The 227880-nt window shown below is 67.9% G+C and carries 221 protein-coding genes and 9 tRNA genes (2 of these 230 running past the window's edge); 103 read left to right on the forward strand and 127 right to left on the reverse strand.

Features of this window, described 5'->3' with window-relative positions; genetic code table 11:
* Positions 1–508, reverse strand: the 5' portion of a protein-coding gene (locus F6W70_RS07620; RefSeq protein ID WP_151486308.1) for a glycerol-3-phosphate dehydrogenase/oxidase. The gene continues 1202 nt to the left of window position 1, outside the view; only the first 508 of its 1710 coding nucleotides appear in the window; it begins with the start codon at positions 506–508; its stop codon lies off the left edge, out of view.
* Between the two features lie 103 nt (positions 509–611).
* Here F6W70_RS07620 and F6W70_RS07625 point away from each other — a divergent pair, with 103 nt between their 5' ends.
* The gene (locus tag F6W70_RS07625) at positions 612–1583 is read left to right on the forward strand and encodes a sugar-binding transcriptional regulator (protein ID WP_031206185.1); all 972 of its coding nucleotides are present in this window, start codon (positions 612–614) and stop codon (positions 1581–1583) included.
* 12 nt (positions 1584–1595) lie between these two features.
* Here the strand turns inward: F6W70_RS07625 and F6W70_RS07630 are convergent, their stop codons facing one another.
* On the reverse strand, positions 1596–2747 hold the full coding sequence (locus tag F6W70_RS07630) for a glutamate--cysteine ligase (RefSeq protein ID WP_151486309.1): 1152 nt from the start codon (positions 2745–2747) through the stop codon (positions 1596–1598).
* Between the two features lie 210 nt (positions 2748–2957).
* Between F6W70_RS07630 and rpsP the strand changes: the two genes are divergently transcribed.
* From rpsP to trmD, 4 genes are read left to right on the forward strand one after another with little or no spacing between them, the layout of a single operon-like run.
* Positions 2958–3386 (forward strand): 30S ribosomal protein S16, encoded by a 429-nt coding sequence (rpsP, locus tag F6W70_RS07635; RefSeq protein ID WP_017830730.1) that lies wholly within the window; start codon positions 2958–2960, stop codon positions 3384–3386.
* Positions 3387–3392: 6 nt separating this feature from the next.
* Positions 3393–3623, forward strand: a complete 231-nt coding sequence (locus tag F6W70_RS07640; RefSeq protein WP_017830729.1) for an RNA-binding protein — start codon at positions 3393–3395, stop codon at positions 3621–3623.
* Positions 3607–4224: a ribosome maturation factor RimM gene (gene rimM / locus F6W70_RS07645; protein WP_051056604.1), complete on the forward strand. Its 618-nt coding sequence runs from the start codon at positions 3607–3609 to the stop codon at positions 4222–4224. Before F6W70_RS07640 ends, rimM begins: the two co-directional genes overlap by 17 nt.
* A 19-nt stretch (positions 4225–4243) precedes the next feature.
* Positions 4244–4963, forward strand: coding sequence for a tRNA (guanosine(37)-N1)-methyltransferase TrmD (gene trmD, locus F6W70_RS07650; protein ID WP_151486310.1), 720 nt, complete (start codon positions 4244–4246; stop codon positions 4961–4963).
* Positions 4964–4999: 36 nt separating this feature from the next.
* On the opposite strand, the gene F6W70_RS07655 is transcribed toward trmD, so the two are convergent.
* Positions 5000–5593, reverse strand: a complete 594-nt coding sequence (locus F6W70_RS07655) for a histidine phosphatase family protein (RefSeq protein WP_318278831.1) — start codon at positions 5591–5593, stop codon at positions 5000–5002.
* Positions 5594–5681: 88 nt separating this feature from the next.
* On the opposite strand from F6W70_RS07655, the gene F6W70_RS07660 reads away from it, so the two are divergent.
* Positions 5682–6413 carry a class I SAM-dependent methyltransferase gene (locus tag F6W70_RS07660; protein WP_151486311.1) on the forward strand — a complete coding sequence of 244 codons (732 nt, stop codon included), beginning with the start codon at positions 5682–5684 and terminating at the stop codon, positions 6411–6413.
* A 27-nt stretch (positions 6414–6440) separates the two neighbouring features.
* Here the strand turns inward: F6W70_RS07660 and map are convergent, their stop codons facing one another.
* Entirely contained in the window at positions 6441–7223 is a 783-nt protein-coding gene (map, locus tag F6W70_RS07665) for a type I methionyl aminopeptidase (RefSeq protein WP_055868518.1), read from the reverse strand.
* A 109-nt stretch (positions 7224–7332) separates the two neighbouring features.
* On the opposite strand from map, the gene F6W70_RS07670 reads away from it, so the two are divergent.
* The 9 genes from F6W70_RS07670 (at position 7333) to F6W70_RS07710 (ending at position 14411) form a co-directional block, all read left to right on the forward strand.
* Complete coding sequence (locus F6W70_RS07670; RefSeq protein ID WP_055868516.1) at positions 7333–7821, forward strand: hypothetical protein; 489 nt, start codon at positions 7333–7335, stop codon at positions 7819–7821.
* A 169-nt stretch (positions 7822–7990) separates the two neighbouring features.
* Positions 7991–8338 carry a 50S ribosomal protein L19 gene (rplS, locus tag F6W70_RS07675; RefSeq protein ID WP_017830722.1) on the forward strand — a complete coding sequence of 116 codons (348 nt, stop codon included), beginning with the start codon at positions 7991–7993 and terminating at the stop codon, positions 8336–8338.
* 117 nt (positions 8339–8455) lie between these two features.
* On the forward strand, positions 8456–9181 hold the full coding sequence (gene lepB / locus F6W70_RS07680; protein ID WP_055868513.1) for a signal peptidase I: 726 nt from the start codon (positions 8456–8458) through the stop codon (positions 9179–9181).
* Positions 9178–9837: a ribonuclease HII gene (rnhB, locus tag F6W70_RS07685; protein WP_151486312.1), complete on the forward strand. Its 660-nt coding sequence runs from the start codon at positions 9178–9180 to the stop codon at positions 9835–9837. The genes lepB and rnhB overlap by 4 nt, the downstream gene beginning before the upstream one ends.
* Positions 9838–9909: 72 nt before the next feature.
* Complete coding sequence (locus F6W70_RS07690) at positions 9910–10236, forward strand: DUF2469 family protein (protein ID WP_017830719.1); 327 nt, start codon at positions 9910–9912, stop codon at positions 10234–10236.
* Between the two features lie 128 nt (positions 10237–10364).
* Entirely contained in the window at positions 10365–10727 is a 363-nt protein-coding gene (locus F6W70_RS07695) for a YraN family protein (protein ID WP_055868506.1), read from the forward strand.
* Complete coding sequence (locus F6W70_RS07700) at positions 10724–12253, forward strand: YifB family Mg chelatase-like AAA ATPase (RefSeq protein WP_151486313.1); 1530 nt, start codon at positions 10724–10726, stop codon at positions 12251–12253. The genes F6W70_RS07695 and F6W70_RS07700 overlap by 4 nt, the downstream gene beginning before the upstream one ends.
* On the forward strand, positions 12250–13446 hold the full coding sequence (dprA, locus tag F6W70_RS07705) for a DNA-processing protein DprA (protein ID WP_151486314.1): 1197 nt from the start codon (positions 12250–12252) through the stop codon (positions 13444–13446). Before F6W70_RS07700 ends, dprA begins: the two co-directional genes overlap by 4 nt.
* A gap of 62 nt (positions 13447–13508) precedes the next feature.
* Positions 13509–14411 carry a tyrosine recombinase XerC gene (locus F6W70_RS07710; RefSeq protein ID WP_055868497.1) on the forward strand — a complete coding sequence of 301 codons (903 nt, stop codon included), beginning with the start codon at positions 13509–13511 and terminating at the stop codon, positions 14409–14411.
* Positions 14412–14436: 25 nt separating this feature from the next.
* Here the strand turns inward: F6W70_RS07710 and F6W70_RS07715 are convergent, their stop codons facing one another.
* Entirely contained in the window at positions 14437–14997 is a 561-nt protein-coding gene (locus F6W70_RS07715; RefSeq protein WP_318278832.1) for a murein hydrolase activator EnvC family protein, read from the reverse strand.
* A gap of 283 nt (positions 14998–15280) precedes the next feature.
* Between F6W70_RS07715 and rpsB the strand changes: the two genes are divergently transcribed.
* The 9 genes from rpsB (at position 15281) to F6W70_RS07760 (ending at position 22021) form a co-directional block, all read left to right on the forward strand.
* Complete coding sequence (gene rpsB / locus F6W70_RS07720; protein WP_017830713.1) at positions 15281–16231, forward strand: 30S ribosomal protein S2; 951 nt, start codon at positions 15281–15283, stop codon at positions 16229–16231.
* A 42-nt stretch (positions 16232–16273) separates the two neighbouring features.
* Positions 16274–17101 carry a translation elongation factor Ts gene (gene tsf, locus F6W70_RS07725; protein WP_055868491.1) on the forward strand — a complete coding sequence of 276 codons (828 nt, stop codon included), beginning with the start codon at positions 16274–16276 and terminating at the stop codon, positions 17099–17101.
* 94 nt (positions 17102–17195) lie between these two features.
* Positions 17196–17912, forward strand: a complete 717-nt coding sequence (gene pyrH, locus F6W70_RS07730; RefSeq protein ID WP_017830711.1) for a UMP kinase — start codon at positions 17196–17198, stop codon at positions 17910–17912.
* 68 nt (positions 17913–17980) lie between these two features.
* On the forward strand, positions 17981–18535 hold the full coding sequence (gene frr, locus F6W70_RS07735) for a ribosome recycling factor (protein ID WP_017830710.1): 555 nt from the start codon (positions 17981–17983) through the stop codon (positions 18533–18535).
* 5 nt (positions 18536–18540) lie between these two features.
* Complete coding sequence (locus F6W70_RS07740; RefSeq protein ID WP_151486315.1) at positions 18541–19686, forward strand: phosphatidate cytidylyltransferase; 1146 nt, start codon at positions 18541–18543, stop codon at positions 19684–19686.
* Positions 19686–20264, forward strand: coding sequence for a DivIVA domain-containing protein (locus F6W70_RS07745; protein WP_055868485.1), 579 nt, complete (start codon positions 19686–19688; stop codon positions 20262–20264). The genes F6W70_RS07740 and F6W70_RS07745 overlap by 1 nt, the downstream gene beginning before the upstream one ends.
* 66 nt (positions 20265–20330) lie before the next feature.
* Positions 20331–21005: an aggregation-promoting factor C-terminal-like domain-containing protein gene (locus F6W70_RS07750; RefSeq protein ID WP_235562512.1), complete on the forward strand. Its 675-nt coding sequence runs from the start codon at positions 20331–20333 to the stop codon at positions 21003–21005.
* 9 nt (positions 21006–21014) lie between these two features.
* Positions 21015–21302, forward strand: coding sequence for an Rv1322 family protein (locus F6W70_RS07755; protein WP_081603926.1), 288 nt, complete (start codon positions 21015–21017; stop codon positions 21300–21302).
* The gene (locus F6W70_RS07760; protein ID WP_164743668.1) at positions 21299–22021 is read left to right on the forward strand and encodes an alpha/beta hydrolase; all 723 of its coding nucleotides are present in this window, start codon (positions 21299–21301) and stop codon (positions 22019–22021) included. Before F6W70_RS07755 ends, F6W70_RS07760 begins: the two co-directional genes overlap by 4 nt.
* A 268-nt stretch (positions 22022–22289) precedes the next feature.
* On the opposite strand, the gene F6W70_RS07765 is transcribed toward F6W70_RS07760, so the two are convergent.
* Positions 22290–23351: an AI-2E family transporter gene (locus F6W70_RS07765; protein ID WP_055868471.1), complete on the reverse strand. Its 1062-nt coding sequence runs from the start codon at positions 23349–23351 to the stop codon at positions 22290–22292.
* A gap of 180 nt (positions 23352–23531) precedes the next feature.
* On the opposite strand from F6W70_RS07765, the gene F6W70_RS07770 reads away from it, so the two are divergent.
* Together F6W70_RS07770 and F6W70_RS07775 are read left to right on the forward strand one after the other, a co-directional pair.
* Positions 23532–25517 (forward strand): DUF8094 domain-containing protein, encoded by a 1986-nt coding sequence (locus F6W70_RS07770; protein ID WP_151486316.1) that lies wholly within the window; start codon positions 23532–23534, stop codon positions 25515–25517.
* The gene (locus F6W70_RS07775) at positions 25514–26437 is read left to right on the forward strand and encodes a tetratricopeptide repeat protein (protein ID WP_151486317.1); all 924 of its coding nucleotides are present in this window, start codon (positions 25514–25516) and stop codon (positions 26435–26437) included. The genes F6W70_RS07770 and F6W70_RS07775 overlap by 4 nt, the downstream gene beginning before the upstream one ends.
* 30 nt (positions 26438–26467) lie before the next feature.
* On the opposite strand, the gene glgB is transcribed toward F6W70_RS07775, so the two are convergent.
* The 3 genes from glgB to glgX form a co-directional block, all read right to left on the reverse strand.
* Positions 26468–28672: a 1,4-alpha-glucan branching protein GlgB gene (gene glgB / locus F6W70_RS07780; protein ID WP_151486318.1), complete on the reverse strand. Its 2205-nt coding sequence runs from the start codon at positions 28670–28672 to the stop codon at positions 26468–26470.
* The gene (locus tag F6W70_RS07785) at positions 28669–30741 is read right to left on the reverse strand and encodes an alpha-1,4-glucan--maltose-1-phosphate maltosyltransferase (RefSeq protein WP_318278833.1); all 2073 of its coding nucleotides are present in this window, start codon (positions 30739–30741) and stop codon (positions 28669–28671) included. Before F6W70_RS07785 ends, glgB begins: the two co-directional genes overlap by 4 nt.
* A 65-nt stretch (positions 30742–30806) precedes the next feature.
* Positions 30807–32879, reverse strand: a complete 2073-nt coding sequence (glgX, locus tag F6W70_RS07790; protein ID WP_151486319.1) for a glycogen debranching protein GlgX — start codon at positions 32877–32879, stop codon at positions 30807–30809.
* A gap of 100 nt (positions 32880–32979) precedes the next feature.
* Here glgX and F6W70_RS07795 point away from each other — a divergent pair, with 100 nt between their 5' ends.
* From F6W70_RS07795 to F6W70_RS07810, 4 genes are read left to right on the forward strand one after another with little or no spacing between them, the layout of a single operon-like run.
* On the forward strand, positions 32980–34155 hold the full coding sequence (locus F6W70_RS07795) for a cysteine desulfurase family protein (protein ID WP_151486320.1): 1176 nt from the start codon (positions 32980–32982) through the stop codon (positions 34153–34155).
* A 9-nt stretch (positions 34156–34164) separates the two neighbouring features.
* Positions 34165–35262 carry a tRNA 2-thiouridine(34) synthase MnmA gene (gene mnmA, locus F6W70_RS07800; RefSeq protein WP_082524208.1) on the forward strand — a complete coding sequence of 366 codons (1098 nt, stop codon included), beginning with the start codon at positions 34165–34167 and terminating at the stop codon, positions 35260–35262.
* A gap of 38 nt (positions 35263–35300) precedes the next feature.
* On the forward strand, positions 35301–37634 hold the full coding sequence (ligA, locus tag F6W70_RS07805) for an NAD-dependent DNA ligase LigA (RefSeq protein WP_151486321.1): 2334 nt from the start codon (positions 35301–35303) through the stop codon (positions 37632–37634).
* The gene (locus tag F6W70_RS07810) at positions 37631–38098 is read left to right on the forward strand and encodes a hypothetical protein (RefSeq protein WP_151486322.1); all 468 of its coding nucleotides are present in this window, start codon (positions 37631–37633) and stop codon (positions 38096–38098) included. Before ligA ends, F6W70_RS07810 begins: the two co-directional genes overlap by 4 nt.
* A gap of 22 nt (positions 38099–38120) precedes the next feature.
* Here the strand turns inward: F6W70_RS07810 and F6W70_RS07815 are convergent, their stop codons facing one another.
* Together F6W70_RS07815 and F6W70_RS07820 are read right to left on the reverse strand one after the other, a co-directional pair.
* A complete protein-coding gene (locus F6W70_RS07815) occupies positions 38121–39965 on the reverse strand; it encodes a DEAD/DEAH box helicase (protein WP_373695276.1) in 1845 nt (614 codons plus the stop codon).
* Between the two features lie 47 nt (positions 39966–40012).
* Positions 40013–41713: a long-chain-fatty-acid--CoA ligase gene (locus F6W70_RS07820; protein ID WP_151486323.1), complete on the reverse strand. Its 1701-nt coding sequence runs from the start codon at positions 41711–41713 to the stop codon at positions 40013–40015.
* Positions 41714–41780: 67 nt separating this feature from the next.
* Between F6W70_RS07820 and gatC the strand changes: the two genes are divergently transcribed.
* Genes gatC through F6W70_RS07850 form a run of 6 tightly spaced genes read left to right on the forward strand, consistent with a single transcriptional unit; the run spans position 41781 to position 47331 of the window.
* The gene (gatC, locus tag F6W70_RS07825) at positions 41781–42080 is read left to right on the forward strand and encodes an Asp-tRNA(Asn)/Glu-tRNA(Gln) amidotransferase subunit GatC (RefSeq protein ID WP_031206170.1); all 300 of its coding nucleotides are present in this window, start codon (positions 41781–41783) and stop codon (positions 42078–42080) included.
* Positions 42077–43594, forward strand: coding sequence for an Asp-tRNA(Asn)/Glu-tRNA(Gln) amidotransferase subunit GatA (gatA, locus tag F6W70_RS07830; RefSeq protein ID WP_151486324.1), 1518 nt, complete (start codon positions 42077–42079; stop codon positions 43592–43594). The genes gatC and gatA overlap by 4 nt, the downstream gene beginning before the upstream one ends.
* A complete protein-coding gene (gene gatB / locus F6W70_RS07835) occupies positions 43594–45108 on the forward strand; it encodes an Asp-tRNA(Asn)/Glu-tRNA(Gln) amidotransferase subunit GatB (RefSeq protein WP_055868421.1) in 1515 nt (504 codons plus the stop codon). The genes gatA and gatB overlap by 1 nt, the downstream gene beginning before the upstream one ends.
* Before the next feature lie 47 nt (positions 45109–45155).
* Positions 45156–46412 (forward strand): DNA polymerase IV, encoded by a 1257-nt coding sequence (gene dinB, locus F6W70_RS07840; RefSeq protein WP_151486325.1) that lies wholly within the window; start codon positions 45156–45158, stop codon positions 46410–46412.
* Positions 46413–46448: 36 nt separating this feature from the next.
* Positions 46449–46766: a hypothetical protein gene (locus F6W70_RS07845; protein ID WP_031206169.1), complete on the forward strand. Its 318-nt coding sequence runs from the start codon at positions 46449–46451 to the stop codon at positions 46764–46766.
* On the forward strand, positions 46750–47331 hold the full coding sequence (locus tag F6W70_RS07850; RefSeq protein ID WP_151486326.1) for a nucleoside/nucleotide kinase family protein: 582 nt from the start codon (positions 46750–46752) through the stop codon (positions 47329–47331). The genes F6W70_RS07845 and F6W70_RS07850 overlap by 17 nt, the downstream gene beginning before the upstream one ends.
* Here F6W70_RS07850 and F6W70_RS07855 read toward each other — a convergent pair.
* The 6 genes from F6W70_RS07855 to orn form a co-directional block, all read right to left on the reverse strand.
* Positions 47328–47825, reverse strand: a complete 498-nt coding sequence (locus F6W70_RS07855) for a DUF2017 family protein (RefSeq protein ID WP_151486327.1) — start codon at positions 47823–47825, stop codon at positions 47328–47330. The genes F6W70_RS07850 and F6W70_RS07855 overlap by 4 nt on opposite strands.
* The gene (gene clpS / locus F6W70_RS07860; RefSeq protein WP_174799528.1) at positions 47822–48118 is read right to left on the reverse strand and encodes an ATP-dependent Clp protease adapter ClpS; all 297 of its coding nucleotides are present in this window, start codon (positions 48116–48118) and stop codon (positions 47822–47824) included. The genes F6W70_RS07855 and clpS overlap by 4 nt, the downstream gene beginning before the upstream one ends.
* Positions 48115–48462: a metallopeptidase family protein gene (locus tag F6W70_RS07865; protein ID WP_081603925.1), complete on the reverse strand. Its 348-nt coding sequence runs from the start codon at positions 48460–48462 to the stop codon at positions 48115–48117. The genes clpS and F6W70_RS07865 overlap by 4 nt, the downstream gene beginning before the upstream one ends.
* Positions 48463–48489: 27 nt before the next feature.
* Entirely contained in the window at positions 48490–49119 is a 630-nt protein-coding gene (locus F6W70_RS07870; RefSeq protein ID WP_055868411.1) for a LysE family translocator, read from the reverse strand.
* Positions 49120–49210: 91 nt separating this feature from the next.
* Positions 49211–49283: transfer RNA gene (locus tag F6W70_RS07875), tRNA-His, on the reverse strand.
* 36 nt (positions 49284–49319) lie between these two features.
* Positions 49320–49946, reverse strand: coding sequence for an oligoribonuclease (gene orn, locus F6W70_RS07880; protein WP_055868406.1), 627 nt, complete (start codon positions 49944–49946; stop codon positions 49320–49322).
* Between the two features lie 87 nt (positions 49947–50033).
* On the opposite strand from orn, the gene F6W70_RS07885 reads away from it, so the two are divergent.
* Positions 50034–50109: transfer RNA gene (locus F6W70_RS07885), tRNA-Arg, on the forward strand.
* A gap of 85 nt (positions 50110–50194) precedes the next feature.
* On the opposite strand, the gene F6W70_RS07890 is transcribed toward F6W70_RS07885, so the two are convergent.
* Positions 50195–50464 carry a hypothetical protein gene (locus F6W70_RS07890; RefSeq protein WP_017830680.1) on the reverse strand — a complete coding sequence of 90 codons (270 nt, stop codon included), beginning with the start codon at positions 50462–50464 and terminating at the stop codon, positions 50195–50197.
* A gap of 205 nt (positions 50465–50669) precedes the next feature.
* Between F6W70_RS07890 and F6W70_RS07895 the strand changes: the two genes are divergently transcribed.
* From F6W70_RS07895 to F6W70_RS07910, 4 genes are all read left to right on the forward strand, one after another.
* Entirely contained in the window at positions 50670–51176 is a 507-nt protein-coding gene (locus tag F6W70_RS07895) for a single-stranded DNA-binding protein (RefSeq protein ID WP_141386023.1), read from the forward strand.
* A gap of 78 nt (positions 51177–51254) precedes the next feature.
* A complete protein-coding gene (locus tag F6W70_RS07900; RefSeq protein WP_055868401.1) occupies positions 51255–51752 on the forward strand; it encodes a DUF6993 domain-containing protein in 498 nt (165 codons plus the stop codon).
* A gap of 63 nt (positions 51753–51815) precedes the next feature.
* The gene (ettA, locus tag F6W70_RS07905; protein WP_017830677.1) at positions 51816–53495 is read left to right on the forward strand and encodes an energy-dependent translational throttle protein EttA; all 1680 of its coding nucleotides are present in this window, start codon (positions 51816–51818) and stop codon (positions 53493–53495) included.
* A 7-nt stretch (positions 53496–53502) separates the two neighbouring features.
* Positions 53503–53988 carry an acyl-CoA thioesterase gene (locus F6W70_RS07910; RefSeq protein WP_055868397.1) on the forward strand — a complete coding sequence of 162 codons (486 nt, stop codon included), beginning with the start codon at positions 53503–53505 and terminating at the stop codon, positions 53986–53988.
* 83 nt (positions 53989–54071) lie between these two features.
* On the opposite strand, the gene F6W70_RS07915 is transcribed toward F6W70_RS07910, so the two are convergent.
* Positions 54072–54962, reverse strand: a complete 891-nt coding sequence (locus F6W70_RS07915; RefSeq protein ID WP_151486328.1) for an acyl-CoA thioesterase — start codon at positions 54960–54962, stop codon at positions 54072–54074.
* 50 nt (positions 54963–55012) lie between these two features.
* On the opposite strand from F6W70_RS07915, the gene F6W70_RS07920 reads away from it, so the two are divergent.
* Entirely contained in the window at positions 55013–55678 is a 666-nt protein-coding gene (locus F6W70_RS07920) for a DUF8185 domain-containing protein (RefSeq protein ID WP_151486329.1), read from the forward strand.
* Here the strand turns inward: F6W70_RS07920 and F6W70_RS07925 are convergent.
* The 5 genes from F6W70_RS07925 to pepN form a co-directional block, all read right to left on the reverse strand.
* Complete coding sequence (locus F6W70_RS07925) at positions 55657–57129, reverse strand: serine hydrolase domain-containing protein (RefSeq protein WP_318278834.1); 1473 nt, start codon at positions 57127–57129, stop codon at positions 55657–55659. The genes F6W70_RS07920 and F6W70_RS07925 overlap by 22 nt on opposite strands.
* 139 nt (positions 57130–57268) lie before the next feature.
* Positions 57269–58933: an FAD-binding dehydrogenase gene (locus tag F6W70_RS07930; RefSeq protein WP_151486331.1), complete on the reverse strand. Its 1665-nt coding sequence runs from the start codon at positions 58931–58933 to the stop codon at positions 57269–57271.
* A complete protein-coding gene (locus F6W70_RS07935) occupies positions 58930–59379 on the reverse strand; it encodes a globin (RefSeq protein ID WP_151486332.1) in 450 nt (149 codons plus the stop codon). The genes F6W70_RS07930 and F6W70_RS07935 overlap by 4 nt, the downstream gene beginning before the upstream one ends.
* Positions 59376–60449, reverse strand: a complete 1074-nt coding sequence (locus F6W70_RS07940) for a mechanosensitive ion channel family protein (protein WP_151486333.1) — start codon at positions 60447–60449, stop codon at positions 59376–59378. Before F6W70_RS07940 ends, F6W70_RS07935 begins: the two co-directional genes overlap by 4 nt.
* 147 nt (positions 60450–60596) lie before the next feature.
* The gene (gene pepN, locus F6W70_RS07945; protein ID WP_151486334.1) at positions 60597–63149 is read right to left on the reverse strand and encodes an aminopeptidase N; all 2553 of its coding nucleotides are present in this window, start codon (positions 63147–63149) and stop codon (positions 60597–60599) included.
* Between the two features lie 179 nt (positions 63150–63328).
* Between pepN and F6W70_RS07950 the strand changes: the two genes are divergently transcribed.
* Genes F6W70_RS07950 through F6W70_RS07970 form a run of 5 tightly spaced genes read left to right on the forward strand, consistent with a single transcriptional unit; the run spans position 63329 to position 68213 of the window.
* Positions 63329–64513, forward strand: a complete 1185-nt coding sequence (locus tag F6W70_RS07950; protein ID WP_151486335.1) for a ferrochelatase — start codon at positions 63329–63331, stop codon at positions 64511–64513.
* A gap of 38 nt (positions 64514–64551) precedes the next feature.
* A complete protein-coding gene (locus F6W70_RS07955; RefSeq protein ID WP_017830666.1) occupies positions 64552–65037 on the forward strand; it encodes a ribose-5-phosphate isomerase in 486 nt (161 codons plus the stop codon).
* Position 65038: 1 nt separating this feature from the next.
* The gene (locus F6W70_RS07960) at positions 65039–66037 is read left to right on the forward strand and encodes an Fpg/Nei family DNA glycosylase (RefSeq protein ID WP_151486336.1); all 999 of its coding nucleotides are present in this window, start codon (positions 65039–65041) and stop codon (positions 66035–66037) included.
* A 38-nt stretch (positions 66038–66075) separates the two neighbouring features.
* On the forward strand, positions 66076–66720 hold the full coding sequence (locus F6W70_RS07965; RefSeq protein ID WP_151486337.1) for an FMN-binding negative transcriptional regulator: 645 nt from the start codon (positions 66076–66078) through the stop codon (positions 66718–66720).
* The gene (locus tag F6W70_RS07970; protein ID WP_151486338.1) at positions 66717–68213 is read left to right on the forward strand and encodes an amidohydrolase; all 1497 of its coding nucleotides are present in this window, start codon (positions 66717–66719) and stop codon (positions 68211–68213) included. The genes F6W70_RS07965 and F6W70_RS07970 overlap by 4 nt, the downstream gene beginning before the upstream one ends.
* A gap of 76 nt (positions 68214–68289) precedes the next feature.
* Here F6W70_RS07970 and F6W70_RS07975 read toward each other — a convergent pair whose 3' ends face one another.
* Positions 68290–68775 carry a Dps family protein gene (locus tag F6W70_RS07975; RefSeq protein WP_017830662.1) on the reverse strand — a complete coding sequence of 162 codons (486 nt, stop codon included), beginning with the start codon at positions 68773–68775 and terminating at the stop codon, positions 68290–68292.
* A 130-nt stretch (positions 68776–68905) separates the two neighbouring features.
* Here F6W70_RS07975 and F6W70_RS07980 point away from each other — a divergent pair, with 130 nt between their 5' ends.
* From F6W70_RS07980 to F6W70_RS07990, 3 genes are all read left to right on the forward strand, one after another.
* Positions 68906–69442 (forward strand): gamma carbonic anhydrase family protein, encoded by a 537-nt coding sequence (locus F6W70_RS07980; protein WP_151486339.1) that lies wholly within the window; start codon positions 68906–68908, stop codon positions 69440–69442.
* 28 nt (positions 69443–69470) lie between these two features.
* Positions 69471–69544: transfer RNA gene (locus tag F6W70_RS07985), tRNA-Ile, on the forward strand.
* 81 nt (positions 69545–69625) lie between these two features.
* Positions 69626–70534, forward strand: coding sequence for a DUF6301 family protein (locus F6W70_RS07990; protein WP_151486340.1), 909 nt, complete (start codon positions 69626–69628; stop codon positions 70532–70534).
* A 113-nt stretch (positions 70535–70647) separates the two neighbouring features.
* Here F6W70_RS07990 and F6W70_RS07995 read toward each other — a convergent pair whose 3' ends face one another.
* Positions 70648–71277 carry a hypothetical protein gene (locus F6W70_RS07995; RefSeq protein ID WP_151486341.1) on the reverse strand — a complete coding sequence of 210 codons (630 nt, stop codon included), beginning with the start codon at positions 71275–71277 and terminating at the stop codon, positions 70648–70650.
* A 216-nt stretch (positions 71278–71493) separates the two neighbouring features.
* Between F6W70_RS07995 and F6W70_RS08000 the strand changes: the two genes are divergently transcribed.
* A complete protein-coding gene (locus F6W70_RS08000; RefSeq protein WP_141386039.1) occupies positions 71494–71754 on the forward strand; it encodes a DUF6458 family protein in 261 nt (86 codons plus the stop codon).
* Between the two features lie 44 nt (positions 71755–71798).
* Here F6W70_RS08000 and F6W70_RS08005 read toward each other — a convergent pair whose 3' ends face one another.
* The 3 genes from F6W70_RS08005 to F6W70_RS08015 form a co-directional block, all read right to left on the reverse strand.
* Entirely contained in the window at positions 71799–72116 is a 318-nt protein-coding gene (locus F6W70_RS08005; RefSeq protein ID WP_055868346.1) for a DUF7882 family protein, read from the reverse strand.
* Between the two features lie 174 nt (positions 72117–72290).
* Positions 72291–73205, reverse strand: coding sequence for a helix-turn-helix transcriptional regulator (locus F6W70_RS08010; RefSeq protein WP_151486342.1), 915 nt, complete (start codon positions 73203–73205; stop codon positions 72291–72293).
* A gap of 112 nt (positions 73206–73317) precedes the next feature.
* Positions 73318–74058: a 3'-5' exonuclease gene (locus F6W70_RS08015; RefSeq protein WP_151486343.1), complete on the reverse strand. Its 741-nt coding sequence runs from the start codon at positions 74056–74058 to the stop codon at positions 73318–73320.
* 66 nt (positions 74059–74124) lie between these two features.
* Here F6W70_RS08015 and F6W70_RS08020 point away from each other — a divergent pair, with 66 nt between their 5' ends.
* Positions 74125–75024 (forward strand): alpha/beta fold hydrolase, encoded by a 900-nt coding sequence (locus F6W70_RS08020; protein ID WP_151486344.1) that lies wholly within the window; start codon positions 74125–74127, stop codon positions 75022–75024.
* Here the strand turns inward: F6W70_RS08020 and F6W70_RS08025 are convergent.
* Positions 74996–75469: an Lrp/AsnC family transcriptional regulator gene (locus F6W70_RS08025; RefSeq protein ID WP_017830653.1), complete on the reverse strand. Its 474-nt coding sequence runs from the start codon at positions 75467–75469 to the stop codon at positions 74996–74998. The genes F6W70_RS08020 and F6W70_RS08025 overlap by 29 nt on opposite strands.
* Before the next feature lie 171 nt (positions 75470–75640).
* On the opposite strand from F6W70_RS08025, the gene pdhA reads away from it, so the two are divergent.
* The 3 genes from pdhA to F6W70_RS08040 are packed head-to-tail and all read left to right on the forward strand — an operon-like array spanning position 75641 to position 79127.
* Positions 75641–76762, forward strand: a complete 1122-nt coding sequence (pdhA, locus tag F6W70_RS08030) for a pyruvate dehydrogenase (acetyl-transferring) E1 component subunit alpha (RefSeq protein ID WP_055868328.1) — start codon at positions 75641–75643, stop codon at positions 76760–76762.
* Positions 76759–77769, forward strand: a complete 1011-nt coding sequence (locus F6W70_RS08035) for an alpha-ketoacid dehydrogenase subunit beta (protein WP_017830651.1) — start codon at positions 76759–76761, stop codon at positions 77767–77769. The genes pdhA and F6W70_RS08035 overlap by 4 nt, the downstream gene beginning before the upstream one ends.
* The gene (locus tag F6W70_RS08040) at positions 77766–79127 is read left to right on the forward strand and encodes a dihydrolipoamide acetyltransferase family protein (protein WP_151486345.1); all 1362 of its coding nucleotides are present in this window, start codon (positions 77766–77768) and stop codon (positions 79125–79127) included. The genes F6W70_RS08035 and F6W70_RS08040 overlap by 4 nt, the downstream gene beginning before the upstream one ends.
* Here the strand turns inward: F6W70_RS08040 and F6W70_RS08045 are convergent.
* Positions 79120–79725 carry a TetR/AcrR family transcriptional regulator gene (locus F6W70_RS08045; RefSeq protein WP_151486346.1) on the reverse strand — a complete coding sequence of 202 codons (606 nt, stop codon included), beginning with the start codon at positions 79723–79725 and terminating at the stop codon, positions 79120–79122. The two genes, F6W70_RS08040 and F6W70_RS08045, sit on opposite strands and share 8 nt — an antisense overlap.
* Positions 79726–79835: 110 nt before the next feature.
* Here F6W70_RS08045 and F6W70_RS08050 point away from each other — a divergent pair, with 110 nt between their 5' ends.
* Genes F6W70_RS08050 through F6W70_RS08070 form a run of 5 tightly spaced genes read left to right on the forward strand, consistent with a single transcriptional unit; the run spans position 79836 to position 85784 of the window.
* Positions 79836–81389: a carboxyl transferase domain-containing protein gene (locus F6W70_RS08050; RefSeq protein WP_151486347.1), complete on the forward strand. Its 1554-nt coding sequence runs from the start codon at positions 79836–79838 to the stop codon at positions 81387–81389.
* Between the two features lie 5 nt (positions 81390–81394).
* Positions 81395–83332: an acetyl/propionyl/methylcrotonyl-CoA carboxylase subunit alpha gene (locus F6W70_RS08055; RefSeq protein WP_151486348.1), complete on the forward strand. Its 1938-nt coding sequence runs from the start codon at positions 81395–81397 to the stop codon at positions 83330–83332.
* A gap of 2 nt (positions 83333–83334) precedes the next feature.
* Complete coding sequence (locus tag F6W70_RS08060) at positions 83335–84483, forward strand: acyl-CoA dehydrogenase family protein (protein WP_017830646.1); 1149 nt, start codon at positions 83335–83337, stop codon at positions 84481–84483.
* A gap of 9 nt (positions 84484–84492) precedes the next feature.
* Positions 84493–84981 carry a MaoC family dehydratase gene (locus tag F6W70_RS08065; protein WP_151486349.1) on the forward strand — a complete coding sequence of 163 codons (489 nt, stop codon included), beginning with the start codon at positions 84493–84495 and terminating at the stop codon, positions 84979–84981.
* Positions 84978–85784, forward strand: coding sequence for an HpcH/HpaI aldolase/citrate lyase family protein (locus tag F6W70_RS08070; protein ID WP_151486350.1), 807 nt, complete (start codon positions 84978–84980; stop codon positions 85782–85784). Before F6W70_RS08065 ends, F6W70_RS08070 begins: the two co-directional genes overlap by 4 nt.
* Here F6W70_RS08070 and F6W70_RS08075 read toward each other — a convergent pair whose 3' ends face one another.
* Positions 85785–86372 carry a histidine phosphatase family protein gene (locus F6W70_RS08075; protein ID WP_055868302.1) on the reverse strand — a complete coding sequence of 196 codons (588 nt, stop codon included), beginning with the start codon at positions 86370–86372 and terminating at the stop codon, positions 85785–85787.
* Positions 86369–87208, reverse strand: a complete 840-nt coding sequence (locus F6W70_RS08080) for a Sir2 family NAD-dependent protein deacetylase (protein WP_055872544.1) — start codon at positions 87206–87208, stop codon at positions 86369–86371. The genes F6W70_RS08075 and F6W70_RS08080 overlap by 4 nt, the downstream gene beginning before the upstream one ends.
* 115 nt (positions 87209–87323) lie before the next feature.
* On the opposite strand from F6W70_RS08080, the gene F6W70_RS08085 reads away from it, so the two are divergent.
* Positions 87324–88124 (forward strand): TrmH family RNA methyltransferase, encoded by an 801-nt coding sequence (locus F6W70_RS08085; protein ID WP_055868296.1) that lies wholly within the window; start codon positions 87324–87326, stop codon positions 88122–88124.
* A gap of 5 nt (positions 88125–88129) precedes the next feature.
* Here the strand turns inward: F6W70_RS08085 and F6W70_RS08090 are convergent, their stop codons facing one another.
* Positions 88130–88957 (reverse strand): SGNH/GDSL hydrolase family protein, encoded by an 828-nt coding sequence (locus F6W70_RS08090; RefSeq protein ID WP_055868293.1) that lies wholly within the window; start codon positions 88955–88957, stop codon positions 88130–88132.
* A 147-nt stretch (positions 88958–89104) separates the two neighbouring features.
* Between F6W70_RS08090 and F6W70_RS08095 the strand changes: the two genes are divergently transcribed.
* The gene (locus F6W70_RS08095; protein ID WP_055869162.1) at positions 89105–90847 is read left to right on the forward strand and encodes a DEAD/DEAH box helicase; all 1743 of its coding nucleotides are present in this window, start codon (positions 89105–89107) and stop codon (positions 90845–90847) included.
* Positions 90848–90998: 151 nt separating this feature from the next.
* The gene (locus F6W70_RS08100) at positions 90999–92096 is read left to right on the forward strand and encodes a VIT1/CCC1 transporter family protein (RefSeq protein ID WP_127482379.1); all 1098 of its coding nucleotides are present in this window, start codon (positions 90999–91001) and stop codon (positions 92094–92096) included.
* 15 nt (positions 92097–92111) lie between these two features.
* Here the strand turns inward: F6W70_RS08100 and F6W70_RS08105 are convergent, their stop codons facing one another.
* Positions 92112–93452: a DUF1254 domain-containing protein gene (locus F6W70_RS08105; RefSeq protein ID WP_151486351.1), complete on the reverse strand. Its 1341-nt coding sequence runs from the start codon at positions 93450–93452 to the stop codon at positions 92112–92114.
* Between the two features lie 139 nt (positions 93453–93591).
* Positions 93592–93674: transfer RNA gene (locus tag F6W70_RS08110), tRNA-Leu, on the reverse strand.
* A 111-nt stretch (positions 93675–93785) separates the two neighbouring features.
* Here F6W70_RS08110 and F6W70_RS08115 point away from each other — a divergent pair.
* Together F6W70_RS08115 and F6W70_RS08120 are read left to right on the forward strand one after the other, a co-directional pair.
* Positions 93786–95081 carry a M20/M25/M40 family metallo-hydrolase gene (locus F6W70_RS08115; protein WP_151486352.1) on the forward strand — a complete coding sequence of 432 codons (1296 nt, stop codon included), beginning with the start codon at positions 93786–93788 and terminating at the stop codon, positions 95079–95081.
* A gap of 41 nt (positions 95082–95122) precedes the next feature.
* On the forward strand, positions 95123–95947 hold the full coding sequence (locus tag F6W70_RS08120) for an undecaprenyl-diphosphate phosphatase (RefSeq protein ID WP_055868284.1): 825 nt from the start codon (positions 95123–95125) through the stop codon (positions 95945–95947).
* Between the two features lie 7 nt (positions 95948–95954).
* On the opposite strand, the gene F6W70_RS08125 is transcribed toward F6W70_RS08120, so the two are convergent.
* Complete coding sequence (locus F6W70_RS08125; RefSeq protein WP_151486353.1) at positions 95955–96803, reverse strand: PAC2 family protein; 849 nt, start codon at positions 96801–96803, stop codon at positions 95955–95957.
* A 123-nt stretch (positions 96804–96926) separates the two neighbouring features.
* Between F6W70_RS08125 and F6W70_RS08130 the strand changes: the two genes are divergently transcribed.
* From F6W70_RS08130 to lnt, 9 genes are read left to right on the forward strand one after another with little or no spacing between them, the layout of a single operon-like run.
* Positions 96927–97577, forward strand: a complete 651-nt coding sequence (locus F6W70_RS08130) for an HAD family hydrolase (protein WP_017830633.1) — start codon at positions 96927–96929, stop codon at positions 97575–97577.
* Complete coding sequence (locus F6W70_RS08135) at positions 97574–98593, forward strand: tRNA (adenine-N1)-methyltransferase (protein ID WP_055872540.1); 1020 nt, start codon at positions 97574–97576, stop codon at positions 98591–98593. The genes F6W70_RS08130 and F6W70_RS08135 overlap by 4 nt, the downstream gene beginning before the upstream one ends.
* Before the next feature lie 10 nt (positions 98594–98603).
* Positions 98604–99515, forward strand: coding sequence for an FKBP-type peptidyl-prolyl cis-trans isomerase (locus F6W70_RS08140; protein ID WP_017830631.1), 912 nt, complete (start codon positions 98604–98606; stop codon positions 99513–99515).
* Entirely contained in the window at positions 99515–100507 is a 993-nt protein-coding gene (locus F6W70_RS08145; RefSeq protein ID WP_055872539.1) for a helix-turn-helix transcriptional regulator, read from the forward strand. Before F6W70_RS08140 ends, F6W70_RS08145 begins: the two co-directional genes overlap by 1 nt.
* A complete protein-coding gene (locus F6W70_RS08150; protein WP_055872538.1) occupies positions 100504–101487 on the forward strand; it encodes a helix-turn-helix transcriptional regulator in 984 nt (327 codons plus the stop codon). Before F6W70_RS08145 ends, F6W70_RS08150 begins: the two co-directional genes overlap by 4 nt.
* A 44-nt stretch (positions 101488–101531) precedes the next feature.
* On the forward strand, positions 101532–101768 hold the full coding sequence (gene tatA / locus F6W70_RS08155) for a Sec-independent protein translocase subunit TatA (protein WP_017830628.1): 237 nt from the start codon (positions 101532–101534) through the stop codon (positions 101766–101768).
* A 57-nt stretch (positions 101769–101825) separates the two neighbouring features.
* The gene (tatC, locus tag F6W70_RS08160; RefSeq protein ID WP_151486670.1) at positions 101826–102584 is read left to right on the forward strand and encodes a twin-arginine translocase subunit TatC; all 759 of its coding nucleotides are present in this window, start codon (positions 101826–101828) and stop codon (positions 102582–102584) included.
* Positions 102581–105055, forward strand: a complete 2475-nt coding sequence (locus F6W70_RS08165; protein ID WP_151486354.1) for a DEAD/DEAH box helicase — start codon at positions 102581–102583, stop codon at positions 105053–105055. Before tatC ends, F6W70_RS08165 begins: the two co-directional genes overlap by 4 nt.
* A 1-nt stretch (position 105056) precedes the next feature.
* On the forward strand, positions 105057–106589 hold the full coding sequence (lnt, locus tag F6W70_RS08170; protein WP_151486355.1) for an apolipoprotein N-acyltransferase: 1533 nt from the start codon (positions 105057–105059) through the stop codon (positions 106587–106589).
* Here the strand turns inward: lnt and F6W70_RS08175 are convergent.
* The 4 genes from F6W70_RS08175 to F6W70_RS08190 form a co-directional block, all read right to left on the reverse strand.
* Positions 106586–106969, reverse strand: coding sequence for an RNA polymerase-binding protein RbpA (locus F6W70_RS08175; protein ID WP_017830624.1), 384 nt, complete (start codon positions 106967–106969; stop codon positions 106586–106588). The genes lnt and F6W70_RS08175 overlap by 4 nt on opposite strands.
* Positions 106970–107093: 124 nt before the next feature.
* A complete protein-coding gene (locus tag F6W70_RS08180) occupies positions 107094–107870 on the reverse strand; it encodes a glycerophosphodiester phosphodiesterase family protein (protein ID WP_055868250.1) in 777 nt (258 codons plus the stop codon).
* Complete coding sequence (locus F6W70_RS08185; RefSeq protein ID WP_055868247.1) at positions 107867–108796, reverse strand: SPFH domain-containing protein; 930 nt, start codon at positions 108794–108796, stop codon at positions 107867–107869. The genes F6W70_RS08180 and F6W70_RS08185 overlap by 4 nt, the downstream gene beginning before the upstream one ends.
* 9 nt (positions 108797–108805) lie before the next feature.
* Positions 108806–109279 carry an NfeD family protein gene (locus F6W70_RS08190; protein WP_017830621.1) on the reverse strand — a complete coding sequence of 158 codons (474 nt, stop codon included), beginning with the start codon at positions 109277–109279 and terminating at the stop codon, positions 108806–108808.
* Between the two features lie 122 nt (positions 109280–109401).
* On the opposite strand from F6W70_RS08190, the gene F6W70_RS08195 reads away from it, so the two are divergent.
* On the forward strand, positions 109402–110166 hold the full coding sequence (locus tag F6W70_RS08195; RefSeq protein ID WP_055872535.1) for an SDR family oxidoreductase: 765 nt from the start codon (positions 109402–109404) through the stop codon (positions 110164–110166).
* A 70-nt stretch (positions 110167–110236) separates the two neighbouring features.
* Here F6W70_RS08195 and F6W70_RS08200 read toward each other — a convergent pair whose 3' ends face one another.
* On the reverse strand, positions 110237–110833 hold the full coding sequence (locus F6W70_RS08200) for an HdeD family acid-resistance protein (RefSeq protein WP_017830619.1): 597 nt from the start codon (positions 110831–110833) through the stop codon (positions 110237–110239).
* Between the two features lie 65 nt (positions 110834–110898).
* Between F6W70_RS08200 and F6W70_RS08205 the strand changes: the two genes are divergently transcribed.
* Both F6W70_RS08205 and F6W70_RS08210 read left to right on the forward strand, forming a co-directional pair.
* Positions 110899–111309 (forward strand): VOC family protein, encoded by a 411-nt coding sequence (locus F6W70_RS08205; protein WP_055869160.1) that lies wholly within the window; start codon positions 110899–110901, stop codon positions 111307–111309.
* Between the two features lie 29 nt (positions 111310–111338).
* Positions 111339–113696, forward strand: coding sequence for an ATP-binding cassette domain-containing protein (locus F6W70_RS08210; RefSeq protein ID WP_151486356.1), 2358 nt, complete (start codon positions 111339–111341; stop codon positions 113694–113696).
* 61 nt (positions 113697–113757) lie between these two features.
* Here F6W70_RS08210 and F6W70_RS08215 read toward each other — a convergent pair whose 3' ends face one another.
* Together F6W70_RS08215 and F6W70_RS17790 are read right to left on the reverse strand one after the other, a co-directional pair.
* The gene (locus tag F6W70_RS08215) at positions 113758–114603 is read right to left on the reverse strand and encodes a class I SAM-dependent methyltransferase (protein WP_151486357.1); all 846 of its coding nucleotides are present in this window, start codon (positions 114601–114603) and stop codon (positions 113758–113760) included.
* A gap of 81 nt (positions 114604–114684) precedes the next feature.
* Complete coding sequence (locus F6W70_RS17790) at positions 114685–115146, reverse strand: peptidoglycan recognition protein family protein (protein ID WP_170287870.1); 462 nt, start codon at positions 115144–115146, stop codon at positions 114685–114687.
* Positions 115147–115527: 381 nt separating this feature from the next.
* On the opposite strand from F6W70_RS17790, the gene F6W70_RS08225 reads away from it, so the two are divergent.
* Positions 115528–116061, forward strand: coding sequence for an AAA family ATPase (locus F6W70_RS08225; protein WP_151486359.1), 534 nt, complete (start codon positions 115528–115530; stop codon positions 116059–116061).
* A 152-nt stretch (positions 116062–116213) separates the two neighbouring features.
* The gene (locus F6W70_RS08230; RefSeq protein ID WP_151486360.1) at positions 116214–117539 is read left to right on the forward strand and encodes an MFS transporter; all 1326 of its coding nucleotides are present in this window, start codon (positions 116214–116216) and stop codon (positions 117537–117539) included.
* Between the two features lie 89 nt (positions 117540–117628).
* On the opposite strand, the gene F6W70_RS08235 is transcribed toward F6W70_RS08230, so the two are convergent.
* From F6W70_RS08235 to polA, 6 genes are read right to left on the reverse strand one after another with little or no spacing between them, the layout of a single operon-like run.
* Entirely contained in the window at positions 117629–118375 is a 747-nt protein-coding gene (locus F6W70_RS08235) for a formylglycine-generating enzyme family protein (RefSeq protein WP_151486361.1), read from the reverse strand.
* A gap of 31 nt (positions 118376–118406) precedes the next feature.
* Positions 118407–119162, reverse strand: a complete 756-nt coding sequence (locus tag F6W70_RS08240; protein ID WP_200935131.1) for an SGNH/GDSL hydrolase family protein — start codon at positions 119160–119162, stop codon at positions 118407–118409.
* A 34-nt stretch (positions 119163–119196) separates the two neighbouring features.
* Positions 119197–120549: an MFS transporter gene (locus tag F6W70_RS08245; protein ID WP_151486362.1), complete on the reverse strand. Its 1353-nt coding sequence runs from the start codon at positions 120547–120549 to the stop codon at positions 119197–119199.
* 47 nt (positions 120550–120596) lie between these two features.
* Positions 120597–121631 carry an LLM class flavin-dependent oxidoreductase gene (locus F6W70_RS08250; protein WP_151486363.1) on the reverse strand — a complete coding sequence of 345 codons (1035 nt, stop codon included), beginning with the start codon at positions 121629–121631 and terminating at the stop codon, positions 120597–120599.
* A gap of 54 nt (positions 121632–121685) precedes the next feature.
* Positions 121686–123362: a DUF885 domain-containing protein gene (locus tag F6W70_RS08255; RefSeq protein ID WP_017830606.1), complete on the reverse strand. Its 1677-nt coding sequence runs from the start codon at positions 123360–123362 to the stop codon at positions 121686–121688.
* Between the two features lie 41 nt (positions 123363–123403).
* Entirely contained in the window at positions 123404–126037 is a 2634-nt protein-coding gene (gene polA, locus F6W70_RS08260) for a DNA polymerase I (RefSeq protein WP_318278836.1), read from the reverse strand.
* A 45-nt stretch (positions 126038–126082) separates the two neighbouring features.
* On the opposite strand from polA, the gene F6W70_RS08265 reads away from it, so the two are divergent.
* Positions 126083–126511 (forward strand): hotdog fold thioesterase, encoded by a 429-nt coding sequence (locus tag F6W70_RS08265; RefSeq protein WP_055868202.1) that lies wholly within the window; start codon positions 126083–126085, stop codon positions 126509–126511.
* Here F6W70_RS08265 and F6W70_RS08270 read toward each other — a convergent pair.
* Both F6W70_RS08270 and F6W70_RS08275 read right to left on the reverse strand, forming a co-directional pair.
* Positions 126486–127061 carry a GNAT family N-acetyltransferase gene (locus F6W70_RS08270; protein WP_151486364.1) on the reverse strand — a complete coding sequence of 192 codons (576 nt, stop codon included), beginning with the start codon at positions 127059–127061 and terminating at the stop codon, positions 126486–126488. The two genes, F6W70_RS08265 and F6W70_RS08270, sit on opposite strands and share 26 nt — an antisense overlap.
* 2 nt (positions 127062–127063) lie before the next feature.
* Positions 127064–127684 carry an ANTAR domain-containing response regulator gene (locus tag F6W70_RS08275; protein ID WP_017830602.1) on the reverse strand — a complete coding sequence of 207 codons (621 nt, stop codon included), beginning with the start codon at positions 127682–127684 and terminating at the stop codon, positions 127064–127066.
* Positions 127685–127785: 101 nt separating this feature from the next.
* Here F6W70_RS08275 and F6W70_RS08280 point away from each other — a divergent pair.
* Positions 127786–127868, forward strand: a tRNA-Leu gene (locus tag F6W70_RS08280).
* 15 nt (positions 127869–127883) lie between these two features.
* Here the strand turns inward: F6W70_RS08280 and F6W70_RS08285 are convergent.
* The 7 genes from F6W70_RS08285 to F6W70_RS08315 all read right to left on the reverse strand — a co-directional run bounded on the left by F6W70_RS08285 (position 127884) and on the right by F6W70_RS08315 (position 136223).
* Positions 127884–129536 carry an NHL repeat-containing protein gene (locus F6W70_RS08285; RefSeq protein WP_170287871.1) on the reverse strand — a complete coding sequence of 551 codons (1653 nt, stop codon included), beginning with the start codon at positions 129534–129536 and terminating at the stop codon, positions 127884–127886.
* Positions 129537–129660: 124 nt separating this feature from the next.
* Positions 129661–130719, reverse strand: coding sequence for an alcohol dehydrogenase AdhP (adhP, locus tag F6W70_RS08290; protein WP_151486672.1), 1059 nt, complete (start codon positions 130717–130719; stop codon positions 129661–129663).
* Between the two features lie 89 nt (positions 130720–130808).
* Positions 130809–131648: a universal stress protein gene (locus F6W70_RS08295; protein ID WP_055868200.1), complete on the reverse strand. Its 840-nt coding sequence runs from the start codon at positions 131646–131648 to the stop codon at positions 130809–130811.
* A gap of 13 nt (positions 131649–131661) precedes the next feature.
* On the reverse strand, positions 131662–133077 hold the full coding sequence (locus F6W70_RS08300) for an MBL fold metallo-hydrolase (RefSeq protein WP_151486366.1): 1416 nt from the start codon (positions 133075–133077) through the stop codon (positions 131662–131664).
* Positions 133074–133655, reverse strand: coding sequence for a flavodoxin family protein (locus tag F6W70_RS08305; protein ID WP_318278837.1), 582 nt, complete (start codon positions 133653–133655; stop codon positions 133074–133076). Before F6W70_RS08305 ends, F6W70_RS08300 begins: the two co-directional genes overlap by 4 nt.
* Positions 133656–133860: 205 nt before the next feature.
* On the reverse strand, positions 133861–134529 hold the full coding sequence (locus F6W70_RS08310) for a response regulator (RefSeq protein WP_151486367.1): 669 nt from the start codon (positions 134527–134529) through the stop codon (positions 133861–133863).
* Positions 134526–136223, reverse strand: a complete 1698-nt coding sequence (locus F6W70_RS08315) for a sensor histidine kinase (RefSeq protein ID WP_151486368.1) — start codon at positions 136221–136223, stop codon at positions 134526–134528. Before F6W70_RS08315 ends, F6W70_RS08310 begins: the two co-directional genes overlap by 4 nt.
* A 125-nt stretch (positions 136224–136348) precedes the next feature.
* On the opposite strand from F6W70_RS08315, the gene F6W70_RS08320 reads away from it, so the two are divergent.
* The 3 genes from F6W70_RS08320 (at position 136349) to F6W70_RS08330 (ending at position 138602) form a co-directional block, all read left to right on the forward strand.
* Complete coding sequence (locus F6W70_RS08320; protein ID WP_151486369.1) at positions 136349–137107, forward strand: universal stress protein; 759 nt, start codon at positions 136349–136351, stop codon at positions 137105–137107.
* Between the two features lie 64 nt (positions 137108–137171).
* Positions 137172–137663, forward strand: a complete 492-nt coding sequence (locus F6W70_RS08325; protein ID WP_151486370.1) for a universal stress protein — start codon at positions 137172–137174, stop codon at positions 137661–137663.
* Between the two features lie 267 nt (positions 137664–137930).
* On the forward strand, positions 137931–138602 hold the full coding sequence (locus F6W70_RS08330; protein WP_055868178.1) for a response regulator: 672 nt from the start codon (positions 137931–137933) through the stop codon (positions 138600–138602).
* Here F6W70_RS08330 and F6W70_RS08335 read toward each other — a convergent pair.
* Positions 138596–139264, reverse strand: a complete 669-nt coding sequence (locus tag F6W70_RS08335) for a BON domain-containing protein (RefSeq protein ID WP_151486371.1) — start codon at positions 139262–139264, stop codon at positions 138596–138598. The genes F6W70_RS08330 and F6W70_RS08335 overlap by 7 nt on opposite strands.
* 4 nt (positions 139265–139268) lie before the next feature.
* On the reverse strand, positions 139269–141755 hold the full coding sequence (locus tag F6W70_RS08340; protein WP_151486372.1) for a phosphoketolase family protein: 2487 nt from the start codon (positions 141753–141755) through the stop codon (positions 139269–139271).
* A gap of 205 nt (positions 141756–141960) precedes the next feature.
* Here F6W70_RS08340 and F6W70_RS08345 point away from each other — a divergent pair, with 205 nt between their 5' ends.
* Positions 141961–142422 (forward strand): universal stress protein, encoded by a 462-nt coding sequence (locus tag F6W70_RS08345; RefSeq protein ID WP_151486373.1) that lies wholly within the window; start codon positions 141961–141963, stop codon positions 142420–142422.
* Between the two features lie 101 nt (positions 142423–142523).
* Here F6W70_RS08345 and F6W70_RS08350 read toward each other — a convergent pair whose 3' ends face one another.
* A complete protein-coding gene (locus tag F6W70_RS08350) occupies positions 142524–143090 on the reverse strand; it encodes a hypothetical protein (protein WP_151486374.1) in 567 nt (188 codons plus the stop codon).
* Between the two features lie 60 nt (positions 143091–143150).
* On the opposite strand from F6W70_RS08350, the gene F6W70_RS08355 reads away from it, so the two are divergent.
* Positions 143151–144410 (forward strand): alpha/beta fold hydrolase, encoded by a 1260-nt coding sequence (locus tag F6W70_RS08355; protein ID WP_151486375.1) that lies wholly within the window; start codon positions 143151–143153, stop codon positions 144408–144410.
* Positions 144411–144413: 3 nt separating this feature from the next.
* On the opposite strand, the gene F6W70_RS08360 is transcribed toward F6W70_RS08355, so the two are convergent.
* The 43 genes from F6W70_RS08360 to F6W70_RS08570 form a co-directional block, all read right to left on the reverse strand.
* Positions 144414–145100, reverse strand: coding sequence for an esterase/lipase family protein (locus F6W70_RS08360; protein ID WP_318278838.1), 687 nt, complete (start codon positions 145098–145100; stop codon positions 144414–144416).
* A gap of 79 nt (positions 145101–145179) precedes the next feature.
* On the reverse strand, positions 145180–146628 hold the full coding sequence (pyk, locus tag F6W70_RS08365; protein ID WP_055868164.1) for a pyruvate kinase: 1449 nt from the start codon (positions 146626–146628) through the stop codon (positions 145180–145182).
* 58 nt (positions 146629–146686) lie between these two features.
* A complete protein-coding gene (locus F6W70_RS08370; protein ID WP_017830584.1) occupies positions 146687–148153 on the reverse strand; it encodes a glutamate synthase subunit beta in 1467 nt (488 codons plus the stop codon).
* The gene (gene gltB / locus F6W70_RS08375) at positions 148146–152669 is read right to left on the reverse strand and encodes a glutamate synthase large subunit (protein ID WP_151486675.1); all 4524 of its coding nucleotides are present in this window, start codon (positions 152667–152669) and stop codon (positions 148146–148148) included. The genes F6W70_RS08370 and gltB overlap by 8 nt, the downstream gene beginning before the upstream one ends.
* Before the next feature lie 143 nt (positions 152670–152812).
* Positions 152813–153838, reverse strand: coding sequence for a prolipoprotein diacylglyceryl transferase (lgt, locus tag F6W70_RS08380; RefSeq protein ID WP_141386736.1), 1026 nt, complete (start codon positions 153836–153838; stop codon positions 152813–152815).
* Between the two features lie 10 nt (positions 153839–153848).
* Complete coding sequence (gene trpA / locus F6W70_RS08385; protein WP_151486376.1) at positions 153849–154652, reverse strand: tryptophan synthase subunit alpha; 804 nt, start codon at positions 154650–154652, stop codon at positions 153849–153851.
* Entirely contained in the window at positions 154649–155917 is a 1269-nt protein-coding gene (trpB, locus tag F6W70_RS08390) for a tryptophan synthase subunit beta (RefSeq protein WP_151486676.1), read from the reverse strand. The genes trpA and trpB overlap by 4 nt, the downstream gene beginning before the upstream one ends.
* Positions 155917–156687: an indole-3-glycerol phosphate synthase TrpC gene (trpC, locus tag F6W70_RS08395; RefSeq protein WP_318278867.1), complete on the reverse strand. Its 771-nt coding sequence runs from the start codon at positions 156685–156687 to the stop codon at positions 155917–155919. Before trpC ends, trpB begins: the two co-directional genes overlap by 1 nt.
* Positions 156688–156689: 2 nt before the next feature.
* On the reverse strand, positions 156690–156920 hold the full coding sequence (locus tag F6W70_RS08400) for an HGxxPAAW family protein (protein WP_017830578.1): 231 nt from the start codon (positions 156918–156920) through the stop codon (positions 156690–156692).
* A 47-nt stretch (positions 156921–156967) separates the two neighbouring features.
* Positions 156968–157555 (reverse strand): Trp biosynthesis-associated membrane protein, encoded by a 588-nt coding sequence (locus F6W70_RS08405; protein ID WP_151486378.1) that lies wholly within the window; start codon positions 157553–157555, stop codon positions 156968–156970.
* Positions 157552–157932 (reverse strand): phosphoribosyl-AMP cyclohydrolase, encoded by a 381-nt coding sequence (gene hisI / locus F6W70_RS08410; protein WP_200942468.1) that lies wholly within the window; start codon positions 157930–157932, stop codon positions 157552–157554. The genes F6W70_RS08405 and hisI overlap by 4 nt, the downstream gene beginning before the upstream one ends.
* On the reverse strand, positions 157929–158690 hold the full coding sequence (hisF, locus tag F6W70_RS08415) for an imidazole glycerol phosphate synthase subunit HisF (protein ID WP_055868143.1): 762 nt from the start codon (positions 158688–158690) through the stop codon (positions 157929–157931). The genes hisI and hisF overlap by 4 nt, the downstream gene beginning before the upstream one ends.
* Entirely contained in the window at positions 158690–159532 is an 843-nt protein-coding gene (gene hisG / locus F6W70_RS08420) for an ATP phosphoribosyltransferase (RefSeq protein WP_055872502.1), read from the reverse strand. Before hisG ends, hisF begins: the two co-directional genes overlap by 1 nt.
* 38 nt (positions 159533–159570) lie before the next feature.
* Positions 159571–159834 (reverse strand): phosphoribosyl-ATP diphosphatase, encoded by a 264-nt coding sequence (locus F6W70_RS08425; RefSeq protein ID WP_017830573.1) that lies wholly within the window; start codon positions 159832–159834, stop codon positions 159571–159573.
* Entirely contained in the window at positions 159831–160511 is a 681-nt protein-coding gene (gene rpe / locus F6W70_RS08430) for a ribulose-phosphate 3-epimerase (protein ID WP_017830572.1), read from the reverse strand. The genes F6W70_RS08425 and rpe overlap by 4 nt, the downstream gene beginning before the upstream one ends.
* Before the next feature lie 4 nt (positions 160512–160515).
* Positions 160516–162015 carry an RsmB/NOP family class I SAM-dependent RNA methyltransferase gene (locus F6W70_RS08435; protein ID WP_318278839.1) on the reverse strand — a complete coding sequence of 500 codons (1500 nt, stop codon included), beginning with the start codon at positions 162013–162015 and terminating at the stop codon, positions 160516–160518.
* On the reverse strand, positions 162012–162932 hold the full coding sequence (gene fmt, locus F6W70_RS08440) for a methionyl-tRNA formyltransferase (RefSeq protein ID WP_151486379.1): 921 nt from the start codon (positions 162930–162932) through the stop codon (positions 162012–162014). The genes F6W70_RS08435 and fmt overlap by 4 nt, the downstream gene beginning before the upstream one ends.
* Before the next feature lie 18 nt (positions 162933–162950).
* Entirely contained in the window at positions 162951–164909 is a 1959-nt protein-coding gene (locus F6W70_RS08445; RefSeq protein WP_151486380.1) for a primosomal protein N' family DNA-binding protein, read from the reverse strand.
* A 16-nt stretch (positions 164910–164925) separates the two neighbouring features.
* Positions 164926–166119, reverse strand: a complete 1194-nt coding sequence (gene metK / locus F6W70_RS08450; RefSeq protein WP_151486381.1) for a methionine adenosyltransferase — start codon at positions 166117–166119, stop codon at positions 164926–164928.
* Positions 166120–166207: 88 nt separating this feature from the next.
* A complete protein-coding gene (rpoZ, locus tag F6W70_RS08455; RefSeq protein WP_017204385.1) occupies positions 166208–166462 on the reverse strand; it encodes a DNA-directed RNA polymerase subunit omega in 255 nt (84 codons plus the stop codon).
* Between the two features lie 65 nt (positions 166463–166527).
* Positions 166528–167439: a guanylate kinase gene (gene gmk, locus F6W70_RS08460; RefSeq protein WP_017830567.1), complete on the reverse strand. Its 912-nt coding sequence runs from the start codon at positions 167437–167439 to the stop codon at positions 166528–166530.
* Positions 167432–168277, reverse strand: coding sequence for an orotidine-5'-phosphate decarboxylase (gene pyrF / locus F6W70_RS08465; RefSeq protein ID WP_151486382.1), 846 nt, complete (start codon positions 168275–168277; stop codon positions 167432–167434). Before pyrF ends, gmk begins: the two co-directional genes overlap by 8 nt.
* Positions 168274–171561: a carbamoyl-phosphate synthase large subunit gene (gene carB, locus F6W70_RS08470; RefSeq protein ID WP_151486383.1), complete on the reverse strand. Its 3288-nt coding sequence runs from the start codon at positions 171559–171561 to the stop codon at positions 168274–168276. Before carB ends, pyrF begins: the two co-directional genes overlap by 4 nt.
* Positions 171561–172739 carry a glutamine-hydrolyzing carbamoyl-phosphate synthase small subunit gene (gene carA, locus F6W70_RS08475; protein ID WP_151486384.1) on the reverse strand — a complete coding sequence of 393 codons (1179 nt, stop codon included), beginning with the start codon at positions 172737–172739 and terminating at the stop codon, positions 171561–171563. Before carA ends, carB begins: the two co-directional genes overlap by 1 nt.
* A complete protein-coding gene (locus F6W70_RS08480; RefSeq protein ID WP_151486385.1) occupies positions 172736–173248 on the reverse strand; it encodes a PH-like domain-containing protein in 513 nt (170 codons plus the stop codon). The genes carA and F6W70_RS08480 overlap by 4 nt, the downstream gene beginning before the upstream one ends.
* The gene (locus F6W70_RS08485) at positions 173245–174549 is read right to left on the reverse strand and encodes a dihydroorotase (protein ID WP_055868113.1); all 1305 of its coding nucleotides are present in this window, start codon (positions 174547–174549) and stop codon (positions 173245–173247) included. The genes F6W70_RS08480 and F6W70_RS08485 overlap by 4 nt, the downstream gene beginning before the upstream one ends.
* Positions 174546–175511 (reverse strand): aspartate carbamoyltransferase catalytic subunit, encoded by a 966-nt coding sequence (locus F6W70_RS08490; RefSeq protein WP_017830561.1) that lies wholly within the window; start codon positions 175509–175511, stop codon positions 174546–174548. The genes F6W70_RS08485 and F6W70_RS08490 overlap by 4 nt, the downstream gene beginning before the upstream one ends.
* Complete coding sequence (pyrR, locus tag F6W70_RS08495) at positions 175508–176038, reverse strand: bifunctional pyr operon transcriptional regulator/uracil phosphoribosyltransferase PyrR (RefSeq protein WP_017830560.1); 531 nt, start codon at positions 176036–176038, stop codon at positions 175508–175510. The genes F6W70_RS08490 and pyrR overlap by 4 nt, the downstream gene beginning before the upstream one ends.
* A gap of 82 nt (positions 176039–176120) precedes the next feature.
* A complete protein-coding gene (locus F6W70_RS08500; RefSeq protein ID WP_055872494.1) occupies positions 176121–177698 on the reverse strand; it encodes a Rieske 2Fe-2S domain-containing protein in 1578 nt (525 codons plus the stop codon).
* Positions 177699–177779: 81 nt separating this feature from the next.
* On the reverse strand, positions 177780–180737 hold the full coding sequence (locus F6W70_RS08505) for a DEAD/DEAH box helicase (RefSeq protein WP_151486386.1): 2958 nt from the start codon (positions 180735–180737) through the stop codon (positions 177780–177782).
* A gap of 62 nt (positions 180738–180799) precedes the next feature.
* The gene (gene nusB / locus F6W70_RS08510) at positions 180800–181210 is read right to left on the reverse strand and encodes a transcription antitermination factor NusB (RefSeq protein ID WP_055868103.1); all 411 of its coding nucleotides are present in this window, start codon (positions 181208–181210) and stop codon (positions 180800–180802) included.
* Positions 181211–181213: 3 nt separating this feature from the next.
* Positions 181214–181774: an elongation factor P gene (gene efp, locus F6W70_RS08515; RefSeq protein WP_017830556.1), complete on the reverse strand. Its 561-nt coding sequence runs from the start codon at positions 181772–181774 to the stop codon at positions 181214–181216.
* Positions 181775–181829: 55 nt separating this feature from the next.
* Positions 181830–182267: a type II 3-dehydroquinate dehydratase gene (gene aroQ, locus F6W70_RS08520; protein WP_151486387.1), complete on the reverse strand. Its 438-nt coding sequence runs from the start codon at positions 182265–182267 to the stop codon at positions 181830–181832.
* Positions 182264–183352 (reverse strand): 3-dehydroquinate synthase, encoded by a 1089-nt coding sequence (gene aroB, locus F6W70_RS08525; protein WP_151486388.1) that lies wholly within the window; start codon positions 183350–183352, stop codon positions 182264–182266. Before aroB ends, aroQ begins: the two co-directional genes overlap by 4 nt.
* Positions 183349–183867 carry a shikimate kinase gene (locus tag F6W70_RS08530; protein WP_055872488.1) on the reverse strand — a complete coding sequence of 173 codons (519 nt, stop codon included), beginning with the start codon at positions 183865–183867 and terminating at the stop codon, positions 183349–183351. Before F6W70_RS08530 ends, aroB begins: the two co-directional genes overlap by 4 nt.
* Entirely contained in the window at positions 183851–185080 is a 1230-nt protein-coding gene (aroC, locus tag F6W70_RS08535; protein WP_151486389.1) for a chorismate synthase, read from the reverse strand. The genes F6W70_RS08530 and aroC overlap by 17 nt, the downstream gene beginning before the upstream one ends.
* Positions 185081–185144: 64 nt before the next feature.
* Positions 185145–185975, reverse strand: a complete 831-nt coding sequence (locus F6W70_RS08540) for a shikimate dehydrogenase family protein (protein ID WP_151486390.1) — start codon at positions 185973–185975, stop codon at positions 185145–185147.
* Positions 185962–187479, reverse strand: a complete 1518-nt coding sequence (gene mltG, locus F6W70_RS08545) for an endolytic transglycosylase MltG (protein ID WP_151486391.1) — start codon at positions 187477–187479, stop codon at positions 185962–185964. Before mltG ends, F6W70_RS08540 begins: the two co-directional genes overlap by 14 nt.
* 2 nt (positions 187480–187481) lie before the next feature.
* Positions 187482–187955 carry a Holliday junction resolvase RuvX gene (gene ruvX, locus F6W70_RS08550; RefSeq protein ID WP_055872485.1) on the reverse strand — a complete coding sequence of 158 codons (474 nt, stop codon included), beginning with the start codon at positions 187953–187955 and terminating at the stop codon, positions 187482–187484.
* The gene (gene alaS, locus F6W70_RS08555; RefSeq protein WP_151486392.1) at positions 187952–190612 is read right to left on the reverse strand and encodes an alanine--tRNA ligase; all 2661 of its coding nucleotides are present in this window, start codon (positions 190610–190612) and stop codon (positions 187952–187954) included. The genes ruvX and alaS overlap by 4 nt, the downstream gene beginning before the upstream one ends.
* A 52-nt stretch (positions 190613–190664) precedes the next feature.
* The gene (locus F6W70_RS08560; RefSeq protein ID WP_017830547.1) at positions 190665–190853 is read right to left on the reverse strand and encodes a hypothetical protein; all 189 of its coding nucleotides are present in this window, start codon (positions 190851–190853) and stop codon (positions 190665–190667) included.
* A 111-nt stretch (positions 190854–190964) separates the two neighbouring features.
* On the reverse strand, positions 190965–191594 hold the full coding sequence (gene rpsD / locus F6W70_RS08565; protein WP_017830546.1) for a 30S ribosomal protein S4: 630 nt from the start codon (positions 191592–191594) through the stop codon (positions 190965–190967).
* Positions 191595–191776: 182 nt separating this feature from the next.
* A complete protein-coding gene (locus tag F6W70_RS08570) occupies positions 191777–193144 on the reverse strand; it encodes a replication-associated recombination protein A (protein WP_373695248.1) in 1368 nt (455 codons plus the stop codon).
* A 100-nt stretch (positions 193145–193244) separates the two neighbouring features.
* Between F6W70_RS08570 and F6W70_RS08575 the strand changes: the two genes are divergently transcribed.
* Positions 193245–193547 (forward strand): hypothetical protein, encoded by a 303-nt coding sequence (locus tag F6W70_RS08575; protein WP_229778900.1) that lies wholly within the window; start codon positions 193245–193247, stop codon positions 193545–193547.
* A 42-nt stretch (positions 193548–193589) separates the two neighbouring features.
* Here the strand turns inward: F6W70_RS08575 and F6W70_RS08580 are convergent, their stop codons facing one another.
* Positions 193590–194351, reverse strand: coding sequence for a winged helix-turn-helix domain-containing protein (locus F6W70_RS08580; RefSeq protein ID WP_170287830.1), 762 nt, complete (start codon positions 194349–194351; stop codon positions 193590–193592).
* Positions 194348–196231, reverse strand: a complete 1884-nt coding sequence (locus F6W70_RS08585; RefSeq protein WP_151486395.1) for an FAD-dependent oxidoreductase — start codon at positions 196229–196231, stop codon at positions 194348–194350. Before F6W70_RS08585 ends, F6W70_RS08580 begins: the two co-directional genes overlap by 4 nt.
* A gap of 214 nt (positions 196232–196445) precedes the next feature.
* Between F6W70_RS08585 and F6W70_RS08590 the strand changes: the two genes are divergently transcribed.
* Both F6W70_RS08590 and F6W70_RS08595 read left to right on the forward strand, forming a co-directional pair.
* A complete protein-coding gene (locus F6W70_RS08590; RefSeq protein ID WP_318278840.1) occupies positions 196446–197798 on the forward strand; it encodes a DUF349 domain-containing protein in 1353 nt (450 codons plus the stop codon).
* Between the two features lie 64 nt (positions 197799–197862).
* Positions 197863–198414: a type IV toxin-antitoxin system AbiEi family antitoxin gene (locus F6W70_RS08595; RefSeq protein ID WP_055872481.1), complete on the forward strand. Its 552-nt coding sequence runs from the start codon at positions 197863–197865 to the stop codon at positions 198412–198414.
* Here F6W70_RS08595 and F6W70_RS08600 read toward each other — a convergent pair.
* From F6W70_RS08600 to F6W70_RS08635, 8 genes are all read right to left on the reverse strand, one after another.
* Positions 198401–200653 (reverse strand): RelA/SpoT family protein, encoded by a 2253-nt coding sequence (locus F6W70_RS08600; RefSeq protein ID WP_017830540.1) that lies wholly within the window; start codon positions 200651–200653, stop codon positions 198401–198403. The genes F6W70_RS08595 and F6W70_RS08600 overlap by 14 nt on opposite strands.
* A gap of 67 nt (positions 200654–200720) precedes the next feature.
* Positions 200721–201710, reverse strand: coding sequence for a protein translocase subunit SecF (gene secF, locus F6W70_RS08605; RefSeq protein WP_055872480.1), 990 nt, complete (start codon positions 201708–201710; stop codon positions 200721–200723).
* The gene (gene secD / locus F6W70_RS08610) at positions 201710–203458 is read right to left on the reverse strand and encodes a protein translocase subunit SecD (protein ID WP_127482331.1); all 1749 of its coding nucleotides are present in this window, start codon (positions 203456–203458) and stop codon (positions 201710–201712) included. Before secD ends, secF begins: the two co-directional genes overlap by 1 nt.
* A gap of 55 nt (positions 203459–203513) precedes the next feature.
* The gene (locus tag F6W70_RS08615) at positions 203514–203912 is read right to left on the reverse strand and encodes a preprotein translocase subunit YajC (RefSeq protein WP_017830537.1); all 399 of its coding nucleotides are present in this window, start codon (positions 203910–203912) and stop codon (positions 203514–203516) included.
* A gap of 78 nt (positions 203913–203990) precedes the next feature.
* Entirely contained in the window at positions 203991–205016 is a 1026-nt protein-coding gene (ruvB, locus tag F6W70_RS08620; protein WP_017830536.1) for a Holliday junction branch migration DNA helicase RuvB, read from the reverse strand.
* Positions 205009–205629 carry a Holliday junction branch migration protein RuvA gene (gene ruvA / locus F6W70_RS08625; protein WP_151486396.1) on the reverse strand — a complete coding sequence of 207 codons (621 nt, stop codon included), beginning with the start codon at positions 205627–205629 and terminating at the stop codon, positions 205009–205011. Before ruvA ends, ruvB begins: the two co-directional genes overlap by 8 nt.
* Before the next feature lie 9 nt (positions 205630–205638).
* Positions 205639–206226: a crossover junction endodeoxyribonuclease RuvC gene (gene ruvC, locus F6W70_RS08630; protein WP_055868053.1), complete on the reverse strand. Its 588-nt coding sequence runs from the start codon at positions 206224–206226 to the stop codon at positions 205639–205641.
* A 45-nt stretch (positions 206227–206271) separates the two neighbouring features.
* The gene (locus F6W70_RS08635) at positions 206272–207033 is read right to left on the reverse strand and encodes a YebC/PmpR family DNA-binding transcriptional regulator (protein WP_017830533.1); all 762 of its coding nucleotides are present in this window, start codon (positions 207031–207033) and stop codon (positions 206272–206274) included.
* A gap of 86 nt (positions 207034–207119) precedes the next feature.
* Between F6W70_RS08635 and F6W70_RS08640 the strand changes: the two genes are divergently transcribed.
* Positions 207120–207830, forward strand: a complete 711-nt coding sequence (locus F6W70_RS08640; protein ID WP_151486397.1) for a carboxylesterase family protein — start codon at positions 207120–207122, stop codon at positions 207828–207830.
* Entirely contained in the window at positions 207827–208750 is a 924-nt protein-coding gene (locus F6W70_RS08645; RefSeq protein ID WP_151486398.1) for an aminoglycoside phosphotransferase family protein, read from the forward strand. Before F6W70_RS08640 ends, F6W70_RS08645 begins: the two co-directional genes overlap by 4 nt.
* Here F6W70_RS08645 and pdxT read toward each other — a convergent pair whose 3' ends face one another.
* Together pdxT and pdxS are read right to left on the reverse strand one after the other, a co-directional pair.
* The gene (pdxT, locus tag F6W70_RS08650; RefSeq protein ID WP_055872475.1) at positions 208751–209371 is read right to left on the reverse strand and encodes a pyridoxal 5'-phosphate synthase glutaminase subunit PdxT; all 621 of its coding nucleotides are present in this window, start codon (positions 209369–209371) and stop codon (positions 208751–208753) included.
* Positions 209361–210254 (reverse strand): pyridoxal 5'-phosphate synthase lyase subunit PdxS, encoded by an 894-nt coding sequence (pdxS, locus tag F6W70_RS08655; RefSeq protein ID WP_151486399.1) that lies wholly within the window; start codon positions 210252–210254, stop codon positions 209361–209363. The genes pdxT and pdxS overlap by 11 nt, the downstream gene beginning before the upstream one ends.
* Positions 210255–210344: 90 nt before the next feature.
* Here pdxS and F6W70_RS08660 point away from each other — a divergent pair, with 90 nt between their 5' ends.
* Positions 210345–211652 carry an aminotransferase class I/II-fold pyridoxal phosphate-dependent enzyme gene (locus F6W70_RS08660; protein ID WP_151486400.1) on the forward strand — a complete coding sequence of 436 codons (1308 nt, stop codon included), beginning with the start codon at positions 210345–210347 and terminating at the stop codon, positions 211650–211652.
* Positions 211653–211698: 46 nt separating this feature from the next.
* Positions 211699–212550, forward strand: coding sequence for a pyridoxal kinase PdxY (pdxY, locus tag F6W70_RS08665; protein ID WP_151486401.1), 852 nt, complete (start codon positions 211699–211701; stop codon positions 212548–212550).
* Positions 212551–212620: 70 nt separating this feature from the next.
* On the opposite strand, the gene F6W70_RS08670 is transcribed toward pdxY, so the two are convergent.
* The 4 genes from F6W70_RS08670 to F6W70_RS08685 all read right to left on the reverse strand — a co-directional run bounded on the left by F6W70_RS08670 (position 212621) and on the right by F6W70_RS08685 (position 217102).
* Positions 212621–213175: an HIT family protein gene (locus F6W70_RS08670; RefSeq protein ID WP_055872471.1), complete on the reverse strand. Its 555-nt coding sequence runs from the start codon at positions 213173–213175 to the stop codon at positions 212621–212623.
* Positions 213172–215097 carry a threonine--tRNA ligase gene (gene thrS / locus F6W70_RS08675; protein ID WP_241244677.1) on the reverse strand — a complete coding sequence of 642 codons (1926 nt, stop codon included), beginning with the start codon at positions 215095–215097 and terminating at the stop codon, positions 213172–213174. Before thrS ends, F6W70_RS08670 begins: the two co-directional genes overlap by 4 nt.
* Positions 215098–215264: 167 nt before the next feature.
* A complete protein-coding gene (locus F6W70_RS08680) occupies positions 215265–215948 on the reverse strand; it encodes a response regulator (RefSeq protein WP_151486402.1) in 684 nt (227 codons plus the stop codon).
* Complete coding sequence (locus F6W70_RS08685) at positions 215945–217102, reverse strand: sensor histidine kinase (protein ID WP_151486403.1); 1158 nt, start codon at positions 217100–217102, stop codon at positions 215945–215947. Before F6W70_RS08685 ends, F6W70_RS08680 begins: the two co-directional genes overlap by 4 nt.
* A gap of 165 nt (positions 217103–217267) precedes the next feature.
* On the opposite strand from F6W70_RS08685, the gene F6W70_RS08690 reads away from it, so the two are divergent.
* From F6W70_RS08690 to F6W70_RS08720, 7 genes are all read left to right on the forward strand, one after another.
* A complete protein-coding gene (locus F6W70_RS08690; protein ID WP_151486404.1) occupies positions 217268–218218 on the forward strand; it encodes an alpha/beta fold hydrolase in 951 nt (316 codons plus the stop codon).
* Between the two features lie 63 nt (positions 218219–218281).
* Entirely contained in the window at positions 218282–218695 is a 414-nt protein-coding gene (locus F6W70_RS08695) for a DoxX family protein (RefSeq protein WP_055872466.1), read from the forward strand.
* Positions 218696–218734: 39 nt separating this feature from the next.
* Complete coding sequence (locus tag F6W70_RS08700) at positions 218735–220087, forward strand: cryptochrome/photolyase family protein (protein ID WP_151486405.1); 1353 nt, start codon at positions 218735–218737, stop codon at positions 220085–220087.
* Between the two features lie 67 nt (positions 220088–220154).
* A complete protein-coding gene (locus F6W70_RS08705) occupies positions 220155–220760 on the forward strand; it encodes a hypothetical protein (RefSeq protein WP_151486406.1) in 606 nt (201 codons plus the stop codon).
* A gap of 123 nt (positions 220761–220883) precedes the next feature.
* The gene (locus F6W70_RS08710) at positions 220884–221501 is read left to right on the forward strand and encodes a copper resistance CopC family protein (RefSeq protein WP_055868009.1); all 618 of its coding nucleotides are present in this window, start codon (positions 220884–220886) and stop codon (positions 221499–221501) included.
* Between the two features lie 11 nt (positions 221502–221512).
* Positions 221513–222046, forward strand: a complete 534-nt coding sequence (locus F6W70_RS08715; protein WP_151486407.1) for a copper chaperone PCu(A)C — start codon at positions 221513–221515, stop codon at positions 222044–222046.
* Positions 222046–223272, forward strand: coding sequence for a Dyp-type peroxidase (locus tag F6W70_RS08720; protein ID WP_055867994.1), 1227 nt, complete (start codon positions 222046–222048; stop codon positions 223270–223272). The genes F6W70_RS08715 and F6W70_RS08720 overlap by 1 nt, the downstream gene beginning before the upstream one ends.
* 63 nt (positions 223273–223335) lie before the next feature.
* On the opposite strand, the gene F6W70_RS08725 is transcribed toward F6W70_RS08720, so the two are convergent.
* The 4 genes from F6W70_RS08725 to F6W70_RS08740 form a co-directional block, all read right to left on the reverse strand.
* Entirely contained in the window at positions 223336–223908 is a 573-nt protein-coding gene (locus F6W70_RS08725; protein ID WP_151486408.1) for a dihydrofolate reductase family protein, read from the reverse strand.
* 131 nt (positions 223909–224039) lie between these two features.
* Positions 224040–224111: transfer RNA gene (locus tag F6W70_RS08730), tRNA-Val, on the reverse strand.
* Between the two features lie 27 nt (positions 224112–224138).
* Positions 224139–224209 (reverse strand) — tRNA-Cys (locus F6W70_RS08735).
* Between the two features lie 54 nt (positions 224210–224263).
* Positions 224264–224336 (reverse strand) — tRNA-Gly (locus F6W70_RS08740).
* Between the two features lie 151 nt (positions 224337–224487).
* Here F6W70_RS08740 and F6W70_RS08745 point away from each other — a divergent pair.
* A tRNA-Val gene (locus F6W70_RS08745) sits at positions 224488–224563 on the forward strand.
* Positions 224564–224666: 103 nt separating this feature from the next.
* On the opposite strand, the gene F6W70_RS08750 is transcribed toward F6W70_RS08745, so the two are convergent.
* A complete protein-coding gene (locus tag F6W70_RS08750; RefSeq protein WP_318278841.1) occupies positions 224667–225749 on the reverse strand; it encodes a PQQ-dependent sugar dehydrogenase in 1083 nt (360 codons plus the stop codon).
* Positions 225750–225838: 89 nt separating this feature from the next.
* On the opposite strand from F6W70_RS08750, the gene F6W70_RS08755 reads away from it, so the two are divergent.
* Both F6W70_RS08755 and F6W70_RS08760 read left to right on the forward strand, forming a co-directional pair.
* On the forward strand, positions 225839–226288 hold the full coding sequence (locus F6W70_RS08755; protein WP_151486409.1) for a GIY-YIG nuclease family protein: 450 nt from the start codon (positions 225839–225841) through the stop codon (positions 226286–226288).
* 396 nt (positions 226289–226684) lie between these two features.
* Positions 226685–227842, forward strand: a complete 1158-nt coding sequence (locus tag F6W70_RS08760) for an N-acetyltransferase DgcN family protein (RefSeq protein WP_318278842.1) — start codon at positions 226685–226687, stop codon at positions 227840–227842.
* Here the strand turns inward: F6W70_RS08760 and F6W70_RS08765 are convergent.
* Positions 227808–227880, reverse strand: partial view of a type II toxin-antitoxin system PemK/MazF family toxin gene (locus F6W70_RS08765; RefSeq protein WP_318278843.1) — the 3' end only. 482 nt of this gene lie beyond the right edge of the window; 73 of the gene's 555 nt are visible here — the last part of the coding sequence; its start codon lies beyond the right edge, outside the window; the stop codon is at positions 227808–227810. The two genes, F6W70_RS08760 and F6W70_RS08765, sit on opposite strands and share 35 nt — an antisense overlap.

A 227880-nucleotide genomic window follows, 5' to 3' on the forward strand; every position in this document is an offset into this window, starting at 1 on the left:
CGAGAGACTTCTTACGGCCGAGGAAGCGATGCCGGGGAACCATCCCGCCGTCACGCGAGAACGTGTCGTAGATGGTCAGGCCCACCTTGATGAGGAAGGCGCCGCGCTCCTGGGGCTTGCCGCTCTTGTGCGTCAGGAACCGCAGGGGAGCGGAGAGGATGCCCGAGAAGGTCGAGTAGATCGGGATCGTCGTCTGCAGCGGCTTGACGTAATGCGGGGCGATCTTGAGAAGCCCGTTGCGCTCCTCGACCGACTCGCGCACCAGGCGGAACTCACCGTTCTCGAGGTAGCGGATGCCACCGTGGATCATGTGGCTCGACGCGGCGGATGCCCCGGAGGCGAAGTCCCCCCGCTCGACCAGCACGACATCGACGCCCTGGAGTGCCAGGTCGCGGAAGGTGGAGATGCCGTTGATCCCACCACCGATGACGAGGACGCTGGTGCGTCCGGATTCACGGACGGCGCGGATCTCTGCGCGCTCCGCTGACGAGTGTGTCGAATCGATCATCGTCGACCCTCTCTTCCTTACTTGCCAACCAGCATCGACCTGTGTGGCATCCCGCGCAAGCCCACTGCACATATGTGCAAGGATCGGGGTGGAGGAGGATGTCATGGTCGGTGCAAGTGCGGAATCCCGCGACAGCAAGCTGATCGCGGCGCTCACCGCCGCGCAGCTCTACTACATGCAGGACAAGACGATGGAGGTCATCGCGAAGGAGCTCGGCACCTCGCGGTCCTCGGTCTCGCGTCTTCTGAGCTTCGCGCGGGAGAGCGGTCTGGTGGACATCCGGATCAATTCACCCCTGGAGCGTCTGGGCATGCTCGAGCACAGGATCCGCGATCGGCATCGCGTCGCCGCTCACGTCGTCCCGATGCCGGAGATCCTCAGCGAGGTCGAGCGGCTCGAGCGCGTCGCGCTGACAGCCGGACGGCTGCTGTCGCAGTTCGTCGACTCGAACATGGTCATCGGCGTCGCATGGGGATCGACCATCAGCGCCGTGAGTCGCGGGCTCACGCAGAAGGAGACCCACAACACCACCTTCGTGCAGCTCAACGGCGCCGGCAATACCCAGACGACGGGAGTCGAGTACTCCAGCGACATCCTGCAGCGGTTCGGCAGCGCCTTCGGCGCGCAGGTGCAGCAGTTCCCGGTTCCGGCATTCTTCGACGACCCCGCCACGCGTGAGGCGATGTGGCGGGAGCGGAGCACTCGCCGTGTTCTCGACCTGCAGGCGAAGATGGACGTCGCGGTGTTCAGCCTCGGCTCTCCCGCCGCCGAAGTACCGAGCCGGGTCTATGTCGGCGGATATCTCGGGCGCGACGACTACCGCAGCCTGCGGGAGGATCACGCGATCGGCGACGTCGCGACGGTGTTCTTCCGCTCCGACGGGTCGTGGCGGGACATCCGGGTCAACGCGAGGGCCACGGGGCCGGGTCTTGACCGTCTCCGCCGAGTTCCTCGTCGCGTGTGCGTCGTGTCCGGGATACCGAAGTTGGTCAGTCTTCGCGCGGCCCTGGCCGCGGGACTCATCACGGACGTGGTCCTGGATGAGGGTCTCGCCAGGCGCCTCGTCGAGGACTGATCACTGCACCGGCTACGGCTCCTCGGTGGAGGATTCGGGTCCTGAGCGGAACTCGCGGATCAGATGCTGTACCACCGCCGAGAGTTCGCCACCAGCCGCATCCGCGACCGCCAGCTGACGCGCATAGCTCGCCCCGCCCTCGAGGATCGTGGCGATGCCGCCGAACTCCCGACCGCAGCCGAGCTCGACGGCGGTCGGGGTGAGGGCTTCGAGTGTCTCCGCGAGATGCTCGCGCACAGGTCGCTGGGTGCCGGCCGCATCGACGATCACTCTCGCCTCCAGTCCGTAGCGCGCCGCGCGCCACTTGTTCTCGCGATGGAACCAGGCGGGAAGCTCCGGAAGGGTCTTGCCCTCGTCGAGCTGGCGTGAGAAGTCCTCGACGAGGACCTGCACGAGCGCCGCGACCGAGGCGAGCTCCGGCAGCGTGGAGAGTCCGTCACACGCGCGGACCTCGATCGTCCCCCAGCGAGGTGCCGGGCGGATGTCCCAGCGCACCTCGGTGGCATCCGCCATCACGCCGGTTCGCACCATGTCGTCGAGGTATGACTCGTACTGCGACCAGTCGTGCAGGGGCCACGGGAGTCCCGCGGTCGGCAGCTGCTGGAACACCAGCGCGCGGTTGGAGGCGTAGCCGGTGCGCTCACCCGCCCAGAACGGGCTCGAGGCGGCGAGCGATTGCAGATGGGGGAGGAACCCGGCGAGAGCGTTGATGATGGGGAACACCTTGCGCTGGTCCTCGACGCCGATGTGGACGTGGATTCCCCAGATCATCATGTTCCGCCCCCACCACTGGGTGCGCTCTATCAGGGTGTGGTACCGCGACTTGTCGGTGACCTGCTGGTCGAACCACTGCGCGAACGGGTGGCTTCCCGCCGAGAGCAGCTCGACTCCTGCCGGGTCGGTCGCCGCACGCACCGCGGTGATGGCGTTCGCGATGTCGTCGACCGCATGGGCGACCGAGTCGCCGATGCCGCTCGTGACCTCGATCGTGTTCGTGAGCAGTTCGCCCGTGACCGTGTGGCGCTCATCGGCGCTCTCGGCTTCGAGGGCTGCGAGCAGTTCGGGCGCACGTCCGACGAGATCACCGGTCGCGGGATCCGCGAGCATGATCTCCCATTCGAGGCCGACGGTGGACCGGGCCGAGGAGGCGAACTCGAGCTTCACCCGCACAGTCTGGCACGGGCGAGGCGCGACACGGCAACGGTCGTTTCGCCACGTTTCGCGCCTGGCGCGCGCTTCTGGCAGAATAGAGGGTCGGACGACCTGCTCGACCCTCTATCCAGCAGGTGTCCACACTCATTTGAGCTTCCGCCGGGTGTGCACCCCACTCTCCAGGCGATCAGTTCGTTTCCTTCCACACAATTCAGGAGAATCGTGGCTGTCAAGATTCGTCTCAAGCGCCTGGGCAAGATCCGTGCGCCGTACTACCGCATCGTCGTCGCCGACTCGAAGACCAAGCGCGATGGTCGCGTGATCGAGGAGATCGGCAAGTACCACCCCACCGAGGAGCCCTCGTTCATCGAGGTCGACTCCGAGCGTGCGCAGTACTGGCTCTCCGTCGGCGCGCAGCCGACCGAGCAGGTCGCCGCCATCCTCAAGATCACGGGCGACTGGGGCAAGTTCAAGGGCGACAAGGACGCCAAGTCCACGCTCAAGGTCAAGGAGCCCAAGGTTCCGTTCGAGATCGACGCCGCCAAGAAGTCCGTCGTGAAGCCCAAGGCCGAGAAGAAGGTGGAGGCCCCCGCTGAGGAGGCTCCCGCCGCTGCCGAGGCCGACGCGGCTCCCGCCGCCGACGCAGAGTAATCCGTCGTGCTCGCCGCCGCGCTCGAACACATCGTCAAGGGGATCGTCGATCACCCGGAGGATGTCCGTATCAACGAGTCCACATCGCCGCGAGGCGACCTCCTCGAGGTGCGTGTGCACCCCGATGACCGTGGACGCGTGATCGGGCGCGGCGGCCGCACCGCGAAGGCCCTTCGCACTCTCGTCAGCGCGCTCGCTGACGGGCGTCGGGTCCGTGTCGATGTCGCGGACGACTGACGTGGTGGCGAAGGACCGCAACCAGGGCAAGAACCAGCTGCGTGTCGGGCGCCTCGTCAAGGCGCACGGACTCAAAGGCGGGCTCAAGCTCGAGCTTTACACCGACAACCCCGAGGGACGATTCGTCCCCGGTGCCGGTTTCACGTTGCAGGTGCCAGAGGCATCTCCGTGGCACGGCAAGGAGATCACGGTGCGCGAGTACCGGGTCATGAACGGCAATCCCGTCGTCTTCTTCGACGACGTCGAGGATCGCGACGCCGCAGACAGCCTCGTCAGGGCGATCCTCTGGATCGACCAGGACGTCGATGAGGTCGAGGACGATGCGTGGTTCGACCACCAGCTCGTCGGCCTCGATGTCGTGCGCGACGACACCGTCGTCGGCCGGGTCGTACGCGTGGAGCACTTTCCCGCGCAGGACCTCCTCATCGTCAAGGCCGGGGAGAACGAGGTCATGGTGCCGTTCGTCTCCGCCATCGTCCCGACGGTCGATGTCCAGGCAGGGCGCGTCATCGTGACCCCGCCCCCCGGACTCTTCGAAGAGCTTCCTGATGCTGCGGACGCGGAGCCGCAGACGCCCTCGGACGCCGAAGCGGCCGAGTGAGCGCTGATACGGTTCCCCCGTGCGCATCGACGTCCTCTCCATCTTCCCGTCCTACTTCGACGGCCTGACGCTCTCCCTGCTCGGGAAGGCCCAGGAATCCGGCCTGATCGACCTCCGTGTCCGGGATCTTCGGGACTGGACCTCGGATCGGCACCGCACGGTCGACGACACCCCCTACGGCGGCGGCGCCGGCATGGTGATGAAGCCCGAGCCGTGGGGTCTCGCCCTCGATGAGATCGCCGGGTCGTCCGAGGGAGCGACCACCGAGCGACCCACCATCATCTTCCCGTCGCCCGCTGGTGAGGTGTTCACGCAGAAGACCGCGCGAGCGTTGGCGACCCGGGAGCACCTCGTCTTCGGCTGCGGCCGTTACGAGGGCATCGACGAGCGGGTGTTCGAGTACGCCTCGGACCTGGGAGAGGTGCGACTGATCAGCCTCGGCGACTACGTCCTCAACGGGGGAGAGGTCGCGACGATGGCGATGATCGAGGCCATCGGCCGGCTCATCCCCGGGGTCGTCGGCAACCCGGAGAGCCTGGTCGAAGAGTCGCACGAAGACGGTCTTCTGGAGTACCCCTCGTACACGAAGCCCGCATCGTGGCGAGAGCGTTCCGTGCCGGATGTGCTCCTGAGCGGGAACCATGGCGCGATCGCCTCCTGGCGCCGCGGGCAGCAGATCGAGCGCACGAAGCGGCGTCGTCCCGATCTCCTGCCCGGTGACGAGACGTCCCCTGTCTGATCGAAGCCGAGAGCCGATTCCGTCACCCAGAAGGCGTCAGAGCATCCGCTCCGAGCCGCCGTCGATCTCGAAGACCACGCCGTGCGGATGCCGGAGTCCGAGGGCGTTCGATGCGTCGAGGCCCCGCAGTTCCGCCCGCAGCATCCGTCCGATCATCTCGTGGCTCACCAGCAGCGGCGCACCCTCCGAAGCCCACCCGCAGGCGCTGAGTGCCTTTCGCGCCCGTGCCCTGGCCTGCGCATAGCTCTCCCCGCCGGGGAACGCCCAGCCGTAGCGATTCGCGGCCCGCTCTTCCCTCGCCGTCGGGTACGCCGCCTCGATCTCGTCCCAGGTCAGGCCCGCCAGCTCCCCGTGGTCCAGCTCCGCGAGCTCGGGGACTTCGATCAGCTGCGCTCCGACCCGCTCGGCGATGATGATCGCGGTCTGCATCGCCCTGCCGAGAGGGCTGGAGCACACGGTGAGGACCCCGCGGTCCGCGAGGAGATCCGCGATGGCATGCGACTGTGCGACGCCCTCGTCGGTGAGAGGCGAGTCGAGCTGACCCTGCAGGCGATGTTCGACGTTCCACACCGTCTGACCGTGCCGAGCGAGCAGCAGACGCTCCGGCACGTGACGATCCTGCGGAATCATGGACTCAGGATCGCATACCGCGCCCCTTCGCATACCGCGCCCCTTCTGGTCTCGCGGTGTCGCGACGCGCCGCTGATAGCGTCGAGCCATGCCTGAACAAGCGCTCGCCCGGTCGTTCGAGAGCATCGGCGACGATTACGACCGATACCGTCCCGGCTTTCCCGATGAGGCGGCAACGGTGATCGTGCCGGCCGCCGTGGATGCGGCGTTGGATCTGGGCGCAGGTACGGGCAAGTTCACGCGACTGCTCGTCGCTCGCGCACGACGCACCTACGCCGTCGAACCGTCGGAGCGCATGCTCGACGTTCTGAGGTCCACGCTCCCCGGAGTGGAGGCGTTGGTCGGCACCGCCGAGCGCATCCCTCTGGTGGATGCGTCCGTTCAGGTGGTCACCGTCGCCCAGGCCTTCCATTGGTTCGACCGGGGCCCGGCGTGTGCCGAGATCTCACGCGTGCTGGTCCCCGGAGGAACACTCGGGCTGCTGTGGAACCGCGCGGATCCGGAGTGCGCCTGGGACCGGGACTGCCATCGCATCGCGCATCCCGCCGCCGCCGACGCCTCGACCGACAGTGCGGACGAGGAGCTTCCCGGATTCGAGCTCGTTCTTCGAACCCAGCTCCGCTGGACGGAGCCCATCTCCCGAGAGCTTTACCTTCGCCGATGGACGACCGTCAGCAGTGTTCTCATCGCCGATGAATCGACGCGCACCCGCATGCTGGGCGACATGGAGACCGTGCTCGACGAGTCGGAGCAGACCCGTGAGCGAGACCTGTTCGACCTTCCGCACATCACCGAGATCTACGTCTATCGTCGCGCCTGAGTTCTGCGGATAGGGGAGTGGCGCAGCTCAGTCGACGCCGAGGAACGACCGATCCGTCAGGATGATCGGCCCCTCGTCCGTGATCGCGATGGTGTGCTCCGAGTGCGCTCCGCGGGAGCCGTCAGCGCTGCGCAGCGTCCATCCATCGGGGTCGGTGACGAGTTCATCGGTCGTCGCGAGGAACCAGGGCTCGAGCGCGAGAACCAGACCGGACCGCAATGGGAAGCCTCGGCCGGCGCGGCCGTCGTTGGGGACGTGGGGGTCTCCGTGCATCGTGCGTCCGACGCCGTGTCCACCGAAGTCGGTGTTGATCGAGTACCCCTCACCGTGCGCGACAGCGGCGACGGCTGCGGAGATGTCGCCGATGCGGTTGCCGACCGTGGCGGAGTCGATCGCCGCGGCCAGTGCACGCTCGGTGGTGTCGATGAGCCGGAGGTCCTCTTCGCGCGCTGATCCGACGACGAACGACACCGCGGAGTCGGCGACCCAGCCGTCGACCGCGACCGCGAAGTCGAGGGTGACGAGGTCGCCGTCGCGCAGGGTGTAGTCATGGGGGAGCCCGTGCAGCACCGCGTCGTTGACCGAGGTGCAGATGACCTTGCCGAACGGACTCGCCCCGAAGGAGGGGTGGTAGTCGATGTAGCAGGACTCCGCTCCTGCCTTGCGGATCATGTCGTGTGCGCGGCGATCGATCGAGAGGAGATTCGTCCCGACCTTCGTCTCATCGCGCAGCGTCGCCAGCGTCTCGGCGACGAAGCGTCCTGCTGCGCGCATCTCATCGATCTCGGCAGGGGTGCGCAGTTCGATCATCGGTTGTCCTCTCGTCCTTTCCATTCTCCCTGATCCCACGCCTCGGGATCCCCGACCGCTGTCAGCGAACACCCGGACATGGGAACGGACGGCGTCGTACGATCTGAGCATGTGGTTGCGACAGGCCTTCTTCCGCTGGCTTCTTCCGGCGGCGTTCCTGCTGCCGCTGTGGCTTCTCATCGGGTGGGGCGTCTTCCAGGGAGGATGGTCGATCCTCTGGGTGCTGCTGATCGCGATGCCCTCGGTCTTCCTCGGCCAGCTTCTGCTCACCCTCCTGACGCGCTCGCGTCCCTCGGTCCGCATCGAACGGGCGGTCTCCTGGTGGGACGTCGCGGGATTCACGGTCTGGAACGGGTTGACGATCGCCGTCGGGTTCTTCATCGACGGGGCGTTCCCATGGTTGCTCACGGGTGCCATCGTCGCCGGTATCGCCCTGATCTGGTTGCAGCTGTGGCAGCTGTGGAACGAGGCGAAGGGGAGCGGAGCGCGTCTGCGAGAGACCATCACCTGGTCGACGATTCCGACGGTGGATGAGCCGGCACCGCCCACGCGTGCCCACGAGGTCATCGTGGTGCGGGAGACCGATAGTCGCGACTGACGTCGGCGTTTTGGCCGGGCGTCGCATCCATGGCAGAATGGGTGTTTGTGCTGTGACCGGTTCTGCCACAGGGGAGCCCGCGGACGCTTGAGCGCCGTACAGTTCAATCCTTTTCTTGTTCCTTTGAATACATGCATGCGACCTGTGGCGGGTGCAGAGAGAGACGATCATGCAGATCCTCGACGCCGTCGATGCGGCTTCCCTCCGTTCGGACATCCCGGACTTCTTCCCCGGCGACACTGTCAAGGTGCACGTCAACATCACCGAGGGCAGCCGCTCTCGTATCCAGGTCTTCCAGGGCGTCGTCATCGGCCGTCAGGGCGACAGCGTGCGCGAGACCTTCACGGTCCGCAAGATCAGCTTCCAGGTCGGCGTCGAGCGTACCTTCCCGGTGCACTCCCCGGTGATCGACCACATCGAGGTCGTCACCCGCGGTGACGTGCGTCGCGCGAAGCTCTACTACCTCCGCCAGCTGCGCGGCAAGAAGGCGAAGATCAAGGAGAAGCGCGACCGCTGAGTCGCAGCCTCTCCACAGCACCCCGGGACACGATGTCCCGGGGTGCTTTGTTCTCCCTGCGGTGTGCGAACCTAGATACCGTCGCCGCACGACGGCGCTTGATCGTGAAGGAACCTGATGACTGAATCCCCGTCCGCGCCCACGTCCAGAAGACGTCGCGGGTTCCTGGTCTTCCTTCGTGACGTCCTGGTGATCGTCGTGATCGCCGCGCTGGTCTCCTTCGTCGTCAAGAGTTTCGTCGTCCGTTCGTTCTACATCCCCTCCGCGTCGATGGAACGCACGCTGCTGATCAACGACCGCATCCTGGTCGACGAGCTCACGCCCCGCTGGACGGATTACGAGAGGGGCGACGTCGTCGTCTTCAAGGACCCGGGCGGGTGGCTCGACGGGCAGCCGCAGACCCCTGCGCAGCCGCCGCTGGTCGAAGCTGTCGACTGGGTGCTGAATTTCGTGGGCATCTCCGCCACCGACTCGCAGGACCATCTCGTCAAACGCGTGATCGGTCTGCCCGGCGATCATGTCGTCTGCTGCAACGCGCTCGGTCAGATCACCATCAACGGCGCGCCCATCGATGAGCTCAGCTACCTCAACCTCCCGCCCGGCGACACTGCTGCCTCGAACGAGCCCTTCGACGTCGTGGTGCCCGAGGACTCGGTGTGGCTGCTCGGGGACAATCGCGACCGTTCGCGCGACGCCCGCGCGCACCAGGACCTCCCCAGCGGCGGCTTCGTCCCGATGGGGAACATCGTGGGCAAGGCGTTCCTCACGACCTGGCCGTTGGACCGGCTGGGGCCGATCGACGGTCATCACGAGATCTTCAACGGCGTTCCGGCTCCGGAATGACCGTCGTCGCGCCGAAGCTGACTCTCGAGCGCCGGCTCCTCGGCGAGTGCGAGCTGATCATCTCTCTGGACGAGGTCGGTCGGGGTGCACTCGCCGGACCGGTCGCCGTGGGAGCTGCAGTGATGGATGCCGCTGGTGCTCGCCGTCGAGTGCCCGACGGGCTGCGGGATTCCAAGCTCGTGACGGAGCTGCGCAGGCCCGAGGTCGCTGCGCGCGCGGCGGCGTGGGTGCAGGCGTCCGCTGTCGGGTGGGCGAGCGCGGCGGAGATCGATGAGGTCGGCATCATGCGGGCGCTCGGTCTCGCCGCGTCGCGGGCGGTTCAGGCCGTCGCCGATCAGGGCGCGGCGCTCGACGGTGCTCTCGTCCTGCTCGACGGCAATCACGACTATCTGTCGAAGGTGCATCCCGCCCCGCTCCGGGTGCGTCCGGTGGTCAAGGCCGACCGGGACTGCGCATCGGTCTCGGCGGCATCCGTGATCGCGAAGGTCGCGCGGGACACATACATGACCGAGCTCCACGAGACGCATCCCGCGTATCAGTGGGATCGCAACAAGGGCTACGCCAGCTCCGCGCATCGCGACGCGATCCGGACTGTCGGGCTCTCCCCGCACCACAGGGCATCCTGGGCGATCGCGGACGTGCCCACCCTGTTCTGAGCGGATCGCACCGGCCGTGCCCGAGCGGTCGATGACGCGCCGCGGTGCCTGCGACTCTAGGATGGAGACATCATGGATGAGGAAGCCTTCGACGACTACGACCGCGAGCTCGAGCTGGCACTGTTCCGTGAGTACCGGGATGTGGTGTCGCAGTTCCAGTACGTCGTGGAGACCGAACGCCGGTTCTACCTGGCCAACGAAGTCAATGTCGTCCGTCGGGACACCGAGCATGACTTCTACTTCGAGATCTCGATGACCGACGTCTGGGTGTGGGACATCTACCGTGCCGATCGCTTCGTTAAGGCTGTGCGCGTGCTGACGTTCAAGGACGTCAATGTCGAGGAACTGCAGCGCCGGGAGTTCGAGCTCCCGCAGGAGCTCTCCCTCGACGGCGAGTGACGGTTCCTCTCGGCCCGCCGCCTTCGCACGCCCTCCACACGATCTCGGAGAGCTGACTTCTCCCCAGATGCCGCGGAAGCGGCATCGAATCGCTCCTTTCGGAACGCACCCCGCGTGATGCTGGGCACATGGCAGCGAAGGATGAACTCGGAAGAGCAGGCGAAGAGCGCGCCGCACAGCATCTGACGGGCAACGGGTACACCGTGCTCGCGCGGAACTGGCGGTGCGCGCAGGGAGAGATCGACATCGTCGCCGCGCGCGACGGTCATCTCGCTGTGGTCGAGGTCAAGACGCGACGGACGACCGCCTACGGCCACCCGTTCGAGGCGATCGACGCCCGTAAGCGACGTCGGCTGTGGCAACTCGCGCAGGCATGGGTCGCGGAGAATCCGGAAGCCGCCCGCGGTCGACGTGTGCGACTCGAAGCCATAGGCATCATCGGACCGGATCCGTCCTCCGGCGCGCTCGAGCATCTCGTGGACATCGCATGACCACCGCGCGCACCTGGGCGGTCGCTCTCACCGGAGTCGACGGGCATCTGGTCGAGGTCGAGGCCGACATGTCGAATCAGACTCCCGAGTTCCGCATCATCGGGCTGCCGGACAAGTCGCTGGGCGAGGCCGTCCAACGCGTGCACAACGCCTGCAAGAACGCCGGATTGGACCTGCCACGGCGACGACTCACGGTGAACCTCTCACCGGCGAGCCTTCCCAAGCACGGGGCCGGATTCGATCTGGGGATAGCCATGGCCTGTCTCGCTGCCGGCGGATCCATCGATGCGCGTTCGATCGCCGCGACGGTCCATATCGGCGAGCTCGGCCTCGACGGCAGGGTCCGTCCCGTTCCCGGCGTGCTTCCCGCAGTCTTCGCCGCGGCGCGAGCCGGATTCGAGACGGTGATCGTGCCTCGGGGCAACGAAGCGGAGGCGCGGCTGGTTCCCGGCGTCGAGATTCGCGCGGCAGCCTCTCTCGCCGAGGTGGCCGTCTGGCATGGCGCCGATGTCGAGGCGCCCGATGTGGAGGCCGTCGAAATCGCATCGGCCGCGCACAGTCGGGGCGACAGCCTCGACCTGGCCGATGTCGTGGGTCAGGACGACGCTGTGGACGCACTCGTGGTCGCAGCAGCCGGTGGTCATCACATGCTTCTGAGCGGCCCCCCGGGAGCGGGGAAGACGATGCTCGCCCGCAGGCTCCCGGGGATCCTGCCCGCACTCGAGGAACAGGAAGCCCTCGAGGTCGCGTCCGTGCGCTCGCTCAGCGGAGAGGCGGTCGTAGCTCTCGATCCGCTTCCGCCGCTCGAAGCGCCGCATCACAGCGCGTCGGTCGCCGCTCTCGTCGGCGGCGGATCCCGTACGGCGAGACCGGGAGCGATCGCGCGGGCGCACCGCGGCGTGCTGTTCCTCGATGAAGCCGCCGAGTTCTCGCGCGTCGCGCTCGATGCGCTGAGACAGCCGCTCGAGTCGGGGGTGATCGAGGTGCATCGAGCAGGATTCACCGCCATTTTCCCCGCCCGTTTCCAGTTGCTCCTCGCGATGAACCCCTGCCCGTGTGGGAATCATGGTGTTCGCGGTGCCGAGTGCGTCTGCCCTCCCATGTCGATCAGGCGATACTCCACTCGGTTGTCCGGACCGCTCCGTGATCGCATCGACATCGATCTGCAGGTGAACCGTGTCGCCGCATCGCGAGCGATGGCGGGCAAGAGAGGCGATCTCTCCACGGCGCAGGCGCGTGATCGTGTCGCTGCCGCTCGGGCGCGGGCAGCCTCACGATGGAACGGAACCCGCTGGCGTCGTAACGGCGATGTTCCGGGCACGTGGTTGCGACAGGGACCGCACCGGCTGCCTGCGGTGACGCGCTCTCCCCTCGATCGCGCGCTGGAGCGCGGGGCTCTCACGCTCCGTGGCTACGACCGGGTTCTGCGCGTCGCCTGGACGATGGCGGATCTGGCGGAGATCGAGCGGCCGGGCATCGACGAGATCGGACGCGCACTGCACCTTCGACGGGGGCTGCCGCGATGATCGACCTGCTGCTGGCCGAGTCCGAGATCAGCGATCTCGCGCGTCGCATCCATCCGGGGGAGAACCCGGAGGAGTGCATCGCGCGCGCCGCGTGGACGGTGATCGCTGAGCCTGGTGACGCGGTGGCCGGTGCACTGATCCAGTCGGCGGGAGCGGTGGAAGCCCTCGCGCTGGCCGTCGGAGATTCCTCATCGCTGCTCGCACCGGGCGGTGCGAGCGGCGCCGCGTCGCGCGCACTCCGCGAGGGACGCGCTCGATGGCGCACGCGCGCAGACCCCCTTGCGGTGGGCGCTGCTCTGCGCAGCGCTGCCGACGTCGACGCACAGCTCGTGATCCCCGGTGACGTGGCGTGGCCGGCTGCTCTGGAAGACCTCGGTCCCCACGCTCCGAGCGCGCTCTGGGTGCGAGGCCGTCCCGAACTGCTCACCCGCGAACCTCGCGTGTCGATCGTCGGTGCGCGAGCATCCAGCGGCTACGGCGAACACGTCGCGACAGAACTGGCCGGTGATCTCGCTGCTACCGGGGCGGTGATCGTCTCGGGCGGTGCCTACGGGATCGATGGTGCAGCGCATCGAGCGGCTCTCGGTGTACAGGGTGCGACCATAGCGTTTCTCGCTGGGGGAGTGGATCGTGCCTACCCGGCCGGACATCAGTCGCTCCTGAGGCGAATAGCGGAGGAGGGGGCGCTCGTGAGCGAGCCGCCCTGCGGCGCGGCGCCCACGAAGTGGCGGTTTCTTGCGAGGAACCGTCTGATTGCGGCGCTCGGGCACGCGACGGTCGTCGTCGAGGCAGGGTGGCGCAGCGGATCATTGAACACCGCCGGTCACGCGGCTGCTCTCGGTCGCCCTCTGGGCGCTGTCCCCGGGCCTGTGACCTCGGCTTCTTCGGCCGGATGTCATCGTCTCCTGCGCGAGTATGACGCGCAATGCGTCACCTCAGCCCGGGAGGTGAGAGAACTGCTCGGCTCGCTCGACGACGGATACGAGCAGGGAGCGCACGTCCGGGAGTCGAGCCATACCCGTGTTCTCGACGCCCTGGGAACCAGGTCGCGACTACCGATAGATGAGGTGGCCCGTCGCTCTGGTTTGTCGCCGGATCGCGTCCGGGCGGTGCTCGGCCTCCTGCACCTGGAGGGGGACGTCGCACTCGACGGCGGGGGGTGGTATCGAGCGCCCGCGTCCCCATCGCGCTGACTGCCGGGCATCTCGACGGCGAGGCTGCCTGAGACATCTCGGGAGCGGTGCAAGCTGGAGTCATGGATCTCGCGACCGCGGTAGACGAGTTCGCCGATCACCTGGAGCGGGTGCGTCGGCTGTCTCCCGCGACCGTGAAGGCCTATCGATCCGACCTGCGCGACCTCGACGCATCGGCAGGGGGCGTCCCGCTCGAAGCCGTCGATTTGGAGGTTCTGCGGGATTGGCTCTGGCGTGCGACGCAGCGGGGTGATGCGCGATCGACGCTGGCGCGGCGGGCGGCCACGGCCCGATCGTTCTTCAGCTGGGCGCAGGAGCGCGCCCTCATCGCCCATGACCCGAGCCTGCGTCTGGTCGCGCCGAAGAAGGGGAGGACGCTCCCGACGGTCGCCTCACGAGACGCGATGTCTGCGCTCCTCGACACGCTCCGCGCCGCGGCCGAGGAGGGGGACGCGCTCGCGCTGCGGGACCACGCGATTCTCGAACTGCTGTACGGCTCCGGTATCCGCGTCTCGGAACTGTGCGGATTGGACATCGACGACCTCGATCTCGATCGCGGCACTGCGCGCGTGCTCGGTAAAGGAGCTAAGGAGCGCGTGGTTCCCTACGGCTCGCCCGCGCGGGACGCGCTCACCGCGTATCTGACACGCGGAAGGCCGGTTCTCGTGGCCAGGTCGCGGACGTTCACCGCCGCAGTGATCCTCGGAAGCCGGGGGGCGAGAGTGGGACCGCGCACCGTGTACGAACTCGTCGCACGTGAGCTCGCTCCGATCGTCGGCACGGAGACGATCGGCCCTCATGCCTTGCGGCACACCGCTGCCACGCACCTTCTCGACGGTGGAGCCGATCTCCGGGCCGTGCAGGAGATCCTCGGACACGCGAGCCTCGGAACGACGCAGATCTACACACATGTCTCCACCGAGCGGCTGACTGCGACCTATCGGCTCGCCCATCCGCGGGCGTGAGCCGGCGTCTCCCGCGCACCTTCGCTCAGCGTGCGAGGCAACACGGGAGAAGCACGGCGCGAGGAACCTCGCCGAAGAAGAGCATGGGGTTCACGTAGTCGCCGTTGCGTCGAACACCGAGGTGCAGTGCGCCGGGTGAGGTGTGTCCGCCCACGTCGACGAATCCGATCTCCTCGCCGGAGACCACGACGTCACCCGGAACCAAGGGGGAGCGAAGCGGTTCGAATGTGGTCACCAGTCCATTCGCGTGTTCGATGGTGAGGATCGGGCGATCCACCACGGTGCCGCGGAAGGCGACGGTCCCGTCGGCCGGAGCGGACACCACCGCGCCGACGGATGCGCCGAGATCGACTCCGCGATGCCCGGCTCCGTACTCGTGCGCGGGGGCGCGATAGGGCTCCAGTACCAGGCGCGGGCCGGCCAACGGCCAGCTCCAGTGGGCCCCGTCGGTGTCGTCCGGCGGCGGGGCTCCGGTCGCGCCGGCGCTGGCCGACGGGGATGAGGGCGAGGCAGCGATGAGGAACGCCATCAGCAGTGTGGAGACGGTTCTGGTCGATACGCGCATGGCAGGAGTCTCGTCGCTCATACACGGTCGTTCGCGTACGAAGCGACGTCGGGGCCACCTCTGCGGGACAAGTCAGGCAGGCGAGCGTGAGTGCAGGGTCAGTGGACGCGCGATCCTGTATGCTGGGGGAGCACCTCGAAATCGAGGTGACTACGCGTGCCCAAAGCGATTCAGATCGCGGCATCCATTCCCACAGGTCCTGTTCTTCGAGCGGGCGGGCGTGAGCCGGGCACCAGGAAGTCCGATCATCCGATCGGCTTGCAACCTCAACGGCGCAGGAACGCGCCAGAACAAGGAGACGACCATGGCTGTGGTCACCATCCGCCAGCTGCTCGACAGCGGCGTGCACTTCGGACACCAGACCCGTCGGTGGAACCCGAAGGTCAAGCGCTTCATCCTCACGGAGCGCAGCGGCATCCACATCATCGACCTGCAGCAGTCGCTGGGGTACATCGACAAGGCCTACGACTTCGTCAAGGAGACCGTCGCCCACGGTGGAACGATCCTCTTCGTCGGCACCAAGAAGCAGGCGCAGGAGATCCTCGCAGAGCAGGCGACCCGTGTCGGCCAGCCCTTCGTGAACCAGCGCTGGCTCGGTGGACTCCTCACCAACTTCCAGACGATCTCCAAGCGTCTCGCTCGCATGAAGGAGCTCGAGGAGCTCGACTACGAGACCCCGGCGAACAGCGGCTTCACGAAGAAGGAGCTGCTCCTCAAGAAGCGCGAGCTCGACAAGCTGCACAAGTCGCTCGGCGGTATCCGCAACCTCACGAAGACGCCGTCTGCCATCTGGGTCGTCGACGCCAAGCGCGAGCACCTCGCCATCGACGAGGCCAAGAAGCTCGGCATCCCGGTGATCGGCATCCTCGACACGAACGCCGACCCGGACGACTTCCAGTACCCGATCCCCGGCAACGACGACGCGATCCGTTCCGTCTCGCTGCTGACGCGCATCATCGCTGACGCCGCGGCCGAGGGCCTGCAGCAGAAGCACAACCCGGAGACGGGTGACGCCGAGCCGCTCGCCGACTGGGAGAAGGAGCTCCTCGAGACTCCTGCCCAGGAGGTTCAGGAGTCCGCTGACGCCGCCGAGGTCGTCACCGCAGATGACGCTGCCGCCGTCGTCGAGACGCCCGCCGCCGACGAGACCGCTGCCGACGAGGCCGGTGCTGAGGCTCATGACGAGGCGATCGCCGCCGCTTCCGGTGAGGAGACCGCTGAGGTCGCCGCCGCCGAAGCTGCTGACGCCAAGTAATCCCCTCGTACACACACCTAACGAAGCAAGGAGCCACCACACATGGCCAACTTCACCATCGCTGACCTCAAGGCGCTGCGTGAGCAGCTCGGCACCGGAATGGTCGACACCAAGAAGGCGCTCGAGGAGGCCGACGGAGACGTCGCGAAGGCCACCGAGATCCTGCGTCTCAAGGGTGCGAAGGGCAACGCGAAGCGCGCTGACCGCTCGACCAGCGAGGGACTGATCGTCGCTCGTGAGCAGGATGGCGCTGTGACGCTCATCGAGCTCGCATGCGAGACCGACTTCGTCGCCAAGAACGAGCGTTTCATTGCGCTGGCCGACAAGGTCGCCGACGCCGCAGCAGCAGTGAAGGCCGACTCGGTCGACGCTGCCCTCGCCGCGACCGCTGGCGACAAGAGCGTCGAGCAGGTCATCTCGGAAGAGGCTGCGATCATCGGCGAGAAGGTCGAGCTGCGCCGGGTGCGCACGATCACCGGCGACAAGGTCGAGGTCTACCTGCACCGCACGAGCAAGGACCTGCCGCCGCAGATCGGCGTCGTCGTCGCCTACTCGGGTGACGACGCGGAGACTGCGCGCAGCATCGCCCAGCACATCTCGTTCGCCAACCCGTCCTACCTGTCGCGTGAGGACGTTCCTGCCGACGCGGTCGAGAAGGAGCGCGAGATCGTCACCGAGATCTCTCGCAACGAGGGCAAGCCGGAAGCGGCTCTCCCGAAGATCGTCGAGGGCCGCGTCTCTGCGTTCATCAAGCAGGTCGCCCTGCTCGAGCAGGACTACGCCAAGGACAACAAGCTCTCTGTCGCCCAGGTGGCGAAGGACGCCGGTATCACCGTGACGGACTTCGCGCGCTTCAAGGTCGGCGCGTAGCAACGTCGAAGGGGTTCGGATCGCGAAGATCCGAACCCCTTCTTCATGCCCACAAGGCACTATCTTGAATCGGGACGAGAGGACACACCCACCCATGACTGAACGCACCGGACGCCGCCGCGTCCTTCTCAAGCTCTCCGGAGAGGCATTCGGAGCGGGGCAGCTGGGCGTCAGCCCCGATGTGGTGTCCCAGATCGCGCGCGACATCGCGGCCGCCGTCGACCGCGTCGAGGTCGCGATCGTCGTCGGTGGGGGCAACTTCTTCCGCGGAGCCGAGCTGAGCCAGCGCGGTATGGACCGCGGACGCGCCGACTACATGGGCATGCTGGGCACGGTCATGAACGCCCTCGCGCTGCAGGACTTCCTGGAGCAGGCCGGAGCCGCCACCCGCGTGCAGTCGGCGATCTCGATGACGCAGGTCGCCGAGCCGTACATTCCGCGTCGCGCCGAACGCCACCTCGAGAAGGGCCGCGTCGTCATCTTCGGTGCCGGTGCAGGCCTCCCGTACTTCTCCACCGACACCGTCGCCGCGCAGCGCGCGCTCGAGATCGGTGCGGACGAGGTGCTCGTCGCCAAGAACGGCGTCGACGCGATCTACACCGCCGACCCGAACAAGCACGCCGACGCGGAGCGCATCGAGCGCGTGACCTATCGCGACGCCCTGCAGCGCGGTCTCAAGGTCGTCGACTCCACGGCGTTCAGCCTGTGCATGGACAACAGCATGGACATGCGGGTGTTCGGCATGGAGCCGGCGGGCAATGTGACCCGTGCGCTTCTCGGCGAGCCGATCGGAACCCTCGTCACCGCCTGAGCGTGTGACACGGCGGAGACGACTTCGCCCGATAGAATTTGCAGAACACCCCGACGATAGGAGTCACCGTGATCGCGGACGTCCTCGCTGAAACCACCACTCGTATGAACCGGGCGGTCGAAGCTGCCAAGGAGGACTTCTCCACGGTGCGCACCGGTCGTGCGAACCCGCAGATGTTCCAGAAGGTCCTCGTGGACTACTACGGCACTCCCACCCCGATCGCGCAGCTCGCTTCACTGGCGAACCAGGAGGCACGCACGCTCATCATCACGCCGTACGACAAGTCGGCGCTGAAGGCGATCGAGCAGGCCATCCGCGATATGCCGAACCTCGGTGCCAATCCCACGAACGACGGCAACCTCGTTCGCGTGACGATGCCGGAGCTCACGGCGGAGCGTCGCAAGGAGTACGTCAAGCTCGTCAAGACCAAGGCCGAGGACGCGAAGGTCCACGTCCGCGGCATCCGTCGCAAGGCGAAGGACGAGCTGGACGCGCTCAAGAGCGAGCTCGGCGAGGATGAGATCGCGCGCGGCGAGAAGGAGCTCGACGTCCTGACGCGTCAGCACGTCGATCTCATCGATGACGCGCTGAAGCGCAAAGAGGCAGAACTCCTCGAGGTGTAGTCAGGATGTCTGACGAAACGCGAGATGCCGAGGACGACAAGCCGTTCACGCGTCACGACGCGCACGACGGCCTGCCGTCCGACAGCGTCCCGCTCGGGGACGAGGCATTCCCGTCCTTCGACGCCGCCGCCGTTCCTCCGCGCCCCCCGTTGCCGGTTGCTCCGGATGGGTCCGCAGCGAGTCACGTCGCTCCATTGGACACGGCGGATCACAATGCGATCCGCGAGCAATGGCGTGCGGCGCGGGATGAGCTGGGCACCCATGTCTCCCACGCGCGCGACCAGCTCGACCAGGCGAACGAACGCATCAAAGAGCGTACGGGGCGGGATCTGATCCTCGCGATCCTGATCGGTCTCGCGTTCGGCGCTGCGCTGCTCGGATCGCTGCTGTTCCTGAAGGTGCTGTTCGTGCCGTTCGCCCTCGCGGCCGCACTGCTGGGAGTCTACGAGCTCTCCAGAGCACTGCGGAGCTCCGGCCGGCGGGTGGACGTGGTGCCGCAGCTGATCGCAGCCGCCTTCCTCGTGCTGTCCGCCTACTTCGCCGAGCCCTGGCTGTGCTGGGTCATGCTCTTCGTCTCGGTGGCTTTCGTCATCGTCTGGCGCCTCATCGCACAGATGGTCGAGAGGGACGGCCGTACCTACGGCGACGTGCTCGCCGACGCGGTGATCAGCGGCTTCGTCCAGGTGTACGTGCCCTTCCTCGCAGGCATCGCGCTCATCCTCCTCAAGCAGGAGGGTGGACAGTGGTGGGTGCTCGGGTTCATCGCGATCGCCGTCGCCGCCGATACGGGCGCCTATGCTGCGGGCCTGGCGTTCGGACGTCACCCCATGGCACCGAAGATCAGCCCGAAGAAGACCTGGGAGGGCTTCGGCGGTGCCGTCGTCGCCTCACTCGCGGTGGGTGTGGTGCTGGCGCTCTTCCTCCTGGAGCTGCCGTGGTGGTGCGGACTGATCTTCGGCGCGTCTATCCTCTTGTCCGCGACGCTCGGAGATCTCGGCGAGTCGATGCTCAAGCGCGACCTCGGCATCAAGGACATGAGCTCCTGGCTGCCGGGGCACGGCGGGCTGCTCGACCGTCTCGACAGCATCCTGCCCTCGACGATTCCCGCGCTCTGCCTGTACTTCCTCTTCTCTCCTTGGGTGGTTCTGTGATGAACGATGACGAGCTCGACGTGCAGACGACACAGGCACCGCCTGCGTTCGCGGTCACTTCCGGACGCGTGCGCGGGTATCACCGTGCGGCCGTGGACACCTTCCTCTCGTCGGCTCGCCGCGCGTTCGAGACGGGCGGTGATGAGCTCACCGCTGAGGATGTCCGCACCGCGTCGTTCCCCCTCGTGAAGGGCGGTTACGTGGTCGCCGACGTCGACGCGGCACTGGGCCGGGTCGAGGATGCCTTCGCGGCGCGCGAGCGCGATCGCGTGGTGCGCACGCAGGGAGCGGGCGCCTGGGTCGAACAGGCCAGAGCAGATGCGCAGGTCATCCTCGACCATCTCGCCCGCCCGCGCCGACACCGCTTCGCTCGGACCGGAGTGCTCACCTTCGGCTACCGTCTCGACGAAGTCGACCATGTATCGACGCGCATCGTGCGGTACCTCCGCGACGGCGATCCGTTGACGGCCGAGCAGTTGCGCTCGGCGGCGTTCCGCATGCAGCGCGGCGGGTATCGCGAAGAGCAGGTCGACGCGCTCCTCGACGCGACGATCGACGTGATTCTGGCTGTTCGCTGAGGTTCCTGATGGTCGATCCAGGCTCTGTTGCGTAGACTGTCCCTCATCGTGAACTCCCGAAACGACATGAATCTCGAAAGAAGCGACCTCTCGCCTGTGCCCGCGGCGAAGGGTGGCGCCGCGCGCGCGGGTGCTCGACGCCGGTCCCGCAGCCGAGGCGTCGTCAGCGTCGTCAGTGCCCTCGCGGTCGTCGGTTTCGCCGGCGCGTTGGTCGCACCGACCGGAGTGGCACTTGCCGCACCCGCACCCCAGGAGTCGCCGGATTCGGCGTATTCACTCGCACTCGCCGACACGCAGAACTTGACCGTCACGGTCGAGGGCGCCGCGATCGCGCCCGTCGTGCGCGGCAGTTTCGAGGTGTACGTCAAGCCGAAGCCCGCTCCGGAACCCACCGTCGCGGCTGCGCCACGAGGGGGCTCGTCCGGTGGTTCGTCGGGTGGCTCCCTTCCGCCCTACACCGGCGGCGGAGCCCCTGCGGAGTGGATGGCGGCAGCCGGTATCGCGGAGAGCGACCGGCAGTATGTCGACTACATCGTCTCGCGGGAGAGCGGTTGGAACCCGAACGCGACGAACAAGTCGTCGGGCGCTTGCGGTCTCGTGCAGGCTCTTCCCTGCAGCAAGGTGCCAGGCAACGGGTATGACCCGGTCGACAACCTTCGCTGGGCGACCGGATACGCCACCGGACGCTACGGCAGCTGGTCGGGGGCCTACAACTTCTGGATCAACAACCACTGGTGGTGAGCAGGCACGATGCCCCGCTCCCGCAGACGCCCTTCGGCGCGCCCTGAGCCCGAAGACTCCTTCGATCGTCTTCTCGCCGGCTGGAAGCGCACGGAGACCCGGCGCGGTGGTGAGTGGACCGTGCAGCCCGTGTCCGCGGCGCAGGCGCAGAAGGAGTACCTCTGCCCCGGATGCGGGCGGGGGATCGAGGCCGGTACGGCACATCTGGTCACCTGGCGCGCAGACGGGGTGCTCGGTGACGCGGCCGACCTCGCCGCACGTCGGCATTGGCACACACACTGTTGGAGACTTGCATGAGCATCGAGATCCGAGGACCGCTGGAGCTGCCGGCGCGACGCGAAGACATCGAGCTGAAGACCGCTGACGGTCTGACGCTGGTCGGAGAGCTCTCCGTGCCGGAGCACGTACCGCCGACAGCGACCCTCGTGACGCTGCACCCGCTGCCGACGGCCGGTGGCTTCATGGACTCGCACATCATCCGCAAGGCCGCCGCTCGCCTCCCAGCGCTCGCGGACCTCGCCGTCCTGCGTTTCAACACACGGGGGACCACATCCCCCCGAGGCACGAGCGATGGCGCCTTCGACGGCGGGGCTGCCGAGAGGCACGACGTCGCGGCGGCCATGGACTTCGTCCGTGATCGCGCGCTTCCGCGTCCCTGGCTTCTGGGGTGGTCCTTCGGTACCGAACTCGCACTGAAGTACGGCCGGGACCACGACATCGAGGGGATCATCCTCCTCTCGCCGCCCCTCCACCGCGCGACGCCGGAGGAGGTCGCCGCCTGGGCGGCGACCGGACTGCCCGTGATCGTCCTGGTGCCGGAGCTGGACGACTACCTGCGCCCGCCAGAGGCTCGGGAACGATTCGCAGCGATTCCGCACGCCACCCTGATCGCGGTGGATGGCGGGAAGCACCTCTGGGTGGGCGAGACGCAGACGCGGCGAGTGCTCACGGAGATCGTGGCGGCGGTGAATCCCTCAGCCCTGCCTCTCGCGACGCAGTGGCCGGTCGCCGAGTAGGCGTCTCCGACGGTGGGATCTATCGGCGCGCTGAGACCGCGCTCGGCTAGTGTGCTCCCGTGATGCGCGGGGGCTCCCTGTTCGTCGCCTACCCCGGCCCGGACGATGCTGATGGGGCCGTAGCGGTGGCAGACGATCACGCTGGCGCTCCGACCTTGCGTGAAGCGGTGAGTACCGTCGACGCGGGAGCTGGAGGGCTGTGGCTCACGGACTACACGCATCTGACGATGGCCGCTCAGTTCGACGACGAAGCGCCCACTGCCTCGGATCAGAGCTCGTTCATCCGGGGGATGAGCACCTGACGGTAGATGATCAGGATGCTCGCCGCCACGGGGATCGCGATGAGCGCGCCCAGCAGCCCCAGGAGGCTTCCTCCGGCGAGGGCGGCGACGACGACGACGGCTCCCGGCACCGAGACGGCACGGCTCATGATGCGTGGGGAGATGATGTAGGCCTCGATCTGCATGTAGATCAGGTAGTAGATCGCGGCGGCGATGGCCGTCGCCGGCGATCCGAGCCCGGGGATCAAGCAGACGAGCACGATGATCGTCGAACCCGTCAAGGTTCCGACGAGGGGGATGAGCGAGAAGAAGAACGCGATCACGGCGAGGACGGCCGGGAACGGTGCATCGATGATGGAGAGATAGACCGCACTCAGCACACCGTTGAGGACGCCCTGCGAGACCTGGCCCATGACGTAGTAGCCCACGGAGTCGGTGATCTGCTCGGACAGATCGATGAAGCGGTCGCGCTTGGACGCCGGGGCGAGCTGGTAGACGGCTCGCTTGAGGGAGGGCGTCGAGGCCGTCAGGTAGATCGTCAGGATGAGCACGATGAACGCGCCGAACAGGCCACCGAGCACGGCGCCACTGGCGACGAGCACACCCTGGCCGATGGATCCGCCGATCTCCGCGAGATTGCTCGTCAGCCAGTTGGTGATGTAGGTGAACACGTCATCGACGAGCAAGTTCGGGAAGGCGTCCTGGATCCATTCCTTGAGGTCAGGGATCAGGTTTCCTCGCTGCACGATCGCCGAGATCTGGGCGACCAACTGGGAGATCTGATCCACGAGCACCGGCAGCACGATGAGTACGATCCCCGCGAAGACACCGAGTACCGCCAGGATCGTCACGAGGACAGCCGCCCAGCGCGGAAGCCGTCGACGCTCGAGGAACGATACGAGGGGATCGAGGCCCAGACTCAGGAACAGCGCCGTGCCGAGGTACAGCAGCACGGTGGACAGATTCTCCACGCTGTTGATCAGCAGGATGCCCAACCCCACGCCGAGCGTCGCCACCAGGGCGGTGCGGAAGGGATTGTGGATCTTCATGTGCAGACTCCTCGTGACGGCTGCAGCAAGATTATCCAGCCGTCCGGCCCCGGCACCGACGACGTGCCGATCCAGCGGGCACTGCACCTGCTCGTGGGCAACACACAGCTGATTTCGCTAGTCTGAAATGTCGAGTGTTGCGTCGCAGGCAGGTGCCGGTGATGCGTGAGGAGACTATTCGTGCGTTTCGTATGGGCCGTGGTGGCCTTCGTGCTGGCTGCGGTGCTGATCGGTGCGGGGATAGCCCAGCGCACCATCTTCATGGGACCTGACACTCAGAAGACCCAGGTCGAGATCAGCGAACCGGCGCCGTTCGTGCTCATCGACGGCGATGTCCTCCGCGCGAATCCCGGCGCGCAGACCCTGATCGTTCGCGGACAGGGCGAGATCTTCGGGAGCTACGGTCGGACCGCCGACATGAAGGCCTGGCTCGCCGACTCCGACTACAACCAGGTCACCCTGAAGAAGAGCGGCGATCTGGCCGTCGAGCATGTCGAAGCGGAGACCGAGGCGAGCGAAGACGGCGCGACCGACGCTCCGGATGACGGCGCGACCGAAGCCCCTGTCGACGGCGCGACCGACGCTCCGGCGGAGGGCGATGCCGGTTCCGCAGGGCGCGATCCGCGGGGATCCGACCTCTGGCTCGACTCGTTCGACGAAGACAACCGTCTCGTCGCCGACAACATGCAGCTGCCCGAGGGCACGAGCCTGCTGATCGCCTATGACGGCACCGCTGATGCGCCGGACGACATCGTGGTTTCCTGGCCGCTCGACAACTCGACACCGTGGGCCGGACCCCTCATGGTCGCCGGCGGCATCGTGCTGTTGCTCGGCCTCATCCTGTACGTGCTCGCGATCCGCCACCAGCGCCGCGGACGCGGACCCCGACGCAAGGGACCCGGCCCGCTGCCCGCGACCGAGCCGATCGACATCGCCGTGCTTCCTCCGTCGGAGCGTGCGGCGATCGAGGAGTCCGGATCTGCCGTCAGCGCGTCTCCGCCCGAGACCGCCGCACCGGCAGACGGAGACGTCGAAGAGGCGGAGATCGTGGACGAGAACAAGAATCCCGACGCCAAGACCTCCATGCGCGTGGCGCCGGCCCCTCGGCGACGACGCATGCTGGCACTCCCGGTTCTGGGGCTCACGGCCATCCTCGCCGCCGGGTGCTCGTCGGATTCCTGGCCGCAGCTGGGGGAGGCCTCGCCCACCCCGTCACCCAGCCCGACGGTGATCGCCCCGGAGAACCAGAAGCCGCCTGCTGTCACAGAGGCACAGGCCAAGCGCATCCTGAAGTCGCTCGCCGGCACTGTCAGCGAGGCCGACGCCGCGCTCGATCTCGACCTTCTCTCCACACGCTTCGAAGGACCGGCACTCGCTGCACGGACCACCGAGTACGCACTGCGCACGAAGCTCCCGGACACGGTGCCTCCCGCGGCGATCCCGACCGATGACGTCGAGGTGGTGCTCCCGGAGTCGACCGACCAGTGGCCGCGCACCGTGCTCATGCTGTCGAAGACCGGCGATGACACCGTGCCTCCCGTCGTGTTGACGATGACGCAGGCAGACCCCTGGTCGAACTACAAGGTCTCGAACATCGCCGAGATGTCGGCTGACGCGGTCTTCCCCGAGGTCGCCGCCGCGTGGCTCGGCACGTCTCTCGTCCCGTCCGACTCCGCATTCCTCACCATCGCGCCCGCCGACCTCGCCGCGACCTTCGCCGACGTTGTGGATCAGGGAGAGCAGAGCGAGTCGTACGACACGTTCGACGATCTGGCGCTCAGCTACGCGAAGTCGATCACCGACAGCCGTCAGGCCGTGATCCAGGCGCTCGCGGACAAGGGCGCTGCCGATACGTCGAAGGCCGCGTTCGACATGGCCTCGACGACGGACGAGCCCATCTCGATGACGACTCTCGACAGCGGCGCGATCGTCGCCGTCACCCTCACCGATACCGAGACCGTGACACCGACGGCAGAAGACGTGTCGATCCGTTTCGGCGACAACGCTCAGGCCAAGGCGCTCACCGACGCGACCGAGTCCGCGAAGGGCGTCGAGACGACTTACGAGTTCCAGCTGTTCTTCTCGGTCCCCGCCAAGGGATCGACGGAGCAGATCCGCCTCCTGGCAGCACACCAGGACCTCCTGTCCGTGAAGGTGATCAAATGAGTGAGATCTCTCCCGCCGCACTCCGCGGCGCCGTCGACCTGTCCAGCCTGCGCAACCGACCGACACCGCCTGCCGACGGCGCGCCTGCTCCCGGGGTCGTCGATCTCGTCGTGGACGCCACCGATGAGACCTTCGGACAGATTCTCGAGCTCTCGCGTACCGTTCCCGTGGTCGTCGACCTGTGGGCGGAGTGGTGCGGTCCCTGCAAGCAGCTGAGTCCGATCATCGAGAAGGTGACGCGCGAGCTCGGCGGGCGCGTCTTGCTCGCCAAAGTCGATGTGGATGCGAACCCGCAGCTCGCGCAGAGCTTCCGTGCGCAGTCCATCCCGATGGTCGTGGCCCTCATCGCGGGTCAGCCGGTGCCGATGTTCACCGGTGCCGTGCCGGAGCAGCAGGTGCGCGACGTGTTCGCGCAGTTGCTTCAGGTGGCGGCGCAGAACGGTGTGACCGGAACACTCTCGGTCGCAGAGGCGGGCACGGAACCCGCGCCTGCTACGGAGCCGGAGCTTCCTCCGCTGCACGCAGAGGCCTTTGCAGCAATCGAAGTCGGTGACTACGCGGCCGCCATCAAGGCGTACGAGAAGGCCCTCGCGGAGAACCCTCGCGACGAGGATGCGCTCGCTGGTCTCGGACAGGTGCGTCTTCTCGACCGCGTGCAGGGGCTCGACCTTCAGTCGGCACGGGCCGCGGCCGCCGAAGCCCCTCTCGATGTCCAGGCGCAGTTCGACGTGGCTGACCTCGACCTCGCCGGCGGGCACGTCGATGACGCTTTCGGTCGTCTGCTCGACCTGTTCGCGCAGCTCCCGTCCGACCAGCGCGCACCCGTGCGGGAGCGTCTGGTGGAGCTCTTCGGGCTCATCGGCGCGGAGGATCCGCGTGTGGTGTCGGCGCGCAACCGTCTCTCGTCGCTGCTGTTCTAGAACAGCAGCGCGGCAGGCGCCGACGCGCGATCAGCCGTGGCTCACGGTCGGCACGTGGGCGTCGGACTGGTGACGCAGCCAGAGTGTCGACAGCGCGGGCAGCGTCAGAGTGGCCACCGGTGCGGCGCCGTCTGACGGCTTCGCGTAGACCAGTCCGAGGTTGCCCGATCCGCGTCCGCCGTAGTCGGCGGCATCCGTGTTGAGCACCTCCTGCCACACGCCCTCCCGCGGAAGCGCGAGCTGGTACCCGGTGCGCTCCACTCCGGCGAAGTTGCTGATGACGACCAGACGCCCGCCGTGGGCGTCACGTCGTTCGAAGGCGATCACCGTCGGGTCCCAGCTCGGCGCGCCGAGACGGCTGAAGGACGACGCGTCGTTGTCCCGCTCCCACAGGGGAGCCTGAGCCCGGTACGTGTGGTTCATCACGCCCACGAAATCCTGCAGCTGGGCATGGGAGGGCTGATCGAGGAGCCACCAGTCCAGCTGCCGTCCCTCCGACCATTCGGCGAGCTGGCCGAACTCCTGCCCCATGAAGAGCAGCTTCTTGCCCGGATGCCCCCACATGTAGGCCAGATACGCGCGCACGTTCGCCAGCTTGTGCCAATGGTCCCCGGGCATCTTCGCGAGCAGGCTGCCCTTGCCGTGGACGACCTCATCATGACTGATCGGGAGCAGATAGTTCTCGCCGAACGCGTACACGAACGAGAATGTCATCTCGCCCTCGTGGTGGCCCCGGTACATCGGGTCCCGCGAGATGTACTGCAGCGAGTCGTTCATCCAGCCCATGTTCCACTTGAAGCCGAAGCCCAGACCGGCGTGATCGGTCGGCGCGGTGACTCCGGGGAAGCTGGTGGACTCTTCGGCGATCATGAGGATTCCGGGGTGCAGCCGGTACGCGGTGGCGTTGACTTCCTGCAGGAATCGGATCGCCTCGAGGTTCTCGCGTCCGCCGTGGATGTTCGGCTCCCATTCGCCGGGCTCGCGGGAGTAGTCGAGGTACAGCATCGAGGCGACGGCATCGACGCGGAGACCGTCGACGTGGAACTCCTTGAGCCAGTACAGGGCGTTGGCGACCAGGAACCCCCGGACTTCGGGGCGGCCGTAGTCGAAGATGAGCGTTCCCCAGTCCTGGTGCTCTCCGCGGCGAGGATCCGGGTGCTCGTATAGCGGCTGGCCGTCGAAGCGCGCGAGGGCGAAGGCGTCCTTGGGGAAGTGGCCGGGGACCCAGTCCATGATCACGCCGATACCCGCCTGGTGCAGCCGGTCGATCAGGTAGCGCAGGTCATCCGGGCTGCCGAAGCGACTCGTGGGTGCGTAGTATCCGCTGACCTGATATCCCCACGATCCGCCGAACGGATGCTCCGCCAGCGGCATGAACTCGACGTGCGTGAAGCCCGCATCGGTCACGTGCTGGATCAGAGGATCCGCGATCTCGCGATAGCCGAGCCCTTCGCGCCACGAGCCGACGTGGATCTCGTAGATCGACAGCGGCTGGGCGACGGCGTGGGTGGCCGCCCTTCGCGTCATCCATGCCCCGTCCGACCAGGTGTGAGCGGAGGTCGCGACGAGCGATGCCGTGGCGGGCGGCACTTCAGCGGCCAGCGCCATCGGGTCGGCCTTGAGGATCCACGCGCCGTCGCGGGTGCGGATCTGGTACTTGTACCTGGTGCCGACCGGGAGTCCCGGGATGAAGATCTCCCAGACGCCGCTGACGCCCATCGAGCGCATTGCGTGGGCCTCGCCGTTCCAGTCGTTGTGGTCACCCACCACGCGCACGGCAGTGGCGTTCGGGGCCCAGACGGAGAACGAGACGCCGATCTCCCCGTCGGACGTGCGCACATGCGCCCCCAGCGCCTCCCAGAGACGTTCGTGACGTCCTTCGGCGATGAGGTGCAGGTCGAGGTCGCCGAGGGTCGGCCCATGGCGGTACGGGTCCCCGGACAAGGTCTCGTCGTGGTCCGAGTACCGGGTCGCGATCCGATAGGGGAGCGGAGGGCCGCTGTGCTGCCCCTCCCAGATGCCGTGCGCGACGTGGGTGAGCTCCAGTCGGCTGCCGTCCCCGAAGACGGCGGCGACCTCGGAGGCGAGAGGCCGTCGCACGCGGATAGCGGTGACGGTGCGATCCGCGGCATCCTTGTGCGCGTGCGCGCCGAGCACGGAATGCGGGTCATGGTGGGTGGCTGAGGAGATCGCCTCCCATTCGGTGGATGCGGCGACGTCTTCCGTGTAGCTCATGATCGGTCCCTCACCTTCAGGATGTGCACCGGCTCGGCGAAGGCGTCGAGCCGCACGTAGTTGTGGTCGCTCCAGGTCCAGACCGCACCCGTGAGGAGATCCTCCACCTCGAAGGGCTCACCCAGCGGGACGCCCCACTGCGTCGTGTCGAGGTGCACGGTCGTCTCACGCACCGAGTGCGGGTCGACGTTGGCGACGACGATGATCGTGTCCGCACGTCCGGTGCCGGTGAACGGCGCCGCCAGGTGCTTGCTGTAGACGAGGACGGCGTCGTCGTCGCTCCAGTGCGTGCGGAAGTTGCGCAGCTGCTGCAACGCGGGGTGCGCGGCGCGGATCTCGTTCAGTCGCCGCAGCAGGGGAGCGAGGGACTCACCGCGGGCTTCGGCCCCCGCCCAGTCGCGGAACTTGTATTCGTACTTCTCGTTGTCGATGTTCTCTTCGGATCCGGGCCTTGCGACGTTCTCGAACAGCTCGTATCCGGCATACACGCCGTACACGGGGCCTGCCGTCGCGGCGATGCAGGCGCGGATGCGATAGGCGGCCCTGCCCCCGAACTGCAGGTACTCGGTGAGGATGTCGTGCGTGTTCACGAAGAGGTTCGGACGCATGTAGTCGGAGGTCTCGTGGGACACCGAGGTGAGGAACTCCTCGAGCTCGGCCTTGGTGTTGCGCCAGGTGAAGTAGCTGTAGCTCTGCTGGAACCCCACGGCGGCGAGCGCGCGCATGACTGCCGGCCGGGTGAACGCCTCAGCGAGGAAGATCACGTCGGGGTCGACCGCATTCACCTCCGCGATGAGCCACTCCCAGAACTGCAACGGCTTGGTGTGCGGGTTGTCCACGCGGAAGATCTTCACGCCCTGCGCGACCCAGTGCTGCACGACCCGCAGCATCTCGGCATAGATGCCGGCGGGATCGTTGTCGAAGTTCAGCGGGTAGATGTCCTGGTACTTCTTCGGCGGGTTCTCGGCGTACGCGATCGTCCCGTCGGGGAGAGTCGTGAACCACTCCGGGTGCTCCCTCACCCAGGGGTGGTCGGGGGAGGCCTGGAGGGCGAGATCGAGAGCGATCTCGAGTCCCTCTTTCCGCGCCGCGCGCACGAAGGCGCGGAAGTCCTGGGCTGTGCCCAACTCGGGGTGGATGGCGTCGTGACCACCGTCTGCGGCGCCGATCGCGTAGGGCGAGCCCGGATCGCCGGGCTCGGTGGTGAGCGTGTTGTTGCGTCCCTTGCGGTTGGTGCTCCCGATCGGATGGATCGGCACCAGGTACACGACATCGAATCCCATGGCTGCGACCTCGGGCAACCGTCTCGTGGCCGTGCGGAAGGTGCCGCTCTTCACGGTGCCGTCCTTCAGGCGCTTCGCACCTTCGGATCGGGGGAAGAACTCGTACCAGGCGCCGACACCGGCTGCGCGCCGGTCGGCGTTCAGGCTCTGCGTGCGTCCGGCGGAGCGCAGAGTCCTGACGGGGCGGTCCCGGAAGACCTGAGCGAGTCCGGCGTCCGTCGACACGGCGATGGTGGTCGCGGCGTCGCCGTCGCGCAGCGAGGCGGCCTCGGCGAGCAGCCGCTTGCGCTGTGCCGCGGGGCGGTCCTTCTCCGCGGCGGCACGGGTGAGCAGATCGGCGCCGAGCGCGGCCATCACCGGTACATCGACACCGGCCGCCACCTTCAGCTCTGCCGCATGTGCCCAGGTCGCGAAGTCGTCGGAGAACGCCTCGAACCGGAAGAGCCACGACCCCTGCTCGTCGAGGGCGATGTCTGTGGTCCAGGTGTCCGTACCGTCGTCGAGGGGGGAGAGTCGGTGCAGGCTCTCTTCGCCGGATGGCGAGGTGAGCCGGAGGTGCACGCCGATCATGTCGTGCCCCTCACGGAACGCGATCACGCTGAACGGAACGACCTCCCCGACGAAGGCCTTCGGCGCGAATCCGCCCGGAACAGCCGGGGAAGGATCGAGCAGAGGGATGCGGGTCGTCCGCAGCGCACCGGGGGCATCCGCTTCACCCAGGGCGCGCGCCGGGATCTGAGCGGGGCTCCGAAGAGCCGAGGACCGAGTACCAGCACGTGCAGCCACCTCCCGAATGTACCGCGCGGACGTGGTCGCGGGTAGCGCGCCGCGTGGTGCGTCGGGAGCAGGGGTCATTCGACGCGGAACAGCCTCATCGAGGTTCCGGAGACGGGCAGCACATCACCCGGCGCGAAGACCTCTTGCTCGTCGGACGGGCGCTCGTGGGCGCTCGACCACAGCGATACGAAACGAGTCGCGCCTTCGATCTCTTCGGGGAGACGCACATCGATCGGCGATTCGGTGCCGTGCACGATGAGCAGGATGCGGTTGTAGGCCTCGGTGTCGGGTGTGGAGGCGGCGACGTACTGCAGCGTCCGGTTCCCGGGGTCGGCCCACTTGCCCTGCTCCATCGTCTCGCCGTTCTGGTCGTACCAGTCCATCACCGAGGCGTTGGGGATGTGTTCGCCGAGTCGCGCGTAGCGGCTGGGGCGCAGCGCAGGGTTCTCCTGACGCAGACGGATCAGGCGGGAGACATGGGCGCGCAGATCCTCCTGCCAGGGCTCGAACTCCCAGCCGAGCCAGGTCAGCGCCGAGTCCTGCGCATAGGCGTTGTTGTTGCCGCGCTGGGTGCGTCCGACCTCGTCGCCGGCGGTGAGCATGGGGATGCCGGCCGAGAGGAGGAGCGTGCCGAGCAGGTTGCGCATGGCCTTGCGGCGCGCGGCGAGGATCGTCGGGTCGTCGGTCGGCCCTTCGATGCCATGGTTGAACGCACGGTTCATATCGGCGCCGTCGCGGTTCTGCTCGCCGTTCGCCTCGTTGTGCTTGACGTCGTAGGAGACGAGGTCATGGAGCGTGAAGCCGTCGTGGGCGGTGACGAAGTTCACGCTGGCGAGCGGACCACGATCCTCGCTGAAGGTGTTCGAGGATCCGGCCAGACGCGTGGCGAACCCACCGATGCCGACCGGGGCCGAGGCACGACGCGCGTAGTCGATGTCGCTCAGCCAGAAGTTGCGCACCCTGTCCCGGTAGCGGTCGTTCCACTCGTGCCACCCCGCCGGGAAGTTGCCCGTCTGCCAGCCGCCGAGGCCGACGTCCCACGGCTCGGCGATGAGCTTCGTGTCGGCGAGGATCGGGTCGGAGGCGATGGCGGTGAGGAGCGGATGTTCCGGCGTGTAGGTGTGGGCGCCGTCGCGGGCGATGGCCGTGGCGAGGTCGAAGCGGAACCCGTCGATCTGCATCTCCTGCGCCCAGTAGCGCAGGGAGTCCAGCACGAGCCTGGCCCCGGCGTCGGTGGCCGTGTTGAGGGTGTTGCCGCATCCGGTGGTGTCGATGTAGACGCCGGACTCGTCCTGGCGGTAGTAGGTGGCGTTGTCGATGCCGCGCAGGCTCGATCGAGGCCCGCCGATTCCCTCTTCGGAGGTGTGGTTGTAGACGACGTCGAGGATCACTTCGAGGCCGGCCTCATGCAGGAGCCGCACCATGCCCTTGAACTCGGCGAGGACCGCTTCGGGTCCCTCCTTGCGGGCCTCTTCGGTCGCGTACGCGGTGTGCGGCGTGAAGAAGTTGAGCGTGTTGTAGCCCCAGTAGTTGGTGAGGCCGCGCTCGAGGAGGCGAGGCTCCGGTACGAAGGCATGTACCGGGAGCAGTTCGATCGATGTGATCCCCAGGGAGCGGAAGTGCTCGATCATCGCGGGGTGTGCGAGACCGGCGTAGGTGCCGTGCAGAGCAGGCGGAACATCGGGGTGGCGCTTGGTGAGTCCCTTGAGGTGGCCTTCGTAGATGACCGTGCGATCCAGCGGGACACGGGGCTTGTACGAGTCGCCCCAGTCGAACCCGTCGACGATGACCACCGAGCGCCACTCCTCGTAACCGTCGCCCTGTGCGAGGCCGCGGGCGTACGGGTCCAGCAGCAGCGTCTCCGGGTTGAAGGTGTTCCCCGGGCCGTGCGGGCCGCCGACGCGGATCGCGTAGCGGACTCCCGGCTGGAGGAGCTCGGTGGTGACCTCCCAGATACCTCCGGCGAGGCGTTCGAGAGGCACTTCGTCGGTCGCCCAGTCGAGGTCGGTGGCGTCGAAGACGACCAGTTCTATCGATGAGGCGTTCTGCGACCAGACACGGAGTGTTCCGACGCCGTCGTGCAGACGAACGCCGAGGTTGTCGAGGGCAGATCCGCCGGGCATGGCGAGGTCTCGGGACGCGGGCATGAGTACACACTAGGCGTGATGTGCCGCAGTCTCGCGCCAGGGCGTACCCGGTTCCAGGGGGGAGCACCCTCTCACTGCGGTTTCGCGAGAGAATCGAAGGATGCGGCACTATCTCGACCACGCGGCGACCACGCCCCTGCGCCCCGAGGCGCGAGATGCCTGGCTGGCCGCGTCGGAGACGGTCGGCAACGCCTCCTCGACGCACGGTGCCGGGCAGGACGCCCGTCGTCTGCTGGAGGAGTCGCGGGAGCGTGTCGCCGCGGTGGTCGACGCCGACCCGATCGAGATCGTGTTCACCTCGGGTGGCACCGAGTCCATCAACCTCGCGCTGCAGGGACTCTGGCACGCCCGCCCTCCGGGATCATCGGTCATCGTGCTGCCCGACGGCGAGCATCACGCGACGATGGACACGGTCGCGGCGCTCGTGGATGAAGGGGCTGAGCTGCGACGGGTGCTCGTCACCCCCGAGGCGCGGATCGATCCGGATGAGTTCGCCGCCCTGTTACCCGGTGCCGCGCTCGCGACCGCCCTCGCAGCCAACAACGAGGCCGGGACGATCAACGATGCCCGTGCCCTCGCTGCGGCCGCAGCGGTGTCGCACGTCCCCCTCCATCTCGATGCCGTCGCCGCGCTCGGACACGTGCCGCTGTCGTTCCGCTCCCTGCGCGGCGAGGCCGCAAGCGGCGTCGGACTCGTCGCGATGAGTCTCGCCGGGCACAAGATCGGCGCCCCTGTCGGCGTCGGAGCGCTCGTCACAGCCCGCTCCGCCCGCGTCACCGCGCTGCTTCGTGGCGGCGCGCAGCAGCGCGGTCTCCGCGCGGGTACGCAGGACATCGCCGGAGCCGCCGCGTTCGCCGTCGCCCTCGAGCTCGCCGAGAACGAACGCGAGGACGAGGCGGCCCGACTGCGCCTGCTGCGCGACCGTCTCGTCAGCGGGATCCGCGCGGCTGTGCCCGCCGCCGAGCTCCTCGGAGATCCCATCGGGCGTCTCCCCGGCAACGCGCACCTGCTGTTCCCCGGGGCTGTGGGGGAGAGCCTCCTGTTCCTCCTCGATGTCGCCGGGGTGGCCGCATCGACGGGTTCCGCGTGTCAGGCGGGAGTCGCCGAGCCCTCGCATGTCGTCATCGCGATGGGACGCAGCGAGCGAGACGCCAGGAGCGTCCTGCGTTTCTCCCTCGGGCGCACCTCGACGGACGCCGACGTCGACGCGGTGCTCGGCGTGATCGCGGAGGCCTACACACGCGCATCCGGCGCCGGCACAGCCGCACGCTCGTAGACTGGTCGCATGCGGATCCTTGCGGCGATGAGCGGTGGAGTCGACTCCGCCGTCGCGGCCGCCCGAGCCGTGGAGGCGGGGCACGACGTGGTCGGAGTGCATCTGGCACTCTCCCGGGCCGGAGGAACCTTGCGCACGGGCAGTCGTGGGTGCTGCACCATCGAGGACGCGCTGGACGCCCGTCGTGCCGCTGACGTGCTCGGCATCCCGTTCTACGTGTGGGACTTCTCGGAGCGTTTCCGCGACGACGTGATCCAGGACTTCATCTCCGAATACCAGGCCGGCCGCACCCCCAATCCGTGCATGCGGTGCAACGAGAAGATCAAGTTCGCCGCGCTCCTGGAGCGCGCGATCGAGCTGGGCTTCGACGCGGTGTGCACCGGGCACTACGCGACACTGATCGACGGCGATCGGGGTCTCGAGCTGCACCGCGCGTCCGACAACGCCAAGGACCAGTCCTACGTGCTGGGAGTGCTGACCGCCGAGCAGCTCGCGCACACATACTTCCCCCTCGGCACGACGCCGTCGAAGGCGATCGTCCGCGCGGAAGCCGAGGCACGGGGTCTGAGCGTCGCGCAGAAGCCGGACAGCCACGACATCTGCTTCATCCCCGATGGGGACACCCGAGGCTGGCTCGCCGAGAAGGTCGGCACGGCGACGGGCGAGATCGTCGATCGCAGCGGAGAGGTCGTGGGCTCGCACGAAGGGGCCCACGCCTTCACGGTGGGACAGCGCCGCGGCCTCAAGCTCGGAGTCCCGGCAGCCGACGGCAAGCCACGATTCGTCCTCGAGGTGCGCCCGGTCTCGAACACCGTCGTGGTCGGTCCGAAAGAAGCCCTCGCGATCGCCGAGATCGCCGGGGAGCGGTTCAGCTGGGCCGGCGCCGCACCCACCGAGGCATCCTTCGAGTGCCACGTGCAGATCCGCGCCCATGCCGAGCCGGTCGCCGCGCACGCCGCGATCTCCGACGAAGGGGTACGCGTCACCCCGGAGCTGCCGCTCGACGGTGTCGCACCAGGGCAGACCGCCGTGCTGTACATCGGAACCCGTGTGCTCGGGCAGTTCACGATCGACACCACGGTCTCGGCCGTTCCCGTCGGCGCGTAGACGCTTCGGGTGTCGGTGCCCGCTCGTAGACTGACGGGGTGCTGGAGAACATCTCGCTGGAAGACGCCCGAACCGAAGCCGAGGAGCTGACCACTCGCATCCTCGATGCGAAAGAGGCCTACTACGGCCGTGACACCTCATTGGTCGACGACTTCACATATGACGGATGGATGCACCGGCTCGAAGAGCTCGAACGTCTGCATCCCGAACTGCAGGGACAGGACTCGCCGACGCAGATGGTCGGAGCCGCCGAGGCGACAGGGCTCGCAACCATCGAGCACGCGGAGAGGATGCTCAGCCTCGACAACGTCTTCTCCATCGAAGAGCTGAGGGAGTGGGCGGCGAAGACGAAGGCCTCGGCAGGGCGCGAGATCGCCTGGCTCACCGAGCTGAAGATCGACGGACTGGCGATCAACCTCCGCTACGAGAACGGTGTTCTGACCTCTGCAGCCACCCGAGGCGATGGGCGTGTGGGAGAGATCGTCACCGAGAACGCTCTGCGTCTTCCCGAGATCCCGTACCGGCTGAGCGGGGAGGGCCACCCCTCGATCGTCGAGGTGCGCGGCGAGGTCTTCATCCCCGTGGCTGCGTTCGAACGACTCAATGCGGCGCAGGCGTCCTTCCGCGAGCGCGCATATGCCGATGCTCTCGAGCGGTGGGAGTCGCGTGGGGGAGTGAAGAAGCCCTTCGATGAGGAGAAGGCGAGAACCGCGGCCGCCCGACGATTCCCCGCCTTCGCGAATCCGCGCAACGCGGCCAGCGGAGGGCTCCGCCAGCAGATCGACAAGAAGAACGGTCTCGAACTCGAAGCAGGCCTGCTGCGGATCGAGTCGCTCGCCCTCTACGTGCACGGCGTCGGCGCATGGGCGAACCCTCCCGTGGCGGCGCAGAGCGAGGTGTACGACCTGCTCGCACAGTGGGGGTTGCCCACGAGCCCGCACACGAAGGTGTGTCGCACCGTCGACGACGTCGTATCGTTCGTGGAGTACTTCGGCGAGCACCGGCACGACATCGAGCACGAGCTCGATGGGATCGTGGTCAAGGTCGACGAACTCGAGCTGCACGACGAACTCGGTGCGACGAGCCGCGCGCCGCGCTGGGCGATCGCCTACAAGTACCCGCCGGAAGAGGTGCAGACGAAGCTGCTCGACATCGTCGTGTCGGTCGGTCGCACCGGTCGTGCGACCCCGTTCGCAGTCATGGCCCCCGCTCACGTCGCCGGTTCCGTCGTCCGCCAGGCGACTCTGCACAACAAAGACGTCGTCAAGGCGAAGGGGGTGCTGATCGGCGACACCGTCGTGCTGCGCAAGGCCGGCGACGTCATCCCCGAGGTCCTCGGACCGGTGGTCGAGAAGCGCGACGGCAGCGAGCGGGAGTTCGTGATGCCCGTCGACTGCCCGGAGTGCGGCACACCGCTGCGGGCGATGAAGGAGGGCGATATCGATCTGCGATGCCCCAATGCGAGGTCGTGCCCGGCACAGGTGCGCGGCCGCGTCGAGCACATCGGCTCCCGTGGCGCCCTCGACGTCGAAGCGCTGGGCGAGGTCACCGCTGCCGCGCTGACGCAGCCCACGTCTCCCGCGGTGCCGCCGCTCGAAACCGAGGCGGGTCTTTTCGCGCTCACCCTCGAGCAGCTCGTTCCCATCGAGCTCTTCGTGCGCGACGCCGAGACGGGGCTCCCCAAGGAGGACGAGGACGGGATCGTGAAGACCCGAGCACCGTTCAGACGAAACCCCACACCGACCGAGAAGAAGGCCGGTCTCGAGGGTCCCCAGCCCTCATCCCAGGCGCTCACTCTGCTCGCTGAGCTGGAGAAGGCGAAGACCAAGGATCTGTGGCGACTGCTCGTGTCACTGAACATCCGTCATGTCGGCCCTGTCGCCGCCAGGGCGCTTGCGCAGTGGTTCGGTTCCCTCGACGCGATCCGCGCGGCCTCGCGCGATGAGCTGGCCGCGGTGGAGGGCGTGGGCGGGATCATCGCCGATTCGCTGCTCGCCTGGTTCGACGTCGACTGGCACCAGGAGATCGTGCAGCAGTGGACGGATGCGGGTGTGCAGTGGGCGACGCCCGGCCACCCCGGCCCTGGTGCGGCTGTCGCCGAGGGCGGCGTCCTCGAAGGTCTGACGGTGGTGGCGACCGGCTCGCTCGACGGATATACGCGAGACGGTGCGCAGGAAGCCATCCTCAAAGCGGGCGGCAAGGCGGCCTCCAGCGTGTCGAAGAAGACCCATTTCGTCGCTGCCGGACCCGGCGCGGGGTCGAAGCTCGCGAAGGCGGAGGAGCTCGGTCTGCGCATCCTCGACGCGGCGCAGTTCCACATCCTGGTCACCGAAGGGCCTGACGCGCTCCCGCCTGTGGCCGAAGAGTCGTGAAGCGCTACGGACCGCTGATCGTGGTCCGTGAGGCGCTGGCTGTCGGAGACCCCGGTCGGCATCACCTGCGGCTGACCCCTGACGCCGTGATCATCCGCGAGGGCGTCGAGAACCGTGGCATCGTGCGATGGGCCGACATCGAGGAGATCGCGATCGACGTCCCCATGACCAGGTTCCGCCTGCCGGGTCTGGTCAGCACCCTGCTGCTCGGTGCGCTGACCGCGGCGATGCTGACCGACCCCGGGGTCGATCCCGACGACGGTTCGGTGACTCTTATCGTCGACGGCGAGCCGCGCAATCTCCCGCTGAGCCGGCACCATGTCGGCGGATATTGGGCGCCCACGGTCGCCGGCGCGCAGCGACTGATCGCCCATCTCATCGCGCACCCGGAGCAGCGCGCGCTTCTCGCACACCCGGAGCCGCTGATCGACGTGGCGGCACGACTCGCGCGCGGAACGGGCTAGCTCGTCCCGCGCGCGAGTGCGGTCAGCTCTTGTGACGCGGCTTGCGGAACGGCTTCTCGTCGCGCGTGTCTCGTGCCGGACGCTCATCGCGATCCCGACGCTCGAAACGGTCGCTCCGTCCGCCGTCATCGCGGCTCTCACGGGGACCTCCCGCGCGTCGTGCGCCGGGGCCGCGGTCGGGCTTGATCTCGATCAGACGACCGGAGATACGCGTGTCGCGCAGCTTCTCGAGGACGGAAGCATCGAGGTTCGACGGCAGCTCCACGGTGGAGAAGTCGGGGCGGATGTTGATCGCGCCGAAGTCGTCGCGCCCCAGTCCACCCTCGTTGGCGAGCGCGCCGACGATCTGTCGCGGCTCGACACGGTGACGTCGGCCGACCTCGATGCGGTAGGCGGTGTAGTCGCCCCGCCCGCGTCGCTCGGTACGCGGTTCGCGAGCGTCGCGGCCGGCGCGCTCGCGCGGCGGACGGTTGTCGGCTTCCACCGCCCTGGTGAGGGCATCGTTGGCGGGGTCGAGGAGCAGCGGCTTGTCGCCCTGCGCCACGACGGCGAGGGCCGCGGCCACATCGCCCTCCGGCACGTCGTGGTGACGGACGTAGTGCGCGACGATGTCGCGGAACGCCTCGATGCGCGCGGTCTCCGACAGTGCCGTGGTGATCGCGTCGTCGAAGCGGTTCAGGCGGGTGGTGTTGACGTCTTCCGTGCTGGGCAGCTGCATCTGCGTCGGGACCTGACGCGTCGCCTTCTCGATGTGCTTGAGCAGGTAGCGCTCGCGCGGCGTGATGAAGCTGATCGCATCACCGCTGCGACCCGCACGGCCCGTGCGTCCGATGCGGTGCACGTAAGACTCGGTGTCGGTGGGGATGTCGAAGTTGATGACGTGGCTGATGCGCTCGACATCGAGACCACGCGCGGCGACGTCGGTGGCGACGAGGATGTCGAGCTTGCCGTCCTTGAGCTGGTTCACGCTGCGTTCGCGCTGCACCTGGGGCACGTCGCCGTTGATCGCGGCAGCGGAGTAGCCACGGGCACGCAGCTTCTCGGCGAGCGTCTCGGTCTCGTTCTTGGTGCGGACGAAGACGATCATGCCGTCGAAGTTCTCGACCTCGAGGATGCGGGTGAGCGCGTCGACCTTCTGCGCGTACGACACCACGAGGTACCGCTGCGTGATGTTCGTGCCGGTCGCGGTCTTCGACTTGATGCTGATCTCTTCCGGATCGCGCAGGTACTTCTGCGCGAGGCGACGGATCTGCGGGGGCATGGTCGCGGAGAACAAGGCGACCTGCTTCTCGACGGGCGTCTGCGCGAGGATCTGCTCGACATCTTCCGCGAAGCCCATCTTCAGCATCTCATCGGCCTCGTCGAGCACCAGGTACTGCAACTGCGAGAGGTCGAGAGTGCCCTTGGCGAGGTGGTCCATGATGCGCCCCGGCGTGCCGACGATCACGTGCACGCCGCGGCGAAGAGCAGAGAGCTGCACGCCGTAGGCCTGGCCGCCGTAGACGGGCAGCATGTGCACGCCCTTCATCTTGGAGGCGTAGGACTCGAAGGCTTCACAGACCTGGAGGGCGAGCTCGCGCGTGGGAGCCAGCACGAGGGCCTGCGGGGTCTTCTGCGAGACGTCGAGGCGCTCGAGGACGGGGAGCGCGAATGCCGCGGTCTTCCCGGTACCGGTCTGCGCCATGCCGACGACATCGCGGCCGGCGAGAAGAGTCGGGATGGTGGCCGCCTGGATGGGCGACGGGGTCTCGTATCCGAGATCCTTGATGGCTTTGAGGACGGGCCCGGTGATGCCGAGCTCCTCGAATCCGGGGGTCGCGGGAGTGTCCTCGGGGGCGTCGGTCAGCACTGCATCTTCAGGGGTCACTTCCCAAGGGTAGCGCGCCGGCACGATCGGCGCCTGTGAGGGCGTCCTCAGACGCCTGTCGTCAGCGCGATCAGCTTGTCCTTGACCTGGCGCCGGAGCACCTTCCCGATCAGAGACTTCGGGAGCTCATCGACGACGAAGACACGACGAGGGACCTTGTAGGGCGTGAGGATGCTCCGTGCGAAATCGCGGATGGCCTCGACGTCGACATCGGTTCCCTGGTCGACGACGATCGCCGCGACCACCTCTTCGCCGGAGTGCTCGCTCGGCAGACCGACGACCGCAGCATCCGCGACCTGCGGGTGCTGGCGCAGAGCGTTCTCGACCTCGGTGGGAGCGACGTTGAAGCCGCCCGTGATGATGAGTTCCTTGATGCGGTCGACGATGCGCACGAAACCGGCGTCGTCGATCGTCACGATGTCGCCGGTGCGGTACCACCCGTCGACGAAGACGGCCTCTGTCTCCTCGGGCTTGCCGTAGTAGCCCGAGAACACCTGCGGACCGCGCACGACGAGTTCTCCGGCCGTGCCGGGCGGTACGTCTTCGCTCGGGTTCTCCGGGTCCACGACGCGGCATTCGGTGCCCGGAAGGGGGAGTCCGACGGTACCGGGAACGCGGTTGTCCGCGACCGGGTTGGCCATGAGGACGGGCGAGCACTCGCTGAGTCCGTAGCCCTCGACGAGATAGCCGTGGGTGGCCTCCTCGAACGGAACGACCAACTCGTGCGGCAGGGCCATGGCACCCGAGATGGCCACCTCGATGCCGTCGAGTGACACGCCCTCGGCCTTCGCGGCGGCGAGGAGGCGATCCGCGATGGGCGGCACGAGCGGCAGGAATGTCGCCGGGTGCTTCTTGACGACGTCGAGAACGAGTTCCGGGTCGAACTTGGGGAACAGCACCAGTCGTGCACTCATCGACATCGCGAACGTCAGACAGAGCGTGAGGCCGTAAGCATGGAACATCGGCAGGACCGCGTAGACGACGCATCCCTTGCCCCGTTGGATGGAGGGAACCCACGCCTGGGCCTGCGCCGCGTTGGCCAGCAGGTTGCGGTGCGTGAGCGCCGCTCCCTTCGGTGTCCCTGTCGTTCCGGAGGTGTACTGGATGATCGCGAGATCGTCGGTCAGCGGCTTCGGGTGCGACGCCGGGAGTGGTTCCGAGGCGAGCAGCGTGTCCCAGACGACCGTGCCGCGCACCCTCTCCGTGAGCGCGGCTCGCGACTCGCGTGCTTTGGTCACCGGCAGCCGCAGGGCGAAACGGGTGAGGAAGGGCATGGCGCGGGTCACGTCCACCGAGACGAGGTTCGTCACCGCAAGATCCGCCGGGAACTCCTGCACCGTGGAGACGACTTTGTTCCAGACGATCGCGTGCTTCGCGCCGTGGTCTTCGAACTGCTTGCGCAGCTCGCGCGGCGTGTAGAGCGGGTTGTGCTCGACGACGACGGCGCCGAGACGGAGCACCGCATAGAAAGCCACGATGTGCTGCGGGCAGTTCGGCAGCACGATCGCGACGGGGTCGCCGGCGCGGACACCGAGATCGCGCAGACCCGCCGCCGCGCGGTCGATCGCCGACTGGAGCTGCGCATACGTCGTCTCCCGACCGAAGAACTGGAGGGCGGGGGCGTCCGGATAGTCGCGCGCCGAGGCGGCGACGATGTCCACGAGCGATCCGTCGACGGGAGAGAGGTCTTCCGGGACGCCGTCGGCATAGCTGGCGATCCACGGGCGAGGAGGCTGGAACGTGCTCACCCGCCCAGCATAGGGCGAGCCGCGTGGAGAGCATGGGACTGCGGAGCGCGCCAACTAGACTGGGGGAGTGTCTGAAATCACCCCTGAACTCGTGCGCCATCTCGGTGTGCTCGCACGCATCCAGCTGAACGACGACGAGGTGTCGCGGCTCACGAGCCAGCTCGACGCGATCGTCGACAACATCGCGAAGGTGTCGGAGGTCGCAACCCCCGACGTCGTCGCGACGAGCCACCCGATCCCGCTGAGCAATGTCTTCCGTCCCGACGTGGTCGGGCAGACGCTCACGCACGAGCAGGTGCTTCAGAACGCACCGGATGCCGCCGACGGCCGCTTCCGCGTGACCGCGATCCTGGGAGAAGAACAGTGAGCGACATCATCCGGCTGGATGCGGCGGATCTCGCCGCGAAGCTCGCCGCCGGCGAGGTGTCGAGCGTCGAGGCGACGCAGGCGCACCTCGACCGCATCGCTGCGGTCGACGGCGACGTTCACGCGTTCCTGCACGTCAACCAGGGGGCGCTCGAGGCCGCAGCGGCGATCGACGCACGACGGGCCGCCGGTGAGTTGCTCGGCCCGCTCGCAGGCGTACCGCTGGCCATCAAGGACGTGCTGGTCACGACCGACCAGCCGACGACGAGCGGCTCGCGCATCCTCGAGGGATACCGCTCGCCGTACGACGCCACGGTCGTGGCGCGGTCACGCGCAGCGGGCATGATCGCCCTCGGCAAGACGAACATGGACGAGTTCGCCATGGGCTCCTCCACCGAGCACTCGGCGTACGGTCCCACGCACAACCCCTGGGACCTCGATCGGATCCCTGGCGGCTCCGGCGGCGGCTCTGCCGCCGCGGTCGCCGCGTTCGAGGCGCCCCTCGCGCTGGGTTCCGACACCGGAGGCTCGATCCGTCAGCCCGCCCACGTGACCGGCACGGTCGGCGTCAAGCCGACATACGGCGGTGTGAGCCGTTACGGAGCCATCGCCCTCGCCTCGAGCCTCGACCAGGTGGGCCCGGTCTCTCGGACCGTGCTCGACTCCGGTCTGCTGCACGACGCGATCGGCGGGCACGACCCGAAGGACTCGACCTCGCTGCGCGACACCTGGCCGTCGTTCGCCGAGGCCGCACGAGAGGGTGCGCGCGGAGACGTGCTCAAGGGTCTCAAGGTGGGCGTCATCCGCGAGCTCCCGGACAGTGGGTTCCAGCCCGGTGTGGCATCGTCCTTCCGCAGCGCGCTCGCGCTCATGGAGTCGCAGGGTGCCGAGATCGTCGAGATCGGCGCCCCCCACTTCGAGTACGGTGTCGCCGCGTATTACCTGATCCTCCCGGCCGAGGCATCCAGCAACCTCGCGAAGTTCGACTCGGTGCGGTTCGGCCTGCGGGTGACTCCCGATGGCAACCCGACCGTCGAGGACGTCATGTCCGCGACACGCGACGCCGGATTCGGCGACGAGGTCAAGCGACGCATCATCCTCGGCACCTACGCGCTGTCCGCCGGTTACTACGACGCCTACTACGGCAGTGCGCAGAAGGTCCGCACCCTCATCCAGCAGGACTTCGCGAACGCCTTCGCCGAGGTCGACGTGATCGCGACGCCCTCGGCGCCGACGACGGCGTTCAAGCTCGGCGAGAAGATCGACGACCCGCTGCAGATGTACCTGAACGACATCACCACGATCCCGGTGAACCTCGCTGGCGTTCCCGGCATCTCCATCCCCAGCGGTCTCGCAGACGACGACGGTCTCCCCGTCGGCATCCAGTTCATCGCCCCGGCTCGTGAGGACGCCCGACTCTACAAGGTCGGCGCCGCGCTCGAGACGCTGCTCGTGGACTCGTGGGGTGCGCCACTGCTCACCCGTGCACCGCAGCTCGCAGGAGGGAAGCGCTGATGGCCGCCGCCAAGCTCATGGACTTCGACAAGGCGCTCGAGATGTTCGAGCCGGTCCTCGGATTCGAGGTGCACGTCGAGCTCAACACGAACACGAAGATGTTCTCGGATGCGCCGAACCCGGCGAACGAGGCGTTCCACGCCGCCGAGCCGAACACGCTCATCGCCCCGGTCGACCTCGGGCTGCCCGGGTCGCTGCCGGTCGTGAACGAGACGGCCATCCGCTCCTCGATCAGCCTGGGGCTCGCCCTCGGCTGCTCGATCGCGGAGTCGAGCCGATTCGCCCGGAAGAACTACTTCTACCCGGACCTCGGCAAGAACTACCAGATCTCGCAGTACGACGAGCCGATCGCCTACGAGGGATCGGTCGAGGTCGAGCTCGAGGACGGAACGCTCATCACGATCCCGATCGAGCGCGCGCACATGGAGGAAGACGCCGGGAAGCTGACCCACATGGGTGGGGCGACCGGACGCATCCAGGGCGCCGAGTACTCGCTGGTCGATTACAACCGTGCGGGCGTGCCTCTGGTCGAGATCGTCACCAAGACGATCTTCGGTACCGACCACCGTGCACCCGAGGTCGCCAAGGCGTATGTGCAGGCCATCCGCGACATCGTCCGCGGACTCGGCATCTCCGAGGCGCGTCTCGAGCGCGGCAACCTGCGATGCGACGCGAACGTCTCCCTCCGGCCCCGCGGCCAGGAGAAGCTCGGCACGCGCACGGAGACGAAGAACGTGAACTCCATGCGGTCGGTCGAGCGTGCGGTGCGGTACGAGATCCAACGCCAGGCGCAGATCCTCGCCGACGGCGGGACCATCACGCAGGAGACCCGGCACTGGCACGAGGACACCGGCACGACCTCGCCCGGCCGTCCCAAGTCCGATGCCGACGACTACCGCTACTTCCCGGAGCCCGATCTGCTGCCGGTGGAGCCTGCCGCCGAACTGATCGAAGAGCTGCGCGCGGCGCTGCCCGAGCAGCCGGTGGCACGCCGTCGCCGCCTGATGGCGGAGTGGGGCTTCACCGACCTGGAGTTCCAGGATGTCCGCAACGGCGGACTGCTCGAGGTCGTGGAGGCGACGATCGCCGCTGGGGCGACTCCGGCCACCGCGCGCAAGTGGTGGACGGGTGAGATCTCCCGTCTCGCGAACGCCCAGGAGAAGGACGCCACCGAGCTCATCAGCCCGGAGAACGTCGCAGCCCTGCAGCAGCTCGTCGACGCCGGCACCCTCACCGACAAGCTCGCTCGTCAGGTGCTCGAAGGCGTCATCGCCGGCGAGGGCAACCCGCAGGAGGTCGTCGACGCCCGTGGACTCGCGGTCGTGTCGGACGACGGCGCATTGATCGCCGCCATCGACGAAGCACTCGCCGCGCAGCCCGACGTCATGGCGAAGATCAAGGACGGCAAGGTGCAGGCCGCCGGTGCTGTCATCGGAGCGGTCATGAAGGCGATGAAGGGCCAGGCGGACGCCGCACGCGTCCGTGAACTCATTCTCGAGCGCGCTGCGCAGTAGCGTGCGACCCCGGGCCTCATGTCGGAGGCCCGGGGGAGGATGGATGCATGGGACACGGTGACGGCAGCGGACGGATCGTCTCCGCCATCGATGCCGACGACACCGGTACGAGGATCCTGCACGTCGACATGGACGCGTTCTACGCGGCGGTCGAGGTGCTCGATGATCCCTCTCTCCGCGGCGTGCCGCTGATCATCGGCGCGCCGGACGGCCGTTCGGTCGTCTCGAGCGCATCGTACGAGGCGCGCCGATACGGCGTTCGCGCGGCGATGCCGGTTTCGCAGGCCCTCAGGCTGTGTCCGTCCGCGCGTATCGTCCCCCCGCACTTCCACCGGTACCAGGAGGTCTCTCGGCAGGTGATGGCGATCTTCGAATCGTTCACACCGCTCGTGGAGCCGCTGTCCGTCGACGAGGCGTTCCTCGATGTGCAGGGTGTGCGTCGTCTCTGGGGGAGCCCCGCGCGCATTGCCGAACTCATCCGAGCGCGCGTCCTCGATGAGGTCGGGATCACGTGCAGCGTCGGCGTCGCCGCCACCAAGCACGTCGCCAAGATGGCTTCGACGATATCCAAGCCCGACGGGATGCTCGTCGTCGCGGCGAAGGACACGCTCGACTTCCTCTCTCCTCGACCGGTCCGTGCCATGTGGGGCGTCGGGCCGAAGGCCGCTGAAGCGCTGGAGGCTCGGGGGATCCGAACGGTGCGAGATGTGCGAGATGCCCCGCGCGAGATGATCGAACGCGCTGTCGGGCCTGCGCTGAGTGCGCGACTCGCACAGCTCGCCCGGGGAGAGGATGCGCGCGTCGTCGACACGGAGCGCGTGGAGAAGAGCATCGGTCATGAGGAGACCTTCGACGCCGACATCCTCGACCGCTCGTTCCTGCGCGCGGAACTGCTCCGACTGGCCGACCGCGTCGCTGCCCGGCTCCGCCGAGCGGAGTGGGAGACATCGACCGTCGCGATCAAGATCCGTTTCGATGACTTCCGTACGCTGAGCCGGTCCCAGACACTGAGCGAGCCCACAGCAGTGGGTCAGCGCATCGGAGAAGCCGCTCAGTCCCTGTTCGAGCAGATCGACCGTCGTGATCCGGTGCGACTCGTCGGCGTCCGTGCCGAGAATCTTCGACCAGCCGGCGGAGGCGCCCTCGGGCTCTGGGACGACGACGAGGACTGGCGCCGAGTCGAGGGCGCGATGGATGAGGCCGTCGCCCGGTTCGGCGCGGCGACGATCAGTCGCGCCCGACACATCGGCCGCGGCGATGGCAGAGGCGCCGCACAACACCCGAAAGCCCACGGCCTGGATTGATCCCACAGGGCATGGTTCCTCGGCTAGCGTGGGGTTATGCCGAACATTGCACTGGAACTCGGAAAACAAGCTGCGTCCTTCGGCGTGAAGAGCGCGTACGGAGAGCCGCAGGACGTCGACGGTGTGAGCATCACGCCGGTCGCGTTCACCTACTCGGGCTTCGGCGGCGGCAGCGGAGACGGTGCCGAAGGTGGCGGTGGCGGTGGAGTCTCCGTTCCCGTCGGCGTGTATGTGCGTCGCGAGGAGGGGTTGCGCTTCGAGCCGAACATCGTCACGCTTCTCGTGGTCGCCGTGCCGTTCGTCTGGGTCGCCGGACGGGCGCTCACCCGCATCATCCGTGCCCTCAAGAAGTGACGACCCGGTCTCAGCCGCGCTGGAGCAGGCTGCGACACTGATCGAGCAGGATGTCCGCGCCGTCGCCGCTGTCAACCCGGTCGTGATCATCGACGGCGGCAGCGGAGCGGGCAAGTCCTCTCTCGCCTCCCTGCTCGTGCGTCGCTGGCCCGTGGTCGGCCATGTGCAGCTCATCGCGCTGGACTCGCTGTACCCCGGCTGGGATGGTCTCGAAGGCGGCGTCGAGCGCGCCCTGGAGTGGATCCTCCGCCCGCACGGCCGCGGTTACCTCGGGACCTGGCGGCGGTGGGACTGGGAGGCTCAGGCTGAAGCGGAAAGCCACGCCGTCGATCCGGCCCTCGGCGTGATCGTCGAGGGCAGCGGGATACTCCGGGCGTCGACCGCCGGCCTCGCCGACGTCAGAATCTGGGTGGAGTCCGCGGAGGCGTCGCGCAAGGCGCGAGCTCTGGCCCGCGACGGCGACACCTACCGCCCGCACTGGGACCGCTGGGCTGCGCAGGAGCGTCTGCACCGGGAGCGGGACGATCCTCGTTCCCTCGCCACCCGAGTCGTCGAGGTTCCCTAGCGCCTTCCATCGGCGTCATCCGCCGCCTGGATGAGAACTTCCAGGCGGTAGCCGAGCCAGTCGTACACATCGTGACGACCGTCGGTTCCGGTCTCTTCGTCGGAGGTGATCCCCAGGCGAGCCGCGATCACGAGTCGAATGGCGGTGAGCGTGCGGAGCCAGGAGTCGAGGTCTGCCGCGGGCACCGACAGCTCGCGCGTCTGAAGGGCCTCTGCCTCCTCAATGCCGTCGCCATCCCCGGGGAGTTCTCGGAGCGCTGCCCGCATCAGGCGCGCATCGCTGAGTCGCCGATCGAGGAGGTCGTCTCGCGTGCTCTCCGCGAAGCCGGCAGCGGAGGCCGGATCGTCGGGGTAGGGGTTCGGCGCCAACCGGTCGATCGCGGGATCGCCGACGTCACGCGAGGTGACGAGCAGCTCCAGGAAGTCGTCCACGAGCTTCGCGAGGTGGTGCTCCTCGATGGCGGTGATCGGGACGATCACGGTGTCAGAGGTCATGACGTCGCCTTTCTGACCGTGGCCCAGAGCCCGAAGTCGTGCATGGCCTGTGCATGCACCTCCATGGTCTCGCGCGGTCCGGTGGCCACGATCGCATGCCCGTCGTGGTGCACGGCGAGCATCAACGCCGTCGCGTGATCGAGGGAGTACCCGAAATACGTGCGGAAGACGCGCACCACGTAGCTCATCAGGTTGACGGGGTCGTTCCAGACCACCACCTGCCATGGCTCGAGGGGAGCAGCGCTCAGGTCGGTCACCTCATCGAGGTCGGGAACCGCTGTCGGGATCGTCACGCCCAGCCCATCTCATGCAACTGCTCGTCGTCGATTCCGTAGAAGTGCGCGATCTCATGGACCAGTGTGGTGTGGATCTCGTCGCGGAGCTCGTCGTCGGTCTCGCACTGCGCGAGATGCGGTTCGCGGTAGACGACGATGCGATCGGGGAGTTCACCCATTCCGTACTGCGTCCGCTCGGTCAGCGCCAAGCCGTCGTAGAGCCCGAGCAGATCGAGGCTGCCGTCCTCGGGCCGATCCTCGACGACGAACACCACGTTCTCCAGCCCTTCGACCATGTCGTCGGGGAGGCGGTCGAGCTCGTCGATCACGAGCTCTTCGAAGGCGGCGGCATCCATGTCCATCATCTCCAGCCTAGGGGCGACGGATGGTCAGTGGAGGAGAACGAGGATCGCGGCCACCACGATGAACAGGGCACCGAAGACCGTGTTGAGGACACGCTGCCCTCGCGCCGTGCGCGTGAGACGACGGAAGGGGCGCGCGGCCGCAGCGAAGAACCCCCACATCACGATCACATCGACGACGATCACGGTGACGATGAGGGTGAGGTACTGGGGCAGTGGCGGCTCATCCAGCCGGACGAACTGCGGGATGAACGCCAGGAAGAAGACGATCGCCTTCGGGTTCAGCAGGTTGACCCAGAACCCCCGGCGGATCATCGACCAGTGGCTCTCCCTGGAATCGACCGGAACGGGAACGTCGTCGACCACGACCGCCGGCTTCGTGAGGATGAGACGTATCCCGAGGAACACCAGGTACGCCGCGCCGGCATAGCGGATGCCGTTGAAGAGCACCTCCGAGCGAGAGACCAGCAGCCCGACGCCGGCGGCCACGACAGCCACATGGACGATCAACGCGATCTGCTGCCCGACGATGCCCCATATCGATCGTCGCCACCCTTGATTCATGGCGTTCGACATCGTGTTGATCGCACCGGCGCCGGGCGTGAAACTGATCACGACGGAGGCGGTCAGCAACGAGAACCAGACCGCGAGCGACACCCCGTCAGTCTAGAGCTCCGGAGGGGAACAGGCCGATCATGCGGAGATGCGAAGAAGGCCCGAACCTTGCGATTCGGGCCTTCTTCAGGAGGGTGAGTAACGGGACTCGAACCCGCGACATCCGGCACCACAAGCCAGCGCTCTACCAGCTGAGCTATACCCACCATGTGCCCACCGGAGCAGGCAACCATACGAGTGTATTACATGTTCGGAGTGAACTCGGACACCGTGCGCGAAGCGATCTCCCGTGCCTCGTCGCTGGACGGCCCCGGCTCATCGACGAACACTGCTTCGCGGTAGTACCGGAGCTCCCTGATCGACTCGAGGATGTCGGCGAGCGCACGGTGACCCCCGTCTTTGGAGGGGGCCTGGAAGAACACCCGCGGGTACCAACGGCGCGAGAGCTCCTTGATGCTGGAGACGTCGACGTTGCGGTAGTGCAGCCACTGATCCACCTGCGGCATGTACTTCGCCAGGAACATCCGATCCGTGCCGATCGTGTTCCCGGCCAGAGGCGCTTTGCGCTCCAGCGGAACGAAGCGCTTGATGTACGCGAGGGTCTGGGACTCAGCCTCCTCCAGCGACACTCCACCGGCGATCTCCTCGATGAGTCCCGATGTCTCGTGCATCTTCGTGACGAAGTCGTTCATGTGCTCGAGGGCACTCTCATTGGGGCGGATCACCACCTGGAATCCCGGATCGATGGGGTTGAGCTCGAAGTCGGTGACGACGACGGCGATCTCGACGAGCTCGTCGACCGCCAGATCGAGGCCCGTCATCTCGCAGTCGATCCATACGAGACGATCATTCTCGGACGCAGATACCATGCCGCCATACTATCGACGGGCCCGACATCGCCGACCGGAGCGTGCTTCACGAAACGCCTCTGGGACCGCGATACTCTAGAGATGTGCGCCTCCGTAGCTCAGGGGATAGAGCAGGAGCCTTCTAATCTCTTGGTCGCAGGTTCGAATCCTGCCGGGGGCACCACACGAGTCGAATGCCCCGCGACACACGGCGCATCGAGGCATTGGCCGTCGAATCTCCGCCTGCGTCGTCGACCGCGCTGAACTCGTCAGGAATAGCGGAGGGCCGCGACGGCATCGTCCGCGCGCCAGAACTCACCGACGACCCGGAAGACGCCCGTCGCGAGATGAAGGCGCTCCGCGCGGTATCGAAGCCCGAGCGGATCCGCGACGATGCGCAGGTGACCGAGCACGTGCTCCCGCTGATCCTGCACTCTCCAGAGGTGATCTGCGGCGCGGACCAGATGCTCTCGTGCGGAAGCGAGTCGAGGCGTGGCGTAGGGGATCTCGGGGAGGGAGGTGATCAGGTTGTCGGACATCGGGGCTCCTTTCGCGATTCGAAGATATGACCGACCTCCGACATTCGGGCCGGTGAGGTCCTCCCGCCCTCATCGGGGCTTTCTCTCCACAGACGCCGTCTGAACGAGGCTGTCCACCGCTTGCACGATTCGGGCGATCGGCTCCCGTCGTCACGCCCCACTCTGGAGGGACCCGGAAGAGATCCGGCGACGAGAGGATGAGCACATGATCGACACCCTGACCATCGTCGGGAGAGTCGCCACCGACCCGACGCAGGTCCAGACAGGGGGCGGCGTCTCGGTCACCAACTTCCGCCTCGCCAGCACGCACCGTCGCTTCGACGCCGCGACCCAGACGTGGACGGACTCCGGGACCAACTGGTTCTCCGTGGCCGCATTCCGACAGCTCGGCGAGAACGCGAAGGCGTCACTGCGCACTGGTGACAGCGTGATCGTGACCGGTCGCCTGAAGATCCGAAACTGGGAGAGCAACGGCAAGCACGGCACCAGCGTCGACATCGAAGCGGATGCGATCGGACATGACCTGCGGTGGGGGACGACCGCCTACCGACCGCAGGCGCGTGCGCAGGCGAGTGCCACGGAGACGTCAACCGACTCCGCGGACGCGTCATCCGGCCATGAGGGAGTCGGCGGCCCCGATGAGGAGAAGGACTCCTCGACGATCGACCTCTCCTGGGCTGATCCGGAGGCGGAGATGACGGGGAGGGGCTGACCTGCCGAGTTCGGAGAGATGAGGGCGCGGGCCGGCTGTTCGGGCGAGACGAAGGGGAAGGCGACGTAGACTCGGCACGTGCTTCGTCGATCGGTCCTCTCGCCCGCGCGTGCAGCCGGCGTCCTCGCCGCCACGGCTGCGGCCGCCCTCCTTCTCTCCGGGTGCACGCCGAGCCCCGCTCCGTCACCTTCCCCGTCGGTCTCCGCCTCGCCCGGTGCGGAGTCGACGATTCCCGCGGCCCCCGTCCTGGTGCCCGATGGCACCGCCGAGGAGAACCTGCCTGTGTTCACGGCGACCGCGGAAGGCATCTGGGCGACCGATCAGCGGGGGTTCGGTCGCGCCTACATCGACGCTCTGATCAGTGCAGGGTTCGATCGCGAGGCGATGCAGGTGACCCAGGATCAGACCACGGTAGGGAATCCGGCGGAGAGTCTGCAGTTCTCCGTGCGCTGGGGCGACGATGAGTGTCTCGTCGGCCAGGTCGGGCCCTCGACGGGGCAAGTCGTCACCGCGGTTCTCCCGCAACTCGCCGAGGGGCGCTGCCTCATCGGCGCCACACGTCCTATCGACTGGTGACACGCCAGGGGGCCGGTAGGCTGGAGTGTCGATCTTCGACGCCAACAGAAGGAGCGGTTTTCGGTGGCTGAGTACATCTACTCGATGGTTCGTGCACGCAAGGCAGTGGGCGAGAAGCTCATCCTGGACGACGTGACCATGGCGTTCCTCCCCGGGGCCAAGATCGGTATGGTCGGCCCCAACGGCGCCGGTAAGTCGACCATCCTCAAGATCATGGCGGGTCTGGACACCCCCTCGAACGGGGAGGCGAAGCTCTCTCCGGGGTTCACCGTCGGCATCCTCATGCAGGAACCGGAACTCGACGAGACGAAGACCGTGCTCGAGAACATCCAGGACGGCATCGCGATCAAGGCGAAGCTCGACCGCTTCAACGAGATCTCGGCACTCATGGCCGATCCCGATGCCGACTTCGACGCTCTCCTGGCGGAGATGGGTTCGCTTCAGGAAGAGATCGACGCGGCGGACGGCTGGGACCTCGACTCGCAGCTCGATCAGGCCATGGATGCGCTGCGCACCCCTCCGGGCGACGCGGCGATCGCCCCGCTCTCCGGTGGTGAGAAGCGTCGCGTGGCGCTGGCGAAGCTGCTCCTGCAGAAGCCTGACCTCCTGCTCCTCGACGAGCCGACCAACCACCTCGACGCCGAGAGCGTGCTGTGGCTCGAGCAGCACCTGCAGGCCTACAAGGGTGCCGTCATCGCGATCACCCACGACCGGTACTTCCTCGACCATGTGGCCGAGTGGATCGCCGAGGTCGACCGCGGCCGCCTGATCGGCTACGAGGGCAACTACTCGACCTATCTGGAGAAGAAGGGCGAGCGCCTCGAGATCCAGGGCAAGAAGGACGCCAAACTCGCCAAGCGCCTCAAGGAGGAGCTGGAGTGGGTGCGCTCGAGTGCAAAGGGGCGTCAGACCAAGTCGAAGGCGCGTCTCGCTCGCTACGAGGAGATGGCGTCCGAGGCCGAGCGCACCAGGAAGCTGGACTTCGAGGAGATCCAGATCCCCGCAGGACCGCGTCTCGGTAGCGTCGTCATCGAGGCCAAGAATCTGAAGAAGGGCTTCGACGGACGCTCGCTCATCGATGGACTCAGCTTCAGCCTGCCGCCGAACGGCATCGTCGGTGTCATCGGCCCGAACGGTGTTGGAAAGACGACGCTGTTCAAGACCATCGTCGGCCTCGAGCCTCTCGACGGCGGAGATCTGAAGATCGGCGAGACGGTCAAGATCAGCTACGTCGACCAGTCGCGCTCCAACATCGACCCGAACAAGACGCTGTGGGAGGTCGTCTCCGACGGCCTCGACTACATCACCGTCGGCAAGACCGAGATCCCGTCCAGGGCGTACGTCTCCAAGTTCGGCTTCAAGGGTCCGGACCAGCAGAAGAAGGCAGGTGTGCTCTCTGGTGGTGAGCGCAACCGCCTGAACCTCGCGCTGACCCTCAAGGAGGGCGGCAACCTGCTGCTCCTCGACGAGCCGACCAACGACCTCGACGTGGAAACCCTGAGCTCGCTCGAGAACGCGCTGCTCGAATTCCCCGGCTGCGCCGTGGTCATCACCCACGACCGGTGGTTCCTGGACCGCATCGCCACGCACATCCTCGCCTACGAGGGGACCGATGAGAAGCCTGACCAGTGGTACTGGTTCGAGGGCAACTTCGAGGCCTACGAGGAGAACAAGATCGAGCGCCTCGGGGCGGATGCGGCCAAGCCGCACCGCTCGACGCACCGCAAGCTGACGCGCGACTGAGCCTGTCGTGACCGCATCGCCGGGGCCCCGCCTGCACATCCCGATCCAGCTCCGCTGGGGCGATCTGGATGCGTTCAACCACGTCAACAACACCTCGATGCTGAAGCTGCTCGAGGAGGCTCGTGTGCGAGCGTTCTGGCGTGCGGGCCCCGGCGAGGAGGCACCCTCGACGGCAGTGCTCGACTCGGGCATCGACGAGGGCATCCTCACGCTCATCGCTCGCCAGGAGATCGAGTACCTCGCGCCCGTGCCGTACCAGCGGCGACCGCTCGAGGTGCAGATGTGGTTCGGGAAGCTCGGCGGGTCCAGCGTCGAGGTCTGCTATGAGGTGCACAACGACCCGACGGCAGACCCTCGTCAGATCTATGCGCGATCGACGGCGATCATCGTGCTCGTCGACGCGAAGACCGGACGCCCCACCCGCCTCACACAGGAGATGCGCGACGCCTGGGAGCCGTACCTCGGAGAGTCGATCCAGTACAGCCATCGCTGAGCCGCTCTCGGTCAGCGGGCTACGAGGGGCACGTGAGACTGTGCCTCGTAGTCGGTCGGGAGCGGATACTCCCGACCGACGCATCAATCCTGGCTGTCGGGAACCCGGATCATGATCTCCTGCGCGACGCTTGCCACGAGGGCTCCGTCGCGCGTGAAGATCCGTCCGGTGGCGAGCCCTCTGCCGCCGCGGGCGTTCGGCGACTCCTGCACGTACAGCAGCCACTCGTCCACGCGCGCAGGCCGGTGCCACCACATCGCGTGATCGAGGCTGGCGACCTTGAGACCGGGGAGCGCCCAATAGACGCCGTGGGCGCGGAGAATCGACTCTTGGATCGTCATGTCGCTGAGGTAGGCGAGGGCCGCCCTGTGCAGACGCTGGTCGTCGGGTAGCGGCGCGCGAAGACGCATCCACACGGCCTGCTGCGGCGTGCGCGCATCATCGCTCGGCAGATACAGAGGCGAGTCGACGTGGCGGATGTCCGCGGCGCGCTCGCTCAGCATCCGTGCGGTGCCGCCGGGGAGACCCTGAACCCGATCCTCGTCCGGTGCGAGTTCCTCAGGAGCGGGAATGCCATCGGGCATCGGCTGTGCGTGCTCGACGCCCGGGTCGGCGTCCTGGAAGGAAGCGATCATCGAGAAGATGGGCACACCGTTCTGGTAGGCCTGGGCACGACGCGTGGAGAACGAGCGTCCGTCATGGATGCGGTCGACGGAGATCGTGATGCCCTGACTCGCGTCGCCTGGACGCAGGAAGTAGCCGTGCATCGAGTGCACCGCCCGGTCTTCGGGGAGGGTACGCTCTGCAGCCAAGAGCGCCTGGGCGAGAACCTGTCCGCCGTAGATCCGGCCGGTGGGCATCGGGTGCGAGGAACCGGTGAAGATGTCCTCCGTCGTCCGTGCCTGCGTCGAATCGAGATCGAGGACCTCGAGCAGCCGCTCGACGGTCTGGATGGCGTGGTCTTCCGCGCTCATGGATTCCTCTCTGCGCCCCGGGGCGCCGCTCCGTTGGTAGTTTAGAACGCGTGCCGCATCACCTTCTCCTCGCCGACTCCCACACGGCGAAAGACGTCCTGACGTTCGTGGGTCGAGCGGCCAGGATCACCGACGAAGGCGTGCGGCTGCAGGCGTCGAGCGGCGTACTCGCCCTCACGACCGCGGCACTCGCCCCCCACGGCCTGTTCGATCAGACACCGACGATCCTCGCTATGCGCATCGTGCATGCCGATCCCGAACTCGAGTGCGATGTCGTCGTCGATCAGCTCACGAAGACCGACGAGCCACAGCGCCTCGAGCTCCCGGACACCGGACTCTCGCCGGCGTGGGCAGGTGTGGCGCCGCCTCGAGGCGGGTGGGAGCCGGTGTCGACGCTCGACGTCTCCGTGATCGCCCAGCGGGCGCAATGGGGGATCTCCGCCGTGGCCCGCGGCACCGCGCCGGGCTCGGGAGAGGAAGCCGTGCGAGCCCTCCGGGCCGCGATCTGGGGGGAGCCGGATGAGGACCTCGGTGACATCCCGCGAGGCGTCGCCTTCGCTGCGGAGGCGATGGGCTTCATCTCGGGCGAGGAACAGGTGGCCGTCTCTCGATCCGGGCGATGGACACGACTCGCCTTCCGGCGCGGTCATGTACTCTCCCGCGGCCCGGTTGCCTCAGGGCTCACGAATGTGCGTCACACCGGCTCCGCCGGCTGAGACGCCCCCTGCCGCCCGCGACGCAGAGGCACGTGGCCGCGCCGCAGCGCGACGATCCTGCTCACGAGGGCGCTGATCCCTCCCAGCACCAGGACCGCGCCGAGAAGGTCCAGAAGCGGGAACAGCCAGAGGTCGATCACCCAGTACTGCCAGTTGACGGAGCCCCCGAGCAACGCGGGAGTGAGGGGGATGACCAGCCCTGCGACGATCACGAGGATGAGCGGGAAGAGTCGGAGCAGGAGTCGCGGTGTCCGCGCGGACCGCCTTCCCGCCGCCCAGCGGGGAGCGCGAAGAGCCGTCACGAGGAGCAGGGTCAGAGCGACCGCGGCAAGGACCGACAGGATGCTGTTCGCGACGCCCAGAGGGTTCTCGTAGGGCTTCGGGGGCACGCCCTCGGATTCCGCGATCAGATTCTGCGCCAGCTCGCCGGGGGAGCCGACTCCGTTCGTGAGCACAACGACAGCTCTTCCCGTCTCGGGGGCGAAGGCCATGGACCCGGTGAACGTGGCCAGAGTGCCCCCGTGCGAGACGAAGCCAGATGCATCCCCTCCATCCGGGGCGAGGTGCTGCCAGCCGAGACCATACGGTGCAGCGTTGGGCTGCACCGCGTGGAGCTCGTCGAGCAGCGGGCGCTCCAGCAGTGCCGCACCGACCGTGCCCTGGTTGAAGCGGAGCCACTGCACCATGTCGGCGAGCGTCGACACCACGCCGCCGTTGCCTCCGCAACGCCCCGGCATCTCCGGCATCACGTACGCGAGACCCAGCACCACGGAGAAGCCGGGCGCGAGCTCATCCACAGTCCGGTCGCAGGCGTCCACGCTCAGCGAGTCGTGCATGCCCAGCGGCACGAAGAGACGCTCCCGAAGGAAATCATCGAGAGGCTGCCCCGACACGATCTCGACGATGCGGGCGGCGAGCGAGTAGTTCGTGTTGTGGTACTCGAATCGCACTCCCGGTTCCGCGACCAGTCGGCGCTCCCTGAGCTCGGCGATGACCGCCCGCGTGGTCCGCGGCGCGGGCAGCGCGAACTCGTCGTTCGTCTGCAGCGACAATCCCGAAGTATGGGACAGCAGCTGGCGGATCGTGATGTGCTCGTACCTCGCATCGGCCATCGTGAACTCCGGCAGGCGCTCGACGACGCGGTCATCGAGTTCCACTGAGCCGTCCTGGACCAGCAGCATGATCGCCGTCGCCGTCATCGACTTGCTCATCGACGCGATCCGGAACCGCGTCTCCGGCGTGATCGCCGCTCCGGCGCCGTCACGACCGCGCACGATCAGATCGACGTCTCCGTCGGAGATCACGGCCGCGGCGATCCCGGGAGTCGCGAACGTCTCCGTGTACGCCTCGACCGTCCTGGAGGCAGTCGTCGGGGTGTCCGCGGTGACAGTGGGAACAGCGCAGCTCGCGAGCAGTGTCGACAGGAGTCCGAGGAGCAAGAGGATGCGCACGAGCCCACCGTAAGCAGCACGGCCGGGCGGTTCGACGTGGAACGCCATGTCTTCGGGATACCCCGAACAAGTGCGACGGATCCCCGGAACGACGCCACCAGGAGAACTGGGGCCCGTGCCTCGGACCTCGCCCCGCGACTCAGACGGCGAGTGCGGCTGCGCGCCCCGCGGTGCGACCGGAGAAGAGGCAGCCGCCGAGGAAGGTTCCCTCGAGTGCCCGGTAGCCGTGCACGCCGCCGCCGCCGAAGCCGCTCGCCTCACCGGCCGCGTAGAGACCCGGGATCGGTTCGCCTGCGGCGTTCAGGGCGCGGCCTTCGAGATCCGTGTTGATACCGCCGAGGGACTTGCGCGTGAGCACGTGCAACTTCACGGCGACGAGCGGCCCCGCCGCAGGATCCTGAAGGCGGTGCGGGGCTGCGGTCCGGATGAGCTTGTCGCCGCGGTAGCCGCGCATCGACCGCAGCATGCCGATCTGCGCGTCCTTCGTGAAGTCGTTCTCCATCTCGCGGTCGCGAGCCTCGACCTCGCGCCGGACGTTGTCGAGGTCGAGGAGCTCGCCGCCAGGATGCTTCTGCATCTGTTCGAGCAGCGAGTCGAGATCGTTCTCGACGATGAAGTCCTCGCCCTCGTCGAGGAAGGACTGCACCGGACCCGTCGGTCCCTTGGCGAGGCGGGATTTCAGGAGGAGGCCGACATCCTTCCCCGTGAGGTCGGGGTTCTGCTCGCTGCCGGACAGGGCGAACTCCTTCTCGACGATCTGGCGCGACGTGACGAACCAGGAGTGGTCGTGGCCTGTCGTGCGCAGGTGCTCGAGTGTGCCGAGGGTGTCGAAGCCGGGGAACAGCGGCACGGGGAGCCGCTTTCCCGTAGCGTCCAGCCACAGAGACGAGGGGCCGGGCAGGATGCGGATCCCGTGCGAAGGCCACACCGGATCCCAGTTGGTGATGCCCTCGACGTAGTGCCACATGCGGTCGCCGTTGATCAGGCGGGCACCCGCGACTTCGCTCACACGATGCATCGAGCCGTCGACATATGCCGGCACCCCTGTGAGCATGTGGTCGGGTGCGGTGCCGAGCCGTTCGGGCCACGCTGCTCGCACGAGGTCGTGGTTGCCGCCGATCCCTCCTGAGCAGACGATCGTGGCGGTCGCCGAGATCTGGAACTCGCCGATCACCTCGCGAGACGATGGCACCCCGCGCTCCGCACCGCTGGTTGCGAGGATGTCCCCTCGTGCACCCGTGACGGTGCCGTCCGCGACGGTCAGCTCGCCGACGCGGTGACGCGGAAGGATCGTGAGCCGGCCGTCCCGCTCGCCCTGCTCGACGGCTGCCGCGAAGGGGGCGACGATGCCCGGTCCGGTGCCCCAGGTGATGTGGAAGCGGGGGACGGAGTTGCCCGGTCCGATCGCCCCGTAGCCGCCGCGCTCCGCCCAGCCGACGACGGGGAAGAAGCCGACGCCGCGTTCTCGAAGCCAGGCGCGCTTCTCGCCGGCCGCGAACTGCAGGTACGCCTGCGCCCAGCGGCGGGGCCATTCGTCTTCGTCGCGATCGAATCCGGCGTTGCCGAACCAGTCCTGGGTCGCGAGTTCGAGGGAGTCCTTGATGCCGAGGCGTCGCTGCTCTGGGGAGTCGATGAAGAACAGGCCCCCGAAAGACCACCAGGCCTGACCGCCGAGATTCGTGCGCGGCTCCTGATCCACCAGGATGACGCGCCGCCCGGCATCGAGTGCCTCCGCCGCCGCGACGAGGCCGGCCAACCCCCATCCGATCACAAGGACGTCTGCAGACAGGGGTGTCGTCGTCATGAGTTCTCCGTTGATTCCTGACGTGATCGGGCCTCGAGCGTCGGGCGACCACCCGGATCGGCACCGATCCCGGAAGGCTCGAGTGAGTTCACCATGGCATAGGCGGCCCGCTCCAGGTAGTCCCACAGCGTGGTTTCGTGCAGGGGGGACAACTGCGCCTCGTCCACAGCTGTTCGCATGTGACGAAGCCAACGATCGCGCGCGTCCGCGTCGATGCGGAAGGGCATGTGCCGCATACGGAGCCGCGGGTGTCCGCGCGTCTCGCCGTAGGTCGTGGGACCGCCCCAGTACTGCTCGAGGAACATCCGCAGGCGATCCTCCGCGGGGCCCAGGTCTTCTTCGGGGTACATCGGCTTCATCACCGGGTCGAGCGCGACCTCGCGGTAGAACACCGAGACGATCTTCGCGAACGTGTCGTGCCCGCCGATCTCGTCGTAGAAGGTCACTTCTGGGTGCTCCCGTCGTCGTTCGGCTTCTTGCGGCGCCAGATCCCGCGGTCGGGGATGATCGGGACGCCGGTCACGGCATTCGGCCGGGTCTTGGGCGGATTCGCTCCGCGCACGCGACGCGCCCCGTCGAGGCCCGTCGGCACGACATCGACCATGCGCGGAACGCCGATCTCCTTCTCGAGCAGTGCGGCGCGCAGTCGACGCCGCAGCTCCTGCGCGACGTCGTCCTTCGCGTTGGCGCGGGCCTTGATCACGATGCGCACCACGAGCGCATCGCCGTCGATGGACTCGAGCCCCCACAGCTCCGGCTTCTCGATGATGCGCGTGCGCCACTTCGGATCCTTCGCCAGCCCCTGCGCCGTCTCGAGCATGATGTGCTCGACCTGCTCCAGGTCGGAGTCGGCGGGGACGCCCAGGTCGATGATGGAGCGCGCCCAGCCCTGCGACATGTTGCCGATGCGGGTGACCTCGCCGTTGCGCACGTACCAGAGGGTGCCGTTGACGTCGCGCACCTGGGTGATGCGCACGCTGACATACTCGACGACGCCGCTCGCGAGACCGAGATCGACCACGTCGCCGATGCCGATCTGGTCTTCGGCGACGATGAACATGCCGTTGAGCACGTCCTTGACGATGTTCTGGGCGCCGAAGCCGAGGCCGGCGCCGACGGCAGCGGTCAGGAGGGTCAGGGAGCCGAGGAGCGTGGGATTCAAGGCGTTGACGATCAGTACGACCGCGATGACGACGAGCATCACGTTGACGATGTTCTGCAGGATCGTCCCCAGCGTGCGCGTGCGCTGCACGAGTCGCATGTCGGCGAGGGGGGATCGTTCGAGGGCCTGCGTGTCGTCGACCGACGCCTTGTTTTTGGCGCTGTCGACGATGCGGTGCACGACCCGCCGTATGACGATGCGCAGAACGAACCCGATCACGACACAGCTGGCGACGATGATCGCGACCGCAAGCGCGTTCATGCCTGCCTCGGCGAGCCAGGCGAGAAGCTTCTTCATCTCCTCGGGAAGCTCAGCCGGAGCAGGGGGAGTGGTGGTCGTCGCGGGGAGAATCATCACTCACGATCCTAGCGATCGGGTCTCTGCGCGGGCTGGGTGGATGTGCCCGACGAGAACGGAGACCACCCGTCCCGTCTCGCGGTGTCGTTCATGGACACGGCGAGTGCGGGACCGATGGTCTCCGTCTTCAGGGGTGCTTCGGGATCAGTCCTCGGCGTCGCGCGCCTGTGCGGCCAGAGCGCGCTCCACGTCCGCCAGGTTCTCGAGCACGAGACGGCGCAGCGCGGGCGCTGCGTCCTGGTGGGCGGCGAGCCAGCCACGGGTCGCATCGCGCAGCGCGACGTCGGCCAGAGCCGTGGGGAACAGTCCGACGATCAGGTACTGCGCGATCTGGTAGGTGCGCGATTCCCAGACCGGGAGCAGCATGTCGAAGTAAGCCGGTACGAACTCGCCCAGCACTGCGGCGCCGGCCGGGTGCGTGAACCCGAGCGCTGCGGAGCGGACGATCGTGTTGGGGGCGTCGTCGCGTTCGATGAGCGACGCCCACGCGGCCTTCTTCGATGCCGAATCCGGAAGCGAGGCACGGGCCTGAGCTGCGAACTCTCCGCCCTTGGCCGTGTTGTCGGCCGCGAGGGCGGCATCGATCGTGGCGGCATCGGTCGCGCCGATCGATGCCAGCCCGACGAGGAGCTGCCAGTTCAGGTCGGCGTCGACCTCGAGCCCGGGCAGCGTGTCCTCACCGGAGCGCAGACGCCCGACGATGCCGGCGTGCTCCGGGGTGACCAGGGCGTTCGCGAACGCGGTGACGAACTGCAGCTGGCTGTCGCTGCCCGGCTCCGCGGCCTCTGCGAGGCTCCACAGGCCGTCGGCGACCTTGAGTCGGGCCGCCTCGCGATCCGCGGGGACGACGTAGAGAGTCGCTGCGGTGCGCAGCTGGCTCAGCGTGGTGCGCACGGTCGTCGACTCGGTCTCGCGGCCGATGTTGCCCAGCACGAGGTCGATGTACTCCGAAGCGCCGGTCTCGGCGTCGCGGGTCTGGTCCCACGCGGCGCCCCAGACGAGCGAGCGGGCGAGCGGGTCGTGGATGTCGGCGAGGTGGGCGATCGCCGTGGCGAGCGACTTCTCGTCGAGGCGGATCTTCGCGTAGGCGAGGTCGTTGTCGTTGAGCAGCACGAGGTCGGGGCGGGCGAGGCCCTGCAGCTCGGGCACCTCGGTGCGGTCGCCGTCGACGTCGACCTCGAGGTAGTGGGTGCGGGTGAGCGAGCCGTCCGTGAGCGTGTAGAAGCCGATGCCGAGGCGGTGCGGACGGATCGTCGGGTAGTCCGCCGGGGCGGTCTGCGTAATCGCGAAGCGCGAGATGGTGCCGTCGTGGCTCTCGGCGATGACGGGCTCGAGCGTGTTGACGCCCGCGGTCTCGAGCCACTTCTTCGACCACGTGCTGAGGTCGCGGCCACTGGTGGCTTCGAGCTCGGAGAGCAGGTCGCTCAGCTCGGTGTTGCCCCAGGAGTGCTTCTGGAAGTACTGCGAGACTCCGGCGAAGAACGCCTCGATGCCTACCCACGCGGCCAGCTGCTTGAGGACCGAGCCGCCCTTGGCGTAGGTGATGCCGTCGAAGTTGACCTGCACGTCTTCGAGGTCGTTGATCTCGGCGACGATCGGGTGGGTGGAGGGGAGCTGGTCCTGGCGGTAGGCCCAGCTCTTCTCCATGGCGTTGAAGGTCGTCCAGGCCTCTGTCCACTCGGTGGCCTCGGCGGTGGCGATGGTCGACGCCCACTCGGCGAACGACTCGTTGAGCCAGAGGTCGTTCCACCACTTCATGGTGACGAGGTCACCGAACCACATGTGCGCCAACTCGTGCAGGATCGTGACGACGCGACGCTCCTTGACCGCGTCGGTGACCTTGCTGCGGAACACGTAGGTCTCGGTGAAGGTGACGGCACCGGCGTTCTCCATCGCGCCGGCGTTGAACTCCGGCACGAAGAGCTGGTCGTACTTGGCGAAGGGGTACGGGACGCCGAACTTCGACTCGAAGTAGGCGAAGCCCTCGCGGGTCTTGTCGAAGATGTAATCGGCATCGAGGTGCTGCCACAGGCTCTTGCGGCCGTACACGCCCAGGGGGATGACACGTCCGGAGGCGCTGGTGAGCTCCGAGAAGGTCGACTCGTACGGGCCAGCGACGAGCGCCGTGATGTACGAGGAGATACGCGGGGTCGGCTCGAAGCCCCAGGTGGCGGTGACGTCGTCGTCATGCACGATGGGCTCGGGGGTGGGGGAGTTGGAGACGACCTTCCACGCGGCAGGGGCCGTCACCGTGAACTGGAACGTCGCCTTGAGGTCGGGCTGCTCGAAGACGGCGAAGACACGACGCGAGTCGGGCACCTCGAACTGGGAGTAGAGGTAGACCTCCCCGTCCACGGGGTCGACGAAGCGGTGGAGCCCTTCTCCGGTGTTCGTGTACTCGCAGTCGGCGTCCACGACGAGGATGTTCTCGGCCTGCAGACCGGTGAGCGCGATGCGCGAGTCGGCGAAGACCTCGTTCGGGTCGAGCTGCTCGCCGTTGAGCGAGATCTCGCGCACGTCGCGGGCGATCAGGTCGATGAAGGTGAAGCCCTCCGGCGTCGCGGTGAAGCGCACCACGCTGCGGGAGCCGAACACCTCGGGGCCCTTCGTCAGATCGAGGGCGACCTCATACGACTGCGTGTCGATGACGTCGCGGCGCTCCTGCGCTTCGATACGGGTGAGGTTCTCTCCAGGCACAGCTGTACTCCCAGGGGTGAGGGGATGTCACCGGGGCTGGGCGCAGTTGGCGCCGACGGCAACCATGACAGCCTACGCCTTCGCGACGGATGCCTCCTCGCATCGGCCACGGGAGCGAGACGTCGGGAAACGACGCGTGCGCGCACGCCCGGACCCCTCCGAGGTGGGAAGATGGATGCGTGACTGCGATCGAGCCGAATGTCGTCCCCTTTGCCTCGCCTGCTACCGCCGGTGGTGCCCCTTACGTGAACACGCCTGCCGCCTACGACGCGATCCTGCTCGCCGGGTTCGGCGGGCCGGAGGGCCAGGATGATGTGATCCCGTTCCTCAGGAACGTGACGCGCGGTCGGGGAATCCCCGACGAACGGCTCGAGGAGGTCGCGCACCACTATCGCCACTTCGGCGGGGTGAGCCCGATCAACGGCCAGAACCGCGTCCTCAAGGAGGCGCTGGAGAAGGCCCTCATCGAGCGCGGGATCACGCTCCCCGTCTACTGGGGCAACCGCAACTGGGCCCCGTACCTCGAAGAGGTCGTGACCGAGGCCTCGGCCAACGGTCACAACACCCTCCTCGCCTTCGCCACCAGCGCCTACAGCTCGTTCTCCAGCTGCCGCCAGTATCGCGAGGACTTCGCCCGCGTCCTGGAGGAGACCGGTCTGGGTGAGACGGTGACGATCGACAAGATCCGTCCGTTCTACGATCACCCCGGCTTCGTCGAGGCTTTCGAGACCGGCGTTCGTGAGGCTGTCGAGGGCTTCCTCGCCGAGGGCATCCCGGCAGCGGACATCCAGATCCTGTTCTCGACCCACAGCATCCCGACCGCCGACGCCGAGCGTTCCGGAGCCCGAGACATCGAATGGGGAGAGGGTGGCGCATACGCCGCGCAGCACCTCGCCGTCGCCGCGTGGGTCATGGACCGCGTTCGCCAGACCGTTCCGGCGGCCGCCGATGTGTCGTGGGAACTCGTGTACCAGTCCCGCTCCGGCCCCGCTTCGCAGCCCTGGCTCGAGCCGGACGTGTGCGATGTGATCGGCGAGCTGCCCGATCGTGGCCGCAAGGCCGTCGCCGTCGTCCCGGTCGGATTCATGAGCGACCACATGGAGGTGCTGTGGGACCTCGACACCGAGGCGGCGGAGGCTGCGGAGGACGCGGGCCTCTCCTTCACGCGCACTCCGACTCCTGGAGTGTCGCCGGCATTCGTCTCCGGCATCGTCGACCTGATCGAGGAGCGGCTCCAGGGGCGCCCCAACGAAGAGCGTGCGCACGTGACCTCTCTCCTCGGGGGCTTCGATGTCTGCCGGCCCGGCTGCTGCGAGAACATCCGCGCGGGCTTCAAGCCGGCCGCTGCCGGTGTCGCCCCGTGACCTCTCGCTGACCCGCGCACGCTTCTAGGATGGGAATCATGCGCATCCACATCGCCACCGACCACGCGGGACTCGACTTCTCCACCCAGCTGCAGGGACATCTGCGCGCTGCCGGACATGATGTCGTCGATCACGGGCCGATCGAGTACGACGCTGTCGACGACTACCCCGCCTTCTGCATCCGAGCGGCGCAGGCGGTCATCGCCGACCAGCGTGCCGGCGTGGACGCACTGGGTGTCGTCTTCGGCGGCTCGGGCAACGGTGAGCAGATCGCCGCGAACAAGGTCGAGGGCGTGCGTGCGGCACTCGTCTGGAATCTGTCGACGGCGGAACTCGCGCGAGAGCACAACGACGCCAACGTGATCTCCATCGGCGCCCGTCAGCACACGTACGACGAGGTGACGTCGTTCATCGACCGCTTCATCGAGACGCCGTTCTCCGGTGACGAGCGCCACGTGCGCCGCATCGGCCAGATCGCGGACTTCGAACGAGACGGCTCTCTGCTCCCGGACCCGCGGGCCTGAGATGCCCGAGGGTCATTCCGTCCATCGGATCGCTCGACAGTTCGACCGCAACTTCGTCGGAAAGACCCTGAGCACATCCAGTCCGCAGGGACGATTCGCCGAGGGCGCCTCCGTTCTCGACGGTCGCGAGGCGGTCAGCGTGCAGGCCGTCGGCAAGCAGATGTTCCTCGAGACGGAGGGCGACCTGTGGCTCCGGGTGCATCTCGGTCTGTACGGGGCGTGGGATTTCGCGGGTGAGATCATCGTCGACCCGACCATCGCCTCGGCCAACGGACGGATGGGCCAGACGAATCAGCGGGGGACCGTGCTCGACCAGCCGATCCTCGACGAAGCCGGCGAGAATTCGCTCGCGTCGATCGGGGCCCCGCGGCGCACCCGAGTGCACGTGCGCATGTCGGAGCAGACGAAGGGGCTGGCCGACGACGGGATGCAGTGGCCCCCGCCCGTCGTCGGGCAGGTCCGTCTGCGGCTGATGACCGATATCACCGCGGCCGATCTTCGAGGGCCCACCGCCTGTGTGCTGCAGACTCCCGAGGAGATGCTCGCCACGGTGGCCAAGCTGGGACCGGATCCCCTGGTCGGCGACCCGGTCGAGAACGAGGAGCGATTCGTTCGCGCAGTCAAGAAGAAGTCGACGGTCATCGCGCTGCTGCTGATGGACCAGTCGGTCGTGAGCGGGATCGGCAACGTGTATCGGGCAGAGATGCTCTTCCGCCAGCGGTTGAACCCGCACACTCCGGGTAGGGACGTGCCGGAAGACGTCGTGCGCGCGCTCTGGGCAGACTGGGTGCGCCTTCTCGCGATCGGTGTCGAGACCGGCCAGATGATGACGATGGACGGCCTCACGGGCGACGACTACCGGGCGGCCATGGCCAATCGGGACGACCGGCACTGGGTGTATCACCGTGCGGGACTGCCCTGTCGGATCTGCGGAACGGAGATCGCCCTCGAGGAGATCGGTGCGCGCAAGCTCTACTGGTGCCCTCGTTGTCAGGCGTGAGCCCGCTCGAGCTCCCTGCACCGCTCTAGGCTGATCCCATGCGACAGAACCCCAGCTTCACGCTGGCCGATGAGACCGAGATCCGCCGTGTCATCGAGGCGAATCCCTGGGCGACGATCATGAGCGCAGACGATGACGGACTCGTCGCCTCGCACTACGCCGTGCTGCTCGACGACGCGTGCGACGACCTCACCGTCGTGGGACACGTCGGGCGCCCGGACGACCTCATCCACGGGATGGGGCACCGAGAGATGCTCGTGGTGTTCCAGGGCCCGCACGGCTACATCTCGCCCGGCTGGTACGGCGATGTCCCTGCGGTGCCGACCTGGAACTACACCGCGGTGCACCTGGCCGGCGTGCCCGAGATCCTGACCGGTGAAGAGAACCTCGTCGTGCTGGATCAGCTCGTGGCACGCTTCGAAGCCCGGATGCCCGAGCCGCGACGGATGTGGGAACGCCCGAACGACCCGGCCTACATCGAGCGCCTCGCCTCGGGAACCGTGGGCTTCCGGTTGCGGCCGACCCGCGTCGTCGCCAAGAGGAAGCTCAGCCAGAACAAGCCGCCGGAGACGATCGAGACGGTCATCGCCGCGCTCTCGACCGACGGACCGTATTCGAACCCGGCTCTCGCCGCGGAGATGCGACGCGCGCAGGATGCGCGCCGAGGAGGACGACAGCAGTGACCGAACGTGGAGTGGCGATCGACACGATCACCGGCGTGCGCATCGCCGGCCCCGGGCGCGAGTTCCTCATGGATGAAGAGCCCGTGGATATCTTCATCGCCGACGGGCGCATCGTCGACATCGCTCCGACGGGTGCTCTGCCGGCACGCGGCGCGGTCATCGACGCCGACGGTGCGTGGGCCGTTCCCGGGCTCTGGGACAACCACGTCCACACGGTCCAATGGGCGCTGACATCGGAGCGGGCGCCGCTCGGCGGGGCGGAATCCGCCGCCGGCGCCGCTGCGGCGATGAGGGGCATCGCCCCGCTGCCGGATGGACGACGCGTCGGGACCGGCTTCCGTGATGCGCTCTGGTCGGATCGTCCCTCCCTCGAGCTCCTGGACGCCGCGACCGGCGATGTTCCGACGTATCTCATCAACGCCGATGTCCACAGCGTCTGGTTGAACAGCACGGCTCTCGCGCGCGAAGGTTTCCGCAGCGACGACGGCGTGCTGCGCGAGACCGACGCCTTCGAGATCTCGCGGCGCCTCAACGCCGTCGACTCAGCCCACGGCGATCGCGCGATGATGCGTGCAGGCGAACAGGCGGCCGCACGCGGTATCACCGGGCTCGTCGACTTCGACATGGCGTGGAGTGCGGAAGCCTGGCCGCGACGGGTCCAGGCCGGTTTCTCCTCGCATCGCGTCGAGTTCGCGATGTACCCCTTCGACCTCGAACGGGCGATCAGTGCCGGGCTGCGCACCGGAGAGCTCCGCGAAGAGGGCGATGTCCCGGCTCCCGCACGAGGGCTCGTGCATGTCGGACCTCTCAAGGTCATCACCGACGGTTCTCTGGGCACACGAACGGCAGCGTGCTCGCACTCGTATCCGGGCGATCCCGACAACTTCGGGATGCTCACCGTGCCGTCGGACGAGCTCGTCGCACTCCTCACCCGCGCGACCGGTGCGGGGCTGGGCGTGGCCGTGCACGCGATCGGCGACCGGGCGATCACTTCTGCTCTCGACGCGTTCACCACGACGGGCGCCGTCGGCTCGATCGAGCACGTGCAGCTCGTGCGGCACACCGATCTCGCCCGTTTCGCCCGTCTGGGCGTGATCGCCAGCGTCCAGCCGCAGCATGCCGTGGACGACCGCGACCTGGTGGATCGTCACTGGGCCGAGCAGACCGCCATCGGCTACCCGCTCGCCTCGTTGCGTGACGCCGGTGCGCAGTTGCGCTTCGGGTCGGATGCACCGGTCGCCGAGCTCGACCCCTGGCACGCCATCTCAGCCGCGGTGTCGCGCACCGACGACGATCGGGCCGCCTGGCATCCGGAGGAGCGGATCACCGTCGACCAGGCGCTCGAGGCGAGCGTTCGTTCGTCGCTGCGTCCCGGCGAACCCGCCGACATCGTGCTGTGCGCCGCGGATCCTCGAGCGGCGACGGGGGAGGGGCTGCGGTCCATGCCCATCGTCTCCACCCTTCTCGCGGGGTACGTCACACACGTCCTCTGATCGTTCTTGCAAAGAAGAAGGGGCGGTGCTCGGAGGACCGAGCACCGCCCCTTCTCAGGTCAGGCGATATCTGAGATCACGCAGCGATGTGCGAGACGAGGAACCAACGGTCCTTCTCGAGACCGCGCTGGATCTCGATCGCGACGTCCTGGCTGGTGAGGTCGACCTCGTCGAGGCCTTCGACAGCCGCCTTGACGTCGACCAGGATGGCGTCGATGTCCGAGATGACGGCGCGGATCAGCTCGTCGGACTGGGCGAAGCCGGCCGCGACCGAGGTGGATCCCGCCTTGTCGGCGACAGCGCTCACGCGCGCGTCGATCGGGAGTCCCAGCGCGACGATCCGCTCAGCGGCCGTGTCGGCGAAGTCGCCGGCGTGGGCGACGATGGTGTCGAGCAGCTCGTGGACGCCGATGAAGTTCGCCCCACGCACGTGCCAGTGGGCCTGCTTGCCGTTGACGGTCAGCGCCTGCAGGCCGAGGACGACAGGGGAGAGGAACTGGGCCGCCCCTGCAGCCACGGTCGGGTCGATGGCGGTAGTGGAAACGGTCTGTGCCTTGCTCATCTTGTGCTCCTCCGGAACGGTTTCTCGTATCTGATGAAGACAACGCTACTCAGCCTCAGACATTCCGCAAGCAAGCTGAGGCTCGGCTCACTTCCGCGTGATTCCGCGGAAGTGAGGGTAGTCTCCCCTCATGAGCATCGCGTCCGGAGCCTCTGTCCTCTCCCTGCCGAACAGCACACCGTCGATCGACGCGACGGCGTTCGTCGCCGACGGTGCGCGCATCGTCGGGGATGTCTCCCTCGGTGCCGGATGCAGCGTCTGGTACAACGCCGTCCTCCGAGGAGATTCCGCGGGGATCGTCATCGGACCGGGCTCCAACGTGCAGGACAACGTCTCGGTCCACGTGGACTCGGGCCACCCTGTCGTGATCGGCTCGAAGGTGTCGGTGGGCCACAACGCGGTCGTCCACGGCTGCACGATCGGCGACGGCACACTGGTCGGGATGGGATCGGTCATCCTCAGCGGCGCGGTGATCGGTGACGGCTGCCTCATCGCGGGGGGAGCGGTCGTGCTCGGGGGGACGGAGATCCCTCCCGGTTCTCTCGTCGCGGGCGTCCCCGCGAAGGTGCGACGGGCCCTCACCGACGAGGAACGCGCGGGGCTCATCGCCAACGCCGACATCTACCTCGGGCACTCGCAGACGCATTCCGCGGCTACGCGGGTGTGAGCGCCCGGCCGCTAGGCTGAAAGGGTACGGGGCGGTGGCCAAGCTGGTTAAGGCAGTGGGCTCATAACCCAACGATCGCGGGTTCAAGTCCCGCCCGCCCTACTCGAACTCTCGCCGAGCGCCACACCACCGCCCGCACTCCCGTGCCGGCACCATGGCTGAAGCCCCGCCCTGAGGAAGACGATGACAGAACACAGCACGGCTCACCCAGCGGGGCTCTTCGGCCACATCGGCGGTGTCGAGGTCGCACTCCTGTCCATCACGCAGGCCGGAACATTGGGCGCCCCTGTCGACTATGTCACCGCGCGCCGAGCGGATGTGCCCGCTGGGACCCCTGAAGTGTCGGTCGACCGTGCGGACTCTGCCGATCTGATCCGGGTGCCTGTCTCTGTGGTGGATCAGCTCGCTCGCTGGTGGTGGACAGTGCGGCTCGATGGCGGCGAGTACCAGGCGAGTCAGATGCGCGATGGACAGGTGCTCATCGGGACCTCCGACAGTCGTTTCGTCTGGGGCGACGGGTGGGACGGGAACGTCCGTGACGGCTGGCAGCGCTGGGTCGATGCGGAAGGGCTCGACGCGACGGCGACGCGCCACCCGCTCCAAGCCGTGGCGTGGAAGGCGATGAATGCCGCTGAGCTGTGCGACACCATGGAATTCTGGGCGAGCGCGTCCTGGCCGCTGACGCGGGACGACGCGCAGAAGTTGGCCGTCGATCGCTTCGGGTGGACGATCGAGGTCGAAGACGGCACCTCTTATCTGATGAACACCGTGTCGGGGTTCACGGTCACCGATGTGATGATGATCGACCACAAGAACGTGATGATGGATCTGAGTCTCGACGTGTCCGACACGATCCGCGATGTGACGCCGGAATCCACGGCCTTCCTCGGCGACGCCTTCACGCTGATGGTCCGCGAAGGTGAGAGCCGCTGGGGCACGCCGACGATGACGGACTTCGAGGACACCGTGGCGGCGCACTGGGATGTCGCCGGCGGAGCTCGGATCGAGTTCACCTTCCTGCCCAAGGGGCTCACGGCGATGTACGAGACGCCTCAGGGCGCCGAGCTCTCACGCAAGAGCGGCAACCGTTGATGGCCGACGGCAGTGAGTTCGAGAGCCGCTTGCGCCGTGCGCTCCGTGAGGTCTGCGATCGGGTCTTCCTCGTCGCTGTGCGCTGAGCCAGTACCCGGCCGGAACAGGTGTGGTCAGGCGCCTGCCACGCGGGGTGGGCGCCGCGAGGCGGCCGCGGCGAGAGCCTTCGCGTCGAAGTAGTCTGCCCCGCCGACACGGAAAGGCTGTTCGTCCAACCACACCGCGTCGCCGTCGACCCGGAGTACACCGACGTACATGATCCGGTCAGCGTCAGATGACCAGATCGAGAGGAGCAGGTCGTCTCCGAGGCTGTCCTGCGCAGCAGCGAAACCCTCGGTGATCTCGGCAGCGTCGGTGCGCCCGTTCCGGATCGCCTCGAGAAGCGGGAGTATCGGGAACGAGCCGTCGACGCCGTAGATCACCGGATTCGTCAGCACACCACCCCCCTTGACCCGCCATCGGCGAGAGCCGACGAAGATCATCACGACGCTGACGACGAGCAGCACCGGGGGGAGCGCGAACGCGCCGGCGATCGCCAGGCCGCCCTTCACCCGGCCCCCGAGGAGCTCAACGGTCGCCTCCGCATTGAGGTAGATCACCAGTGACAAGACGACCATGACCACGGCGACGACGGTCCAGACCGCCCTCTTGCGCGGTGACGACTCCGACGCGAACAGATCAGGGCGCGTGGCGAACCAGGAATACAGATTGCGGTGTGTGGACCTCAACGGGGCGAAACTCATCTGACCATCCCTTCTCCACTATTCTCGCGTGTCCGACAGGTGGCAGGTCTCGCGATCGTCGTCACGGCATCTGCACGACGGCAGGTCGACCGGTGGTAGGAGCTTGCCGGAAACCACCGGAACGCGCGGTTCGTCGGCTGTCAAGCCCCTCCCGCCCGGCTGGACACCGCGCCATTGTTCGAAGGTGCGGCACCGCGCCGCAGAACGGGAGGCACCATGAGCATCGGCAGCGGAATCGCGCTCTTCGTGATCGGGGCGATCCTCGTCTTCGCGATCAATGTCGACGTCGCCTGGGTCGACCTCGACATGGTCGGCTACATCCTGATGGGCGCAGGAGTGGTCATATTCCTGCTCGGCATCGTCCTGCTGGCGCGTCGTCGTCGGACGGAGACGGTCTCGCGCACCGTCGTCGACCCCGCGACGGGAGCACCGACGACTCGTCGCTCCGTGAGCTCCACCGGCGACGACGCGGTGTGAACCGGTCGGCTGGCGGCGTCGACCCCGGAGGGTGACGGGCGCCGTCAGTCGGCGTGGACGCTCTCGAGGTGTTCCTCGACGAGGGTGATCCCACCGCTGGAGCTCGCGGAGTGCGCGAGTTCCTCGATCCATCTCCGGCTCAGGTCCGGCGTCTCCGCGTCCTGGAACACGAACCGCAGCGGGATCGAGGGGTGCAGCCACAACGTCGAGCGACCGGGCGCATCGCCTTCAGGGTGTCGCCACGAGAGCGTGAAGCTCTCGTTGCGGCGGAGCTTCGTGGCGATGACGACCTTCAGGTGCGCAAGCGCGCGATCGTCGATCTGGATCGGGGTCTTCGCGTCGCCGTAGTAGAGGCTGCCCATCAGCAGGGGGACGATTCGACGATGTGCGGGGCACAGACCATGGTTCTCCTCGACGGCATGCTCGGAGGACCGAGAAGGCGGTCCGGGATATTCGAACTCTAGCCAACAATGTCCCGCGGAGACGGGCGCAGGGTCCGACGCGCCGTCCGATGCGAACAGAGTCTTCGTTCCCTGTCACGCAGACGGCAGTGAAGGCGCAGCCCCGTAGGCCTCGCGGTAGGCCACGGTGAACCGGGAAGAGTTGCTGAAGCCCCATCGCCGAGCGATCTCGCCCACGGAGCGGCCGTCTCCGTCGCGGAGATCCCGATGGGCGCCGTCGAGGCGCGCTCGTCGCAGGGCATCGGCAGGCGTGATGTCGAGAGCGCGCCGGAATGCGTACTGCAGACCCCGTGTAGAGATGTAGGACGCGGCCGCGACATCGTCGATCGTGATGGCGAGATGGGCGTTCGCATCGATGTAGGCGAGTGCTCGACGCACGGACGCAGGCGCGCCGGCGCGCTGTGCCGGACGCTGCAGCGAGTCCGTGAACGTCGTCGGGAACGCCGAGAGGGTCACCGTCAAGGCATGACGCTCGAGCTCGGCGATCAGCAGCGGTTCCGTGTCTCCCGCCGCCAAGGACTGGTCGAGGTACGCGAACATGCGCTCCCAGCGCTGGGCGTCGGCTGCGGAGTGCGGCACGAGCCCGGTGGTGCGCAGCTCTCGGCGATCGTCGCCGGTGATCTGCCGCGCTCGATTCTCTGCCGCCTGATGATCGAACACGACGGCTCGAACGCGAGCGGAGCGGTCCCATCTCGCCTCGACTTCGGTGCCATCCGACATCCACACGGATTGCGCATCCAGCGACTCCCGCCCGGACCAGACGCGCGCGTCAGGAGCCTCCACACGGCACACCAGGAGCTGCTCCAGCGGCTCGGCTCGCGAATGCACCTGCGCGGCGAGGCGATAGTCGATCAGGGACGCGGTCTCGAGCTCCTCGGATCGCCAGTCGAATCGGAACCTCCGCGGGTCCGCCTTCTGCAGCGACGAGGAGGGGACGAATTGCTGCCACGTGGACTCCACCCGCTCCAGATCGGCGGATGTGAACTGCATGGGTTACTCCTTGTGCTTCGCGCCCAGATCCCACTCGAAAGCGCACCACCCGGAGCGTATCCCACTGCACCTGAGCCCCGGCCGTAGAGCACTGATGCGCTCGAGGAATCAGTCAATCTGAGAGAGGGGAATCCGTGTGAGGGGAAGGGGATCGAACGGGCCAGCTACCGTCGAGCGCGTCATCGGGGTCGAGCCGGCCGATGCTCACGAAGTACTCGGTGAGGCTCGCCGCCTGCGATCGGGCCCACCCGATCTGATGCGTGTGGAGTTGCGCGGGAGATTCGGGGAGGCTGAACTGACGCGCGAGCGCCTGCGCGACACGTCCGGCGGCGATGGCGTCGGCAGACGCTTCATGGGCGCTCTCCAGCGGCACGGCATAGTGCGCCGCCACCACTTCGAGCGTGCGCCGGCCACGACGGTAGCGGTCGAAGGCCTTGTCGATCACGAGCGGATCGATCACGGGGGCCGGGTCTGTGAGGGGCTCGACTCCGTGACGGATCGCTTCACAGGCGAGCAGGGAGAAGTCGTACGACGCGTTGTAGGCGACGACCGGCACCCCCTGATCGAACAACGATCGCAACGCGGCGGTGACTTCGGCGACGACCTCGTGCGCCGGCCTTCCCTGCGATCGTGCGTGCATGGTGGTGATGCCGTGCACAGCAGTCGCTCCTTCGGGAATCGGGACTCCGGGGTCTGCGAGCCATGAGCGAGCCGCGACCTGGCGTCCCCCCGCATCGAGCACGCCGACATAGGCGGTGACCACGCGATCCGACTCGACGTCGACGCCCGTCGTCTCCAGGTCGAACACACCGACGCGCGTGAGCCACGCGGGGAGCGGAGATCCGGATGGCATGCCCTCACGCTACGGCCGGCCGCGGACATTCAGGAGAAGGCGCACGGCGGCTCGTAGACTCGGACCATGACCGTGCCATCTCCCTACGCGGACCGTCTTCGTCGCCTTCCCGTGCAGCGCCACGAGGTCGAGGTGCGCGGTGCCACCACGGCGTATTGGGTGTACGGCCCTGAAGACGCCGAGACCACGGTCATCGCGGTGCACGGGTTCCGTGGCGAGCACCACGGCCTCGAACCGGTTCTCGCCTACCTCCCCGAAGTTCGCGTGGTCGCCCCCGACCTTCCCGGCTTCGGCGAGTCGGCGCCTCTTCCCGGCCGCCGACACGATCTCGACGAGTACGCCGGATGGCTCACCGACTTCGCCGCGGAGGTCGCACCGGGCGCCGTGATCCTCGGTCACTCGTTCGGCTCGATCGTCACGGCGGCGGCTGTCGCCCGGGGACTGCAGACCCCTCGTCTGATCCTGCTGAACCCCATCGGGGCGCCGGCGTTGGAAGGCCCGAAGGGACTCATGACCCGTCTCGCGGTGCTGTACTACGCGCTCGGCGCCCGGCTCCCCGAGGCCTTCGGAACCGCGCTGCTGCGCAACCGGGTCATCGTCCGCGTCATGAGCATCACGATGGCCAAGACGAAGGACCCCGAACTCCGTCGGTTCATCCACGACCAGCACGACACCTACTTCTCTCGGTTCTCCGACCGCGACGTGCTCCGCGACGCCTTCGTCGCGAGCGTCTCCCACGACGTCCGCGAGTTCGCACCCGAGATCGATATCCCGACGTTGCTGGTCGCGGCCGAGCGCGATGACATCACGCCGATCGAGGCGGAGCGGAAGCTGGCGAAGATCTTCCCCGACGCCTCACTGGTCGAGATCGCGCACGTGGGGCATCTGATCCACTATGAGACCCCGGCCGAAGCGGCGGGGGCCATCCGGCGCTTCCTCAGGATTCCCGTCGCGCGAGGCCGATGAGTCCGGCGACCCGGAACGGGATCACCTCGCCCATCGCGAGTGAGGTCTCGGTGCGTTCCACGCCTTCGATCGACAGGATCCGCGCGTCGGTGTCGAAGAGGTGGCGCGCATCCCGGCAGGCCACACGTGCGAGCAGATCGATCGATCCGCTGAGGCCATGCGCCTGCACGACCTCCGGAATCCGGGCGAGTTCGTTGATGATGCGGGGAAGCTCGGTCTGTCGCACGCCGATGCTGACGAATGCCTGCAACGGGAATCCGAGCACATCGGTCGAGAACGACCGCTCGTACGACAGGAAGATTCCACTCTGCTCCAAGCGCGCCATTCGCGCCTGAATCGTGTTGCGCGAGAGCCCCAAGTTCTCCGCCAGCGCGACGATGGTGGTCCTGGGGTCGTCGGCGAGGGCGGCGAGAAGCTCGAGATCGATGCGGTCCAGTCCTGGCATAGTGCCAAACCCTAGCAGCACCTCATCCCCCCAAATTGAGCAACATGCTCAAGCCGTTTCACAATGCTTGAGCGAGGTGTTGACCAGACGTGCTCTCAGACCATGCCCGTGATGACGCTGGCATCAGTGCGCGGAGCCTCACGAGGGCCGCCGAGGACGAGGAGGACGACGATGTCACCGCAGATCACCCCCATCGCAGACACCGCCCAGGATCTGGAGCTCTCGGAGCGCATCCTCAACCCGGATGGAAGTCGCATCGCGAACCCTCGGCTGGACCCCTTCGTCGCGGACGTCGATGCCGAGCAGCTGCGCTCCCTGCTGCGTGACATGGTCATCCTCCGGCGGATCGACGCAGAAGGCGTCGCCCTCCAGCGTCAGGGACAGCTCGGTCTCTGGGCTCCCTGCCAGGGCCAGGAGGCGACGCAGATCGGCACGGCGAGGGCCATCGCTGCGCAGGACTTCGTGTTCCCCAGCTACCGCGAGACCGGAGTCATCTACGCGCGAGGCGCCCAGCCCGGCGACTATGTGCGCATGTGGCGCGGAGAGGAAGGCGCCGCGTACGACCCCGCCGCTCTCGGGGTCGCTCCTTTGCAGATCATCATCGGCGCGCAGACCCTGCACGCCGTCGGCTACGCCCTCGGCATCCAGCACGACGGCGCCGACGAGGTCGCCGTGACCTACTTCGGAGACGGCGCGACGAGTCAGGGCGACGTCAACGAGGCGATGATCTTCGCCGCGTCCTACCAGGCGCCCGTCGTCTTCGTCTGCCAGAACAACCACTGGGCGATCTCCGAGCCTGTCGCCGTGCAGTCGCAGTATCCGATCGCCGGACGTGCACCCGGCTTCGGCATCCCCAGTGTCCGCGTCGACGGCAACGACATCCTCGCCTGCATGGCCGCGATGCGCTGGGCGCTCGAGCACGCACGGTCCGGCAAGGGCCCCGCCTACATCGAGGCGGTCACTTATCGGATGGGTCCGCACACCACGGCGGACGATCCGACGCGGTACCGCGACGAGGCCGAACTCGAGTCCTGGCGCCGGCGCGACCCGATCGCGCGACTGGAAGCGCACCTGCGCGCCACCGGAGCACTCACGGATGAGCACCAGGCGGAGACCCAGGCGGCAGCCGACGTCGTGGCGAAGGAGATGCGCGCCGCATGCCTCGGCATGGTGACGCGCCCGCCCCTCGCGGTCTTCGACGGTGTCTATGCCGAGCCGCACACCGGACTCGAGCGTCAGCGCGGCGAGTACGCCGCGTATCTCGCATCGTTCGAGAGCGAGGCATCGGCATGACCGAACTCACTCTCGGAAAAGCACTCGGCGCGGGCCTGCGTCAAGCGATGCGCGACGACGACAAGGTCGTGCTCCTCGGTGAGGACATCGGCAAGCTCGGCGGTGTGTTCCGCATCACCGACGGGCTCCTCGACGAGTTCGGCGCGGCACGGGTGATCGACACACCGCTGGCGGAGTCCGGGATCGTCGGTACTGCTGTCGGTCTGGCGTTCCGCGGCTACCGCCCGGTGGTGGAGATCCAGTTCGACGGCTTCGTGTACCCCGCGTTCGACCAGATCGTCGCCCAGGTCGCGAAGCTGCACTACCGCACGCAGGGCCGCGTGAAGATGCCCATCACCATCCGGATCCCGTGGGCGGGAGGCATCGGCGCAGCCGAGCACCACTCCGAATCTCCGGAGGCCTACTTCGTGCACACGGCAGGACTGCGCGTGATCGCGGTGTCGAACCCGGAGGACGCGTACCGCAGTCTCCGTCAGGCGATCGCGTCGGACGACCCGGTGATCTTCTTCGAGCCGAAGCGTCTGTACCACCACAAAGGCGAGGTCGACCTCGAGGCGCCGCTCGCGGATGCGCCGCCGATGGGACTCGCGCGCGTCGTGCGCACCGGAACGGACGCGACACTGATCACCTACGGGGCGATGGTCTCCACGGCGCTGCAGGCGGCCGAGGCCGCCGACGACGAGGGGATCTCCCTCGAGGTCATCGACCTGCGTTCGCTCTCACCCGTCGACTACGACTCGGTCGCCGCGTCCGTGCGCAAGACCGGTCGGGTGGTCGTGGCGCACGAGGCCTCCCGCGAGGCGGGAGTCGCCGCCGAAGTGATCGCGAGCATCACCGAGCGCTGCTTCGAGTACCTCGAGTCCGCGCCGCTGCGGGTCACCGGCCATGACATCCCATACCCGCCCGCGAAGCTCGAGAAGTACCATCTGCCTGACCTCGATCGGCTTCTGGACGCCGTGGATCGCGTGCTGGACCGACCGAACAGTCTGACGGGAGCTGAGGCATGATCGCGGAGTTCCGTCTTCCGGATCTCGGAGAAGGCCTGACCGAGGCCGAGGTGGTGACCTGGCTCGTCGCGCCCGGTGACACTGTCGCCCTCAACCAGACGCTCGCCGAGGTCGAGACGGCCAAGGCGGTCGTCGAGCTCCCCTCTCCCTACGAAGGCACGGTGTCGACGCTGCACGCCGAGGCCGGCCAGACCATCGCCGTCGGTGCCCCTCTGATCGCTTTCGACGTAGTGGGAGATGAGCCGGATGCATCGGAATCGGCGTCCGAGTCCGCCGAGAAGGCCCAGCCGAACCTCGTCGGCTACGGCGCCGCCCCCACGAGTGCAGGTCGGCCCGCACGGCGCGCCCGCCGGATCGGTGGCACGCCGGTCCCGGTGGACACGGCTGTCCTCGAGGCGGCGCCGCACGATGCCACCCCGTCGGCGGCCGTCGACGTGGTGATCGAGCGCCCGCGCTCAACTCCGCCGGTGCGTGCACACGCCAAGCGCCTCGGCATCGACCTGGTGCTGGTCGCGGCAGAGGTGGGGGACCGGGTCATCACCCGGAGCGACGTGGATGCCTATGCGGAGCGAGTGGGCCGCGCTGGTGCGACGGTGGACGAGACGTCGGGCATCCCCGCGACGGCGCCCTCGAGTCCGGCGGCGCTCGGAGACGGGGAGCGTGAGACGCGCATCCCCATCCGCGGCGTGCGCAAGCACACGGCGGCCGCGATGGTGCAGAGCGCGTTCACCGCCCCGCATGTCACCGTCTTCCACACGGTCGATGTGACCGCCACGATGGATCTGCTGTCGAGTCTTCGCGACGATCGCGCACTCAGCGCACACCGGATCGGCCCGCTCACAGTGGTCGCGAAGGCGGTGTGCCTGGCTCTGGGCCGGACCCCGGGACTCAACTCTCGGTGGGACGAGGCTGCGGGCGAGATCGTCCAGCACAACTACGTCGATCTGGGGATCGCCGCGGCGACGGATCGGGGACTGATCGTCCCGATGATCCGGGATGCGGAGCGGCTGACGCTGCTCGGCATGGCGGACGCGGTGCGGTCGCTCGCCGAGGTCGCGCGTTCGGGGAAGACCTCGCCCGCCGAACTCGCCGGCGGCACATTCTCGATCTCCAACATCGGCGTCTTCGGCGTCGATGCCGGAACTCCCATCCTCCCGCCTGGCCAGTCGGGGATCCTCGCCGTCGGCGCGGTGCGTCGCCAGCCCTGGGAGCACCACGGCGAGATCGCGCTGCGGCAGATGATGACGCTCAGCCTCTCCTTCGACCACCGCCTCGTCGACGGAGCCGAAGGAGCCCGATTCCTCAAGGACGTCGCCGACATCCTCGAAGAGCCCGGACGGGCGATGCTCTTCAGGTAGTCGCGCGCAACGCCGCATCCGCCATCGCGATCAGTACGGTCGCGGTGGCGGAGTGCCGCCTGGCGGCAGTGCGCGTGCTGTGCGGCGTCGAGTTGATGAGCCCGAAGCAGGCCTGCACGCGCAGACGCAGCTCGTCCTGATCGGCGTCGCCCTCGGGCGCCTGCAACGGCGACAGCGCGGCCATCCACAACTCGATGTACGCACGCTGGAGGCGTCGGACCTCGGCGCGATCGGCCTCGGACAGGAACGCGACATCCCTGTCCTGCACCTGGATGACCTCGGCGTTGCCCAGGGCGAACTCGACGTGGAAGCCGATCAGCGCGCGCATCCGCTGATCGGCAGTCGGCGACTCCGCGGCGACGCGACGACCGCCCGAGATCAGGTCCTGACTGACCTTGACGAGCACGGCGCCCAGCAGAGCCTGTTTTCCGGCGAAGTGGCGGTACACGGCCGGCCCGGAGACGCCGACCGCCGCGCCGATGTCTTCGAGGCTCACCCCGCTGTATCCGCGCGCGGCGAAGAGGCGCGCGGCGGCGTGCAGGATCGCATCGGACCGTTCGGCCTTGGCGCGGTCTCGGGCTGTGACCGGGCTTGTCATCTCAGTTAATCCTCGCTAACCTGAATCAACGGGTTAGTGAACACTAACCGAAAGTGCATGCACCGCGCCAGGGTCCGCCCGCGCGGACGTGGGTCGAGGAGGACATCACGATGCCCGCAACCCAGGAATCACTGGCGCACGAGCTGCGAACGCGCCTCGCGACCGCGGCGCGCGGCGGACCAGAAGCTTCCCGCGAACGGCACATCGCCCGCGGGAAGATGCTCCCTCGCGACCGCGTCGCCCGTGTGCTCGATGAGGGCAGTCCGTTCCTCGAGGTCGCCCCGCTCGCCGCCGACGGACTGTATGGGGGAGAGGCGCCGGGAGCCGGCGTGATCGCCGGTATCGGCCTCGTCCACGGTCGACACGTGATGGTGGTCTGCAACGACGCGACGGTGAAGGGGGGCACCTACTACCCGCTCACGGTCAAGAAGCACCTGCGCGCACAGGAGATCGCCCTAGAGAACCGGCTGCCCTGCCTCTACCTGGTCGACTCGGGAGGAGCGTTCCTCCCGAAGCAGGACGAGGTCTTCCCCGACCGTGAGCACTTCGGCCGGATCTTCTTCAACCAGGCGCGCATGTCGGCCGAGGGGATCCCTCAGCTCGCCGCGGTGCTCGGGTCGTGCACCGCGGGTGGCGCCTATGTTCCCGCCATGAGCGACGAGACCGTCATCGTCCGCGGTCAGGGGACGATCTTCCTCGGCGGACCCCCTCTCGTGAAGGCCGCGATCGGGGAGATCGTGACCGCCGAAGAGCTGGGCGGGGGAGAGCTGCACGCACGCCGCAGCGGTGTGGTCGACCATCTCGCCGAGGATGATGAGCACGCGCTCGAGATCCTCCGCGACATCGTCGCGACGCTTCCCCCTCCCGCGGCGCCCGCCTGGGAGGTGCTGAACAGCGGCCCTCCGTCCGAGTCGACGAGCCTGTACGACGCCGTCCCCGTCGACGTGAACGCCGCATACGATGTGCACGAGGTCGTCGCCCGTCTGGTCGACGGCGACACCTTCCTCGAGTTCAAGCCCGAGTACGGCACGACCCTGGTCACCGGATTCGCCCGCCTGCACGGGCACCCCGTCGGCATCGTCGCGAACAACGGCGTGCTGTTCAGCGAATCGGCGCTCAAGGGAGCGCATTTCATCGAACTCTGCGACCAGCGGGGTATTCCGCTGCTGTTCCTGCAGAACATCACGGGGTTCATGGTCGGCTCCGATGCCGAGGCCGGCGGCATCGCGAAGGACGGTGCGAAGATGGTCACCGCCGTGGCCAGCACCAGGGTGCCGAAGCTCACCGTGATCATCGGTGGATCGTTCGGGGCCGGAAACTACTCGATGTGCGGTCGGGCGTATTCGCCCCGGTTCCTGTGGACCTGGCCCGCGAGCCGCATCTCCGTGATGGGTGGCGCACAGGCCGCGTCCGTGCTCGCGACCGTGAAGGAGGATCAACTCTCCGCCCGGGGCGACTCCTGGACGAGCGAGGACCGTGCGGAGTTCGAGGCTCCGATCCGTGAGCAGTACGAGCACCAGGGTGAGCCCTATTACGCCACGGCACGACTCTGGGACGACGGCATCGTCGACCCCGAACAGACCCGTGACCTCCTGGGCCTGGCCCTCGAAGTCGTTTCCCGCAGCCCGCTGCCCGAACCGCGCTTCGGCGTCTTCCGGATGTGAGTGCCATGTCCCTGTCTGCACCGTCTCCTTCGAACACCGGCACCTTCCACACGGTTCTCGTCGCCAATCGCGGGGAGATCGCCCGCCGCGTGATCCGTACCCTCCGGGCGCTCGGTATCCGCAGCGTCGCCGTCTACAGCGATGCCGACGCCTCGGCTCCCCACGTGCGTGAAGCGGACGATGCCGTGCGGATCGGCCCCGCGCCCGCGGCCGAGTCGTATCTCGACATCGATGCCGTGATCGCCGCTGCCCGCAGCACCGGTGCGCAGGCCATCCACCCCGGGTACGGGTTCCTGTCCGAGAGCGTCGGGCTGGCCGAGGCCTGTGCCGAGAGCGGCATCGTCTTCATCGGTCCCTCCATCGACGCCCTGCAGATCATGGGCGACAAGGCCCGCGCTCGCGAGCACGTGCAGCGCTACGGCGTTCCGGTCGTCCCCGGCTTCGATGCGAAAGGACTGTCCGACCTCGAGATCGCCGAGGAGGCGGACGGCGTGGGCTACCCACTGCTCGTCAAGCCCAGCGCCGGCGGGGGCGGTAAAGGCATGGAGGTCGTTGCGGACGCCGCGGGCTTGCGGGGAGCTCTCGCCTCCGCGCGCCGAGTGGCATCGGCAGCGTTCGGCGACGACGCGCTCATCCTCGAACGCCTCATCCGACGCCCGAGGCATATCGAGGTGCAGGTCTTCGGAGACGCGCACGGCACGGTCATCGCACTCGGCGAGCGCGAGTGCACCCTGCAGAGACGGCATCAGAAGGTCATCGAGGAGGCGCCGTCGGCGGGCATCCCGGCCCCCACCCGTGAGCGACTGCTCTCGGCAGCCGTCCTCGCCGCAGAGAGCGTCGAGTACGTCGGCGCGGGCACCGTCGAGTTCCTCATCGATGCCGATGCGCCAGACGAGGTGTTCTTCATCGAGATGAACACACGCCTCCAGGTGGAGCACCCCGTGACCGAAGAGGTCACCGGCCTCGATCTGGTCGCTCTCCAGCTGCGTGCGGCCGCGGGGCTGGCGCTGGAGGTCACTCCGCGCCTGCGCGGCCACGCGGTCGAGGCACGTGTGTACGCGGAGTCGCCGGAACGCGGGTTCCTTCCCTCCACGGGGACGGTGCTGCTGTTCGATCCGCCGTCGGGCGTTCGCGTGGACGCGGCGATCGAGACCGGGAGCGAGGTGACCGGGTTCTACGACCCGATGATCGCGAAGGTGATCGCTTTCGCCGACGACCGCGCCACCGCGCTCGCGCGACTGGACGAGGCGCTCGCCCGCACGGTCGTCCTGGGCGTCGAGACCAACATCGCCTTCCTCCGCACGCTCTGCCAGGACCCGCGCGTCATCGAGGGAGACCTCGACACCGGGCTCATCGAGACCCTGCTTCCGCTCGGCACGCTGAGGCCGTCGCCGGCACAGCTCGCGGCGGCGAAGGACACGGTCGCGGGAACCGCCGCGCCGATGCGGACCACCGCCCTGTGGCGGGACCTTCCCGGCTGGCGCCTGGGGGCCGGGGATGCGGCACCGCCTCTGTTCGTCGCCCTCACGGATGACGACGAAGAGGTCGCGCTCGACGAAGGATCGGCTACGAGATCGCGAAGCGCTGTCCACGCCGCAGTGGACGCGGACGGCGCTGTGTGGGTGGCCGAGGACGGTCGCACGGTTCGCCTCCGCCCCCTCGACAGGAAGCAGCGGATGAAGCGACGGCTGTCCGCGCGCGAAGCGGGATCCGCGCCGACGGAGCCGGAGGGGCGCGCCCCCATGCCCGGAAGCGTCGTGGCGCTGCACGTCGCGGACGGGGATTCGGTCTCCGCGGGCGACGCGCTCGTCTCGATCGAGGCGATGAAGATGGAGCATCCCGTGCTCGCGCCCCACGACGGTGTGGTGCATCTGCTGGTCACCGTGGGTGACCAGGTGCGGCGTGACCAACCGGTCGCCCGCGTGACGACGGAGGAGAGTTGAACATGGAAGACCTGTCCGCAGAGGAGCGCGAGCTCGCCGCTATGGTGCGGGAGTTCGCCGACACGGTCGTTGCACCGCAGGCCTACGAGGCTGACCGCACGCACACCCTGTCCATGGACGTCGTGGCGCAGATGGGCGATCTCGGCCTGTTCGGTCTGCCGTTCCCGGAGGAGTACGGAGGACAGGGCGGTGACTACATGGCTCTCGGCATCGCGATTGAGGCGCTGGGCCGTGTGGACCAGTCCATCGCGATCACGCTCGAAGCGGGGGTGAGTCTCGGCGCGATGCCGATCTATCGCTTCGGTACCGAGGAGCAGCGCCGGGAGCTGCTCCCTGATCTGCTCGCGGGGCGGGCGCTGGCCGGTTTCGGTCTCACCGAACCGGAGGCCGGAAGCGATGCGGGGGCGACCAGGACCACGGCGCGCCTCGACGGCGACGAATGGGTGATCGACGGCTCCAAGCAGTTCATCACCAACTCGGGAACACCGATCACGCGCTTCGTCACGGTCACCGCGGTGACGGGGAACGAGAACGGGCGCAAGGAGATCTCGACGATCATCGTCCCCAACGGCACGCCGGGGTTCACCGTCGAGGCACCGTACGACAAGGTCGGCTGGAACGCCTCAGACACTCATCCGCTGACGTTCGACGGCGCTCGCGTGCCTGCCGGCAACCTCCTGGGCGAGCGAGGGAGCGGCTTCCGCAGCTTCCTCAGCATCCTCGACGAAGGACGCATCGCGATCGCTGCTCTCTCCACGGGCGCGGCGGAGGGCTGCCTGGAGGCGGCGGTCGAGTATGCGAAGAGCCGCACGATCTTCGGCGCCGCGCTGAGCACCCGCCAGAACGCCCAGTTCACCCTGGCCCGCATGCGTGCACGGGTGCACACCGCCCGTCTCGCCTGGCACCACGCTGCGCGACTCCGCGATGCGGGGAAGCCGTTCGCCGAAGCCGCGGCCATCGCGAAGCTGGTCGGCGGGGAGGCCGCGATGGACAACGCCAGGGACGCGACGCAGATCTTCGGCGGGAACGGCTTCATGAACGAGTTCCCGGTGGGGCGTCACTACCGCGATTCGAAGATCCTCGAGATCGGCGAGGGCACCACCGAAGTGCAACTGCTCGTCATCGCTCGTGGACTCGGACTCGCCGGGTAGCGTGGCGGTATGACCACGCACGACATCCTCCAGAGGGGTCTGTACTACGAGGAGTTCGAGGTCGACGCCCGCTACCTGCATCGGCCGGGGCGCACGGCGACCGAGGCCGACAACGTGCTCTTCACCACGCTCACCATGAACACGCAGGCCCTGCACCTGGATGCGGCCTTCGCCGATGCCCAGGACCCGTTCCGCGCGCGCCTGATGAACTCGATGTGGACGCTGTCGACCATGGTGGGTTCCTCCGTGGCGCAGCTGACCCAGGGGACTCTGGTGGCGCAGCTCGGATTCGGCGACGTGGCGTTCCCTCATCCGCTGTTCGCCGGCGACACGCTCTACACCGAGAGCGTGGTCACACAGAAGCGCCTCTCCTCGTCGCGCCCAGGGCAGGGCATCGTGACCATCGCGCACACCGGGCGGAACCAGGGCGGCACCGTCGTCGCCACCGCCGTACGATCGGTGCTCGTGCACTGCCTTCCGGAAGGGACCACCTCATGACGTTCGATCTGGGTCCGGCGCTGCTGTTCTGCCCTGCCGACCGTCCTGAGCGCTTCCAGAAGGCATCCGAGCGGGCTGATGCGATCATCCTCGATCTCGAGGATGCGGTGCTTCCGGATGCGAAGGATGCCGCGCGGCGCAATGTGATCGCGGCCGACCTCGACCCGAACCGTGTGATCGTCCGCGTGAACGCACCAGACAGCGGTGCCTTCGCAGCCGACCTCGCGGCTCTGGCGCAGACCGACTTCCGCACGGTGATGGTGGCGAAGACGGAGGACGTGGAGAGCCTGGCGGCTTTCGATGAGCGATACTCGCTGATCGCCCTCTGTGAGACGGCGCGCGGTATCCACGCGGCCGACCGCATCGCCGCACACCCGCGGGTCTCGGCCATGATGTGGGGCGCCGAGGATCTCGTGGCCTCACTCGGAGGGACCTCGTCACGGCGCGCGGACGGCGGCTATCGCGACATCGCCCGCTACGCCCGCGCTCGCGTTCTCCTCGAATCCGGGGCGCACGGCAAGGCCGCGATCGACGCGGTGCACATCGACCTCGAGGATGCAGACGGGCTCCGACACGAGGCTATCGACGCCGCCGCGTCCGGCTTCTCGGCGACGGCCTGCATCCATCCGAACCAGGTGGCGGCGATCCGCGCGGCCTATCGTCCCGACGAGGCGACCATCACCTGGGCCCATGCGGTGCTCGCCGCCGCCGAGACCGAGCGCGGAGTCTTCCGATTCCAGGGACGCATGATCGACGAGCCGGTGCTCCGCCATGCACGCGCGGTCACCTCCCGCGCCCTCTGATCAGAGGACGGGCGACTCTTCGAGCAGACGCAGATAGCCCGGCGCCGCGACGAAGCGGTGCACGGAGCCGTTCTGGAGGACCTCGCCGTCGCGGGGGAGCGTGCCACCGGAGACGTGGTCGATAACGGCGCGGATCACCCCACCGTGCGCGACGACGATCACCGACTCCGCGCGGGGCGTCGATCTCCGTCGGGCCTCGCGCGCGATCGCGTGCAAGGCCGCGATGGCCCGTTCTCCGACCTCGTGCAGGGATTCGGCGCCCGGGACCTCGGCGTGCCAGTCGCCGTAGGTTCTGATGTAATCGGGCACGAGCATGCCTTCGCCGTCGCCGAACTCCCGCTCGCGGATGTCGGGGACGATTCCTGCGATCTCCAGGCCCAGGCGATCGGCGATGATCTCGGCCGTCTCCTTCGCCCGCAGCAGCGGGCTGGTGTACACCGCGTGGTGCGTCGTCGCGGCGAGCTTCTCCGCCGCCCACCGGGCATCCTCACGCCCGGTCTCATTCAGGGGGATGTCTGTGGAGCCCTGGATGCGCTTGGCGAGGTTCCAGTCGGTCTGACCGTGGCGGACGAGAGTGAGGTGGGTCACGAGAGGAGTTCCTGGAGGGCGGGGAGCACGTCGCTGGTGCCGGCGGCGATGGTGACATGCGCCCAGGCATCCGCGCGCGTCGGCTCACGGTTGACGATGATCAGGGGGATGTTGCGACGGCGGGCACGCTCGACCAGGCGCACACCGGAGTTCACGACCAGCGAGGATCCGGCCACGATCAAGGCGGTGCTGGAGCGCAGCAGCGACTCCGCCGCACGGAAGCGGTCCTGTGGCACGTACTCGCCGAAGAACACCACATCCGGCTTGAGCATGCCGGCGCAGACGGTGCACACGGGGACGATGAACCCGTCCGTGCTCTCGGGGAGGACGTCGCCGTCCGGGGCGAGCGCGATGTTCTCGGGCACGGTGATCCAGGGATTGAGCTCCTCGATCTGCACGGCGATGTCGCGGCGGTCGAAGACCTGTCCGCATTGCAGGCACAGCACGCGGCGCATCGTCCCGTGCACCTCGATGACGTGCGTGCTCCCGGCTCGCAGATGCAGTCCGTCGACGTTCTGGGTGATGACGCCGGACACGGTGCCCGCTGCTTCGAGCTGCGCGAGGGCGGTGTGCCCGGCGTTCGGCTCCGCCCTGGCGAAGGCGCGCCAGCCGAGGTGCCCGCCCACCCAGTACCGGCGCCGCGCAGCCTCGTCGCCCAGATAGGTCTGGATCGTCATCGGATCGCTGCGGGTCCGTGCTCCTTCGCCGCGATAGGCGGGGATGCCGGAGTCGGTGGAGATGCCGGCGCCGGTGAGGAGTGCGATGCGCTTCTCACGCAGCAGCTCGGCGGCGTGGGCGATGGTGGCCGACAGCTCGGCGGGATTCGACACGCTCACAGGACCTCCTCGAGCGAGTCTACGGTGCCCGGGCGTGCGGCGGACCCGACCGACGGGGGTGGCTCTCGGAGATGTCGGTGCGGGACGACTCCCGGGCGGTGGCAGAGTGGAGCCCGTGGAACTGCTGCCTGTGACCGACGCCTGTGACCGACGCCTCGATGACTACCGTGCACTCACCGATACCGCCCTGCGCACTCTTTCCGAGCCGTCCGGCGGGCTGTACATCGCGGAGTCGACGAAGGTGATCGCGCGCGCCGTCGCCGCGGGCCACCGTCCACGCTCCCTCCTGGTGCAGGAACGCCGGATCGACGACATCCGGGAGATCGTCGGCGATCTCGATGTGCCCGTGTACGTCGTGCCGGACGAGATCGCCGAGGCGGTGACCGGCTTCGCCGTGCACCGCGGGACGATCGCGTCTATGCATCGACCCGAGTTGCCGGCCGTGCACGACGTGATCGAGGGGGCGTCCCTCGTGCTGATCCTGGAGAACATCGGCGATCACACCAACGTCGGGGCCGCCTTCCGCGCCGCCGCCGGACTCGGGGCCGATGCCGTGCTCGTGTCGCCGGGTGGCGCCGACCCGCTCTATCGTCGCAGCGTCCGCGTGAGTATGGGCACCGTGTTCCAGGTGCCGTGGACACGGATCACGGACTGGGAATCCGCCATCGCGGATCTTCACGCCGCAGGTTTCGACATCGCCGCCCTGGCGCTGCGCGATGACGCCGTCACCCTCGACGCCTACGCCGCCGAACGCCCGTCCCGCGTCGCCCTGGTCATGGGGTCGGAGGGCGACGGTCTCTCGCGGGAGGCCATGGACGGCGCGGACACCGTCGTCACCATCCCGATGAGCGGGGGAGTGGACTCGCTGAACGTGGCATCAGCGGCTGCGGTCGCGCTCTGGTCGATGAAGGCCTGACGCGCTCAGTCCCGCTCGGGAAGGAACACCGGCGAGGGGTCGGGGCGCTTCGCCGCGAGGTTGTCGCCCGACGACTGGTGCCGCAGCCGCCGAAGCACCCATGGCACGAGGTGCTCGCGCGCCCAGCCGAGGTCTTCCGACCGGGCCTCGCGCCACGTGCGCAACGGGAACGGCTCGGGCTGCATGGCCTCGAGGTCGTTCGGCACGTTCAGCGCGCGCAGCGCCATACGGGCCACCTCGTGGTGGCCGAGGGCGTTGTAGTGCAGGCGGTCGTCGTCGAAGAACCGCATGTCCTGCACGACCTTGAGCGCCCATTGGTCGGCGACGATGCAGTCGTGGCGCTCGGCGATCGCACGGACGTTCTCGTTGTAGATGGCGACCTTGCCGCGGAAGGCTCGGAAGACGGGAGTGAACCCGGTGTCGATGCCCGTGAAGAGCAGGATGGCCGCGCCCGTGGACGACAGGCGCACGACGGCGTCTTCGAGCTGACTCGCAATGGCATCGGGGTCGGTGCCGGGGCGGATCACGTCGTTGCCACCCGCACAGATCGACACCAGGTCGGGGTGCAGTGCGATCGCCGGCTCGATCTGGTCGGCGACGATCTGGGCGATCAGCTTGCCGCGGACCGCGAGGTTCGCGTAGGCGAAGTCGTCCACCTGCGCCGCGAGCACTTCGGCGACGCGGTCGGCCCACCCGCGGTGGCTGCCCGGATGTGCGGGGTCGGGGTCGCCGATGCCCTCGGTGAACGAATCGCCGATCGCGACGAAACGGCGCCACGGGTGCGCGGTCTCATTGGGGACATAGGGGGTCCGAGTCGAATCCTGGTCGGTCATCCAGCGCTCCTTCACGAACGTCGTGCGAAGCGGCGGTGACCGCGACGCAGTGACAGAGCCTACCCGCACGTGCCCATCCCGGGGAGGGCACGCGCGGGAACTGCCGCGAGTGATCCAGTGTCCGCGGCAGCGATTATCGTGGACTCGATGCTCTCTCCGTCCTTTCCTCAGCGTGCCCCATGGGGAACCGCGAACAAGCTGCGCGCCTGGCAGCAGGAGGCCCTCGAACAGTACTTCGCCGCGGATCAGCGCGACTTCCTCGTGGCGGCCACGCCCGGCGCTGGGAAGACCACCTTCGCGCTCACCCTCGCGGTCGAGCTCATGCGCATGGGCGAGGTCAACCGCATCATCGTCGTGGCGCCGACCGAGCATCTCAAGACGCAGTGGGCCGATGCCGCCGCGCGCGTGCACATCCGCCTCGACCCCCGCTTCCGCAACAGCGACTGGGCACCGGCACGGCACTATCACGGCGCGGTCGTGACCTATGCGCAGGTCGCGGCGAAGTCCTCGGTGCACCGCCATCTCACCGAAGACGCCCAGACGCTGGTGATCCTCGACGAGGTGCACCACGGCGGCGACGCGCTCAGCTGGGGCGACGCGATCCGCGACGCCTACGGGCCCGCCAAGAGGCGCCTCCTCCTCTCCGGAACGCCGTTCCGGAGCGACACCGCACCGATCCCGTTCGTCGAGTACCACCCCGACGAGTCCGGCGCCCGCATCTCGCGCACCGACTACAACTACGGCTACGGCCGGGCGCTGGCCGACGGTGTCGTGCGCCCCGTGCTGTTCCACATGTACGCCGGCAAGATGCGCTGGCGCACCACCACAGGTGACGAGCTCGAGACGCACCTCGGCCAGGACAACACGAAGGACGTGACGTCGCAGGCCTGGCGAACGGCGCTCGACCCCGAGGGCGACTGGATGCCCGCCGTGCTCTCGGCTGCCGATCGCCGCCTCACCGAGATCCGCCATCACGTTCCCGATGCCGGCGGACTCGTGCTGGCGACCGATCAGACCGTGGCGCGCGCCTACGCGAAGATCCTGCACAGCATCACGGGTCAGCAGCCGACGATCGTGCTCTCCGACGACGCGACCGCTTCGGAGCGGATCGAGAAGTTCAGTGCCAACGACGCCCGGTGGATGGTGGCCGTGCGCATGGTGTCCGAAGGCGTCGACGTCCCGCGCCTCGCCGTGGGCGTGTACGCGACGTCGTCGTCGACTCCGCTGTTCTTCGCGCAGGCCATCGGCCGCTTCGTGCGCGCCCGCCGTCGCGGCGAGGCCGCCAGCGTCTTCCTTCCGCAGGTCCCCGTCCTGATGGGGCTCGCGAACGAGATGGACAAGCAGCGCGACCACGCCCTCGACCGGCAGTCGAAGGAAGACGACGGCCTCGAGGACTCGCTGCTCGAGAGCGCGAACCGCGAGGAGGAGACCTCCGATGCGCTGACGCAGGAGTTCAGCTATCAGGCGCTGTCATCGGTCGCCCACTTCGATCGGATCGTGTTCGAGGGGCAGGAGTTCGGGCAGCTGGCAGAACCAGGCACCCCGGAAGAAGAGGAGTTCATCGGGTTCCCCGGCCTTCTCGAACCGGAACACGTGCATGAGCTCCTCATGCAGCGCCAGTCCCGTCAATCCCGACTGCGCGAGGCGCGCGAGGCCTCTGCAGACCCGGCGGAGACGACGACGTTGCCCGCGCCGCTGCACCGCACGCTCAAGGAGCAGCGGCAACTTCTGAACAGCCTGGTGGGTCTCTACGCGCGGCAGAAGGGCGAGCCCCACGGCGCGGTGCACGCCGAGCTGCGGCGCATCTGCGGAGGACCGGCGGTTGCGCAGGCGACGGTGACCCAGTTGCAGTCGCGCATCGAAGTTCTCCGCAAGCGCGTGCGTTCCTGACGTCCGCACGGGCCCCAACCCGCGCGATGCGAGCGCTGCTTCGGATCCCCGAAATGCTGTCAATCCGCGTCTGAGCGAGGTGTGCGCGGGGGTCCGCGGCTAGCGTTGAACGGTTGCCCGCGCACCGGGCACCGTTACACCTGGAGGACTCATGACAGCCCCTGCTGCAGTCGACCCGACCCCCGCCGATCGCCGGCGCTGGGCGCGATACCTGGTCGAGGAGCGCGCGGAAGGCGCCGTGTATCAGAAGCTCGCCGCGCGCAGAGAGGGCGAGGAGCGTGACATCCTGCTCCGTCTCGCCGACGCGGAACGCCGCCATGAGCAGCACTGGCTCGATCTCCTCGGTGCGGAGCCGAAACGACTCCCTCGTGCCGGTGTCCGCTCGCGTCTGCTCGGCTGGATGGCCGGCCGCTTCGGGTCGATCTTCGTGCTCGCGCTGGCGCAGAGCGCCGAAGCCCGATCGCCCTACGACTCGGAGCAGTACGCCACGCCCGCGATGCGCGCCGACGAGAAGGTCCATTACGAGGTGGTCCGTGGACTCGCAGCGCGAGGCCGCAGGCGTCTCTCCGGTTCCTTCCGCGCGGCGGTCTTCGGAGCGAACGACGGTCTCGTGAGCAACCTCGCGCTCGTTCTGGGCATCGGTGCGACGGGGGTGAGTTCCGGGTTCGTGCTCTTCAGCGGGATCGCGGGACTCTTGGCCGGGGCTCTGTCGATGGGGGCGGGAGAGTTCGTCTCGGTGCGCTCCCAGCGCGAACTGCTCGCGGCGACCGAGGCGAACGAGGACGCCCACGCGGCCGCCGGGGATCTCGACATCGACGAGAACGAGCTCGCGCTCGTCTACCGGGCACGCGGCATGGAGCCGGAGGAGTCCCTCTCCCGTGCCCGACGCATCGTGACCGCTGCGCAGGCCGGAGTGCGCCGGGCCGCCACCGGACCGGTCAACACCCAGGGCGGCAACGACCACGAGATCGTCGGCAGCGACTGGACCGCAGCGATCTCCAGCTTCCTCCTGTTCGCCTCCGGGGCGATCATCCCGGTCCTGCCGTGGATCTTCGGGCTCCAGGGCACCACGGCCGTGATCGTCGCCCTCGTGCTCGTCGGCATCGCCCTGCTGAGCACCGGCGCCATGGTCGGTGTCCTCTCGGGCGGCCCGCCCCTCCGACGCGCCCTCCGTCAGCTCGCCATCGGTTTCGGCGCGGCTGCCATCACCTACGTTCTCGGCCTCGTGTTCGGCGTCAGTGCGGCGTGATCGGAGTGCGCGCACTCACCCAGCCGATCGTGTGATCGCCGGCACCGTGTAGTGCCACTCGAGCACGGCGGGGGCGGGCTCGTACATCCGCATCACCGGTCGGAAGTCTCCGGCCGGTGAGGGAAGCCAGTTCGCCGCCGCCCTCTCGTCGGCGGGGCGCTCATGGCTGATGGTGATCGTGAGGGCGCCGTCCTCGTCGCGCACGAGACCAGGAGTCCGGTCACCGATCGAATACCGCTCGATCGGGTTCTCGACGAGGTAGAAGTCGGGAACCGAGTACATCGTCAACGACCAGAAGGCGGATACGGGCGGCTCGGGATCCAGACGCAGCGTGTACGTCCGCTCGCCGGTCAGCTGATCCCCATGATCATCGACATAGCTCACGATGTACGCCGCCTCATAGGGGTGGTTCCCCCAGAGGCCACCGAGCGCGGCGGCGGCGCGTTCGGGAATGCGCACTTCGGGGTCGATGATCTTGAAACGGTCGTCGTCGAGGGCTCCGATCTCGAAGTAGTCGAGGTTGTAGTCGAAGGCGTGGAAGGTGAGCTTCCACCCGTTCACCTCCGGGCTGGAGCCGTGCGTCAGGAACGAGTGGAGCGACTGCTGAGCAGCTTCCAGATCGCCGACCAGACGCGCGGCGTCCGAGAGCGCGATCGATGCGTACGGGGAAGCGCCTACGACGGCGATCCCTGTCGAGGCCAGCGAGGCCTGCAAGGGGCGATCCCGGGGTGCGGGCGGGAACTGCTGCGACCAGACGCGGAGCTTCTCGAGGAAGAGCGCGCTCTCCGGGACGCCGGGACCCGGGAGGGCGAGCCCCGCGGGCACGGCGTCCGGGTTTCGCGGCGTGAGGGTCGTCGCGTCCTGGAGCGCATGCACGGCGGGGAGTTCGTCGTCGCCGCTCACAGCCCACCGGCCCACGATCGAGGCGACAGTCGTCGGGAACCGGATGACGACCGCGTCGCCTGTGTCGCCGTCCCACGAGGGCGGGACCAGCAGGAACGTCCCCGCGCGTGTCCCCGTGGCGCGGTGTCCGACGTACGCGAAGTTGTTCGTCCACGCGTCGACGAACTGGAGGACGTAGTAGCGGCCCGCGGTGTCCGGGACTCGCAGCTCGACCGGGCCGACGCTGAGGTCCACCTGGGCCATCGAGTAGAGCGTGTCGTTGTTGATCGTCACGAATGTGTCCGCGGGGCCGGCGAGCGTTCGGGCGTGACTGAAGGCATTGAACGGGGCGGCAGGGTTGGAGCCGACTCCCGTCGTCGTGTAACGCGTCACCTGATCGAGGTTGAACACGAGGGGGAACCCGTAGAGGTAGGCCTGAATGATCGTCTGACGATCGGCTTCGAGGGCGGTCATGGCGATCAGGCTATCCAGAGCCGCCCGCACGCAGGGGAGGAGATCATCCCTCCCGGATGAGCCCCCGCGGGTGCGTCGCGCCATCGACGGGAGACGACGAAGGCCCCGGATCCGTGGATCCGGGGCCTTCGTCTTCGTGTGCGCGGAGGGGGACTTGAACCCCCACGCCCTTACGGGCACTACGACCTCAACGTAGCGCGTCTACCATTCCGCCACCCGCGCAGGTGTTGGATGATCGTTGCCGACCGAAGAATGACATTACCACGTCCTCCGCGGCCTCTCGAACCGAGGCGCACGCCCGGGCGTGGCGCACGGTTTCGATAGCCTGGAGCCATGACTGATCCGTCCCTTCCGGAGGTCGTCCGCATCGCGAGCGACCTGATCCGATTCGACACGTCCAACTTCGGCGGAGGAAACGCGAAGGGCGAGCGCGAGGCCGCGCAGTACGTCGGGGCGTACCTGGAGGAGCTGGGGCTCGAAGTCGAGTACTACGAGCCGATCCCGCGGCGCACGAACGTGATGGCACGCGTGCCAGGACGCGACAGGGACAAGCCCGCGCTCGTCGTGCACGGCCACCTCGACGTCGTGCCGGCCATGGCCGAAGACTGGAGCGTCGACCCCTTCGCCGGCCTCGTGCAAGACGGGATGCTGTGGGGACGCGGCGCCGTGGACATGAAGAACATGAATGCCATGATCCTGACGTCGGTGGCGGAGATCCTTCGCGCGGGCGAACGACCGGAGCGGGATCTGGTGCTGGCCTTCTTCGCCGACGAGGAGAACGGCGGCGTCGAAGGCTCGGCACTGGTCGTGCAGAATCGCCCGGAGTGGTTCGAGGGGGCGACGGCGGCGATCAGCGAGGTCGGCGGCTACTCGATCACGGTCGACGACCGACGCGCCTACCTGCTGCAGGTGGGGGAGAAGGCACTGATCTGGATCCGGCTGGTGGCGAAGGGGCGCGCGGGTCACGGCAGCCGTCTGCACGACGACAACGCGGTCACGAAGCTCGCAGAGGCCGTCGCGGCGATCGGCCGCACGCGCTGGCCGATCCGGCTGACGTCGACCACGAGAGCCCTGCTCGAAGGACTGAGCGCCCTGAGCGGACGCAGCGTCGATGATCCCGATGCCCTCGCCTCCGCCGCTGGCCCCGCCGAGGCCTTCCTGCGGTCCTCGTTCCGCACGACGACGAACCCGACCGCGCTGACCGCCGGCTACAAGCACAACGTGATCCCCGAGCGCGCAGAAGCGCTCATCGACGTGCGGGTGATCCCCGGGACCGAGGACGACGTCCTGGCTGAGCTCCGGCAGATCGTCGGCGACGAGATCATCATCGAGACGGTCGTCCGGGACATCGGCATGGAGACGCCGTTCGAAGGCGAGCTCGTCGAAGCGATGGTCGCCAGCATCGGTCGACACGATCCCGGCGTGCCGGTCATCCCGTATCTTCTCGGGGCCGGCACCGACAACAAGGCGCTGGCATACCTGGGCATCACCGGCTACGGCTTCGCCCCGTTGAAGCTCCCCGCCGACCTCGACTTCACAGGCATGTTCCACGGAGTCGATGAGCGAGTACCCGTAGACTCGCTTGTCTTCGGCCAGCGGGTGCTGACCGATCTGCTGCGCACGTACTGAGCGTCGCGCGCTCCGTGCCTCCTCCGAACTGAAAGCTCTCCATGCACCTGCTCGAAGCACTGATCCTCGGTGTGGTCCAGGGACTCACCGAGTTCCTTCCGATCTCCTCCAGCGCTCACCTGCGCATCCTCGGCACGTTCCTGCCGTCGGGTGAAGACCCGGGTGCGGCGTTCACCGCGATCACCCAGATCGGCACCGAGGCCGCGGTGGTCGTGTTCTTCTGGCGCGACATCGTGCGCATCGTGACGCAGTGGTTCCGGTCGCTGGTCGGCAAGGCTCCGCGCAACGATCCGGATGCCAGGATGGGCTGGCTCATCATCATCGGCAGCATCCCGATCGTGGTCCTGGGGCTGCTGTTCCAAGACCAGATCGAGACCGTGCTGCGGTCGATGTGGATCGTCGCGGTGATGCTGATCGTCTTCGGAATCCTGCTCGGCGTCGCCGATTACGTGGGGGCGAAGCGCCGCAAGCTCGACGACCTCACCTACCCGCACGGCATCGCTTTCGGTTTCGCGCAGGCGCTGGCGCTGATCCCGGGTGTCTCCCGCTCGGGCGGCACCATCACGATGGGGCTCTTCCTCGGCTACGAGCGTGCCGCTGCGGCGCGCTATGCGTTCCTGCTCGCGATCCCCGCGGTGTTCGGCAGCGGCTTCTACCAGGTCTTCAAGAGCTGGGGCGAGCCGTCGTTCTTCTCCTTCGGCGACACGCTCGCCGCGACCGGAATCGCATTCGTCGTGGCGCTCGGGGTGATCGCGTTCTTCATGAACTGGATCTCGAAGCGCAGCTTCCTGCCCTTCGTGATCTACCGCATCCTGCTCGGCACCGTCCTGCTGGTCCTGCTCGGCACCGGTGTGATCGCGGCCTGAGCCGGGCTCAGCGTTTGCGGTCGCCAGGGCCGTCGTCGCGGCGGCGCAGGTAGCGCTCGAACGCCTGGGCGATCGCGTCGCCTGATGCCTCGGGGGAGTCCCACGTGTCGCGGGTGCGCTCGAGCTGACGGATGTACTCCGTCATGTCCTCGTCCTCGGACGCTGCGGCGTCGATCGAGGCTTCCCAGGTCGCGGCCTCGGTGCGCAGCGTCTGGCGATCGACGTCCACACCGGTGAGCTCCTCGAGGCGGTCCAGCAGCGCCAGCGTCACCTTCGGCGAAGGGGTCGCCGAGGCGACGTAGTGGGGCACGCTCGCCCACAGACTCGCTGTGGGGATGCCCGCGTTCTCGGCGAAGTGCTCGAAGACGGTGAGGATGCCGACCGGACCCTCGTACAGCGAGCGCTCGAGGCCGTGCGCCTCGCGCACCTGCTCGTTCTGGCTCGAGGCGAAGATCGATATCGGTCGGGTGTGCGGGACATCGGCCAGCATCGCCCCGAGAGTCACGAGACCGGTGATGTCGTCGCGGAGAGCGATGTCGATGAACTCGGAGGCGAAGGCCTGCCAGGTGCGCGCAGGTTCGGCGCCCGTGAGCAACCAGAACTCGGGCCCGGGCGCAGGATCGCGCGGACGCCACAGTCCGGCCTCCGGCCACGTCAGCTGGCGGCGGCCCTCGGCATCCATCCGCGTCGAGGGACGCGTGTACTGATAGTCGAAGTACAGTTCGGGGTCGACGGAGTGCACGAGGTCGTACTCCGACGATGAGCGCAGCGCCTCGATGGCGCTGCTGGCCGCTTCACCCGCATCGTTCCAGCCGTCGAAGGCGGCGATGACGATGCGCGGACCGAGAACATCCATCGAGGGCTCCCTTCGAGATCGCGGTCGTGATCCTTCCAGGCTAGTCCGCGAAGGCGGGATGCGGGCGGCACCACGGCTACCATGGGTTCAGTGAGCAGAAAGCCCAGCGCGGTCCTTTGGGACATGGACGGAACACTCGTCGACACCGAACCGTATTGGATGGCCGCCGAGACGGCGCTGGTCGAATCGTTCGGAGGTTCCTGGACCCACGAGGATGCGCTGCAGCTGGTCGGAAGCGGATTGCTCGACAGCGCGGTGATCCTGCAGAACGCCGGTGTCGCTATGGAGCCCGAGGCGATCGTGTCCCACCTGACCGACGTCGTGCAGGAATCGCTGCGCACGCAGGGCGTCCCGTTCCGCCCCGGCGCCCGCGAGCTCCTCCGTGACCTCCGCGAGGCGGGGATCCCCACAGGCCTGGTGACCATGTCGCTGCGTCGCATGGCGCTCAACGTCGTCGAGCTCATCGAGTTCGAGGCCTTCGACATCGTCGTCGCCGGCGATGACGTCGACAACCCCAAGCCCCACCCCGAGCCCTACCTGCAGGCGGCCGCGCTTCTGGACGTCGACATCGCCGAGGTGATCGTCATCGAGGATTCGCCGACGGGCGTGCGCGCCGGCCTCGCCTCCGGGGCGCTGACCCTCGCGGTTCCCCACATCGTGCCCCTCGACCACCTCGGCGCTCACGAGCTGTGGTCCACCCTCGCCGGCAGGGGCGCCGACGATCTCACCGATCTCTTCGACAGCAACACCGCCGTGACAGGAGCCACCCGATGACCGATTCACGCGTACAGCGGCCGAGCGGTCCGTTCCGTGCGGGCGATCGCGTACAGCTGACCGGGCCGAAAGGCCGACTGCACACCGTGACGCTCCGCGAGGACGGTGAGCTCCACACGCACCAGGGCGTGCTTCGTCATCGCGACCTCATCGGGCTTCCCGACGGCTCCGTCGTGGCCAACAGCTCCGGGCACGACTACCTGGCGCTGCGGCCTCTGCTGCGGGACTTCGCGATGTCGATGCCCCGCGGCGCGGCGATCGTGTACCCCAAGGACGCGGCCCAGATCGTGATGCAGGCCGACATCTTCCCCGGGTCGGTGGTGGTCGAGGCCGGCGTCGGCTCCGGCGCGCTCTCCCTCTCGCTCCTGCGCGCCGTGGGCCCGGCCGGGAAGCTGATCTCCTTCGAGCGTCGCGAGGACTTCGCCGATGTCGCCCGCGGAAACGTGGAGACCTTCTTCGGTGAGCACCCGGACACCTGGCGCGTCGTCGTGGGCGATCTCGTCGAGGCCCTGCCGAACGAGGTGGCCCCGGCCTCCGTCGACCGCGTGGTGCTCGACATGCTCGCGCCGTGGGAATGCATGGATGTCGTGGCCGACGCCCTCACCCCCGGCGGCGTCGTGCTCTGCTACGTGGCGACCGCGACCCAGCTCTCCCGTGTGGCGGAGTACATCCGCGGCACGGGACTCTTCACCGACCCCGACGCCTCCGAGACGATGGTCCGCGGCTGGCACGTCGAGGGGCTCGCCGTGCGCCCTGATCACCGGATGGTCGCGCACACCGGGTTCCTCCTCACGGCCCGCCGACTCGCTCCCGGTGCCATCGCGCCGTCGGTGAAGCGGCGTGCGTCCAAGAGCAGCTACGGCGATGAGGACGTGGAGGCGTGGACGCCCGGCGCCGTCGGTGACCGTGAGATCAGCGACAAGAACCTCCGCAAACGCGCACGAGAAGCGGAGAAGGCGGCCGAAGGGGCGCGCCTTGCCGCCGCATCGCGCGATTCCGGGCACGCGACGGAATAGACTGGAGGGCGTGCGTAAAACGTCCGCCGTTCTGGCATCCCTCAGCCTCGCCGTCCTCGCCCTGACGGGCTGCACCGCGACAGCATCCGACGGTGTCGCCGCGTGCGACCGCGGCGGCAACGACAAGATCCTGAACGTCGCCGACGTGAGCGGTGACCTCGGCTCCGTCCCCGATGTCGACGTCTTCGGACCGGTCAAGACCGACAAGACCTCGTTCGCCGACGTCACCGTCGGAGACGGTCTGGCACTGGGATCGGACTTCCAGCCCGTGGTGCTGGACATCGCCTTCTACGGCGGAGACAGCGGCAAGGCGCTCTACCAGTCCGAGTTCAACGGCGACCAGAGCCGCGTGCACAGCATCGACTACTGGGCTCAGCGTTCCGCGGGTCTCGCGGACGTTCTCGAGTGCGCCACCGGTGGCAGCCGTGTCCTCGCCGTCCTGACTCCGGAGGACTTCGGGGCCCAGAACGTCCAGGCGTTCGGTCTCGACAAGGGCGAGAACATCGTCGCGGTCATCGATGTGCTCGATGTCATGCCGGCGAAGGCATCCGGTGCACTGCAGTTCAACGACGCACGCGGCCTACCCAGCGTCGTCCGCGCCCCCGACGGCACTCCCGGCATCATCATCCCCGATGTTCCCGCGCCGACCGAGATCGTGACGCAGACGCTCATCAAGGGCGATGGCCCGAAGGTGAAGGAGGGCGACATCGTCGTCTCCAACATCATGGGTGTCGGCTGGGACGACAAGACGGTCACCACGAGCTCGTGGGGCAAGGATGCGAGCGTGAGTGTGGCCGCCGAGCAGCTCGTGGGCGCCACCGTCGGGTCGCAACTGCTCGTCGTCTTCCCTGCTGCCGAGAGCGCTCCGGCCACGGCGATCGTCGTCGACATCCTGGGCGCAGTGACGGCGCCCACGCAGTGATGGCCGCCCGTATCCCCGCGGAGGAGCGCCTGACGAATCTCGTCGTGGCGCTGATGGCCACGGAGATCGGGTTGACCAAGCAGCAGATCCTCGACAACGTCTCCGGGTATCGGCAGCGCGCAGAGGCGGGCACCCGATCGGACGCCCTGGAGAAGATGTTCGAGCGGGACAAGGACGAGCTGCGCTCGCTCGGCGTGCCCATCGAGACCATCGGGGACGCTGCGGATCCCAACGACCTCCGCGAAGCGCGCTACCGCATTCCCCAGGCGGAATACGATCTCCCCAGCGACATCGAGTTCTCGCCGGCCGAGCTGGCAGTGCTCCAGCTGGCCGGAAGCGTCTGGAGCGCCGAATCCGTCTCCGGGGACGCTCAGTCAGGTGTCCGCAAGATCCGCGCCCTCGGGATCGACGGCGACGAGCCGATCATCGGTTTCGCCCCTCGCATCACGGCCAGGGATGCCGCGTTCTCTCCGTTGCAGGATGCGATCGAACGATCCCGAGTGGTCGCCTTCGACTACCTGAAGCCCGGCGAGGACGCCCCTCGCCGGCGCCGCGTCCGCCCGCTGGCGCTGGTCGACTACGAGGCACGGTGGCATGTCTTCGGCGTCGACGTCGATGCAGAGGAGGACCGCACCTTCCTGCTCAGTCGGATCGTCGGGGATGTGCGGGTGAGCTCCCAGAGCTTCGACCCCGCCCTGCGCGACGGTGCGGGGGATCGCGCACTCGCAGGGTTGGAACGGGTCGCGTCCGAGAACTCGGCTCTCCTGGAGATCACCCCGGGTACGGAGGCCGCACTGCGCCTGGGCCGAAGGGCCACATCAGCTCCTCAGGGCATCAACGTGCCCTTCGTGGACCTGCACATCCTCGCGGACGAACTCGCCTCGTACGGTCCGGAGGTTCGCGTGGTCGAGCCCGCACCGTTGCGCGACGCCGTGATCGCGCGTCTTCGCGCCGTCGCCGAGCTGCACACCGACGAGGAGGAGGCGAGATGACCGCCAAATCGAAGCCGTTGCTCGCCGCCGACCGGGTGCGGTTGTACCTGACCCTTGTTCCTTATGTGCTCGAGCACGGACAGGTGTCCCTCGAAGAGGCCGCGGCGGAGTTCGGCGTCACGTCGCAGGAGATGCGCGGCATGGTCGAGAAGCTCACCGTCATCGGGCTTCCCGGTGAAGACGGCTATTGGCAGCAGCCGCAGGAGATGTTCGACATCAACTGGGACCTCCTGGACCTCGAAGACGTCATCGAGATCACCAACGATGTCGCGCTCCGTCGTGTGCCGCGCTTCACCGCGCGGGAGGCGGCCGCCCTGCTCGCAGGTCTGCAGATGGTGGCCGCGGTTCCCGCCGTCTCGGACTCGGGCCTGGTGGCCGGGCTGATCTCGAAGCTGTCCCGTGGCGCTGCCGACGCGCCCGCCGACGTGGTCGTCGCGCCCAGCGCCGTCGACGAGGTTCGTGAAGCGGTGGCTCGAGGCCTGCACGAAGGTGTCGCGATCGCCTTCACGTATCAGGCTCCCGATGCCGCGCCGACGACGCGCACCGTCGATCCGATGCAGATCCTGATCACGAACGGACAGTGGTATCTGCAGGGGTGGTGCCACCTCCGGCAGGCGATGCGCACCTTCCACCTCGACCGGGTGAGCGCACCGACGCTGACAGAGATCCCGATCACCCACAGCGGAGATCAGGTTCCGGAGGCGTTCGCCGGACTCGACGAGGAGCGCGAGGTGACGGTGCGCGTCGCCGAGCGTCTCGCACCCCTGCTCAGCGGATTCGTGCCCACCGGGGCGACTGAGGCGGTCGACGGCGCAGTGACCACTCGGCTGCATCTCGCCGACCCGCGCGGCATCAAGCGGCTCGCGGCGCGCTTCGGGGGAGCCATGGAGGTCCTGGAACCGGGTGTCGCCCGCGCGGCGACCAGGGAGTGGGCAGCCGCAGGACTCGCCCTCTATCGCCAACCCGAAGCAAAGGTTTGATCTGTAGACTGGATCGAACGCTCACCGACGACGGGAAACCTGACATGTTCGCTGGAATGCAAGGCTGGCACCTGCTTATCGTGCTGGCAGTGATCCTCCTTCTTTTCGGTGCGGCGAAGCTGCCGGCCCTCGCCAAGAGCATGGGTCAGTCCGCCCGCGTGTTCAAGGGCGAGATGAAGGCGATGAAGGACGATGACGCCGCTCGCACCGAGTCCGCAGCCGTCGACCCGACCACGGTGAAGGACTCGGGCATCGACCCTGAGACTCCGCCCCGCGCCTGACCGGCCGTGGCAGCCATCGAACCGACCGTGATGCCGAAGGCGGATCGGGATCGACGGATGTCGCTCGGCGCGCATCTCGTCGAACTGCGCAAGCGCCTCATGTTCGCTGCGCTCGCTCTCGTGGTCGGAATGGTCATCGCCTTTCTCGTGGCTGACCCGATCATCAACTTCATCACCGAACCGGTGCGCATCATCGCCGAGAAGCGCGGAGACGACTTCAGCGCGCTCAACTTCGGAACCATCACCTCGGCGTTCGACATGCGCATGCGCATCGCGTTCTCGATCGGTATCTTCCTGTCGGCTCCGGTCTGGCTGTGGCAGATCTGGGCGTTCATCATGCCCGGCCTCACGCGCAAAGAGGTCAGGTACACGATCGGTTTCGTCGTGGCTGCCGTTCCGCTGTTCTTCGCCGGCTGCTACCTCGGGGTGATGATCATGCCCCACATCATCGAGCTCATGTGGAGCTTCACCCCGGCCGGAGCGACGAACCTCTACTCCGCCCAGGAGTACTACGACTTCATCTTCAAGCTGATGATCGTGATCGGCATCTCGTTCGTGCTGCCGGTGTTCCTGGTCGCTCTCAACCTCGCCGGCGTCATGTCGGGTCGAGCGATCCTCAAGGGATGGCGGGTCGCCATCATCATCGCAACGGTGTTCGCCGCTCTCGCGACGCCGGCCGCCGACGTCGTCAGCATGCTCATGCTCGCGGGTATCCTGATCGTCCTCTTCTTCGCGGCCGCGGGTCTCTCCCTGATCTTCGATCGACGCAAACGCAAGCGCGACGAGGCATCAGGGCTTCTGCCGGATCCGGCATGAGTTCACCCTCGGAGAGGTACGCGCGCGCGCAGGAGGCAGTGGAGCACCCGCAGTCCACAGCGTTCGCGGCGTTGCAGAAGTTCCAGCTCGACCCCTTCCAGGTCGCAGGGTGCCACGCGCTCGAGAGCGGACGCAGCGTACTGGTCGCAGCCCCCACGGGTGCGGGAAAGACCATCGTCGGTGAGTTCGCGATCCACCTCGCGATGCAGACCGCGAGCGACAAGGCGTTCTACACGACGCCGATGAAGGCGCTCTCCAATCAGAAGTTCAGAGAGCTGGTCGACGTCTACGGAGCCGATCAGGTGGGTCTGCTCACCGGCGACACCAACATCAACGGCAACGCCCGCATCGTCGTGATGACCACCGAAGTCCTGCGCAACATGATCTACGCCGACTCCTCGGCGCTGCGGGACCTGCGCTACGTCATCATGGACGAGGTCCACTACCTCGCCGACCGCTTCCGCGGTGCGGTGTGGGAAGAGGTCATCATCCACCTGCCGGCGCGCGTGCGCCTGGTCTCCTTGAGCGCCACCGTGTCCAACGCCGAGGAGTTCGGTGATTGGCTGGACACCGTGCGCGGCGACACCGAGGTGATCGTCTCCGAGATCCGGCCTGTGCCGCTGGAGCAGCACGTGCTCGTCCGCGACGACCTCCTGCCGCTCTTCGACGATCGTGCCGGCCCGGCCACCGCGCAGGTGAACCAGGAGCTGATGCGTATCCGCTCCTCTACGGGCACGACATACGAGAACAACCGTCAGGCGCAGTCCTACCGCAGCGACCGCCATGCCGGTCGTCAGGCGAAGCGGCCTCAGCGAGGGGGACGTCGTCCGGTACGCGCCGCCAACGCACGTCGGATCGAGCGGATGGATCGCCCCGACGTCGTGCGACTTCTGGAGCGGGCGAATCTGCTCCCGGCGATCTTCTTCATCTTCAGTCGGGTCGGGTGCGAGGCCGCCGTGCAGCAGGTGCGTCGGGCAGGGATCCGGCTCACCTCGAACGAGGAGCGTTCCGAGATCCGCGCCATCGTCGAGGAGCGCACGCGCACCCTCCAGGAGGAAGACCTCGGCGTGCTCGGCTACTGGGAGTGGCTCGACAACCTCGAGCGCGGCGTCGCATCGCACCACGCGGGGTTGCTGCCCGCGTTCAAGGAAGTCGTCGAGGAGCTCTATCAGCGCAAGCTCGTGAAGGTCGTCTTCGCCACCGAGACGCTCGCGCTCGGGATCAACATGCCGGCGCGTACGGTCGTGCTCGAGAAGATGGAGAAGTTCAACGGCGAGGCCCGTGTCGCCATCACCTCGGGGGAATACACACAGCTCACCGGGCGCGCCGGGCGTCGAGGCATCGACGTCGAAGGTCACGCCGTGGTGCAGTGGACCGAGGGCATGGATCCGCAGGCGGTCGCGGCGCTCGCTTCCCGCAGGACGTATCCGCTGAATTCGAGCTTCCGCCCCACGTACAACATGGCCGTGAACCTGATCGACATGTTCGGCAAGGTCAGGGCCCGGCAGATCCTGGAATCGTCGTTCGCGCAGTTCCAGGCGGACCGTGCCGTCGTCGGGCTGGCACGCCAGGTGCGCGAGGCCGAGGAGTCTCTGGCCGGCTACCAGAGCGCGATGGCGTGCGAGCACGGAGATTTCCCCGAGTACGCGGCCATCCGGCGCGAGCTGAGCGACCTCGAGAAGAAGAACCGACAGGATTCGAACGCGCCGCGCGCGTCGCGCGACAAGCGCATGAAGCGTATGCAGTCGTTGCGCACGCAGATGCAGCGCCATCCCTGCCACCGCTGTCCCGATCGTGAAGCTCACGCGCGGTGGGCGGAGCGCTACTGGAAGCTCAAGCGCCAGAACGACCGGATCCGTCGTCAGATCGAGACGCGCACCGGTTCCGTCGCGCGGGTCTTCGACCGTGTGATCGAGGTGCTGGAGACGCTCGACTACATCGTGGATGACGGTGAGGAGACCACCCTGACCGAGGCCGGACGCACCATGCGCCGTATCTACGGTGAACGCGATCTGCTGGTCGCCGAGTCCCTGCGCCAAGGCCTCTGGGCCGGTCTCGACGCGCCCTCTCTCGCCGCCATGGCGTGCTGCCTCGTTTACGAGCCCCGCCGGGACGAAGCGAATACGGGGGAGCGGGGTCTGCCACGCGGTGCGTTCCGCGCGGCGTACGAGAAGACGACGACGCTGTGGGCCGAGCTCGACGATCTGGAGCAGGACCATCACCTTCCCGGCAGCGAGCCGTTGGCGGCCGGGCTCGCCGGGGCGATGCACTCGTGGGCGCGCGGCGGAATGCTCGACCGGGTGCTGATCGACGCCGACATGGCAGCCGGTGACTTCGTGCGCTGGGCGAAGCAGACGATCGACCTGCTGGATCAGCTCTCGATCGTGGCGGAGGACGCCACGATCGCGCGGACCGCACGGGCCGCGCTCGACGGGGTGCGCCGGGGCATCGTCGCCTACTCCTCGATGTGAGATGGATGCGATGACCGAGAAACGAGCGCCCCAGCGCGCCCTCCTGCCTCTGTGGGCCGCTGTGCTCGCCGCCGGACTCGCCGCGGTGATGATGGACCTGGCCTATCCAGAGGCCGCCGTGTGGATCCTCGCCTTCCCGGCGACGGCTCTCGTTCTCGTCTCACTGATCGGACGCCGTTTCGGGGGAGCGCTGCTGGTCGGAGTCGTCTACGGGATCCTGTTCTTCGGACTACTCGTCTCCTGGACGTCGCGCTACCTGGGCCCGGTCCCGTGGGCCGCTCTCAGTGTCCTCGAGGGAATTCTGACGGGAATCGCCCTCGTCCCGATCGCCCTCGCCTACCGGTGGCTCCCGAAGGCCTTCCCCGGGACCGCAGGCCGCCTCCTGGCGCTTCCCGCGGTCGTCGCCGCCCTCTGGGTCGGCCGCGAGCTTTTCGTCGGCTCCTGGCCCTACGGAGGCTTCCCCTGGGCTCGCATCGGCATGAGCCAGGCCGAGAGCCCGCTGGCACCGGTCTCCTCCTGGGTGGGCGTCAGCGGACTCAGTTTCCTCATGGTCTTCGTCGTGGCGATGCTCATCGAGGTCGCGCGCATGAGGGCGTGGCGACGGCCACTCCTCGTGATCGCGCCCGCCGCCCTCGTGGTGGTGCTCCTGTTCACCCCGCTCTTTCCCACGTCTTCCAGCGGTTCCCTGCGGATCGCAGCGGTACAGGGAAACGGTCCGACCGGCTACTTCGACGACCGCGAGCCGTTCTCGGTGATCCAGGCGCAGACCGACGCGACCGCGCCTCTCTACGGCGAGGATGTCGATCTCCTCGTGTGGCCGGAGGGGTCGTTGGACGGCGACCCGTTCCAGATCGACGCCCTTGCGCGGCGGATGACTCTGCTCGCCAACCGTGTCGACGCCCCGCTGCTGGCGAACGCGGCCACCGGCCGGGACGACCGTTACTTCAACACATCGATGCTGTGGAATCCCGACGGCACGGCGACGCAGCTGCATGACAAGCGCCACCCGGTCCCGTTCGGCGAGTATGTGCCGGATCGCGCCTTCTTCAACGCGCTCGCTCCCAACCTCATCGGACTCATCCAGAGGGAGTACACCCCGGGGTCGAACGCCCCGCTGGTCACCGTCGACGGTGTCCCGGTCGGCCTCGCCATCTGCTTCGACGTGATCTACGACGACGTGATCTGGCAGGGGCTGAACTCCGGCGCCGAGGTGCTGGTGTTCCAGACGAACAACGCGGACTTCCGCGGCACGGACGAGAACCTCCAGCAGCTCGCCTTCGCCCGGATGCGGGCCATCGAGACGGGCCGCAGCGTGGTGAACGTCTCGACTGTCGGCACGAGCCAGATCATCCGCGCCGACGGATCGACCGTCACGAGCCTGGACGCAGATGAGGCCGGAGCGATGCTCGAGGATGTCGAGCTCCGATCCGGCCTCACAGCTGGTGTGGTGCTGGGCCCCTGGGTGCAGGTGATCCTGCTGTGGGGCGGTCTGGGCGCGCTCCTCGTCGGGTGGTGGCGCGCCAGGAGGCGCTAAGCGCCGATCTTCTCGCGGGTCGGGTCTTCGCCGGCACCGCGGCGGGCGCGGATGAAGGCGAGGCGCTCTTCGAGGAGTTCCTCGAGTTCCGCGCGGCTCCGACGCTCCAGCAGCATGTCCCAGTGGGTGCGGGCAGCCTTCTCGTCGGTGACCTCGAGCGTGACGGCCTGGCCGTCGACGTTCAGGCGGGCTTCGGCGCCGCACGCGCGGCACTCCCAGGTCTGGGGCGGTTCTGCGTCCGCCGCGAACATCAGGTTCGTGACGTGGCCGCAAGTGTCACAGGTGTAGGTGGTCTCACGGCGCTCCATGAAAACGACGCCCTCTTCGCTCTGTAGGCTCTGGGCGCCGAGTCGGATGCCGCGCAGGCTGCGATCTGCCATTGTGTGGTCCTCTCGTCGCTGTCAGGTATAGCGCTCCAGCCTGTGCGCTTCATCCACGCGGCCGCCTTCTCGGCGGAACTCACAGGTTAATCCCAGCACCGGAGGTTATGGGGCGCGTCGGAGGTCAGCGGGGGATCAGCGCTTTGAGTGCCACGTCCGCGCGATCGGAGACGATTCCGTGGGCGCCGAGAGCGATGAGGCGCTGCATGTGTTCGGGCTCGTTCACCGTCCATACGTGGACTTCGACGTCATGTCGTCTGGCAGCGCGGACGAGGGCCGGCGTCATGACCTTCAGCGCACCGTAGCGCTCGGGTATCTGCAGAGCGTCGACCTCCCGGAGCACACGAGCGGGGGAGAGGCGCAGCGCCGACAGAGCCCTCAGCGCGGCGATCGTTCCGCTCCCACCGGATGTGGCGGGGCGAAGTGCTGCTCCGGACCGCAAGACCGAGGCAAGCGCGGCTCGACGGGTCGCGTCGGAGAAGCTCGTCAGGAGCACCCGGTGCGTGTGCTCGACCAGTATCGGTCCGAGCGGATCGACGGCTGCGGGGGTCTTCACATCGATGTTGAAGCGGACGTCCGGGAAGGAAGCCAGTGCCTCGGCCACCGTCAGGAGCCCGCCGTGGTCCGCGAAGAGCATCCGGAGCTCTCGAGTGCGCACCTCCCGCACGCTGCGGCTGTCGCCGACCAGCCGGGTCAGTGTCTCATCGTGGAACAGGACGACGTCGCCATCAGCCGTGACCTGGCAGTCGGTCTCGATGTAGTCGATGCCTGCCGCATGCGCAGCGGCGAATGCCGCAGCGGAGTTCTCCCAGACGCCCGAGTCCTCGCCTGCCGCGGTGATCAGACCGCGGTGGGCGAGGACTCGGGGATGCCGCGTCTTCGAGAAGTACGGGTGTGTCACGCGCCCGGCAGCGTGTTCGTCGGGCCCTGGCCCGGCTTCGGGGTGAATGCACTGCCGATGCCCTTGAGCGCCTCGGTGAGTTCGCTCGGGATGATCCACAGCTTGTTGGACTGACCCTCGCTGATCTTCGGCAGCATCTGGAGGTACTGGTAGGCGAGGAGCTTGTCGTCCGGCTCGCCCTGATGGATCGCGCTGAAGACGTTCTGAATGGCCTCGGCCTCACCCTGCGCACGCAGCACGGCGGCCTGCTTGTCGCCCTCTGCGCGGAGGATCTCGGCCTGGCGAGCACCTTCGGCTTCCAGGATCGCGGACTGCTTCGTTCCCTCTGCCGTCAGGATCGCGGCGCGGCGGTCACGCTCGGCGCGCATCTGCTTCTCCATGGAGTCCTGGATCGAGATGGGCGGGTCGATCGCCTTGAGCTCGACGCGACCGACGCGGATGCCCCACTTGCCTGTCGCCTCGTCGAGGACGACACGGAGCTGACCGTTGATGTTGTCGCGGCTGGTGAGCGCCTCTTCGAGGTTCAGTCCACCGACGACGTTACGCAGAGTGGTGGTCGTCAGCTGCTCGACCGCGCCGAGGTAGTTCGCGATCTCGTAGGTCGCGGCGCGCGCATCGGTGACCTGGAAGTAGACGACCGTGTCGATCGACACGACGAGGTTGTCCTCGGTGATCACCGGCTGCGGCGGGAACGAGACGACCTGCTCGCGCATGTCGATCAGAGGGCGCAGGCGATCGATGAAGGGCACGAGGACGTTGAGCCCGGGGGTGAGGGTCTTGTGGTAGCGCCCGAGGCGTTCGACGACCCCCGCTGTGGCCTGCGGGATGATGCGGATCGCGCGAGCGACGGTGACCACCACGAAGATGATCACCGCGATCACGAGGACCCACAGGATCGCGGTGGGGATGAACGATGCGTCGTTCACGGGGTTCTCCTAGTCGTTGACGGGACGGACGATGGCGGTCGCGCCGTTGATCGCACTCACGGCGACCGGAGCGCCCTGGGGGATCGGCACGGGTGTGGCGGTGCGTGCGGTCCAGGTGTCGCCGTTGGCGAGCTTGACCTGACCCGAGATCTGCGTGATCTCGTGCAGCGCGATGCCGCGGAGGTCGACGAGGGCGTCGACGTTCGACTTCGTCGGATCCTCCCCGCGCCGCAGGCGCTTGAGCAGCGGCGGCCGCAGGAAGAGGATGAACAGCGCGGCCGCGGCGGCGGCGATGATCACCTGCACCCACACCGGGACGCCGATCAGGTCGGTGACCAGACCGACGACGCTGCCGAAGCTCAGCATGAGGAAGGTGAAATCCAGCGAGAGCATCTCGATGACGAGGAAGACGGCGATCAGGACCAGCCAGCCGATCCAAGCCCATTGGTCGATGAACGTGACGAATGTCGTGAAGTTGTCCATGCGGCCTCCTTTGTGGTCAACGTATCACGCGGGCGTCCGCGGATCCGGGTGCCACAGCGCGCGCTTGGTAGTGTGTGAGGGCCGTGCGATCACGGCTTTTTCACGCATCATGAGGAGTCACCGTGACCGACGTTCTTCCCGCAGGATCCCTTGACGGCAAGGTCGCCCTTGTCACCGGTTCATCGCGGGGCATCGGCGCCGACACCGTGCGCTACCTCGCCGAGGCCGGTGCCGACGTCGTCATCAACTTCCGCAACAAGGCACCGCGTGCCGAGAAGCTGGCCGCACAGCTGCGCGAGCTCGGTCGTCGTGCGCTCGTCGTCGGTGCCGACCTGACCGACCCCGAGTCCGTCGCCGAGATGTTCGACGCCATCCGTGCCGAGTACGGGCGCCTCGACGTGCTCGTGCTCAACGCGTCCGGCGGCATGGAGTCCGGCATGGCCGAGGACTACGCACTCACCTTGAACCGCGACGCCCAGCTCAACGTCCTGAACGCGGCGACGCCCCTGCTCGGCGAAGGCGCGCGCGTGGTGTTCGTCACCAGCCACCAGGCCCACTTCATCCGGACCACGCCGACCATGCCGGAGTACGAGCCGGTGGCACTCTCCAAGCGCGCAGGAGAAGACGCGCTGCGCGAGCTCATCCCCGGCCTGGCCGCGAAGGGGATCGGGTTCACGGTCGTCTCCGGCGACATGATCGAGGGGACGATCACCGCGACGCTGCTGGAGCGGGCGAACCCGGGAGCGATCGCGGAGCGCCGGGAATCGGCGGGCAAGCTCTACAACGTTTCGGAGTTCGCGGCAGAGGTCGCCAAGGCAGCCGTCGACCCCGTGCCCGCGGACAACACGCGCCTCGTGGGTGACGTGAGCGCCTTCGCGGCCGAGTAGTACGACACAGAGAATCGGCCCCGTCCTGCATCATGCAGGACGGGGCCGATCGTGTTTCAGGCGATGAGCGTCAGCTCGCCGCTCCGCCCTGGACGGCGGACACGAACTCCTTCGCGTCCCGACCGAGCGTGATGGCACGCACGATCTGAACGATGCCGAGCACGACCAGCGAGATGCCCAACAGGAGCCAGAACGCGAAGCCGGCGATCAGCGGCGAGAACAGGACGATGATTCCGGCGACGATGCTGAGGATCGCGTAGAGGACGGTCCAGACCCGCGACCCGTCGCTGCCGAGCAGCGTGAGGGCGACGATCCCGTCGACGATCCAGCTGACGCCGATGAAGATCACGACGACGAACGCGAGCGTGGCTGCGGCGGCGTTCAGGTTGAAGAACGCGATGACACCGGCTGCGATGTACAGCAGTCCGAGGACGATGTGGCCTACGCGGGCCCATCCTCCCTTCGCGCTCGAGAAGATGCCGAGCCCGACGTACACGAGACCGGCGACGACCAGGTACGACGCGAAGATCGCCGTCACGATGACCGCGGACTTGATGGGCCAGACGAGGAGGACGATTCCGGCGATCAGCGCGATGACGCCGGCGACCGCCAGCGTGACCCGGATCGACTTGAACAGAGACTTGGCCTCCGTGAGTGGTTCAGACATGGTGGGGAGCCCTTTCTGAGAAATCGAGAAGCGCCGCGCACCGACGCGCACCTATCGTGAACACCATGAACATCCGCATCCATTACGCATTCCTTCCGCACACCGACGCCGAAGCGGCGCTCGGTTTCTACCGCGACGCCCTCGGCTTCGAGGTTCGCAACGACGTCGGCTACGACGGGCTGAGGTGGCTCACGGTCGGCCCGCCCGGCCAGCCCGAGACGTCGATCGTGCTGCATCCGCCGGCGACCGACCCCGGTATCACCGACGTCGAGCGCCAGACGATCCTCGAGCTCATCGCGAAGGGCAGCTACGCGGCGCTGACACTGGCCAGCGACGACGTCGACGCGCTGTTCGAACGCCTCGTCGAGCGCGGCGCCGACGTCGTCCAGGAGCCGATCGACCAGCCCTACGGGGTTCGCGACTGCGCCTTCCGCGACCCCGCAGGCAATCTGCTCCGTATTAACCAAGCCGCCTGATCTCTCCACCGACCACAGGAAGGACGCCGATGACAACGGACGAGCACCCCGCCGACACCCACGACCTGATCCGCGTGCAGGGCGCGCGCGAGAACAATCTGAAGGACGTCAGCGTCGACATCCCGAAGCGCCGCCTCACCGTGTTCACCGGCGTGTCCGGTTCGGGGAAGAGCTCGCTCGTCTTCGACACGATCGCTGCCGAGTCGCGGCGCATGATCGACGAGACCTACAGTGCCTTCGTCCAAGGCTTCATGCCCTCGGTTCCACGACCCGACGTCGACGTGCTCGAGGGACTGACGACGGCGATCATCGTCGACCAGGAACGCCTCGGCGCGAACCCGCGATCGACCGTCGGCACCGTGACCGACGCGAACGCGATGCTGCGCATCCTGTTCAGCAAGCTCGGACAGCCCTACATCGGCGGGCCGACGGCATTCTCGTTCAACATCCCGACGCAGAAGGCCAGCGGCGTGATGACCGGCCCGGGAGGGGCGAAGAAGATCGTGAAGGACGCGATCTATCTCGGCGGCATGTGCCCACGCTGCGAAGGCAGGGGAGCGGTATCCGATATCGACCTCGCCCAGATCGTCGATGAGACGAAGTCTCTCGACGAAGGTGCCATCATGGTGCCCGGCTACACCGCCGACGGATGGATGGTGAAGGGTTTCTCCCAGTCGGGGTTCTATCCGGGCGACAAGCCGATCTCGCAGTTCACCGAGAAGCAGCGTCACCTCTTCCTCTACGGCGAGGTCACGAAGGTGAAGATCTCCGGGATCAACATGACCTATGAGGGTCTCATCCCGAAGATCACCAAGTCGATGCTGTCGAAAGACCTCGATGCGCTGCAGCCACACGTCCGTGCCTTCGTCGAGCGTGTCGCCACCTTCGCGGTCTGCCCGGAGTGCGACGGCACCCGCCTGACCGAAGGTGCGCGCTCCTCGAAGATCGAGGGGGTGAGCATCGCCGACGCCTGCCGCATGCAGGTCACGGATCTGGCCGACTGGGTGCGAGGACTCGATCTTCCCGAAGCGGTCCCGCTGCTGCAGGCGCTCAGCGCCAACCTCGACGCCTTCGTCACGCTGGGGCTCGGTTACCTCAGTCTGGAACGACCCTCCGGCACGCTGTCCGGGGGAGAGGCGCAGCGCATCAAGATGCTCCGGCACCTCGGCTCTTCGCTCACCGACATCACCTACGTCTTCGACGAGCCGACGATCGGCCTGCACCCGCACGACATCCAGCGCATGAACGGGCTCCTGCTCCAGCTGCGCGACAAGGGCAACACCGTGCTGGTCGTGGAACACAAGCCCGAAACCATCGTGATCGGCGACCACGTGGTCGACCTGGGGCCTGGTGCGGGAAACGCCGGTGGCGAGATCTGCTTCGAGGGCACGGTCGAGGGGCTGAAGGCGAGCGGCACGAAGACCGGCGAGCATCTCGACGACAGGGCACAGTTGAAGGATGCGGTGCGCTCGGGCACGGGAGCCATCGAGGTGCGAGGGGCGACCGCGAACAACCTGCAGGCCGTCGATGTCGACATCCCGACCGGCGTGCTCACGGTCGTGACGGGAGTGGCTGGCTCCGGCAAGAGTTCGCTCATCCACGGATCGGTCTCGAACCGCGACGGTGTCGTGTCGATCGATCAGGCGGCGATCAAGGGGTCCCGCCGCAGCAACCCCGCGACCTACACGGGGCTTCTCGAGCCGATCCGCAAGGCGTTCGCGAAGGCCAACGGCGTCAAGCCCGCTCTGTTCAGCGCGAACTCCGAGGGCGCCTGCCCCTCATGCAAGGGTGCGGGCGTCATCATCACCGAGCTCGGCTTCATGGACACCATCGAGACGCCGTGCGAAGACTGCGGAGGCAAGCGCTTCCAGGTCGGCGTGCTCGAGTACAAGCTCGCGGGCAAGGACATCACCGAGGTTCTCGACCTCCCGGTCTCCGAGGCCCGGGTGTTCTTCAGTGAGGGAGAGGCCAAGCTGCCCGCGGCCGCGGCCATCCTCGGCCGGTTGGAAGACGTGGGGCTCGGTTATCTCTCGCTTGGACAGCCGCTGTCCACGCTGTCGGGTGGCGAACGTCAGCGCATCAAGCTGGCGATCCAGATGGGGGAGAAGGGGGACGTGTACGTGCTCGACGAGCCCACCACGGGCCTTCACCTGGCGGATGTCGACAAGATCCTCGGCCTCCTGGATCGACTCGTCGACGCCGGGAAGACCGTGATCGTGATCGAGCACCATCAGGCGGTCATGGCGCACGCGGATTGGATCATCGACATCGGGCCCGGAGCCGGTCATGACGGCGGCAAGGTCGTCTTCGAGGGAACACCGACAGATTTGGTATCCCAAAAATCGACGTTGACGGGGGAGCACCTCGCAGCCTACGTCGGCGGCTGAGAGGAGTCGGGGGCGCCTCACCTGAGGCGCCCCCGATGCTCGGACCCTCGGGGAAGTCGACTCAGTCCCGCCGGGCGATGATCGTGTAGGTGCACGGCATCAGATCGCGTTCGGCCTCGGGCCAGGCATAGCCGCCGGCGACCTCGACCATGCGGTCGCTGAACTGCCATGGCAGGGTCCGGCCCTCGTCGAAGTGCAAGAGGCGTAGACCTGCGCGCAGCAGCGCGCCGAGGATCTCGGACAACGAGTGGGGCCACTCGTAGGTGCGCGCGTGGGAGATACGACCGTCGCCGGCATAAGTGGAGTCGTCATCCCACTGCTGCGCATGCCCGGTCGCGAAATACGGATACCGCGTGGTCAGGCCCACGGCATCCTCATCCAACGCGTAGAGGGCGGGATGGCCGTCGCGGATGAAGAACATGCCGCCGGGGCGCAACAGCGCGACGATCTGGGCGGCCCACCGGTCAAGGTCGTCGAGCCAGGTGATCGTCCCGATACTCGTGTAGACGACGTCGAAGTCGCCGACGACGGCGGCCCGCGCATCGAGGACATCGGTCTCCACCCACGTGGCCTCGACCCCCAGACGCGTCGTGAGCTGACTGGCTGTGTGAAGCGCCGACGGCGCGAAGTCGACGCCCGTCACCCTCGCGCCGGCGCGAGCCAGCGAGACGGTGTCGGTGCCGATGTGGCACTGCAGGTGGCACAGGTCGAGTCCGGACAGACCGCCCGACGGAAGGAATGCAGACATCGCGGCGAGATCGTCGCGAACGACATCACTCAGATGATCCGGATCGTCGAACGCTTCGAGTCCGTACGCTTCCTCGTGCACAGGAACGCGATCTTCCCAGTTCGCCTGGTTCGCCCGCCGTGCAGATTCCCAGTCGATGTCGACATTGCTTCCATTCACGGTGCGAGCCTATCGAGTGCCGCATTCCGGCGAGGAGCAATATCCGATAATGCACATTATGTCAGCAAGCGGAAAACCCACCTATCCCCGATCGCCGAAGATCTGCCGTGCGCGGACCACGATGTCGTCGAGACGGGATTGCAGATAGGGACCGGGGCATTCGGTCCCCGACCACGTTTCGCGGTGAGAGATGACGTGGGCTCGGTCGATCGTGAACGACACCGGCACGCCGTCCAGACTCTTGCCGTCGAAGGTCGCAAGCCACGCGATCATCTGCGCGAGTTCTTCGAGTTGCGCCTCCGTCACCGCGTACTCAGGTGCCCCGCTGGCGTTGAGAGTCTCCACCGCGACGGACCGCCAGTTCCAGTCAGCGCCGGTTGTGGACGGTTTCGCGGACGGACGAATCAACTCGATGACGGAACCATCGTTTCGTAGGTAGAAGGTCGGTGCTGATGATCGCTTGTTGCAGCGGGACAGGAAGTCCAATTGGTCCGCCGTCGTCCCCGTGTGGTGGATGATGAACCGGTCGATGACCGGTCTCACCACGTGGCCGTCGCTTCCCGCGGTGTCGCGGTTGGCCCGGTTCGTGGGATTCGCACAGTCCGTGAACCCGAGAGGCGCCTCGAGGCCGCGAACCGCGCGCTCGTAGACAGGGTCGTACTCCGGAAGCCCTCGCGGATTGTCCGGGTCCACTGCCGGCGTCGCATCGTCGGGGCCCTCAGCAGTCGTGGTGAGCCAGATCCCCACTGCGGTCACGGCCGCCCCCGCGCCGGCAGCGATGAGAAACCGCCTTCGGGTATGCGCCTCCGGGCGCACAGCAGGCTCGGGCGGGTGAGAGTGCGGCATCTGCCCATTCAACACGGCCAGCCGTCACCAGGCGTGATGATCACCGAACTGCCCGCCGCGGGTTGCGAGAATGGTTCGATGGCTGACACCGGCAGTGACTCCACCCGTCTCGTCATCTTGCGCGGCGATGCGGCGTCGGGCAAGACGACGACGGCGACGGCGCTGCGGCCGAAGCTCGGTGAGCGGGTGGCTCTCATCTCGCAGGATCACTTTCGCCGGGAGCTGCTGCACGACCCCGATCGGCTGAGGCGGTCCAGGGATGCGAGCGTCCTGATCGTCGGCGCTGCCAGACAGGCACTCGACCTCGGATACGACGTGATTCTCGATGGCGTCTTCAATCTGCGCGATTACTCCGACGTCTTCGAGAGCTTATATCGCGACCACCGCGGGACGACGTGCATCTACCAGTTCGACGTCGGTCTCGACGAGACGGTCCGGCGCCACGCGGGGAGGCCTCTCGCGAACGACTTCGGTGAGGACAGGATCCGCGAATGGCACGACGGGTGGCAACCACTCCCCTGGTTCGATGAGCGACGGGTCGGACCGGAGACGACTACCGCAGAACTCGTGACAATCATCGTGGAAGACCTCGGCGGCGGCATGCGCATGTGACTGCGCCACGCACGATCACCGGGTGGCGGAGGAGGTCGAGATCGACAAGTCCGCCCTCCTGCGCTAGCGCGGTCGCAGCTGGCTGTAGACGAGCATGTCCTTGCGCTCATCACCGATCGTCTGCCACGTGCCCGGAGGAGTAGCGTTGAGGGGTGCAGCAGGTCTCCCACTCCCCCGTCTCGACACCGGGGTGGCGAGCATGGCTGATCTGGTCTGTCGGGGTCGCGGCATATGTGCTCGCGATCACGAACCGCACATCCCTCGGGGCCGTCGGTGTCGAAGCGGCGGACCGGTTTCAAGCGGATGCGTCGACGCTGGCGCTGTTCGCCGTGGTGCAGCTCGCCGTCTACGGCGGCATGCAGATTCCCGTCGGCATTCTGCTGGATCGCTTCGGGTCGCGTCCGATCATGACGATCGGCATGTTGCTCATGGCCGCGGGTCAGCTGACCATGGCGCTCTCCCCCAGCATCGGCATCGCGATCTTCGCACGCGTGCTGCTCGGCGCAGGCGACGCCGCGATCTTCCCCGCCGTCCTGCGTCTGGTGGCGACCTGGTTTCCTGCGCAACGAGGGCCGATCATGGTCCAGTTCACCGGCATCATCGGCCAGACCGGCCAGCTGATCGCGCTGGTTCCCGTCGCTGCGCTCCTGCACGCCACCAGCTGGAGCATCACCTTCGGCAGCATCGCCGGCCTCGGCGTGCTCTTCACCATCCTCGTCGCCCTGGTCATCCGCAACCATCCCGCAGAGCGCGGTGCCGACGTGACCGTGGACACCGATACCGGCGTCATCCGCGTCGTCACCTCCGCGATAGATACCGGCGTCGGCATACGCGCAGCGTGGGCGCACCCGGGAACCCGTCTCGCGTTCTGGTCTCACTTCACCACGCCGTTCGCAGGCACCGCGTTCGTCCTCCTCTGGGGTATGCCGTTCCTCACCGCTGCGGAGGGACTCGATACCGCGCACGCCGCCGGCATCATCTCGGTATATGTCATTGCAGGCATGCTTCTCGGGCCGATCATCGGCGATCTCTCCCGCCGTCTGCCGAATCACCGATCCCTCGCTCTCGTGCTCCCCGCCGTCGGAGTGCAGATGGTCGCCTGGATAGCCGTCATCGCCCTGCCAGGCACCGCACCGATCTGGCTCCTGTACGTGCTGGCCATCGCGCTCGCGACCGGCGGACCCGCATCGATGATCGCCTTCGACCACGCGCGGACGCACAACCCGTCCCACAGGCTCAGCACGGCAACGGGGGTGACGAACGCCGGCGGCTTCATCGCCGCACTCATCGCCATCTTCCTGATCGGACTCGCCCTCGACCTCCAGGGCGCCGGCACTCCCGAGACCTATTCGCTGGATGCCTTCCGGATCGCGTTCCTCATGCCGATCCCCCTCTGGATCATCGGCACCGTGTTCATCCTCATCGAACGCAAGCGGACGCGAATCCGCATGGGTCTGGATCCCGAACGGCGGCGCTGAACCTCAATCCGCACAGCGTTTCCCGCTGCGTGGCTCGAAATCGGCGGGCGGAGTCCGGTGCGGTCACGGCGGCGCTGACGACGGTGAGATCAAGGACCGCGCGAGGTCCAGCCGGAGGGAAGCGGCCCCTCCTGCGCGGCTCGCTCTCGGTCGACCTGTGCGGACCAGCCCTGTGCACGGTCGACCGTGTCGAACGCACCCCGAGCCAGTCGGAGACCGACATCCTCATGATGGATGCGCGGTGCTCCCCCACGGCGGACAGATGCCCGCACGCTCCAGGCGTCGTCGGCGAACCCGCCGCCACGGAACACGCGGTAGTCGTCGTAGCGGGCGGGGTCCAACAGGTCCCAGCACCATTCCCAGACGTTGCCGAGCGTGTCGAAGAGACCGTGGAGGTTCGGCAGTTTGCCGCCGATGTTCTGCGGCGACGAGACGCCGTCCGCGCTCGTCCACGCGGCGTCGGCCAGAGGCGCATAGTGCGGTCCGGTGGAACCGGCCCGGCACGCGAACTCCCACTCCGCTTCGGTGGGCAACCGGTACCCGTCTGCGGTCGTGTCCCAGGAGACGTCCTCACCATCGAACAGGTAGACCCGATCCAGGCCCTCCCACTCGGATGCGGCGTTGCAGAAGTGGATGGCGCGCAGCCAGCTGAGGTCGGATGCGGGGCGACGAGGGTGGCGCACCGGGATGCCGAGCACCTCTGCGAGCTGCTCCTCCGTCACCGGATACACGCCGATCTCGAAGGGCTCCAGCGTGACCACGCGCTGCTCCTCGCGGCGTGCGTCCCGCAGTGTCAGCACGCCGGCGGGGATGCGGGCGAACTCGAAGGCGCTCACCGGTCCCCCGCGTCCGAGCGTCGGACTCGATTCACGAGGGCACTCGCTCTACCCAGGACGGGAACTTGGCCGTGCGACCGTCGCCGGAGGATGTGCGGGTCACGCGCCGACGGACCCAGGGGCCCACGAACTCCCGATAGTAGGCGAGCCCCGACGGCCCCGCACCGAGGCGATCGCTCGGCGCCCACCAAGTCTCCGGCGGCTCGAAGCCGAGAGCATGCAGCACCCGAGCCGCCACACGGTGATGGCCCGCCGCGTTCATGTGCAGCCGGTCGTCCGCCCAGTAGGCGCCACGGGAGAGCTCACGATCCGGCCAGTTGAATGCACGGACCACATCGGGGCGCTCTTCGATCCGTCGAAGCACGGCATCAGAGAGGAGATCTCCGCGCCGTTGAACGAGGGATCCCATCGGAAGCTGTCCACTCGGGTTCGCCCCGGAGAGCAGGATCATGGTCACCCCCTCCTCGTCGCACCGGCGCAGCACGCGGCTGAACGCATCGGCGATGTGCTCGACATCGGTGCGTGGGCGAAGCATGTCGTTGCCTCCGCCGTTGAAGGAGAGATGTGTCGGCCTCAGCGCGAGCGCGGGCTCGAGCTGCTGCTCGACGATCGGCCAGGCGAGCTTGCCTCTGATCGCGAGGTTGGCGTACTGGATCGAGTGCCCAGCAGCGTCCGCCCACCCTTGAGCAGCGAGATCCGCCCAGCCGCGCTCACGCCCATCCGGGAGGACATCACCGACCCCCTCGGTAAAGGAATCACCGATCGCCACGAACCGCACATCTGCCATCGTCCCAGCCTATTGCGGCAGACGAGAGCAGGCGTCAACGATCGTCGAGCGCCTGCCCGCCGCGGTCGACGAGCCCCCATGCTGCGGCCGCAGCACCGAGGAAGCACACCCCGAACACCGCGAACAGCAGCGGCGCTCCACCGGCGAGCAGCAGCACCGGAACGGAGAGCGGCGCCACGATCGATGCGATGCGACCCACTCCTGCCGCCCAACCGGCGCCCGTTCCCCGCAGGGAGGTGGGATAGATCTCGGGGGTCACTGCGTACAGGGCTCCCCAGGCGCCCAGGTTGAAGAACGACAGAGCCATGCCCGCGGCGATGATGGCGCCCTCGGTCGTCGCTGTGCCGAAGACCACTGCAGACACCGCAGAACCGAGCAGGAACACCGACAGCGTCAGCCGACGCCCCCACACCTCGATCAGCCACGCCGCGACCGCATAGCCCGGCAGCTGGGCCAGCGTGATGATGAGGGTGAAACCGAACGAACGCACCAGATCGAACCCGGCATCCACGAGGATGCTCGGTATCCAGATGAACGCCCCGTAGTAGGCGAAGTTCACGCCCAACCACACCATCCACAGGCACAGTGTGCGCACTCGGAACTCCGGGTTCCAGAGCGTTGCCAGCCGCGCGCGTGCGGTGACCGCGATCGCACGTGATGCCGGCTCCTTGCGGATAGCGGGGGCACCGCCCACCCCGGCATCGGCCTCGAACGCCGAGACGATGCGGTCTGCTTCCGCGATGCGTCCTCGCGAGGCGAGCCAGCGGGGCGATTCCGGCATCCGCCACCGCACGAAGAGTGCGTACACGGCAGGGATCGCGCCGAGCGCGAAGGCCCAGCGCCACCCGTCATCGGAGGCCGGTATGACGAGGAAGCCGATCACGGCGGCCGCGGTCCATCCGAGTGCCCAGAAGGCCTCCAGCACCACGATCAGCCGGCCACGGATCCGGGCCGGAGCGAACTCGCTCACATACGTCGATGCGACCGGGAGCTCGGCGCCGAGACCGAGACCGACCAGGAAGCGGAGAAGGAGCAGTGCCGCGAGACCTCCGACGAGCGCGCTGGCACCGGTCGCGATGCCGTATACGAGCAGCGTGAGCGCGAACACCTGCCGTCGTCCGAAACGATCCGCCAGCAGGCCACCGAGCGTCGCGCCGATGGCCATGCCGATGAACCCGACCGAGGCGATCCAACCGGCCTCGCCCTTCGTCAGCCCCCACTGCTGCGTGAGCGCGGCGAGGATGAAGGAGATCAGACCGACATCCATCGCGTCCAAAGCCCAGCCGAGCCCCGAACCCGTCAGGAGACGCAGGTGGCGACGGGTGAACGGCAGGACGTCCAGGCGCTCGGCCAAAGATGAGCGGCTCGGCAAGGCGGTGTTGGCCATGCTCTTCATCGTAGAGCCGAGCGCCCGACGTCCCGCGCCCGATGACGTCAGTCCTGAGCGTCGAGGATCCGCTTCACCCGCGGGATCACCTCGGTGCCGTACAGCTCGATGCTGCGCATCATCGACTCGTGCGACAGGGTGCCTGTGGCGTACTTCAAGTCGAACCGGCCGAGTCCCAGCGTCGTGATCGTGTCGGCGATCTTCGCCGCGACGCGATCCGGCGAGCCCGCGTAGATCGCTCCTTCAGGACCGATGTCGTTCTGGAAGCGCGCACGGCTGTATGCCGGCCATCCGCGCTCACGTCCGATCGTGTTGTTCATGGCCTCGAAACCGGAGTAGGCGGCGTCCCAGGCCTCCGCATCCGTCTCGGCGATATGGCCGGGCGAATGCACCGAGACGGGGTGCGACGTCGTGCCGAAGGAGGCCACGGAGCGGTGGTACAGGTCGACGAAGGGCTTGAACCGCTCCGCTGATCCCCCGATGATCGCGAGCATCAGGCCGAGGCCATGGCGTGCGACACGGACGACCGACTCAGGGCTGCCCCCCACACCGACCCAGGTGCGCAGACCCTTCTCGGTCTTCGGGAACACGTTCGCGTTCTCGAGCGAAGCGCGCATGGTGCCCGACCACGTCACCGGCTCCTCCTTGAGGAGCTCGACGAACAGCTCGAGCTTCTGCTCGAAGAGTGCGTCGTAGTCACGGAGGTCATAGCCGAACAACGGGAACGACTCGATGAAGGAGCCGCGGCCGAGAACCACCTCGGCACGACCGTTCGAGAGGGCATCCAACGTCGAGAACCGCTCGAAAACGCGCACAGGGTCGTCGGACGAGAGCACCGTCACCGCCGTGCCCAAACGGATGTGCTTGGTGCGGGCCGCGATAGCGGCCAGCACCATCTCCGGGGCAGAGACCGCGAACTCCGCGCGGTGGTGCTCCCCCACCCCGAAGAAGTCCACACCGACCGTATCGGCCAGCTCTGCCTGCGCGACGATGTTGCGGATCGTCTGCGCGCCGGTGAGGAGCTCTCCGTCCGCGTTCCTGGTGATGTCGCCGAACGTGTCCAACCCGAATTCGATGCCCATGTCATCCCTTCCTATTCAGATGAATGAACACGCCTCGGCCGGACCGCATTCCCGTCAGCGCGGAAGCAAAGCGCTGCGAAGCGTGTCGAGGCCGACACCACCCATGTCGAGTGCACGCTTGTGGAAGTCCTTGAACGAGAACGCATCGCCTTCGGCTGCGCGGACGCCGTCACGGACCTGTTCCCAGATACGCTGACCGACCTTGTAGGACGGCGCCTGACCAGGCCAGCCCAGGTAGCGATTCACCTCGAACTGCACGAACTGATCGGACATGTTCACGTTCCGGCGCATGAAGTCCAGTGCGTACTCGGCGTCCCAGACACCCGTGCCGTCGAGTCGAGGCTTGCCCAGGTGCACGCCGATGTCGAGCACCACGCGGGCAGCCCGCATGCGCTGTCCGTCGAGCATGCCGAGACGGTCGGCGGGATCGTCGAGGTAGCCCAGCTGCTCCATCAGACGCTCGGCATACAGAGCCCAGCCCTCGGCATGACCCGAGGTGCCGGCGAGCAGACGGCGCCAGGAGTTGAGCTCGGCCCGGTTGTACACGGCCTGGGCGATCTGGAGGTGGTGTCCCGGCACGCCCTCATGGAACACCGTGGTCAGCTCGCGCCAGGTGTCGAACTCGGTCACGCCCTCGGGGACCGACCACCACATGCGGCCGGGACGGGAGAAGTCATCCGTCGGCCCGGTGTAGTAGATGCCGCCCTCCTGCGTGGGGGCGATCATGCACTCGAGAGTGCGGATGGCCTCTGGAATGTCGAAGTGCGAGGCGCCGAGCTCGGCGACTGCGCGGTCGCTCGTCTCCTGCATCCACCTCTGGAGCGCGTCGGTGCCGACGAGCTTGCGGGCGGGATCCGCCTCGAGATGGGCGACGGCCTCTTCCACGGACGCACCGGGCAGGATCTCGTTCGCGATCGCGGTCTGCTCGGCCACCATGCGCGCGAGCTCCTCGCGCCCCCACTCGTACGTCTCGTCGAGGTCGATCGTCGCCCCGAGGAAGCGACGGGAGTTGAGCGCATACAGGTCGCGTCCGACCGCGTCGACCTCGCCCGTCGCGGGAGCGAGCTCTTCCACGAGGAAGCGACGAAGCTCGTCGTAAGCGACACGTGCGGCAGCGGAGTTGTCGGCGAGGCTGCGCGCGAGCGAAGCGGGCAGCTGCCCCTCATCGGGATCGGCATCGGCCACGAAGGCGGCGAAGAAGCCGTCATCGGCCGTGTAGCGGTCGATCTGCGTCGCGACCTCGACGACCTGGCGTCGCGCAGGCGTCACTCCCTCGGCGATCCCGGTACGCAGGGTCTCGACGTAGCCGCGCAGTGCCTCGGGGACCGCGGCGAGCCTCGTCGCGATCACATCCCAGTTCTCGACGGTCGCGGTCGGCATCAGATCGAACGCCGCGCGCACATCCTGTGCGGCCGAGGCGATGACGTTGAGGTCCCGCAGATGCCACTTCGCGTCGTGCAGCTCGAGGTCGAGACGCAGCTCGGCTCCGAGGTCGGTCTTGGTGACCTCGTCGATCGCATCGACCGGCTCGAGTGCGGAGAGCTTGTCGAGCGTCGCGCGGGTCGCCGCGGCGATCTCCTCGTGCCCCGCCGGGCTCAGGTCACCGAAACGGTCGTTCACCTCATCGCGGCCGATATACGTCCCGAGCGTGGGCGCCAGGACCGCGATCGTGTCGACCCATTCATCGGCGACGGCGTCGATGGCGGAGGGGGTTCGGGGAGCTGAAGTCATAGCTGTCAGCCTAATCCCCGGCCCCCTTCCGCCGCCGGACCTCAGTGCGCGGCTTCGTTCCAGTCGCGACCGCGTCCGACCTGCACGTCGAGCGGCACCGACAAGTCGGCGGCGTCACCCATCCGCGCCCGCACGATGCGCTCCGTCGCTTCCCACTCCCCGGGAGCGACCTCGACGACGAGCTCGTCATGGATCTGGAGCAGCACGCGCGAGGAGAGCTGCTCGGAGCGGAGATCATCGTGGATGTGCAGGAGCGCGATCTTCATGATGTCTGCGGCACTGCCCTGGATGGGGGCGTTGAGGGCCGCGCGCTCGGCGTTCTCGCGCAGCACCCGGTTCGGGCTCGCCAGGTCGGGGAATGGACGGCGGCGGCCGAAGATCGTCTCGGTGTAGCCGACCTCCTTCGCCTTCATGACCGACGCGCGCAGATAGTCGCGCACCGCGCCGAACCGAGCGAAGTACTCGATCATGAGCTGCTTGGCCTCGGACTGCTCGATGCGCAGCTGCTTGGAGAGGCCGAACGCGGAGAGCCCGTAGACCAGGCCGTACGACATCGCCTTGACCTTGGTACGCATTGCCGCCGTCACCTCGCTCGGCTCGACACCGAAGACCCGCGCGCCGACGAAACGGTGCAGGTCTTCCCCGCTGTTGAACGCTTCGATGAGGCCTTCGTCGCCGGAGAGGTGCGCCATGATGCGCATCTCGATCTGCGAGTAGTCGGCGGTGAGAAGCGCTTCGTAACCCTCGCCCACCTCGAACGCGCTGCGGATGCGACGGGATTCCTCGGTACGCACCGGGATATTCTGCAGGTTGGGGTCGGTGCTGGAGAGACGCCCCGTCTGGCTTCCGGTCTGCACATACGTCGTGTGCACCCGGTGATCGTCGCCGATGGCGGTATCGAGCGACTCGATGATCTGACGCAGCTTGGTGGCCTCACGGTGCTGCAGCAGCAGGTTCAGGAACGGGTGGGGGTTGCTCTCCTGCAGGTCGGCGAGAACCGCGGCATCCGTCGAGTAACCGGTCTTGGTCTTTCGGGTCTTCGGCAGCTGCAGGTCTTCGAACAGGACCTCCTGCAGTTGCTTGGGCGAGCCGAGGTTGAACTCGCGCCCGACCACGGAGAAGGCCTCCTGCGCGAGTGCCTCGGCGCGGGCGGCGAGCTCTCCGGAGAACGTGGACAGCACGTCGTGCGAGACCGCGACGCCCGCGACCTCCATGTCGGCGAGGGTGAGCAGCGTCGGCAGCTCGATGTCGACCAAGACCTTGGCGACCGGCTCGGGGATGTCTTCCCGAAGAGCATCGGCGACACGCAGCGCGAACCACGCCTCCTGCGAAGGCGTCGCGCCCTCGGTCTCGGGCACGAGCTGCGACGGGTCGGCCTCGGGGAGCTTCTCGCCCAGGTAGCGCTCGACCAGGTCGGAGAGGGTCTTGTCCGGGAAGCTGGGTCGCAGCAGCCAGCCGGCGAGACTCGTGTCGTACGAAAGGCCACCGAGGCGGATGCCTTGACGGATCAGTGCCTTCACCTGCGCTTTCGCGTCGTGGAGCACCTTCGGCGCGTCGGACTCGAGCCATCCGCGCAGCGCCTCGGGCGCGGCTTCGGTCCAGCCGGATTCGCGGAGCTCGGTCAGGGTGGCGGCACCGATGCGCACGGGCACTCCGCCCTGTGTCGTGACACGGAGGGAGACTTCGCCTTCCTGTGCCGAACCCCAGGCAGCGAGCTCGGCGGGCGTCACCTCCACAGGCACAGGAAGGACGACCACGGATGCGGGATCGTCGGCGACCTCGCCCGCACCGACGGCCTCGAACACCCGCGGGAGCAGTGTGCGGAACTCCAGGCGCGCGAAGATGTCACGCACGGCCTGGGCATCGATCGGCGCGACCGCGAGATCGGCAGGGCCGACGGGAAGCTCCACGTCGGTGAGCAGCCGGTTGAGCTTGCGGTTGCGGCGCACGTCGTCGATGTGATCGCGGAGGTTGCCGCCGACCACACCCTTGATCTCGTCGGCTCGGGCGATCAGTTCGTCGAGCGACCCGAACTGCGTGAGCCACTTGACGGCGGTCTTCTCCCCCACCTTCGGCACACCGGGCAGGTTGTCGCTGGTCTCTCCGACGAGAGCGGCGATGTCGGGATACTGCTCCGGCCGGACCCCGTAGCGCTCCTGGACGGTCGTCGGGTCGTAGCGCTTGAGCTGGGAGACGCCCTGCACCGACGGGTACAGCAGCGTGACATCGTCGTTGACGAGCTGGATCGTGTCGCGGTCGCCCGAGACGACGAGCACGTCGAAGCCCTGTTCGGCCCCCTGAGACGCGAGCGTGGCGAGGATGTCGTCGGCCTCGATCCCCTCCTTCGTCAGCACCGGGATCGACATCGCGGTGAGGCACTCCTGGAGCAGGGGGATCTGCCCCTTGAACTCCTGAGGCGACTCGGAGCGCGTGGCCTTGTACTCCGGGTACTCGTCGGTGCGGAAGGAGTGACGCGAGGTGTCGAAGGCGATCGCCAGGTGCGTCGGCTGCTCGGCCTTGATGAGGTTCACCAGCATCGACAGGAAGCCGTAGATGCCGTTCGTGTGCTGGTTGTCTTTGGTCGTGAAGTTGTCGACCGGGAGGGCGAAGAAGGCACGATAGGCGAGCGAATGGCCGTCGACGACCATGAGGGTAGGCTTTGCGGAGTCCGTCACCCTGTCAGCCTAACGAGGACGACAGACACCCGCTGAGGAGGATGCATGAGCGACGTCGCGACGAGCGAGGGACTCGACTGGGCCACAGCCCGCGGAATGGGCGCTCTGGCCGAGAAGATGGGCATGGAGTTCGTCGAATTCAGCGTCGACCGCTGCGTCGCGACGATGCCGGTCGAGGGCAACACGCAGCCTGTCGGACTCATGCACGGCGGCGCCTACGTGGTCCTCGGGGAATCCCTCGGATCGATGGCGGCCAATCTGCACGCCGGTGCCGGACGGCTCGCCGTCGGCGTCGACATCAACGCGACGCACACGCGTTCGGCGACGTCGGGCGTCGTCACCGGCGTCTGCACCCCTGTCCACCTGGGACGCAGCATCACCGTGCACGAAATCGTGGTGACCGACGATCAGGGGCGACGTTGCTCCACGATCCGCATCACCAACATGATCAAGGACCTTCCCGCCGGGCGCTGAGCGGTTCCTCCAGCAGTCGCTGGAAGAGCAGGTGGTCCTGCCACTCCCCCGCGATGCGGAGGTACTTCGGCGCCATCCCGATGCGCTCGAAGTCGTTTCCTCGCAGCACGCTCTGGGAGCCGAGATTGTGCACCAGTGTGGCCGCCTGCAGCCGATGAAGTCCCAGTTCCGTGCGCGAGTACTCGATGATCTGCGCGACGGCGCGATGCGCGAGCCCACGACGCAGCCGCGAGACGTCGACCCAGTAGCCGAGATCGGCGCTCCAGAACGCACCACGGACGACGTTGTTGATGTTCATCCGTCCGCGGATCTCGCCGTCGTCGGACGAGATGACGAAGCGGAAGCTGCGGCCTGCGGACGCATCGTCGACGCACTGCTGCGCGTGCTGCTCCTGCGAGGCGACGGTGAAGAACGCCTCCGTGCGTGAAGGCTCCCACGGTGCAAGGTGCTCGCGGTTCGCCAGATACGCCCTCGAGAGCGCGGCGCCATCTCCGAGGCGCACGGGCCGAAGGATGTGCTCGGTATCGAGCCGGATGACCCCGGCGCTCACCCTTACTTCTTGGGCGCGAGCTGCTCGATGATCGCCTTGGCGACGTCCTGCATCGTCAGACGGCGATCCATGGAGGCCTTCTGGATCCAGCGGAACGCCTCGGGCTCGCTCAGACCCATCTTCTCGTTGAGCAGACCCTTGGCCCGATCGACGAGCTTGCGGGTCTCGAAGCGCTCGACCATGTCGGCGACCTCGGCCTCGAGCGTGATGATCTGCTCGTGCCGGGCCAGCGCGATCTCGATCGCCGGCAGGAGGTCGTTCGGAGTGAACGGCTTCACGACGTACGCGAGAGCACCGGCCTCGCTGGCACGCTCGACGAGCTCCTTCTGGCTGAAAGCCGTGAGGAGCACGACGGGGGCGATGTTGCCCTTGTGCAGCTTCTCGGCGGCGCTGATGCCGTCGAGCTGAGGCATCTTGACATCCATGATGACGAGGTCGGGGCGCAGCTCGGTCGCCAGAGCGACCGCGGTCTCTCCATCACCGGCCTCACCGACGACATCGAAGCCGTTGTCGCGGAGGATCTCGACGATGTCGAGACGGATCAGCGACTCATCTTCGGCGACGACCACGCGTCGGGGTGCGGATGACGTGGGCTGCTCAGCCTGCTCTTCTTGCTCTGTCACAGAACCATCCTAGTGGAGTGCCCCTGTCTGCAGGCCGTAACCACTCTGCGCGGAGGATCACTCCCCCTCCCCTGCGCTAAAGTCATAGACGCGACACACGAGCCGGCGTGGCGGAATGGCAGACGCGGAGCACTCAAAATGCTTTGTCCGAAAGGGCGTGTGGGTTCGAGTCCCACCGCCGGCACCCTTGCAGCGCAGATCACCTCAGACGACGGCGCGCCCTCGAAACGAGGATGAGCGCGGCGCCGATCGTCATCATCATCGCTGCGCTGATGAGCAGGGGCGGCAGGCCGCTCGTGTCGCCACCCGTTCCCGCCAGACCACCATGCGGGGGTGCGCCCGGATCCGACGGACCCGGAGCGGGAGGAGGGCTGGGCGCCGGAGTCGGGATGGTGAGCGCGGCAGAGGTCGCCGTGGCCGGACTGTAGCAGTCCGCCGTACCGGAGACCGTCACGCTGATGTCTCGACCGACGTCGGCGGCGACCAGGGTGTAGGTGCTCGAGGTTGCTCCGTCGATCGGCTGGCCGTCGCGGAGCCACAGGTAGTCGATCTCTGTCGGCACGGGGACCCATGGGGCAACGTCGACGGTGAGCTCGCTCCCCTCGCTCGGTGTCCCGCTGATGATGGGGGCTGACGTGGCGAAAGTCTTCAGACTCACACGGATCGTGTAGTCGGCGGTGTCCCGAGTGGTGGTGTCGGGTGTCGGTGCCACACCGTTGAATGCCTGGATCGTGAAACCGAAGTCGCCGTCGATGGTCGGGACGCCCGCGATCTCGCCGGTATCGCCGTTGAGCGTGATTCCCGGGGGCAGCACGCCGCTGATGATCTCGTAGAAGCTCGGTGGCGGTGTACCCGTGGCGATGACGACGTCGCTGAACGCTTCGCAGCTGAGCGCCGTGAACGCCGTGCCGGCGATGTCCGGGGAGCGCAGTGGCTGAAGCGCCGTGATCCCGGGAGTCGACTCGCCGGTGACGGGGTTGTATGCGTATCCGCTGACGAATATCGTCCCCCCATCGGTCGCAGCTGTGATTCCGATCGGCGATATCTGAGACGGGGCGAAGGCGGTCGGGGGGATGGTGTCGAGCACCGCACCGCTCGTGTCCGAGATGACGATCGTGCCGTCGTACTGCACGGTGAAGAGTCGGTCGTTCGGGCCGAGAGTGGTCTGCGCGGCATTCGGGAGTGCGGTGACGGCGAGGCCCCCGCCATCCGTTCCGACTCCGACGAGGACCGAGTTGCCGTCGGCGAGGCTGTACGCCGAGAAGTGAAGCCGACCGTCGGCGGCGAGGTTCAGGTTGAATGCGGCGTAGCTGATCTGCAGGCCCGGGAGCGGCGTCGCCGGTCGAGCCGTGCCGTCCGAGGAGTAGCTTGCGATCTCGTTCGGGGAGGCGCCCGCGTTGATGGTGTAGATCGTGCCGTCCTCGGCAAGGGCGAGCCCCGCGAGGCTGATGTCCTCGCTGCCGGTGAGCACGGCCGTGTTGAGGGTCACCCCCACCGGGTCGTACGTGGTGACCTGCCATAGCCCGGTCATGTTGTTTCGTTCCAGGACGTGCGGATTCTCCGCAGCATCCAATGCCAGACCTGTCGGCGAGGTGTCGGGGTTGTACCAGGAGGCAAGGCGCGATCCGGTGTCGCTGTCACGGATGATCGCTTGAGACGAACCCGAGGAGTAGTTCGCGATCCCGTAGATCTCACCCGCCGTCGTAGCGAGAATCGTCGAAGGAACCAGGAACCCGGTGGGCTCCGATTGGGTGGTGTTCCAGCTCCGGACCACGTGGTAAGAGCCGTCGTCCCCGAGCGGAGGCGGCACGGCGGCGTTGGCTGCTGCCGCCGTGGCGAACACGACGGCCACACCCAACACAAGCCCTGTCCATACTCGAAGTCTCACGTTCGTTCTCACGATGTCTTTGCTCTCCTCATCGGAAAAAGTCGGTCGCCCCGGTCGGTGGAGCGATGGTCTGCGGTGGGTCGACGGCTCACAGGGACGCGGCGGTCCCGTCGTGCGTCGGGACGACATCGGCGGTGTGATACTGGAACACGAGGCGGGCCGGCACGGTCCCCGCCAGCACCTCGTCGACCGATGCGTTGACCTGGTCCAGCTCACGGGGCTCGGTGACGACCCGCGTCCGTCCGGCGGCGTGAAGGTCGAAGACCTCGGCCAGATCCTGCCTGGTCCCGACGATGGAGCCGATGATGCTGATCCCCTTGAGCACGGTGTCGAAGATCGGCACCGTGAGCTCCCCACCGGCGGGGAGGGATACCAGCACGAGCCTGCCGCCGCGGTTCAGAGAGCGGAACGCCTGGTCGAAGACCGCGGGCGCGACCGCGAGGACGACGACGACGTCGGCACCACCGAGATCTCGGATCGCAGCGACCGGATCGGCGTCGGCGGCGTTCACGACGTGGTCTGCACCCAGCTCGGATGCCAGGTCGAGTTTCTCGTCGGTGATGTCCACCGCGATGACCTTGGCGCCCACCAGGCGGGCGTACTGCACCGCAAGGTGCCCGAGCCCCCCGACACCGAAGATCGCGACCGTCTCGCCCGGCGTGACATGCGCGTTCTTGATCGCCGCGTAGGTCGTGACTCCGGCGCAGGTGAGCGGCGCGGCGTCGATCGCGGTGATGCCGTCCGGAACGGGAACGGCGAAGCGGGCGTCTGCCAGCATGTACTCGGCGTAGCCGCCGTCGACGGCGTAGCCGTTGTTGTACTGGCTCTCGCAGAGGTTCTCTCGACCATCGACGCAGTACCGGCATTCGCCGCATGCGTGGCCGAGCCAGGGCATCGCGACTCTCTGTCCGACCGTGCGGCTGGTCACGCCGTCACCGAGCTGTTCGACGATGCCCACGCCTTCGTGCCCCGGGATGAGCGGGAGCGGGGGCTTGACCGGCCAATCTCCGCGCATGGCGTGGATGTCGGTGTGGCACAGTCCGCATGTCTCCACCCGGACCAGGACCTGTCCCGGACCGGGCTGTGGGATCGGACGCTCTTCCACCTGCGCCGGTGCACCGAACTCTGTGACGACTGCTGCTCGCATCATTCCTCCTGGACGGGCCTCGTGGATGCTTCAAGTCTGACGCCGCCGGACCTTCTTCCCCGGGTCGAAGGTCCCACCGTGCCGGGCGCTCAGCGGACGAGCACGGTGACAGTGGAGGGACTCGAGAGGACCTCTTGGCTGGTCGAACCGAGGAGGAATCGGGCGATCGCGCCACGGCCGTGAGAGCCGATGACCGTGAGACGCGCGTCCCGCGAGAGGCGGTTGATGACGGTTGCGGCATAGCCGCGCTCGACGACTCGATGCACCTCGAGCTCCGGATACAGGCGAGGGATCCCCTTCAGAGAATCCGTCAGCGCCTCCTCCGTCACCTTCTGCATGCCGGAGAGATAGTCCGCAGGATAGGCCGACATGTTGAGCGGCAACGGGACCGTGACCCAGGTGTTGACCACGGTGAGCGGATCGCCGGTGCGCGCGGCTTCTGCCGCGGCGAAATCGATGAGCTTCCCGGACACCGCGGATCCGTCGACGCCCACGATCACGCCCCGCCGACCGGCGAGATCGATGTCGGGAACGACGACCACCGGGCAGTGGGCACCTGCCGCCACACGGATGCCGTGGTGGATGCTGCGCGCACCAGCATGATCCCCCCGGAAGTCGCTTCCAATCACGAGGAGATCGAACACCATCGATGCGCTGATCAGTTCCTCCACCGGGTTTCCTCGCGAGACCACGGTGTCCGCCTTCACCCCGTGCGCCCTGACCCGCTCCGCTTCGCGTTCGAGCAACGTCTGCGTCAGGCTGATGGCCTCGGCGACGACTGCCCCTTCGCCGACTGTTCCGATCGCGCCGCCCACGACCGAGAGGAGCTCTACCCTGCTGAGCCGTTCATTCGCGCGGTGCGCCGCCCACTCGACGGCTCGTCGGGAGGCTGGAGTGTCGACGACTCCGACCAGGATGCTCTCTTGCATGAGTGGTTTCCTTTCAGGGGGCGAAACGTGCGCGGGGCCGGGGCTCGGGACTGATCGGTACTTCTTCTCCGTGGTCGGGAACGCGCGCCGGCCACCCCAGTTCGTGTTCGATCCGGAGCCGCAGCGCGTCGGCGGCGGCGGGTTCGCCGTGCGTGACGTAGACGGCACCGGGCGCGCGCGAGGCGCCCCGCATCCAACGGAGCACGCCATCGGCATCGGCATGCGCGGACATCGAGTCGATCGCCACGACCTCGGCCTCCACGGCGATCTCTCTGCCGAATAGGCGCAGCGTGCGCGCGCCGGACAGGAGACGAGCTCCGCGTGTACCGCCGGCCTGGTACCCGGTGAGGACGATCGCATTGCGCTCGTCGGGGGCGTAGGCCTGAAGATGGTGGAGGATCCGCCCGCCTGCGAGCATTCCGCTGGCCGAGATGATGATCATCGGCCCTCCGCGCAGATTGAGCAGTTTCGAGTCGTCGACGCTGTGGATCGGCGTCGCGAGCCCATACAGCCGATCGACCTCTTCTCGGGACAGCCGATGTTCCTCAGGGTGGCGTCGATACACCTCGGCGACGGTGATCGCCATCGGGCTGTTGACGTAGATCGGCACATCGGGGATCTCACCGCGGTCCCGCAGACGGGACAGATGCAACAGCACCGTCTCGGTGCGTCCGACGGCGAAGGCGGGGATGAGCACCACACCGTTGCGACGCACCGTGCGCCGCACGATGTCCCCCAACGACGTTTCCGGGTCGACAGTGCTGTGTGCGCGATCTCCATACGTGGATTCGGTCACGAGGACGTCGGCGCCTTCGAAGGGGTGCGGCGGCCGCATGAGGGGGTCATCGGTTCGTCCGAGGTCACCGGTGAAGCACAGCCGACGACCGTCGACGTCGACATATGCGCTCACGGCGCCCAGGATGTGACCGGCCGGATGAAGCACGACGCCGGTCGCGCCGGATACAGATGTCTCCTCCCCTTCCGGCACGATGACGAACCGTTCCACGGCGCGCTCCGCATCCTGCGTCGTGTAGAGAGGTCGGGGATGCTCATGCCGAGACCACTTGTGCTTCGCCGCGTGCCGTGCTTCCTCCTCGAGCAGATGCGCACTGTCCATGAGCATGATCCGGGAGAGGGAAGCCGTGCCGGCACTCGCGTAGATGCGACCCCCGAACCCGTCTCTGACGAGTGCCGGGAGGTACCCGGAGTGATCCAGATGCGCGTGGGTGAGGACCACCGCGTCGATGGAATCCGGAGGGACCGGAAACGGTGCACGATTGCGCTCGCGGAGCACCTTGAATCCCTGGAACAGCCCGCAATCCACGAGGATCCGCGAGGAAGGGGCACTGACGAGATAGCGGGAGCCGGTCACCGTATCGGCGGCCCCGAGAAAGGTCAGGCTCGCGGCACTGCCCTTCGTCGCGGTCATGGTCTTGACCGGCTGCTCACTGCCGACGATCCCGAGAGCGCCTCGAGGGCGAGTGCGGCACCCCAGGCATGGGCGCGTTCGAGCTCGCCGGCGAGGAGCCGGCTGTCCTTGTCGACCAGGAAGCTCTCGGGGCGGACGAGCTCTCGCAGCCCCCGCTTCCGCAGCCGCGTGCTGATCGCCGTCGCCGCCGAGCCGGTGAAGATCCTCGGCATGTCGACACGGGTGTCGAAGGCGGCGAAGCCGGACACCGCGCGCGGGTCGGTCTCGATCCACTCCCGGATCCCGGTCGCTCGGCTTCCCTGCTCGAGCGCCAGGTGCTTCCCGAGGTCCTTGGCCCACATCTCGGCTTCGCGCCGGGAAGCGGGTCTGCTCAGCGAGTGGGCGTGAGTGGGCGCTCCGACCACGAGGACGCCGTGCTCATTCGGGGGAACCTCATCGCGCACGTCGACGAGGGCGGCGACGAGATGCTGCCGCACACCGTCGGTGATCGCCTCGGCCACGCGACGGGTGTTGCCGAAGAAGGACTCGAAGACGATGTCCGTGGACGGGGCGTCGGTATGCGCGTATCCACCCGTCACGATCGCGTTCCCTCATGCAGGAGAGCGGTGATGTCGATCGGTTGAGTGGCGGGAAGCTGCAGATCGGCGGGATCGATCACGAGTGGACGATGTGCGGCGAAGGTCGAGTCGGCCATGATGCTCCTCTGACGGTGGTGGGAGTGCCCCGACGAGACATGCTTCTCCCGTGCGGTGCCACTGTCAGGGTCGAACGTCCCATGAACGTTCACGACGGATCGAAGCGTTCCCCCGTCGCTCGATCGGAGAAGTGCTCCGTGGCACCGTAGACGGCCGCCTGCGTGCGACGCTGCATGCCGAGCTTCGCGAGGAGACCAGAGACGTAGTTCTTGACCGTCTTCTCGGCGAGGCCGAGGCGCTCGCCGATCTGACGGTTCGTGAGTCCTTCCGCGATCAAGCGCAGAATCTGGCTCTCGCGCAGGGTCAACGGCGCCTCGGGGGCGGGAAGGGCCGTCGCGCGAGAAGCGAGCTCGGTCCGCACACGCGCTGTGACTGCCGGAGGCGTCAAGTCCTCACCGGCCGCCGCCCGGCGGATCGAGTCGATGAGAGAAGTGCCACGGATCGTCTTCAGGACATACCCCGACGCGCCGGCGATCACCGAGGCGGCGCTCGCCGCGTCGTCGTCGAAGGCCGTGAGCATGAGGCATCGAATCCCGGGGTGCGCCGATCGGATGCTCCGGCAGAGGTCCACGCCGCTGCCGTCCGGGAGCCGCACGTCGAGCACGACGACATCCGGCGAAGTCGCCTCCACCCGCCCGAGCGTGCCGCGCACAGTGCCGGATTCTCCGACTACCTCGAGCCCCGGCTCCGCGTCGAGGATCTGCGCGATTCCGCGACGGACGACACTGTGGTCATCCACCAGGAACACGCCGATCATCGGGAGCCCGTCGTCTCCGCCTCGAGCGGCGCCCGCCAGTGGACCCTCGTGCCGCCGAGGTCTCGGGCCGCGACCGTGCACGTGCCGCCATGCGCTCGCGCGCGCATCTCCAGATTCGCCGTCCCGCTGACGCGCTCCGGGTTCTCGGGCATACCGATCCCGTCGTCGTCGACGACGACCGTGACATGGGATGCCGTGACGGCGACGATGACCTCCGACGTCGTGGCGCGCGCATGGCGGGCGACGTTGCTCAGCGACTCGCGCACCACGGCGACGATGTCCTCACCGAGCGCGCCGGTGACGAGGAGATCGACGGGACCGGAGAACGAGACGCGGGGAGCGCTGCGAAGACTCGGGGTGAACTCGCCCACCACGTCGAGGAGACGATGACGGACCGACTCGGGGTCCGTGGTCTGAAGAGCGAAGATGGCCGTGCGGAAGTCGGAGATGGCCGCGTCGATCTCTCCGGCGTGCGCGGAGATTGCTTCGGCACGATCAGGCGTGGTCGCTGCCAGCGCCTGCAGGCCGAGCCCTGTTCCGAACAGCCGCTGTATGACGTTGTCGTGAAGGTCTCGTGCGATCCGGGCACGATCCTCGATCAGATCCAGCCGCTGACGGTCAGCACGCGCATGCGCGAGGGCGACGGCGATGCCCGCTTGCGCGGCGAACTCGGAGAGCACCGACAGATCGTCGTCGGAAAACCGCTTCGTCTTCGCATCACGGACCACGTAGAGCGCGCCCGCGGGCGCACCCGCAACCAGAAGGGGGACGGCGAGGGTCGACCCCCCTGGAGCGTGCCCTTCGAAAGATGGAGCCTCGGCCGGGGCGGAATCGGAGATGACGAGTCCTCCACCCATCGCCCTGGAGATCAGCGAATCCCCCTCCGGAATCTCCGTCCCCTCGATCCGTTCGGCACCGACCCCGCGGGCCGTCTTCACCTGATGCCGCTTTCCATCTGGCCCGGGCGCAACGATCAACACCAGATCCGCATCGATCACAGAAGCCACCTTCTCCGCGACCACGCCGAAGACATCGTCGGAGTCCGACGAGAGGAGCGCAGCGGATACCTCTGCGAGTGCGCGGCTGAGACGCTGTAGACGCCGGGACTCCTCATAGCGACGCGCGTTGTCTATCGCGATCGCGGCCGTGGTCGCGAGGGCGATCACCAGCTCTTCGTCTTCGTCGGTGAACTCGCCGCCCGTGCGGTTGGTGAGATACAGATTCCCGTATATCTCCCCGCGCACCCGGATCGGAACGCCGAGGAACGTGCGCATGACCGGATGGTGCGGGGGCAACCCCACCGATCGCGGATCGGCGCCGAGGTCGACCAGGCGGATCGGATGCGCGCTCTCGATGACCGCCCCCAGCACGCCATGCCCTTCCGGGAGATGACCGATCCGATCTGCGACATCATCCGGCATCCCGACGTGGATGAACTGCTCCAGGCGTCCCTCGCGGTCGATCACACCGAGCGCGCCGTATTGCGCATCCACCAGAGTCACGGCGGCCTCGGCGATGTGGCGAAGAACCTGTTCGAGGTCGAGGTCCTCCACGACGATCTGGCTCGCACGGAGCAGGCTGCGCAGTCGGCCCTGGGCGCTGAGCACGTGCTGAGCTCGTTCCACCAGCTCGCCGATCGTGCTCTCCAGCTCGGATCGGCGCTGGTCGGGGAACCGAAGCTCTTCGTCGTCCATCACCCCTACTTTCCGCGAGCAGACATTGCCGACACTACTCTCGAACGGCCCCTGCGGGACCTTCGACTCTTCAGACTCGACCTCCCTCGTCGCACGATGGCATTCCACCGAGAGAGGAAGCACGAATGCCTGCACGATATGTCCTGGCGCTCAAGGGACGCGGTGGCGAGGAAACGGCGCATGCGTGGGCCGAGTCGCATGCTGCCGCGGCCGGCGTCCCGGTCGTCCGCGTGCATGTGGCGACCGGAGACGATGCGGATTTCGCGCACCCCGAACCGCGCAGGACGACGGACGTCGTACTCCCGAGGGGGCCCGTGCCGGAACAGCTCGCCCGCTTCCTCCAGGATGATGACGCCCTGGTGATCAGCACCGGCAAGACGGGGTTCATCCACAGCCGTGTCTTCGGCACCATGAGTCTGCGCATCGCAGCGGTGGCGCGCTGCGCCGTCGTGGTCGTGCCGCACCTCGATCTGCGCTTCCGCTCAGGGATCGTCGCCGGGGTGAAGGCCGATGACCTGCTCGACCCCGTCGTCCGCGCGGCATCCGACGAGGCCGCACGGCGCGGGGAGCCGCTGCAAGTCGTGCATTCCTCGTTCTCCGGGATCGTTCCGGCGCCCGTGGAGACGTCGGCATCCGCGCTGGAGCAGGCGGCCGCTCTCGTCCAACGGCTGCACCCTCGGGCCACGCTGCGAACGCGCGAGACCGTGCGGCCGCCGGCGGAAGCGCTGTTGGACGCCTCCCGGAATGCCGCACTCGTCGTCATCGGCGCAGGGCACGCTCATCGCAGCGAGCATTCCCTCGGACCTGTCGTCCAGGACGTCCTCGTCAACATCAACGCACCCGTCCTCATCGTGCCCGGCGATCGGGCCCACCACTCGGGATGAGCCGAGACCACACCGTGGGACGTTCGCCTCTGCGAGCCGCTCCCGCGGGGTGAATCCTGGACGGATGACAGACATCGTCGAGCCGCTCCCCATCGTCGTCGGCGTCGATGGCTCCGCCGCCTCCGTGGAGGCGTTGTCGTACGCGGCGCGCATCGCCGCTGCACTCGATGTCCCACTCGCGGCGGTGACCACCTGGACGTATCCGGTGATGCTCGATCCGTTCGATCCCGGCACCGAATGGTCTCCCAAGATGGATGCGCAACGGTGCCTCCTCGATGCCGTGCGTGCAGCGTTCCAGGGATCGCCTCCGGAGCATTTCTCGCAGTCGGTCGTTCCCGGCCGCGCCGCAGAGGTGCTCATCGAACAGAGCGACCGGGCGTCGATGCTCGTCGTCGGCAGTCGTGGACATGGGGGATTCGCCGGGCTGCTCCTCGGCTCCGTCAGTGCGGCGTGCGCGGCCCACGCCCGCTGTCCGGTGCTCGTCGTCCACACACCGATGCCGCCCGCTGTCACATCCGAAGCCCCTCGGGCCTCCACTCCCCCTGGACGGCGCTGATCGTCACGGTAGAGAGAAGAGAGAGGAACCGCACTGCCCCTGGAGCGCGGCCCCTGTCCCTTTTTCTCGGAGCGGCCCTCCCGATGCGGGCGACTCCCCCCCTCTTTTTCCCAGAAGGCGAGGATACGACGCGAAGGCCGCCCCACGGTGGGTCTTTGGTCCCGTGACGAGTCCTGTTCCCGTCCGAGTCGCGAGCTGTACTGTGAGCTGCACGTCCGTACCCGCCTTGATGGCCGCCCCACCGCCCGACAACGAAGAGAGGGACGAATGCACCGAGTGTTCCTGGTCGACGATCACGAGATCGTGCGCCGCGGCATCGCCGGACTCCTCGACGCGCACCCCGATCTGACGGTGGTCGGGGAAGCATCAACCTGCAGCGAGGCGGTCATCCGGATCGCCGAGACACTCCCGGACGTCGCCGTCCTGGACGTGCATCTCCCTGACGGCAGCGGTATCGATCTGTGCCGCCACATCCGCCAAGCCCATCCGAGCGTGCGATGCCTGATCCTGACCGCATTCGACGATGACGACGCGCTCGTCGCCGCCGTCATGGGCGATGCCTCCGGCTACCTGTTGAAGAGTCTGCACACCGATGAACTCGTGCGTGCCGTCTGCGCCGTGGCCGACGGAGAGTCACTGCTGAATCCCTCGATGGTGCGCCGCATCACCCATCGCGTGCGCGACGCCCGCACAGAGGACCCTCGTTACGGATCGCTCAACCTGCGCGAGAAGCAGACGCTCGCGCTGATCGCCGAAGGGCTGACCAACGCTCAGATCGGCGACCGTCTCGGGCTCGCGGAGAAGACGGTGAAGAACTACGTCTCCTCCGTGCTCAGCAAGCTCGGGCTGGAGCGCCGGACGCAGGCGGCCGTGCTCGAAACGGAGCGGACGGCCGGAATCGGCTCTCCCGGTGCGCCGTCGGCGCCACCTCATCAATAAGGGCGGACGACGATGCGGTTGTCGACCTCGGTCACATGCGGAGAGGCCCAGGCCGCTTCCACAGCCTGATTCTTCTCCGCCCATGATCGGACGGTGCCGGTGAGCATGACCGAGGTGCCCGAGACCGCGACCTCGATCGTGTGCGCGTCGACAAGCGCGTTGCGCCTGATCGCGCCGCGGATGCGTTCCTCTGCATCCGCCGCCGAGGGCCGGGCGGTGAGCGTGATCATGCTGTTCACGGTTCGCACACCTTTCAGATGCTGCACCGCGCGCTTCGCGGCGCGCCGCTCGTAGTCCCAGTCCACCTCCCCCATGAGGCTGACGTCGCCGCCCTCGATCACCGCCTTCACGCCGGGAGGGACGTCAGCGGCAGCGCGAAGAGCGTGCTCCACCTCCTCCGCGACGGCGGTGTCGGCCATGTGTTCGTCCGGCGACGACGGCAGGACGAGGTGGTCGATGACGGCATTCACGCCGCGTACGCGCAGGGCGGCGTGTCGTGCCGCCAGGCGCTCGGTGTGGCTGTCGACTTCACCGGAGAGGGCCACTGTGCCGTCTTCGACCGCGACGCCGATCCCCGCGCTGTCGACATCGGGGGTCCACTCCAGTTCCTGCTGGACCGCTCGCTGCAGGTCTTCGTCATCGATGCGGGTGGTGGATGTCATGGTGCTACTCCTTCTGATCGTGGTGCTCGGGTTCGACGGAAGGCGCAGAGATCCCGCGGTCACCGCCGTTCGGGGTGGGGGCGCTGTTCCAGGTCCACCCCGCGATCTCAGGCGCATCTTCGCCGTGCGCGCGCGTGTAGGCCCGCGCACGAAGCCGCGCATCCTGCATCTCCTGTCGCAGCACCGCGTGCGTGGAGGCGAGGCCGGGCACCCGGTCGATCACGTCAATCACGAGGTGGAACCGGTCCATCTCGTTCATCATGACCATGTCGAACGGTGTCGTCGTGGTGCCCTCCTCGATGTAGCCGCGCACATGGAGGTTGTCGTGTCCGTGCCGCCGGTACGTGAGGCGGTGGATGAGCCACGGGTAGCCGTGGTAGGCGAAGATCACAGGCCTGTCCTCGGTGAAGACGGCGTCGTACTCCCGGTCGCTGAGTCCGTGCGGATGCTCGCCCTCGCTCTGGAGCCGCATCAGGTCGACCACGTTGACGACCCGGACGCTCAGCCGAGGCATGCGCTCACGGATGATGGCTGCCGCGGCGAGGACCTCCAGCGTCGGGACATCACCCGCCGCCGCGAGGACGACGTCCGGTTCCTGATCCGTCCGCTCGTTCCCGGCCCATTCCAGGATGCCCAGCCCCCGTGTGCAGTGTTCGATGGCCTCCGACATCGTCAACCAGTTCGGCGCCGGCTGCTTGCCGGCGACGACGACGTTGACGTAGTCCACCGAACGCAGACAGTGATCGTAGGTCGACAGGAGCGTGTTGGCGTCGAAGGGCAGGTAGACGCGCACCACATCCGCCTTCTTGTTCACCACGTGGTCGATGAATCCCGGGTCCTGGTGCGATAGCCCGTTGTGATCCTGACGCCAGACGTGTGAGCTGAGCAGGTAGTTCAGCGAGGAGATCGGGCGGCGCCAGGGAATGCCCTTCGCGGTCTTGAGCCACTTGGCGTGCTGATTGAACATCGAGTCGACGATGTGCACGAACGCCTCGTAGGAATTGAAGACTCCATGGCGCCCCGTCAGCAGGTAGCCCTCGAGCCAACCCTGACATTGGTGTTCGCTGAGCATCTCGACGACGCGGCCGGCCGTGGCCAGGTGGTTGTCGTCATCGATCGGCCACAGCGCGGCGTTCCACTGCTTGTCCGTGACCTCGAAGACGGCGTCGAGACGGTTGGAGGCGGTCTCGTCGGGACCGAAGATCCGGAAGTCCTCCGGGTTGGCCGCGATCACATCGCGCAGCCAGGTGCCGAGAACGCGGGTGGCCTCGCTGACGGACCCTCCCGGAGACGGGACATCGACGGCGTAGTCGCGGAAGTCCGGGAGAACCAGGTCTCTGCGCAGGAGCCCGCCGTTCGCCACGGGGTTGGCACTCATCCGCGCATCTCCCTCCGGCGCGAGAGCGGCCACGGACGCTCTGATCGAACCCGACTCGTCGAACAGCTCCTCCGGCCGGTAGGAGCGCATCCAGTGCTCGAGCAGCTGGGTGTGCGCGAGCGTGTCGCGGGCGTCCCGAAGGGGAACCTGGTGCGAACGCCAGTTGTCCTCCGCCGGATGTCCGTCGATCACCTTCGGGCAGGTCCACCCCTTGGGTGTGCGCAGCACGATCATCGGCCAGGCGGGACGGGCGTTGAGCGCGCCCGACGCCGCATCCGCCTTGATCTGCGCGATCTGGTTGAGCACCTGATCCAGGGTGTGCGCGAATCGTCTGTGGACTTCGAGGGGATCCTCACCGTCGAACCCTCCGGAGACGAGGTACGGCGTGTGCCCGTACCCGCGCATCAACTGCAGAAGCTCCTCTTCGGGGATGCGGGCGAGCACGGTCGGGTTGGCGATCTTGTAGCCGTTCAGGTGCAGGATCGGCAGCACCACCCCGTCGTGCTGGGGATCGAGGAACTTGTTCGAGTGCCATCCGGTCGCCAGGGGCCCGGTCTCGGCTTCGCCGTCGCCGACGACGGCGGCGACCAGCAGGTCCGGATTGTCGAATGCGGCCCCGTAGGCGTGGGACAGCGAGTAGCCGAGCTCGCCACCCTCGTGGATCGACCCCGGGGTCTCCGGTGCCACGTGGCTGGGGATCCCCCCGGGGAAGGAGAACTGGCGGAACAGCGCGCGGACGCCTTTCTCGGTGCGAGGGATCGCGTCGTACACCTCGCTGTATGTGCCGTCCAGGTAGGCGTTGGCGACCATCCCGGGCCCTCCGTGACCCGGCCCGGCGACGAAGAGGACATCGAGCGCACGCTCCCGGATGACGCGGTTCAGGTGGGCGTAGATGAAGTTGAGGCCGGGCGTGGTCCCCCAGTGGCCGAGCAGTCGCGGCTTGATGTGGTCGCGGGTGAGCGGCTCGCGCAGCAGCGGGTTGTCGAGCAGGTAGATCTGCCCCACCGACAGGTAGTTCGCTGCACGCCACCAGGCGTTCAGAGCCTCCAGCGTCGGGGGTGACGGTTCGGTCAGCTCGATGCTCGGCCAGCTGAGGGCTCCGGACGCACTCATCGCGTTTCGTCTCGGAAGGGGGTTCGCGTCATGAGCACGAGTACATCTCCGTTCGCTCGGGCGCTCCAGTGCCGAAGGTCCCGAGCCGGTCCACGAGACCCTCGGACGGCGTTCGCCGCAGACCCTTTCGTCAGACGACCTCTGGAGTCAGGTCGGTGTGACCTTCGTCCCGGGGATCGCGCACCGGACCCGCGATCGTGGGGAGATGGAGACCACACGGACCGACCGCATCATCGTGGGCGTCGATGGCTCGGCGTCATCCGTCGAAGCGCTGCGCTACGCCGCTCCCCTGGCGGACGCCCTGAACAGACCTCTGCACGTCGTCACCACATGGACCGCACCACCCATCGATCCCTATGCGGCCATCGAGTGGTCGCCCGAACAGGACGCCGAGGAGATTCTCGGTGAGAGCATCCGGAAGGCCTTCGGCGGACGACCACCCGCCGGACTGACCCAGCGGACACTGCTCGGTGCTCCCGCACGAACGCTCATCGGACTGAGCGAGAACTGCTACATGCTCGTGCTGGGCAGTCGCGGTCACGGAGGGTTCGCCGGATTGCTCCTGGGCTCGGTCAGCGCCGCATGCGCGGAACACGCGCACTGTCCCGTCCTGATCGTCCACACACCGAAGACCGCAGCCGCAGACGGCGACCACACTCGACTCTGATCCCGAGAGACCCTCTCGACGCCAGGACGACGAAGCCGAACTCGCCCGCCGGTGCCGACGAACATCTGCGTGCCGACGACCGCCCTGGCCTCCGACTCCGACTACCGTCGCACCTCCGAGTGCGCTCGTCCGAGGTTCACGAGCGACACGAATACGAAGACGATCACGGTGACCGCGGCGGCCAGCCCCAGGGCGACCGCTGCGCCCCAGAGGAGTCCGACGTTGACGCCGCCCGCTCCTGGCGGCTGGAGAGCGGAGTCCAGCTGGACGAGGAGCATCGCTCCGGTGAGGAGGATTCCGGCTGCTTGGGCGGTGATCAGGAGCGTCGCGCCACGAGGAAGCTCTCGGAAGCGCCGCGCGGTCAGCAAGTGCGCGGTCGCGACGAGGGCCACGAGCAGCGACACGTACACGACGACGGTCTGGATCACGTCGGCCACCGTGACAGGGAGGAAGACACCGCGCACCACACACGTCTGCGCGAACGGGAACAGCTCGAAGACCCAATCACGTCCGCCCTCGCCCGGTCCAGGACAGACCCCTGTGTAGCGGTCGCGCCCTGCATTCGTGGACACCACGAAGACGCTCAGGATGAAGAGGCACCATGCCACCCACCCGATGACCGTGGGCCGCAACGACGACCGTCGGGTTCTCGGGACCGTTGGCGTCATGAGCGCCATCGTAACGGGACCCTCCTCGTGCTCTTTCGCTGCGTGCGCTAGAAAGTCCTTATGCACAACGGTGACGGTCTGCCGGCCGCGCATGCCACGCGCCCGCGGCGCCGACGCCGCGCCCTCGTCCTGATCGGCGCCCTCGTGATCGTGGTGCTCGTGCTCGTCGCGATCGAGGTCACCCGCCGAACGCTGGCCGAGCAGGAGGATGCGCGGACGGATCCGGCCTTCTATGCGCTTCCCACTCCCCTGCCCCGCGACGATCCGGGCGAGATCATCCGCATCGCACCGATCGAAAGCGCTCCCGTCGGCACCAGCGCGTGGCGTGTGATCTACCACTCGCGCGATCAGGCGGGCGCGGATATCCCGGTGTCCGGCGTCGTGATCGTCCCGAACGGGCCGGTTCCCGACGGCGGACGCACGATCGTGTCCTGGGGGCATCCCACCACGGGGGCGGCCACACGGTGCGCACCGTCGCTCGGGATGGACCCGTTCGAGTACATCGAGGGGATGCACGAGCTGCTCGCCGAGGGGTACGCCATCGCCGCCACCGACTATCCCGGCCTCGGGGTCGAAGGCGCCTCGTCGTATCTGCTGGGCATTCCCGAATCCAACAGCGTGCTGGACATCGTGCGCGCCGCACGCCGCATCGACGGCGCAGGGGTGAGCGACAGGGTCGTGCTGTGGGGACATTCGCAGGGAGGCCAGGCGGTTCTGTTCGCGGCGGAGCGCGCGGCGGAGTACGCGCACGAGCTCACGATCGAGGGCGTCGCGGTGGCGGCGCCGGCGGCGAATCTGAACGCGTTGATGACCGACGACATCGTCAACCTCTCGGGCGTCACCATCGCCTCCTTCGCCATCCCGGCCTACGAAGCCGCCTACGCAGAGCAGTACGGCTCCGAGGCGATCACCGACGTGCTCACGCCCGCCGGGCTGTCGGCGACCCCCGACATGGCCGCCCTGTGCCTGCTCACCCAGAACGCGCAGATCCACGCGATCGCCGACCCGCTCGTCGGTCGCTACGTGCGAAGCGACCCTGCGACGACAGAGCCCTGGCAGACGATGCTCCAGGAGAACAGTGCGGGGAACAGCCCTCTCAGGGTGCCGGTCTTCGTCGGTCAGGGAGAAGCAGACGAGCTCGTGCTCCCGAGCGCGACCGAGGGCTACGTGAAGCTGCTCTGCACACAGAGCACGGAGGTCACCTTCCACCGCTATCCGGATGTCACCCACGGCCTCGCCGCCTACGCCGCGCTGCCGGATCTGCTCCTGTGGCTCCCGACGCTCGGTGGAGGCCGCCCCGCTGCCGACGGCTGCGACTGAGCGCTACTCCGCCAGGACCGCGAGCTCTGCCAGAACCCGCGGGTGGGCGAGGATCCGGAAGTGTCCGCCCGTCTCGAGGCGGACGTTCTTGGCGCCGGCGAGCTCGCTCCCCTCCGGGATGTGCGGATCGAACCCCGCGTAAACCGAGACGATCCGCTCGTTCACGCTCAGCTGCCGTGCGAGACTCACGATCGACGGGGCTTCCGGAGAGAACTCCCGCAGAGTGCGTGACAGTATGCGGCGGGCGTAGCGAGATCCGCCGAACGGTGTCGCGACCGCGAGCATCGACCGCACCCGCTCTCCCGCCGGGCCGGTCATGACGAGTTTCCCTGCGAGGCCGCCCTTGCTGTGGGCGACGAGGATCACATCGGTGAGGTCATGCTCCTCGAGGAAGGCCGTCACATCGGCGGCCAGGTCGACCACCGGCTGCTGATTGCGGCGGAGCGCGTCGACGATGTGGACGGGGTGCCCGCGCCGATGCATCGCCACGACGAGCGGTTGCAGGAACCTCCAGGTCTCGTACACACCGGGGAGCACGACGATGTGGGCGGCGCTCCCGGATGCGAAGGAGGCCGGATCGGTGCGGTCGAACAGCGCACGCACCTGCCAGTACCCCGCGTAGACGTAGTCGGCGACCCACCACCCGGCGTTCCTCAGCACGCCGATGATGTGCTCCTCGGACGACGGCACGGCTCCATGAGTGAAAACTACCTGACGCATATGACAGAGGGGGCGGGACCGAAGTCCCGCCCCCTCTGGATGCTGTCCGTCAGACGCCGGCCTTGTAGATGGGGGCGGCACCGCGGATCGCATCGCCGACCTTGTGCACACGAAGGTCGTTCGTCGATCCGACGATTCCGGGAGGGGAACCGGAGATCACGACGACCTTGTCCCCTTCCTCGGCGAGACCGTTGCCGAGCAGGTACTCGTCGACCTGGTGGTACATCAGGTCGGTGTGCTGCACCATGTCGACCAGCGTCGAGCGGATGCCCCACGTCAGCGCCATGCGGCGACGGATACCCGGCTCCGGCGTGAAGGCGATCATCGGGATGCGCGAGCGCAGACGCGACAGGCGTCGTGCCGAGTCACCGGACTGCGTGAACACGCAGAGGAACTTCGCGTCGACGAACTCGGCGACCTCGAGAGCGGCGAGGGTGATCGCGCCACCCTGCGTGCGGGGCTTGGTCGTGAGGGGCGCGATGCGCTCCAGGCCGTGCTCCTCGGTCGACTCGATGATGCGAGCCATGGTCTCCACGACCACGACGGGGTAGTCGCCGACGCTCGTCTCACCGGAGAGCATGACGGCGTCTGCACCGTCGAGCACCGCATTCGCGACATCCGAGGTCTCGGCGCGCGTCGGAACGGGGCTGTTGATCATCGACTCGAGCATCTGCGTCGCGACGATGACCGGCTTGGCCATGCGACGTGCGATCTCGACCGCACGCTTCTGCACGATCGGCACGGCCTCGAGGGGAAGCTCGACGCCCAGGTCGCCACGGGCGACCATGATCGAGTCGAAGGCGTCGACGATCTCCTCGAGCGCATCGACGGCCTGCGGCTTCTCGACCTTGGCGATGACGGGCACGCGGACGCCCTCTTCCGCCATGATCTCGTGCACACGGGTGACGTCGTCGGCGTTGCGGACGAACGACAGGGCGATCAGGTCGGCGCCGATGCGCAGACCCCAACGCAGGTCGTCCTCGTCCTTCTCGCTCAGCGCGGGGACGTTCACGGCGACGCCGGGCAGGTTGATGCCCTTGTTGTTCGAGACGGCACCGGCGACGATCACCTTCGTGGTGACCGTGACACCGTCGGTCTCGACGACCTCGACGCGCACCTTGCCGTCGTCGATGAGGAGGAAGTCACCGGGCTTGACGTCCTGCGGGAGACCCTTGAAGGTCGTACCGCAGATGTCCTTGTTGCCGATGATGTCTTCGGTGGTGATCTTGAAGATGTCGCCCTTGGCGAGCTCGTAAGGGCCGTTCTCGAACTTGCCGAGACGGATCTTCGGCCCCTGGAGGTCGACGAGGATGGCGACCGGACGACCGGCGTCCTCTGCGGCACGACGCACGTTGGCGTAGTTGTTCTCGTGCACGGAGTAGTCACCGTGGCTGAGGTTCAGTCGAGCGACATCCACCCCCGCATCGATCAGTGCGCGCACCGTCTCATAGGTGGAGGTGGCGGGGCCCAGGGTGGCGACGATTTTCGCGCGTCTCAAAGATTTCTCCAGGGTAGAAGTGGGGGAAGGTAAATCAGGCGACGGTGCCGGCCTCAGCCTACGCGGGCTGGAGACCGATCGCGACATCGCTCGGACGCACCGGCTCGGGCAGCACGGTGCTGCCCATGAGGAATCGGTCGACGTTCGCGGCCGCTGCACGGCCCTCGGCGATGGCCCATACGATGAGCGACTGTCCGCGGCCTGCGTCGCCGGCGACGAACACGCCGGGAACCGTCGACTCGTACGACGAGTCGCGCCCGAAGGCACCGCGCTCGGTCACCTGCGGAAGCGTGTCGTCGGTGTACCCGCCCTGCTCCGGTCCGGTGAACCCCATCGCGATCAGGATCAGATCCGCCGGGATCTCCCGCTCGGTGCCGCTCTTGGGCACACGGCGCCCGTCGATGTACTCCGTCTCGGCCACACGCAGCGCGCGGACCTCGCCGACCTCGTTCCCGAGGAACTCGACGGTCGATGCGAGGAAGACCCGCTCACCGCCTTCCTCGTGCGCGGAGGAGACCTCGAAGACGGTCGGCATCATCGGCCACGGCTGGTGGTCGGGACGCGTGTCGCCTGGCTGCTTGCCGATCGCGAGGTTGGTCACGCTGAGCGCGCCCTGACGGTGAGCGGTGCCGATGCAGTCCGCACCGGTGTCTCCGCCGCCGATCACGATGACGTGCTTGCCCTCGGCGCTGATCTGGTCGGTGACCTTGTCTCCGGCGACCGCGTGGTTCGACTCCACGAGGTACTCCATGGCGAAGTGCACGCCGTCGAGGTCGCGTCCGGGGATCGCGAGATCACGCGGCACGGTCGATCCGGTCGCGATGACGACGGCATCGTAGCGGGCGCGGAGGTCGGGCCAGGAGATGTCCTTGCCGATCTCGACACCCGCACGGAAGCGGGTGCCTTCCTCCTGCATCTGACGCAGGCGCGACTCGAGCTGCGTCTTCTCCATCTTGAAGTCCGGGATGCCGTAGCGCAGCAGACCGCCGATGCGATCGTCACGCTCGAAGACCGCGACGGTGTGCCCGGCCCGGGTCAGCTGCTGTGCGGCGGCGAGGCCCGCGGGCCCTGATCCGACCACGGCGACCGTCTTGCCGGTGAGGCGCTCGGGCGGCTCGGGCTCGACCCAGCCCTTCGCGAAGGCCTCATCGATGATCGAGACCTCGATCTGCTTGATCGTCACCGCAGGCTGGTTGATGCCGAGCACGCACGAGCTCTCGCACGGTGCGGGGCACAGCCGGCCCGTGAACTCCGGGAAGTTGTTCGTCGCATGCAGGCGCTCGATCGCCGCGCGACCCTCGCCGCGCCACGTCAGATCGTTCCACTCCGGAATCAGGTTGCCGAGCGGGCAGCCCTGGTGGCAGAACGGCACACCGCAGTCCATGCAGCGTCCGGCCTGACGGCGGAGGACCTGCGTGTCTCCGGGCTCGTAGACCTCTTTCCAGTCCATGATGCGCACGGGCACGGGACGACGTGCGGGAAGCTCCCGCTCGGTCACCTTCAGAAAGCCTTTGGGGTCAGCCACCGGTCACCTCCAGGATGCGGTTCCACACGATGTCGCCGTCGGGGTCGATCCCCTCGGCCAGCGCCTCCTCGCGCATGCTCCGCACCGCGGCGAAGTCGCGAGGCAGCACCTTGACGAACTCTGCCGAGGCCTCTTCGAAACTCTCGAGAAGCGCGGACGCCCGCGGAGACGCGGTGCGCTCGATGTGTGCGACGAGCAGGCTGCGCAGCACTTCGAGATCCGCACGGTCCAGAGGCTCGAGCAGCAGCTCCCCGCTGCCCAGCGACTGGGCGTTGACCTTGCTCGTGTCGAGCGCGTGCACGTACGCCACTCCCCCGGACATGCCGGCGCCGAAGTTCCGACCGGTCGAACCGAGGATCACGGCCAGGCCACCGGTCATGTATTCGAGTGCATGGTCGCCCACGCCCTCGACGACGGCGGTCGCGCCGGAGTTGCGCACCAGGAACCGCTCGCCGACGACACCGGAGATGAACATCGTCCCCGAGGTAGCGCCGTAGCCGATCACGTTGCCGGCGATGACGTTCTCATGGGGTGCGATGGCGGAGCCGCGCGGCGGACGGATGGTGATGTCACCGCCCGACAGGCCCTTGCCGACGTAGTCGTTCGCATCACCTTCCAGCCGCAGCACGATCCCCGGCGGCAGGAACGCCCCGAGCGACTGTCCCGCGGTGCCGTGCAGGGTGACGTCGATCGTGCCCTGCGGCAGACCAGCGGCACCGTGCCGAGAGGTCACCTGGTGACCCAGCATCGTTCCGACCGCGCGTTCGGTGTTGGCGATGGGCAGCTCCACCACGACGGGTTCGCCGTTGAGCAGCGCCCCCTTCGCGATGTCGATCAGCTGCACGTCGAAGTGCTTCTCGAGCTCGTGATCCTGTGGGCGGCCGCTGCGGCGAGGCTCGCCCGCCGGGAAGACGGGGCCTTCGAGCACGGGAGTGAGGTCGAGGCCCTCGGCCTTCCAATGCTCCACCGCGGCGTTGACCTCGATGAGCTCGGCGCGACCGATGATCTCGTCGAGCGAGCGGTAGCCGAGCTCGGCGAGGAGTTCGCGCACTTCCTCCGCGATGAACTCCATGAAGTTGACGACGAACTCGGGCTTGCCCGTGAAGCGCTCACGCAGAACCGGGTTCTGCGTGGCTACGCCGACCGGGCAGGTGTCGAGGTGGCACAAGCGCATCATGATGCAGCCGCTGACCACGAGCGGAGCGGTGGCGAAGCCGAACTCCTCCGCGCCCAGGAGTGCTCCGATGATGACGTCGCGACCGGTCTTGAGCTGACCGTCGACCTGGACCACGACGCGGTCGCGCATGCCGTTGAGCATGAGGGTCTGCTGCGTCTCGGCGAGACCGAGCTCCCAGGGCGTGCCCGCGTGCTTGAGCGAGTTCAACGGGCTCGCGCCCGTCCCGCCGTCGTGGCCGGAGACCAGGATGACGTCGCTCAGCGCCTTGGCGACACCCGCCGACACCGCGCCGATTCCCGACTGGCTCACGAGTTTGGTGTGGATGCGTGCTTCGGGATTCGCCCGCTTCAGGTCGAAGATGAGCTGCTTGAGGTCTTCGATCGAGTAGATGTCATGGTGCGGCGGCGGCGAGATCAGTCCCACACCGGCCGTCGCGTGACGGGTGCGCGCGACCCAGGGGTAGACCTTGGTCGGCGGCAGCTGACCACCCTCACCGGGCTTGGCGCCCTGGGCGAGCTTGATCTGGATGTCGTCCGCCTCGGTCAGGTACAGGCTCGTGACGCCGAAGCGACCCGAGGCGACCTGCTTGATCGCGCTGCGACGCTCGGGGTCGACGAGACGGTCCGGGTCCTCGCCGCCTTCACCGGTGTTCGACTTCGCACCGATGCTGTTCATCGCGATCGCGAGCGTCTCGTGCGCTTCACGGGAGATCGAGCCGTAGCTCATCGCACCCGTGGAGAAGCGCTTCACGATGGCGGAGACCGGTTCGACCTCGTCCAGCGGCACGGGCTTGCGGGTGCCGGTGCGCAGGCTGAAGAGTCCACGCAACGTCTTGAGCTCGGCCGCCTGCTCGTCGACGAGCTTCGTGTACTCACGGAAGATGTCGTAGCGCCGTGTGCGGGTCGAGTGCTGCAGCTTGAACACCGTCTCCGGGTTGAACAGGTGCGGAGAGCCGTCGCGGCGCCACTGGTACTCACCACCGGTCCACAGTCGCTCGTGCGCGCGGGCCGCGGCATCCTCCGGGTAGGCGTAGTCGTGCCGCGCCTGGTTCTCGGCGAAGATCTCCTCGATGCCGATCCCGCCGAGCTTGGACTCGGTGCGGGTGAAGTACGCGTCGATGAACTCCTGGCTGAGGCCGACAGCCTCGAACACCTGGGCGCCCGCGTAGGACGACACTGTGGAGATGCCCATCTTCGACATGATCTTGAGCACGCCCTTGCCCAGCGCGTAGATCAGGTTCTTGACCGCCTTCTCGGGCGTGATGCCGGTGATGTAGCCGGTGCGCACGAGGTGCTCGACCGTCTCCATCGCGAGATACGGGTTGACGGCGGAGGCTCCGTAGCCGATCAGCGTCGCGACGTGGTGCACCTCGCGCACGTCTCCGGCTTCCACGATGAGCCCGACCTTCATGCGGTTCTCGCGGCGGATGAGGTGGTGGTGGATCGCCGAGACCATGAGCAGGGACGGGATCGGCGTCAGGTCCTTGTTCGAGTCGCGGTCCGACAGGATGATGAACTCGGCGCCGTTCTCGATCGCCTCGTCGACCTCGGCGCACATCTCGGTGAGACGGTCCTGCAGAGTCTGGGGACCAGCGTCGAAGTGGTACAGGCCACGGATGGTCGCGCTCGACCGACCCGGCATCGCCTTGTCGATGTGGCGGATCTTCGCGAGCTCGTCGTTGTCGATCACCGGGAAGTCGAGCGAGACGGTGCGGGTGTGCTCCGGTCCCCAGGAGAGCAGGTTGCTCTCCGGACCGAGGCCCAGCTTGAGGCTCGTGACGACCTCTTCACGGATCGAGTCGAGCGGCGGGTTCGTCACCTGCGCGAACTGCTGCGTGAAGTAGTCGAACAGCAGGCGAGGACGCTTGCTGAGCACCGCGATCGGCGTGTCCGACCCCATGGCGCCGAGCGGCTCGACACCGGTCTGCCCCATGGGCGTGAGGAGGATGCGGACTTCTTCCTCGGTGTATCCGAAGGTGCGCTGTCGACGGGTGATCGATGCCGGCGGGTGCACGATGTGCTCGCGTTCGGGCAGCTCGGCGAGCCGGACGGCGCCGGCATCCAGCCATTCCTGCCACGGGTGCATGGTGGCGAGGTCGTGCTTGATCTCGCTGTCCTCGATGATGCGACGCTGCGAGGTGTCGACGAGGAACATCTTGCCCGGCTGCAGGCGACCGCGACGCTTGATGCGTTCAGGCTCGAACTGGAGCACACCGGTCTCGGAGCCGATCACGACCAGACCGTCGGTCGTCTCCGTCCAGCGTCCAGGACGCAGGCCGTTGCGATCGAGGGTCGCGCCGACGAGCGTGCCATCGGTGAAGATGAGCGCTGCCGGACCGTCCCACGGCTCCATCTGGTTGGAGTGGTACTCGTAGAACGAGCGCAGCTCCGGCGTGATGTCGGCCTGCTTCTCGTACGCCTCCGGCACCATCATCATGATGGCGTGCGGGAGGCTGCGTCCGGTGAGGGTGAGCAGTTCGAGCACCTCGTCGAACGAGGCGGAGTCACTGGCGCCGTCGGTGCAGATCGGCAGCAGCGGCGTGATGTCGCCGAGGAGCTCGGACTCGAGCTGCGACTGGCGGGCGCGCATCCAGTTGCGGTTGCCGCCGACCGTGTTGATCTCGCCGTTGTGGGCGAGCATGCGCAGCGGCTGGGCGAGCGGCCACGACGGGAACGTGTTGGTGGAGTAGCGCGAGTGCACGACCGCGAGCTCGGAGGCGAAGCGCTCATCCTGCAGGTCGGGATAGAACGGCTCGAGCTGCAGCGTCGTGACCATGCCCTTGTACCCGAGTGTGCGGGCCGAGAGCGAGACGAAGTAGGCGCCGAGTTCATGCCCGGCGCGCTTGCGCAGACGGTAGGCGACCCGGTCGAGGGCGATGCCCGTGAGGGGGGCATCGGTATGCGTCGCCCCTCCGGCGCTCACGAAGAGCTGCTCGAAAGCGGGACGCGCCTCGTCGGCGAGCTTGCCGAGGTTCTCGTTGGCGGTGGGGACGTCGCGCCAGCCGAGGACGCGGAGTCCCTCGGAACGGGCGATCTTCTCGATCCCGGCCTTCTGCTGGCGGCGCTCGCTCGAATCGCGAGGCAGGAACGCCAGTCCTGCGGCGTACTCCCCCACGGGCGGCAGTTCGAAGCCGACGACGTCGCGGAGGAATGCATCGGGCATCTGCGTCAGGATGCCGGCGCCGTCCCCGGTGCCCGCATCCGAGCCGATGGCTCCGCGGTGCTCCAGGTTGCGCAGGGCCTCGAGGGCCAACGCGATGATGTCGTGCCCGGCTTCGCCGCGCAGTGTCGCGACCATGGCGAGGCCGCAGGCGTCTTTCTCGAACGCCGGGTTGTACATGCCCTGCTTCGGGGGGTATGCGCCGGAGGCGCCGTAAGGGGGCTGGAAGTACACCAGTTACCGTCCTCAGATCTTCGAGTGAAACCCGGGGACGACGTCGGCCCGCTCGTTCAGTGCAATGGTTCTCCCGCCACGAGGCGGCGTTATCGAGAGCCGTCCTCGCTCGTGGGAGCAGTGCTTGTGGCGGTGGCTCCTGCGGTGACTTCTTCGGTCGGAGGCTCGCTCACGTCTACGAAGTCAGAGGGATTGTTCTGCGATTGTACATCAGCGCCCGCATCCTTCCGTTCGCGGCCCGGCTGGTACGGCGAGGGCTCGAGGCCGGGGTGACGACGCGTCTGCACGACGAGGATCGCGAGGCCGACGAGGACGCCGATGATCGCCGCGAGCACGTTGCTGCGCAGACCGAGGATGATCTCGCTCGGATCGATGCGGATCGACTCCCAGACGATGCGGCCAGCGCTGTACCAGATCAGGTAGATCGCGAACAGACGGCCCCACTGGAAGAAGAGCTTGCGCCCGAGCCAGAGCAGCACGATGACGCCCAACCCGTTCCAGAGGACTTCGTAGAGGAAGGTCGGGTGGAACAGCGTGCCCTCGGGGAGGCCCGGAGGGAAGGCCGAGTTCGTGGAAGGGATCTCCAGACCCCACGGCAGATCGGTGGGCAGCCCGAAGAGCTCGTTGTTGAACCAGTTGCCGAAGCGGCCCATGGCCTGAGCCAGCAGCAGTCCGGGGGCCAGGGCGTCCGCGAACGTCCAGAAGCGGATGCCCGTCCAGCGACACCCGAGGTACGCGCCGATGGCGCCGCCGATGAGGGCTCCGAAGATCGCGATTCCGCCTTCCCAGATCGCCCACACCGAGCCCGGCTGGAAGGGGTTCCAGGTGTTGATCCCCTCGCCGAAGTAGTCGTTCGGGTGCGTCAGCACGTGGAAGATGCGCGCTCCGATGATCGCCAGCGGCACCGCGAGGATCGAGATGTCGATGACCACCCACGGCTCCGCACCGCGCTTGGTGAGGCGGTGGTTGGTCAGGAACGTGGCGGCGATGATGCCGGCGATGATGCACAGCGCGTAGAAGTGGATCCGGATCGGCCCGAGGTCGAAATAGGAGACCGTGGGGCTCGGGATGCTGGCGAGCACGTTCGTGAAGGTGCTGTGGAGCGCGAGTGACATGAGTGCGATTCTAGTTCTCGTGATCGGGGCGTACCGACGCGGTGCCGGTGGCCAGGTTGCGGGTGACTTCGGCGAGAGCGGATACGCCGCCGTCGCGCAGGGCTCGGACCAGGGCCGTGCCGACGATCGCGCCGTCGGCGTACTCCGACACCCCGGCGATCTGCTCGGCGGTCGAGATGCCGATGCCCACGCAGGCGCGGTGCGCTCCGTGCGCACGCAGGCGTCCGACCAGGGTGCGGGCAGCGCGGTCGAGTTCGGCGCGCTCCCCCGTGATGCCCATCGTCGAGACGGTGTAGACGAAGCCGGTGGACGACTTCACGACGAGGTCGAGACGCTCGTCGGAGGAGGTCGGGGCCGCCAGGAACACCCGGTCCAGGCCCGTCCGCTCACTCGCGGCGATCCACTCCCCTGCCGCGTCGGGCGTGATGTCGGGAGTGATGAGGCCGGCGCCGCCCGCCGCGAGCAAGTCGTCCGCATAGCGATCGATGCCGTACTGCATCACCGGGTTCCAGTACGTCATCACCAGGACGGGGACGTCGGTGGCCGCGGTGATCTCGCGGATCGCGGTGAAGAGGTCGGCCATCCGGAAGCCCGCGGCCAACGCCTTGGTCGTCGCCTCCTGGATGATCGCGCCGTCCATCACAGGGTCGCTGTAGGGCGGGCCGAGCTCGATGATGTCGACGCCGTTCTCGGCGAGGGCGATGGCCGCCTGGATGCTCGTCTCGAGGTCGGGGAAGCCGACGGGGAGGTATCCGACGAAGGCGCTGCGGCCGGCGTCCTGGGCGCGCTGGATCGCCTGTTCGACACGGCTCATAGCTGCGGCTCCCCCTTCGCGGCCAGTTCTTCCTCTTCGCTCTCCGCGGAGACGTCGTGTGCCAGAGCGGCCTCGTCGTAGAGCTGGAAGTAGCGGGCGGCGGTGTCCATGTCCTTATCGCCTCGGCCCGACAGGCAGATCGCGATGAGTCCATCGGGGCCGAGATCGCGCCCGATGCGCAGCGCGCCGGCGAGGGCGTGGGCCGACTCGATGGCGGGGATGATCCCCTCGGTGCGGCTGAGCAGGCGCAGTGCCTGCATCGCCTCATCATCGGTGGCCGGGATGTACTCGGCGCGACCGATGTCGGCGAGCCAGGAGTGCTCCGGACCGACGCCCGGGTAGTCGAGCCCGGCGGAGATCGAGTGCGACTCGACCGTCTGGCCGTCCGCATCCTGGAGGACGTAGGTCTTCGCGCCGTGCAGCACGCCGGGGCGCCCGCGCTCGATCGACGCCGCGTGCTTGTCGGTGTCGACGCCATCGCCGGCAGCTTCGACGCCGTAGAGCTTGACGCCCTCGTCGTCGAGGAACGCGTCGAACATGCCGATCGCGTTGGATCCACCGCCGACGCAGGCCACGACCGCGTCGGGAAGCCGACCCACCTCGTCGAGCAGCTGGGCGCGGGCCTCTTCGCCGATGATCTTCTGGAAGTCGCGGACCATCGCGGGGAACGGGTGCGGTCCCGCCGCGGTGCCGAAGATGTAGTTGGTGGTCTCCACCGACGCCACCCAGTCGCGATAGGCGTCGTTGATCGCGTCCTTGAGAGTGCGCGAACCTGAGGTCACCGGAACGATCTCAGCGCCCAGGAGGCGCATGCGCGCCACGTTGAGCGCCTGACGCTCGGTGTCGACCTCGCCCATGTAGATGGTGCAGTCCAGGCCGAACAGCGCGGCCGCGGTCGCGGTCGCGACGCCGTGCTGACCGGCACCGGTCTCGGCGATCACACGGGTCTTGCCCAGGCGCTTGGTCAGCAGCGCCTGACCGAGCACGTTGTTGATCTTGTGCGAGCCGGTGTGGTTCAGATCCTCGCGCTTGAGGAAGACGCGCGCACCACCGGCGTGCTCGGCGAACCGCGGCACCTCGGTGATCGCGGACGGGCGGCCGGCGTACGAGCTGAGCAGATGCGCCAGCTCGGACCGGAACTCCGGATCGGCGATCGCCTCCTCGTACGCCGCGGTCAGCTCATCGATCGCGGCGATGAGCGACTCGGGCATGAAACGCCCGCCGAACTCACCGAAGAAGGGGCCGTGCTGGTCGCGCAGGCTCATCATGCCTCCAGGAAACTCTCGAGAGTGGCGACGGGGTCGCCGGTCACGAGCGCCTCGCCGATCAAGACGACGTCAGCACCCGCGGAACGGTAGTGCACGACATCGGCGGGCGTGAGCACCGCCGACTCGGCGATCTTCACCGCCGTGTCGGGGATGCGCTCGACCAGGCGTCCGAACAGGTCGCGGTCGAGTTCGAGGGTCTTGAGGTCGCGCGCGTTCACCCCGATGAGCGGTGCACCCAGGTCGATCGCGGCTTCGAGCTCCTCGGCGGAATGCGTCTCGACGAGGGGGGTCATGCCCAACTCGCCGATGAAACCGTAGAGGTCGCGCAGAACGTCGGGTTCGAGCCCCGCGACGATCAGCAGGACGAGGTCGGCACCCGCCGCACGTGCCTCGAGCACCTGGTAGCGGGTGGCGATGAAGTCCTTGCGCAGCACCGGAAGCGACACCCGGGCCGTCACGGCCTCGAGGTCTGCGAGGCTGCCGCCGAAGCGGCGCTCCTCCGTGAGCACGCTGATCGCCGATGCCCCGCCGGTCTCGTAGAGAGAGGCCTGGAGAGCCGGATCGGGGATCTCTGCGAGAGCTCCCCTGGACGGGCTCGCCCGCTTGACCTCGGCGATGATCTTGACACGATCCGCCGGTGCCAGGAACGACAGTGCGTCCTTGGCGGCGGGGCGCGCGAGCGCTTCTCGTTCGAGGGCGGCCAGCGGGCGCGACAGGGCGCGACGCTCAGCGTCTGCGACAGCGCCGGCCGTCAGGTCGGCGAGCACCATTAGTGCGCCTTCGGAGCGTACTTCGGACCCTTCACGCCGTAGCCGGCCTTCGCGAGCACCCAGCCGACGATCGCGCCGATCGGGATGAGCGCGACCGAGGCGACGACGAGGGCAGGCTGCTCGAAGCAGAAGGCGACGGTGCCGGCGGCGACGCCGACCAGCATGATCACGACGGCGGTCCAGGCTGCAGGCGAGTGTCCGTGGCCGGGGTCGGCGATCGGGTTGGTCATGTTCTCCTCCGGGGGACGACGTGCAGTTCGGAATCAGTCTATCTGGGTCAACGGGTCGGATCTGTTCCCCGGGACAGCTCGTCCCAGGAATCCACGGCGTCGACGGGGCCATCGTGCGCGACCTCGACGTGGTCGGTGCGGTAACGCCGGCCTCCGACCTTCCACCCACGCCAGGTCATCAGGACCACGACGGAGGCGAGAAGCAGGAGGGCCCAGCCCACCAGAGCGATGAAAGGCCAGGCCGAGGGCACGATGCTCACCACGACTTCACGGACCGCGTCACCACCGGCGAGGCCGGTCACCTCGGTGACCGTGGCGGCGACGGCGTCGAAGGGCTCGGCGAGCAGCAGCTGGAGTGTCGACCAGCCCAGGACCAGAGCCGTCGCCCCCGCGAGCACGCCGAACACCAGACGGACGACCTTGCCGGAGATCGACAGCGCGGCGCCGAGCGCCAACACCGCCAGGCTGAGCGGGGCGAGCAGCACCAGGGCGGACGCACCGGGGACCAGGATCGCCTCGCCCGCGTCGGCGCGTTCGACCGTCAGCCATGTCTGGGTCGACGAGATGATGCCGATCGCACCGGCGAGGAGGAAACCGGAGACGGACAGGGAGCGGCCCCGCTGCGCGAAGGTCATGACTGCTCCGTCCCGGTGAGGGCCTGGAGATCGTTGGCGTCGAAACAGGTGCGCGTTCCGGTGTGACAGGCGGGACCGGTCTGCGCCACGAGGAGCAGGATCGCATCCCCGTCGCAGTCCAGACGGGCCTCACGCACGACCTGGATGTGACCGGACGTGTCACCCTTGCGCCAGTACTCCTGACGCGAGCGCGACCAGTACGTGGCTCGCCCGGACGTGAGCGTGCGGCGGAGGGCCTCCGCATCGACCCACGCGAGCATGAGCACCTCGTGCGTGTCCCACTGCTGCACGATCACGGGCGCGAGTCCGTCGGCGTTGAAGGCGACCTGGGCGATGCGCTCGTCCACGGAAGTCGCCTGCATGTCTGCGTCGGTCATCGTACGAGCACCCCTTCGGCGCGAAGAGCGTCCTTGACGTCTCCGACGGTGAGCGCACCGGTGTGGAAGACGCTCGCCGCGAGGACGGCATCCGCACCGGCCTTGATCGCCGGAGCGAAGTCGGCAGCCCGCCCGGCGCCTCCCGAAGCGATGACCGGCACGGAGGCGGCCTCCCGCATCAGGCGGACGAGCTCCAGGTCGAAGCCGTCACGCGTGCCGTCGGCATCGATCGAGTTCACGAGCAGTTCGCCGGCACCGCGTTCCGCGGCCTCGCGCGCCCAGTCGAGGGCATCGAGGGTGGTCTGGGTACGGCCCCCGTGCGTGGTCACCACGAAGCCCGAACGCGTGGTGGGGGCCCGCTTCACGTCGAGGGACAGCACGAGTACCTGCGCACCGAACCGATCGGCGATCTCGCCGATGAGTTCCGGACGCGCGATCGCAGCCGAGTTGACCCCGATCTTGTCGGCGCCGACGGAGAGCAGACGTGCCACGTCGTCGACGCTGCGCACTCCCCCGCCGACGGTCAGCGGTACGAACACCTGTTCCGCCGTGCGCTGGACGACGTCGTAGGTCGTCGCCCGCGCATCCACGGTCGCGGTGACGTCGAGGAAGGTGATCTCATCCGCACCCTGCGCGGCATAGTGCCGGGCGAGTTCGACGGGATCGCCCATGTCGCGGAGATTCTCGAAGTTGACGCCCTTGACGACACGGCCGTCGGCCACGTCGAGACACGGGATGACACGGCTGGCGAGCGTCATCACAGCCTCGCGTTGTGGATCGCGGTGACCAGGATGGCCCGCGCACCGAGCGCGTAGAGCGCGTCCATCACGGGGTTGACGCGCGAGCGCGCGACCATCACCCGCACCGCCACCCACTCGGGGTCGCGCAGCGGTGAGACGGTCGGAGACTCGACGCCGCCGGCGATCTTCACGGCGTCGTCCAGGAGAGCGACGGGCAGGTCGTAGTCGATCATCACGAAGCGACGAGCGACCATCACACCGCGAAGGCGGCGAAGGAGCGTCTCCGCGCCCTCGGCATCGACCGGACCGGCGATGAGAACGGCCTCCGACTCCAGGATGACGGGACCGAACACCTCGAGCCCGGCCTGACGCAGCGTCGTTCCGGTCTCGACGACATCGGCCACCGCGTCGGCGACGCCGAGGCGGACCGCGGATTCCACGGCGCCGTCGAGCGGCACCAGATCGACCGCGATGTCGCGCTCGTCGAGGAACGCGTCGACCAGTCCCGGATACGACGTGGCGATGCGCAGGCCGTCGAGCTCGGTCACATCCGTGTAGCGCCCCGTCGGAGCGGCGAAGCGGAAGGTGGAGCCGGCGAAGCCGAGCGCTTCGATCTCCCGAGCGCCGGGCATACGCGCGTCGAGCAGGAGATCACGACCGGTGATGCCCACATCGATCGCGCCGGAGCCGACGTAGGTCGCGATGTCCTTGGGCCGGAGGAAGAAGAACTCGACGTCGTTCTCGGCGTCGATGACGTGCAGGGTCTTGGGGTCGCGTCGACCGGCGTAGCCCGCCTCGGCGAGCATGTCGGCGGCGGTCTCGGAGAGCGAGCCCTTGTTGGGAACAGCGATGCGCAGCATGGAGTGCTTTCAGTTCGAGGTGATCGGAACGGAGCGCATCACAGATGTCGGTAGACGTCCTGCAGGCTGATGCCCTTGGCGAGCATCATCACCTGGACGTGATAGAGCAGCTGCGAGATCTCCTCGGCGGCGGCTTCGTCGGACTCGTACTCGGAAGCCATCCACACCTCGGCGGCTTCTTCCACGATCTTCTTGCCGATCGTGTGCACACCGCCGTCGAGCTCGGCGACCGTTCCCGATCCCTCAGGGCGGGTCTCGGCCTTGACGCTGAGCTCGGCGAACAGCTCGTCGAAAGTCTTCACGCTTCCAGGCTAGCGGCTCTGGCGAGGTCTCTCAGCCGGGTGACGGCCGCCTCGACATCATCGGCGCCGTACACGGCCGAACCCGCCACGAAGGTGTCGGCACCCGCGGCGGCCGCGATCTCGATGGTGCGATCGGAGATGCCCCCGTCGACCTGGAGCCAGATCTGGGATCCTCTCCGACGTGCCTCCTCGGCGAGAGCGCGAAGTTTCGGCATCGTCTCCGGCATGAAGCTCTGTCCACCGAAACCGGGTTCGACGGTCATCACGAGGATCTGATCGAACTCGTCGAGCACATCGTAGAGGGATTCCACGGGCGTCGCAGGCTTCACCGCGACTCCGGCCCGAGAGCCGATCTCGCGGAGCCGGCGCGCCAGCGCGACGGGGTCGTCCGCGGCCTCGAGATGGAAGGTGACGCTCGCCGCGCCGATCTCGGCGTACTCGGGAGCCCATCGCTCGGGATCCGTGATCATGAGGTGCACATCGAGCGGGATCGGGCTGGTCGCCTGGATGCGCTCGACCATCTGCGGACCGAACGTCAGGTTGGGGACGAAGTGATTGTCCATCACGTCGACATGCGCGAAGTCAGCGGTCGCGATCCGGGCGAGATCCGCCTGCATGTTCACGAAGTCGGCGGCGAGGATGCTCGGGTTGATGCGCGGGGCGCGAGGCAGTTCCACGGTCCTAGTCTTCCTTCCCTGATGGAGTGTTCTCCGTTGCGGTGCGCTGCAGGAGCGCGAGGAACATGGCATCCGTCCCGTGGCGGTGCGGCCAGAGCTGAGCACTGCCCGAACCCGTCCGGCCTTCGTCGGCCAGATCGATCGGCGAGCGAGCGACGTCGGCGATCGCCGCACGGGCGTCGAGCTCGACGATGTCCGCGCGGTCGCGCAGCACCTCCTTCACGACCCCTGTGGTCTCGGCGAGGTGTGGCGAGCACGTGACGTAGGCGACGATCCCGCCGGGGGCGAGAGCGTCCAGGGCCGTCGAGAGCAGCTCCACCTGGAGGGGTACCAGTTCGGCGACATCGGCCGGAGACTTCCGCCACCGCGCCTCAGGGCGACGGCGCAGTGCGCCCAGGCCCGTGCAGGGAGCATCGACGAGGATACGGTCGAACTCCCCCGGCCGAGCCGACGCGAGCGCACGCCCGTCCTGCTCGTGCACGACGATCTCGCCGGGTACGGCTCTGAGCGCCTTGCGCACCAGTCGCGCCCGGACCGGGACGATCTCGTTCGCTTCCAGAGTGACCTCGTGCTCGTACGCCACTGCGGCCAGGAGAGCGGTCTTGCCGCCGGGGCCGGCGCACAGATCGAGCCAGCGCTCGCCGGCGGTGATCGGAGCGGCACCGGCCAGGGCGAGCGCCACGAGCTGGGACCCCTCGTCCTGCACGCGCACCGTGCCACCGGAAGCCTCAACCGCACGACGCGGATCGCCACCGGGAGACACGAAGGCCGTCGATGCGTAGGGAAGGCGGGGTTCCCCCGGCTCGGCCAGCCCCGGAAGGGCGACGAGTGTCACATCCGGCGAGGCGTTGTCGGCCTCGAGGAGCGCCTCCAGCTCCTCGCCACGGCCCTCCGCCGCGAGAGCACGGCGCAGAGCGCGGATCACCCACACCGGGTGCGCGGCGCGCAGCGCCAGCCGCTCATCGTCGGACCGCGCGTGCTGCTCGATGCGCGTCTGCCATTCTTCGCCCGATTCACGGGTGATCCTGCGGAGAACCGCGTTCGCGAAGCTCGACGCTCCTCGTCCGGATTCCGTGGCCACGAGGTTCACGGACTCGTTGACAGCCGCGTGCGAGGCGACGCGCGTGGCGAGCAGCTGATGCACCGCGAGGCGCAGCGCATCGAGGACGGCGGGGTCGATGCTGTCCGGCGAGCGATCCGCCGCGGCGGCGATGATCGCGTCATAGGTGCCGAGGCGCCTCAGCGTGCCGTAGGTCAGCTCGGTGGCGAGAGCCGCATCCTGAGGCGTGAGTCGCGCCTCCGCGATCGCCGTGGGGAGCACGAGGTTCGCGTAGGCGTCGGTCTCCGACACCGCGCGCAGCACGTCGTAGGCCACCCGTCGGGCGGGCTGCACGGTGCGGACGGGGCTGCGCTGACCACCACGGCGCCCGTCTGTCGCACCTCGCGCGCCACGCGGTCGCCCGTTCGATGGCGTGGATCGGCGGCTCCGCCCTTCGTCGCTCATGCTCCGGCCACCAGTTCGTCGCCGCCGCGCAGACCACGCCACCAGTCGACTGCATTCATCGCGCCCTTGCCGGCGGGCTGGACCCGCGTGACGGCGAGTGGTGTGGTGCCCGTGCCGATGTGGAGGGCGGTCTTGGTGCCCCGGAGACGCCCGGGAGCGAGCGATTCGGCATCCGGCGCCGGAGCCGCTTCGAGCACCTTGAGAGGCTGACCCGCGACGGTCGTGTGTGCTCCCGGCTCGGGGGTCACGCCGCGGAAGCGGGCGAACACGGCGTCGAGCGGCTGATTCCAGTCGAGCAGTCCGTCGGCGAGGGTGAGCTTGGCGGCGAAGGTCGGCTCGCCCTCCTGGGGAACCGCCAGCGCCGTGCCGTCCGCGATCGAGGAGACCACGTCTGCGGTGAGTCCGGCACCTTCCGACGCGAGCGCTTCGAGGGCCTCCCCTGCCGTCGCGGTCTCTGGAACAGCGACCGCGTGCGTCGCGAACACATCGCCGGCATCCAGCTCAGCGACCAGCTGGAAGACGCTCGCTCCGAGCACCGCGTCTCCGGCGATCAGAGCGCGCTGTACCGGTGCCGCTCCGCGCCAGGCGGGCAGCAGCGAGAAGTGCAGGTTGATCCATCCTGCTCTCGGCGCCGAGAGCAGGGGTTCGCGCACCAGGCCGCCGTAGGCCACGATCACGCCGAGGTCCACCTCGAGCGCCGTGATCTCGGCTGTCACGGCATCGTCGAGCCGGGCGGCCTTGATGATCGGGAGCCCCAGTTCCTCGGCCGCCTGAGCCACCGGCGACGCGGTCAGCACGCGACGACGCCCGAGAGGCGCGTCCGGTCGAGTGACGACGGCAGCGATGTCGTGGGATGCCGCGAGACGGCGAAGGGTGGGCACAGCCGCAGCGGGTGTGCCGGCGAAGACGAGGCGCATGAAGGTTCTCCGGAAGGGTCAGAGCTCTGGTTCGAGGATATCGAGGCGGACGGAGAGCGTGCTCTTGGTCGCACGCCCCTTTCGGCGACGCCCGCTGACGGCTTCCGCCACGACCGCGGCGCGCAGGGCGGTCGCGACGCGCGCCCCCGCGCCGTACTCGAATCGCACCAGAGCGCGGACCCGCGGCGGGATGTCGTCGGACTCGACGGGGACAGGGCCGAGCACCGCATCGGCAGGCAGGGCGAGGTCGTTCAGCGCGGCCAGTGCGCCGGCGACCGCAGACGCCGAGCCCTGCACCAGGGCCACTCGCGTCGTCGGCGGCATGTGCAGCGGAGCGCGGCTCTCGAGCTCGACCCTGGCGTGGCCCGCCTGGTTCCAGGTCGCCAGCGCCCTGGCTGCGGCACCGTTGACGCCGACCAGGTGGATCGGAGCGCCCGGCGCCGCCAGTGCTGCCGCGTTCGACCACCAGCGCAGGCACGACTCGGCGACGCGCAGATCGGGGGCTTGGAGCATGCGCGGGCCGTCCAGGAGTACGACAGCGCGATAACCGCCGTCGGCGATGGGCTCGGCACCGCGTGTGGCGACCACCAGCGCAGGTGCCGCCGAGACGCGCTCCACCGGGTGCGCGCTGTCGGCGACGATCACCCGAACGCCGGGAAACGCGCGACCCAGTTCGTCGGCGGTGCGTTCGCTGCCCGAAGAGGCGAGGCGCAGCTTCGTCGAGGAGCACGAGGGGCACGACCAGGTGCTGGCGGCCCGGCCGCACCAGGCGCACACCGGCACGGCACCACGGTGCTTCGCGCCGAGCGGCCCCCCGCAGTGCGCACAGCGCGCCGGAGCCCGACAGTCCGCGCACACGAGAGAGGGCGAGAAGCCGGGTCGGGAGACCTGCACGAGCACCGGGCCCTCGGCTGCAGCGGTGCGTGCGGCGAGGAAGGCGGAGGACGGCATGCGCTGGGCGGTCGGCTGCTCCATCTCCTGCGGTGTGCTGAGCACGACGCGAGGAAGCACACGGCGCGCCGCTCTGACATCCTGCAGCCAGCCGAGGACGACCAGGCGCTCGACATCGGTCGTCCGCGTGTGGCCGGCGAACAGCAGGGCCGACCCCTCCAGCTCCTGACGCAGGAGGGCGGCGTCTCGTGCGTTGACGTACGGGGCCAGCGGTTCCCCCAGAAGCGGATCGCCGTCGTCCCAGATCGCGACCAGTCCCGCCACGACGGGAGAATAGACGGCCGATCGGTTTCCCACCACGATGCAGGGGGCGTCCTCGAGGGTGCGGAGGAAGCCGCGATAGCGATCGGGGTTGCTCTGCCGGGAATCGTGACGCACCACAGCACCGGCGGGGACGAGGGACTCGAGAGCTGCGAGGAGCCGGTCCAGGTCACGGCTGTCGGGCACGACGATGATCGATGACCTGCCGGCGGCGAGCATGCGAGCGGCCGACGCGGCCAGCAGACGGGCCCATCCCTGCATGCCGTCGACGAGTTGGGGAATCGCCTCCACAGCCGCGCGCCCGCCCGAGTCGAGCACCTCGCCGAGGCCTTCGTACAGGCCGACGGTCTCCTCTGCGACGACGAGTGCCTCCGCATCGGGTGTCTCGGCCAGCGTGTCTGCGGTCCAGGCCTTCTCCACGCGCACCTGACGCTTGGGGATCACCAGGCGCAACACGTCGGACGCCGAACCCGCTGCCCGATCCGCGACGCGACGCGCGAGGGTGTGCAGACGCTCGGGGAGCACCGGCACCGTGGACACCACGCTCTCGACCTCGGACAGCGCCCGGTCGGCGTCGTCCTCGACGTCGATGTCGACCACGTAGCCGTCGATCACGCGCCCCGCGGTGCGTAGCGGCACCTGGACACGAACACCCGGCGGAACCTCACCCCACTGCGCAGGAAGGGCGTAGTCGAAGAGCCGATCGAGCTGAGGCAGAGGGGAATCGAGGAGCACGCGCGCGATGCGCCGGCTCTCCGAAGGCATCAGGACCGCGGTCCCATCAGAGCCCGGCAGCGCGGCGCAGCTCTTCGGCGCGGTCGGTGCGCTCCCAGGTGAAGTCGGGGAGCTCGCGGCCGAAGTGCCCGTAGGCGGCCGTCTGGGCGTAGATCGGGCGCAACAGGTCGAGCTGCTCGATGATCGCCTGCGGACGAAGATCGAACACCTCGTTGATCGCGCGCGTGATGACCTCGTCCGACACCTTGCCCGTGCCGAAGGACTCGACGTACAGACCCACAGGGCGCGCGACACCGATCGCATAGGCGACCTGCACCTCGAGGCGGTCGGCGAGACCTGCGGCGACGGCGTTCTTCGCCACCCATCGCGTGGCGTAGGCACCCGAGCGGTCGACCTTGGACGGGTCCTTGCCGCTGAAGGCGCCGCCACCGTGGCGGGAGGCCCCGCCGTACGTGTCGATGATGATCTTGCGGCCGGTGAGACCGGCATCGCCCTTGGGGCCGCCGGTGACGAAGGGACCCGCGGGATTGATGTAGAACGTGACGTCGTCGAGGTCGAGCCCGGTGGTCGCGAGCACCGGGTCGATCACCTGCTCACGGACCTGTGCCTTGAGCTCTTCCTGCGAGATGTCGGGGTGGTGCTGGGTCGAGACCACGACCGCGTCGACGGTCTTCGGTGTGAAGCCGTCGTAGCCGAGCGTGACCTGGGTCTTGCCGTCGGGTCGCAGGAAAGGCAGCGCTCCGCTGCGGCGCACCTCGGTGAGACGCTCGGCGAGGCGGTGGGCGGTCCAGGCGGCCATCGGCATGAGCTGCGGTGTCTCGTTCGTCGCGAAGCCGAACATGATGCCCTGGTCACCGGCGCCGAGAGCGTCGAGCGGATCGACCGACGACCCGTCACGGTGCTCCTGGGCACTGTCGACGCCGTGGGCGATGTCGGTCGACTGCTCGCCGACCGAGACGCTGACGCCGCACGAAGAACCGTCGAAGCCGGTGTCGCTGGAGGTGTAGCCGATGCCGTTCACGACCTGGCGCACGATCGTGGGGATGTCGACGTAGGCGTCGGTGCGGATCTCACCGGCCACATGCACGAGGCCCGTGGTGACGAGCGTCTCCACGGCGACGCGGGAACCCTTGTCCTTCGCGATGAGGCCGTCGAGGATGCTGTCGGAGATCTGATCGCAGATCTTGTCCGGGTGCCCTTCGGTGACGGACTCGGACGTGAACAGACGCAGGGCGCTCATCGGTACTCCAGAACGGGACGGACGGATGGAGGGTGTTGCACCCATTCTGGACCGCGCCTCCGACGTACGGGAGGCGCGGTCTCGAATATCACTCTGCGTGACGAAGGCGGAGCTTGTCCTCGTTGATCTCGTGCAGCGCGATGGTGAGCGGCTTGTCCTCGACCGAGGAGTCCACGAGCGGGCCGACGTTGTCGAAGAGGTTTCCCTCGTGCAGGTCGGAGTAGTAGTCGTTGATCTGACGCGCGCGCTTGGCGGCGTAGATGACGAGCTCGTACTTCGAGTCGACGCGGTCGAGCAGGTTGTCGATGGGGGGATCGATGATGCCGTTGTTGTGTCCGGCCATGGTGAGACCTCCTGATCAGGCGACGGGATCGTCGCGAAGACGGTGCGAAAGGCGCGCGAAGACGCTCAGCGCGCAGAGCTTGTAGACAATTCTACGACCTCGCGAGCCGCCGTGGCGACGTCCTCGTTCACGATGAGGTGATCGAACTCGTTCTGAGCGGCGAGTTCGACCTTCGCGGTGCGCAGTCGTCTGGCCCTCTCCTCGGCGTCTTCGGTGCCTCGTCCGACCAGCCGATGAACGAGTTCATCCCAGCTCGGAGGCAGCAGGAAGATGAGTGTCGCGGCGGGTTCGGCGCGACGCACCTGGCGCGCACCCTGCAGGTCGATCTCGAGCAGGACCGTCTTGCCCTCGGCCAGCGCGGCGTCGATCGGCGCGCGCGGCGTGCCGTACCGGGAGCGGTTGTGCACCACGGCGTACTCGAGCAGTTCGTCGTCGGCGATGAGCCGGTCGAACTCCGCATCGTCGACGAAGTAGTAGTGCACGCCGTCGATCTCACCGGGACGCGGGGGCCGGGTCGTCGCCGAGACCGACAGGTGGATCTCCGGGTTGTGCTCGCGGATGTGCGCGGCGACCGTGCCCTTGCCCACGGCGGTGGGCCCTGCCAGGACCAGCAGCCGGCTCCGGGCACCACGAGGCGTCGGCACCGGGAAGCGCGAGTCGAGCCACGACTCCAGCACCCGGCGCTGGCGCGCGCCGAGACCACCGAGACGCTTGACCGGCGAGATGTGCAGCTCTTCGAGCACCCGGTCGCGCTTGCCAGCGCCGATCGCGGGAAGTGCCAGCAGGAAGTCGGTGATGCGCATCGAGCCCTCCACCGAATCGGCGTCGGCGCTCGCACGATGAAGAACGGCCTGCGGTGTCACCACGCGCATCGTGAGGTCGCGCTTGACCGAGGCCCTGGCGCGGCGACGCTCCACGGCGCGGCGCGCCGCTGCAGCCCTGTCGACCTCGGGGACCGTGCGCTGTGCGTCAGACACCGGCCACCTCGCGATACTCGGCCGCACGTGCGGAGATGGCCTCCATCAGATCGGCCGGACCGGCCGAGAGGATGCTGCGGCTCTCACTCGCGATCACAGCCGCCGACATCGTCCCGAAACGCGGGCGGAGATCAGCCGGCGTGGCTCCCTGTGCACCGAAACCGGGAGCAAGGATCGGTGCTGCCGGCGTGAAAGGCTCGATACCGGCCCTGGTCCAGTCGACGGTGGCGCCGATGACGAATCCGAAGCTCCCCCACTCCCCCGCGGCAGACGACTCGGCGTTGCGCGCAGAGACCTCGGAGATGACCGCTGCCGACACCGTGATGCCGTCGGAGTCCGTGGACCGCTGCAGCCCTTCCGCCTCGGGGTTACTGGTCGCCGCCAGCACGAACAGGCCCTTTCCGTTCTTCTCGGCCACGGCGAAAGTCCCGTCGAGAGCACCCACCCCGAGGAACGGGCTCACGGTGAGGGCATCGGTCTCCAGCGGCGAACCCGGCGTGAGCCACGCACGCGCGTAGTCGTCCATCGTCGATCCGATGTCGCCCCGCTTGGCGTCGGCGATCACGATCAGTCCTGCAGCGCGCGCAGCGGCCAGAACATCTTCGAGCGCCGCGATGCCTCGAGAGCCGAAGCGCTCGAAGAACGACACCTGCGGCTTCACGACGGCGACCTTCCCTGCGGCTGCCTCGACCGTGCGCAGGCCGAACTCACGGACCCCCTGCGCGTCGTCGGTCAACCCCCACGCCGCGAGCAGCGCGGCGTGGGGGTCGATGCCGACGCAGAGCGGTCCCTTCGCCCGGAGGGCGGAGCGCACCCGCTCGCCGAAGCGTTCGCTCACAGCGCCGCCTTCCGGTCCAGCGCGTACTCCTGGAGGCTCTTCACCTGGAAGCCCTCGTGGGCGGCGTCCATCCCGCTCACGGCGGCACCGAGCACGGCCATCGTGGTGAACAGGGCCTTGTCGGCGGCCACCGCTGCGGCGCGGATCTCGTAGCCGTCGGCGCGAGCGGCGCCGCCGGACGGAGTGTTCACGACGATGTCGATCGCGCCCTCGTTGATGAGGTCGACGATGTTCTTGGCCCCGGACTCCTGCGTCGCACTGTACTTCTCGACGACCGTGACGGCGATGCCGTTGCGCGAGAGGATCTCGGCTGTGCCCTCGGTCGCGACGATCGTGAAGCCGAGCTGCTGCAGGCGGTGCGCGGGCAGGATGACCGCACGCTTGTCCGAGTCGGCGACCGAGATGAACACGGTTCCCGACGTGGGCATGCCGCCATAGGCCGCCGCCTGGCTCTTCGCGAACGCTGTCGGGAAGTCGCGGTCGATGCCCATGACCTCACCGGTGGAGCGCATCTCCGGTCCGAGCACCGAGTCGACCGTCTTGCCGTCGGCGGTGCGGAACCGCTTGAACGGGAGCACGGCCTCCTTGACCGACACCGGTGCGTCGAGCGGGACGCGGGAGCCGTCCTGCTCGGGAAGCAGGCCCTCCGCGCGCAGCTCCGCGATCGTGGAACCGGTCATCACGCGGCTCGCCGCCTTGGCCATGGGGATACCGAGCGCCTTCGACACGAACGGCACGGTGCGGCTCGCACGCGGGTTCGCCTCGATCACGTAGAGCACTCCGGCGCTGATGGCGAACTGCACGTTGAGCAGTCCACGCACTCCCACGCCCTCGGCGATCGCGAGTGTGGCCTCGCGTACCCGGTCGACGTCGGTGCGGCCGAGCGAGACCGGCGGCAGCGTGCAGCTGGAGTCGCCCGAGTGGATGCCGGCCTCTTCGAGGTGCTCCATGACGCCGCCGATGTACAGGTCGGTTCCGTCGTAGAGCGCGTCGACGTCGAGCTCGATCGCGTCGTCGAGGAAGCGATCGACGAGAAGGGGCTTGCCCTCCTCGATGACGACCTCCCCCGCGGTGCGCACGAAGTAGTCGCGCAGCGACGCGGTGTCGTAGACGATCTCCATGCCGCGGCCGCCCAGCACGAAGCTCGGACGCACCAGCACCGGGTAGCCGATCTCCTCGGCGATACGTACGGCGCCTTCGACATCGATCGCGGTGCCGTTGCGCGGCGCGACGAGACCTGCGTCATCGAGCAGACGGGAGAAGAGCTCGCGTTCCTCCGCCAGGTCGATCGCCTCGGGGCTGGTTCCGAGAACGGTGTAACCGGCGGCCTCGATGCCCTTCGCGAGTCCGAGCGGCGTCTGCCCGCCGAGCTGGCACACGACACCGAGGATGGTGCCGCTCGCGGCTTCGGCGTCGAGCACCTCCAGCACGTCCTCGAGCGTCAGCGGCTCGAAGTACAGGCGGTCAGAGGTGTCGTAGTCGGTCGAGACCGTCTCCGGGTTGCAGTTGACCATGACGGTCTCGAACCCGGCATCCGACAGCGCGAACGACGCGTGCACGCACGAGTAGTCGAACTCGACGCCCTGGCCGATGCGGTTCGGTCCGGAGCCGATGATGACCACCTTGGTGCGATCCGACGGCGCGGCCTCGGTCTCGAAGTCGTAGCTCGAGTAGTGGTACGGGGTGAGGGCGGGGAACTCGCCGGCGCAGGTGTCGACCGTCTTGTACACCGGGCGGATGCCGAGGCCGTGACGCACGCCCCTGACCTCCGCTTCGGAGATGCCGCGGAGCTCGGCGAGCTGCGCGTCGGAGAAGCCGTGCTCCTTGGCGTAGCGAAGAGTCGCCGCGTCGAGCTCGGACGCGGTGCGCACGATCTCTGCGACCTCGTTGATCAGCACGATCTGGTCGAGGAACCACGGGTCGATCGCCGTCGCGTCGAAAGCCTGCTCGACCGTCGCGCCCTTGCGCAGCGCCTGCTGCAGCGTCACGATCCGGCCGTCCGTCGGAACCTTCGAGATCTCGAGAAGCTCCTCCACCGAGCGCTCCTCGGCGCCCCAGTGGAAGCTCGATCCGCGCTTCTCCAGCGAGCGGAGCGCCTTCTGCAGGGCTGTCGCGTAGTTGCGGCCGATCGCCATGGCCTCGCCCACGGACTTCATGGTCGTGGTCAGCGTCGCGTCGGCGGCCGGGAACTTCTCGAACGCGAAGCGCGGAACCTTCACGACGACGTAGTCGAGCGTCGGCTCGAAGCTCGCCGGCGTGACACCCGTGATGTCGTTCGGGATCTCGTCGAGACGGTAGCCCAGGGCCAGCTTGGCTGCGAGCTTGGCGATCGGGAATCCGGTGGCCTTGGACGCCAGAGCGCTGGAGCGCGAGACGCGCGGGTTCATCTCGATGACGATGATGCGACCGTTGGTCGGGTCCACCGCGAACTGGATGTTGCAACCGCCGGTGTCGACGCCGACGGCGCGGATGATGTCGATGCCGATGTCGCGCATCTTCTGGTACTCGCGGTCGGTGAGGGTGAGTGCGGGAGCGACCGTGATCGAGTCGCCCGTGTGCACGCCGACGGGGTCGACGTTCTCGATCGAGCAGACGACGACCGTGTTGTCGGCAGTGTCGCGCATGAGCTCGAGCTCGTACTCCTTCCAGCCGAGGATGGACTCCTCCAGGAGCACCTCGGTGGTGGGCGAGTCGCGCAGGCCCGCGCCGGCGATGCGACGCAGATCCTCCTCGTCGTACGCGAATCCGGAGCCGAGGCCCCCCATCGTGAAGCTCGGACGGACCACCATCGGGTAGCCGAGCTCATCGGCGGCCGCCAGCACCTCATCCATCGTGTGCGCGATGCGCGAGTCCGCCACGTCGGCCCCCGCATCGAGGACCAGCTGCTTGAAGATCTGACGATCCTCGCCCTTGTTGATCGCCTCGAAGCTGGCGCCGATGAGCTCGACGTCGTACTTCTCGAGGATGCCGTGGTTGTGCAGCTCGATCGCGGCGTTCAGCGCGGTCTGCCCGCCGAGCGTCGGCAGGATCGCGTCGGGCCGCTCCTTGGCGATGATCGTCTCGATGACCTGCCACGTGATCGGCTCGATGTAGGTCGCATCGGCGAAGTCGGGATCGGTCATGATCGTGGCCGGGTTGGAGTTGACCAGGATGACCCGGACGCCCTCCTCGCGCAGCACGCGGCACGCCTGGGTGCCGGAGTAGTCGAACTCGCACGCCTGACCGATGACGATCGGGCCGGAGCCGATGACGAGGACGGAATTGATGTCGTCGCGCTTGGGCATTACTTGGAGTCCTTCTGGCTTGCGATGACGAGGTCGCGGAACCTGTCGAAGAGGTAGTTGGCGTCGTGCGGGCCCGCTGCGGCCTCGGGGTGGTACTGCACCGAGAAGGCGGGGATGTCGAGGGCGCGGAGTCCCTCGACCACGTTGTCGTTGAGGCCGACGTGGCTGACCTCGACCTTGCCGTAGCCGTTCGGGCTGTCGAAGGTGCCCTCGATCGGAGCCTCGACCGCGAAGCCGTGGTTGTGCGCCGTGATCTCGACCCTGCCGGTCTGCTTGTCCAGCACCGGCTGGTTGATGCCGCGGTGCCCGAACGGCAGCTTGTAGGTGCCGAGGCCCAGGGCGCGCCCGAGCAGCTGGTTGCCGAAGCAGATCCCGAAGAACGGCAACCCCGCATCGAGCACCGAGCGCAGCAGCTCGACGTGATCACCGGACGCCGCGGGGTCTCCGGGACCGTTCGAGTAGAACACCGCGACGGGATCGACCGCACGGATGTCGTCGATCGTCGCGCTCTGCGGCAGCACGTGCACCTCGAAGCCGCGAGCGGCGAGGTTGTCGATCGTCGCCTGCTTCACACCGAGATCGAGCACGGCGAGGTTGCCGATGCGCTCGCCCATGGCGGTCGTCACGGTCGCGACGTCGACGGAGACCTCGGCGGACAGATTGCGTCCCGCCATCTCGGGAGCTTCGCGGACGATGCGCACCTGCTCCTGCGGGTCGAGCGCCGCATCTGCCCCGGAGAAGATCCCCCCGCGCATGGAGCCGGCCGAGCGGATGTGCCGGGTGATCGAACGGGTGTCGATGCCGCTGATGCCGACGACTCCGTCCTCGACGAGCACGTCGTCGAGCGAGGCGTTCGCCCGCCAATTCGACACGACGCGCGAAGGGTCGCGCACGATGTAGCCGGCGACCCAGATGCGGCGCGATTCGGCATCTTCATCGTTCATGCCGGTGTTGCCGATGTGCGGTGCCGTCTGCAGGACGATCTGTCCCGCGTAGGAGGGATCGGTGATGGTCTCCTGGTATCCGGACATGCCGGTCGCGAAGACGACTTCGCCCAGTGTGCGACCGCGCGCGCCGTAGGCGCGTCCGATGTGTCGGGTGCCGTCTTCCAGGACCAGGACGGCGGGATCGGGGAGCTGGGCCGCGGAGGCCTGCCCGGAGGATGTCGAAAGGGTCATGACGTTGCTCCTGTGTCGGGGGCGGCGGGGACGAGCCGCTGCAGGTCGGAGATGAGATTCTGAGGGTCGCCGGTGGCGAGGCGCAGATAGCTGTCGACGACCGTGTCGTCGTCGATGCTCCAGGCGAGGCGCACGAGGCCGCCGGGCTCCACGACGCGGTCGATCGTGACCGTGGCGCGGTCGATGGCGACGAGGCGGTCGTTCGCGAGGAAGACCGTCGGCGCGCCATCGAGGCAGAGGGCGATGCCGCGATCCGTGACCGCCAGCTCACCACGGGCCCGGTACGCGAGAGGCGACACCGCGAGACGCTCGAGCGGCTGCTCGTGCCGTGTCGTCGACACGTAGAGCACCCCGTCGCGGCGGAAGACCTCCGCGTGCTCCGGAACCCCCAGCGGGGCCGTGAACACGGAGTCGCGGCGGATTCGTCGTCGCCAGGCCAGGAGCATCACCAGCAGCACCAGGAGCGCGACCGCGATCGTGATCGCGACGGCGAGGTCCCGAGCGCTCATGCGCGAAGCTCCTCGACGACGCTTCCGCCGTCGACGGTGAGGACACCGCCGTGGATCGTGTACTGCACGCGTCCGGGGAGGTCGCGGCCGAGGTAGGGCGAGTTCACGCTCCGACCGTGGAGGTCGGCTTCCGTGAACACGCCGTCGACCGAGGCGTCGTAGAGCGTGATCTGGGCGGGCTGACCGACCTCGAGCGGTGTGCCGTGACCTGCCAGTCGCCCGATCCGTGCCGGTGCTGCGCTCATCACCCGCGCGATGTCCGACCACTCGAGAAGCCCGGTCTGCACCATCGACTGGTGCACGACGCGCAGGGCGCTCTCCAGCCCCACCATACCGTTCGCCGCGGCCTGCCACTCGCACGCCTTGTGCTCGCTCGGGTGCGGCGCGTGGTCGGTGGCGACGATGTCGATCGTGCCGTCGGCGAGGCCCTCGCGCACGGCGAGCACATCCTCTTCCCTACGCAGCGGAGGATTGACCTTGTAGCGCGCGTCGTACCCGCGCACGAGCTCGTCGGTGAGGAGCAGGTGGTGAGGGGTGACCTCGGCGGTGACGTTGATGCCGCGCTTCTTGGCCCAGCGGATGATGTCCACCGAGCCCGCGGTCGAGAGGTGGCACACGTGCAGCCGCGATCCGACGTGCTCGGCCAGCAGCACGTCGCGGGCGATGATCGACTCCTCGGCGACGGCGGGCCATCCGGCCAGGCCGAGCTCGGCCGAGACCGTGCCCTCGTTCATCTGCGCGCCCTCGGTGAGGCGGGGGTCCTGCGCATGCTGGGCGATGACGCCGTCGAACGACTTCACGTACTCCAGCGCGCGGCGCATGATGAGCGGATCGAACACGCAGAAGCCGTCGTCGCTGAAGACGCGGACCTGTGCGCGGGACGTGGCCATCGCTCCCAGCTCGGCGAGGCGCTCGCCCTTCTGCCCGACCGTCACGGCGCCGATGGGCTGCACCGTGGCGTAGCCGGCCGCTTCGCCGAGCGCGAGCTCCTGCTCGACGACGCCGGCGGTGTCGGCGACCGGCGAGGTGTTGGGCATCGCGAACACAGCGGTGAAGCCACCGGCAGCCGCCGCCCTCGTTCCCGTGAGGATCGTCTCGGAAGCCTCGTAGCCGGGCTCGCGCAGATGCGTGTGCAGGTCGACGAGGCCCGGAAGGGCGACCAGCCCTGCCGCGTCGATGACGCGCGCGCCGGAGCGCGTGAGCCCGGTGCCGATCTCGGCGATCCGGCCGTCTTCGATCATGATATCGGCGCTCTCGGCTCCGAGCAGCTGTGCACCGGTGATGACGAGGGTCTCGTTCACAGGTCTCCCCCTCGTTCGTCGTCTCGTTCTCCTGCCAGCAGCAGGTACAGCACCGCCATGCGGACGGAGACCCCGTTCGTGACCTGTTCCAGCACCGTCGAGCGGGGGGAATCGGCAGCTTCGGAGGAGATCTCCAGTCCCCGGTTCATGGGTCCGGGGTGCATGACAATGCTACCTGCCGGAAGACCGGCCACACGCCGTGCGTCCAGACCCCATCGACGGGAATACTCCCGCTCAGTCGGGAAATATGCGGCGTTCATGCGTTCCAGCTGGATGCGCAGCATCATCACCGCGTCCGGGTCCTCGGCCAGAGCCTCATCGAGGTCGTAGACCACGCGGACCGGCCAGAGCGACACGTTCTGGGGAACCAAGGTCGGCGGCGCGACCAGGGTGACCTCTGCTCCGAGCGTGGTGAGCAGCCAGACGTTGGAGCGGGCGACCCGCGAATGCAGCACGTCGCCGACGATCACGACCCGCAGTCCGCTCAGATCGCGACCGCGGCTCTCGGCGCCGAAGCGGCGCTTGCGGATGGTGAAGGCGTCGAGCAGGGCCTGCGTCGGGTGCTCGTGCGTGCCGTCTCCGGCGTTGACGACGCCGGCGGAGATCCAGCCGCTGGTGGCGAGCGTCTGCGGGGCGCCGGATCCGGGGTGGCGGACCACGACCGCGTCGGCGCCGATGGCCTCGAGCGTCTGCGCGGTGTCCTTCAGGCTCTCGCCCTTCGAGACGCTGGAACCCTTCGCCGCGAAGTTGATGACATCGGCGGAGAGGCGCTTGGCGGCGGCCTCGAACGAGATGCGGGTGCGTGTCGAATCCTCGAAGAAGAGGTTCACCACGGTCTTGCCGCGCAGCGTCGGGAGCTTCTTGACCTCACGCGACTGCGTGTCGGACATGTCCTCGGCGACATCGAGGATGCGCAGGGCGGTCGCCCGATCGAGGGTGCGGGTATCGAGGAGGTGTCTCATTCGCCGATCGTCACCTCCTCGGCCCCGTCGTTCTCGAAGAGGCGCACGTTGACCCGCTCGGTGCGGGCGGAGGGGATGTTCTTGCCGATGAAGTCCGGGCGGATCGGGAGCTCGCGGTGTCCGCGGTCGACGAGGATCGCCAGGCGCACGACGGCGGGGCGTCCGATCGACTGGATGGCGTCGAGAGCGGCACGGATGCTGCGGCCGGAGAAGAGCACGTCATCGACGAGCACGACCGTCTTGCCGTCGATTCCGCCCACCGGGATCTCGGTGGGCCGCGGGGAACGCGTCGGGTGCTTGGCGAGGTCGTCGCGGAAGAGCGTGACATCGAGCGCGCCGACCGGGACGGACTGCTGCGCGATCTCGCTGATCAGCAGGCCGAGGCGATGGGCGAGAGTGACGCCGCGGGTCGGAATGCCCAGCAGGACGAGGTTCTCGGCACCTCGATTGGATTCGAGGATCTCGTGCGCGATACGGGTCAGCGCTCGTGAGATGTCGGCTTCGTGCAGCACAGTGCGCATGCTCATCGGCCGCTCCCTTCTCCGCCTCACAGGACGGTGTTAAAGGTTGCTTGTGACGAAAGTCTATCGGAGCGCAGGCTCCGGCGGATCAGCTCGCTTCCTGCAGGACCGGATCGGTGACCTCGTCGATCTTCGACGAGCGGATCGGGTGGCCGGCGGTGGAGAGGCAGCGGCCGGTCTTCAGATCCCACTTCCAGTCGTGCATGCTGCACGTGAGGATGCCGTCCTCGTCGACCGTGCCCGTGCGGGTGAGGTCGGCGCGCAGGTGCGGGCAGCGGCGCTGAACGACCCAGTCGCCGATCTCGGTATCTTCGGTCTGGTCGGTCTGCTCCTGGTACCAGTTCTCCACGTACTCGATCCGATCGACCGAGAGGCACTTGAGGAACGTGGTGAGGAACTCGTTGAACTTGCCGCTGCGGCCCACCGAGAACTGCATCGAGAGGAAGATCGAGTTGGACCAGTCGATCTCGTGATCGACGATGTTCGTCGAGACCAGGTCGGCGGGGATCGTGTACCAGTACACGCACTCCTCGCCCGCGTACTCGCGGACCTTCGCGCGGGGGAAGTCGACCACCATGTCGAGCTCGCCGATGCGGAAGCGCACGCAACCGCCGACACCGAGCCGGATGGTGCGGGACTTCTTCAGCAGCGGTTCCCACCAGGTCTTGATCGCCTCGAGCATCTCTGCGGGCGGGATGATCTCGGCACGAGACGCCTCCTCGTCGCGGATCTCCTGCTGTCGGCTCGCGCGCTGTTCCTCGAGGTACTCCCACTTCTCATCGAAGATGTGCGCGATCTCGGCCTCGGTGTAGAGCGTCTGCTCACTCGTGACCTCTCCCCCGTCGATCGTGACGACCGTGCCGGGGATGAAGAGCTGACCGTCGTACTGCGGCGCGAGCTCCTTCATGTGCGCGAGGAACTGCTTCTGGTCCGTGAAGATCGACTCGCCGTTCTTGCCGAGACCGTTGAAGTCGAACAGGTCGTCACGCAGGAACATGGGGGGCCCTGCCATCGGGAAGACGTGCGGGGCATCGACCTTCTCGATGTAGTACATCGCGCGCTTGTTCTGCGCCTCGCGCTTGAGCCGGGCGAAGTTCTGCTTGGCGTCCAGCGGCAGGTCGTAGACCATGGGCCACCAGATCGCACCGGACACCTGGGTGAAGTAGGCGTCGGGCTTGCCGAAGTCGAGCAGCTTCTCGAGGTCGAGCGGGTGCGAGTCGTTCTGGTTCAGCATCGAGCCGGTGCCGTCGTCGACACTCAGGGAGGAGTCGCCGATGGGGCCGTCGCTGGGCGCGCGCAGCGGCGTGATCATCATCTTGAGCTCACCGCGCTGGATCACCTGGCCGGCAGGAGCGTAGGTGATGTTCGTGTAGCCGAGGGCGCGGATGTCCTTCTCGAGGTCGTCGGTCGGATACTCCGGAAGCAGCACCTCGATGTCCTTGCGGATGTAGCGCTCCAGGAGCCGCGGGTCGAAGTGGTCGCGGTGCCGGTGCGAGATCCAGAGGAAATCGGCCTCGCGTCCGAAGCGCTCCCAGTCCAGACCGCGGTTGTCGGGGAACGGGAACCAGGATCCGTAGAACGAGGGTCCGAGGACCGGGTCGCAGATGATGTTCCCGCCGACCGTCTCGATGAACATCCCGGCGTGGCCGAGTCCCGTGATCCGCATTGCATTCCTCCCGAAAGTGAACCGTTCGATTGTACCGACGGCTCCCTGTGCGCCCGGTCGACCCGGCCGTGAGTAATCCGGTCAGCTCTCGAACAGTCCACGGATGTCGTCTGCGGAGAGCGACTGCGCGAACAGCGCCTCATCGTCGAGCACGGCCGTGAACAGCCGCGCCTTGCGGCGCTGCAGGTCGAGCACCTTCTCCTCGATCGTGCCGGTGGAGATCATCCGGTAGACGAACACCTGGCTGTCCTGACCGATGCGGTGCGTGCGATCGACGGCCTGCGCCTCGGCCGCCGGATTCCACCACGGATCGAGCAGGAAGACGTAGTCGGCCTCGGTCAGGGTGAGGCCGAATCCGCCGGCCTTGAGGCTGATCAGGAAGACCGGTTGCACTCCCGACGTGAAGCTCTCGACGACCTTCTGGCGGTGGCGCGTCGACCCGTCCAGGTGCGCGTAGGGGATGCCGGCGGCGTCGAGGCGGGCCGCGGCGAGGTCGAGGAACGACGTGAACTGGCTGAACACGAGCGCGCGATGCCCTTCGGCCTGCAACTCGATCACGCGCTCGAGCAGCACATCGAGCTTGCGCGAGCCGATCTTCGCATCCGCGGCGTCGATGAGCCCCGGGGCCAGGCTGAGCATGCGCATCAGGGTGAGCGATCGGAACACGATGAAGCGGTTGCGGTCGAGATCTTCCAGCAGGCCGAGCACCTTCTGCCGTTCGCGCTGCAGCACGACGTCGTAGAGCGCCCGGTGGGAGGAGCTGAGCTCGACCTCGAGGATCTGCTCCTGCTTCGCCGGCAGGTCGGGTGCCACGAGCTCCTTCGTGCGTCGCAGCAGCAGCGGCCGGATCCGCCGACGAAGCTGCTCGAGGCGACGCTGACGGTAGGCGCCGCCCTCTTCGTTCTCGGGGACCTTCCCCTGCTCGATGGGTTGGATGTACTGCTCGCGGAACTTCCGCGCCGAGGCGAAGAGACCCGGAGCGGTGAGCTTCAACAGCGCCCACAGCTCGCTCAGGCTGTTCTCCATCGGCGTTCCGGTGACCGCGAACGTCACATCCGCGCGGAACGAGGCGATGGCGCGATGCAGCTTGGTCGCCGGGTTCTTGACGAACTGCGCCTCGTCCAGGAGGAGTCCGGCCCACTCGACGCGCGCGTACTCGGCCTCGTCGAGCCGGGCGACGGCATAGGTGGTGATGAGGAGATCGACGTCGCGGATGCTGGCGTCGACCGAGGGACCCTGGGTGTTTCCGCGGAGCCGCACCCGGAGCGTGGGCGCGAAGCGCTCGGCCTCGCTGCGCCAGGTGGCGAGGACCGATGTCGGCACGACGGCGAGGAAGGGTCGCCGCTCCCCCGCCTCTCGCGCATGCACGATGAGGGCCAGGAGCTGGAGCGTCTTGCCGAGCCCCATGTCGTCGGCGAGGATGCCTCCCAGGCGATGGCTCCACAGGAAGGCGAGCCAGTCGAGACCCTCCTTCTGATAGGGGCGGAGTTCGGCCGTGATGCCCGACGGCACAGCGACCGGGGGCACCGAGGTGGCCGCGCGCAGACCGTCGGCGGTCGCACGCCACGAGACGGCGGGGATCGCCTCATCGGCGAGGTCTTCGAACTCCTCCCAGAGATCGGTCTGGTACCGACTGATCCGCGGACCGGTCTCCCACTCGTCGAGCGCGCCGGACTCGTCGATCAGTTCCCGGAGGCGATCGAGCGCACGGTGATTCAGCGAGAAGTAGCTGCCGTCGACCAGGAGGAGCTTGTTGCGCCCCTTGCTGAGCGCCGTGAACAGCGGCTCGAACGGGATGGTGCGCCCGTCGATCTTGACCAGGATCCCCAGATCGAACCAGTCGGGATCGCTGCTCTCGACGGTCGAGACGGTGATCTCCGGCTCGCCCGTGAGCTCGTGGTAGCTCTTGCGACGGCCCTCGACGCTGACCGTGACGCCCTCGGCCTCGAGCGCAGGCACCGTGCGGGTGACGAACTCGGCGGCGGCGACGTCGTGGAAGGAGCCGGTCGCGGTGAGCTCCTCGCCCAGGTGCTCTCTCCAGACGGACCGCAGCGTGTCCCGGAGCGCATCCTCGGCCGCGACGTCGCGTACCGCGTCGCCGCTGGGAGAGAACGGCACCCGCCCGAACCCGCGATACTCCCACTCGAGGGCGTAGGTGACCGTGTCGCCGCGGCGGAAGGACAGCGTGATCACCGCTCGGGGTGCGGGCAGCGCCGGCAGCTCGATCCGGCCGACAGGGCGCACCTCGATGCGGCGCGCGAGCAGCGGATACGCATCACGGAAGAAGGCGGCCTCGTCACGGGCCGGCACCGCCAGCCCGGTCCTGGCGGCGAGAAGGGCATGGACGGGCTCGCTGATCGGCACCTCGGCGAGGGTGACCCGGATGCTGCTCCCCTGTTGCGCGATCTCGTACACGCCGCTGTGGCCGATCGTCTGGACGGCGAAGGGCTCTGCACCGCGACCATCGATCGTGATGTCGGGACGCACGACGATCCCGTCCCCGTCGTCTCGCCCGACCGTCGCCCGGATCGCGGCATCGCCGGCGAGCACGACAGTGGTGCTCTTCTGCGTGGCGACGAGGGGGATGCCGACCTCCGCGCCGGCGCGCAGATGCCCCCAGAAGAGCCCGGACTCGATCAGATCGGCGACCAGCCAATCACCGGCCGTGCCCGACAGCAGCGTGTCGCGAGCGATGCTGAGCAGGTCAGCGAACCACCGCGAGCGATCGCGCCCGTACTGCGTGGGGGAACGGCGCACCGCGTCCCACGTGGCCGCGCCCTGAACCCAGGCACCGGTCGACGCGCTCCGCTCGAGCGGGCGGATGCCGAGCAGGATCTCGCCCGTGCGCTTCCCGACGTCACGGGCGGTCGCCGTGCGCTGCGGACGCGAGGCCCACGGGTTGGCCCCGCGACCATCGCGCACACGGAGTTCGACGCCGAGCGCGAGCGCCGTGTCGGCGTCATCGCGCGCGGAACCGAGGATGCTCCGCCAATCCGCCGCCGATCCCTCCGGAGGGGACGGATCACGGGAGAGGGACATGCTGCCATCCTCTCCGGCACCGCCGACAATCACACCGCCGACAGTGCCCCGTCTCGGACGGATCAGGCGGAGCGGGCCACCCGTGCGAGGACACCGTGCACGAATGCACCGGAGTCGTCGGTCGAGAACTCCTTCGCGAGTTCGACGGCCTCATCGATCGCGACGGCGGTCGGCACCTCGTCGTTGTACAGGATCTCCCACACCGCGATGCGCAGCAGCGCGCGGTCCACCGCGGGCATCCGCTCCAGCTTCCAGTCCCTGCTGTGCGTCGTGATCTGCTCGTCGATCTCGTCACGGGAGTCGATGATGCCGTCGACGATCTCGCGCGCATAGAGCCAGGAGGCCTCACGCGCGGGCTCGCTCGCGGCGCGCTTGGCCTCGGCGGCGAGCGTCACGGCGAGATCGTCACCGCGCACATCGGCGGAGAAGAGAATGTCGAGAGCGCGCTTGCGCGCCTTCGTCCGGGCGCCCACGCCTTACTTCTCGCGGCCGAGGTAGTCACCCGTGCGGGTGTCGACCTTGACCTTGGTGCCGGTCTCGAGGAACAGCGGCACCTGGATCTCGTAGCCGGTCTCGAGCGTGGCGGGCTTGGTGCCGGCCGAGGAGCGGTCGCCCTGCAGGCCCGGCTCGGTGTAGGTGACCTCGAGGATCACGGACGCGGGAAGGTCGATGTACAGCGGGTTTCCGTTGTTCATCGCGATCGTCACCTGCTGGTTCTCGAGCAGGAAGTGCTTCGCGTCGCCGACTGTCGCGGCGCCGACGGTGATCTGGTCGAAGTCGGTCTGGTCCATGAAGACGTAGCCGTCACCGTCGGTGTACAGGTACGTGTAGTCGCGGCGGTCGACGTTCTCGATCTCGATCTTCGCGCCCGCGTTGTAGGTGCGGTCGACGGTCTTGCCCGAGACGACGTTCTTCAGCTTGGTGCGCACGAAGGCACCACCCTTGCCGGGCTTGACGTGCTGGAACTCGATGACGCTCCAGAGCTGCCCGTCGATGCTGAGGACGACGCCGTTCTTGATGTCTGCGGTAGATGCCATGCGCTGCGAGTTCCGTTCGTGTGTCTGCGGGGTCGGACGAGACCGACAGTCGATTCTAAGGGATGAGTGCTGCGAGCTGTCGCACGGCGTCCGCGTAGCCGTCGACACCGCGCCCGACGACGCGCACGGCGGCGACGTCGTCGAGGTACGAGTGGTGGCGGAACTGCTCACGCGCGTAGACATCGGAGATGTGCACCTCGGCGAACGGCAGAGACACTCCGGTGAGCGCGTCGCGGAGCACCACCGAGGTGTGGGTGAGTCCCCCGGGGTTGATCACGATGGCCGCACAGTCGTCCCGCGCGGCGTGGATCGCGTCGATCAGCACCCCTTCGTGATTGCTCTGCACTGCACGCACCTCGAAGCCGAGCTCGGCCGCCGCCGTACGGGTGATCCGTTCCACGTCTGCGAGCGTCGCGGTGCCGTACACCTCGGGCTCGCGGGTGCCGAGGAGATTCAGGTTCGGCCCGTTGACGAGGAGGATCCGCCGGCTCACTCCCCGACCTCCTGGTAGGCCGCGAACAGCAGCGACTCATCCGGAGCCTGCAGCACGGTGGGCTTGGCGATGTCGTCGAGCAGGATGAAGCGCAGCATCCCGCCGCGGCTCTTCTTGTCGCGCTGCATCGTGGCGAGCAGCTGCGGCCAGGCACCGGCACGGTAGGAGGTGGGAAGTCCCAAGGACTCGAGGACGGTGCGGTGGCGCTCGGCGGCGTCGTCGGACAATCGGCCGGCGAGGCGGGAGAGCTCTGCGGCGTACAGCATCCCGACCGAGATGGCGGCGCCGTGACGCCAGCGGTACCTCTCGGCGTGCTCGATCGCGTGGCCGAGTGTATGGCCGTAGTTGAGGATCTCGCGAAGGCCGGCCTCGCGGAAGTCGTCGGACACGACCTTGGCCTTCATGTCGATCGCGAGCTCGATGGCGCGACGGAACTCCTCGGTCGTGGGGTCCACAGCACGAGCAGGGTCTGCTTCGATGATGTCGAGGATCTCCGGCGCCCAGATGAACCCGGCCTTCACGACCTCGGCGAAGCCCGCCGTCGCCTCGTTCGGGCTCAGGCTGGCGAGCTCGTCGAGGTCGCCGATGACCGCACGCGGCGCCCAGAACGCGCCGACGAGGTTCTTGCCCTCCGCCGTGTTCACCCCGGTCTTGCCTCCGACGGCGGCGTCGACGAGTCCGAGCACCGTGGTCGGCACCTGGATGAGCTGCACGCCGCGGAGCCAGGTGGCCGCGACGAAACCGGCGAGGTCGGTGACAGAGCCGCCGCCGTACCCGATGATCGCGTCGCTGCGTGTGAAATCAGCCTGACCCATGACCTGCCAGCAGAAGGCCGCGACTTCGATGCGCTTGCCCTGCTCCGCATCCGGGATCTCGGCGAGCAGCACATCGCGCGGCCCGTCGGAGGTGTCGGCGAGAAGACGATCGCGCAGTTCCGCGGCTCGTGCGGCGAGCGTCGGCGGGTGCACGACGAGGATCTTGCGCACCCCCGGCGCGACGGCGGCGGAGACCCGATCGAGGATCCCCCGTCCGATCGTGATGTCGTAGGCGTCGTTTCCGGTGACGTTGATGGTCGTCGTGCTCATCGCTGCTCTCTCCTCCATGCCACGATCTCGTCCGCGATCTTCTGCATCGGACGACGTGAGGTGTCGAAGGTCGCCGATGACACCTCGGCGTACCACCCCCGACGCTCCTCGAAGATCTTCTTCCACCGCTCCAGCGGATCCTCTCCCGCCAGCAGCGGGCGATTGCTGCCGCGCAGCCGGTCGGCGACCGCATCGGGACTGACGGTCAGGAACACGACCGGATGCTCCGCGAGCAGATCTCGGGTGGCCGCCTCCGTCACGGCACCACCGCCGAGGGAGATCACTCCACCCTCGGACAGCGCCTCGGCGACGGCGGCGCACTCGAGGGCGCGGAAATGCGCCTCCCCGTGCTCCTCGAAGATGGCGGGGATGGGCCCGTGCGCGGCGACGATGCGCTTGTCGGTGTCGATGAAGGCGACGCCGAGCCGACGCGCGACGCGTCTTCCGACGCTGGTCTTGCCGGCGGCCATCGGGCCCACCAGCACCAGCGTCAGCGGATCAGCCGCGCTCGTCATGCGCGATGAGCGCCGCCTCGGACGCAGGGGTCGTGCGCAGCTCGGCCGGGATGCCGGCCAGGTATCCTTCGAGATTGCGACGCGTCTCGCGGATGCTGTCGCCGCCGAACTTCTCCAGCACGGCGTTGGCCAGCTCGACCGCGACCATCGCTTCGGCGACGACGCCGGCTGCCGGCACGGCGCACACGTCGGAGCGCTGGTGGTGGGCCGTGGCGTCGTCTCCGGTGGCGACGTCGATCGTGCGCAGGGCATGCGGGACGGTGGCGATCGGCTTCATCCCGGCGCGCACACGCAGCACGGTGCCGGTCGACATGCCGCCCTCGGTCCCGCCGGCCCTGTCGGAGCCGCGGGTGATGCCGTCGGCGGTGGCGAAGAGCTCGTCGTGCGCCGCCGAACCGCGACGACGCGTGGTCTCGAAGCCGTCGCCGACCTCGACGCCCTTGATCGCCTGGATGCTCATGAGCGCTTGCGCGAGACGCGCATCGAGGCGGCGGTCCCAGTGCACGTGCGAGCCGAGCCCCGGGGGCAGCCCGTAGGCGAGAACCTCGACGATGCCACCGAGCGTGTCGCCGTCCTTCTTCGCATCGTCGACCTCGGCGACCATCAGTGCAGAGGTCGCTGCGTCGAAGCAGCGCAACGGATCGGCGTCGAGCGCGTCCACGTCGTCCGGGGTGGGCAGCGGCGAGCCTTCCGGCACGCGTACCGGACCGATCGAGAGGGTGTGGCTGACGAGACGGATGCCGAGTTCGCCGAGGAACGAGCGGGCGATCGCGCCGAGAGCCACGCGAGCCGCCGTCTCACGGGCGCTCGCACGCTCGAGGATCGGACGCGCCTCGTCGAAGTCGTACTTCTGCATGCCCACGAGGTCGGCGTGCCCCGGGCGCGGGCGCGTGAGAGGAGCGCTGCGTCCGCGGGACCTGTCGGTGAGCTCGACCGGCTCGGGGTTCATGACCTCGATCCACTTCGGCCACTCGGTGTTGCCGATGCGCAGGGCGATCGGGCTGCCGAGGCTCTTGCCGTGGCGCACACCGCCGGAGATCGTCAGCTCGTCCTGCTCGAACTTCATCCGCGAACCACGGCCGTAGCCGAGCTTGCGGCGAGCGAGGTCGGCCTGGATGGCCTCGGACGACACAGGGACGCCGGAGGGCAGACCCTCCATGACGGCGATGAGTTCTGGGCCGTGCGATTCGCCGGCCGTGAGCACGCGGAGCATTGCTCCAGTCTCCCATGGGTTCGCACCCTCACCGCGCCGCGTTTCGTCGTCGACGCCGATCGGGTCAGATGGCGGCGCGCATCGCCGCGATCACGGCGACCTCATCCGGCAGTTCGGCGGCGGGATCGCCGTGCAGGAAGATACGGATCTGGCGCACCGCCTGGTGCAGCAGCATCCCGAGCCCGGAGATCGTGGCGCCGTCGGCCCATCTCGCTGCGAGGGCAGACGGCCACGGCGCGTAGGCGGCGTCGAAGAGCACCCCACCCTGTGCAGCGAGTGCCGTCGCCGTGTCGGCGGGGAGCGTGGTTCCGCTGGGCAGGGTCGCCAAGGTCAGCTCGACGGTCTCCGACGGCGCGTCGAAGGATCGGACATCGACGACCATGCCGAGCCTCTCCCCCAGCTCCGCCAGTGCGGCCGCGGGCGCGGGACGCCGCGCCCGCACATCGGCGCGTGTCGCGCCGATCTCGGAGGCGGCGACCAGCGCCGACGCTGCGGTGGCCCCGGCGCCGAGTATCCGCACGCGGTCGACGTCGGTGACCCGCGCTTCGGCGAGGGCGTCGACGATCCCGCCCACGTCGGTGTTGAACCCGGCGGGGTGCTCCCCCATCAGCAGCGTGTTGACGGCACCGGTGAGCTCCGCGTGACGATCCCTCGTCGCCGCGGCACGGAATGCCTGTTCCTTCAGCGGCATCGTCAGCGAGAGACCGCGCCAGGTGTCGTCGAGCTGAGCGAACACCGGCGCGAAGTCGTCGGCCGACACCTGGCGTCGTCCGTACTCCCAGTCGAGTCCGAGCACGCGGTAGGCGGCGGCATGCAGATCCGGGGACTTGGAATGCGCGATCGGGTCGCCCCAGACCGCCAATCGAGAGCGCGTCACCGTCTCAGCAGCCGCCATCGGGGTTCGCCCGGCACCACTCGCGCCACTTCTCGATCCCCTGCTCGTGCTCGGCCAGCGTCTGGGTGAACAGCGTCTCCCCGGTCGCGAGGTTGATCGTGACGAAGTACAGCCACGGACCGTCTGCGGGCTGCATCGCCGCCTTGATGGCGGCATCGCTCGGGCTGGCGATGGGTGTAGCGGGAAGACCGGTGCGTACGTAGGTGTTCCAGTCGTTGTCGTCTTCGAGGGCTTCCTTGGAGCTCGACACGACGCCTTCGTGCAGGGATCCGTACCCGTACTGCGCGGTGGAGTCCATCTGCAGCTTCATGTCGATGTCGAGACGGTTCTGGATGACCCGCGACACCTTCGGGAAGTCCTCGAGACGCCCCTCGCGCTGGATGATGGAGGCGATCGTGAGGATGCGTTCGGCATCGGCGTCGGGCACACCGGCTGCACTCAGCGACTCGCGGGTGCGATCGACCATGCGCTGGATGACCTGGGGCGCGGTGACTCCCGGATCGAACTCGTACACCGCGGGGAAGAGCCAGCCCTCCAGGCTCGGCGCGTCCACACCATAGGCCATGGGGTCCTGGACGGCCGCCTCGAAGTCGGCCAGCGGAAGCCCGAGAGTCTCCGCCATGTCGGGCAGCGACGACACGATCGTGCCGCCCTCGGCGACCGAGACGGCGTTCGCCATCTTGTTGGCATCGTCCTTGAGCGCCGCGAGCGCGGCCTCCGCCGTCATCTTCTTCTGCAGGCGATACACGCCCGGATAGAACGTGACCGCGAGGTTCTCGTCGACGATGTAGTCGTAGAAGACGTCTTCGGTCTTGGTCACACCGGCTTCGTAGAGCGCGGTGGACACCGGCCCACCCGTGTCGCCCTGCTTGATGGTGACGAGAGCCTCACCGTTCGCGAGGCCCGGCTCGTAGTCCTTCGACTCGCCCCACCCCAGGGCGTCGCTGATCTTGTCACCGTAGGTGCTCCATGCCCAGGCGCCACCTGCGGCGATACCGCCGAAGACCGCGAGCACGATGATCAGTGCGATCAGGCATCCCTTGCGGCGCTTCTTCTTCTTCGGCTTCGCCTGGACGTGGTCGTCGTGCGGAGCGAAGAGATCGTCGAGTCCTCCGCCGATCACCGGTTCCGGCGCATCGGTCGCGGGCGCCGGCATGGCTGCGGGCGCGACCTGCGGCATGGCGCGGGTCGGGGTGTCTGCGGCGTCGGCCGATGCGCGCACCGGGGTCGGAGAGGGACCCTCCGCATCCGAGGCGACCGCGTCGTCGGCCGAGGCACGCACCGGAACGGGCGAAGGCTCAGCGGGTGTGCCGTCCGTTCCCCTGGCCGGTGTCGCGCTCCCCTCGCCGGCAGCGGCCTCACGAGCGGCGCGGCGCGACCCGGGCGCGGGGGCGCTGGTGTCGACGGTCGGGATCTGTCTCGTGGGATCGGGCAGATTCTCGAACAGGTCGCCCAGGCGGGAATCGGGGTCGTTCCGGGGGGTGGCGCTGTCGCGTTCAGACATCGTCAGGCGTGCTCCTCGTCGGGCGAGATGGTGGCACCGGCCGGGTTTCCGGTGCTCTTCTCCATGTCGATCGCCTGCTGCAGAAGCACCACGGCGGCGACCTGATCCACAATGCTACGAGAGTTCTTCTGAGATCTCCCCGAGCTACGCAGAGCGGCGTGGGCGCTCACGGTGCTGAGACGCTCGTCCACCAGCCGCACGGGAACACCGCTTCTCGTGTGAAGGGCAGCGGCGAACTCCCGCGCGTCCGTGGTCGATGCCGTGTCGGCACCCTGCATGTTCACGGGGAGGCCGACCACGAATTCCAGGGGGTCGTACTCCCCCGCAATCTGCACGAGGCGATCGATCGATGCGTCATCCCGCGGCACGGTCTCGACCGGGACGGCGAGCATCCCGTCAGGATCGCAGCGTGCGACACCGACTCTCGCCCTGCCGACATCGATGCCGAGCCGCACACCGCGGCGGAAGCCGCTCACGCGCTGTGCAGCTCCTGTGAGATGGCCTCGAGCGCCGCGGGAAGGGCCGCGGCATCCGCGCCACCACCCTGCGCGACGTCGTCGCGACCGCCGCCACCGCCACCGAGCACACCTGCGGCGCGCTTCGCCAGCGCCCCTGCCTTCGCGCCCGCCGCACGTGCCGCATCGTTGGTCGCCACGACCACGACCGGGCGACCGTTGACCACGGCCCCCAATGCCACGACCGCAGCATCCGAACCCAGACGATCGCGGACGCCGTTCACGAGGTCGCGCACATCATCCGCGGAGGCGACATCGCCGAGGTTCTGCGCCGCGAGGCGGAACGCCCCGACGCGCGTCGCCGCCTCGACGATGGAGGGAACCTGGCCGGCGCGCTCCTTCGCCTCGAACTGCGCGATGCGCTTCTCCGCCGCCTTCAGGCTCGCCGTGAGATCGGCGATGCGTTCGGGAAGCTGCTCACGAGGGGTCTTCAGCGAGCTGGTGAGCTGCGAGACGATCGCCCGCTCGGCCGCCAGCTCACGGAAGGCGTCGGCACCGACGAGCGCCTCGATACGTCGGTTGGAGGCTCCGACGGAGGACTCTCCGACCAGGCTCACCAGACCGATCTCCGCGCTCGTGCTCACGTGCGTTCCGGCGCAGAGCTCTCGCGACCAGGGACCGCCGATGTCGACCATGCGCACGACGTCGCCGTACTTCTCGCCGAACAGAGCCATGGCTCCGGCTTCCTTGGCCTCGTCGAGCGAGACGATGCGCGTGGTCACCTCGAGGGATTCCTGCACCGCGCGGTTCGTGATCTCCTCGATCTCGCTGCGGGTGTCGGCCGAGAGGGCCTGCGACCAGGAGAAGTCGAAGCGCATGTAGCCGGCGCGGTTCAACGAGCCCGCCTGCGTGGCGGTCGGACCGAGCGTGTCGCGGAGTGCGGCGTGCACGAGGTGCGTGGCCGAGTGCGCCTGACGCGCGGCACGGCGGTTCGCGGCGGCCACGACCGTCGTGGCGATGTCATCGACGGCGACGGTTCCGCGCGTGACCTCGACGGTGTGGCTGATCAGGCCGGGCACCGGCTTCTGCACATCGATCACCTCGAGCGCGTAACCGGGACCGATGATGGTGCCCTTGTCGGCCACCTGTCCACCGGACTCCGCGTACAGCGTCGTCTCGGCGAGCACGACCTCGGCGATCTGGCCCTCGGATGCACTGCGCACCGGCGCACCGTCGACGAGGAGCCCGAGCACACGCGACTCGACCTCCAGCGCGGTGTAGCCGTCGAATCCGGTCTCGCCCAGGGCACGCAGCTCACGGTAGACCGACACGTCGGCGAGCTGCCGCTTGCGGTTGCGGGCGTCGTCCTTGGCACGCTGGCGCTGCTCCTGCATGAGCGTGTCGAAAGCGGCGCGGTCGACATCGAGGCCCGCTTCCTCTGCGACCTCGAGGGTGAGGTCGATCGGGAAGCCGTAGGTGTCGTGCAGCAGGAAGGCCTCGGGTCCGCTGAGCGTCTTCCCGCCGCCCTTCCTGGTCTCGTCGAGCGCGAGGTCGAGGATCGTCGATCCGGCGACGAGAGTGCGACGGAACGTCTCCTCCTCGGCGAAGGCGGACGACGACAGGACGGACCAGTCCTTCTCGAGCACCGGGTACGCCGACTTCATCGCGTCGCGCGAGGCGGCGAACAGCTCGGGGAACACGGGCTCGTCGACGCCGAGCAGACGCATCGCCCTGACCGTGCGGCGCATCAGACGGCGCAGGATGTACCCGCGTCCTTCATTGGAGGGGCGCACGCCATCGGAGAGGAGCATGAGCGAGGAGCGCACATGGTCGGCGACCACGCGGAAGCGCACGTCGTCCTCGTGCTGGGCGCCGTAGGAGCGGCCGGACAGCTCGATCGCGCGGTCGAGCACCGGACGCACCTGGTCCGACTCGTACATGTTCTCGACGCCCTGCTTGATGAACGCGACGCGCTCGAGCCCCATGCCGGTGTCGATGTTCTTCATCGGCAGCTCGCCGACGATGTCGAACTCCGTCTTGCCGCGGATGTTCTCGATGAAGTCCTGCATGAACACGAGGTTCCAGATCTCCAGGAACCTCGAGTCGTCGACGGCGGGACCGCCGTCCTTGCCATAGGCGGGACCGCGGTCGAAGAAGATCTCCGAGTCGGGACCGCCGGGCCCGGGCTGGCCGGTGTTCCAGTAGTTGTCCGCGCGTCCGAGGCGCTGGATGCGCTCGGGCTTCAAACCGATGATGTCGCGCCAGATCGCTTCAGCCTCGTCGTCGGTCTCATAGACCGTGACCCAGAGGTCCTTCTCATCGAAACCGAGGCCGCCGTCCGACTCGGAGCTGGTGAGCAGCTCCCAGGCGTACCGGATCGCGCCTTCTTTGAAGTAGTCGCCGAACGACCAGTTGCCCAGCATCTGGAAGAACGTGCCGTGGCGCGCCGTGCGCCCCACCTCTTCGATGTCGTTGGTGCGGATGCACTTCTGCACGTCGGCGATGCGCGGATGAGGCGCGGGCACGACGCCGGTGAGGTACGGGATCATCGGCACCATTCCGGCCACCGTGAACAACAGAGACGGGTCGTCGCTGACCAGGGAGGCAGAGGGGACGATGAGGTGGTCGTTCTTCTCGAAGAAGTCGAGGTAACGCTGCGCGATCTCCGCAGTTTTCATGGGGTGCCGGGTGTCCTTGCGTGAAGATGCTGCGCCGAAGCGCGGCGATGGTTCAGTTCTTGCCCGGCTCCGTGAGCCGTGCCTCCTGCTCGCGGTAGGCGTCGCCGATGATCGCGGTGAACCCGTTGATGCGGGCATCGACCTCGGCCAGGATGTCGTGGCCGCGGGGGTCCTTGTTCATGAAGTGCGCGGCGACGAAGCCGCCGATCACACCGATCAGGAACCACTGCATGCTCTTCATGACGTCATCCTTGCCCTTGACCCGCGAAGGCGCGGTGTCACCATCGTATGCGGAAACGACAGGAGGCGTCGGGAATCCCGACGCCTCCTGCCTGATTGCTCTATCGCTGGATCAGCGAGCTGCGTAGTACTCGACGACGAGCTGCACTTCACAGGTCACGGGGACCTCGGCGCGCTTCGGACGACGAACCAGACGCGACTGGAGCTTGTCGAGCTCGACCTCGAGGTAGCCCGGAACGGGGGGCAGAACCTCGGCGTGACCGCCGGCTGCTGCCACCTGGAAGGGCTCGGTGCCCTCGCTCTTGGCCTTGACGTGGATGAGCTGACCCGGCTTCACGCGGAACGACGGGCGGTCGACGAGCTGTCCGTCGACCAGGATGTGACGGTGCACGACGAGCTGGCGAGCCTGCGCGGTGGTGCGGGCGAAGCCCGAACGCACGACGAGAGCGTCGAGACGCATCTCGAGCAGCTCGACCAGGTTCTCACCGGTCAGACCGTCCTGACGACGAGCCTCGTTGAAGGTGTTGCGCATCTGCTTCTCGCGGATGCCGTACTGCTCGCGAAGACGCTGCTTCTCACGCAGACGGACGGCGTAGTCGCTGTCTGCCTTGCGCTTGGTGCGGCCGTGCTCGCCCGGAGCGTAGGGACGCTTCTCGAGGTAGCGGGCGGCCTTCGGGGTGAGAGCGACGCCGAGGGCGCGGCTGAGACGCACCTTGCGGCGGTCCTGGGACTTCGTGGTCACGAAGTTTTCCTTCCGATGACGTGGTCGCGTCTTTCACGACTCACGGACGTATCGTCCGCGTTCTGCCTTGGAGCGCACGCCGGGGCGCCAGCAAGGTGGGGTGTGAACGAGGAGATGCCCGAAAACTCGGTTTCGAGCCGCTCAAGTCTAACAGATCGCCCTCATCCGCCGGATCGGCGCGGTCAGCGGTCGCCGAGGATGCGGCGGATGCGCTCGAGACGGGCACCGATGTCGCGCTCCGCCCCGAGGTTCTTCGGCTCGTAGTAGTGCCGCCCGTCGAGTTCGTCCGGCAGATACTGCTGCGGCACGATCCCGAACTCGCTGTCGTGCGAATAGACGTATCCCCGACCGTGCCCGAGGCGCTTGGCCCCCGGGTAGTGCGCATCCCGCAGGTGCAGCGGCACCCGGCCGAAACCGCCGGCACGGATGTCGGCGATGGCCGCGTCGATGCCCACGTAGGCCGCATTCGACTTGGCGGTGGTCGCCAGGTAGACCGTCGCTTCGGCGAGGGGGATGCGCCCTTCCGGCATGCCGATGAACGCCACGGCGTCGGCAGCGGCGACAGCGATGGCGAGGGCCTGCGGGTCGGCGAGGCCGACGTCTTCGGACGCGGAGATCACCAGACGCCGGGCGATGAAGCGCGGGTCCTCGCCCGCCTCGATCATGCGGGCGAGATAGTGCAGCGCGGCGTCGGGGTCGGACCCCCTGATCGACTTGATGAACGCGCTGATGACGTCGTAGTGCTCGTCGCCCTGTCGGTCATAGCGCAGCAGCGCCTTGTCGACCGCCTGCGAGATGTCGTCGGCGGACACCTCCGGCACGCCCTGGCTCTCGGCCGCGTCTTCGGCGTCCGCCTCGGCGGCCGTCGCGTGGGACAGCGCAACCGCGGCGCCCGCCTCCAGACCCGTGAGGGCGCGACGGGCATCACCCGAAGCGAGCCGGACGAGGGCCGACCGGGCCTCATCGCTGAGGGCGACTGCTCCGTTGAGTCCGCGGGCGTCGGTCACCGCCCTGTCGACGAGCAGACCGATGTCGTCGTCGGTGAGCGGTTGCAGCGTCAGCAGCAGCGAACGCGAGAGCAGCGGCGAGATCACCGAGAACGACGGGTTCTCGGTGGTCGCGGCGATCAGGATCACCCAGCCGTTCTCGACACCGGGAAGGAGCGCGTCCTGCTGCGCCTTCGTGAAGCGATGGATCTCGTCGAGGAAGAGGATCGTCGTCTGCCCGTAGAGGTCGCGCTGCGTCACGGCCTCCTGCATGACCTCGCGCACGTCCTTCACCCCGGCGGTGATCGCGGAGAGCTCGACGAAGCGACGACCCGACGAGCGGGCGATGGCCTGCGCGAGCGTCGTCTTCCCGGTGCCCGGCGGGCCCCACAGGATGATCGACACGGCCCCGGGCGCGGTCGCCTCGGGATCGGCGAGGGCGACGATCGGAGAGCCGGCGCGCAGCAGATGACGCTGCCCGGCGACCTCGGCGAGGGAAACAGGGCGCATGCGCACGGCGAGGGGCGTCTGCCCGGAGAGCAGCGCGGCAGGGGACGTCATCATCCCAGGCTAACGGCGGTCTCCGACACTTCGGCGAACCTCCGCCCTCCCGGTAGGCTCTCAGGCGACGCCGTGGAGCGGCGTTCGGATGGGAGACCAGGGCATGGCCGCACGCGGTTCGAAGAACGCACAGTCGCGCACGTCGGCGGAGCGCGCACGACTGCACGCCGCGCGCACCCAGTGGCACGAGGGGCAGATCCGCCGTCGTGTCCGCGACAACACGATCGCCGCCATCGTCGGCAGCCTCATCGTGGTCGCGGCGATCGGCAGCCAGGTCGTGCACGCCCAGGTCACGGCCCCGGAACCGGAGCCCACCCCCACGCCGTCCGTCGAGCCGTCCACCGCTCCGACCGAGGCGCCGACGGAGACCCCCGCACCCGTCCCCTCGGACGCGCCCGCCGAGTGATCGGCAGAGCCCTCCGCCGCTGCGCTCGCCGTTCTCCCCGGCTCACGGCTCGATCACGGCGAGGCGATAGCCCCGCTTGACGACGGTCTGGACGAGGTCGATCCCGCCCAGCGCCTCACGCAGTCGGGCGACGGCGGCCTCCACCGCATGACCGCTGCGTTCGCCGCCGGGGAGCATCCTCGCCAGCTCCGCCCTCGACAGCACCCGTCCACGAGCGAGGAAGAGCGCCTCGATCACTCCGGCGGCTCCACGGGGCAGGGGGATGAAGCACCCGTCGAGCACAACACCACCGCTGCGCACGTCGAGACGCCCGAGCTCGGTGAGAAGCGATCGTGCTCCGCTTCGATAGTGCGACAGGACACAGCTCGTCAGTCCTCCGGGCGCTGACGGCGCGACGTATCGCACGGGCAGGCGGGCGGCCCGAAGCCGACCCGCCTCCTCCTCGTCCATCGCGATCAGGAGCAACCGCCCCGCTTCGACCCTTCGGCGATTCGCGTCGAGGGTCCCTGTGCTCACCGCCGCCCCGACCCATGAAGCGGCGGACGCGGTGAAGAGCACCGCGTCGGCACCGCCGAAGCCCGCGCGATGCACGGCACGGCGAAGCACGGCCGGAGACGGAGCCGCCTCACGACGCCCTGGCACGCGCGTCACATCCGCTCCCCCCGCGCGGAGTGCACGTTCGAGGTCGTCGATGCCGGCCGCACGACTCGCGGCGAGAGAGGCGTCCGCGGCGCTCGTGTCGACCGAGACGATGATCCTGCATCCTGCGAGGACCGGGCGCGCCCCCGAACGTCCGGTCCTCATGCGGGGTTGTCCGCACGGAGCGGGGAACGGCGATGCCGCGCACCGTCCCGTTGTCGCTCGCCCCATCCGATCGCCTCGGTCGCGCCCCGTTCCCGGAGCGGCTCCTCGGATCCCCTCCGTGCAGCCGAGGTACCCTCTTCCGTCAGTGGCAGCGGTTCCTCGGAGATCCGCACTCCACTGTCGAGGAGGGGTGTGCGGCATGCGAGCCCCGCAGCGCTCAGCCGGTCCCGGAGCGCGGGGAGCTGGCTCCGACCCACTCCCTGCAACTCGATCCGTGAGCGGATGATCCGCGGGTGCAGGCCGAGATCCTGCGCGATGCGTCCGATGCCGATGAGCTGCTCGGGTGTGAGGGCTCCTCCTGCCACCGGCGAGACCACGGCACGAGTCGTGTCGGTTCGAACGTGCTCCTCCGGCCGCTCGCTCTCTTCCTGCCGGTGAGGCGTGCGCTGCGGGATCGGCTCGCCGGCGAGCGACGTGAGGGCGCGCGCCACGGCCAGTGTGCACCGCTCGCACCCCGGCTCCCGACCGAAGCGCGCGCCGACCCCGCTGAAGGTGAGCAGCCCCTCCCCTCGGAGCGCCGTGAGAAGCGCCCACTGCGACATGCCGATGTGGATGCAGACCGCGGCGTCTTCGTCGTGCGTCGTCCGGCACAGCTCGTCCGCCAGCCGCCCTCGCGACGCGACACCGACGAGCCGGCGAAGCGAGGCATGACCGCTCGTGTCGCCCACCAGAACGGCGCCGAGGAGCGTGCGCGCGTCGTCCGTGAGAACGACCTTGCGGTACACGCCTGCGCCACGACGACGATCGGTGACGACCTCGATCCGGTCTGCGGTGTGGGGCTGCGACTCCCCGAAACTCACGACGTCGATTCCGGCGACGGTGTGATGCACGCCGTCCACGTGCCCGAAGAAGCGTCCCGCTCCCCCGCGCAGCTGCGACGCCGCCGCTTCCGCCATGGCGCGCGCTGCTGGGGCCGCATCGATGCCGCGCCCGTCGAAGTTCGCGACCTCTCCGATCGCGAGGATGCGCGGATCGGACGTGGCGCAACCCTCGTCGACGATCACGCCGCCGAGCGGGTGCACGTCGAGCCCGGCGTTGCGCGCGAGTTCGTCCCGTGGCCGCACGCCGACAGTGAAGACCACGACATCGGCGCGTTGGAACGTGCCGTCCTGGAACTCCAGCGCCGTGACGGCACCCGAGTCGTCGGCGTCGAGGCGGGTCGTCCTGGTTCGGGTCCGCACCGCGATGCCGCGCGCTTCGAGGCCCTCCTGCAGCACTCCTGCGCCGTCGCCGTCCAGCATCGCCGGCAGCAGGCGGTCCGCGTACTGCACGAGCGTCGTGCCCACACCCGCCTCGTTGAGCGCGAGGGCGGTCTCGACACCGTGCAGTCCCCCGCCGATCACGACGCCGCGCAGCGGACGACCGAGGCGGCGGGATCGCGTGTCGACGAACTCCCTCACCGATTCCGCATCCTCGATCGTGCGCAGCACGAAGCACCCGGGAAGACGCGCTCCCGACACGGCTGCACGCGCTGCGAAAGACCCCGTGGCCAGCACCAGCACGTCGTACGGGTACGTGCGCCGTGAGCGCGTGCGGGCCGTGCGTGCCGACCTGTCGATGTGCAGCACACGATCATCACGGATCAGGCGCACGCGATCGTCGCGGAAAACGGAGCGATCGAGCCGAAGCTCCGCGGCATCGCGCCCGGAGAGGACATCGACCAGGGCGGACCTGTCGTACGGACCGTGGGTTTCATCGCCGATCACGGTGACCCGCACGGCCGCATCGGGGTCGCGGAGCAGACTCTCGACGAAGCGGTGCGCCGCCATCCCCGCTCCGACGACCAGGATGTCGCTCGGCGGCGATGTGGTGTCCTTCATGCTGCTCCTGTCGACCGGAAGGCTGTCGTCCTGGCGACGATAGGAGGAGCGTGTTACCTGCAGATGACGAGGAGTGCTCCCCGGATCGAACGTTCTCGTCACGAAACGGTAACGGTCGCGCAAGAAGCCGGGGCCTCACCCGCGGTGCTCCGGCGTACTAGGCTGAGCCTCGTCCTTTCCGCCTCCCGCGGCCCGACCGCGCAAGGAGAATCACGTGTCTGCCAACGAGCCCACGAAGCCGACTCCCCCCGTCCCCGGACCCCCCGCCGTGCCGATGCCGCGAAAGGCGCCGACACCGGCCGCCGTCGCGCCCGTCGCATCGGTGCCGGCCGCATCCTCGACCTCAGCCGAATGGGGTCGTGTGTCCGAAGACGGCACCGTCGAGGTCAAGGAGGGCGATGCCTGGCGCGTCGTCGGCCAGTACCCCGACGGAACTCCCGACGAGGCCCTCGCCTACTTCGTCCGCAAGTTCGACGACATCGCCTTCAAGGTGCAGACGCTCGAGCAGCGCCACCAGGCAGGCGGAGCTTCTGCCGGCGACCTGGCCAAGCAGGCTGCGCACCTGATCGAGGAGGCGACCGATGCCGCCGCCGTCGGCGATCTCGCAGGACTGCGCGATCGGCTCAACGCGCTCACCTCGTCGTTGTCGGAAGCCACCGAGCAGGAGGCGCAGCAGGCCAAGGAGCTCGTCGACAAGGCGATCGCCGAGCGCACGATCCTCGTCGAGCGCGCCGAGGAGATCGCCGCCCGCGACCTCAGCAAGGTGCAGTGGAAGCAGGTCACCGCCGAGCTCGGCGAGCTGTTCGACGCCTGGCAGGCGCAGCAGCAGAACGGACCGCGCCTGTCGAAGGGAATCTCCCAGCAGCTCTGGAAGCGGTTCCGCGACGCCCGTGCGATCGTCGACAAGCAGCGCCGTGCGTTCTACTCCGAGCTCGACGATGCGCACAAGGCAGCGCGCGACGCGAAGACCCGTCTGGTCGAACGCGCCGAGGCACTCGCCCCCCGTGGCACGGACGGCATCCCCGCGTATCGCAACCTCCTCGACGAGTGGAAGGCATCCGGGCGCGCCGGACGCAAGGCCGACGACGCCCTCTGGGCACGCTTCAAGGCTGCCGGCGACGCTCTCTACGCCGCGCGTGCCGAGCAGGCCGCTGCGGAAGAGGCGGACTCCGCGCCGAAGATCGAGGCTCGCGAGGCCCTCCTCGAAGAGGCGAAGGCCGTCGCGGACGAGTCGAACATCAAGCGGGCCCGTGCACTTCTCACGCGCATCCAGCGGCAGTGGGACGAGATCGGCCGCGTCTTCCCCCGGGAGAAGGAGCGTGCACTCGACGACAGGCTCCGCGCGATCGAGCAGGCTCTGAAGGGCCGCGAAGACGTGGACTGGAAGAAGAACAACCCCGAGACCAAGGCACGCGCGAACGACATGAGTTCGCAGCTGCTCGAGGCGATCGAGAAGCTCGAGGCCGAGGTCGCCGCGGCGGAGAAGGCGGGCGACAAGAAGGCCGCCAAGGCCGCATCCGACGCACTCGAAGCGCGACGCGCCTGGCTGAGCGCCCTCGGCAGCTGATCCGTTCTCCACAGCTCACCCGCGAGCTCGGAAGAGGCGGGGTGCACTGCGCCAGACTGGCGTGATGCACCCCGCCTTTCTCTACGTCCCCGGTGAGCGGTTGAGCCAGTCGGAGCTGAGTGCCGCGCGGATCGACGGCCACGTGGTGGAGGTGGGCGACGCCTACGTCCCCGCTGACCTCATCGAGGGGCCCGATGTCAGGGCCAGCACGATCGCCACCCTGGTGCGGCCGGGAACCGCAGCCTCGGGTCCGACCGCCGCCTGGATCCACGGCGCCGGTGACGCCCCGCCCGCCGTGCATCACATCAGGCGCTGCGTCGAGAGGCGCATCAGAGCCGTCACCAGTTCACGACTCGTCTTCCACGACACCGTGGTGCCGTCGTCCGACCTTCAGCAGATCGGCGGAGTGCTGGTGTCGACGCCGATGCGGACGATGCTCGACCTCGCCACGACGCTGCACCGAGACCCCCGAGTGCTCACGTGGATGGACCGTCTCGCCATCGTGTTCCCCGAAGCGCCCGAGGCCGCGGGAGACGCGTTGCGCGACATGAGCCGTGTTCCCGGCAGTCGCGTCGGAATGGCCGTGCTGGAGCGACTCTCGCTCAAGAAGAGGTGACGCGGTAGACGTCGTAGACGGCGTCGATCCGGCGCACCGCGTTGAGCACACGGTCCAGGTGAACGGCGTCACCCATCTCGAACACGAAACGACTCAATGCCAGGCGCTCATCGGTGGTCGTGACCGTCGCCGAGAGGATGTTGACGTGGTGCTCGCTCAGAACGCGCGTGACGTCCGAGAGGAGCCCGGAGCGGTCGAGGGCCTCGACCTGGATCTGCACGCGGAACACGCTCTTGGTGGTCGGCGCCCAGGACACCTCGACGAACCGGTCTTGCTCGCTGCCGAGGGCCTTGACGTTGACGCAGTCGGCACGATGCACCGACACTCCGCTGCCACGGGTCACGAAACCGACGATCTGATCGCCGGGAACAGGTGTGCAGCACTTGGCCAGCTTCACCAGGATGTCGTTGGCTCCACGAACGAGCACACCGGAGTCCCCGGATCGCGGCTCGCGGCTCGGAGCGCTGCCAGGCAGATCGATGGCACCCGTCGTGGGGTCGCTCGCCGCCACGAGAGCGGTGACCTTCTCCAGCACCGACTGGGTGGAGACATGCCCCTCACCGACGGCGGCGTAGAGTGCGGACACGTCCTCGTAGTGCATGCCCCGCGCCACTTCCGTGAACGAGTCATGACTCATCAGACGCTGCAGTGGCAGGTTCTGTCGGCGCATCGCACGGGCGATGGCCTCCTTGCCCTGCTCGATCGCCTCCTCGCGGCGCTCCTTCGTGAACCATCCGCGGATCTTGTTGCGGGCGCGGGTGCTCGCGACGAAGCCGAGCCAGTCCTGGCTGGGACCTGCGTCGGGGTTCTTCGAGGTGAACACCTCGACGACGTCGCCGCTCTTGAGCTCGGATTCCAGCGGAACCAGACGACCGTTGACCTTCGCACCCATCGTGCGGTGGCCGATCTCGGTGTGCACGGCGTACGCGAAGTCCACCGGCGTCGCACCCGACGGGAGTCCGATCACGCGGCCCTTCGGGGTGAAGACGTAGACCTCTTTCGCCCCGATCTCGAACCGGAGCGACTCCAGGAACTCACCGGGGTCGGCGGTCTCCGCCTGCCAGTCGGAGATGTGCGCGAGCCACGCCATGTCGGTGTCGGAGGCGCGTACCTCGGTCTTGCCGCCGCCGTTCATCCGCTCCTTGTACATCCAGTGCGCCGCGACACCGTACTCGGCCTGCTGGTGCATCTCGTGCGTGCGGATCTGGATCTCGACAGTGCGGCCGGCGGGGCCGATCACGGTGGTGTGCAGCGACTGGTAGAGGTTGAATTTGGGCGTCGCGATGTAGTCCTTGAACCGGCCGGGCAGCGGAGTCCAGCGCGCGTGGATCGCACCGAGCACGGCGTAGCAGTCGCGCACCGAGGCGACCAGCACCCGGATGCCGATCAGGTCGTAGATGTCATCGAACTCGCGACCGCGGATGACCATCTTCTGGTACACCGAGTAGAGCTGCTTCGGTCGACCGACCACCTTGCCGCGGATGCGGAGATCGCGCAGATCCTCGTCGATCTCCTCGACGACCTGGGTCAGATACTTCTCACGTTGCGGGGTGCGCTGGGCGATGAGGCTGTGGATCTCGTTGTAGATCTTCGGGTGCAGCACCGCGAAGGAGAGATCCTCGAGCTCCGACTTGATCGCCTGGATACCGAGGCGATTGGCCAGCGGCGCGTAGATCTCCAGCGTCTCCTTGGCCTTCTTCGCCGCCTTCTCGGGCGGGACGAAACCCCAGGTGCGCGCGTTGTGGAGACGGTCGGCGAGCTTGATCAACAGCACCCGGATGTCTTTCGACATCGCGACGATCATCTTGCGGACGGTCTCGGCCTGGGCGCTCTCGCCGTACTTGACCTTGTCGAGTTTGGTGACGCCGTCGACGAGCATCGCGACCTCGTCGCCGAACTCGGCGGTGAGGTCGGTCAGCGCATACCCCGTGTCCTCGACCGTGTCGTGGAGCAGTGCGGCCGCGATCGCCCGCGGTCCGAGGCCGAGCTCCGCGAGGATCTGCGCGACCGCGAGCGGGTGCGTGATGTACGGCTCGCCGCTCTGGCGCTTCTGGCCCTCGTGCTTCTCCTTGGCGACCGCGTAGGCCCTCTCGATGACCGAGAAGTCACCCTTGGGGTGATTCGCGCGCACTGTGCGGATCAGGTTGTCGAGGTCGTTGATCCTGGACGCGCGGGAGAAGATGCGGGGAACCAGCCGTCGCAGACTCGAACCCTGCGATGACGTCTGCGGTTCCGCCATCAACTCACCTCCCGATCAGTTCATCCTACGCGTGCTGGGCGGGACGAGCTCCCGCTGAGCCGACCGGTCAGACCTCGACCGAGGCCTTGCTGCGGCTCTCGCGGATGCGGGCGTCGCGTGCCTTGAGCTGCGGCTCGTTCTCGCGGAACAGCGAGTAGAGCGGAGCAGCCACGAAGAGCGTCGAGTAGGTCGCCACCAGGATGCCGACGAAGATCGACAGCGAGATGTCGGTGAGCGACTCCGCACCGAGCCAGAAAGCGCCGATGAAGAGCACGGCGCCGACCGGCAGCGCTGCGACGACCGAGGTGTTGATGGAGCGCACCAGCGTCTGGTTCACGGCGAGGTTCACCGATTCACCGAACAGTCGGGCGGACTTCTCCCCGTCCTCCGTGGTGTTCTCCCGGATCTTGTCGAACACCACCGTGGTGTCGTACAGCGAGTACGCGAGGATCGTCAGGAAGCCGATCACGGCCGCGGGCGAGATCTCGAAGCCGGCCAGCGCGTAGACGCCCACCGTGATCACGAGCACGTCGAGCAGACCGATGATGGCCGCGGCCGACATCTTCCACGTGCGGAAGTAGATCGCGAGGATCAGGAAGGTCAGCGCGAGGAAGATCGCAAGACCCCACAGCGACTGCTTCGTGACGTTCTCGCCCCAGGCCGGGCCGATGAAGGAGGAGGTGACGGCAGAGGGCTCGACGCTGTAGGCCTTCGCCAGCGCCTCGCCGACCTGCTGGGTCTCCGCGGCGCTCATCTGGTCGGTCTGGACGCGGATGTCCGTGCCGTTGACCACGACGACCTTCGTCGCCGCTCCGGGCACGACCGACTGCACCGCGGTGGTCGCGGTGTCCTGCTCGACGCTGTCCGGCGCCTGAACGGTGAACTGCGATCCCCCGGTGAACTCGATCGAGAACTGGATAGGGCGGATGAGGGGCACGAGTGCCGATCCGACGACGAGAGCGATCGCGATGATGAACCACAGACGCCGCTTGCCGACGAACGGGAAAGAGGTCTTCCCCGAGTAGAGGTTGTTGCCGAACTCATTCATGGAAGGCATCAGGCGTCTCCCTCACTTCCGGCGTTGGTGGGTTTGTCACCCGCGAGGGCCTCGGCGCGCTTGCGTTCGGCGATGGTCTGTCTGCGATCCGCCTCACCGCGGGAGCGGGCGTTCTTCGCGCCCCGCCCTGCGGATACCGTGGTCACCTCGCGATACTGCGAGCGGCTGCGGTACACGGCGCCCAGAGCCTCGGGGTCGAGACCGGAGAGCTTGTGGCCTCCGCCGAAGAATCGCGTGCGTGCGAGCAACTGCATCACGGGATGCGTGAAGATCACGAAGATGAACACGTCGATGAGCGTCGTGAGGCCGAGCGTGAACGCGAAGCCCTTCACCGTGGCGTCGGCCAGGATGTAGAGCACGAGCGCCGCGAGGATGTTGATGGACTTCGAGATGTAGATCGTGCGCTTGGCGCGACCCCAGCCGTCTTCCACCGCAGAGGTGATCGACTTTCCATCACGGAGTTCGTCTCGTATTCGCTCGAAGTACACGATGAACGAGTCGGCCGTGAAACCGATGGAGACGATCAGACCGGCGACACCGGCGAGCGACAGGCGGAAGCCGATGCGCCACGCCAGGATGCAGATGATGATGTAGGTGAGGATCGCCATCACCGCGATCGACGCGATGATCACCGACCCGAGCGCGCGATAGACGATCAGCGAGTAGATCGCCACCAACGCGAGACCGATGAGTCCGGCGATCAGACCGATCTGCAGCTGCTGGGTGCCCAGCGTGGCCGAGATCGTGTCGGAGCTCTGCACCGTGAAGCTGAGCGGAAGAGCACCGAACTTGAGCTGGTCCGCGAGAGTCGTCGCGGTCTCCTGTGTGAAGCTGCCCGAGATGCTCGGCTTTCCGTCGAGGATCTGGCCGTTCATGCGCGGCGCGCTGATCACGTTGCCGTCGAGCACGAACGCGAACTGATCGCGCGGCGTGAGCCCGTCGATGCGGTTCTGGTTCAGACGGGTGCTGACCTTGCCGAAGGCGTCGGCCCCGTCGCCGTTCATCGTGAGCTGGACGAGCCATGCGCCCGACTTCGGATCGCGACCGGCCGAGGCGTCTGTGATGGCGGTTCCGTCGAGCTCGGCAGGTCCGAGGATGTACTTCGCCGTCCCGTCCGCCGAGCAGGCGATGAGCGGCTGGTCCTTCGGCGCCTTCGCGGCGTTGTTGTCGGGGTTCGCGCAGTCGTACGCCTGGAACTCCGCGGCCAGCTTGTCCGTGACCCAGGAGAGGTCGCTCGCGTCGGTCGGCTCGGCCGTCGGCGTCGAGTTGAGCCCCGGGTCCGGGCTCGGGTACGGCGTGGAGTTGCCGTCCTCGCCGACGAACTCGTTGGTCGCCGCCGTGGTGTACAGAACGGGGCGGAACTCGAGCTGAGCGCTCGACTGGATCCGCTCCCGCGTCTGCGCGTCGGCCTCACCCGGGATCTGGACGACGATGTTCTGTCCGCCCTCGGTGGTGATGTCGGCCTCGGCGACACCCGAGGCGTCGACGCGCTGACGGATGATCGCCGCGGCCTGATCGAGCTGCTCGGTCGAGGGGGCGGCGCCGTCCTCGGTCTCCGCGCTCAGGACGATCTGCGTGCCGCCCTGGAGGTCGAGGGCGAGCTCGGGTGACCACGAGCTCGCGGCCTCCCCGTTGCTGTCCTTGAAGACGTACACGCCCAGCGCGTTGATGCCGAAGAGCACGCCCGTCACGAGGAGCAGGCCGAGAAGGACCCGCCAGGCGTGACGGACGGGAGAGGATGAAGCCACGTGTGTTCAGCTTTCTGGAAGGACGGAGATCCGAGCGGCCGCGTCGGCCCCGGGCTTACTTGTCGTCGGCGTCGCGCTCGAGGCGGGCGCGGGTCTCCTCGGGAGTCTCGACGGCCGGAGCGATCGACTCGTCGGCGACCTGCTCCTCGACGATCTCATCTGCCGACGCGTCGACGACGGCGTCCTTGGGCTCGACGACGCGCAGGATGGCCTGGCTGTGGACGTCGATGATGGTGCCGGGAGCGATCTCGACCAGCGCCGGCGTGTCGAGGTCTTCGGGGTCGTACGCGACGATCGTCCCGTAGATGCCGCCCTGCAGGAGCACCTTGGCGCCCGGAACAGTCTTGGTGGCCTTCTCCTCCTGCTCTGCCTTCATCTGCTTCGTGCGCTTGCGCGTGTTGAAGATCATGAAGACGAGGAGGACGGCAAGAAGGCCGAAGAGCAGGAATTCCATGGGCATGGGGGAAGCGCCTTTCTCAGGTGCACGCTCCAGCCTTTGGGCGCGCGAAGGTAACCGGGAAGTCTCCAGCGATTATAGGTCATCCAACGTAAGCATCCCGTCCGGATGCGCGACGCCCAGATGCGCGTACGCCTCCGGCATCGCGACACGGCCACGGGGAGTGCGTCCGAGGAACCCGATGCGCACGAGGTAGGGCTCGACCACGCTCTCCACCGTCTCAGCCTCCTCGCCGACCGCCACCGCGAGTGTGCTGAGCCCGACCGGACCCCCGCGGAATCGACGCACCAGTGCTTCCAGCACGGCACGGTCGAGGCGGTCGAGGCCGATCGGATCGACGTCGTAGAGTTCCAGCGCCGCACGGACCTCGCGGATGGTCGCCACTCCCCCCGTGTGCACCAGGGCGTAGTCGCGCACACGGCGGAGCAGACGGTTGGCGATGCGTGGTGTGCCGCGCGAGCGGCGGGCGATCTCGGAGAGCGAATCCGTCGGCAGATCGACGCCGAGGACGGCGGCCGAGCGGGCGATCACCTGTTCGAGCTCGGACTCCTCATAGAACTCCAGGTGCCCGGTGAAACCGAAGCGATCACGCAGGGGATTCGGCAGCAGACCGGAGCGCGTCGTCGCGCCGACGAGGGTGAACGGCGAGAGTTCGAGCGGAATGCTCGTGGCGCCCGCGCCCTTGCCCACCATGATGTCGATCCGGTAGTCCTCCATCGCGAGGTAGAGCATCTCCTCCGCGGAGCGCGCCATCCGGTGGATCTCGTCGATGAACAGGACTTCGCCTGGTACCAGGCTCGACAGCAGAGCGGCGAGGTCTCCGGCGTGCTGGATCGCCGGACCGCTGGACAGACGCAGCGGACGCTCGCTCTCGTGCGCCACGATCATCGCGAGCGTCGTCTTGCCGAGCCCCGGAGGCCCTGCCAGCAGGATGTGGTCGGCCGGGCGGCTCTGGATGCGTGCGGCCTCGAGGAGGAGCTGCAGCTGACCGCGGACCTTCTGCTGTCCGACGAACTCCCCCAGGCTGGTCGGACGCAGCGCGCCCTCGATCGCGAGCTCGGTCTCGTCGGACGGCTCGCTGGCGTCGAGATGGTCAGACACGCGCCTGGCCTCCCTGCGCCGGGCCGAGGAGGGCGAGCGTGCGTCGCAGGAGCGAGGCGACCGATGCGCGCTCCGCATCCGTGGCCTCCGCCGCCGTCTGGGTCGCGGCTTCCGCGGCGACCTTCTCGGACCAGCCGAGGCCGACCAGCGCTGCGGCCACCTGCGTCACGACGTCGGTTCCGCCCGCGGCGGTCGGCTTCGACGGCGCCGCGAAGGCCTGCACCTTTCCGGCGAGCTGCAGGACGATGAGCTTGGCCGTCTTGGGGCCGATGCCGGAGACGCGCCGGAACGGGGCGTCGTCCTCGGCCGTGACGGCTTCGGCGATCTGATCGGCCGTGAGGTGCGAGAGCACGCCCAGCGCCGACTTCGGACCGACACCGGTGACGCTGATGAGAAGTCCGAAGATCTCCAGCTCCCCCCGGTCGGCGAATCCGAACAGCGACAGGGAGTCCTCGCGCACGATGAGGCTGGTGTGCAGCAGGAGCTTCTCCCCCACCGCCGCTGTGTGCGCGACGTCAGCGGGGACGGCGACGGCGAATCCGACCCCGCCCACGTCGATGACGACCTGATCGGATGTCGCATGCAGGACGACACCGTGCAGAGAGGAGATCATCCCCTCAGCCTACGGTGTCGCTCGTAGGTATGTTCGACCGACACGCTTCTCGGCATCGGCCCAGGCACGCTGCGCGGGGGTCAGCGCCGCCTGGCCGGAAGATGATGCGGCTCCGCCGCGGCGCCATGCGTGGCAGAGGGCGATCGCCAGGGCGTCAGCGGCATCGGCCGGCTGCGGCAGCTCGTCCAGGCGCAGGATGCGCGCGATCATGGTCTGCACCTGTCGCTTGTCTGCAGCGCCGTATCCCGTCACCGCCGCCTTGACCTCGCTCGGGGTATGGGTGGCGGCAGGCAGCCCCGACTCGGAGGCGATCAGCAGCGCGACACCACTGGCCTGCGCCGTTCCCATGACCGAGTGGGTGTTCTGCTGGGCGAACACGCGCTCGACGGCCACCGCGTGCGGACGGTGCTCGGCGATCACGGCGCGGATGCCGGCGGCGACGATCGACAGACGATCACCGATCTCCGCGTCCGGCGATGACCTGATCACGCCGACGTGCACCAGAGTCCCGCGACGCGAGCCGTCGACGTCGACGACGCCGACACCGCACCGGGTGAGCCCTGGATCGATGCCGAGCACACGCAGAGAGGAGGTCACTCCCCCAGGCTAGGCCGCAGGACCGACACCGGCCGCTCGGCGCGCCTACGCCTCGTCGTTCTCCAGTTCGGCCTGGACCTCGGGGGTCAGATCGAAGTTGGTGAACACGTTCTGCACGTCTTCGCTGTCTTCCAGGGCGTCGATCAGACGGAAGATCTTGCGCGCCGTGTCGGCGTCGATCTCGACCTTGAGGTTCGGGACGAACTCGACGTCGGCCGATTCGTAGTCGATCCCCGCTTCCTGGAGCGCGCTGCGCACGGCCACGAGGTCGGTCGCTTCGGTGATGACCTCGAAGCCCTCGGCGTGCGGCTCGATCTCCTCGGCACCCGCCTCGAGCGCCGCCATCATGACGTCGTCCTCGGAGGTGCCCTCGGAGCCGACGACGATGACGCCCTTGCGGCTGAAGTTGTAGGCCACGCTGCCCGGGTCGGCCAGCGTGCCGCCGTTGCGGCTGAGAGCCGTGCGCACCTCGGCGGCCGCGCGGTTCTTGTTGTCGGTCAGACACTCGATCATGAGCGCGACACCGTTGGGCCCATAGCCTTCGTACATGATCGAGAGGTACTCGACGGCCTCGCCGCCGATACCTGCGCCGCGCTTCACCGCGCGATCGATGTTGTCCTTCGGGACAGAGGTCTTCTTCGCCTTCTGCACCGCGTCGAAGAGCGTCGGGTTGCCCGCCAGGTCAGGTCCGCCGAGCTTCGCGGCGACCTCGATGTTCTTGATGAGCTTGGCCCAGGACTTCGCGCGCCTGGAGTCGATGATGGCCTTCTTGTGCTTCGTGGTCGCCCACTTGGAATGCCCGGACATAAGTCTCCGCTCGTCGTATCCGCGTGAGCTCGCGCTCAGCGCGTCGTCCATTCTATCGAACGGCGCGGGTGGCGCAGGATAGAGGAATGCGCAGATCACGACACATCGCTCCTGCACGGCTCTCCTCGCACGTGCGCGACGGCGAGCCGACACCGGCCGACGCCTTGCGCTACCTGGTCCATCTGCCGGACGACTACGACGCCGATCAGGAGAAGCTCTGGCCCCTCGTGCTGTTCCTGCACGGTGCCGGAGAACGAGGTTCCGAGATCGACCTCGCCGCCGTGCACGGCCCGCCGATGCTGGCGGATGCCGGCCGCGAGTTTCCCTTCGTCCTCGTCACACCCCAGTGCGCGGAGTCGAGTCAGTGGGTCGCCGAGGTCTCGACGCTGTCCGCACTGCTCGACGAGGTCGTCGCGGCGCACCGCATCGACCCGGCGCGCATATCGGTGACCGGACTCAGCATGGGCGGGTTCGGGACCTGGAGTCTGGCGGTGCGCTATCCGGAGCGGTTCGCCGCGATCGCACCCATCTGCGGCGGACTGTGGGTGCAGAGCGCCGCGCCTGTGCGCAGCCTGCCCGTCTGGGCGTTCCACGGCGACGCCGACGATGTCGTGCCGATCTCCGCCACGGAGCTGATCGTGACCGAGCTCCAGTCGCTCGACGCCGACGTGCGGTTCACGCGATATGCGGGCGTCGGTCACGATTCCTGGACCGAGACGTACGCGAACCCCGAGTTCTACGACTGGCTGCTCTCCCACCACCGGGTCGATCTCGACATGGAGGGCACCGCACGATGAACACCGGAGCTGATCGCCTCCGGCCCGCCTGGACGGCGCTTCCTCAGTCGATACGCGCACAGATCGTCGGGGCGATCGGGGGCGACTTCGTGACCGACCGGCCCGCACACGGCGGCTTCAGCGCCTCCTATGCGGGCGTCGTGACGACCACGGCAGGTCATGCCTTCGTCAAGGCCTGCGGTGCCGACTGGCACGCGGACTCGCTGCACTTCCTCCGCGAGGAGATGCGCACGCTCGTCGACCTGCCGTCTTCGGTCGCTCCGCGCCTCCTCGCCGCCTTCGACGACGCCGCGGGTGCCGCACTCGTCATCGAGGCGATCGACGGACACCACCCCGGTCGACCGTGGACGCTCGAAGACCTGCACGCCGTGGCTGAGGCCCTGCGAGCGCTCTCGACCACCGCCGCACCGTCGGAGATGCCGCGAGCGGAAGACCGGATGATCCCCGGCTTCACCCGGTGGGCGGAGATCGCCGCGGATCCCCGTCTCCTCGATGCTCTGCCCCACGACCTGCCGGCGCGGATGCCGCAGCTCCTGCGGATCGAGGAGGACCTCAGCGACGCATTGCACGGCGACGTCATCGTTCATGACGACGTGCGCGCAGACAACATCCTCATCAGCGGCGCACGAGCGCACCTGCTCGACTGGCCGCATGCGCGCCGGGGTGCTGCGTGGGTCGACCTGCCCTGTCTGCTGCCGAGCATCGAGGCGTCGGGTGGGCCGACCTGCGAAGAGGCGTGGGCTGTGTTCGAAGACCACGATGCGCCGTCGCAGATCGAGTTGCTCCCCGTGATCTCCGCGTTCGCGTCGTTCCTCTGGTACCAGCAGGCACAACCGGAGATTCCGCAGCTCCCTGGCCTTCGCGCCTTCCAGCGCGCGCAGGCGGCTCCGGCGCTGCGCTGGCTCGCCACGCTGCTCTGATCAGACGCGCGGCGTCACCATCGCCCGTCGGCGCGCTTCGACCCGCGCGAGGAAGCGCTCATGGAAGCGCTTCTCCCCCGTGATCTCGGGGTGGAAGCTCAGCCCGAGCAGTTCTCCCTGCTCCACCGCGACGACGCGACCGTCCGGCAACGCCGCCAGCACCTGGGCACGCGGACCGACCGACTCGACCACGGGGCCGCGGATGAACGCCGCAGAGACCGGCTCCGTACCGAGAGCGGGGACGTCGAGCTCGGCCTCGAAGGACTCCACCTGACGTCCGAAGGCATTGCGGCGGACGACGACGTCGAGCCCGCCGAACGATTCCTGCCCGTCGATCGCGTCGACGATGTCATCGGCGAGCATGATCAGTCCCGCACAGGTGCCGAGCACCGGCATCCCTGCCGCGATCGCGTCGCGGATCGGCTGTTGCATCCCGAAGATGCGGGAGAGCTTGTCGATCACGCTCGACTCTCCGCCCGGGATCACGAGGCCGCCCACCGACGAGAGCTCGTCGGGACGACGCACCAGAACCACGTCGGCGCCGAGGCCCGTGAGCAGGGCGGCGTGCTCGCGCACGTCGCCCTGCAGCGCGAGGACACCGACCCGAGTGCTACCAGCCACGCTCGGCGAGGCGGTGCGGTGCCGGGAGGTCGCTGACGTTGATGCCGACCATGGCCTCGCCGAGACCCCGCGAAACCTCGGCGATGACCTTGGCGTCGTCGAAGAAGGTCGTCGCCTTGACGATCGCCTTCGCGCGCTCGACGGGATTGCCCGACTTGAAGATCCCGGATCCGACGAATACGCCGTCGGCGCCGAGCTGCATCATCATCGCCGCATCCGCAGGGGTCGCGACTCCGCCAGCCACGAACAGCACGACGGGGAGCTTTCCGGTCTCGGCGATCTCGGCCACGAGCTCGTAGGGTGCCTGCAGCTCCTTGGCCGCGACGAACAGCTCATCCTTGGGCAGCGCGGTGAGCGCGGCGATCTCGCCGCGGATCTTGCGGATGTGCTTCATCGCCTCCGAGACGTCACCGGTACCGGCCTCGCCCTTGGATCGGATCATGGCCGCGCCCTCATTGATGCGACGCAGCGCCTCGCCGAGGTTGGTCGCACCGCACACGAACGGCACAGTGAAGCCGTACTTGTCGATGTGGTTCACGTAGTCGGCGGGCGAGAGCACCTCGGACTCGTCGATGTAGTCGACGCCGAGCTCCTGCAGGACCTGCGCTTCGACGAAGTGCCCGATGCGGGCTTTGGCCATGACGGGGATCGACACCGCGTCGATGATGCTGTCGATCATGTCGGGGTCGCTCATGCGCGAGACGCCGCCCTGCGCACGGATGTCGGCCGGCACGCGCTCGAGCGCCATGACGGCGACGGCGCCGGCGTCTTCGGCGATCTTCGCCTGCTCTGCCGTGACGACGTCCATGATGACGCCGCCCTTGAGCATCTCGGCGAGTCCGCGCTTGACGCGCGAGGATCCGGTGGTTGTCTGCTCTGCCATGGGGAACTCCTGTCGGATGCACCGAAGTCGGTTTTGATCTAGGTCAAACATAGCACTGTCCGATTCGACCTAGAATCGCTGAGGAGGACCATGAGCGACCAGATCACAGGCACCACCGCATCGGACATCGCCGACAGCGTGCGTTCCCTGCGCGATCGCGGAATCCTCCACGCCGGTGCGGTGCTCCCCCCGGTGCGGGAGCTCGCGGCCACGCTGGGTGTGAACCGGAACACCGCCGTCGCGGCCTATCGACAGCTCGCCCAGGCGGGCCTGGTGATCTCTCGCGGCCGAGCGGGCACCGTCGTCGCCGGCCTCGAAACGGTGGCGCAGGAGGGGTACGCCTCCGACACGGTGCTCCGCGACATCGGCACGGGGAACCCGGATCCGCGGCTCATCCCCGACCCGGCGCCCGCGCTGATGACCATCGCATCGCGTCCGGTGCTCTACGGCGAGCCCGTGATCGACGAAGGCCTCGAGCAGTGGTCGAGCCGGTGGATCACCGGCGATCTCGCAGAACACGACTTCCGGATCACGATCACGAGCGGCGCGGTCGACGCCGTCGAGCGCCTGCTGGCGCAGGCGCTGATGCGCGATGACGCCGTCGCACTGGAAGACCCCTGCTTCCTAGCGAGCATCCACACGGTACGACTCGGCGGGTACCGCGCGGTTCCCGTGCCCGTCGATGCCGAGGGCATGACGGTCGACGGCCTACGTTCCGCGCTGACGGCCGGAGTCCGCGCCATCATCTGCACGCCACGGGCCCAGAATCCGACCGGAGCGAGCCTCACCGCATCCCGGGCCGCTGAACTGCGCGATGTGCTCGCCGACCACCCCTACGTGCTGATCATCGAGGACGATCACTTCTCGATGCTCTCGCAACGGCCGTACGAGTCGCTCATCGGGCCGGACCACCGCCGGTTCGCCCTCGTGCGCTCCGTCTCGAAGTTCCTGGGACCCGATATGTGCCTGGCCATCGCGGCGACCGACGCCGAGACCGCCGAGCGCCTCGCGATGCGGCTGAGCCCCGGCACCACCTGGGTCAGCCACCTCCTGCAGCGTCTCGCCCTCACCCAGCTCACCGACGAGACGGTGCGGGCAGAAGTCGCCTCTGCCGCGGCGCACTACGCGCAGCGGAACGCCGCCTTCGCCGCCCGGCTGCGCGCGAACGGCATCGAGGCCACGGCATCCGACGGGTTGAGCCTGTGGGTGCGGCTCGGCCAGCCTGCACGCGCCGTCGCCGACCGGCTCATGCGGCGCGGGTGGCTCGCCCGCACCGGAGACGACTTCGCCCTCGACGAGAAGGCGGAGCCCTCGCACCACCTGCGCCTGACCGTGCACGACCTCTCCGACGACGAGGCCGAGTCCCTGGTCGCAGATCTCGTCGCCGCGGGGCGATGACCATCCACGGCGGGTATCGGCCCGCCCTGAACGAAAGAGTCGGAGAATGAAGATCCTCTCCATCCAGTCAGCCGTGGCCTACGGGCACGTCGGCAACTCCGCCGCCGTGTTCCCACTGCAGCGCATCGGCGTCGAGGTGCTCCCGGTCTACACCGTGACCTTCTCCAACCACACCGGCTACGGCGCCTGGCGCGGACCGCTGATCGCGCCCGACGACGTGCGCGAGGTCATCAAGGGAATCGAGGAGCGCGGCGTGTTCGACCGGATCGACGCGGTCCTCAGCGGCTACCAGGGCGGTGAGGGCATCGGCGACGTGATCATCGACGCCGTCGCACGGGTCAAGGCCGCGAACCCGAACGCCGTCTACGCGTGCGATCCCGTCATGGGCAACGCGAAGTCCGGCTGCTTCGTCGCACCCGCCATCCCGGTGCTGCTGCGGGAGCGCGTCGTCCCGGTGGCCGACATCATCACGCCGAACCAGTTCGAACTCGGCTTCCTCACCGACACCGAGCCGGACACGCTGGAGTCCACCCTCGCGTCCGTCGATCTCGCACGCGCCATGGGCCCGCGCACCGTGCTCGTGACCAGTGTCGAACGCCCCGACCGCGAAGAGGGCACGATCGAGATGCTCGCCGCCGACGACGAGGGCGCGTGGGTCGTGCAGACCCCGCACCTGCCGATGAAGGCGAACGGCTCCGGCGATGTGACCGCAGCGTTGTTCACCGCGCACTACGTCGAGACCGGAAGCGCGAAGATCGCCCTCGAGCGCACGGCATCCAGTGTGCATGACCTGCTCAAGGCGACGCTCGAATCCGGTGAGCGCGAACTGCAGCTCGTCGAGGCCCAGGAGTTCTACGCCCACCCGCGGATGCAGTTCACGGCACGTCAGGTGCGCTGAGCCCCGTCGTCTCGCTCACCGCTCGCTCGACGACCCCGGTCTGTCGAGCGGGCGAGCGAGGCTGTCGGTCTCAGCTGCCGGATTCCGGCCAGGCCGCCGCGACGGCCTCGCGCACCTCGCCGAGGAGCTGCGGAAGCGCCTTGGTCTTCGCGATGATCGGGAAGAAGTTCGCATCCGACGTCCAGCGCGGCACCACGTGCTGATGCAGATGGGCGTCGACGCCCGCTCCGGCCACCGCCCCCTGGTTCATCCCGAGGTTGAAGCCGTCACAGCGTGACACCTCACGCAGCACCCGCATGGCCGTCTGCGTCAGCGCGCCGATCTCGGCGACCTCCTCAGCCGTCGCCTGGTCGTACGTGGCGATGTGGCGGTAGGGGCAGACGAGCAGATGTCCCGAGTTGTAGGGGAAGAGGTTCAGCAGCACGTAGGCCGTCTCTCCCCGGGCGACGACCAGCCGCTCGGCATCCGGGAACTTCGGCGCCTCGCAGAACGGGCACTCCTCGCGAAGCGGCTCGGGCCCTGCCTGGATGTACGCCATCCGGTGCGGGGTCCACAGCCGCTGGAACTCGTCCGGGACTCCTGCGAGCACTCCGGCATCCTCCAGCGGCTGCGCCCCGTCGGTCACGCCAGATCCCCTGCCTTCAGCACGAGCGCGTGGGACGCGATGGCGGCGCCGATACGACGCACCGCGTCCTCGACCGGGACGCCGTTCTCCTGCGTGCCGTCGCGGAAGCGGAACGACACGGTGCCAGCGGCACGGTCCTGCTCCCCGACGATGAGGATGACGGGGACCTTCGCGGTCGTGTGGGTGCGGATCTTCTTCTGCATGCGGTCGTCCGAGTGGTCGACATCGGCCCGGACCCCCGCCGCCCGCAGCTGCGCGATGACGTCGTCCAGATAGTCGCCGTACTGCTCAGCGACCGGAACACCCACAACCTGGCTGGGTGCGAGCCACAGAGGGAAGTCGCCGGCGTAGTGCTCGAGGAGGATCGCGAAGAACCGCTCGACGGAGCCGAGGAGTGCACGGTGGATCATGACCGGCCGGTGCTTCTGGCCGTCGGGACCGGTGTACTCCAGTTCGAACCGGTCCGGCTGGTTGAAGTCGAGCTGGATGGTCGACATCTGCCAGGTGCGGCCGATCGCGTCACGCGCCTGCACGGAGATCTTGGGACCGTAGAAGGCCGCTCCGCCGGGGTCGGCGACCAGTTCGAGCCCGGACTCGATCGCGACCTCACGCAGCGTGTCGATCGCCGTCGACCACTGTTCCGGCTCGCCAAGGAACTTCGGGTTGCCCTCTTCGTTCGTCGACAGCTCGAGGTAGAAGTCGTTGAGTCCGTAGTCGCGGAGCAGGTCGAGGACGAGGTTCAGGTTGGTGGTGAGCTCTTCCTTGACCTGGTCCTGAGCGACGTAGATGTGCGCGTCGTCCTGCGTCAGGCCGCGCACGCGGGTCAGGCCGGACAGCGTGCCGCTCTTCTCGTAGCGGTAGACCGTGCCGAACTCGGCCAGTCGCAGCGGCAGCTCGCGGTAGGAGCGCCCGCGCGAACGGAAGATGAGGTTGTGGAACGGGCAGTTCATCGGCTTCAGGTAGTAGTCCTGCCCCTGCCGGGTGACGTTGCCCTCCTCATCGACGACCTCGTCGAGGTGCATCGGCGGGAACATGCCGTCCGCATAGGTCTGCAGGTGACCCGACGTCATGAAGAGATCCTTCTTCGTGATGTGCGGGCTGTTCACGAGGTCGTACCCGTTGCGCAGCAGGTGCTTGCGCAGGTTCTCCTCGATCTCGTAGCGGATGATGCCGCCCTTGGGATGGAACACCGCGAGTCCGGAGCCGATCTCGTCCGGGAAGGAGAACAGGTCCATCTCGGCACCGAGCTTGCGGTGGTCTCGGCGCTCCGCCTCGGCGATGCGCTCCTGATAGGCGCGCAGCTCTTCCTTGGTCGGCCAGGCCGTGCCGTAGATGCGCTGCAGCTGCGGGTTCTTCTCACTGCCGCGCCAGTACGCGGCGGCGATGCGGGTGAGGTCCCAGCCGTTGCCGATCATGCGCGTGTTCGGCAGGTGCGGACCGCGGCAGAGGTCCTTCCAGACGACCTCGCCGTCGCGGGTGGTGTTGTCGTAGATCGTCAGCTCACCCTCGCCGACCTCGACGGACGCGCCCTCGGCCGCCTCCTGGGCGCCCTTGAGCCCGATGAGCTCGAGCTTGAACGGCTCGTTCGCGAGCTCGGCGCGAGCTTCCTCGTCGGTGACGACACGGCGGACGAAGCGCTGGCCCTCGCGGATGATGCGCTGCATCTCCTTGCTGATGGCCTTGATGTCCTCGGGCGTGAACGGGGTGTCGACGCCGAAGTCGTAGTAGAACCCGTCGGTGATGGGCGGACCGATGCCGAGATTCGCCTGCGGATTGATGCGCTGCACGGCCTGAGCCAGCACGTGGGCAGCGGAGTGACGGAGAATGTTCAGCCCGTCCGCGCTGTCGATCGTGACCGGCTCGATCACGTCGGTGTCGGTCACGGTCGTGGCGAGATCCTTGAGATCGCCGTTGACGCGCATCGCGACGACGTTTCGGTCAGTGAACAGGGCGAAGCCGTCATTCGGCCGGGCGTTTTCAGGCACAGAAACTCTCCATCTGGGTCGGTACCAGGTTACTCGCCCGGCTGGGCCCTCCTGACCGCCACCCGCGTGAAGATCAACGGCACGGATGTGCCTCTCCGGCGGGTTCAGCCGCGACGGTCGGCTCCGCCCGACGCGATCACGATCCCCGACTCGTAGGCGTCGATCACGAGCTGCGCCCGATCGCGCGCGTGCAGCTTCGACATGATGCGATTCACATGGGTCTTCGCCGTGTGCGGTGAGATCACGAGGTCGTCCGCGATGTCCTGGTTCGAAGCCCCGCCCGCCACGAGGAGCAGCACTTCCCGTTCGCGTTCCGTGAGCTGGCGCAACGGCTCGCTGCTCCAGGCATCGGCGCGTGGATGCTGTGGCAGCACCGAGCGTTCGATCAGCGACCGCGTCGCCGCCGATGACAGGAGCGCCTCCCCGCGATGCACCACTCGGACGGCACCGACGATGTCCTCCGGCTCCGCACCTTTGCCGATGAACCCGCTGGCGCCGGCACGGAGGGCGGCCACGACGTAGTCGTCCTCCTCGAAGGTCGTCAGGATGAGCACGCGGGGCGTCGTGGTCAGCGGCGCGCTCATGATCTGCGCAGTGGCGGCGATGCCGTCGAGCTCCGGCATCCTGATGTCCATCACGACGACGTCCGGCATCCATCGGCTCACCGCGGAGACCGCCTCCCGCCCGTTCGCCGCCTCGCCGACCACCTCGATGCCGCCGTCGGCGAGGATGTCGCTGACGGCCTGCCGCACCAGCGGCTGGTCATCGACGACGAGCACCCGGATCATCGTGCGCCTCCATCGAGGGGGATCCGAACGTCCAGGCGGAACGCGCCGTCGGCGGTGCCGTCCTGCACGTCTCCGCGGACGGCGACGACCCGCTCGCGCAGCCCGCGCAGCCCGTGGCCACCGGCATCCGACACGGAGCCCGGTTGCGCAGCCGTCTGATTGACGACGACGAGGCGGAGCGCATCGTCCTCCACCCGGAGACGAACGCGCGCCGAGCCGTCCGCTCCATGCTTGTGCGCATTCGTCAGACCTTCGAGAACCACGAGGTAGGCGACGTGATCGCTGGCCGGCGACAGGGCGGGTCGGTCGAGATCGTCGTCCAGATCGACGTCGAGCCCCGCCTCGCGAAACTGCCTGACCAGCCCATTTAGACCGGCCAGCCCGACCTGCGGGCGCAGGTCGCGCACGTCGTCCGGATCGTCGGAGCGCAGCAGCGCCATCAGTCCGCCGATGTCGGCGAGCACGGTACGGGAGGAACGTCGGATGGTCGTCAGGGCCTCGCGCGCACGCTCCGGACGGACCTCCAATGCGGACGACGCGACGCCTGCATTGAGACTGATGACCGAGATCTGATGGGCGACGACGTCGTGGAGGTCCCTGGCGATGCGCACCCGTTCCTCCGCGACCCGACGCCGTGCTTCCGTATCTCGCCCCTGCTCGGCGCGTTCCGCTCGTTCCGTCATGGCGCGCACGAACTCGCGTCGCGACCTGGCCGCGTCTCCCAGGGCCCCGGCGAGGGCGATGATGAAGACGAACTGCAGCGCGCGGGCATCGAGGAGGTCTCCGCCGAGCGGGATCGCGCTGACGAAGAAGACGAGCACCGTCGCCGCGCTCACCGCGATGATCCCGACGAGTCGTCCACGGCGGTCCACGACGGCGTAGGCGCTGATCGCCGTGGCGATGAGCGCGCTCGGCGACATGACGCCCGTGAGCGCCAGGACCGTCGCGCACAGCAGGCTGAGGGTGAGCACGACAAGTGGAAGCCGTCGACGGAAGGGCATCGCGGCCGCGGGGACGAGGGCTGTGACGAGCATCCAGCCGCTCGCACGGAAAGCGTCGTCCGGGAAGGGTGACACGGCGAACAGGACCACCACGACCACGGCGATCACGTCGCCGACCGGCGCCGGGATTCGCGGAGGACGGGGTGCCGACATCACACCAGTATTCCCCGCGACGCCGGCACGGGGATCCCCCGACGGGATGAGCTGCGTGTACTGCGCTCGCAGTACACGAGTGTCCGCGGCAGGGCGACGCGACGGCGGATGCCGGACGGCACGCTGGAACGAGGGCGCACAGGGCGTGCGCCGAGAGGGGTCGGCATGAAGAAGCCTGTCAAGAGAGTGCTCGTCGCGCTCACATCCGTCGTCGCGGTGATCGCACTCGGTCTGACGGCCACCACCGTCGGCAATGCGGTGGCCACCACGATCGAACAGGATCGCATCGAGCCCTACGGCCAGAAGGTCACCGTGGACGGGCTCGACATGAACGTCATGATCACCGGCGAGGGTTCAGAGGACATCGTGCTCCTGCCGGGGTTCGGCACCGCATCGCCCGTGCTCGACTTCGAGCCGCTCGTCGCGGAGCTGGCGCAGGATCATCGCGTCATCGTGGTGGAGCCGTTCGGCTACGGGCTGAGCGACGGCACGGACCGCGCCCGCACCACCGACAACATCGTGACGGAGACGCACGCCGCCCTGCAGGAGCTCGGCGTCGACGACTACGTCCTGATGGGACACTCCATCGCCGGCATCTACGGCATCCAGTTCGCGAACCGCTATCCCGATGAGGTCAGGGCGTTCGTGGGCATCGACAGCAGCGTGCCCGGCCAGCCCGGCTCGGACACCGAGCTGCCGGTCGGACTGTTCGGTGCCGCGAAGACCCTCGGACTGGTCCGACTCATCGCGTCCTTCCGTGGCACGGGCTACGACGAATCCGTCTACTCCGCGAAGGCACGGGAGCAGATCGCCCTGCTCACCGACCGGAACACGTTGAGCCCCACCTACCTGAATGCGATGTCTCTGCTTCCGGCGAACTTCGAGGATGCACTCGGCACGAGCTTTCCCGAGGACCTCCCCCTGCTGCTGTTCGTCGTCGCCGACAATCCGTCCGTCCCCACGTGGGTGCGGTTGCACGAGGAGCAGGCCGAGGCGGTCGCTGACGGCACGGTCGTGCCGCTCGACGGGGAGCACTACCTCCATCACACGCACACGCCGAGGATCGTCGACGAGTTCCGCTCCTGGGAGCGCACGCGGATGTCCGCCCCGCAGTGACGTGTCACAGCGCATTGAGGCGGCGGGAGTGGCGGGCAGTCAGACATCACGTAGCGTGAACGGATGGACAGAGCAGTCGCACGATGGATACTGGCGCTCGCGCTCGGCGCGATCGGGGTCGGCCACTTCCTGAGCACCCGGGGATTCCGTGTGGTGGTGCCGGACTGGGCCACGCGCCTCACCAGGCTCGACAAGGACACGATCGTGATCGCATCCGGTGCCGCCGAAGTCGCGCTCGCCGCCGGACTGCTCGCGCTGCCGAAGGAGCGCCGCCGCATCGGCTGGGCGACCGCGGCGTTCTTCGTCGCCGTGATGCCGGGGAACATCCACCAGTGGCAGACCCGGCGCTCGACGCCGGGACTCGACACGGATGCCCGGCGTTTCGGCAGGCTGTTCCTGCAGCCGCTCCTCGTACTGTGGGCGCTGTGGTCGACGAGCGGCGAGGCCCCTCGTCGTCGCAACCGCCGTCGCGGCTGAGCGACGAACCATGACCACGCGTTCCAGGAGAATGGTCCCATGACGTCTCCCTCGATCGTGTGGTTCCGCGATGACCTCCGACTCGCAGACAACCCCGCGCTGCGGGCAGCGATCGACCGAGGAGAACCGGTCATCGCCCTGTACGTGTTCGACGAGGAGTCGCCGGGCGTCCGTGCCATCGGTGGCGCAGCGCGCTGGTGGCTGCACCACTCGCTGGCCTCTCTCGACGAGCGTCTCCGCGACCGTGGTGGCGCCCTCGTGCTGCGTCGCGGCCCTGCCGAGCGCATCGTCCGCGAAACGGTGACCGAAGTCGGAGCGGGCGCCGTGTTCTGGAACCGCCGGTACGGGGGTCCCGGCCGCGAAGTCGACTCGGCGCTGAAAAGCTCGCTCCGGGCCGATGGACTCGAGGTCGCCTCCTTCGCCGGCTCGCTCCTCCACGAGCCCTGGACGGTCAGAACCGGAAGCGGCACGCACTATTCGGTGTTCACGCCCTTCTGGCGGGCCTGCCTCGCGCTGCCGGCGCCGCGTTCCCCTCTGCCGGAGCCTCGGTCGGTCCCCGGCCCGACACACATGCCGCCATCGGACACGCTCGACGACTGGAATCTCCTGCCCGCGACCCCGGACTGGGCCGAGGGGCTGCGCGAGACGTGGGAGCCGGGAGAACCCGCCGCGCGACAGCGGCTGAAGGACTTCCTCGAGCATGACCTCCCCTCATACGACCGCGCGCGGGACGAACCGTCAGCCGGGGCCACCTCGTTGCTCTCCCCCCACCTCCGATGGGGAGAGATCAGCCCGTTCACGGTCTGGCACGAGGCGGTCGGCGTCGACGGCGCCGGTGGATTCCTCTCCGAGGTGGGCTGGCGCGAGTTCGCCTGGCACACGCTGTACCACTCCCCCGACCTCGCCAGCGAGAATCTGCGGCCGGAGTTCGACGCCTTCCCCTGGCCGCCGTTGAACCCCGCCCACCTCGACGCGTGGCAGCACGGGGAGACGGGCGTTCCCCTCGTGGATGCCGGCATGCGTGAGCTCTGGCACACCGGCTACATGCACAACCGGGTCCGGATGGTCGTGGCATCCTTCCTCGTGAAGAACCTGCTCATCGACTGGCGCCTGGGAGAAGAGTGGTTCTGGGACACGCTCGTCGACGCCGACGAAGCCAACAACCCCTTCAACTGGCAGTGGGTCGCCGGCTCCGGAGCCGATGCGGCGCCCTACTTCCGCGTGTTCAACCCCGAACTCCAGGCGAAGAAGTTCGACCCGCAGAGCCTCTACATCTCGCGCTGGGCCGCCGACGCCCCCACCGAGCCGATCGTGGACCTGGCCGAGACGCGGAAGATCGCGCTCGCCGCCTACGAGCAGGTCAAGCGCGCACCGCGCACAGGACGCGACTGACGAGAGCGGCACCCACGATCGGATCGGCGAATCGAGTCGCCGACGCCGTCCATGCCAGACTGGAGCCGTGACCGAATCCAGGAAGCCAGCCGTCGTCCGCGGCTTCGCTGCTTCGTCACTGGCGATCTTCGTCGCTCTCGCAGGTCACGTCTCGGGCGGCGGGCAGATGCCCGGAGCGCTCGGCATCGCCGTGCCGTGGGTGTTCTCGTTCATGATCTGCGTGCTGCTCGCCGGTCGTTCTCTGTCGCTGATCCGATTGAGCATCTCCGTCGCGGTCAGCCAGTTCCTGTTCCACACGCTGTTCGTGCTCGGCACCGTCACGCCGTCCGGCGTCGCCACCCCGCACGTGCATGGGGCGCCCCTGGTGATCCCGGCGACGGCCGGTGTCCCCGAGGCCGTCGCCGCCGATGCGTCCATGTGGCTGGGACACGCGATCGCCGCACTTCTGACGGTGGCCGCGCTTCATCGGGGCGAGCGCCTGGTCCTCGCCCTCCGCGATCTCGCCGTGCAGGTGGTCCGCTGGCTGCGTCGCCGTGTCGATCATGTCCTGGTGCTTCCGGTCGCCCCGGTCGCCGGCGGCTTGCATGGTCGGTTCGATCTCGAGCGGGCCGTAGGCCTCGTCCTCCTCGCCACCCTCAGGGGTCGCGCTCCGCCTCTCTTCGCTGCGATCTGATCCGCGCCCTGTACCGGCCCGACCGGTCCTGTGGTGCGTCACCGCCGTGCGCCATCGATGCGCGCGGGTTCTGAACGCTTGCATGAACGTCGCGCACGCGACGTCTGATGAGAGGCCATTCCCATGTCCCCTGTCCGCAGGATTGCGGCCGGGTTGGCGTTGGCGACGGTCGCGACCCTCGCGATCGCCACGCCCGCGTCCGCCCACGACCAACTGATGTCCAGCACGCCGGCCGCCGATGAGCAGTTGGCTGCAGCGCCGGAGAGCATCACGATGACGTTCTCCGGCGAGCTCCTGGTGCTCGATGAGTCGCTGACCGGGGCCGTCGTCCTGGTCGTGGACGCGTCGGGGAAGGACTGGGTCTCCGGCGATGCGACAGTCGCCGGGCGCACGGTCACCGCCGCGCTCGAACCGGGAATGCCGACCGCCGGCTACCAGGTGCGCTGGCAGGTCGTGTCGGAAGACGGTCATCCGATCGCCGGGGTCATCCCCTTCACGATCGGCGACGCCGAACCGCTGCAGAGCCCCACCTCCGGCGGCTCGACAGCGACACCTCCGGCCTCCGCAGAACAGCCGGATCAGACCGCAGCAGATTCGGGCAGCGCCCTCAGGGTGCTGCTCATCGGCGCGGGCGGAGCGGCCGTGGCCGTCCTCGCCCTCGTCCTCATTCGATTCCTTCGTCGTCCTCGGACGGCAGCCGCTCCGCCGCACGACGGCGGATCCGCGGCAGATGACCTGTGAAAGGCACCATTGTGAACACCACCAAGAACCTCCCCCGCCTCGCCGCTGTGATCGCGGTCTCCCTGCTCGCGCTCACCGGCTGCACGCCGGAGAGCAGCACCTCCGAGTCCGCCTCCCGCCCGGCAGGCGAGACCGTCACCATCGAGGATGCCTGGGTGAAGTCGGCGGACGAAGGCATGTCCGCCGCCTTCGGCACCCTCCTCAACAGCGGTGACGACGATGTGACGGTCGTCTCCGTCACGTCCGAGGCGTCCGACATGATCGAGCTGCACGAGACGGTCGAGAACGAGGCCGGCGAGATGGTGATGCGCGAGAAGGACGGCGGATTCGTCATCCCCGCCGGAGGGAAGCTCGCCCTGGAGCCGGGAGCTAACCACATCATGCTGATGGGCCTCTCCGGTCCTCTCACCGCGGGCAGTGACGTCGCCTTCACTCTCACGTTCTCCGACGACTCCACGTATGAGTTCACCGCTCCGGTCAAGGACTACTCCGGCGCGAACGAGAACTACGAGGGCGGCGAAGAGCACGAGGGTATGGATCACTGATGTCGGCGCCCCTTGAGGGCGCCCGCTCCCGCCGCGCCGGGTCGACCCGGCGGCAGTTCCTCCTCGGAGGCGCTGTCGCCGGAGTCGGCGCGGTCGCGGCCGTGGGAGTGGACCTCGCCCTGAACCGCCAGGAGAGCGCAGCGAAACCGGTCTCCGCCCCGATGAACGGTGAGCTCACAGTGCCGTTCTTCGGAGTCCACCAGGCCGGTGTCGATACCGCAGCGCAGGCACACGGCATCTTCCTCGGCCTCGATCTCCGCGAGGATGTCGACCGAGAAGGTCTCACCCGCCTGATGCGCATCCTGACGGATGACGCGGCTCGTCTGACGCAGGGGCTGCCTGCCCTCGCCGACTCCGAGCCGGAGCTCGCGCTCTCCCCGGCGCGGCTCACGATCACCTTCGGGTTCGGTCCAGGGCTCGTCGCACGAGCCGCCGGAGCGGGGCCCTCCTGGCTCGCTCCCCTTCCGGCTTTCAGGGTGGATCAGCTACGGCCCGAGTTCTCGGACGGCGACCTTCTCGTGCAGATCGCCGGAGACGATCCGCTGACCGTCGCCCACGCGACGCGGATGCTCCTCAAGGACGCCCGCGGCTTCGCGAGTATCCGGTGGACACAGCAGGGCTTCCGCCGGGCCCATGGCACGGAACGCCCCGGCACGACGATGCGCAACCTCTTCGGGCAGGTGGACGGCACGACCAACCCGGAACCGGGCACGGAGCAGTTCGACGAGGTCGTGTGGAGCGCAGACGGGTGGCTCGCCGGAGGCACCGGGATGGTGATCCGCCGCATCCGCATGGATCTCGACAAGTGGGACCGACTGGACCGCAGCGGACGCGACGCATCCGTGGGGAGGACGCTCGCCAACGGCGCCCCGCTGACCGGGACCGAGGAGTTCGACGAACCCGACTTCGAGGCGACGACGGCGATCGGCTTCCCCGTGATCGCGCCGTTCGCACATATCCGACGCGCCCGCGGCGAGGGGAAGGAACACATCTTCCGCCGCGCGTACAACTACGACGAGCGACCGGTCGGCACCGAGGTGTCCGAATCCGGCCTGATCTTCGTCTCGTTCCAAGCCGATGTCGAGCGGCAGTTCGTCCCGATGCAGCGCAGACTCGATGAACTCGACCTGCTCAACGAGTGGACGGTTCCGATCGGGTCGGCCGTCTTCGCGATCCCACCCGGGTGCGCTGAGGGCGGATTCATCGGCGAGACCCTCCTCGCCTGAGACTCCGACCGTGCCCGGCGACGGCCGGGCACGGTCGGACACCCACCCGCGGCGCACGAGCGGTCACCGCACCTGCTCCCGCACGGGTCGATATCGCAGGGCGAACGAGCCGGAACGGAACTCCTGGCGGCCGATGAGCTCGAGAGGGATGCGCTCGCGCAGACCGGAGAGGAGCGCGGGCCCGTGTCCGGCGAGCACCGGCTGAACGACGAACTCGTACTCGTCGATCAATCCCAGATCGGCCAACGCCACGGGAAGCGTGACGCCGCCCACCCACACCGTTCCGCGGGACTCGAGGATGAGACGTCGAACCGCACGCTCGAGGTCGCCGCGAACAAGCTCCGCGTTCCAGTCGACCTCGCTCAGCGTGCTCGACACGACGTACTTCTTCGCCCCGTGGATGGCCTCGGCGAAGGGGATATCCCACGCGCTCATCCCGTCCGGCCACACACCCGTCGCGGGCTTGCGCCACGCGGATTCCATCATCTCGTAGGTCACCCGGCCGAAGAGCAGGGCGTCGGCGCGCTCCATCTCCGCGGTCCAGTACTGCATCGACTCCTCATCCGGCGCGGCGCCGGCCTCGTGATCGCAGCAGCCGTCGAGCGTGACGTTGATCGAGTATCGAAGCGATCCCATGATCGTTCTCCTTGGCGTGGGTCCGCATCTTCGCGGATCGCACCACCGTAACCCCCGCCGATACGGATCGCATCCTCCCGGTCGCACTCCGGACACGAAAAAACCCCCGGAGAACCGGGGGTTTCTGTCTGTGCGCGATACTGGGATCGAACCAGTGACCTCTTCCGTGTCAGGGAAGCGCGCTACCGCTGCGCCAATCGCGCCCGTTGGGGCTATTCAGTTTTCCCGTGAGGTGGCGACGGGATTCGAACCCGTGTAAACGGCTTTGCAGGCCGGTGCCTAGCCGCTCGGCCACGCCACCGTGTGGATTGACCCCACGTGCGGAAGATCTTCCGAAGAAGATCTCCTGCACTCGAGCGGATGACGAGACTCGAACTCGCGACCCCAACCTTGGCAAGGTTGTGCGCTACCAACTGCGCTACATCCGCATTTCGTTCCCGGTTGTCCCGGGCACTCATGAAACATTAGCCGAAGATCCGCACTCCGCCAAACCGGCAGCGAATCTCGCGCGTGTCTCGCCGAGTGGTCCACAGGGCCTCTGAGCGTCCGGTAGTATCGGTTGACGTACCCCGCGGGTATGGGCGATTGGCGCAGTTGGTAGCGCGCTTCCTTCACACGGAAGAGGTCATCGGTTCGAGTCCGGTATCGCCCACCACAGAACCTCCGATCCACTCGGGGGTTCTTTTCGTTTCCCCACCGCCTGGGCCGGAGACCTCCCGGTTCCCTCACGCGCGGCCGCCGGTCGACCTGCCGTCGCGCTACCCGACAGGGATACGCACGACGCGGTCGTCGCCTTCGTCCGGGTCTCCCCGACCGTCGGTGTTGTTCGTCAGCACCCACAGCGCCCCGTCCGGTGCGACCGCGACGTCCCGAAGCCTCCCGAGCGACTCGACGAGGAACTCGCCGGAGGCACGGAGGTCGGTGAGCGGCACCTGTCGGATCCGCTCTCCGCGGAGGTTCGCGATGAAGATCGACCCCGCGGTGATCGCGATGCCACTCGGACTCGCGATGCCGGGAGTCCACTGCTGCACCGGATCGATGAAATCCGCACGGTCAGCGATGCCCTCGACCCTCGGCCATCCGTAGTTGCCGCCCGGTTCGATCACGTTGAGTTCATCCCAGGTGTCCTGACCGAACTCGCTCGCGTAGAGCGTTCCGTCTTCGTCCCACGCCAGCCCCTGCGGGTTGCGGTGGCCCAGGCTGTAGACGGGCGAGCCCTCGAAGGGGTTGTCCTCCGGCACGCGCCCATCCGGTGTGACGCGGAGGATCTTCCCCGCGAGAGATCCGAGATCCTGAGAGCCTTCACGGTCGCCGGCGTCGCCGACCGTCACGTAGAGCATCCCGTCAGGGCCGAAAGCGATGCGGCCGCCGTTGTGGTTACCGGCGGCGGGGAGGGCGGAGAGGATCGTCTCGGGCTCACCGATCTTCATCGACCCCGGCGCGCCCGACAGGCCGAATCGTTGCACCCTGTTCTCGTCGGCGGCCGTCGAGTACGCGTACAGGTCGCCCTCGTGTACGGCGATACCGAGCAGGCCGCCTTCGCCGCGCGGCTCGACGCCCTCGATCACGCCCACCTCGCGCGTCTCACCCGCATCCGAGACCTCGACGATGCGGGCGGTGTCGCGTTCACTGAGCAACGCGGTGCTCCCGGAGAACGCGATGGACCAGGGGGCTTCCAGGCCCTGCACGATCGTCTCCCTCTGCTCCGGGGAGATGCTGACGGACCCCGAGGACAGCGTCGGCGAAGGCGGAGCAGGTGGTGTCGGCGCGCACGCGACGAGAGCGATCCCGGCGGCGCACAACGCGGCCGATGCCCTCAACCCTCGCCGCGTCGTCCTCATCACCGTTCCCTCGCCTCGCGTTCGACACTAGACGCGCTGCGCGCGGCGCAGAAGAGGCGTGTGTCCGAGGGGCCGCGTAGCCTGCCACGGTGTCGACGAATCAGCTTCTCCCCGGCCCCTGCGCGCTCTGCGGAGGCACACGGGGAGTACGCACGGAGGGCTCGTGGTGCTGCGCCTCCTGCGGATGGCGCGTCGGCGACGCCCCCGATCCCGACCTCCCCGTCCCCCGTGTCGACGTCGTCTACTACATCCGATTCGACCGTCGCGTGAAGATCGGCACGAGCCGGCGTCCGCGACAGCGGCTGGCCAGCATCAGGCACGACGAGCTCCTGGCCTTCGAGCGCGGCGGTCGCGCCGTCGAACAGCAGCGACATCGCGAGTTCGCCGCGATCCGGGAGGGCGGTGAGTGGTTCACCTGGACAGATGAGCTGCGGGCGCACGTCGCTGCCCTCCAGGAAGAGGGCGAGCCGTGGCCGCTGTACGGACGCTGGCTGAGCGGAGCATTGCGCGGTATCGACGCCGCGGCACCCGAGCTGTGACATGACGATGCCGGGCGACTGCTTCGGGAAGTCCAGTCACCCGGCACCGCGTCTCGGGAAGGATCAGGCTGTGGCGGCCCGACCCCGGGTGGTCGCAGGCTGCGGCTGGCATCGGGATGATTCCTCCTCGTGTGGCGCCGCGGTGCGCGACTCACCACTGGTTCGAAGCCCGATGCGGATCGGATTGCTCCTCACCTGCCTCCCGGCGGCCCCTCGAGCACCGAACGAGACACCACGGTCGATCGCCCCGGATCTTCGCGGCCGGGTCCCAGACACCACTGCTACGGTGAGGGTGCCGGTATCTTGCCGGCATCAGGGAAGACTTCTCGTCGACCAACGGGCCTCATCGGTCATTTCGTTCTCCGTCGCCTCCTCTGTGCGAGTCCGAGGAGCATCATGCCCACCCCGTCAGTTCCGTCTTTCATCGACCCCGCGCACGCCTGGGCCGCCCCGATCGGCCTCCCCTCGGGGACGACCGCGATCGTGTACTGCGAAGGCCAGTTCGGCGAGCAGGACGGCAAGACCGCCAACGGGCTGGTCCGCCACTCCGAGAAGTACGAGATCCTCAGCGTCATCGACAGCACCCACGCGGGAGCGGATGCCGGGATGCTTCTGGACGGACACGTGAACGACATCCCGATCCTCGACGGTCTCCCCACCGCGATCGCGCACGCCGGGCACGTCCCGGACTACCTGATCTGCGGCGTCGCTCCCGCCGACGGCCTGCTCTCAGCCGATCAGCGCACCGTGCTCCTGGATGGCATCGCCCGCGGAATGCACATCATCAACGGCCTGCACGAGTTCCTCACCGACGACGCCGAGTTCGTCGCCGCGGCGCTTCTCGCCCAGGTCACGATCACCGACATCCGTCGCCCGCGCGACAAGAAGGATCTCCACCTCTTCTCCGGTCGCATCTTCGACGTGACCTGCCCGCGCATCACGATCCTGGGCACCGACGGAGCGATCGGCAAGCGCACCACGGCGACGATCCTCGTGCGGGCGCTCAATGAGCGGGGCGTGCACGCTGTGATGGTCGGCACCGGGCAGACCACGATCATCCAGGGCGGGCGCTACGGTGTCGCCCTCGACGCCCTCGTCCCGCAGTTCTGCTCCGGCGAGGTCGAGAATCAGGTCGTCGCGGCGTTCGAGGGCGAGAACCCGGATGTGATCATCGTGGAAGGACAAGGCGCACTCAGCCATCCCGCCTACATCACCTCCGCGCACATCCTCCGCGGCAGCCAGCCCGCAGGCGTGATCGTGCAGCACGCCCCCGGACGCAAGGTCCTCGGCGACTTCCCCATGGTGGCGATGCCCACGGTCGCGAGCGAGATCGCCCTGATCGAGGCGTTCGCCGACACGACGGTGATCGGCGTGACCGTCAACCACGAGAACCTCTCGACGGAACAGCTGGCCACCGCGATCGACGAGATCGAGCTCCGCACGGGACTCCCCGCGACCGACCCGCTCACACGACCGCTGGCCGAACTCGTCGATATGGTGCTGCAGGCGTTCCCGATGCTCAGCCCGCGACGGACCAGCCGTAGCGCCGCGTGAGAGCCGTTCCGACGCGGTCGTAGCGGCGGCGATCGAGG

Source organism: Microbacterium maritypicum, from assembly GCF_008868125.1.
Taxonomy (GTDB): domain Bacteria; phylum Actinomycetota; class Actinomycetes; order Actinomycetales; family Microbacteriaceae; genus Microbacterium; species Microbacterium maritypicum.

What these genes read in the sequence shown, in the direction of transcription:
- F6W70_RS07625 (WP_031206185.1), top strand. Translation starts at nt 612, where the DNA reads ATGGTCGGTGCAAGTGCGGAATCCCGCGACAGCAAGCTGATCGCGGCG.
- rimM (WP_051056604.1), top strand. Translation starts at nt 3,607, where the DNA reads ATGTCGCGGACGACTGACGTGGTGGCGAAGGACCGCAACCAGGGCAAG.
- F6W70_RS07655 (WP_318278831.1), bottom strand. Translation starts at nt 5,593, where the DNA reads ATGATTCCGCAGGATCGTCACGTGCCGGAGCGTCTGCTGCTCGCTCGG.
- F6W70_RS07660 (WP_151486311.1), top strand. Translation starts at nt 5,682, where the DNA reads ATGCCTGAACAAGCGCTCGCCCGGTCGTTCGAGAGCATCGGCGACGAT.
- map (WP_055868518.1), bottom strand. Translation starts at nt 7,223, where the DNA reads ATGATCGAACTGCGCACCCCTGCCGAGATCGATGAGATGCGCGCAGCA.
- F6W70_RS07670 (WP_055868516.1), top strand. Translation starts at nt 7,333, where the DNA reads ATGTGGTTGCGACAGGCCTTCTTCCGCTGGCTTCTTCCGGCGGCGTTC.
- rplS (WP_017830722.1), top strand. Translation starts at nt 7,991, where the DNA reads ATGCAGATCCTCGACGCCGTCGATGCGGCTTCCCTCCGTTCGGACATC.
- lepB (WP_055868513.1), top strand. Translation starts at nt 8,456, where the DNA reads ATGACTGAATCCCCGTCCGCGCCCACGTCCAGAAGACGTCGCGGGTTC.
- rnhB (WP_151486312.1), top strand. Translation starts at nt 9,178, where the DNA reads ATGACCGTCGTCGCGCCGAAGCTGACTCTCGAGCGCCGGCTCCTCGGC.
- F6W70_RS07690 (WP_017830719.1), top strand. Translation starts at nt 9,910, where the DNA reads ATGGATGAGGAAGCCTTCGACGACTACGACCGCGAGCTCGAGCTGGCA.
- F6W70_RS07695 (WP_055868506.1), top strand. Translation starts at nt 10,365, where the DNA reads ATGGCAGCGAAGGATGAACTCGGAAGAGCAGGCGAAGAGCGCGCCGCA.
- F6W70_RS07700 (WP_151486313.1), top strand. Translation starts at nt 10,724, where the DNA reads ATGACCACCGCGCGCACCTGGGCGGTCGCTCTCACCGGAGTCGACGGG.
- dprA (WP_151486314.1), top strand. Translation starts at nt 12,250, where the DNA reads ATGATCGACCTGCTGCTGGCCGAGTCCGAGATCAGCGATCTCGCGCGT.
- F6W70_RS07710 (WP_055868497.1), top strand. Translation starts at nt 13,509, where the DNA reads ATGGATCTCGCGACCGCGGTAGACGAGTTCGCCGATCACCTGGAGCGG.
- F6W70_RS07715 (WP_318278832.1), bottom strand. Translation starts at nt 14,997, where the DNA reads ATGAGCGACGAGACTCCTGCCATGCGCGTATCGACCAGAACCGTCTCC.
- rpsB (WP_017830713.1), top strand. Translation starts at nt 15,281, where the DNA reads ATGGCTGTGGTCACCATCCGCCAGCTGCTCGACAGCGGCGTGCACTTC.
- tsf (WP_055868491.1), top strand. Translation starts at nt 16,274, where the DNA reads ATGGCCAACTTCACCATCGCTGACCTCAAGGCGCTGCGTGAGCAGCTC.
- pyrH (WP_017830711.1), top strand. Translation starts at nt 17,196, where the DNA reads ATGACTGAACGCACCGGACGCCGCCGCGTCCTTCTCAAGCTCTCCGGA.
- F6W70_RS07740 (WP_151486315.1), top strand. Translation starts at nt 18,541, where the DNA reads ATGTCTGACGAAACGCGAGATGCCGAGGACGACAAGCCGTTCACGCGT.
- F6W70_RS07745 (WP_055868485.1), top strand. Translation starts at nt 19,686, where the DNA reads ATGAACGATGACGAGCTCGACGTGCAGACGACACAGGCACCGCCTGCG.
- F6W70_RS07750 (WP_235562512.1), top strand. Translation starts at nt 20,331, where the DNA reads ATGAATCTCGAAAGAAGCGACCTCTCGCCTGTGCCCGCGGCGAAGGGT.
- F6W70_RS07755 (WP_081603926.1), top strand. Translation starts at nt 21,015, where the DNA reads ATGCCCCGCTCCCGCAGACGCCCTTCGGCGCGCCCTGAGCCCGAAGAC.
- F6W70_RS07760 (WP_164743668.1), top strand. Translation starts at nt 21,299, where the DNA reads ATGAGCATCGAGATCCGAGGACCGCTGGAGCTGCCGGCGCGACGCGAA.
- F6W70_RS07765 (WP_055868471.1), bottom strand. Translation starts at nt 23,351, where the DNA reads ATGAAGATCCACAATCCCTTCCGCACCGCCCTGGTGGCGACGCTCGGC.
- F6W70_RS07775 (WP_151486317.1), top strand. Translation starts at nt 25,514, where the DNA reads ATGAGTGAGATCTCTCCCGCCGCACTCCGCGGCGCCGTCGACCTGTCC.
- glgB (WP_151486318.1), bottom strand. Translation starts at nt 28,672, where the DNA reads ATGAGCTACACGGAAGACGTCGCCGCATCCACCGAATGGGAGGCGATC.
- glgX (WP_151486319.1), bottom strand. Translation starts at nt 32,879, where the DNA reads ATGCCCGCGTCCCGAGACCTCGCCATGCCCGGCGGATCTGCCCTCGAC.
- F6W70_RS07795 (WP_151486320.1), top strand. Translation starts at nt 32,980, where the DNA reads ATGCGGCACTATCTCGACCACGCGGCGACCACGCCCCTGCGCCCCGAG.
- mnmA (WP_082524208.1), top strand. Translation starts at nt 34,165, where the DNA reads ATGCGGATCCTTGCGGCGATGAGCGGTGGAGTCGACTCCGCCGTCGCG.
- gatB (WP_055868421.1), top strand. Translation starts at nt 43,594, where the DNA reads ATGGCCGCCGCCAAGCTCATGGACTTCGACAAGGCGCTCGAGATGTTC.
- dinB (WP_151486325.1), top strand. Translation starts at nt 45,156, where the DNA reads ATGGGACACGGTGACGGCAGCGGACGGATCGTCTCCGCCATCGATGCC.
- F6W70_RS07845 (WP_031206169.1), top strand. Translation starts at nt 46,449, where the DNA reads ATGCCGAACATTGCACTGGAACTCGGAAAACAAGCTGCGTCCTTCGGC.
- F6W70_RS07855 (WP_151486327.1), bottom strand. Translation starts at nt 47,825, where the DNA reads ATGACCTCTGACACCGTGATCGTCCCGATCACCGCCATCGAGGAGCAC.
- F6W70_RS07865 (WP_081603925.1), bottom strand. Translation starts at nt 48,462, where the DNA reads ATGGACATGGATGCCGCCGCCTTCGAAGAGCTCGTGATCGACGAGCTC.
- orn (WP_055868406.1), bottom strand. Translation starts at nt 49,946, where the DNA reads ATGGTATCTGCGTCCGAGAATGATCGTCTCGTATGGATCGACTGCGAG.
- F6W70_RS07890 (WP_017830680.1), bottom strand. Translation starts at nt 50,464, where the DNA reads ATGTCCGACAACCTGATCACCTCCCTCCCCGAGATCCCCTACGCCACG.
- F6W70_RS07895 (WP_141386023.1), top strand. Translation starts at nt 50,670, where the DNA reads ATGATCGACACCCTGACCATCGTCGGGAGAGTCGCCACCGACCCGACG.
- F6W70_RS07915 (WP_151486328.1), bottom strand. Translation starts at nt 54,962, where the DNA reads ATGAGCGCGGAAGACCACGCCATCCAGACCGTCGAGCGGCTGCTCGAG.
- F6W70_RS07930 (WP_151486331.1), bottom strand. Translation starts at nt 58,933, where the DNA reads ATGACGACGACACCCCTGTCTGCAGACGTCCTTGTGATCGGATGGGGG.
- F6W70_RS07940 (WP_151486333.1), bottom strand. Translation starts at nt 60,449, where the DNA reads ATGATTCTCCCCGCGACGACCACCACTCCCCCTGCTCCGGCTGAGCTT.
- F6W70_RS07955 (WP_017830666.1), top strand. Translation starts at nt 64,552, where the DNA reads ATGCGCATCCACATCGCCACCGACCACGCGGGACTCGACTTCTCCACC.
- F6W70_RS07960 (WP_151486336.1), top strand. Translation starts at nt 65,039, where the DNA reads ATGCCCGAGGGTCATTCCGTCCATCGGATCGCTCGACAGTTCGACCGC.
- F6W70_RS07965 (WP_151486337.1), top strand. Translation starts at nt 66,076, where the DNA reads ATGCGACAGAACCCCAGCTTCACGCTGGCCGATGAGACCGAGATCCGC.
- F6W70_RS07975 (WP_017830662.1), bottom strand. Translation starts at nt 68,775, where the DNA reads ATGAGCAAGGCACAGACCGTTTCCACTACCGCCATCGACCCGACCGTG.
- F6W70_RS07980 (WP_151486339.1), top strand. Translation starts at nt 68,906, where the DNA reads ATGAGCATCGCGTCCGGAGCCTCTGTCCTCTCCCTGCCGAACAGCACA.
- F6W70_RS07990 (WP_151486340.1), top strand. Translation starts at nt 69,626, where the DNA reads ATGACAGAACACAGCACGGCTCACCCAGCGGGGCTCTTCGGCCACATC.
- F6W70_RS07995 (WP_151486341.1), bottom strand. Translation starts at nt 71,277, where the DNA reads ATGAGTTTCGCCCCGTTGAGGTCCACACACCGCAATCTGTATTCCTGG.
- F6W70_RS08000 (WP_141386039.1), top strand. Translation starts at nt 71,494, where the DNA reads ATGAGCATCGGCAGCGGAATCGCGCTCTTCGTGATCGGGGCGATCCTC.
- F6W70_RS08005 (WP_055868346.1), bottom strand. Translation starts at nt 72,116, where the DNA reads ATGGGCAGCCTCTACTACGGCGACGCGAAGACCCCGATCCAGATCGAC.
- F6W70_RS08010 (WP_151486342.1), bottom strand. Translation starts at nt 73,205, where the DNA reads ATGCAGTTCACATCCGCCGATCTGGAGCGGGTGGAGTCCACGTGGCAG.
- F6W70_RS08015 (WP_151486343.1), bottom strand. Translation starts at nt 74,058, where the DNA reads ATGCCATCCGGATCTCCGCTCCCCGCGTGGCTCACGCGCGTCGGTGTG.
- F6W70_RS08020 (WP_151486344.1), top strand. Translation starts at nt 74,125, where the DNA reads ATGACCGTGCCATCTCCCTACGCGGACCGTCTTCGTCGCCTTCCCGTG.
- F6W70_RS08025 (WP_017830653.1), bottom strand. Translation starts at nt 75,469, where the DNA reads ATGCCAGGACTGGACCGCATCGATCTCGAGCTTCTCGCCGCCCTCGCC.
- pdhA (WP_055868328.1), top strand. Translation starts at nt 75,641, where the DNA reads ATGTCACCGCAGATCACCCCCATCGCAGACACCGCCCAGGATCTGGAG.
- F6W70_RS08035 (WP_017830651.1), top strand. Translation starts at nt 76,759, where the DNA reads ATGACCGAACTCACTCTCGGAAAAGCACTCGGCGCGGGCCTGCGTCAA.
- F6W70_RS08040 (WP_151486345.1), top strand. Translation starts at nt 77,766, where the DNA reads ATGATCGCGGAGTTCCGTCTTCCGGATCTCGGAGAAGGCCTGACCGAG.
- F6W70_RS08045 (WP_151486346.1), bottom strand. Translation starts at nt 79,725, where the DNA reads ATGACAAGCCCGGTCACAGCCCGAGACCGCGCCAAGGCCGAACGGTCC.
- F6W70_RS08050 (WP_151486347.1), top strand. Translation starts at nt 79,836, where the DNA reads ATGCCCGCAACCCAGGAATCACTGGCGCACGAGCTGCGAACGCGCCTC.
- F6W70_RS08055 (WP_151486348.1), top strand. Translation starts at nt 81,395, where the DNA reads ATGTCCCTGTCTGCACCGTCTCCTTCGAACACCGGCACCTTCCACACG.
- F6W70_RS08060 (WP_017830646.1), top strand. Translation starts at nt 83,335, where the DNA reads ATGGAAGACCTGTCCGCAGAGGAGCGCGAGCTCGCCGCTATGGTGCGG.
- F6W70_RS08065 (WP_151486349.1), top strand. Translation starts at nt 84,493, where the DNA reads ATGACCACGCACGACATCCTCCAGAGGGGTCTGTACTACGAGGAGTTC.
- F6W70_RS08070 (WP_151486350.1), top strand. Translation starts at nt 84,978, where the DNA reads ATGACGTTCGATCTGGGTCCGGCGCTGCTGTTCTGCCCTGCCGACCGT.
- F6W70_RS08090 (WP_055868293.1), bottom strand. Translation starts at nt 88,957, where the DNA reads ATGACCGACCAGGATTCGACTCGGACCCCCTATGTCCCCAATGAGACC.
- F6W70_RS08095 (WP_055869162.1), top strand. Translation starts at nt 89,105, where the DNA reads ATGCTCTCTCCGTCCTTTCCTCAGCGTGCCCCATGGGGAACCGCGAAC.
- F6W70_RS08100 (WP_127482379.1), top strand. Translation starts at nt 90,999, where the DNA reads ATGACAGCCCCTGCTGCAGTCGACCCGACCCCCGCCGATCGCCGGCGC.
- F6W70_RS08105 (WP_151486351.1), bottom strand. Translation starts at nt 93,452, where the DNA reads ATGACCGCCCTCGAAGCCGATCGTCAGACGATCATTCAGGCCTACCTC.
- F6W70_RS08115 (WP_151486352.1), top strand. Translation starts at nt 93,786, where the DNA reads ATGACTGATCCGTCCCTTCCGGAGGTCGTCCGCATCGCGAGCGACCTG.
- F6W70_RS08120 (WP_055868284.1), top strand. Translation starts at nt 95,123, where the DNA reads ATGCACCTGCTCGAAGCACTGATCCTCGGTGTGGTCCAGGGACTCACC.
- F6W70_RS08125 (WP_151486353.1), bottom strand. Translation starts at nt 96,803, where the DNA reads ATGGATGTTCTCGGTCCGCGCATCGTCATCGCCGCCTTCGACGGCTGG.
- F6W70_RS08130 (WP_017830633.1), top strand. Translation starts at nt 96,927, where the DNA reads ATGGACGGAACACTCGTCGACACCGAACCGTATTGGATGGCCGCCGAG.
- F6W70_RS08135 (WP_055872540.1), top strand. Translation starts at nt 97,574, where the DNA reads ATGACCGATTCACGCGTACAGCGGCCGAGCGGTCCGTTCCGTGCGGGC.
- F6W70_RS08145 (WP_055872539.1), top strand. Translation starts at nt 99,515, where the DNA reads ATGGCCGCCCGTATCCCCGCGGAGGAGCGCCTGACGAATCTCGTCGTG.
- F6W70_RS08150 (WP_055872538.1), top strand. Translation starts at nt 100,504, where the DNA reads ATGACCGCCAAATCGAAGCCGTTGCTCGCCGCCGACCGGGTGCGGTTG.
- tatA (WP_017830628.1), top strand. Translation starts at nt 101,532, where the DNA reads ATGTTCGCTGGAATGCAAGGCTGGCACCTGCTTATCGTGCTGGCAGTG.
- tatC (WP_151486670.1), top strand. Translation starts at nt 101,826, where the DNA reads ATGTCGCTCGGCGCGCATCTCGTCGAACTGCGCAAGCGCCTCATGTTC.
- F6W70_RS08165 (WP_151486354.1), top strand. Translation starts at nt 102,581, where the DNA reads ATGAGTTCACCCTCGGAGAGGTACGCGCGCGCGCAGGAGGCAGTGGAG.
- lnt (WP_151486355.1), top strand. Translation starts at nt 105,057, where the DNA reads ATGGATGCGATGACCGAGAAACGAGCGCCCCAGCGCGCCCTCCTGCCT.
- F6W70_RS08175 (WP_017830624.1), bottom strand. Translation starts at nt 106,969, where the DNA reads ATGGCAGATCGCAGCCTGCGCGGCATCCGACTCGGCGCCCAGAGCCTA.
- F6W70_RS08190 (WP_017830621.1), bottom strand. Translation starts at nt 109,279, where the DNA reads ATGGACAACTTCACGACATTCGTCACGTTCATCGACCAATGGGCTTGG.
- F6W70_RS08200 (WP_017830619.1), bottom strand. Translation starts at nt 110,833, where the DNA reads ATGTCTGAACCACTCACGGAGGCCAAGTCTCTGTTCAAGTCGATCCGG.
- F6W70_RS08205 (WP_055869160.1), top strand. Translation starts at nt 110,899, where the DNA reads ATGAACATCCGCATCCATTACGCATTCCTTCCGCACACCGACGCCGAA.
- F6W70_RS08210 (WP_151486356.1), top strand. Translation starts at nt 111,339, where the DNA reads ATGACAACGGACGAGCACCCCGCCGACACCCACGACCTGATCCGCGTG.
- F6W70_RS08225 (WP_151486359.1), top strand. Translation starts at nt 115,528, where the DNA reads ATGGCTGACACCGGCAGTGACTCCACCCGTCTCGTCATCTTGCGCGGC.
- F6W70_RS08240 (WP_200935131.1), bottom strand. Translation starts at nt 119,162, where the DNA reads ATGGCAGATGTGCGGTTCGTGGCGATCGGTGATTCCTTTACCGAGGGG.
- F6W70_RS08245 (WP_151486362.1), bottom strand. Translation starts at nt 120,549, where the DNA reads ATGGCCAACACCGCCTTGCCGAGCCGCTCATCTTTGGCCGAGCGCCTG.
- F6W70_RS08250 (WP_151486363.1), bottom strand. Translation starts at nt 121,631, where the DNA reads ATGGGCATCGAATTCGGGTTGGACACGTTCGGCGACATCACCAGGAAC.
- F6W70_RS08255 (WP_017830606.1), bottom strand. Translation starts at nt 123,362, where the DNA reads ATGACTTCAGCTCCCCGAACCCCCTCCGCCATCGACGCCGTCGCCGAT.
- F6W70_RS08265 (WP_055868202.1), top strand. Translation starts at nt 126,083, where the DNA reads ATGAGCGACGTCGCGACGAGCGAGGGACTCGACTGGGCCACAGCCCGC.
- adhP (WP_151486672.1), bottom strand. Translation starts at nt 130,719, where the DNA reads ATGCGAGCAGCAGTCGTCACAGAGTTCGGTGCACCGGCGCAGGTGGAA.
- F6W70_RS08295 (WP_055868200.1), bottom strand. Translation starts at nt 131,648, where the DNA reads ATGCAAGAGAGCATCCTGGTCGGAGTCGTCGACACTCCAGCCTCCCGA.
- F6W70_RS08300 (WP_151486366.1), bottom strand. Translation starts at nt 133,077, where the DNA reads ATGACCGCGACGAAGGGCAGTGCCGCGAGCCTGACCTTTCTCGGGGCC.
- F6W70_RS08310 (WP_151486367.1), bottom strand. Translation starts at nt 134,529, where the DNA reads ATGATCGGCGTGTTCCTGGTGGATGACCACAGTGTCGTCCGTCGCGGA.
- F6W70_RS08315 (WP_151486368.1), bottom strand. Translation starts at nt 136,223, where the DNA reads ATGGACGACGAAGAGCTTCGGTTCCCCGACCAGCGCCGATCCGAGCTG.
- F6W70_RS08320 (WP_151486369.1), top strand. Translation starts at nt 136,349, where the DNA reads ATGCCTGCACGATATGTCCTGGCGCTCAAGGGACGCGGTGGCGAGGAA.
- F6W70_RS08325 (WP_151486370.1), top strand. Translation starts at nt 137,172, where the DNA reads ATGACAGACATCGTCGAGCCGCTCCCCATCGTCGTCGGCGTCGATGGC.
- F6W70_RS08330 (WP_055868178.1), top strand. Translation starts at nt 137,931, where the DNA reads ATGCACCGAGTGTTCCTGGTCGACGATCACGAGATCGTGCGCCGCGGC.
- F6W70_RS08335 (WP_151486371.1), bottom strand. Translation starts at nt 139,264, where the DNA reads ATGACATCCACCACCCGCATCGATGACGAAGACCTGCAGCGAGCGGTC.
- F6W70_RS08340 (WP_151486372.1), bottom strand. Translation starts at nt 141,755, where the DNA reads ATGAGTGCGTCCGGAGCCCTCAGCTGGCCGAGCATCGAGCTGACCGAA.
- F6W70_RS08345 (WP_151486373.1), top strand. Translation starts at nt 141,961, where the DNA reads ATGGAGACCACACGGACCGACCGCATCATCGTGGGCGTCGATGGCTCG.
- F6W70_RS08350 (WP_151486374.1), bottom strand. Translation starts at nt 143,090, where the DNA reads ATGACGCCAACGGTCCCGAGAACCCGACGGTCGTCGTTGCGGCCCACG.
- F6W70_RS08355 (WP_151486375.1), top strand. Translation starts at nt 143,151, where the DNA reads ATGCACAACGGTGACGGTCTGCCGGCCGCGCATGCCACGCGCCCGCGG.
- gltB (WP_151486675.1), bottom strand. Translation starts at nt 152,669, where the DNA reads ATGTACAACCCGGCGTTCGAGAAAGACGCCTGCGGCCTCGCCATGGTC.
- lgt (WP_141386736.1), bottom strand. Translation starts at nt 153,838, where the DNA reads ATGTCACTCGCGCTCCACAGCACCTTCACGAACGTGCTCGCCAGCATC.
- trpA (WP_151486376.1), bottom strand. Translation starts at nt 154,652, where the DNA reads ATGAGCCGTGTCGAACAGGCGATCCAGCGCGCCCAGGACGCCGGCCGC.
- trpB (WP_151486676.1), bottom strand. Translation starts at nt 155,917, where the DNA reads ATGAGCCTGCGCGACCAGCACGGCCCCTTCTTCGGTGAGTTCGGCGGG.
- F6W70_RS08400 (WP_017830578.1), bottom strand. Translation starts at nt 156,920, where the DNA reads ATGACCAACCCGATCGCCGACCCCGGCCACGGACACTCGCCTGCAGCC.
- F6W70_RS08405 (WP_151486378.1), bottom strand. Translation starts at nt 157,555, where the DNA reads ATGACCTTCGCGCAGCGGGGCCGCTCCCTGTCCGTCTCCGGTTTCCTC.
- hisI (WP_200942468.1), bottom strand. Translation starts at nt 157,932, where the DNA reads ATGACCGACGCAGACATGCAGGCGACTTCCGTGGACGAGCGCATCGCC.
- hisF (WP_055868143.1), bottom strand. Translation starts at nt 158,690, where the DNA reads ATGACGCTCGCCAGCCGTGTCATCCCGTGTCTCGACGTGGCCGACGGC.
- hisG (WP_055872502.1), bottom strand. Translation starts at nt 159,532, where the DNA reads ATGCTGCGCATCGCTGTTCCCAACAAGGGCTCGCTCTCCGAGACCGCC.
- F6W70_RS08435 (WP_318278839.1), bottom strand. Translation starts at nt 162,015, where the DNA reads ATGAGCGACGAAGGGCGGAGCCGCCGATCCACGCCATCGAACGGGCGA.
- fmt (WP_151486379.1), bottom strand. Translation starts at nt 162,932, where the DNA reads ATGCGCCTCGTCTTCGCCGGCACACCCGCTGCGGCTGTGCCCACCCTT.
- F6W70_RS08445 (WP_151486380.1), bottom strand. Translation starts at nt 164,909, where the DNA reads ATGCCTTCGGAGAGCCGGCGCATCGCGCGCGTGCTCCTCGATTCCCCT.
- metK (WP_151486381.1), bottom strand. Translation starts at nt 166,119, where the DNA reads ATGAGCGCCCTGCGTCTGTTCACGTCCGAGTCCGTCACCGAAGGGCAC.
- rpoZ (WP_017204385.1), bottom strand. Translation starts at nt 166,462, where the DNA reads ATGGCCGGACACAACAACGGCATCATCGATCCCCCCATCGACAACCTG.
- carB (WP_151486383.1), bottom strand. Translation starts at nt 171,561, where the DNA reads ATGCCCAAGCGCGACGACATCAATTCCGTCCTCGTCATCGGCTCCGGC.
- carA (WP_151486384.1), bottom strand. Translation starts at nt 172,739, where the DNA reads ATGACCCTTTCGACATCCTCCGGGCAGGCCTCCGCGGCCCAGCTCCCC.
- F6W70_RS08480 (WP_151486385.1), bottom strand. Translation starts at nt 173,248, where the DNA reads ATGAGCGCTCGGGACCTCGCCGTCGCGATCACGATCGCGGTCGCGCTC.
- F6W70_RS08490 (WP_017830561.1), bottom strand. Translation starts at nt 175,511, where the DNA reads ATGAGACACCTCCTCGATACCCGCACCCTCGATCGGGCGACCGCCCTG.
- pyrR (WP_017830560.1), bottom strand. Translation starts at nt 176,038, where the DNA reads ATGAGCATGCGCACTGTGCTGCACGAAGCCGACATCTCACGAGCGCTG.
- F6W70_RS08500 (WP_055872494.1), bottom strand. Translation starts at nt 177,698, where the DNA reads ATGCGGATCACGGGACTCGGCCACGCCGGGATGTTCATCGAGACGGTC.
- F6W70_RS08505 (WP_151486386.1), bottom strand. Translation starts at nt 180,737, where the DNA reads ATGTCCCTCTCCCGTGATCCGTCCCCTCCGGAGGGATCGGCGGCGGAT.
- efp (WP_017830556.1), bottom strand. Translation starts at nt 181,774, where the DNA reads ATGGCATCTACCGCAGACATCAAGAACGGCGTCGTCCTCAGCATCGAC.
- aroB (WP_151486388.1), bottom strand. Translation starts at nt 183,352, where the DNA reads ATGAGCACGACGACCATCAACGTCACCGGAAACGACGCCTACGACATC.
- F6W70_RS08530 (WP_055872488.1), bottom strand. Translation starts at nt 183,867, where the DNA reads ATGACGAGCGCGGCTGATCCGCTGACGCTGGTGCTGGTGGGCCCGATG.
- aroC (WP_151486389.1), bottom strand. Translation starts at nt 185,080, where the DNA reads ATGCTCCGCGTGCTCACGGCCGGCGAATCGCACGGCCCAGAACTCATC.
- F6W70_RS08540 (WP_151486390.1), bottom strand. Translation starts at nt 185,975, where the DNA reads ATGGCGGCTGCTGAGACGGTGACGCGCTCTCGATTGGCGGTCTGGGGC.
- mltG (WP_151486391.1), bottom strand. Translation starts at nt 187,479, where the DNA reads ATGTCTGAACGCGACAGCGCCACCCCCCGGAACGACCCCGATTCCCGC.
- alaS (WP_151486392.1), bottom strand. Translation starts at nt 190,612, where the DNA reads ATGAAAACTGCGGAGATCGCGCAGCGTTACCTCGACTTCTTCGAGAAG.
- F6W70_RS08560 (WP_017830547.1), bottom strand. Translation starts at nt 190,853, where the DNA reads ATGAAGAGCATGCAGTGGTTCCTGATCGGTGTGATCGGCGGCTTCGTC.
- F6W70_RS08570 (WP_373695248.1), bottom strand. Translation starts at nt 193,144, where the DNA reads ATGATGACGTCCCCTGCCGCGCTGCTCTCCGGGCAGACGCCCCTCGCC.
- F6W70_RS08575 (WP_229778900.1), top strand. Translation starts at nt 193,245, where the DNA reads ATGGCCGCACGCGGTTCGAAGAACGCACAGTCGCGCACGTCGGCGGAG.
- F6W70_RS08580 (WP_170287830.1), bottom strand. Translation starts at nt 194,351, where the DNA reads ATGAGGACCGGACGTTCGGGGGCGCGCCCGGTCCTCGCAGGATGCAGG.
- F6W70_RS08585 (WP_151486395.1), bottom strand. Translation starts at nt 196,231, where the DNA reads ATGAAGGACACCACATCGCCGCCGAGCGACATCCTGGTCGTCGGAGCG.
- F6W70_RS08595 (WP_055872481.1), top strand. Translation starts at nt 197,863, where the DNA reads ATGCACCCCGCCTTTCTCTACGTCCCCGGTGAGCGGTTGAGCCAGTCG.
- F6W70_RS08600 (WP_017830540.1), bottom strand. Translation starts at nt 200,653, where the DNA reads ATGGCGGAACCGCAGACGTCATCGCAGGGTTCGAGTCTGCGACGGCTG.
- secF (WP_055872480.1), bottom strand. Translation starts at nt 201,710, where the DNA reads ATGCCTTCCATGAATGAGTTCGGCAACAACCTCTACTCGGGGAAGACC.
- F6W70_RS08615 (WP_017830537.1), bottom strand. Translation starts at nt 203,912, where the DNA reads ATGGAATTCCTGCTCTTCGGCCTTCTTGCCGTCCTCCTCGTCTTCATG.
- ruvA (WP_151486396.1), bottom strand. Translation starts at nt 205,629, where the DNA reads ATGATCTCCTCTCTGCACGGTGTCGTCCTGCATGCGACATCCGATCAG.
- F6W70_RS08635 (WP_017830533.1), bottom strand. Translation starts at nt 207,033, where the DNA reads ATGTCCGGGCATTCCAAGTGGGCGACCACGAAGCACAAGAAGGCCATC.
- F6W70_RS08640 (WP_151486397.1), top strand. Translation starts at nt 207,120, where the DNA reads ATGCGCAGATCACGACACATCGCTCCTGCACGGCTCTCCTCGCACGTG.
- F6W70_RS08645 (WP_151486398.1), top strand. Translation starts at nt 207,827, where the DNA reads ATGAACACCGGAGCTGATCGCCTCCGGCCCGCCTGGACGGCGCTTCCT.
- pdxS (WP_151486399.1), bottom strand. Translation starts at nt 210,254, where the DNA reads ATGGCAGAGCAGACAACCACCGGATCCTCGCGCGTCAAGCGCGGACTC.
- F6W70_RS08660 (WP_151486400.1), top strand. Translation starts at nt 210,345, where the DNA reads ATGAGCGACCAGATCACAGGCACCACCGCATCGGACATCGCCGACAGC.
- pdxY (WP_151486401.1), top strand. Translation starts at nt 211,699, where the DNA reads ATGAAGATCCTCTCCATCCAGTCAGCCGTGGCCTACGGGCACGTCGGC.
- thrS (WP_241244677.1), bottom strand. Translation starts at nt 215,097, where the DNA reads ATGCGCGTCAACGGCGATCTCAAGGATCTCGCCACGACCGTGACCGAC.
- F6W70_RS08680 (WP_151486402.1), bottom strand. Translation starts at nt 215,948, where the DNA reads ATGATCCGGGTGCTCGTCGTCGATGACCAGCCGCTGGTGCGGCAGGCC.
- F6W70_RS08685 (WP_151486403.1), bottom strand. Translation starts at nt 217,102, where the DNA reads ATGTCGGCACCCCGTCCTCCGCGAATCCCGGCGCCGGTCGGCGACGTG.
- F6W70_RS08690 (WP_151486404.1), top strand. Translation starts at nt 217,268, where the DNA reads ATGAAGAAGCCTGTCAAGAGAGTGCTCGTCGCGCTCACATCCGTCGTC.
- F6W70_RS08695 (WP_055872466.1), top strand. Translation starts at nt 218,282, where the DNA reads ATGGACAGAGCAGTCGCACGATGGATACTGGCGCTCGCGCTCGGCGCG.
- F6W70_RS08700 (WP_151486405.1), top strand. Translation starts at nt 218,735, where the DNA reads ATGACGTCTCCCTCGATCGTGTGGTTCCGCGATGACCTCCGACTCGCA.
- F6W70_RS08710 (WP_055868009.1), top strand. Translation starts at nt 220,884, where the DNA reads ATGTCCCCTGTCCGCAGGATTGCGGCCGGGTTGGCGTTGGCGACGGTC.
- F6W70_RS08720 (WP_055867994.1), top strand. Translation starts at nt 222,046, where the DNA reads ATGTCGGCGCCCCTTGAGGGCGCCCGCTCCCGCCGCGCCGGGTCGACC.
- F6W70_RS08725 (WP_151486408.1), bottom strand. Translation starts at nt 223,908, where the DNA reads ATGGGATCGCTTCGATACTCGATCAACGTCACGCTCGACGGCTGCTGC.
- F6W70_RS08750 (WP_318278841.1), bottom strand. Translation starts at nt 225,749, where the DNA reads ATGAGGACGACGCGGCGAGGGTTGAGGGCATCGGCCGCGTTGTGCGCC.
- F6W70_RS08760 (WP_318278842.1), top strand. Translation starts at nt 226,685, where the DNA reads ATGCCCACCCCGTCAGTTCCGTCTTTCATCGACCCCGCGCACGCCTGG.